This window comes from Flavitalea antarctica (assembly GCF_054461535.1).
Genome location: NZ_JBTLQG010000005.1, coordinates 57,672 through 241,612 on the forward strand (window position 1 = coordinate 57,672; position 183,941 = coordinate 241,612).

General features: G+C 44.0%; 154 protein-coding genes (1 of these 154 only partly in view). 60 read left to right on the top strand and 94 right to left on the bottom strand.

The window, feature by feature from the left end; all coding sequences use genetic code 11:
* Positions 1–329, top strand: the end of a protein-coding gene (locus ACX0G7_RS07225; RefSeq protein ID WP_458922766.1) for an AraC family transcriptional regulator. It extends 541 nt beyond the left edge of the window; 329 of the gene's 870 nt are visible here — the last part of the coding sequence; its start codon lies off the left edge, out of view; it ends in the stop codon at positions 327–329.
* Between the two features lie 88 nt (positions 330–417).
* On the opposite strand, the gene ACX0G7_RS07230 is transcribed toward ACX0G7_RS07225, so the two are convergent.
* The 8 genes from ACX0G7_RS07230 to ACX0G7_RS07265 form a co-directional block, all read right to left on the bottom strand.
* The gene (locus ACX0G7_RS07230; RefSeq protein ID WP_458922767.1) at positions 418–1,227 is read right to left on the bottom strand and encodes an MBL fold metallo-hydrolase; all 810 of its coding nucleotides are present in this window, start codon (positions 1,225–1,227) and stop codon (positions 418–420) included.
* Positions 1,228–1,268: 41 nt separating this feature from the next.
* Positions 1,269–2,342: an NADH:flavin oxidoreductase/NADH oxidase gene (locus ACX0G7_RS07235; protein WP_458922768.1), complete on the bottom strand. Its 1,074-nt coding sequence runs from the start codon at positions 2,340–2,342 to the stop codon at positions 1,269–1,271.
* A gap of 127 nt (positions 2,343–2,469) precedes the next feature.
* Positions 2,470–2,748, bottom strand: coding sequence for a hypothetical protein (locus ACX0G7_RS07240; protein ID WP_458922769.1), 279 nt, complete (start codon positions 2,746–2,748; stop codon positions 2,470–2,472).
* A gap of 128 nt (positions 2,749–2,876) precedes the next feature.
* Positions 2,877–3,674: a helix-turn-helix domain-containing protein gene (locus tag ACX0G7_RS07245; protein WP_458922770.1), complete on the bottom strand. Its 798-nt coding sequence runs from the start codon at positions 3,672–3,674 to the stop codon at positions 2,877–2,879.
* Between the two features lie 203 nt (positions 3,675–3,877).
* The gene (locus tag ACX0G7_RS07250) at positions 3,878–5,239 is read right to left on the bottom strand and encodes a glycosyltransferase (protein WP_458922771.1); all 1,362 of its coding nucleotides are present in this window, start codon (positions 5,237–5,239) and stop codon (positions 3,878–3,880) included.
* 150 nt (positions 5,240–5,389) lie between these two features.
* The gene (locus ACX0G7_RS07255; RefSeq protein ID WP_458922772.1) at positions 5,390–6,316 is read right to left on the bottom strand and encodes an NYN domain-containing protein; all 927 of its coding nucleotides are present in this window, start codon (positions 6,314–6,316) and stop codon (positions 5,390–5,392) included.
* A 404-nt stretch (positions 6,317–6,720) separates the two neighbouring features.
* Positions 6,721–7,767, bottom strand: a complete 1,047-nt coding sequence (locus ACX0G7_RS07260; RefSeq protein WP_458922773.1) for a methyltransferase — start codon at positions 7,765–7,767, stop codon at positions 6,721–6,723.
* A 138-nt stretch (positions 7,768–7,905) separates the two neighbouring features.
* A complete protein-coding gene (locus ACX0G7_RS07265) occupies positions 7,906–9,657 on the bottom strand; it encodes an SMP-30/gluconolactonase/LRE family protein (protein ID WP_458922774.1) in 1,752 nt (583 codons plus the stop codon).
* 145 nt (positions 9,658–9,802) lie between these two features.
* Here ACX0G7_RS07265 and ACX0G7_RS07270 point away from each other — a divergent pair, with 145 nt between their 5' ends.
* Positions 9,803–10,762, top strand: coding sequence for a cytochrome c (locus tag ACX0G7_RS07270; protein ID WP_458922775.1), 960 nt, complete (start codon positions 9,803–9,805; stop codon positions 10,760–10,762).
* A 67-nt stretch (positions 10,763–10,829) separates the two neighbouring features.
* On the opposite strand, the gene ACX0G7_RS07275 is transcribed toward ACX0G7_RS07270, so the two are convergent.
* A complete protein-coding gene (locus ACX0G7_RS07275) occupies positions 10,830–13,166 on the bottom strand; it encodes a glycoside hydrolase family 3 protein (protein ID WP_458922776.1) in 2,337 nt (778 codons plus the stop codon).
* A gap of 552 nt (positions 13,167–13,718) precedes the next feature.
* Here ACX0G7_RS07275 and ACX0G7_RS07280 point away from each other — a divergent pair.
* On the top strand, positions 13,719–14,777 hold the full coding sequence (locus ACX0G7_RS07280) for an ice-binding family protein (protein WP_458922777.1): 1,059 nt from the start codon (positions 13,719–13,721) through the stop codon (positions 14,775–14,777).
* Between the two features lie 114 nt (positions 14,778–14,891).
* On the opposite strand, the gene ACX0G7_RS07285 is transcribed toward ACX0G7_RS07280, so the two are convergent.
* Positions 14,892–15,485: a hypothetical protein gene (locus ACX0G7_RS07285; protein WP_458922778.1), complete on the bottom strand. Its 594-nt coding sequence runs from the start codon at positions 15,483–15,485 to the stop codon at positions 14,892–14,894.
* A 320-nt stretch (positions 15,486–15,805) separates the two neighbouring features.
* On the opposite strand from ACX0G7_RS07285, the gene ACX0G7_RS07290 reads away from it, so the two are divergent.
* Both ACX0G7_RS07290 and ACX0G7_RS07295 read left to right on the top strand, forming a co-directional pair.
* Complete coding sequence (locus ACX0G7_RS07290; protein WP_458922779.1) at positions 15,806–16,417, top strand: peptidylprolyl isomerase; 612 nt, start codon at positions 15,806–15,808, stop codon at positions 16,415–16,417.
* A 9-nt stretch (positions 16,418–16,426) separates the two neighbouring features.
* Positions 16,427–17,263: a GNAT family N-acetyltransferase gene (locus tag ACX0G7_RS07295; RefSeq protein WP_458922780.1), complete on the top strand. Its 837-nt coding sequence runs from the start codon at positions 16,427–16,429 to the stop codon at positions 17,261–17,263.
* Positions 17,264–17,287: 24 nt separating this feature from the next.
* On the opposite strand, the gene ACX0G7_RS07300 is transcribed toward ACX0G7_RS07295, so the two are convergent.
* Complete coding sequence (locus ACX0G7_RS07300) at positions 17,288–19,723, bottom strand: CehA/McbA family metallohydrolase (RefSeq protein WP_458922781.1); 2,436 nt, start codon at positions 19,721–19,723, stop codon at positions 17,288–17,290.
* Positions 19,724–19,965: 242 nt separating this feature from the next.
* Between ACX0G7_RS07300 and ACX0G7_RS07305 the strand changes: the two genes are divergently transcribed.
* The 4 genes from ACX0G7_RS07305 (at position 19,966) to ACX0G7_RS07320 (ending at position 25,438) form a co-directional block, all read left to right on the top strand.
* Entirely contained in the window at positions 19,966–21,012 is a 1,047-nt protein-coding gene (locus tag ACX0G7_RS07305; protein WP_458922782.1) for an aldo/keto reductase, read from the top strand.
* A gap of 138 nt (positions 21,013–21,150) precedes the next feature.
* Complete coding sequence (locus tag ACX0G7_RS07310) at positions 21,151–21,699, top strand: hypothetical protein (protein WP_458922783.1); 549 nt, start codon at positions 21,151–21,153, stop codon at positions 21,697–21,699.
* Between the two features lie 127 nt (positions 21,700–21,826).
* On the top strand, positions 21,827–24,334 hold the full coding sequence (gene uvrA / locus ACX0G7_RS07315) for an excinuclease ABC subunit UvrA (RefSeq protein WP_458922784.1): 2,508 nt from the start codon (positions 21,827–21,829) through the stop codon (positions 24,332–24,334).
* A gap of 318 nt (positions 24,335–24,652) precedes the next feature.
* Positions 24,653–25,438, top strand: a complete 786-nt coding sequence (locus tag ACX0G7_RS07320) for a cupin domain-containing protein (protein ID WP_458922785.1) — start codon at positions 24,653–24,655, stop codon at positions 25,436–25,438.
* A gap of 94 nt (positions 25,439–25,532) precedes the next feature.
* On the opposite strand, the gene ACX0G7_RS07325 is transcribed toward ACX0G7_RS07320, so the two are convergent.
* The 4 genes from ACX0G7_RS07325 to ACX0G7_RS07340 all read right to left on the bottom strand — a co-directional run bounded on the left by ACX0G7_RS07325 (position 25,533) and on the right by ACX0G7_RS07340 (position 29,816).
* Positions 25,533–26,081 (bottom strand): dioxygenase family protein, encoded by a 549-nt coding sequence (locus ACX0G7_RS07325; RefSeq protein ID WP_458922786.1) that lies wholly within the window; start codon positions 26,079–26,081, stop codon positions 25,533–25,535.
* Positions 26,082–26,248: 167 nt separating this feature from the next.
* Entirely contained in the window at positions 26,249–27,136 is an 888-nt protein-coding gene (locus tag ACX0G7_RS07330) for a dienelactone hydrolase family protein (RefSeq protein WP_458922787.1), read from the bottom strand.
* Between the two features lie 106 nt (positions 27,137–27,242).
* Positions 27,243–27,860 (bottom strand): hypothetical protein, encoded by a 618-nt coding sequence (locus ACX0G7_RS07335; protein ID WP_458922788.1) that lies wholly within the window; start codon positions 27,858–27,860, stop codon positions 27,243–27,245.
* A gap of 9 nt (positions 27,861–27,869) precedes the next feature.
* Positions 27,870–29,816, bottom strand: a complete 1,947-nt coding sequence (locus tag ACX0G7_RS07340; RefSeq protein ID WP_458922789.1) for an adenylate/guanylate cyclase domain-containing protein — start codon at positions 29,814–29,816, stop codon at positions 27,870–27,872.
* A gap of 265 nt (positions 29,817–30,081) precedes the next feature.
* Between ACX0G7_RS07340 and ACX0G7_RS07345 the strand changes: the two genes are divergently transcribed.
* Positions 30,082–30,405, top strand: a complete 324-nt coding sequence (locus ACX0G7_RS07345; RefSeq protein WP_458922790.1) for a GYD domain-containing protein — start codon at positions 30,082–30,084, stop codon at positions 30,403–30,405.
* A 202-nt stretch (positions 30,406–30,607) separates the two neighbouring features.
* On the opposite strand, the gene ACX0G7_RS07350 is transcribed toward ACX0G7_RS07345, so the two are convergent.
* Positions 30,608–32,749, bottom strand: a complete 2,142-nt coding sequence (locus ACX0G7_RS07350) for a glycoside hydrolase family 31 protein (RefSeq protein WP_458922791.1) — start codon at positions 32,747–32,749, stop codon at positions 30,608–30,610.
* A gap of 156 nt (positions 32,750–32,905) precedes the next feature.
* Positions 32,906–33,622, bottom strand: a complete 717-nt coding sequence (locus ACX0G7_RS07355) for a hypothetical protein (protein ID WP_458922792.1) — start codon at positions 33,620–33,622, stop codon at positions 32,906–32,908.
* Between the two features lie 976 nt (positions 33,623–34,598).
* On the opposite strand from ACX0G7_RS07355, the gene ACX0G7_RS07360 reads away from it, so the two are divergent.
* A complete protein-coding gene (locus ACX0G7_RS07360; RefSeq protein WP_458922793.1) occupies positions 34,599–40,874 on the top strand; it encodes an MBG domain-containing protein in 6,276 nt (2,091 codons plus the stop codon).
* A gap of 75 nt (positions 40,875–40,949) precedes the next feature.
* Complete coding sequence (locus ACX0G7_RS07365; protein WP_458922794.1) at positions 40,950–42,890, top strand: adenylate/guanylate cyclase domain-containing protein; 1,941 nt, start codon at positions 40,950–40,952, stop codon at positions 42,888–42,890.
* Positions 42,891–42,911: 21 nt separating this feature from the next.
* Here the strand turns inward: ACX0G7_RS07365 and ACX0G7_RS07370 are convergent, their stop codons facing one another.
* The 4 genes from ACX0G7_RS07370 to ACX0G7_RS07385 form a co-directional block, all read right to left on the bottom strand.
* A complete protein-coding gene (locus ACX0G7_RS07370) occupies positions 42,912–44,474 on the bottom strand; it encodes a peptide ligase PGM1-related protein (protein WP_458922795.1) in 1,563 nt (520 codons plus the stop codon).
* Positions 44,475–44,497: 23 nt separating this feature from the next.
* Complete coding sequence (locus ACX0G7_RS07375) at positions 44,498–45,736, bottom strand: sialidase family protein (RefSeq protein ID WP_458922796.1); 1,239 nt, start codon at positions 45,734–45,736, stop codon at positions 44,498–44,500.
* On the bottom strand, positions 45,733–48,279 hold the full coding sequence (locus tag ACX0G7_RS07380) for a TonB-dependent receptor (protein WP_458922797.1): 2,547 nt from the start codon (positions 48,277–48,279) through the stop codon (positions 45,733–45,735). The genes ACX0G7_RS07375 and ACX0G7_RS07380 overlap by 4 nt, the downstream gene beginning before the upstream one ends.
* A gap of 176 nt (positions 48,280–48,455) precedes the next feature.
* Positions 48,456–49,466 carry a methyltransferase gene (locus ACX0G7_RS07385; protein WP_458922798.1) on the bottom strand — a complete coding sequence of 337 codons (1,011 nt, stop codon included), beginning with the start codon at positions 49,464–49,466 and terminating at the stop codon, positions 48,456–48,458.
* A gap of 190 nt (positions 49,467–49,656) precedes the next feature.
* On the opposite strand from ACX0G7_RS07385, the gene ACX0G7_RS07390 reads away from it, so the two are divergent.
* The 5 genes from ACX0G7_RS07390 to ACX0G7_RS07410 all read left to right on the top strand — a co-directional run bounded on the left by ACX0G7_RS07390 (position 49,657) and on the right by ACX0G7_RS07410 (position 52,237).
* Positions 49,657–49,980 (top strand): ArsR/SmtB family transcription factor, encoded by a 324-nt coding sequence (locus tag ACX0G7_RS07390; protein ID WP_458922799.1) that lies wholly within the window; start codon positions 49,657–49,659, stop codon positions 49,978–49,980.
* Positions 49,981–49,986: 6 nt separating this feature from the next.
* On the top strand, positions 49,987–50,463 hold the full coding sequence (locus ACX0G7_RS07395) for an SRPBCC domain-containing protein (protein ID WP_458922800.1): 477 nt from the start codon (positions 49,987–49,989) through the stop codon (positions 50,461–50,463).
* A 16-nt stretch (positions 50,464–50,479) separates the two neighbouring features.
* Positions 50,480–50,872 carry a DoxX family protein gene (locus ACX0G7_RS07400; RefSeq protein ID WP_458922801.1) on the top strand — a complete coding sequence of 131 codons (393 nt, stop codon included), beginning with the start codon at positions 50,480–50,482 and terminating at the stop codon, positions 50,870–50,872.
* 104 nt (positions 50,873–50,976) lie between these two features.
* Positions 50,977–51,555: a YdeI/OmpD-associated family protein gene (locus ACX0G7_RS07405; RefSeq protein WP_458922802.1), complete on the top strand. Its 579-nt coding sequence runs from the start codon at positions 50,977–50,979 to the stop codon at positions 51,553–51,555.
* A 106-nt stretch (positions 51,556–51,661) separates the two neighbouring features.
* Positions 51,662–52,237 (top strand): DUF4256 domain-containing protein, encoded by a 576-nt coding sequence (locus ACX0G7_RS07410; protein WP_458922803.1) that lies wholly within the window; start codon positions 51,662–51,664, stop codon positions 52,235–52,237.
* A gap of 50 nt (positions 52,238–52,287) precedes the next feature.
* On the opposite strand, the gene ACX0G7_RS07415 is transcribed toward ACX0G7_RS07410, so the two are convergent.
* Both ACX0G7_RS07415 and ACX0G7_RS07420 read right to left on the bottom strand, forming a co-directional pair.
* Positions 52,288–53,583, bottom strand: a complete 1,296-nt coding sequence (locus tag ACX0G7_RS07415; RefSeq protein ID WP_458922804.1) for a serine hydrolase domain-containing protein — start codon at positions 53,581–53,583, stop codon at positions 52,288–52,290.
* An 81-nt stretch (positions 53,584–53,664) separates the two neighbouring features.
* Positions 53,665–54,114, bottom strand: coding sequence for an SRPBCC family protein (locus ACX0G7_RS07420; protein ID WP_458922805.1), 450 nt, complete (start codon positions 54,112–54,114; stop codon positions 53,665–53,667).
* Between the two features lie 304 nt (positions 54,115–54,418).
* On the opposite strand from ACX0G7_RS07420, the gene ACX0G7_RS07425 reads away from it, so the two are divergent.
* The 5 genes from ACX0G7_RS07425 (at position 54,419) to ACX0G7_RS07445 (ending at position 60,849) form a co-directional block, all read left to right on the top strand.
* Positions 54,419–55,864, top strand: a complete 1,446-nt coding sequence (locus ACX0G7_RS07425; protein ID WP_458922806.1) for a GntP family permease — start codon at positions 54,419–54,421, stop codon at positions 55,862–55,864.
* Between the two features lie 36 nt (positions 55,865–55,900).
* A complete protein-coding gene (gene garD, locus ACX0G7_RS07430) occupies positions 55,901–57,427 on the top strand; it encodes a galactarate dehydratase (protein WP_458922807.1) in 1,527 nt (508 codons plus the stop codon).
* Between the two features lie 173 nt (positions 57,428–57,600).
* A complete protein-coding gene (locus ACX0G7_RS07435; RefSeq protein WP_458922808.1) occupies positions 57,601–58,902 on the top strand; it encodes an enolase C-terminal domain-like protein in 1,302 nt (433 codons plus the stop codon).
* 232 nt (positions 58,903–59,134) lie between these two features.
* A complete protein-coding gene (kdgD, locus tag ACX0G7_RS07440) occupies positions 59,135–60,037 on the top strand; it encodes a 5-dehydro-4-deoxyglucarate dehydratase (RefSeq protein ID WP_458922809.1) in 903 nt (300 codons plus the stop codon).
* 428 nt (positions 60,038–60,465) lie between these two features.
* Positions 60,466–60,849 carry a group I truncated hemoglobin gene (locus ACX0G7_RS07445; protein ID WP_458922810.1) on the top strand — a complete coding sequence of 128 codons (384 nt, stop codon included), beginning with the start codon at positions 60,466–60,468 and terminating at the stop codon, positions 60,847–60,849.
* A 48-nt stretch (positions 60,850–60,897) separates the two neighbouring features.
* On the opposite strand, the gene ACX0G7_RS07450 is transcribed toward ACX0G7_RS07445, so the two are convergent.
* Together ACX0G7_RS07450 and ACX0G7_RS07455 are read right to left on the bottom strand one after the other, a co-directional pair.
* Positions 60,898–62,838, bottom strand: coding sequence for an adenylate/guanylate cyclase domain-containing protein (locus ACX0G7_RS07450; RefSeq protein ID WP_458922811.1), 1,941 nt, complete (start codon positions 62,836–62,838; stop codon positions 60,898–60,900).
* 154 nt (positions 62,839–62,992) lie between these two features.
* Positions 62,993–64,750, bottom strand: coding sequence for a DUF4091 domain-containing protein (locus tag ACX0G7_RS07455; RefSeq protein ID WP_458922812.1), 1,758 nt, complete (start codon positions 64,748–64,750; stop codon positions 62,993–62,995).
* A 294-nt stretch (positions 64,751–65,044) separates the two neighbouring features.
* Between ACX0G7_RS07455 and ACX0G7_RS07460 the strand changes: the two genes are divergently transcribed.
* Complete coding sequence (locus ACX0G7_RS07460; RefSeq protein ID WP_458922813.1) at positions 65,045–65,983, top strand: DUF808 domain-containing protein; 939 nt, start codon at positions 65,045–65,047, stop codon at positions 65,981–65,983.
* 78 nt (positions 65,984–66,061) lie between these two features.
* On the opposite strand, the gene ACX0G7_RS07465 is transcribed toward ACX0G7_RS07460, so the two are convergent.
* Positions 66,062–66,715, bottom strand: coding sequence for an alpha/beta hydrolase family protein (locus tag ACX0G7_RS07465; protein WP_458922814.1), 654 nt, complete (start codon positions 66,713–66,715; stop codon positions 66,062–66,064).
* Between the two features lie 91 nt (positions 66,716–66,806).
* Between ACX0G7_RS07465 and ACX0G7_RS07470 the strand changes: the two genes are divergently transcribed.
* On the top strand, positions 66,807–67,505 hold the full coding sequence (locus ACX0G7_RS07470) for a hypothetical protein (protein WP_458922815.1): 699 nt from the start codon (positions 66,807–66,809) through the stop codon (positions 67,503–67,505).
* A gap of 216 nt (positions 67,506–67,721) precedes the next feature.
* Here the strand turns inward: ACX0G7_RS07470 and ACX0G7_RS07475 are convergent, their stop codons facing one another.
* Both ACX0G7_RS07475 and ACX0G7_RS07480 read right to left on the bottom strand, forming a co-directional pair.
* The gene (locus tag ACX0G7_RS07475) at positions 67,722–68,474 is read right to left on the bottom strand and encodes a LytR/AlgR family response regulator transcription factor (RefSeq protein ID WP_458922816.1); all 753 of its coding nucleotides are present in this window, start codon (positions 68,472–68,474) and stop codon (positions 67,722–67,724) included.
* 30 nt (positions 68,475–68,504) lie between these two features.
* Positions 68,505–70,679, bottom strand: a complete 2,175-nt coding sequence (locus tag ACX0G7_RS07480; RefSeq protein WP_458922817.1) for a tetratricopeptide repeat-containing sensor histidine kinase — start codon at positions 70,677–70,679, stop codon at positions 68,505–68,507.
* A 533-nt stretch (positions 70,680–71,212) separates the two neighbouring features.
* Here ACX0G7_RS07480 and ACX0G7_RS07485 point away from each other — a divergent pair.
* The gene (locus ACX0G7_RS07485; protein ID WP_458922818.1) at positions 71,213–72,511 is read left to right on the top strand and encodes a vanadium-dependent haloperoxidase; all 1,299 of its coding nucleotides are present in this window, start codon (positions 71,213–71,215) and stop codon (positions 72,509–72,511) included.
* Positions 72,512–72,914: 403 nt separating this feature from the next.
* Here the strand turns inward: ACX0G7_RS07485 and ACX0G7_RS07490 are convergent, their stop codons facing one another.
* The 10 genes from ACX0G7_RS07490 to ACX0G7_RS07535 form a co-directional block, all read right to left on the bottom strand.
* Positions 72,915–73,880 carry an alpha/beta hydrolase gene (locus ACX0G7_RS07490; RefSeq protein WP_458922819.1) on the bottom strand — a complete coding sequence of 322 codons (966 nt, stop codon included), beginning with the start codon at positions 73,878–73,880 and terminating at the stop codon, positions 72,915–72,917.
* Between the two features lie 75 nt (positions 73,881–73,955).
* Positions 73,956–74,255, bottom strand: coding sequence for an AtuA-related protein (locus ACX0G7_RS07495; protein ID WP_458922820.1), 300 nt, complete (start codon positions 74,253–74,255; stop codon positions 73,956–73,958).
* 3 nt (positions 74,256–74,258) lie between these two features.
* The gene (locus ACX0G7_RS07500; RefSeq protein WP_458922821.1) at positions 74,259–75,605 is read right to left on the bottom strand and encodes an acyclic terpene utilization AtuA family protein; all 1,347 of its coding nucleotides are present in this window, start codon (positions 75,603–75,605) and stop codon (positions 74,259–74,261) included.
* A gap of 3 nt (positions 75,606–75,608) precedes the next feature.
* Positions 75,609–76,904 (bottom strand): CitMHS family transporter, encoded by a 1,296-nt coding sequence (locus ACX0G7_RS07505; RefSeq protein ID WP_458922822.1) that lies wholly within the window; start codon positions 76,902–76,904, stop codon positions 75,609–75,611.
* A gap of 13 nt (positions 76,905–76,917) precedes the next feature.
* Positions 76,918–77,946: an alpha/beta hydrolase gene (locus ACX0G7_RS07510; RefSeq protein ID WP_458922823.1), complete on the bottom strand. Its 1,029-nt coding sequence runs from the start codon at positions 77,944–77,946 to the stop codon at positions 76,918–76,920.
* Positions 77,947–78,113: 167 nt separating this feature from the next.
* On the bottom strand, positions 78,114–79,145 hold the full coding sequence (locus tag ACX0G7_RS07515; RefSeq protein WP_458922824.1) for an L-dopachrome tautomerase-related protein: 1,032 nt from the start codon (positions 79,143–79,145) through the stop codon (positions 78,114–78,116).
* A 426-nt stretch (positions 79,146–79,571) separates the two neighbouring features.
* Positions 79,572–80,252, bottom strand: a complete 681-nt coding sequence (locus tag ACX0G7_RS07520) for a hypothetical protein (RefSeq protein WP_458922825.1) — start codon at positions 80,250–80,252, stop codon at positions 79,572–79,574.
* Positions 80,253–80,625: 373 nt separating this feature from the next.
* Positions 80,626–82,008: a tRNA uridine-5-carboxymethylaminomethyl(34) synthesis GTPase MnmE gene (gene mnmE / locus ACX0G7_RS07525; RefSeq protein ID WP_458922826.1), complete on the bottom strand. Its 1,383-nt coding sequence runs from the start codon at positions 82,006–82,008 to the stop codon at positions 80,626–80,628.
* Positions 82,009–82,280: 272 nt separating this feature from the next.
* Positions 82,281–83,102, bottom strand: a complete 822-nt coding sequence (locus ACX0G7_RS07530) for an energy transducer TonB (RefSeq protein ID WP_458922827.1) — start codon at positions 83,100–83,102, stop codon at positions 82,281–82,283.
* Positions 83,103–83,301: 199 nt separating this feature from the next.
* The gene (locus ACX0G7_RS07535) at positions 83,302–84,375 is read right to left on the bottom strand and encodes a mechanosensitive ion channel family protein (RefSeq protein ID WP_458922828.1); all 1,074 of its coding nucleotides are present in this window, start codon (positions 84,373–84,375) and stop codon (positions 83,302–83,304) included.
* Between the two features lie 184 nt (positions 84,376–84,559).
* Between ACX0G7_RS07535 and ACX0G7_RS07540 the strand changes: the two genes are divergently transcribed.
* From ACX0G7_RS07540 to ACX0G7_RS07560, 5 genes are all read left to right on the top strand, one after another.
* A complete protein-coding gene (locus tag ACX0G7_RS07540) occupies positions 84,560–85,255 on the top strand; it encodes a response regulator transcription factor (protein WP_458922829.1) in 696 nt (231 codons plus the stop codon).
* Complete coding sequence (locus ACX0G7_RS07545) at positions 85,255–86,652, top strand: ATP-binding protein (RefSeq protein WP_458922830.1); 1,398 nt, start codon at positions 85,255–85,257, stop codon at positions 86,650–86,652. Before ACX0G7_RS07540 ends, ACX0G7_RS07545 begins: the two co-directional genes overlap by 1 nt.
* 177 nt (positions 86,653–86,829) lie before the next feature.
* Positions 86,830–87,570 carry an HAD-IIB family hydrolase gene (locus ACX0G7_RS07550; RefSeq protein WP_458922831.1) on the top strand — a complete coding sequence of 247 codons (741 nt, stop codon included), beginning with the start codon at positions 86,830–86,832 and terminating at the stop codon, positions 87,568–87,570.
* Between the two features lie 137 nt (positions 87,571–87,707).
* Positions 87,708–88,559, top strand: a complete 852-nt coding sequence (locus tag ACX0G7_RS07555) for a universal stress protein (protein WP_458922832.1) — start codon at positions 87,708–87,710, stop codon at positions 88,557–88,559.
* Positions 88,560–88,589: 30 nt separating this feature from the next.
* A complete protein-coding gene (locus tag ACX0G7_RS07560; protein WP_458922833.1) occupies positions 88,590–90,221 on the top strand; it encodes a tetratricopeptide repeat protein in 1,632 nt (543 codons plus the stop codon).
* 112 nt (positions 90,222–90,333) lie between these two features.
* Here ACX0G7_RS07560 and ACX0G7_RS07565 read toward each other — a convergent pair whose 3' ends face one another.
* Entirely contained in the window at positions 90,334–92,478 is a 2,145-nt protein-coding gene (locus tag ACX0G7_RS07565) for a cation:proton antiporter domain-containing protein (protein ID WP_458922834.1), read from the bottom strand.
* A 23-nt stretch (positions 92,479–92,501) separates the two neighbouring features.
* A complete protein-coding gene (locus ACX0G7_RS07570) occupies positions 92,502–93,080 on the bottom strand; it encodes a hypothetical protein (protein ID WP_458922835.1) in 579 nt (192 codons plus the stop codon).
* 205 nt (positions 93,081–93,285) lie between these two features.
* On the opposite strand from ACX0G7_RS07570, the gene ACX0G7_RS07575 reads away from it, so the two are divergent.
* Entirely contained in the window at positions 93,286–94,176 is an 891-nt protein-coding gene (locus ACX0G7_RS07575) for a universal stress protein (RefSeq protein WP_458922836.1), read from the top strand.
* Here the strand turns inward: ACX0G7_RS07575 and ACX0G7_RS07580 are convergent.
* The 10 genes from ACX0G7_RS07580 to ACX0G7_RS07625 form a co-directional block, all read right to left on the bottom strand.
* The gene (locus ACX0G7_RS07580; RefSeq protein WP_458922837.1) at positions 94,173–94,913 is read right to left on the bottom strand and encodes a glycosyltransferase family 2 protein; all 741 of its coding nucleotides are present in this window, start codon (positions 94,911–94,913) and stop codon (positions 94,173–94,175) included. The two genes, ACX0G7_RS07575 and ACX0G7_RS07580, sit on opposite strands and share 4 nt — an antisense overlap.
* A gap of 177 nt (positions 94,914–95,090) precedes the next feature.
* Positions 95,091–96,338: a glycosyltransferase gene (locus ACX0G7_RS07585; protein WP_458922838.1), complete on the bottom strand. Its 1,248-nt coding sequence runs from the start codon at positions 96,336–96,338 to the stop codon at positions 95,091–95,093.
* A complete protein-coding gene (locus ACX0G7_RS07590) occupies positions 96,331–97,452 on the bottom strand; it encodes a DegT/DnrJ/EryC1/StrS family aminotransferase (RefSeq protein ID WP_458922839.1) in 1,122 nt (373 codons plus the stop codon). The genes ACX0G7_RS07585 and ACX0G7_RS07590 overlap by 8 nt, the downstream gene beginning before the upstream one ends.
* Positions 97,445–98,215, bottom strand: a complete 771-nt coding sequence (locus tag ACX0G7_RS07595; protein WP_458922840.1) for a class I SAM-dependent DNA methyltransferase — start codon at positions 98,213–98,215, stop codon at positions 97,445–97,447. Before ACX0G7_RS07595 ends, ACX0G7_RS07590 begins: the two co-directional genes overlap by 8 nt.
* A gap of 78 nt (positions 98,216–98,293) precedes the next feature.
* Positions 98,294–98,689: a cupin domain-containing protein gene (locus ACX0G7_RS07600; RefSeq protein ID WP_458922841.1), complete on the bottom strand. Its 396-nt coding sequence runs from the start codon at positions 98,687–98,689 to the stop codon at positions 98,294–98,296.
* A 127-nt stretch (positions 98,690–98,816) separates the two neighbouring features.
* Complete coding sequence (locus ACX0G7_RS07605; RefSeq protein ID WP_458922842.1) at positions 98,817–99,668, bottom strand: methyltransferase, TIGR04325 family; 852 nt, start codon at positions 99,666–99,668, stop codon at positions 98,817–98,819.
* 257 nt (positions 99,669–99,925) lie between these two features.
* Positions 99,926–100,756, bottom strand: a complete 831-nt coding sequence (locus tag ACX0G7_RS07610) for an energy transducer TonB (protein WP_458922843.1) — start codon at positions 100,754–100,756, stop codon at positions 99,926–99,928.
* A gap of 61 nt (positions 100,757–100,817) precedes the next feature.
* Positions 100,818–101,378: an ExbD/TolR family protein gene (locus ACX0G7_RS07615; RefSeq protein ID WP_458922844.1), complete on the bottom strand. Its 561-nt coding sequence runs from the start codon at positions 101,376–101,378 to the stop codon at positions 100,818–100,820.
* Positions 101,379–101,416: 38 nt separating this feature from the next.
* Entirely contained in the window at positions 101,417–102,091 is a 675-nt protein-coding gene (locus ACX0G7_RS07620; protein ID WP_458922845.1) for an ExbD/TolR family protein, read from the bottom strand.
* 97 nt (positions 102,092–102,188) lie between these two features.
* Complete coding sequence (locus ACX0G7_RS07625) at positions 102,189–103,052, bottom strand: MotA/TolQ/ExbB proton channel family protein (RefSeq protein WP_458922846.1); 864 nt, start codon at positions 103,050–103,052, stop codon at positions 102,189–102,191.
* A 309-nt stretch (positions 103,053–103,361) separates the two neighbouring features.
* Here ACX0G7_RS07625 and ACX0G7_RS07630 point away from each other — a divergent pair, with 309 nt between their 5' ends.
* Complete coding sequence (locus ACX0G7_RS07630) at positions 103,362–105,914, top strand: zinc-dependent metalloprotease (protein ID WP_458922847.1); 2,553 nt, start codon at positions 103,362–103,364, stop codon at positions 105,912–105,914.
* Between the two features lie 99 nt (positions 105,915–106,013).
* On the opposite strand, the gene ACX0G7_RS07635 is transcribed toward ACX0G7_RS07630, so the two are convergent.
* Positions 106,014–107,291 (bottom strand): ABC transporter permease, encoded by a 1,278-nt coding sequence (locus ACX0G7_RS07635; protein ID WP_458922848.1) that lies wholly within the window; start codon positions 107,289–107,291, stop codon positions 106,014–106,016.
* 139 nt (positions 107,292–107,430) lie between these two features.
* On the opposite strand from ACX0G7_RS07635, the gene ACX0G7_RS07640 reads away from it, so the two are divergent.
* Entirely contained in the window at positions 107,431–107,940 is a 510-nt protein-coding gene (locus ACX0G7_RS07640) for a hypothetical protein (RefSeq protein WP_458922849.1), read from the top strand.
* Here ACX0G7_RS07640 and ACX0G7_RS07645 read toward each other — a convergent pair.
* The 18 genes from ACX0G7_RS07645 to ACX0G7_RS07730 all read right to left on the bottom strand — a co-directional run bounded on the left by ACX0G7_RS07645 (position 107,933) and on the right by ACX0G7_RS07730 (position 125,299).
* The gene (locus tag ACX0G7_RS07645; RefSeq protein WP_458922850.1) at positions 107,933–109,312 is read right to left on the bottom strand and encodes an NADH-quinone oxidoreductase subunit N; all 1,380 of its coding nucleotides are present in this window, start codon (positions 109,310–109,312) and stop codon (positions 107,933–107,935) included. The two genes, ACX0G7_RS07640 and ACX0G7_RS07645, sit on opposite strands and share 8 nt — an antisense overlap.
* A 133-nt stretch (positions 109,313–109,445) precedes the next feature.
* Positions 109,446–110,912, bottom strand: coding sequence for a complex I subunit 4 family protein (locus tag ACX0G7_RS07650; RefSeq protein ID WP_458922851.1), 1,467 nt, complete (start codon positions 110,910–110,912; stop codon positions 109,446–109,448).
* Positions 110,913–110,990: 78 nt separating this feature from the next.
* Positions 110,991–112,898, bottom strand: coding sequence for an NADH-quinone oxidoreductase subunit L (gene nuoL / locus ACX0G7_RS07655; RefSeq protein WP_458922852.1), 1,908 nt, complete (start codon positions 112,896–112,898; stop codon positions 110,991–110,993).
* Between the two features lie 106 nt (positions 112,899–113,004).
* A complete protein-coding gene (nuoK, locus tag ACX0G7_RS07660) occupies positions 113,005–113,334 on the bottom strand; it encodes an NADH-quinone oxidoreductase subunit NuoK (RefSeq protein WP_458922853.1) in 330 nt (109 codons plus the stop codon).
* A gap of 51 nt (positions 113,335–113,385) precedes the next feature.
* On the bottom strand, positions 113,386–113,886 hold the full coding sequence (locus tag ACX0G7_RS07665) for an NADH-quinone oxidoreductase subunit J family protein (RefSeq protein WP_458922854.1): 501 nt from the start codon (positions 113,884–113,886) through the stop codon (positions 113,386–113,388).
* Positions 113,887–113,948: 62 nt separating this feature from the next.
* Positions 113,949–114,515, bottom strand: coding sequence for an NADH-quinone oxidoreductase subunit NuoI (gene nuoI, locus ACX0G7_RS07670; RefSeq protein WP_458922855.1), 567 nt, complete (start codon positions 114,513–114,515; stop codon positions 113,949–113,951).
* Positions 114,516–114,609: 94 nt separating this feature from the next.
* A complete protein-coding gene (gene nuoH, locus ACX0G7_RS07675) occupies positions 114,610–115,689 on the bottom strand; it encodes an NADH-quinone oxidoreductase subunit NuoH (RefSeq protein ID WP_458922856.1) in 1,080 nt (359 codons plus the stop codon).
* Positions 115,690–115,740: 51 nt separating this feature from the next.
* Complete coding sequence (locus ACX0G7_RS07680) at positions 115,741–116,856, bottom strand: NADH-quinone oxidoreductase subunit G (RefSeq protein ID WP_458922857.1); 1,116 nt, start codon at positions 116,854–116,856, stop codon at positions 115,741–115,743.
* A 56-nt stretch (positions 116,857–116,912) separates the two neighbouring features.
* Positions 116,913–118,268, bottom strand: a complete 1,356-nt coding sequence (gene nuoF, locus ACX0G7_RS07685) for an NADH-quinone oxidoreductase subunit NuoF (protein WP_458922858.1) — start codon at positions 118,266–118,268, stop codon at positions 116,913–116,915.
* A 10-nt stretch (positions 118,269–118,278) separates the two neighbouring features.
* Positions 118,279–118,725: a copper resistance protein NlpE gene (locus ACX0G7_RS07690; RefSeq protein ID WP_458922859.1), complete on the bottom strand. Its 447-nt coding sequence runs from the start codon at positions 118,723–118,725 to the stop codon at positions 118,279–118,281.
* Between the two features lie 29 nt (positions 118,726–118,754).
* A complete protein-coding gene (locus ACX0G7_RS07695; protein ID WP_458922860.1) occupies positions 118,755–119,246 on the bottom strand; it encodes an NADH-quinone oxidoreductase subunit NuoE family protein in 492 nt (163 codons plus the stop codon).
* 68 nt (positions 119,247–119,314) lie between these two features.
* Complete coding sequence (locus ACX0G7_RS07700) at positions 119,315–120,538, bottom strand: NADH-quinone oxidoreductase subunit D (protein WP_458922861.1); 1,224 nt, start codon at positions 120,536–120,538, stop codon at positions 119,315–119,317.
* A 12-nt stretch (positions 120,539–120,550) separates the two neighbouring features.
* Positions 120,551–121,054: an NADH-quinone oxidoreductase subunit C gene (locus ACX0G7_RS07705; RefSeq protein ID WP_458922862.1), complete on the bottom strand. Its 504-nt coding sequence runs from the start codon at positions 121,052–121,054 to the stop codon at positions 120,551–120,553.
* A 38-nt stretch (positions 121,055–121,092) separates the two neighbouring features.
* Positions 121,093–121,668 (bottom strand): NADH-quinone oxidoreductase subunit B, encoded by a 576-nt coding sequence (locus tag ACX0G7_RS07710; RefSeq protein ID WP_458922863.1) that lies wholly within the window; start codon positions 121,666–121,668, stop codon positions 121,093–121,095.
* A 119-nt stretch (positions 121,669–121,787) separates the two neighbouring features.
* Entirely contained in the window at positions 121,788–122,192 is a 405-nt protein-coding gene (locus ACX0G7_RS07715) for an NADH-quinone oxidoreductase subunit A (protein WP_458922864.1), read from the bottom strand.
* A 140-nt stretch (positions 122,193–122,332) separates the two neighbouring features.
* The gene (locus tag ACX0G7_RS07720) at positions 122,333–124,042 is read right to left on the bottom strand and encodes a tetratricopeptide repeat protein (protein ID WP_458922865.1); all 1,710 of its coding nucleotides are present in this window, start codon (positions 124,040–124,042) and stop codon (positions 122,333–122,335) included.
* A 58-nt stretch (positions 124,043–124,100) separates the two neighbouring features.
* Positions 124,101–125,042 carry a PstS family phosphate ABC transporter substrate-binding protein gene (locus tag ACX0G7_RS07725; protein ID WP_458922866.1) on the bottom strand — a complete coding sequence of 314 codons (942 nt, stop codon included), beginning with the start codon at positions 125,040–125,042 and terminating at the stop codon, positions 124,101–124,103.
* Complete coding sequence (locus ACX0G7_RS07730) at positions 125,042–125,299, bottom strand: hypothetical protein (protein ID WP_458922867.1); 258 nt, start codon at positions 125,297–125,299, stop codon at positions 125,042–125,044. The genes ACX0G7_RS07725 and ACX0G7_RS07730 overlap by 1 nt, the downstream gene beginning before the upstream one ends.
* Before the next feature lie 314 nt (positions 125,300–125,613).
* On the opposite strand from ACX0G7_RS07730, the gene ACX0G7_RS07735 reads away from it, so the two are divergent.
* The 5 genes from ACX0G7_RS07735 to ACX0G7_RS07755 all read left to right on the top strand — a co-directional run bounded on the left by ACX0G7_RS07735 (position 125,614) and on the right by ACX0G7_RS07755 (position 131,218).
* Entirely contained in the window at positions 125,614–126,069 is a 456-nt protein-coding gene (locus ACX0G7_RS07735) for a low molecular weight protein-tyrosine-phosphatase (RefSeq protein WP_458922868.1), read from the top strand.
* Between the two features lie 40 nt (positions 126,070–126,109).
* On the top strand, positions 126,110–127,513 hold the full coding sequence (gene hisS / locus ACX0G7_RS07740; RefSeq protein ID WP_458922869.1) for a histidine--tRNA ligase: 1,404 nt from the start codon (positions 126,110–126,112) through the stop codon (positions 127,511–127,513).
* A gap of 76 nt (positions 127,514–127,589) precedes the next feature.
* Positions 127,590–129,206, top strand: a complete 1,617-nt coding sequence (locus ACX0G7_RS07745) for a DUF4836 family protein (protein WP_458922870.1) — start codon at positions 127,590–127,592, stop codon at positions 129,204–129,206.
* Positions 129,207–129,310: 104 nt separating this feature from the next.
* Positions 129,311–129,952, top strand: a complete 642-nt coding sequence (locus ACX0G7_RS07750) for an ATP-binding cassette domain-containing protein (protein WP_458922871.1) — start codon at positions 129,311–129,313, stop codon at positions 129,950–129,952.
* Positions 129,953–130,015: 63 nt separating this feature from the next.
* Positions 130,016–131,218: an FtsX-like permease family protein gene (locus ACX0G7_RS07755; protein ID WP_458922872.1), complete on the top strand. Its 1,203-nt coding sequence runs from the start codon at positions 130,016–130,018 to the stop codon at positions 131,216–131,218.
* Positions 131,219–131,222: 4 nt separating this feature from the next.
* On the opposite strand, the gene ACX0G7_RS07760 is transcribed toward ACX0G7_RS07755, so the two are convergent.
* Positions 131,223–132,635 carry a DUF418 domain-containing protein gene (locus tag ACX0G7_RS07760; protein ID WP_458922873.1) on the bottom strand — a complete coding sequence of 471 codons (1,413 nt, stop codon included), beginning with the start codon at positions 132,633–132,635 and terminating at the stop codon, positions 131,223–131,225.
* Positions 132,636–132,767: 132 nt separating this feature from the next.
* Positions 132,768–133,964, bottom strand: coding sequence for a thiolase family protein (locus ACX0G7_RS07765; RefSeq protein WP_458922874.1), 1,197 nt, complete (start codon positions 133,962–133,964; stop codon positions 132,768–132,770).
* A 136-nt stretch (positions 133,965–134,100) separates the two neighbouring features.
* Here ACX0G7_RS07765 and rlmN point away from each other — a divergent pair, with 136 nt between their 5' ends.
* Complete coding sequence (rlmN, locus tag ACX0G7_RS07770; RefSeq protein ID WP_458922875.1) at positions 134,101–135,153, top strand: 23S rRNA (adenine(2503)-C(2))-methyltransferase RlmN; 1,053 nt, start codon at positions 134,101–134,103, stop codon at positions 135,151–135,153.
* A 189-nt stretch (positions 135,154–135,342) separates the two neighbouring features.
* On the opposite strand, the gene ACX0G7_RS07775 is transcribed toward rlmN, so the two are convergent.
* Positions 135,343–135,726, bottom strand: a complete 384-nt coding sequence (locus ACX0G7_RS07775) for a DUF1801 domain-containing protein (protein WP_458922876.1) — start codon at positions 135,724–135,726, stop codon at positions 135,343–135,345.
* A gap of 262 nt (positions 135,727–135,988) precedes the next feature.
* On the opposite strand from ACX0G7_RS07775, the gene ACX0G7_RS07780 reads away from it, so the two are divergent.
* Positions 135,989–137,698: a pseudouridine synthase gene (locus ACX0G7_RS07780; RefSeq protein WP_458922877.1), complete on the top strand. Its 1,710-nt coding sequence runs from the start codon at positions 135,989–135,991 to the stop codon at positions 137,696–137,698.
* A 73-nt stretch (positions 137,699–137,771) separates the two neighbouring features.
* Positions 137,772–138,491 carry an RluA family pseudouridine synthase gene (locus ACX0G7_RS07785; RefSeq protein WP_458922878.1) on the top strand — a complete coding sequence of 240 codons (720 nt, stop codon included), beginning with the start codon at positions 137,772–137,774 and terminating at the stop codon, positions 138,489–138,491.
* Between the two features lie 98 nt (positions 138,492–138,589).
* On the opposite strand, the gene ACX0G7_RS07790 is transcribed toward ACX0G7_RS07785, so the two are convergent.
* The 3 genes from ACX0G7_RS07790 to dinB form a co-directional block, all read right to left on the bottom strand.
* Complete coding sequence (locus ACX0G7_RS07790) at positions 138,590–139,870, bottom strand: metal-dependent hydrolase family protein (protein ID WP_458922879.1); 1,281 nt, start codon at positions 139,868–139,870, stop codon at positions 138,590–138,592.
* Between the two features lie 227 nt (positions 139,871–140,097).
* A complete protein-coding gene (locus ACX0G7_RS07795; protein ID WP_458922880.1) occupies positions 140,098–140,736 on the bottom strand; it encodes a peroxiredoxin in 639 nt (212 codons plus the stop codon).
* A 135-nt stretch (positions 140,737–140,871) separates the two neighbouring features.
* Positions 140,872–142,023: a DNA polymerase IV gene (gene dinB / locus ACX0G7_RS07800; protein ID WP_458922881.1), complete on the bottom strand. Its 1,152-nt coding sequence runs from the start codon at positions 142,021–142,023 to the stop codon at positions 140,872–140,874.
* Here dinB and ACX0G7_RS07805 point away from each other — a divergent pair.
* Positions 142,022–142,696, top strand: a complete 675-nt coding sequence (locus tag ACX0G7_RS07805; RefSeq protein WP_458922882.1) for a Crp/Fnr family transcriptional regulator — start codon at positions 142,022–142,024, stop codon at positions 142,694–142,696. The genes dinB and ACX0G7_RS07805 overlap by 2 nt on opposite strands.
* Before the next feature lie 39 nt (positions 142,697–142,735).
* Here ACX0G7_RS07805 and ACX0G7_RS07810 read toward each other — a convergent pair whose 3' ends face one another.
* The 6 genes from ACX0G7_RS07810 to ACX0G7_RS07835 form a co-directional block, all read right to left on the bottom strand.
* A complete protein-coding gene (locus tag ACX0G7_RS07810) occupies positions 142,736–143,320 on the bottom strand; it encodes a DinB family protein (protein ID WP_458922883.1) in 585 nt (194 codons plus the stop codon).
* Between the two features lie 128 nt (positions 143,321–143,448).
* On the bottom strand, positions 143,449–143,967 hold the full coding sequence (gene rimM, locus ACX0G7_RS07815; RefSeq protein ID WP_458922884.1) for a ribosome maturation factor RimM: 519 nt from the start codon (positions 143,965–143,967) through the stop codon (positions 143,449–143,451).
* Between the two features lie 169 nt (positions 143,968–144,136).
* Complete coding sequence (gene rpsP / locus ACX0G7_RS07820) at positions 144,137–144,565, bottom strand: 30S ribosomal protein S16 (protein WP_458922885.1); 429 nt, start codon at positions 144,563–144,565, stop codon at positions 144,137–144,139.
* A gap of 218 nt (positions 144,566–144,783) precedes the next feature.
* On the bottom strand, positions 144,784–146,106 hold the full coding sequence (ffh, locus tag ACX0G7_RS07825; RefSeq protein ID WP_458922886.1) for a signal recognition particle protein: 1,323 nt from the start codon (positions 146,104–146,106) through the stop codon (positions 144,784–144,786).
* Between the two features lie 692 nt (positions 146,107–146,798).
* Positions 146,799–147,029: a hypothetical protein gene (locus tag ACX0G7_RS07830; protein ID WP_458922887.1), complete on the bottom strand. Its 231-nt coding sequence runs from the start codon at positions 147,027–147,029 to the stop codon at positions 146,799–146,801.
* 326 nt (positions 147,030–147,355) lie between these two features.
* A complete protein-coding gene (locus tag ACX0G7_RS07835; RefSeq protein ID WP_458922888.1) occupies positions 147,356–148,228 on the bottom strand; it encodes a sigma-70 family RNA polymerase sigma factor in 873 nt (290 codons plus the stop codon).
* A gap of 322 nt (positions 148,229–148,550) precedes the next feature.
* Between ACX0G7_RS07835 and ACX0G7_RS07840 the strand changes: the two genes are divergently transcribed.
* A complete protein-coding gene (locus tag ACX0G7_RS07840; protein ID WP_458922889.1) occupies positions 148,551–148,931 on the top strand; it encodes an START-like domain-containing protein in 381 nt (126 codons plus the stop codon).
* Here the strand turns inward: ACX0G7_RS07840 and ACX0G7_RS07845 are convergent.
* Positions 148,867–149,538: a hypothetical protein gene (locus ACX0G7_RS07845; RefSeq protein ID WP_458922890.1), complete on the bottom strand. Its 672-nt coding sequence runs from the start codon at positions 149,536–149,538 to the stop codon at positions 148,867–148,869. The two genes, ACX0G7_RS07840 and ACX0G7_RS07845, sit on opposite strands and share 65 nt — an antisense overlap.
* A gap of 63 nt (positions 149,539–149,601) precedes the next feature.
* Between ACX0G7_RS07845 and ACX0G7_RS07850 the strand changes: the two genes are divergently transcribed.
* The 5 genes from ACX0G7_RS07850 to ACX0G7_RS07870 all read left to right on the top strand — a co-directional run bounded on the left by ACX0G7_RS07850 (position 149,602) and on the right by ACX0G7_RS07870 (position 155,385).
* Positions 149,602–151,077 (top strand): LptF/LptG family permease, encoded by a 1,476-nt coding sequence (locus tag ACX0G7_RS07850; RefSeq protein ID WP_458922891.1) that lies wholly within the window; start codon positions 149,602–149,604, stop codon positions 151,075–151,077.
* Positions 151,078–151,087: 10 nt separating this feature from the next.
* Complete coding sequence (locus ACX0G7_RS07855) at positions 151,088–151,843, top strand: superoxide dismutase (RefSeq protein WP_458922892.1); 756 nt, start codon at positions 151,088–151,090, stop codon at positions 151,841–151,843.
* Between the two features lie 78 nt (positions 151,844–151,921).
* The gene (locus ACX0G7_RS07860) at positions 151,922–152,944 is read left to right on the top strand and encodes a cation diffusion facilitator family transporter (RefSeq protein ID WP_458922893.1); all 1,023 of its coding nucleotides are present in this window, start codon (positions 151,922–151,924) and stop codon (positions 152,942–152,944) included.
* A gap of 550 nt (positions 152,945–153,494) precedes the next feature.
* Positions 153,495–154,859, top strand: a complete 1,365-nt coding sequence (locus tag ACX0G7_RS07865; protein ID WP_458922894.1) for a dipeptidase — start codon at positions 153,495–153,497, stop codon at positions 154,857–154,859.
* Positions 154,860–154,995: 136 nt separating this feature from the next.
* On the top strand, positions 154,996–155,385 hold the full coding sequence (locus tag ACX0G7_RS07870; protein WP_458922895.1) for an RNA-binding S4 domain-containing protein: 390 nt from the start codon (positions 154,996–154,998) through the stop codon (positions 155,383–155,385).
* A 6-nt stretch (positions 155,386–155,391) separates the two neighbouring features.
* Here ACX0G7_RS07870 and ACX0G7_RS07875 read toward each other — a convergent pair whose 3' ends face one another.
* Positions 155,392–157,833 (bottom strand): DUF5686 and carboxypeptidase regulatory-like domain-containing protein, encoded by a 2,442-nt coding sequence (locus ACX0G7_RS07875; RefSeq protein ID WP_458922896.1) that lies wholly within the window; start codon positions 157,831–157,833, stop codon positions 155,392–155,394.
* A gap of 275 nt (positions 157,834–158,108) precedes the next feature.
* On the opposite strand from ACX0G7_RS07875, the gene trmD reads away from it, so the two are divergent.
* Together trmD and ACX0G7_RS07885 are read left to right on the top strand one after the other, a co-directional pair.
* The gene (trmD, locus tag ACX0G7_RS07880; RefSeq protein ID WP_458922897.1) at positions 158,109–158,786 is read left to right on the top strand and encodes a tRNA (guanosine(37)-N1)-methyltransferase TrmD; all 678 of its coding nucleotides are present in this window, start codon (positions 158,109–158,111) and stop codon (positions 158,784–158,786) included.
* Positions 158,787–158,991: 205 nt separating this feature from the next.
* Positions 158,992–160,626 carry a L,D-transpeptidase family protein gene (locus tag ACX0G7_RS07885; RefSeq protein ID WP_458922898.1) on the top strand — a complete coding sequence of 545 codons (1,635 nt, stop codon included), beginning with the start codon at positions 158,992–158,994 and terminating at the stop codon, positions 160,624–160,626.
* 5 nt (positions 160,627–160,631) lie between these two features.
* On the opposite strand, the gene ACX0G7_RS07890 is transcribed toward ACX0G7_RS07885, so the two are convergent.
* Positions 160,632–161,294, bottom strand: coding sequence for a class I SAM-dependent methyltransferase (locus ACX0G7_RS07890; protein WP_458922899.1), 663 nt, complete (start codon positions 161,292–161,294; stop codon positions 160,632–160,634).
* A gap of 89 nt (positions 161,295–161,383) precedes the next feature.
* Here ACX0G7_RS07890 and ade point away from each other — a divergent pair, with 89 nt between their 5' ends.
* From ade to ACX0G7_RS07915, 5 genes are all read left to right on the top strand, one after another.
* Positions 161,384–163,048 carry an adenine deaminase gene (ade, locus tag ACX0G7_RS07895; RefSeq protein WP_458922900.1) on the top strand — a complete coding sequence of 555 codons (1,665 nt, stop codon included), beginning with the start codon at positions 161,384–161,386 and terminating at the stop codon, positions 163,046–163,048.
* A 174-nt stretch (positions 163,049–163,222) separates the two neighbouring features.
* On the top strand, positions 163,223–164,368 hold the full coding sequence (locus tag ACX0G7_RS07900) for a LiaF transmembrane domain-containing protein (protein ID WP_458922901.1): 1,146 nt from the start codon (positions 163,223–163,225) through the stop codon (positions 164,366–164,368).
* Between the two features lie 101 nt (positions 164,369–164,469).
* A complete protein-coding gene (locus ACX0G7_RS07905; protein ID WP_458922902.1) occupies positions 164,470–164,829 on the top strand; it encodes a DUF4288 domain-containing protein in 360 nt (119 codons plus the stop codon).
* 9 nt (positions 164,830–164,838) lie between these two features.
* Positions 164,839–165,879 (top strand): sensor histidine kinase, encoded by a 1,041-nt coding sequence (locus ACX0G7_RS07910; RefSeq protein ID WP_458922903.1) that lies wholly within the window; start codon positions 164,839–164,841, stop codon positions 165,877–165,879.
* On the top strand, positions 165,857–166,597 hold the full coding sequence (locus tag ACX0G7_RS07915; RefSeq protein WP_458922904.1) for a LytR/AlgR family response regulator transcription factor: 741 nt from the start codon (positions 165,857–165,859) through the stop codon (positions 166,595–166,597). The genes ACX0G7_RS07910 and ACX0G7_RS07915 overlap by 23 nt, the downstream gene beginning before the upstream one ends.
* 74 nt (positions 166,598–166,671) lie before the next feature.
* Here the strand turns inward: ACX0G7_RS07915 and ACX0G7_RS07920 are convergent, their stop codons facing one another.
* Together ACX0G7_RS07920 and ACX0G7_RS07925 are read right to left on the bottom strand one after the other, a co-directional pair.
* Positions 166,672–169,917 (bottom strand): amidohydrolase family protein, encoded by a 3,246-nt coding sequence (locus ACX0G7_RS07920; protein ID WP_458922905.1) that lies wholly within the window; start codon positions 169,915–169,917, stop codon positions 166,672–166,674.
* Positions 169,918–169,969: 52 nt separating this feature from the next.
* Positions 169,970–171,067: an anhydro-N-acetylmuramic acid kinase gene (locus ACX0G7_RS07925; protein ID WP_458922906.1), complete on the bottom strand. Its 1,098-nt coding sequence runs from the start codon at positions 171,065–171,067 to the stop codon at positions 169,970–169,972.
* Positions 171,068–171,154: 87 nt separating this feature from the next.
* Here ACX0G7_RS07925 and upp point away from each other — a divergent pair, with 87 nt between their 5' ends.
* Positions 171,155–171,805: a uracil phosphoribosyltransferase gene (gene upp / locus ACX0G7_RS07930; protein WP_458922907.1), complete on the top strand. Its 651-nt coding sequence runs from the start codon at positions 171,155–171,157 to the stop codon at positions 171,803–171,805.
* 106 nt (positions 171,806–171,911) lie between these two features.
* On the top strand, positions 171,912–172,934 hold the full coding sequence (locus ACX0G7_RS07935) for a PorP/SprF family type IX secretion system membrane protein (protein ID WP_458922908.1): 1,023 nt from the start codon (positions 171,912–171,914) through the stop codon (positions 172,932–172,934).
* A 141-nt stretch (positions 172,935–173,075) separates the two neighbouring features.
* Here the strand turns inward: ACX0G7_RS07935 and ACX0G7_RS07940 are convergent, their stop codons facing one another.
* A complete protein-coding gene (locus tag ACX0G7_RS07940) occupies positions 173,076–173,684 on the bottom strand; it encodes a DNA-3-methyladenine glycosylase (RefSeq protein WP_458922909.1) in 609 nt (202 codons plus the stop codon).
* Between the two features lie 40 nt (positions 173,685–173,724).
* Between ACX0G7_RS07940 and ACX0G7_RS07945 the strand changes: the two genes are divergently transcribed.
* A complete protein-coding gene (locus tag ACX0G7_RS07945; RefSeq protein WP_458922910.1) occupies positions 173,725–174,507 on the top strand; it encodes an EI24 domain-containing protein in 783 nt (260 codons plus the stop codon).
* 53 nt (positions 174,508–174,560) lie between these two features.
* Positions 174,561–175,280: an SAM-dependent methyltransferase gene (locus tag ACX0G7_RS07950; protein WP_458922911.1), complete on the top strand. Its 720-nt coding sequence runs from the start codon at positions 174,561–174,563 to the stop codon at positions 175,278–175,280.
* Here the strand turns inward: ACX0G7_RS07950 and ACX0G7_RS07955 are convergent.
* Positions 175,270–175,647 carry a hypothetical protein gene (locus ACX0G7_RS07955; protein ID WP_458922912.1) on the bottom strand — a complete coding sequence of 126 codons (378 nt, stop codon included), beginning with the start codon at positions 175,645–175,647 and terminating at the stop codon, positions 175,270–175,272. The genes ACX0G7_RS07950 and ACX0G7_RS07955 overlap by 11 nt on opposite strands.
* 184 nt (positions 175,648–175,831) lie before the next feature.
* On the opposite strand from ACX0G7_RS07955, the gene bshA reads away from it, so the two are divergent.
* Positions 175,832–176,965: an N-acetyl-alpha-D-glucosaminyl L-malate synthase BshA gene (bshA, locus tag ACX0G7_RS07960; protein WP_458922913.1), complete on the top strand. Its 1,134-nt coding sequence runs from the start codon at positions 175,832–175,834 to the stop codon at positions 176,963–176,965.
* A 79-nt stretch (positions 176,966–177,044) separates the two neighbouring features.
* Here the strand turns inward: bshA and ACX0G7_RS07965 are convergent, their stop codons facing one another.
* The 6 genes from ACX0G7_RS07965 to porU all read right to left on the bottom strand — a co-directional run.
* Complete coding sequence (locus ACX0G7_RS07965; RefSeq protein WP_458922914.1) at positions 177,045–178,358, bottom strand: murein hydrolase activator EnvC family protein; 1,314 nt, start codon at positions 178,356–178,358, stop codon at positions 177,045–177,047.
* A 73-nt stretch (positions 178,359–178,431) separates the two neighbouring features.
* Complete coding sequence (locus tag ACX0G7_RS07970) at positions 178,432–179,259, bottom strand: DUF4292 domain-containing protein (protein ID WP_458922915.1); 828 nt, start codon at positions 179,257–179,259, stop codon at positions 178,432–178,434.
* A gap of 10 nt (positions 179,260–179,269) precedes the next feature.
* Positions 179,270–179,710 (bottom strand): dUTP diphosphatase, encoded by a 441-nt coding sequence (dut, locus tag ACX0G7_RS07975; protein WP_458922916.1) that lies wholly within the window; start codon positions 179,708–179,710, stop codon positions 179,270–179,272.
* A gap of 31 nt (positions 179,711–179,741) precedes the next feature.
* On the bottom strand, positions 179,742–180,221 hold the full coding sequence (ispF, locus tag ACX0G7_RS07980; protein ID WP_458922917.1) for a 2-C-methyl-D-erythritol 2,4-cyclodiphosphate synthase: 480 nt from the start codon (positions 180,219–180,221) through the stop codon (positions 179,742–179,744).
* Positions 180,222–180,287: 66 nt separating this feature from the next.
* Positions 180,288–181,463 (bottom strand): type IX secretion system outer membrane channel protein PorV, encoded by a 1,176-nt coding sequence (gene porV, locus ACX0G7_RS07985; RefSeq protein ID WP_458922918.1) that lies wholly within the window; start codon positions 181,461–181,463, stop codon positions 180,288–180,290.
* 276 nt (positions 181,464–181,739) lie between these two features.
* On the bottom strand, positions 181,740–183,941 hold a 2,202-nt coding region (gene porU / locus ACX0G7_RS07990; RefSeq protein ID WP_458922919.1), incomplete at its 5' end, for a type IX secretion system sortase PorU.

Sequence of the window (183,941 nt, forward strand, 5' to 3'; positions counted from 1 at the left end):
ATGAAACCCATCGTATCAATACTGTTTACGAGTATGTTCTGAAAAACTTCAGGCAAAAGATTGCGCTCACAGAACTGGCGGACCTTCTGCACATGACACCCACTTCATTCAGCAGATACTTCACCATGAAGAACAATAAGCCATTTTCAAAATTTGTAACAGAGATCAGGATAAAGCATGCCTGTAAGCTGTTGATTGAAACAGATGATTCTATTTCGCGTATTTGTTATGAATGCGGATTCAATACCCTCTCTAATTTTAATAAGCAGTTTAAAGAGATCATGCTGAAAAAACCTTACCAGTACAAGAAAGAGTTTATGAGCCTGTGAAGAAAGTGATGAGTTGAGAGTTATGGGTTATGAATGAGTTATGAGTGAGTTATGAGTGAGGTGGTTTATTCTTGCAGTTGAGCCTGTGTCAGATATAGCGTGCCTGGGAGAAGCTTAGAATTTCCTTGACGTTTTCTTTAATGCCAAGGTTGGGAAAGGCACTATACAATCTGTCGAACTCAAGCGTTGCTAATCGGTTCATGATCCTGTGAACTTCTTTGATGGGCAACGGGATTCTGTTCGGATAACTGTACATGGCCGATATATGTTTGTTGTCAGTAGAAGCCAACACCGTATCACCGCTAAGAACAGTTCCACCAGGTGAAGATCGCCTGGCATGAAGTATACTGCTACCCGGAAAATGCCCGCCCAGGTTGAGAAGGCTCATCTCATCCCACAGAAATTTTTGTTCACCTTCCCAAAGATCCACGTTTTCACCCTTGTTAAAGATCCAATTACTGTCTTTCGCATGTATGAAAATGGGGCAATCAAAACGGGAAGCCCATTGGTTCATGTTACTGTAAAAATGAGGATGTGAAATAGCGATTGCTTTTAGTCCGCCAAAAGAATTGATGAACTCAGTAACCTGCCCATCAAGTAATGGAATGCAATCCCAAAGAATGTTGCCGCCCTGAGATAATAATAGCAATGCCCGCTGACCAATACCAAACGCAGGTGATACCGTGAGCTGGTAGAGATTTTTCTCCAGTTGCAGAATGGCTACCTGGTGATCCTGCAACAGGCGACGGTGACTGGTCCAGGCCTGACCCGTCGGAGGAATGTACTGCCTTTCGTCGGAACAAATAAAGCAGATATGGTGATCTGTTCCGGCGTATTGTGTACCGCAGGTTGAACAGATAAGATTATCGTCTGGTTCTATGGTGGGATATGCATTCATCTGGCCACGTGCAAACTTAACAGCAAAAATAAATGTTCTGCCTAAACTCTTGGTTTTGCCCTTTCATATTGAACCGGCCAGTTGACATCTGTCCCCAGGTGGTGTGCAGCGCTTAGTGGAAAGTTTGGATTTCGCAGGCTTTCCCTTGCCAGCAAAACCAGGTCAGCCTGGTTTTTATTAAGTATTTCCTCTGCCTGCTGTGCTGAAGTTATCAGACCGACTGCACCAGTCATGATGCCGGCTTCGTTCCTGATCCGGGATGCGAATTCCACCTGGTAACCAGGTGTGTGTGGAATTTTTGCTACCGGCACATTTCCACCACTTGAAGTATCGATTAAGTGAACCCCTTCAGACTTCAACAACTTAGCCAGGTTCACTGAATCATCTATGGTCCATCCACCTTCCGTCCAATCGGTTGCTGAGATACGCACAAAAAGTGGTTTCTCTGCACCCCATTCTTCTCTTACCGCGCGCGTTATTTCCAATAGAAGGCGGACACGATTTTCAAAGCTTCCACCATATTCATCTGAACGGTTATTGCTGAGCGGAGAATAGAACTGGTGTATGAGATAACCATGGGCCGCATGTATTTCGATAACATCATACCCGATGTCTTTAACTCTTTTGACAGCATTTACATAGTCCCCGATCAGAGCTTGTATCATGTTTTTATCAAGCCTCGTGGGCGCGGCTTCTGTGGGTTTAAAAGGAATGTCCGACACGCTTACCGTCTGCCACCCGTTTGGTTTGTCCGGCGCGATCTGTTGCCCGCCTTTCCACGGAAGTTCGCAACTCGCCTTTCTCCCCGCATGGGCAAGTTGTATCCCTGCCTTTGCACCCTGCTGGTGAATGAAATTCACAATTTGTGTAAACTTCACAGATTGTTCATCATTCCAGATCCCCAGATCGCCATATGTTATCCTACCCGATGCCGTCACCGCTGTAGCTTCCTGCATGATCAATCCGGCGCCACCCACTGCCCTGCTCCCAAGGTGCACCAGGTGCCAGTCATTCGCCAACCCGTCTGTAGCTGAATACTGGCACATCGGTGAAATTGCGATCCGGTTTGTAAGTTCTGTGTTTGCGATTGTTAACGGACTAAAAAGTACACTCATTTGTTTGAACGATTTCAACTGTGATAAATGGATGCGCAAGAATAATGAAAGATAGGGTTCTGATAAAAAAAAGGAAGTCCGGTTTTTGCAAACAGGACTTCCCGGATGAATGTTTTAAAGGGATAATTTAGCTCTTTTCATCATGCCCCGCCACCTTAACTATCTTATTGTAAATGCCCAGTAACAGGAAAGGCGCGGCCCATTGACCAACGAATAATGCGGTGTGCTTACGTCCCATTATCTTAAGGGTAAGTGAAGTGAGCATCGACGCTCCTGCGGCCCATAAAAACAGATCTGACGGAAGCTTTGCGGTCTGCTCCTCAATTGTCCTTGCTACCGGCCCTTCTCTTTTTTCCGGGTTTCCTATAGCGGATGAAATCTTTTGTGTGGCTGTGTTAGTATCCATAAAATATGTTTTCCTAAGAATACACAAAATTGTGCCCGCCCCGGCCTCAACGATTCAATCCCCAATATGATGAATTTAGGCCGAACTGGTCATTTTTCGGTACACTATGGATCACTTAAGCTGGCTGATCAATTCCAGAGCGCCGTAGCGTTCCTCAACGAAGCCGGCGATCTGCCAAACCGTTCACGGAAGGCACGACTAAAATGTGCAGGGCTTTCAAAACCCGTTTCAAAGGCAGTGTCACTGATGCTTTTATCGCGATTGGTAATGAGATGGAAAGCATGATTTAACCTCTTTTCAAGCAACCACTTCCCCGGGGAGGTTTTATAAATTTTAATGAAGTCACGTTTAAAGGCAGATAAACTCCTGGAACTCAACCTCGCGAATTCTTCCAGTTTCAGATTGAAGCAAAAATTATCTTCCATTACCTGCTGCAGGGATACCGACCTGGGAGTATTTAACAGGGAACAGAAATAAGATAATATTTCTTCATTGGCAGGATTATCTGCCACGGTCAGTATCAACTCCCTGAACTTAAGATTGATCAGCGATTTGTCAGGTGTAGGGTTCAATTCAAAAATAGGCATCATAGAATCGAAAAAAGTCTTCAGTACCGCGTTTGTTTCTATGGTTATCACTGACTCGTATTTTCTCGGCGGCGCTTTTACAGGAGAAGATTTGGTTTGCAAAACATCGCAGATAAACTCGTCAGTCACAAAAAATATTACCAGGCAAAAAGTGTCATCAAAAAACTGTTCAACAACGCAAGCTCCTTTTCTTACTAAAACACAACTACCCTCCCGGAGATCATAGGACCCATGAGCAGTATGCCAGACTTTGCGTCCCCTCATGACATACACGAAGTAGCTGTGCTGGCTCCAAAGATCCTGGCTTTTGTTGTCGAGCGGACAATTATAAATCGACACAAGGCAATCGTTAAAGCGAAGTTGCTTGTAATGATTCTTATTTGAAACTAAGTTTCCGTATAGATCTATCACTTTCAGACAGATTTAATGAAGGTCTAAAATGCAGTTCAAACAGTCTTCAAGGTACTTAATTTCGAAATTAAATCTATACCACGAACCGGGCAATCAACAGGGTGCCCCTATGGTTGACGGGATTGCGTCCATCAATAGATGAGTGCATCTGCGCGTCGGGCGTGTCTTTCGCTTTCAGTAACACCAGACAACGTTAATTCAGCTACGTATTTCGCACACAGTTCATTAGGATTATAGTTGGAAAACTCTTCTCTCAGGTTGATCACGTTAAGTTTATAAACCGGGTTTCCAAACACCTCTTTTACAGCATCAGCTATCTGTTCCGGTTTAGGAGTTTCAGTCTTCAGATTTTTACCTAAGTTGAAGTATCCGACCCTCGCACATATTTCATTTTTTCCTTCATGCACGCCGGCAACAATCATTGGAAGTTCGTTTTGGATGCCAAGCATTACTCCACCGTATCCACCATTGGTTATATACAGGTCAGCATAAGGCATTATATCATCAAACGAGATAAAGTCTTCGATAATGATATTCGACTGATTATATTTTGATTTCAATTCGGCCGTTTGTGAACCTCCCGTCGTACATACGATTAACGCGTCTGAATCTTTTAATGCTTCGAGTGTTGGAATGATGAGTTTGTTTACATCTTTTTCCACGGTACCCTGGGTAACCAGTATTATCTTCTCATATTGTGTAAGTCTTCTGTCATACCAGGGCTCCCGGTTTTTCTTTGAGGAATAGGGTAATAACGGACCGGCAAACCGGATGTTTTTGCTCAGATCGCTGCGTTTATATTCGAAGCCCGGGGTGCAGCTTTGTAGAACTACATCGGAAGAGTAATAGAGGATATCGAAAATATTTTTGCCAGGATAAGCAACACCGAAATTTTTCAGCACCTCATTATATATGTCATTCGGTCTTTTGAAGATTATTTTATTGGTAAACCATCCCAGCGCTTTGTGAGCGAGCCTGCCCACGGGGTTTGAACTGGGTGTTAAGGCTAAACCTGCGGGCGGCAGCTCCTTCGAGGTTTCCATTATCGGAACAATTCCCGCAGCAACAACCGGAACACCGATTCTTACCTTGATCATTGGGATCACAAATGAAAATATATCTGCGATTACGAGGTCAAACGGAAACTCTCTATGAATTTCCTCAAGATCCAGAATGATCTTTGTTGCAGGCATGATAAAAGCATGTTCCAGGTCAAATTTAAATTTAGCTACCTGGCTCTTTTTGAAGTCACGCTCTTTGAAAAATGTTTCAAAGTTATCCTGGTTGAGTTGCGGAGCGAGTATATAGGGATAGTGTGGTATTTCCAGCTTTGCAAGTCTTTCCTTATATGAATCCTGTGTATACCAGCGCACATCATAACCAATGTTTTGCAGATGTTTTGCGAGCCCGGTTAGTGGATTAAAATGTCCGTCTGCGGGAGCTGTGACAAATAATATTTTTTTCTGACTGATTGTTGTGACCTTCTTTTGCATCGACAAGGTTTTTTTAGATTGTTAAGAACACAATGCTAAAAAGAATTTCAGGTCAATGCTAGTTGAAACTGCGTGAATCGTTGAAAACAGTGGATCAATTATGAAATTTGGTTAAAATGATATGTAGTGGAATCACTCATTTCTCATAATTCATAACTCAACATTCTCTTTAATTCTTACATAAAAATGAGAAACATTATTCTTCGAGCTTTCCCGTTTATCAATTTCGATCTGTGGAATACTCTTAACGAGTTCAACCAACTTCTTGAAGCCGTAATTTCTTGGATCGAAGGCGGGTTGTTTTTTCATGATGAGGGCCCCGAGGACTGCGAGACCTACCCAACCATCTTCTTCCGCCAGGTCATTAATGCTATCGGTAATAAGCCGGATAACTGCGTCATTGAGTGGTGATACGAATGCGGGCCTGGAGGTAGTGGGCTTCTCATCAATAGATTTTTCAGTTGGATTTTTTTCCACGGGAACGGCCCTTGAAACTGCAGTGTCTGCAACTGCTCTCTGTAGGTGCGCGTTTTGTTCTACCGGCTTCTCGGGCAATACTTTATCCGGCACATTTTTACTCCGGTTGTTTCTTCCTCTGATTTCCTTTGCAAGGGAAACGGGGGTGGGTGATGGCTTGGATTCGACCTTCAGGATTTCTATATAGATAAACTTGTTACAAGAGGCGATAAATGAAACAGGCGTTTTCTTCTCTCCCATTCCAAACACTTTTTTCCCGGCTTCTCTCAGCCGGGTTGCCAGCCTGGTGAAATCACTGTCACTTGAAATGATACAAAAACCATCTACCTGGGCAGTATACAAAATATCCATCGCGTCGATGATTAACGCCGAATCAGTAGAATTTTTTCCTTTGGTATAGCTGTATTGCTGGATGGGGGTAATCGCGTTTTCCAGCAGAACGCCCTTCCAGCCAGACAACGAAGGCCGGGTCCAGTCGCCATAGATCCGTTTGAAAGTAGGTATACCGTACTTGGCAATTTCCTCTAACATACCCTTGATATTTGCATAAGGTATATTATCTGCATCTATCAGTACGGCCAGTTTCAATTCTTGGTTCATCTCCATAAGCTGCAAAACTACGCCTCTTTCCTGCATCAGAAACCATAAAAAAAGGAATAACAGAACTGGTCCGTTATTCCCTTCTCCCCCATGATCCCCGGGGAACGTTGAAAATCATACTGGCGGTTTTGATGACGTGTGAGCACTGAAACTCAAACGTAAACAAGAGACTCACTTCGAAGCAATAAGATTGACTGGGAAAAAGCAAAACTTACTTGTAATAAGACTGACTGATAATCAATAAGACTTACTTGTAAACGATAAGACTGACTTGAAGCAATAAGACAGACTTGAAGTAATAAGACAGACTGGTAAACAATAAGACTGACTTGTAATCGATAAGACTGACTTGTAATCGATAAGACTGACTTGAAGCAATAAGCCTAACTGTTAATCAATAAGACTTACTTGTAAACGATAAGCGCCGAAGTTGGTCCTGTAAGCGGCATCACCTGCATAGTTTTGAAACCAGCCTCCTTCGCCCAGCCATAAAAATCAGCCCCGGTATAGTCGAAGCCACCATCTGTTTCGATAAGCATGTTGAGTGACATCAACAAACCGAATGCGTTTCTTTCGCGCTTATCGTCGATAACATTTTCAATTACCGCAAAGGCGCCTCCTTCAGGTAATGCATCATAAGCTTTTTTTATCAGCATTTTTTTTGTCGCCAGGTCCCAGTCGTGCAGGATGTTTCCCATTGTGATAACATCAGCTTTCGGAAACTCATCCTTGAAGAAATCGCCGGAAACTACCTCTACACTGTTTTCAATGTTCTGAGCACGCAGGTTACGTTTTGCAATGTTTGCAACCGCTGGCAGGTCAAAACTTATAGATTGAATTGAAGGATTAAATGCTACCACCTGGGCTGAGAAATGTCCGCCTGCGCCGCCAATATCACAATGTGTTTTGTATGGTGAAAAATCAAACTGCCGGGCAAATGAGATAAAGTTGGCAATCTGGAAGCTACCCATAGCGGCAACAAATCCTTCCAGTCTCTGTTCGTCTGCATAGAGAGCTTCAAAGAGCGAACCACCGCCAGTTTTTGATTCGTTTTGCGGTTTGCCTGTTGCCAGGGCTTCTTCGAGATTATTCCAGAATGGATACAATCGGTCATTGGCCATAACCAGCATACCACCAACATAGGTAGGTTCTCCCCTATGCAGGAAAAGAGATGTTTCCGGGGTATTGCGATAGAGCGCCTCAGCGCCCTCTCCTTCTCGTTTGAGAAATTGCAAGGCTACCAGCGAATCAAGGAAGTCATAAATACTTCTCTGATGCAAACTAAAATCGGTCCTGATTTCTTCTGCTGTTTTCGCGTCATCTGACAGGTAGGTGAACAGGTCAAGTTTTACTGCTGTGAGTAATACTTTTGAAGACCAGAACGACAATCCTGTTTCGAGGATCCGGCCGGGGTTTAACACTGGTTGATTGGTAACTGCTGTTGTAGGCATCGCTATTATGTTTTAAAGGTTAAATTGCATTACAAACATAACATCAATGTTCAGCCTTGAATATGGTAAATGGGATAGGTTGAGTGGTTGAGGGATAGAGTTGCTAAAAGCATGAATGAAACGGATACAGGCTGATCTTTACAATCTCGGTGCTCCTGGTTTCACCGGCCTCTCAAACGAATTGGCACCTCTTGTTTTCATTTTCCGCCGGTAAACTTTATCCCCACAAGTAACATATAACACATTGAATCCAGGCCCTCCGAAGGCACAGTTCGAAGCCTGTCCCGAAGGTAAGGGCAGGATCGCATTCACCCGGCCCAACTGATCAAGCACCTGCACGCCTAACCAGCCGGTGACATATACCCGGCCAGCAGTATCACACTTTAATCCATCGGCCCAGGCGTTTTCTTTGTTGTCAGGTTCATGCAGCCAGCCGTAGCGTTGCCTGTTCGTTAGTGTTCCATCAGGCATTATGGAATAAATCCAGACCCAATGGGAGGTAGATTCCGTAACATAAAGCTGTGTCTGATCCGGGGTAACCGCAATACCATTGGGAAACCTCAGACCTGCATCAACAATAATCTGTTCTCCATTTGGCCTGATGAGTATGATGTTGCCGGGTTTATCAGAACCGTTTGGAGAGGTGATATAAATATTCCCGTTGTGGGTCACTACGATATCATTGGGGGCTACACTGTCAGCGTGTACTTTTTCTTTGCCTTCAATATCATAACTCACCACCTGTCTTGTTCCTGTTGCAGCAACGTAACGACGGCCATCCGGGCCATAAGCTGTTCCTGCTGCCTTTTTTGAATCCAGTGTTAGTGGTACGGGCTTACCGTTGTTGTCTATTGAATAAGTTTTTGAATTTGGTATATCCTGGTAGATCATTCCGCCCTTTGAATCAGCAGCGGTGCCTTCAGTAAATTTGTAACCTTCACCAACGAGTTCCCAGGTCTCGCCGGGAACAAGTATATCTGCCAACACCTGGTTTTTTGAATTGCCTGTTTTCACTTGTTGAGGCCAGCCCTTCCACAACCAACGCATAGCTTCAGGGAAAACTGAACTGCCATGCTGGCCATTATGTGCTCCTTCGCCCCAGGCATGTTTAACCTCGTACCCTGAAAAGGTAAGTGCACGCTCCATAGACTCATTCGCTTTCCACCAGTCTCCCGCATAGATATTCAGGTCGTTAGAACCATCCTGTAAAAAAACGCGGATCGGCTTTGGTTCATATTTGCGGACGAGAGTGGGATAATGATCGGCGCCTCTCAAACCTACATAGGTTCCAATGGCACTGAACACCCTTGAAAACTGATCCGGCCTTTCCCAGGCTGCGGTAAAAGCACAGACGGCACCACTGCTTGAACCACCGATAGCGCGATCGTTCCCGCTTTTTGAAAGCCTGATTGCCCGGCCACCGGTGGTCCGCTGTTTTTCAACTTCCGGGAGTAGTTCCTCTAAAATAAAACGTACATAGTTATCTCCCAGTCCATCATACTCATAACTACGGTTGAAGCGATCAAGGGCACCCTCCTTATTGGCTGCAACAACTCTGCCCGGGCTTACAAAGATTCCGATCGTAACCGGCATTTCTTTCTGATGGATCAGGTTATCAAATACAACCGGGGCCTTCCATTGAATGCCGTCCTGATTCACATAAACACAGGCAGGTTTATCAGGAGTGTATTGCGCAGGTATATAGATCCAGTAATCACGAAAAGTTCCGGGGAATATTTTGGATTGATTAAAAGACAATTTGAGTATCTCTCCCCTGGGAATGCCGGCTTTTTCAATGGATGCAGGGTCAACCGGGTAACGCTCTGTTGTTGACTGTGAGAAGATTTGAAATTGAGCAAAAAAGCAGGCGAAAAGCAAAATCGTCTTCATTAATTCAGGTTTATTAAGCAATGATAACTTAAATCCCCATACATCGATCTGCCTGATTCATGCTTTGATTTACTCAACATAAGCAAATTGTCATTTACATGGCTATGCGCCGATTTTATCTTCGCCCCACCTTAAAACACCTCCAATGATCAAAAAAATCTTCAAGTGGACCGGCGCCCTTGTCTTACTGATTATAATCTGCGTCAGTGCAGTTGTACCTTTCCGTCAGAATCTTACCTATGAGGCTCCCTATCCTGAATTGACTGCTTCAAAAGATACTGCAGTGATATCCAGGGGAAGAGAACTTGTACTGGGTGCGGCTCACTGTGTAGACTGCCATAGCACTAAGAGAGCGGATCCACTGACAGGCATTGATGCGGAACCGGTGTTATCAGGAGGAGTAAAGTTTGCTTTACCGGTTGGGGAGGTCTACTCGAAAAACATTACCCCGGATTCAGCTACAGGCATTGGAAAAAGGACTGACAAAGAAATCGCACGTGTGCTTCGTTATGGGGTTCATGCCAATGGCACTGCGGTTTATGATTTTATGCCCTTTCACAATATGACGGATGAGGACCTGGTCAGTGTGATTTCTTACCTGCGGAGTTTGAAACCTGTACGTAATGAGGTGCCCGAAAATCATCTGAATGTTGTTGGCAACATGGTCAAAGCATTTATGGTGAAACCGGTTGGGCCTGATGGTGAAATACCGAAATCCATTAAAAGAGATACTTCAGCGGCCTATGGCAAATACCTGGCGGTGAGTATTGCAAACTGCAGCGGATGCCACACTAAAAGGGATATTTCCGGCGCCTACACCGGTGAGCCATTTGCGGGTGGCGGAGCATTTGACGAAAAAGAAGGTACTTTTCTTCCACCAAATCTGACTCCTCATTTCACGGGTCGTATATGGCAATGGAGCCAGGAGGCATTTATAAAAAGGTTCAGGGCAGGGAAACTTCTCGAAGGCACACCAATGCCATGGAATTCATTTAAACGCATGTCTGATGATGAACTCAAGGCCATTTATAATTACCTGCAAACCATAAAGCCAGTAAACAACCCATCTACCGCTACGTTTATTCCAAAGAAGGAAACGGAATAATGGTTAATAGCCTGGAACCCTTAACCATTGGTGAGCGGCATAAAAGCCGCTCACTAGCGTAAATACATCAGCGCTTTTGTTTATATTTCGCGGTCCTGGTGTCATTGATCACTCCTTTGAAATTGAGACCGAATCCAAAATCATATTTATTCCCTTCGGAATCAACATAACAATCCATATCATGCGGCACATCTTCTTTTTGCTCTTCTACCGTTTTCATATTCGCCGGCAATTGAATGGGCAGAAGGCCCGATGGATTGGCCGCGCCTGAAATGATGTCGAGCAATGCCTGGTCCTGCACTCCAAAACTTACAATAATACCAGGCACTTCTTTTTCAAATTCCGCGGGTACAAATGGATTTGATAAAGCAAGGGCAACGATTACCGGTTTAGTGCCCATCGCCGTTTTTGTGTCAAGTATTGTTTTCAGATCAGCATTGTTTGCGGCAGTCAGGGTCTTACCCTTATAGGAACGATTTGTCACCGCCGGATCGATCACGGGATCGCCTGCTGCTATACTTTGAGCGCGCGCATGGTCTGCCACATAAGGTCCATATTGCAGGCTGATAGGCACATAACCAGTTCCACCACTGGCCTTATCTTCTTTATTATAGCCAACTCCCCCATCCGGTCCTTTTACAAATACCAGCGCCACATCCGCTTTTGCCGGATCATCGGTTATCCTAAAATATTTTTTTACCAGCTCCATATTCACAGGATAATCAAGTTTCTCAGGTGTAGTGTTACCGAACCAATCCCTGCCTGCAGGGGTCAGTCTTTTTGGAATATAAATTGTTTTTGTTTTTGCAACCGGTAGCACTGCCCCTTTGTTTTTCAGCAACACCACTGACTTCAACTGTGCTTCATAGCCAGCCTTCATAAACTCAGGTTTTCCAACTATAGTTGTCGAAGATGACGGATCGATATAAGAATTTTCAAAGAGTCCGACCTGGAAGATATTCCTTAGCAACCTGACTGCAGATTTTTCGAAGCGCTGACGCATAAACGCTTCGCCATGTTCCTTTACACCCATTTGATAAGCTTCCAGTATCGGTGCTGCCGCATTGTTACCACCAAACTGATCAACTCCGGCCATCAGGACCTTGTAGTGCCTTTGTGCGACACTAAGCGTTTCTACTCCCCACGACTTTCCTGCAAATATATCGGGTGTTTTCCCTTCATTTCCTGTTACTCCCCAGTCAGTACAAACCACACCATCGTAATTGTATTTTGTTCTTAACAGATCCGTGATAAGATACTTGTTGTATGCGTTTCCCACGTTTTCTGAATATTTTTTATCCTGGTTAAATGAAATAGTATAGTAAGGCATGAGCGCTGAAGCGATTTTTGTTTTACCTGATAATTTAAATGCTCCATCTACAAAAGGAACCAGTTGAGTTTCGAAATTATTACCCGGATAAACCGCAAACTTGCCATAAGCAAAATGCCCATCCCTGCCAGCTTCTTCCGGACCACCCCCGGGCCAGTGCTTCACCATGGCATTCACACTTTGATAGCCCCAGCCATCTTTTATTTCATCTTTACCTGTTGAAGTTTGAAATCCATCAATATAAGCTTTCGCCATGTCGGCAGCAAGTCTTGGATCCTCACCAAAGGTTCCATTGAGACGGCTCCATCTTGGTTCAGTACCCAGATCAACCTGGGGTGAAAGCGCAGTGGCTATTCCAAGCGCCCTGTATTCCATTGCAGCGATCTTTCCAAATCGTTGTACAGTGGCCGGATCAAAGGTAGCTGCCATGCCTAATGCTTCGGGCCACATCGAAATGGCACCGCCCGCACCAGCATTGTATTCAGTACTTGCTACTGCATTATGACGCGGATCGGAACTGTTGTTTGCAGGGATGCCCTTGCCAAGACCTTCAACAAAAGCCTGAACATTATTATTCCAGCCTGCAGCAACTGCCGGGCTTTGGAATCTTGTTACAAGTACATGGCGCAGGTTATCTTCAGCCAGGAATTTTTTCTGCTGGTCGGTAAGATCTGATGGCTTTGCGCCGCTTTCCGGGAACGGTTTACCATTATAGGTAGCTGCACCAAATCCTCTCGGATTGGCAGGTATAGCCTGGTGACCGCTATACAACATAAGTCCGGCGATTTCTTCGATGGTTAACTTTGAAGCCAGGTCGGCCGCCCTTTCTGATGCAGATAAACGCCAGTCTTCGTATTTATCAAGTTTGCCATTTTTATTAAGATCCTTAAACTGCAGCCCATTTACAACCAGCAGCTTTATGCCTGAAGCCAGAGAGTACCCAAGCGTAGGACCATTTTTGTTTGCGACCGTTTTAAAATTGATTATCTGTGATGAATCCTTTTGCTGGGCACTGACATCACCATAACATGCAACCAGGGAAATGAAAGTGAGTGCAATTTTTGAACGAAGCATGAACATAGCAGCAATTGTATTTTTTGAATAAATAAGACTATTGCAGACGAAATTAACCCGAATCTCCCCATGATAACAGAAAATAGACATAACCGGAAAATCCTGCGACGTAACCCCTGAACTATGGGTAAATCCCAAAACGTTTTTTAGCTACGCTCAATTTACACTTAGACGCAAGCAAATGCCCTTCAGATGGTTTTTCTTATAGTGAGCCAATCATCTATCGTATTAAAATGTTTATTTCCTTTTGGCACCAGGTTTCTGCAATACTCCTGAACTTATTCCGTTTGACTGGTGATTCCAACATGGTGGCGTCCCTTATGAACGATAATTGAATACACGATGGCTTCTTTTAGAAAATTTAATTTTCTGTGATCATCAAAACAGCCATTATTCCTGCAGTTCAAAATAGCCAATTGCTGCAACAAAGGCTAATCTTATTCAGCAAAGAGTAACAAAAAATCAACAGATTCTTATTTAATGTTTTAAGTAGAAAAATCTTAAGACGTCTCACCATGTTCAATTTTGTATCACTATAAAATCAGCAACTCTATGAATGTATTAAAAATCTCTGCCCTGTTAACAATGATTTCGATTTTTGGATGTGATAAGAACGACGAGGAATTTGAGAAAAGCCCGGTTGTTGCTTTCTCTGATCAATCGGATAACATCACCGGAGTATCCCGTAACAAGGAGATCAGTTTCACATTTAGTGAAGAGATGGATGCTGCTACCATCAATAGTTCGACATTTACGCTTATGAAAGGTTCAACCAGGATAGATGGCACGATCAGTTACTCAGACAAAACGGCGACGTTTGTGCCATTAGTTCTTTTAGAAGCTGCTACCACATACACAGCTACCATAACTACCGGAGCGAAAAGTGTTTCGGGAAAAGCACTTGCAAACAATGCGGCCTGGAGTTTCACAACAGGCGGCAGTATCAACACACTGGCCGCAGTTGACCTGGGAGCTGCTGGAAATTATGTTATAATCGCAAAAACAGCGATCAATAATAGTGCAACTTCGGCAATCACCGGTGACCTGGGTTTAAGTCCTGCGGCCACTTCCTATATTACCGGTTTTTCGTTAACTGACGCCACAGGTTATGCAACATCAGCGCAGATAACCGGAAAAGTTTATGCCGCAGACATGGCGGTACCAACTCCCGGCAATATGACAACTGCTGTCGGAAACATGCTTACTGCTTACAATGATGCAGCAGGCAGACCATTACCCGACTTTACAGAACTGGGCAGCGGAAATATCGGGGGAAAAACTTTATTACCGGGATTGTATAAATGGACAGGTAGTGTAACAGTACCTTCGGACTTAACAATTTCAGGCGGTGCAAACGATATCTGGATATTTCAGATTGCAGGAAACCTTTCTGTCAGTGCCGCTAAAAATATAATATTAAGTGGTGGAGCCCAGGCAAAAAATATCTTCTGGCAGATAGCCGGTCAGGCGACTTTTGGAGCTACCTCACATATTGAGGGCAATTTATTATCTATGACAGGTATAACATTTCAAACTGGTGCCTCTTTAAAAGGACGTGCGCTTGCACAGACAGCAGTTATCCTTGACGCAAATGCAATAGTAACACCGTAATTATTTTCATAAGCTTCAAAACGGCCACCTTATTAAGGTGGCTTTTTTTATTCTGGTCAAAAAAAAATTATGTTGATCAGAATAAAAAATAGAAGGCTTTTTATCGCTGATACATTATTTTGACTTTGGCGGACTGATCATAATATGTGCGCCATGAGTTGCCGGATGCATCAACCAGGGCATACCGGGAGCGGCTGGTTTTAAAGGAAGACCAGTGGTTTCAGGGGTGGCGTATGGAATGTAAACTACAGACCGGATATAACCATCAGTCACTTCTCCTGTGGTCTTGTTATAATTTTCATTTGAAGCTGTATATACGAATAAAGTAGTTGGCTGTGTCGGCATCTTCAGTTTTCCTGACTTCACTTCTGCCTCTCTTGCATCAAATATCGCTTGCATGTCCTTACCTTCTTTTTTCAATGCCCTTCCTCTTTCCATGAAAGGCTCAAGATCTTTGTGATAACAGGCAACAGAAAAACCAGCCTGCGCCGGATCATCAGCCAGGCAAATAAATTCATTTGTGCCTTTTTTAAGAACTACCAGGTCACCCTTTTCAGAATAACCATAAACCATGGCCCCGTCTTTTTTCTCCGCCGGCGCAGCCAGCAAAGCCCCCTTTATCTGCAATTCGGCACTCGGAACAGAAGTTTGTGCGCTACAGGCAAGGGCAAGGTGGAAAGCAGCAAAAGTTAAATATGCTAGTTTCATAATAGTGATGGTTTTGAGTTTTCAGTCATCCTAAAGTTAATGGAAGATTTCCGACCCCCATTAAAATTGATGTAGAAAGACCATTTAATACATTCAGCAGAATGCCAAAAAACCCGCTATTACAATTTTTACTCGGAAAGCGGCGCTTATACATGGCAATATGATTATTTTAGAATAAATTAACTATTGAAACACCGATCGACGCCGGCCCGGGCAATCTGAAATGTAGCTAATTCGGTATCTTTATTCTTACAACAAGATTGATTTCATTCACTCAGGTGGCATCATAAACAATCCGCCACAACTCAAAAAGTAGACATATGAAAAATAGCCTTGTGGGCTTATTCCTCCTGATTTCAGTAACGCTTTTTGCTCAGCCAACTGTAACCGAGCAATTTCAGAAGATCAATACCATGCAGGACGCTCAAAAATTCATTGATGCAAATCCTGCCCTTAAACCAACGATTTATAAATTGTCATGGGGCAAAGATTCTTCGATGCTTGAGAAACGTCTTTTGCGACAAAAAAAGGGCGACATCGTAAACGTTGGATATGTTACCTATAAAATACTCGAGGGCACAGAGACAGTAGCATATCGGGCAAATTATATTTTCCTGGATGGTGGAACTTTATCGAATTCAGAAGTAGATAGTCTGAAAAAAATCATTGTGGCTAAAGCAAATGCGGGTGCTTCTTTTGAAGAGCTTTCAGATCAATATACTATGGATGGAAATACTACCAAGGGTGATACCGGTTGGTTTTTTGGTCCTGAAATGATGCCAAAGGAATTTGAAGATGCGGTTAAAAACCATAAAAAGGGAGACCTCTTTTTTGTTGATGTTTCAGCCCAGAACTGGCATTATATCGTAAAGAAAACCTACGACGACCAGGTTAAGAAAGATATTACTGTTCTTCGCGCTAACGGCCGGTAACAAATACAAATGGCCCTGGAGATACATCCTCTTGTAAAAGAGGATTTGCATTTATTAGCAGCTTTACAGCCCGAGGGATGGGGAAGTATATTGCCCGCGCATGAAATCTATCTTCAATCTTCGTGCAGTTTCCCGCTTAAGTTTACGGAGGATGATAACCTTGTTGGCTTAGGCACGACTATTATTCACCATGACTCAGCATGGCTGGCGCATATTATTGTTCATCCCGGAATGCGAAAAAAGGGGATAGGAAAGCTGATCACAAAAACATTGATGGATGTTGCATTTTCAAGTCACTGTGATTTATTATCGTTGATTGCTACAGATCTTGGAGAACCTGTTTATTCGAAGCTTGGGTTTGAGACTGATACAGAATATGTTTTTTATAAAGCAGGGGAAACTAAAGGAGTCGGACAACAACCATTGCCTAAACAGACTGACAGTCTCAGTCTTCATGATCATATTGAACCCTATCAGCCGGGCTTCAAAGCTGAATTACTTGCATTAGACAAACAGGTTTCTGGGGAAGACAGGGCTTTGTATTTACAGGATCATCTGGATCATGGGATTTTATATTTCGATAACCGTGTCCTTGAGGGATTTTATTTACCTTCTGCCGGTGAGGGGATGATATCAGCCACTACATCTACCGCAGGCATAACATTGATGGAACTCCGGAAAACAAAAGATGTATTTATATTCCCGGTTGATAATATTATTGCCAGGCAATACTGTGAGCGAAAGCATTTATATCCGTTCCGGACTGCAAAACGTATGGTTCTCGGAAAGAGAAGACAATGGCACCCCGAATGGATTTACAACAGAATTGGCGGGAATCTTGGCTGACATTGGTTTTAAGATTTGAACATTTTATTGGTTTGCACTATTTATGATGCGGTCATAAATAATGCGTGCGGCTTTATAAGCTTGTTCCGCTGCTTGTTTTTCACTTTTCCTGATATTTGGTTCTTTTGTTTTCCAGCATTGATCAACAGCCTGCCTGCACCATTCCGCGCTTTTTTTTAACCCGATTGGTTTGTTATCTACAATTACAAATACCGGATTTGTATGTGCAGCCGGATAGATCCGGATCGCTACCCAGGCAGATTGTTGAAGTTTATAGTCGAAACTGATATCGCTCCATTTACCATCTGCAGCGATTTCCGACCTGCCTTTGGACTCCCCGTTTACAATAAGTTCAACCGGAACTTTGCGTGAACTGTTAATTCTCGCCCTTTCAGTATTCCAGTATGGCGGTTCTGTTAATGGTTTTGCCGCAATTTCTGAAGCAGCCTCATCCTGCTGTCCGGAAAGATAGGCGGTTGCCTTAGCCTTTACTTTTACGGTCTCCCCGGCTGTAATTTTCAGTTCGCTGTTACCTACACCCATTTCCGTTTCGTTCACGGTAAAATCAATGATATGTGATCTTCCATCAGAAACATAACTCCGGCCGGATTTAATAGCCTTTATGTACCCCTCATAACTTAACCCATTACCTGTCTTGAAATAACTCCTGGCCAGCCCGACCCTTTCATCGAAAATGCATGGGAAATCCGTTTCGCCGCTGAGCCTGGTTCTGAAACCGGAATTAAGTGTATGGTACCACATGTTTAACTCCCAGGGAGCGGGCGTATCTCCTGCACTGAAAAAATCAACTTTGCCCTGTGTCACAGTAACCACATATTCATTGGCACCAATGCCATCCATTTTTGGCAGTATATAATTTGGTAATTCTGTTGTTGATGTAATTGGTTCGAGACCCCAGCCTGAATGAGCATAACCCGTAAGTCCACCCTGACCCTGCGCCCAGTCAAGCACAGGCAAGGTCCAGCTGGGCCAGTCTTCTATGGTTTTAGTGCCAGGATAGTCATCTTCATCAAGGTCAAGCAAAACAATATGCCCCGCATGGGAAGACGGAAACCCTGAAACTTCAACATCATAACGCATAAGAGTACCCGTAGTGGACAATGAACTCAATTTTCCTGTGAAATATTTCTTCTGATTATACCAACCCGGACCCCATGATAAAACTGTTGACATATCCAGGCCCTCGCCTAATGATTGCCGGAACATAGCAGGTGGTGCAACTCCCTCTTCCGGGCTTTCATAATGGCTGCAGCCGGCTGCATGAATATGATGGTCTGCACTGTACCATCCCAGGGAAGCCAGGTTAATCCACCGCTTCAAACTAAATGACTGTTGTATTTTAGCCACTCCTTTAGGTACTTCCAGTCCTATAGTTTGTGAAAGATACTCGGGGCCCCGCGTGAAGTTTACCTTGTAGGTACCGGGAGGTAACGACACATGTTCACCGTCAAAGCGGTAAACCTGGGGCTGAAAATAAAAATCCGGGTACTCATCTGTCTCAGCCATTCTTCGTGATGGTAAAGGATAAATTCCGACCAGTCTTTTAGAAAGCACCCCAAACTCATTTTGGGCAAAGGTTAACCTATAATTTTTTGTCTGCAGTCGTTGAATACTATCAGTAATGGTAAATGATCCCATTGCTGGTCTGCCCTCTTCATCCTTTAGTATAAGTTCTACTGTTACCGATGGCTTTATTGTAAACAAAACACTCATAGCATTTCTGAATGCAAGGTCTTTGGTGCCCTGACCTATGCTGAAACCAAGGTTAACTTCACGCTGGCCACTATCACGGCTGTATAATTGCACTATGCCGTATTCAAGTTTCAGTCCTGAAAGTTTTGGCTCGAGAGGGCGGTTCCGGTACATCCCGATTTCAAGAAAACGATTGGCAACATCGCCACTATCAAGGTGATGGGAAGGCTTTGCACGTGCATCATTTTGCGATCCATGAAACATAGGAGCAGCATTGGCACTTTCAACTTCAAGCTGCGAAGTTGCCCCCGATTCGTTTTGAATTTTTATAAGGAAACTTGTCCAGCCACCCTGGATCAGAACAGGTTCGGCGGCACCCCTTTTAATCATCACCCTGGCTTCCGGGTTGATATTTACTCCTGCAATGCAATATGGATCAAGTATCTGCTGGACCTCTTTCACCAATTCAGGTCCGGGCTTTTTCTTTTTTAATTCCATCAACCGCTCCCGGTCTTCCTTGTTTAAAGAACTACCAAGAAATTGCAGAGCCTGATCAATTCGCAATGCCTGGGAGATCAATGGCTGCGGTTCAACATTCTCAACTATTTCCCAGGGAGTATTGCTATTCTTTGCTTTTTCATGATCATGCTGTCCACATGCAAGCACAGGTAGAAAAATAACAAGCAGGTAATAGTATGGCAGATTCAGAAATTGATTGATTGTGCAATATTGTTTTCGTGGTTGCATAACTGCTGGTTTATATTTCAAAAACTGTATACAGAGATGATTATTTTTTCGAAAACTGCTTATTAAATGTAAGAATTTAGAATAGACTTGTGGACACACTCTATCGTCGTTTGCGCGGGGAGTGGTAACTGGCCTGGAGTAGGTATTTTGAACACAGGGAATCGATATCTTTGAAATTGTTGCATAAACGTTTCGAAAAGCAAATTGAACCAGGTTTAATTGAATTCACTTATACTACAAAAATGGAATACAGACAATTGGGAAACTCAGGTCTTAGAGTGCCGGTATTAAGTTTTGGCACCGGAACCTTTGGAGGAGGAAATGATTTTTTCAAAGCATGGGGATCTACAACAGTTGATGAAGCAAAGACCCTTGTGAATCTTTGTCTTGATTCGGGCGTCAATCTTTTCGATACGGCCAACGTTTATTCGCGCGGTGCTTCAGAAGAGATTTTGGGCCAGGCCATAAAAGGATTAAGAAATAAACTGTTGATCTCAACAAAAGTAACCTTTCCCATGACGGACGAGGTCAACGATTTTGGTTCGTCGCGCTTCAATATCATCAAATCCTGTGAGGAGAGTCTAAGACGATTGGGTACCGATCATATCGACATTTATCACATGCACGGATTCGATGCCAACACCCCAATGGAAGAAACGCTGAAAACTTTAGACAATTTAATACAAAGCGGGAAAGTCCGCTATATAGCCTGCTCTAATTTTTCGGGTTGGCATTTAATGAAATCACTCTCAGTTTCAGAACGCCATGGCTGGTCAAAATACATCGCCCAGCAGACCTATTATTCCTTACTTAACCGTGACTATGAATGGGAATTGATGCCCCTGGGTATAGACCAGAAAATTGGTGCCATAGTCTGGAGTCCTTTAGCCAGCGGAAAGCTAACCGGTAAATATCGCAGGAACCAGCCATTTCCTGAAGACGCGAGAGTCGCCCAGGGCGGTAGCCCCGTATTGAACACAACAGCTGATGATCTTCGCCTGTTTGATATCGTGGACGTACTGGATGAGCTGGCGCAGGAAACAGGTAAAACCCCATCCCAGATTGCGCTGAATTGGTTGCTGCAAAGGCCAACCGTCGCAAACATTATCATCGGGGCCAGGGATGCTGAGCAACTAAAGCAAAACCTCGCTGCAGTAGGGTGGAATCTTACTTTAGAGCAGGTGAAAAGGCTTGACAAAGCCAGTGAGATCCAGCCCCCTTATCCGTACTGGCACCAAAATCAGTTTCCCATGTTAAATGCAGCTGCAAAACTTTACGTGAGTAAATGAACTGCAGGATATGGACGTTTTTGACAGACAGTACAAATAAAAGGTCCGCACTGATTAAAAGAGTCGCACTTGTTAAAATGAGAATTTTAAGCTAATTATGTCTGAATAACTGTTATTTTAGAGGATAATCTTCAGGGAATGCGAGTACTGTTGTTAATTTTTGGATGCCTGTTTTTTCTTGCAGGAAGCGCTCAACAGGGTGTGCCTCTGGGTATTATGAATAATACACAGATGGGCGGTTTTCCTCATTTTAGTCAACAAACGGACAGCAACACTTTAAACAGGAAATGGTCACTGAATAAATATGCGGGCATTTCAAGTAGTTTTGGATTTTATAATGGTGGTAGCACCTCGATGATATCGGCCCCTGTGGGACTACAGCTAAACCGCATGTTATCTAAGAATTTATATGCATTTGCCGGAGTATCGGTAGCTCCTTCTTATTTTACCTATAATCGTTCATTCAACGACTTCAACATCTATAAAACCAATCCTGGCAATTCGCGGATCAATTCAAATGGTTTTGGCATCTATTCAAGAGTTGAAGCCGGCTTGATGTATATAAATGATGAGAAAACCTTCTCTATCTCTGGCAGCATTGGTATGGACAGAAGTACCTACCCCATTTATCCTGCAAACAGCCGGGTTAACAGAACCACTCAGCAGCCTTTTGTTGGTTCGAGATAAATACTGCTTAGAATTTACCATTTCTATATTGGGGTGAATCAGCGAGCAAAAATGATGCAACATCATGCTCCGGAGATTTCGTTACCGCAGTCAATACCTAAGGCACAATCTTTGAATTTGACTAAAGATGAGTGTTTCCACTAAACCGGGTTTTGTTCATATCAAAGGAGCCCGCGAACACAATCTGAAAAATGTGAGCCTGGACATTCCACGTGATGCTATGGTTGTTTTCACCGGCATCTCAGGATCAGGAAAATCATCATTAGCATTCGGAACTTTATATGCTGAAGCACAGCGCCGATACCTGGAATCGGTATCCCCTTATGCACGCAGGTTGTTCCACCAGATGTCAATTCCCGATGTAGACGAAATCGATGGGCTGCCCCCCGCCGTAGCTTTACAACAGCAAAGAGGAGCAGCTACAACAAGATCGTCAGTAGGCAGCGTAACGACCTTATCAAACCTGCTTCGGATGTTGTATTCAAGGGCTGGGCAATATCCGAAAAAACAAACTATACTATATGCAGAATCATTCTCACCCAATACTCCCCAGGGTGCTTGCCCCCGCTGTCATGGTCTTGGGAAAATCTATGATGTCACGGAAGAGTCAATGGTGCCTGATGATAACCTCACCATTCGTGAACGGGCTATTGCGGCATGGCCTACAGCATGGCAGGGTCAAAACCTGAGGGATATCCTTGTTTCATTAGGTTATGATGTAGACAAACCCTGGAAAACACTTCCGAAGAAAGATCGCGATTGGATTCTTTTTAGTGAAGACCAGCCAGTAGTACCGGTTTATGCAGGCATAACACCTGCTGAAGTGAAGCGGGCACTAAAGCTTAAACTGGAACCAAGTTATAAAGGAACCTTCACAAGCGCGAGGCGCCATGTAATGCAAACCTTTGCAAATACCACCAGCGCCATGCTTAAGAAGCGCGCAGAACGGTATATGGTCGCCAGCCTCTGCCCTTTGTGTAAAGGCAAAAGATTAAGAAAAGAGTCACTATCCGTAAAGTTCGCGGGTTATGATATATACGAGATCGGGGGATTGACAATGGAGCGTTTATATGAATTATTAATGCCTTACATTAAGCCGGATAACCAGCAGCTGCCTGAGGAAAAAAGATTAGTCATACAACGAATTACCGAAGATGTTACAACGCGGCTAAGCGTGCTTTTGCGACTTGGCCTGGGATACCTTTCATTAGACAGAAGCACACCCACATTATCGCCAGGTGAATTACAACGGCTTCGTTTGGCAACCCAGGTGCGGGCTAATTTATTTGGAGTAGTGTATGTATTGGATGAGCCATCAGCCGGTCTTCATCCTGCAGACACCGAAGCATTGCTTGAAGCTCTTGACGCTTTGAAAGCCGCAGGCAATTCTCTTTTCGTGGTTGAGCATGATCTTAATGTAATCCGTCATGCAGACTGGATCGTAGATGTAGGACCAGGTGCCGGTCAGAATGGTGGTGAGATTATTTACAGTGGCGAGTTGAGCGGACTGGTGCATATTAAAAAATCGATTACACGTAAATATCTTTTCCAGGAAGAACAACATCAGTCATCATCGCAACGTAATCCGACAGGATGGTTGCAGTTAAAAGACGTAACAAGGAACAACCTTCATGGTCTGAATGCCAAATTCCCGCTTGGGGTGTTTACAACTGTGACAGGAGTATCGGGATCAGGTAAGTCAAGCCTGGTGAGCCAGGCATTGATTGAATTAGTTTCGACTCATCTTGGTCATGAGAAGGAAGTTGAAGAAAAAGACATTTTCAGTGAAGATGCCCCTGCAACTCTAAGTGGTGACGTTATCGGCGGACTGGAAACAATTACCCGGCTTGTGCAGGTTGATCAAAAATCCATAGGACGTACTCCCCGTTCAAATCTGGCGACTTATACCGGCATGTTTGATCATGTAAGAAAGATTTTCGCAGGCACGGATATGGCGCGTCAACGAAAATATGATGCCGGGAGATTTTCTTTTAATGTGGCAAAAGGAAGATGCCCCAATTGCGAAGGTGAAGGTTTTGTTATGATAGAATTATTGTTTCTACCGAGTGTTTATTCCCCTTGCCCGGTTTGCCACGGAACACGTTATAACAACCAGACCCTTGAAATAACATACAACAAAAAAAATATCGCAGACGTTCTGACTATGACCGTCGATCAGGCCCATGAATTCTTTGCAGACGAAACGGGTATCTGCAAATCACTGACAGTATTAAAAGAGGTAGGGCTGGGCTACCTGAGACTTGGCCAGCCGGCCACTGAACTTTCCGGTGGGGAAGCACAGCGCATTAAACTTGCTACGGAATTACAACGTGTCGGACGCGGAAATACTTTGTACATCCTTGACGAGCCAACTACCGGTTTGCATCCCCATGATATAGTTAAATTGATGACACAGCTACATGGACTTGTTGACTCAGGGAACACAGTGATTGTGGTAGAACATAACATGCGGGTGGCAGCTGGCAGTGACTGGGTTATTGATATGGGTCCTGGTGCGGGTGAAAAAGGGGGAAAAATACTTGTCCAGGGCAGACCGGTCGATGTAGCCGCCCATCAGGCAAGTGTAACGGCAAACTACCTGCGCCGGTACCTCCGTGAAGCGTTGACAGAATAAATTCAATCCAGTTTCAATCACCCTGCCCAGATAACCCACAACGTCCCAATCAGGTTCCTGCCAGGTAAGAGCCCACACAAATTTTGTCTCACAAACATGCAGAGTTTATGGTTTCGTTCATTTTATAATTAGCTTGCTTGTTCAGGGACTTTATTTATAAAATAATACATAGTAAAAAACGGATATCAATCACCCATTTCAAAAATTAAGTTGTCGTTATATTAGTCACGAGGTAATCGCCGGTCGGAGTAAAACTCCTCCCTTTTATTTTATCATCAGATTGCCAGCTGAAGTAATTTGTTCTTTCAAACACTAAATATGCAAAAAACGATTCTTGCTCTTTCTATCGCAATAATTTTGAACACCTCCGCTATCATGTCCCAGGTATTGGATTCATTGCCGTCGAAGGTTTACCATCTGAAATCCTTAAATGCAACAAAAACAGCACCGAAGACAACCGTGCCGGTAATGGAAGGCAGCACCACTTCGCTATCGCGGTTCAAAGTACACAGCACTACTATCAAACCGGGACTGGTTTCTCATACCCGTCATGCCCCTGCCGATATGGAAGAACTAATCATTGTAAAAGATGGAAAAGTAAAAGTCACCATAAGGGATACTACCAAAATACTTGGACGGGGCAGTATTGCTTTTTTTATGCCTGGCGAAGAACATAGTATTGAAAACGCCGACACCTCACCAGCCACATTCTATGTGCTGGAATACAAATCTAAACTGCCAGCTAATTTAGACAGGGCAAAACAAAATGGTGGTTCTTTTATGCTTGACTGGAATGAAGTCGCTTTCTATAAAAACGAAAAGGGCGGCCGGAAAAATTTTTTCAACAGGCCAACATCACAATTGGAAAAATTTGAAATGCACACCACGGCGCTTAATGCAGGACTCGAAAGCCACCCACCTCATACACACAAGCAGGAAGAAATTATTTTGATGTTAAGAGGGACTGTAAAAATTCATATTGCCGGGCAACTTTATCCCGCAGAAGCCGGCGATGTAATTTTTTATTCTTCTGGTGTGCCACATGCTTTGGTGAACACCGGAACGGAACAAGCCGAATATTTTGCATTTCAATGGAGTGATTGAGTCTACAATGAGATCAGGATTTTTACTAAATGCTGAACCCTGGCTGATCGCAAAGATTGAGAAATGTCTACCGCAATCAAATTTGAAGTTTTATCTAGATATAAATATTGAACTGCCCGTTTAGCACATCATTAGTTTTGAGTACTTCAATAATTCGGTCGGGTTCGGCGTTTCGCGCGAAATCATTGCTTATTTTAGGATCACCTTTAAAATAAATCTGGGAAGTAAGTTCCGGATAACCTTCAGCTCTTACTTTAAAATGGATGTGACGGGGCCTTGAACCGTAAGGAGGTGGGAAAATAGTAGCAAATGTATAGCTACCACTACTATCTGTTTTAACCATTCCGCGACATTTGAAGCCCTCGTTGTCATAATTTCCATGCGAATCACAATGCCAGATATCCAGCGTGGCGTTGCTAACCGGTGTTGCACAATCCGCGGCTTTGAGAATTTTTCCCTTAATAGTTAGCGGTGTTCCGCCTTGCTCTATAACATCACGCATAGGTGAACCTTTCTTATAGAAAGGTCCTTCCTGGTCCTTTTGCGTTTTACAGGATTGAGAGAAGAAACGGAAATTCATATTGGCCACTGCCCTATACAAGGGCAAAAGCGTCAGCGCAGTTAAGAATGTTTTACGTTTCATGTTCAGATCTTTTAAGTTATGAACGAATACATTGGCGGCCCTTCCGTTTCTTCTCTGATGTGCTTGTGATATACGCTAACAATAACTCAATGGCGGGTTTTGTGGTTTGCACCTTATTTAAAACTCTACCCATGTATACACAAATTAATGTTAGCGTCCCTATAACCTTATTTCAGTTTCTCTTTGAAAAAATCAACTGTTCTTGTCCAGGCAAGTTCCGCAGCTGCTTTATCAAATCGTGGAGTTGTATCATTATGAAAGCCATGGTTTGCATTCGGATAAATATAGGCCTGGTATTCTTTTTTATTTTCTTTCAGGGCCGCTTCATAAGCGGGCCAGCCTTCGTTCACCCGGGTATCCAGCTCGCCGTAATGAATCAGTAATGGCGCTTTAATCTTTGGAACATCTTCCTTTGCTGGCTGTCCGCCATAAAACGGCACAGCAGCTGCCAGTTCGGGAACCCGGACGGCCATCATGTTTGCAATCCAGCCGCCGAAACAAAAACCCACAACTCCCACTTTGCCGTTACAATCTTTGTGATTTTTCAGATACTCGTATCCTGAAATGAAATCTTCAAGCATCTCATTCCTGTCCCTTTTACTTTGCAATTCTCTTCCCTTATCGTCATTACCAGGATAACCACCGAGCGGGGTCAGGGCATCGGGGCCGATGGCAAGAAACCCGGCGAGGGCAGCTCTTCTTGTTACATCTTCGATATAGGGATTAAGACCCCTGTTTTCATGAACAACTACAATACCACCAAGTTTTCCTTTGGAATCTGCAGGCCTGGCCAGCAGCGCCTTAATTGAACCACCTCCTTTTGGCGACTGGTAGTTAATATATTCCGTGGTTAACCGCGCATCGTCTGGCTGAATCTGGATGCCGCCCTGGTAATCCGGCATCAGAAAACTCATCAGGGAGGTTACGGTAAGACCGCCAACAGCGTAGGTCGACAACTTCTGAATGAAGTCCCGGCGATCTACCCGGTTATGCGCATAGTCGTCATAAAGATCAAACACTTCCTGTTTGATGTCTTCTTTTTTAATTTCGCTCATACTGGTTGTGATGTGTTGTTTATAAATGTGGAATAATCGTCAGCCCGGAGATCAGGTATGCCCCCGAAGAAATTTATGATTGGACGACAATAGTCGAAGAAACCTGCTATTCGCTGTTTTTTACAATACCATCTGCAAGTCCCTGCCATTGCATCTTTGAAAAAATACCACGTGCACCGGTACCGACTGCTGAGTCCCGGATCTGGTCGGTGACTGACCCGGTTTGTTGATTCGGCTTGATGTTACGGTCCACGATCCAGGCATAAACCTGGTTTCCCTCGCGCGTAACTATGAAACTGCTGGTTGACTCGTTGGAATAGAAATGTGCAGTCTCATCGGGATTGCCTAGTGGATTCTCGCAAGGTCTTACCCGGAAACCGATGCTCTGCCTGTCCTCCTCTTCTTTTTCTAAAAGTTCTTCAACAAAAACCCAATCGTAACCGTCACCGGCTTTACTTCCCGGTCCCGGAACGTCGATCCGGAGATAACAGCCTTTTTGTACCCGCTCCGGACCCTCTTTTCCTTCGGGGTTTACAATGCGGAAGCTGGCACTCAGTACTCCGGCGATCCGGCCCCAGTTATTGACATCAAGCAACCGGCTTTTGGCCCTTTCATAAAAAAGTATCCCTTCAGCGGCACCGGGAAAACCGGTCTGGGCCTCAGCTTCTATCTCATTGCCGGTCTCCTGCGAGGGTATTATTTGTAAAAAATCGTTATGTTTCATAATCTGAATTTAACTGAATTCATCGACGCCCAGCTGTTGCTTGATAACACGATATCTCGGATCAGCGTCGATTCCGCTGAACATAGGGTGATCAATAAGGATGGCTACGGCACCCATACGTTTTTCAATACATTGGAACAGATGATGAAAGGTTTTGTCTTTGTCACCCAAGGCCCACCATATCATCGCGAGGTCCACATCCAGGACAACTCCGGGTTCCCGGATCTGCCGCCTGGTAATGATGTCTAATAATTCCAATGCCCTTTCACTATTTCCGAGCCTTGCATTGGCAACAGCTAATGGAGTTACTCCCTTTGATGGGTTCTTTGCCAACCGGTAAACTTCTTCAAAAATCTCGGCGGCTTTCTTCCAGTCTCCACTTGCTCCCGTGCACCATCCCTTCAACTCCAGTGCCACCCGCATTTGCGGATATATATCCAGCAACGCTTCAACTTTTTTTAATGCCAGGTCAGGTCGCCCGGAAAATAAATAGCTTTCTGCGAGATATTGGTTGATGATGGTAGACAGAGGATCTGAGAGTGCTGCTTTCTCCATGATGTCCACGGCATCTTGTTTCCGCCCGCTTATCATGAAGTAAAAACAAAGTAACTGATGAGCCCCCGTTTCCGCAGGATTAAGCTTAAGTGCTTTTTGCAAATGCTCATAAGCCTTTTTCCAGTTCCAGTCGTAGAACAAATAAGCAGAAGCTTTGGCGGAGTAACTCACTGATAGCAGGCTGTCCAGTTTGAGCGCCTTATCACTATAGTCGTGAACAATTTGAAAAGCTGCTTTGGGCTGAAGCTGGCCGGTGCCTCCCAGGAAGGCATAACAACTGGCAGCCATGCCATAGGCATGGGCATAACCCGGTTCTAGCCTTATTGCTTCTTCAAAACATTCGATAGCTTTTTTAACATCATTGGGAGTTATCTTGTTGTAGAAATGCAATCCTTTCAGAAACTGCGTGTATGCATTAATGTTATGTGTATGCACTTTAACAAGTCTTTCTTCCTGCTCACGCGCCGTAAGGTTTTCCCGGAGTTTGTTCACTATGATGCTGCTGATCTCATCCTGCAGGTCAAAGATATCTGTAAGATCGCGGTCGTAGTTTTCACTCCAGATATGATAGCCGTCAGCTGTATTGATTAACTGCGCCGTTATCCGGACGCGGTTTCCGGATCGCCGTACACTTCCTTCCAGTATCCTGTCCACATTTAATTGAATGCCTATATCCCTGATGTCTGTATTTTTCCCTTTGAAAGCGAAGGCTGACGTTCTCGAAGTAACCTGTAGTCCATCAACTTTAGTAATTGCATTCAGTAATTCTTCGGTGATGCCATCACTGAAATATTCATTTTCAGGATCAGCACTCATGTTTACAAATGGCAAAACCGCAAGGCGATTTGTAGGCTCCCTGGTTTTGCCTTTCAATGCATTTCGCGGTGGAACAACCAGGTGATTGTTATCAATCGCAAATATGCGCACCGGCCTGGTTACATTCTTCAATTCAAAGTATCCCATCTCCCGCGCTTCCAGGTTTTCCTGGTTCCGGATTTCCTCGAACACTTTTTCAGAGATAAATATGGAACCGGGAACAGCCAGCGATTCGATTCTTGATGCCAGGTTAACACCATCGCCGTAAATCGTTTCCTCCTCTATAGAAATATCACCGGTGTGGATGCCTATGCGGAGTTCGATCCTGGGTTCCTGCTGTACCGTTTTTTGGATCTCCACACCACAATAAACCGCATCAACCGCGCTGTTAAATATGCTCAGCGCACCATCGCCATAGTACTGAAGTATCTTCCCATGATGTGCAGAAACTGCAAGGGTCAGCACTTCTTTCAAGCGGCGGCGTTTTTGTGTGGCCAATTGTTCATTCTCCTGCATGAGTGCAGTATAACCGACCATATCTGAAAACATTATTGCAGCGAGCTGACGCATACGTAAATGTAGCATAGATTTAAATTGGGCCTGCAAACAAGATATCAATCCGAATTTTTTGTAAATTCAATACACTAACCTTCTCTTCGATCCAAATTTCCCTTTTCTGCCTCAAGCTGCCGTTCCTTAAGAAGCTATCCCTTTGACCGGCCATTGCCAGCCAAAAATGCGCTACCTGCCAATCGCAATCAGTAAACGCTCAAATGGAGACCAGTGACCATTATAAAAACGGGGCAAATCCGAAAAGCCATAAGAGTAGGAATCCTTAAAACGTTAAACAATGAAAAAGTATTTAATCAAAGGAGTGTATAACTCCGATGGAATGAAAGGACTTATGCAGGAAGGTGGAACCGGGCGCAGGAATGCTATTGAGAAAATGCTGATGCCAATCAATGGCAAAATTGAGGCATTTTACTATGCATTCGGCGACGCGGATGTTTATCTCATTATCGAATTGCCGGATGATATTTCCGCCGCGGCGGTAGGCTTAAAAGTAAACGCCGCGGGCCTTGTCAGGATTTCAATCACACCCCTGATAAGTCCGGAAGATATCGACGCAGCATCCGGCAGATCCTTTACTTACAGGGCTCCGGGTTCAAAATAATAAACAATGATCACATGAAGGATAGTCGACAATGAATAGATGAAGCAAGGCACATAAACCAGTTGCCTTATCAGGAAGTCAATAGTCTAAAGGATCATAATTAACCTTATTGAACAACAGTTGCCGGGAATCCTGGCAACTGTTATTCAATATAATGTGTGGGTTAATATAATTTGCGAAGAAAGATGTGTCCGGGAACCGGCTATTTCGTCATAAAAACAAAATCAACCTTGCCCACGGTATTTGGTTTTCCGGGCTTTGGTGCTTCTATACTACCAGACAGTTTTCCTGCGGCATCGCGGCTGACTTTTATTTGTCTCCAGCTGTATTCACCCTTTTCATAATTGAATGTTTCACCGTCATCGTCATATAAGTTATAGGTTGATGGAGCCGTACCGTAGTGACGGATTTCCAGGTCGACCTTAGCACCGGCTTTTGGCGCATGCAGGGCCGGTTTCATCATAGGGATGATACTGCCGTCTTTAACATATACGGGAATCTTATTGAGGCCGGGCCTTACCGTAATGACGGTTCCATCGCCAACAAAATCGCCGGTAAAGAAATCATACCACTTTCCTTTGGGCAATACTACGGTACGTGAGGTGTCTCCTGCAAATAATGGCGCGATAAGCAGGGATTCACCCGCCATATACTGATCCCGGATCTCTTTTGTTGTTGCTTCCAGGTAAGGATTTTCTTCAAGATCAGTACTTCCGGTTTCCTTTTTCATCTGTTGTTTGAAACCCGGTTCCAGCGCCATTCCGCGGAACGGGGGTGTCCCTTCAAAATGATATTTTGCAAACTCACTATACCAGTAAGGCATCATCTGCATACGCAAGAGTGCCAGCTCTTTTACCTGGGTGGCTACCTCGGGATATGACCAGGGTTTTGTGCCGCTTGACCAGGCATTGATCATGGCCATCGGGGAAAAGATGACGGTTTGAAAACGTCTTAACCATTCTTCTGCCGTTTTTGAAGCACGGACCTCCGGGGTCCATAACACTCCGGCAGTGCCGCTGTTTATAAGGGCGGTTATAAAATCACGGTGATTATAGTAATCGTTGTAGATAACATAAGGCATCGATACTCCACCACCATTACTTGCGCGCACCAACCCATAGGTCCGTTTGTTTTGTTTATAGAACATTTCAGCACTATACCTCATCGTTAACAGGCCATAGGTCTGGCGTAACTGTTCAGCTGCGAGCCCTGAGGGAAAGGTGGCTACATCCGGCCATAACCATTCGTCATAACCATCAACTTCATCAATCTTATACCCACTAACGCCGATGCTCACCTGATCTTTCGAAAGCTGATCAAAAAATATCTTCCTGGCCTGTGGCATGGTAAAGTCCGGCACCTCGCCCACCCAAACCGTATGCGAGCCTGTGTAAGGGGTTATGGACTTATAAATTGAAGCCTGTTTGGACACATAGGGATTGATCCACAGGTTGAGGCGTATGCCCTTATCAAGCATTTCTTTTACAAATTTCTGTGGATCAGGGTAGCGCTTTTTATCCCATTCAAAAGTGCCGGGGTAAGACCTGCTTTGCCATCCGGGCTCAAGTCCCACAAAATCCAGGGGATATCCTTTTTCTTCAAACATCGCCACCTCAGCAGCTACTTCGTCAGACGTATACAATGACTTCACCCGCTGGGTAAAACCCAGGCCCCAACGAGGCGGCAATGGCCCTCCGCCATTGAACAAATTGAATCGTCTTACGGCATCAAGCGGAGTAGGACCTGAAAAAATATAAACCTCCGCCCCCGGAGCGCCAACAGACATCTCGACTGCATCTGAATACGGCCGGGCGGACCAGTCCTTTTCAGAGTTCCTATCCTTTTCTACCGGGGGATTTTTACTGTCCTTACGGGATCCACTACCCGCATATACGGTTATGTATCGCGCAGCATTTATGAATACACCGTAACCCATCGACGAAACGTAAAAAGGAGTAGGAGCATGTGTCCGTCCATTATCTTCCTTACCGTAATGGTCCACGTGGAGCTGCAGAATTTTGCCTCTCTGGTGAATTGTCTGGAAGTTCAGGCCGAAACCATAGATCTCTTCTTCTTTGACCAGGGGAAAGCGCAGCTGCGTTTTTCCATCTGTAACCATTGTCCATATCTCCGAACTATCCAGCGGGAATGTGCCGGCACCCAACTTGTTTAAACCGTCGATATAAGGCTTGGCACCAGATGCTGTAAGCAAATTATAGGCTTCCGGTTTACCGACATCGGCCTTCCAGACGCCCGGGGCAACGAGCTTCCAGTTTAACTGGGATAAGGCGGTGGAGGTTAAACATAAGATTAATGCGGAGAGAATCAATGGAGGTAGTTTCATAAGCTCTTTAGCTATCGTTTGACGCAATCTACTGCGCTAAATTGACTGTGAAAAGAACTTTTCAGGTATTCCACATCAGGGCGTCATTTGTTGGAAAGCAACCCCCGAACAACCATCATGTAAACGGCCCTTAACTGGTAAGGGCCGTAACAGGGATCATTTGGAACTCAGGTCTTTTCGATGTGTTGTCATCTCACTCCAGGAGTGTTCTATACCGTTTTTTAAGAATGTGATATAATTGCTCCAGGTACCGGCTCCGTTTGCCGCTTCGTATCTTTCTCTAAGCGGTTTCAAATAACCGGGTGTTCTTTCTTTTAGTCCTTCCTTGTAACGGGTAACTACAATAAATTGGGGAGGGCCGGAGGCGCTCGCTTCATAAACGGCCACGGTCTGGCTTCCTTCCCAGGCTTTTTTAAAGGTCTTTAACATCGCCTCTGCTTCATCAAAATAACCTGGCTTGTAAAAAACATGATTAATTACAGTTTTTTCCGAAAACGCCGCAAGTTGTACAGTACTCAGATCGGCACGATATACCAGGTAACCGCTTTCGTATTTTTCTGTCGTAAGCGGCATCACATTTTGCGTCCAGTCTTTCGTATGTTCAGCGCCGAGATCTCCCCTTTTGTCCATTGCCTCCCAGGTGGTGGGCCCTTCTACAATCAGGTAACCACCTGCATTGGGGCCGGAATCAATGAAGCTCACCCGCCAGCTTACATCCCCTTTGTGATACTTTTGTGCGTGTGCGGCCAATGCTTTTTCAAACGCCTCTACCTTGTCGGATTTTACAAAAACACGGTTGAAGCTAATGAGGGTTTTGTCCTGCCCTGCTGCCATCAATGGCAGGAGGAACAGCACGAGAAGTAGTTTACTCATGTGTAAATGTTTAAAGGTTAAATAAAAAGCATCCGTAGAGTCAGAAGCAAAAAGGGGGATTAAGCGTTTGCGCGGTAAGCCTGGATAAGGAGTATAATAAAGCTACAAATCTTAATTGAACTCAGCCTAAAGTTGTTTTCCGGTATCATCATACCAGCATCATCAATTTATGCATCTCCAATTTCTTGATCCAGGTCAAATGTCCAAAATGCAAATTTTTGACAGAATAAATACAAACCACTCAGTAAGCCGGGCAATTTCTATCAGACAATAAGATGATTGGAAACGCTTACCAATAGTAACCATTTTTGTTCCGGGATCAAGCTGAAATAAGCCATGGATCAGACGCAAGCAATCAAACAATGAATTTCAATGGCTTATTGGTCAGTGAAAGATAATGTAGCATCAGGATTAGTGGCCTGTACAAACGCGACAAAATAAATAATAAAAGAACCATTCAGGGTTGCTTTTCGCTCCCGAATTGCAATTGCCCAATACATTTTGAAGCACAGTAATTATGTTTTATCAATCGCGAAACATTATTCCGGCTTAGTAAGAAAAGCGTTTTCAAAATTTTTTCAGGAGGAAATACTGTTTAGTTCCGGCTTAGTCCGTCGGGTTGCCTGGAACAATGGTAGCCTCCCTGACCTTGAATTATTTTTATTTATTGCTGATTTATTGCAATAAATTGCAATTAAGAAGCTATTAAGATATCCCTTTGCCCAATCTCCCAATGTAAAATTTAATGATGCAGTGTGCCCCGGGGGGCGATTTAATTTAGCAGTTTGCAGCTTTATTAATTAAGGTTACCCTGATAGTAGTTTACGTACACTCTGATACATCTCAAGAAAGAATCTGTTACTCCGTTTGGCCTATGTTAATGGTTGTTTGCTGTATTACCTCAGCGGTATGGTTCCGCCGTAGTACAGTAAACCTGTCACTGAGATTAATTCATGTATTATTAAACTGCTTATTGATGAAAGGGTTCCTTCTTGCATTTCCGAAATGTCTTTTTCTTTTCCTGATCGCGTTTGCTGCCCAAACGGTTCAAAGTCAGGCCCCTGTTGAATTAAAGGTCAAGGATTTTGCTATCTGGGGTGGAAGTGCCGCTCCGGGTTCATATAATTCTGCCCAGGGTGTTTTTCTGAAGAACGCATCAATGATTGAGGGTAATATAGGCTCCAACCATATGGTTGACATCGAAAACAACCTGAACCTCAAAGGAAATATATATAGTGGGAACAGGGTTGAAATCAGTAATACTACAAGGATAACCGGCGATATATTCGCAAACCGGGCGGGAACGAATTTAAACCCGGCAATAAGCCTTGGTAACGATCTGATCATTACCGGCAATCTTACCGCTAATGGAAGGATAGCTGTCGGAGCCGGAACGGTAACCGGTACGGTTGGCGTGCCTGCCCCGACGAATACAAACTACACCGGTCCGGCGCCTTCGGGAGGTTTTGCTCCCACCGTTGTTCTTCCGGTTATGCCTACACTCCCTGCTAACACGCCATTTGATGGCCAGGTTGCCCCCAGCAACAACAACACGAATATTTCCAAATCACAGCGTATTTCCGAGGGTGTGTACCGCAAACTTTCTTTATCGGGAAATCAGACACTTACTTTTAACGGGCCGGGAAACTATATTTTTTACGAGGTAGACAATGCTTCCAAAACGAATAACCTTGTCTTTGATTTTTTAGGCACAACTGAGGGTTCCATCAACATTTTTATCATAAAGGATGCGCGTTGGGGAAACATTTCAGTCAATACTATCAACGGTAACTTTCCATCCAGAATTTTTACCGAAGTTCATGGCACCGGATCTTCTTATGGGAATGCGTTTTCCATTGAAGGGGCCGGAGCCATGGTTGCCGGAAGGAATGCCTGGATGGGTAATGTGTGGGCACCGAATGGCGCGATACTCATAGATAAGACCTCATTACAGCCTAATGGCACACCGCATATTATCGGTGGGTTATGGAGTGGCAAACGTGTCGAGATAAAAAACGATATCAGGATCGTTTACCAGGCTGCTGCAGTAGGTACCGGTCTGACTTATATAGAACCATATGTTCCGGCACCCGTGAACGGAAAAGTATTACCGGCGAATAATAAGGTTGGAGCAGAGCTAACCTCGTTGATTCAAAATACGGTAGCTATATCGGCCATACAGGATAATGAGATGTTCATCCTTGATGGCCAGGGAAATGTGATGATTGAAGTAATCAGCAATCAGTCCAATGATTATACTTTGAATACTTTAAGGCCACAGCTGGTTACTTTAGGTATGACCAATATCGTGAACAGTAACGCCCACAAAAGGACGATAACAGGTAATTTCCCGATTAACAGGTTATCCCAGCTTGCCGGTATTGCTGCGATTCAATTTATCCGGCCTTTATTTCCACCCATCAGTAACACAGGATTAATCACCAGCCAGGGTGACGTTACCATGCGATCCAATACGGTAAGGGATCGGTTTGGACTAACCGGAACCAACGTAAAAATCGGTGTGATCTCCGATAGCTATGATGCAAAGGCAGGAGCCCAGACTGATGTAAACGAAGGGGATTTGCCAGGGGTGAAATCCAATGGACAACAGTCAGAGAATCCTGATGCGGTCCAGGTGGTTGAGGACCTGATCGGAAGTGGTAATGATGAAGGCAGGGCAATGTTGCAGATTGTACATGATATTGCTCCCAAGGCGAAACTTGCATTTAGTACCGGCTTTCTCAGCGCCGGACATTTTGCTGATGCTATCAGAAGACTGGCATCCCCCACCCTTGAAGGTGGACGCTGCGATATCATTGTTGATGACCTCACCTATATCACAGAACCTTTTCAAAGAGATGGGGTGATTGCCGAAGCGGTGAATGAGGTTGTGGCACAGGGAGTGACCTATTTTACTTCCGCAGGTAATTTTGGCAACAAGTCATACGAATCCGAATTCCGCGGAGTGACCAACAGCTCGGTTATTGCTACCGGTCAGGTCCACAGGTTCGGTGCTACTGCTGCAGATCTCTATCAGACCATAAATCTTAAACCAGGCTCGTATACAATCGTTTTACAGTGGAGTGATGAGTTCCGCTCTCTGGGCACAAGTGGTGTTCAGACTGATATGGATCTGTATCTTGTCAACGCCAACGGTTACAGGTTGTTCGGTTTCAATCGTAGCAACATTTCCGGAGATCCGTTTGAGATTTGTGCCTTTACTGTAAGAGATACGACTAATGCAAAGTTGATGGTTGTAAGAGCGGCGGGTACTTCCAATGTCCGATTCAAATACATAATATTCCGTGGCGATCCTACCATCCTCAACTATCAAACCGGTACCTCAACGGTTGTTGGTCATGCCAACGCCGACAGCGCCATAGCTGTGGGCGCTATGCTTTATGCAAATGTTCCACCTTTCACCCCAGTGTGGCCCGGCGTCGCTTCTTTCTCTTCAAGGGGAGGAACGGTGACACTTACCGGAAGTACATTTGGCGTGCGCAATAAACCTGACCTGGTTGCACCTAATGGAGTGAATACTTCCGTGAATCTGGGTGGAGCACAGTTTAATGACGGTGATACCTACCCGAACTTTTTCGGTACATCCGCAGCCGCGCCCCACGCCGCCGGCGTAGCGGCCTTGTTAGTCGAGGGTAGAAAAAAATTCAATCTCCAGGCTCTCGTTGCTCCCCACGAATTAAGACAGCAACTGAAGTCTTCCGCAGGCAGATTTCCAAACATATCAGGTGAGTTCTCTTTTGATGGGGGTTACGGATATATACAAGCTGATTCAGCTATGGCGCAGATCGCCAACGCAAAGCCAATCATTTCTACGCTCGAACCCGTTGTTCCTGGCGCACAGGGCGGAACTGATCCGTTCCAGGTAAGGATTGCCGGTAGATATTTTGCTCCCAATAGTCAGATCTACGTTGATAACGTACCTGTCCCAACAACTATCTCCACCGATCCTGCAACGGGTATCAGTACCGCAACGGCAACAGTAAACGCTATCCCTTCAGGACAGGATCCGGCATTCCAGATCTTCAATCCTGCGAAAAGCGTGAGTGGGTTAGACGGCGGCTTGTCTGAAAGCCTCCGGTTCTTTAGCTCTGGTGTATTGATTATCGTAAAGGCTGAAAATAAAAGCCGCAGATATGGCCAGGAGAATCCTGTGCTTACCGCACAGATTTCGGTTAAGATCGGTGATCAGATAACGGATATCAAGCAAACCAGCCTCTCACTGTTTGATCTGAAACTGGACAACCTGGTTCTTGGCACCTTTGCCACTTCAACGAGCACTCCGCGTAGTTATGGTATATCGATCGCAAGGGCGAATGAATTGCCAGCGGACGACCCGCTTCTTTCACAATACAGTTTCAGATTTGAAACCGGGACGCTTACGGTTGAAAAAATGACTTTGAAAATTACGCCGGAATCAAAGACAATCAAATATGGTGATGATCTTAATGGCATTACCTATACCTATCAATTTGACACAGCAGGTGTGGTTGCTCCGCATCTCCTTGAGGAAGTAAAGGCGCTGCATACAAAATACCTTGCGGCAAACGGACTGATAGTTCTCAACGGCTTCAGCAGTATCAATTCACAAATTGCTCCTTTTGATCTGACGAATATCGGTGCAATGGCGAGCTTCCAGTCTGTGCTCAATGCAAGAAAGTTTACTACTGAAAACGGCCAGCTGAAAGCACCTCCGACCGCTATAGATATAGCACAGATAGGGGAACAGCGATTTATAGTTGATGTTTCAGCCCAATCATTACTGAATTACAGATCGGATCCGGCTAAATCCATGATGGTACAGGCATCGCCAAACCTTAATGCAAGAGCGTTTCTGAATCTCAAGGTATTGACAAATGGTTCCGCTGAATCTGCAGTCCCCGGGGAGGATTTTGTACCAATGGTTAACGGGCAGTTGCTTGCAATGGTGAATGGCCAGTTAAGAGCACTGGTTAACGGACAATTAAGAGCACTGGTGAACAATGTGTGGGTAGATGCAAGCGATATCACTTTCGTGAATGGCCATCTAAGAGCACTCGTTAACGGTATATGGACGGTTATACCTAATGGCCAGCTAAGAGCGCTGGTAAACGGGCAGGAAATAACGGTAGAGCTATCGTTGCTAAACGGACAACTGAGAGCGCTTGTGAACGGGCAGGAAATGACATTGGAGAACGGTGAGTTGACGGTCAATGTAAGCGGGCAACAGTTCACTCTCGCAAATGGTCAGCTCAGGGCCCTGGTTAATGCACCGTTGACTCCTTTAGTAAACGGGCGGTTGCTTGCGATCGTAAATGGTGAACTCCAGCCAGCTCTGGACGGACAGCTTGTTGCTATCATCAATGGTCTGCTCCTGGTACTTGTAGATGATACGCTGCAGGTTGCTGAAGATCTTTCAATAGTAAATGGCCAGCTAAGGGCACTGGTTAATGGTCAGCTAAGAGCCCTGGTGAACGGCCAGTTAAGAGCCCTGGTGAACGGGGTGCTGGTTGATGTACCGACAACAAGCTTCAGTCTTGTTAACGGACAGCTGAGAGCTCTGGTAAACGGCCAGGAGGTAGCTTATGTAAATGGACAACTTCGCGCTCTTGTAAACGGACAATTGCGCGCATTGGTGAATGGTGACGGAGTAGCAATCGACAGTGTAACACAATTTGCAAACGGGCAGCTGAGAGCATTAGTCAATGGTTATTATGTTCCGATTGCCAACGGGCAATTGAGGGCGTTGGTCAATGGCCAGCTTTTGTCAATGGTCAACGGTCAGCTAATGGCAGTTGTAAATGGCCAGGTAGTTTTTATAGTGCTCCAGAACGGTCAATTAAGGGCCCTGGTGAATCAGGAACTGGTGGACTACCCGAACGGGGACCCGCTTAAGGCTATCGTAAACGGGCAATTACAGGAAGTGAATAGTTATGTTATTGAAAACGGCCAACTGAGGGCCATTGTAAATGGGGAACAGTGGGTTTATCCTAACGGTCAGCTAAAAGCGATTGTAAATGGCCAACTGAGAGCACTTGTGAATAATTTCGACGTGAGTGGTCCGAACAATAATGCAAAGACACTAGTACTGGTTGACGAAGACGATATCAACCTGCAGGCGGGTGATCTGGGCGGAATGATTTCGATGAATATGATCACAGGACTTGAGGCAGGCTCCCAGGTTCTGATGCCCGGCGCTTTTGTGAATTCAAATTTCGAGGTAACCTATGGAGTGGCTAGCGTACTGATCACGAAAAAACCATTGGTCGTAACAGCTGAAAACAAAACACGACGTGTTGGAGAGCCAAATCCGCCATTCACTACAACCTACAGCGGATTTGCGTTCGATGATACCGAAGCTTCGGTGTGTCAGCCTATCCAGATCCCGCCAACAACCAAGGTGGTCGATCTGCTGGAAAAACGCACAACATATACAGATGTCAGGATCAACGGCACATCGAATGTTTACTATGCCACACCAGGCGAGAACCTGACACTGACAGGAAGCTGGAACCAGGTGTACTTCTCGGATCTGATCCCCGGCTACGTCCCCTATTGTCCGGGTTGCATAACACAGATGTATATCGGTATGAGCAATGACGATCAAAACGGAAACAACTTCGATGTCTGTTATGATATAAGTGGCACCTTCCCGCATGCCGGGGTGCTGAATAATGCGTTCGTTGCGCCAACGCGGCCGGGAGTGTATTATATCACCCAGAAAACAGATTGGTGGTTCTACTGTTACCAGTTCGGGCATATTTATCACGAACAGGATGCAAACAATGCAATAGCAGTAGTTGTCGTAGAGCCCGCGAACGGCGTTTCGAATAACACAACCGCAACCCTTTCATCGCCGGCCGGCAATTATCCCATTGTTGTTGGTGGTTGTTATTTCAATTCAAACTACAGGATAATATTCCAGGACGGTAACCTGGAAGTCACTGAATCGACCAGTCTAAAAAGCGCTCCGAAAAAAATAGTGTCCGAAAAACCTACGGAACCGCAATTGCGTAAAGACATGTTGTACCCTAATCCAGCGACGCTGAGTGTGAGGATGCAGTTGAATAAAGATGTGCGCAACACGGCAGACATCCGGATCTATGACGGAGTAGGTAAATTAAAATCGGCTCCATTAAGAAGAATAAGTGAAGGCAATTATGAGATAAATATTTCGGCGCTTTCCAGGGGAATTTACATTATAGAAGCAAAGACTGCTTCAGGCACAAAAACATTTAAATTCATAAAAATCTGATGAAGCAAAGAAGGGACCGCAACTCCCTTCCTGCTTTTTCCATCGTAACCCAATTGTTAAGTAAACAGGACTACCATGAATCGAAGAATCTTTTTTTTACTGGTGGTTGTAAACCTCTCGGTTGCATCATATGCGCAAACACAGGCTGTAAATGACTCTGCTGCAGTAGACACGTTGATCGCAGAATTAAAACGCGTCCAGGGGGTCGACTCTGCCAAAGCTGTCAGTCTTGGATTCAAAGCAAAAGAGATGGCGGAGAAATTGAATTATGCAAGGGGCACCGCAAATGCGCTGAAGCAGATCGGGATGGTGTATTACAACCGGCAATGGTTTGCGGAAACCCTTCCTTACTGGGTTCAATCTCTGGAAGTCTTTGAAAAAATTGGTGACGATATTGGCATCTCGAATATGATGAATAATATCGGGGCGATCTATCTCAACCAGGGTGCGGATGAGAAGGCACTCGAATACATGTTGAAATCTTTGCAACTCGCAGAAAAAATCGGGGATACCCTCAGGATAGCAACTGCGCTGTCAAATGTTGGCGGTATCTATCATAACAAAAGAGATCCTGTTGCCATTAATTACTTACTTAAAGCCATACCATACCTTGAAGGTAGCAGCTACCAGCCGGAATATATCGGCCTGACAGCAAATATCGGCGAGGTCTATTTCGATAACAACAACACCGAAAAAGCATTCGAATACTTCAGGAAATCACTGAAGGCCGCCGGCAACACCTATGACGCCACTTTCGGATACAGTGGCCTGGGCAAAACCTATATGAAAGACGGCAACTATGAACTGGCACTTCAGAACCTGGAGAAAGCGTTATCGATCGCCCAAAAAGAGGATGACAAGCTACAAATAATCAGGGTTCTCAGGGCACAGGGCGAGGTTTACCAGGAACAGGGTATGACTTCAATGGCCATCGATTATTTTCACCGGGCCCAGGAAATCGCAGAAAACATCGATGATGTATTGCCCGAGCTCAGCGACCTCTACAAGGCGATGGCGATTTCATATGAAAAACAAGAGGATTATTCCAACGCATACAAGTTCAAGACCCTTTATGTCAACATCAAGGATTCCCTGTACAGGATCGACACGAAAAAGAAACTGAACCAGCTGCAATTCGACTTTGAACTCTCGAAAAAAGAAGGCGAGATTGTTTTGCAGGACGCAAAAATCAAAACCGAAAAAGCCGCCCGCATGGCGGTCCAGATAGGATTGGGTCTGATCGTTATCATTGCGTTTATCATTTACCGGAACTACCTGCAAAAGGTTAAAGTCAATAAGATACTGGATAAACAAAAGGATCAGATCGAGCACCTGTTACTGAACATACTACCGAAAGAAGTGGCTTCAGAGCTGCAGACAAGCGGTAGATCAGTGCCGCGCCATTTTGAAGAAGTTTCTGTTTTATTCACTGATTTCAAAGGTTTCACTTCTATTGCAGACAAATTATCTCCGGAAGATGTAGTAGAAGAGCTCAATGAATGTTTCATGGCTTTTGACAACATCATGGAAAAATATAATCTTGAGAAAATAAAAACTATAGGAGATTCTTATATGTGCGCGGGTAATATGCCTTCACCAGATCCTGACCACGTGTATAAGATGATCAAGGCTGCTATCGAGATACAGCAGTTCATCGAAAAGAATAATCGAAGCCGGGAAGAAAAAGGCCTTGAATCCTGGGAAGTAAGGATCGGTGTGCATACCGGCCCCGTCGTTGCAGGCGTGGTAGGAAAAAAGAAATATGCTTATGATATCTGGGGTAGCACGGTCAACATCGCGAGCCGGATGGAAAGCAATGGCGTTCCTGGCAGAGTCAACATTTCAGCATATACATACGAAATAATCAAACACCGTTTCGATTGCAGCCACCGCGGGAAGATCTATGCAAAAAACCTGGGTGAACTCGACATGTATTTCATCGAAAGTGAAAAAATTACAGGTGATTCGAAAACTGCCCTTATTGATGACAAGGAGATGTATTTACATATGCAATAGAAGCCTTAAAGTAAACTGGCCTTATTTGCATTCGTTGTCCAACACTTCAATGATTTTTGTATAAAATTCTCTTGCCCTTTCAGGAGTGCTTCCAACACAAACCACTCCGAGTTTTCCATACTGCGATAAGGCACCTATCAGGTGGAACATTACGCCTTCCTGTACTGTGCCGTCAAAATGTAAATCGTTCATCATCGCAATGTCAATGAGATCATGAGGCGTCAGTCCGATGTATTTATCACTTTTCAGGTTATCTGAAGTAAAATAATACCTGACAAGATTTCCTTTGGAGATATAGTATTTCCCATCATCCGGATTGTATGTACCGTTCGTTAAAAACTGTAACATCAGGAATGGGTGTGTGGTACCTCCCTTCCGGAGATTTATTTCAATGGCATAATGTTTCCAGCCAGCGTCTTCCTGCACAGAAATAAAATCAACAGCAAATCTTCCAAGCACGCCTTTTTCTCTGAGCGCATCTGAAACATATTTTCCCATTCGGCCAATCTCTACCGCATAACTTTCTGAGGCAGGAAACTGTGCGCCGACATAAACCTGCCCGCTCTCGCCTCCTAATTCCTGGTCATGGGTTGAAAGTACTTCGCTTATGCCCGTTGGTGTGATCCGGCATTGTACAGAAGGCGACTCTTTTCTTTCACCATCAATAAAAGCTTCAACGATGCCACCCATCTGTCTGAACTTAGCAATAAACACCTCATAGGTTAAATCGGCCGCTACGATTTTCAGTCTTTGCCGGATATTCGTATTTATCCATTCAATTACATCATTAGCCGTTTCTATACCTGCGTAAGAAAAAATAGCGTTACCCTCACCTGAAAATCCATCGTTGACTTTTACGACTGCTTTTCGTACCAGGGGATGTTGTAGTTTCAATTGAATTAATGAATCGATGATATCTTTTTCGGACCTGAGATCTTCAAAGCCCGGCGGTATCAACAGTCCACATTCCCGGAAGATTTTCCTGCTATTACTTTTGTTTCCCAGGTCCGCCAGGTCAGGATCACAGCCGAAGATCGGGATTTGTAACCGGGTCGCTAATGTCCTCTCATACGCAGTAACGTTGAAGCAGGCCATATGCGTATCCTCATCGCCGGATATAAGATCGTGGATCCGTTTTAACAACCTTGGCCGGTCAAGTATTTTTCTTGTTAATGATTTTGATGATGAATCGTGGCAACTTAAAAGGGTGAGACGGCGTAATGCATGATACCCGGTCATTCCGGGAAGCATATGCAGGTAGTAATCGATGATAACAGGATCGATGGTCTGGCTTGTTACATAGATCACCTTTGTCCGCGGCATCCGTAATAGCATCAGGAGGCAAAGCATTCTTTCTTCGTAATGATTAATGCCACTGACCTTAGACAGGATTTCTTCATCCATCGTGAGCGAAGGAATCACTACTACCGTTTTGGGTGCGAGCTTGTCCGGGAACACATGTTCAAATTGCCGGCCCAGTTTTGCCTGCAATTTCTGGAACATCATTATTTCAGTAGCAGATCCGGGTTCCGGGTAGCCTGCGGCATCGTTTTCATCAACGGATTGATTCCTGGTTTGCAACATGGGATTGTCAATTGGAACATAATTTACAAATTTTTTACGGGAACAAGTTGAAAGTAAACATAGTTCTGACCATCTTTCATTTTGGAATAGGCAACCATTGCATTTGCTCCATCTACGGCTGAGATTACCGGGTAGCTTGCCGACGCCTCATCCGTTGTAATAAACTTCTTGTTGCTTTGGCCCCCGACGGTCCTTGTGTGGATGCCAATTTTTTTAACTGACTTGTTACCGCGATCTACTACCTCATCCCAGGCTATAACAGTAAGACCGTCTTCGAAACTGGTTATCTGTGGATGTGATCCGCGTTCGCTGATCTGACTTCGCGGCGAGTAGTGTTGTCCGTTAGCATCTGAGCTTGCAAAATAAGCACCTTTATTTTTTCCACCTGTAAACCAGGCAAACTGCAGCCCATGTTTATTTTCTGTCATCGAGGGGCCGGTATGCGGGCATCCGTTTATTACCCAGTTATCATCACTGATACGTTTAGGTATTGAGAAGGTCTTTCCCCCATCAACAGACACAGCATGAACCATATCCCTTATACTATCATTGAGAATCCCCCGGTACAACGCATGAATGTTTCCCTTGCTGTCTACAAACAGATCAGTACGGCAGCACTGGCAGCAGGATTCGGCAATTCTCCTTTCACCGGAAAATCCGTTTTTACCATCTGTGCTTGCAAAAAATAACGCGGATCCTCCCCTGCCATTTGTTTTCCTGTTATCCAGCCAGATGATTCCCACCTCGCCATTTTTCAGCAGTGCGACATCATAATATCGTTGATCATCTGCCGATGAATCAGGAACCAGTCGTTTTGCTTCTCTGCACCAGGTATTGCCACCATCAAATGATTGAGTATACGACACCATACCGGCGTGCTTATTTTTTGTACTCGTACTTTTTGTACCCCAGAGTGCTATTACTTCACCCGATCTCTTGAAAATGATCTTTGGTAAATTTTCACCATGCGGCTGAATGTTTTCACTGCCTGGAATAATGATCGGTTGCCCGAAGTTTTTTCCATCGGTAGCAACAGCATAACAAAAGACAGCTGAAGAATCATTGAGCATCCTTACCCACGAAAGGACCGGGTTTCCATTATTATCTTTTGTGAGGTAGGGACACTGCCCCGGAAAACTATCTGCCATCGCTTCCTGTATCGATGCCTGCTCCAATGACTTTACATCGTTCTTGCAGGAAGCAACAACACGAATTATAAACACCGATGCCAATAAAGATATTATAACTGGTACACGATTCATTTGTCAAGGGTTTTAAAAAGGCTGCCGAATTCATAAGACAAGCCAATGTTGAAGTTGCGTGGATCGGCAAGTTGATAACTATAGCCGAAGGAACTTTTCGTGGTTATATTGGAGTAATAGTTATTAGTAGCATTAAGTACATTTATCCAGACTTCCAATCCTTTAAACTGGTAACATGTACGGAGATGTAAAACATTATATCCTTTGTATTTCGCAGTATTCATGGGATCGACATAATAACTGCCGACATGTTGCAGCTCTGCACCAATTCTCAGCCCTTTCAGAAAACCGGGCTTATACCACATCTCTGAATTGTATATCCAGTTTGGCGCATTATTCATCTGGTTGCCATTGTATTTTGCTCCCTTTTCAACGAACTCTACAAAGCGGTGTTCACTGTATGCTCCGCTGACGCGGAATGATATTTCTTTTGTCGGAGTTGCCATCAACCCAAACTCTACTCCCTTATGCGAAGTTTCTCCTGCATTTTGATTGGCAAATGAACCATCAGCGAGCCTGACTGAAACAATTTCGTTTGTTCCTTTCAGCTGATAAATACTCAGGTCTGCACTCAAAAAATTTTTTACCAGTTCAGCCCATCCTCCTGCCTCATAATTATAGAAGACCGAAGGCTTTATGTCCGGAACCTTTACTCCCGTATACAATTCTGAAACCTGGGGCGGAACAAATCCTTCACTGTAGTTTACATAGATACCACTACGTTCCGAAAAATTATAGGTAAACCCTATTTTAGGACTGAGGCGACGGAAATCATTCACCATGTCGGGCGATCCGCTAAAGGCAGAAGGAGGAAGATGATTGTCAAAATCGTAATGAAACATATCATATCTCAAAGACGCCACAATCCTCAGTTTTTCAACCGGGCTGAATTCAAAATTCGCAAAAGCCGCATAGTTGTTTAGCCTGGTAGAATAATTGGTCAGTGTGCTATCCGTGTTTTCATAGCCTATATACTTTTTTGTTGTGGTATCTTTTTTTATCCTGATGTAGTGTGCATTAAAAGTTGAGGGGCTGAGATCAATGTTCACTCCACCACTGAAGGCCGCATTCTTCCATCTGAGCTGCTGTTTATGCTGCGCAATAAATGCATAGCTCCTGAAGCTGCTTTCATTGATCTCGCCGTGAGCAAGGTTCTTTTTACCAACAAAAATATTTCCTTGTTTTCTGTAGTCATCTTTCACCCGGTATGCAGGATTCTGTCCAATCGAATTATCCCGGTATAAAGCTGTTAAAGTTGTCCGGCTCCGGTCATTCCATTTGTGCGTCAGTGTTGAGTGATATCTTAGGGCATCTACCTTCCTGTAAGTAAAAGTCTGGAGATTTTTGAAGCTTTTGCCTGCAAACATGGCACTATCAATTCCACCCGACATATCGCTGTAATACCTGACCCAGGTGATACTATTGGAGAGGGTAGTCTTACCGGAAAAACGATAATCGACTCTTGCGGTAATTGTGCTTTTGTGAAAGTCACTATATTCAAGATAGCCATTACGTTTATCAGCATGGTAACCACTAACAACAAAACCCCATTTCCCTTTGCTCAGGCTCGTTAACATATCAGCGCGTTTGTATCCTATATCGTTACCCTGTAGTGACATCTTAAACACGGGAACCGCGGTTGGTGCAGCTGTAATTAAGTTCACTACCCCGCCGATAGCTTCACTTCCATATAATGACGACGATGGACCTTTGATCACCTCTATATTTTTCACAGCACTCATGTTCATTTCAAGTAAAGCATTGTGATTGTATAAACCGGTTGTCCGTATGGGTATTCCGTCTTCAAGATATAAAAACAGGCTTTTAGTGGTCATGGGTTGACGAATACTCATCTGGTGCTGCTCATTACCCAGGTTGACCATATTTACCCCGCTTACTTTATTGAGTACCTGGTCGAGTGTAGTTGGCTTATTATCCTGTATCGTTCTGCTACTCAATGTAGCGATCGCGACAGGAGCAGCGGAGCGCCTGACACCTTCTCCGCGGTTTGCCGAAACAACCACTTGCTTAAGCATAGACTGTGAAGCCACCAATGAAACGATATTATTATCCCCTGAAAAAACTACGGTGCGTTCTGTATAACCTATGGATGTGATTAACGCGGCTCCCGGGTGCTCACATCTTAATGCAAACTTTCCGTTATAATCAGACATCGACATATCTCCGCAACCGTCGTGCAGGCAGCGGATTGAGGCCCCCGGTATGGCCTCTTTTGTAGCCGCATCAAGGACTTTCCCGCGAAATATTCCAGGGTTGCCGTTAGATCCGGGATTTGCGAGATTTGGCTGAACAATAGCCCTATGCGCAGCAACTTCCGCATTTGCCGGATTTGACTTAATAACTTCCGAAAGTGCAGGATTTTCCTTAACAGCATCCGTCTTTTCCTGGCGAGGGCGGCTGACGCCCCCTGCGGTTTGACCTTGCAGTGTATGGCCCGGATTTGCAGGTGTTGTCTGCGAGAAGACAGATTGGGTAACAAGTAAAAGGATTGCCATGCCGGCAATGCCATGGAACTTCGACATAAACTTTAAGTTGGCGTGAAACAAAATTCAGGAGCCAAATTAAAACAGCGCATAACCTTACCATACGGGCAAAGTGACGAATTGGTTTATTTGAAGCATGGATTGATCACGCCAACGGAGGACGTCCTACTACTTTATGGGTTCACCGGGATTTAGGGAAATGGATGTTCGTGTAATCAGACGGCTACCGCTTCTACTACTGAAAGGTCATGTTGAAATGGTACGATCCGGTTTAATTTCAGGCCGGCCCTGGAAAAAATCTCCTCAAACTGCCTTTGCGTACGCTCCTTTCCACCTATGAGTAACATGGTGAGGTCAAGTAATTTGAAAGGGCTTGGTTCATTACCATCCCGGATAACCGCTTCAACCACCAGTATCTTACCACCAGCATTCATAGCTTTCCTGCAATTGGTTAAAATAGCCACTGAATCGTCATCACTCCAGTCATGCAATATGTGTCTCATGATATATGCATCACCTCCTGATACCACGGAATCGAAAAAATTACCCGGAACAAGTTGGCAACGATCACTTAAACCGTTCTCAGATATATTGTTTTTGGCACGATCAATTACTTCCGGCATATCAAACAAAATGCCCTTCACAGCAGCATTTTTTCTGAGGATTGCTGAAATCACTTCACCATTTCCACCACCGATGTCGACCACTGTACCAAAGCCCGAGAAATCATAAGCCTCTACCATGGGTTGGGTTTCGCCCCCATGGATATCTGTCATCATCCGATCAAAAAGCTTTCCTGTTTCGGGATTGTTGGTGAGATACTGAAACACCGGCACACCAAGCGCTTTGGCAAATCCACCTTCGCCTGTTTTTACAGAAAAGAATAATTCATCGTATGCTTTGTATAACATGTCACCAAATACCACCGCCATAGCTTTGATAGATTCAGGGCCGCCTTCTTTCAGTGGTTCAGCAAGCGGGGTAAGTGAATACTTTCCGGCGTCATCTATACTGAAGACCCCGACACTTGCCAAAGCACGTAACAAGCGTGAGACGGATTGTTCATGTGCGCCGGATTGAGTGGCTAGTTCGGCCGCGGTCATCGGGCCATTTGCAGCTATCATGTCAGCAAGATTTAGTTTTGCAGCGACATGAATTGCTTTGGTCATTACGAAGCCCAGGAGCATTTGATTGAGTACCATCCGGGGAGGAAAATTATTTTCCATGATAAAAAGGGTTGTTTGAGAAATGAAGAAGGGGTTAAAAATATCCTACTAAATATAACTATTTGGATGCTATTGTCCGCCGCGAATTTTAGGGAAATCGATTATAGTATACCAGGATGATCAGCAACCGTCAAAATAAATTTGCGTAGTCGAATGGCTACACATATATTTGTAGTCAAATAGCTACAAGATGAATTTGAGACGCGATGTATTCCAGGCAATAGCTGACCCTACCCGGAGATCAATTTTGTTATTGGTCGCCACACAAGCCATGACGGCAGGTGCGATAGCCTCAAACTTTGATACGGCAAGACCGACCGTTTCGAAACACCTGCAGATCCTTACAGAGTGCGAATTGCTGAAACAGGAACAGAACGGAAGGGAGATTTACTATCATATCAATGCGAAGCAAATGAAAGAAGTAGCTGACTTTATTGAACCATTCCGCAAAATGTGGGACGACAGGTTTAACAAGCTGGAAGCGGTAATGAAACAATACAAAGCAAAGAAATAGAGAGTTATGGAACGGAAAACAAAGATAGATGCCGTGGACGGCAAACAGGAACTGTTTATAACAAGGGAGTTCGATCTCCCCCTGGAATTATTATTCAGGGCATACGAAGAAGCGGAACTGGTAGAGCAGTGGATGGGAACAAAAGTATTGAAACTCGAAAATAGAAAACACGGGAGCTGGCAATATGAAACTTCGGATGCTAAGGGAAACGTTGTGCTCAGGACCAATGGGGTGATCCATGAGTTTATACCGGAACAGAAAATCATCCGCACCTTTGAAATGGAGAATACTCAATTCGACGTTCAGCTGGAGTTTCTGCAGTTTGAAAAACTCACCGAAGAAACCAGCAAACTAACCATACACATAATTTATAAATCAGTTGCGCTCAGGGACCAGATGCTTAAGTTACCATTTTCATATGGCATCAATATGGCGCATAACCGGTTACAGGTAGTGGCTGAAAAGCTTAAACAAAAGTTATGAATCAACATATACGGCCATGAAAAAAAGAAATAAGATCATCTATTGGATTGCCACCCTCTGGCTTGCATTGGGAATGGCTTCCACCGGTATAGTTCAATTATTAAAACTGAAAGAAGAAACAGGTTTTATTATCAAAATGGGCTATCCGGACTATCTGCTTCCTTTCCTGGGTGCGGCCAAGATCTTTGGTGTTGTGGCAGTCCTTATTCCCCGCTTCCCTTTGCTTAAGGAATGGGCTTATGCCGGATTCTTTTTTATGATGTTGGGTGCGCTTTATTCGCATATTGTACTGGGAGATGCGATCAACGAAATATTTCCGCCATTGCTCTTGTTGGTGCTGACGATACTGTCCTGGACGTTCAGACCGGCGGAGCGAAAAATCAGCATACCTGTTCTTTCGGTGAGTTGATGGTATGTTGGGCAATTATTTGATAGTTTTAGTTAACTGAAACGTAAACAAAAAAATGGTAACCAATTCGGGGAAAAGGCGATTGCTAACCTAACCAAAAACATATGAATCCTTCAGTCGATTTCTATTTTAACAAATCAACAGGGTGGCAGGACGAGATTGCCAAATTAAGAGACATTGTTCTTGAATGCGGGCTCAACGAAGAACTGAAATGGGGAACGCCATGTTATACCCTTGGGAAAAGCAATATTGTGTTAATTCATGTATTTAAGGAATATTGTGCACTCCTGTTTTTTAAAGGAGCCTTGCTGAGTGATCCGGATGGAATACTGATTCAACAAACAAAAAATGTCCAGGCAGCGCGGCAGATACGATTCACCAATGCACGCGGGATAGGTCGGATGAAGTCTGCAATCAAATCTTATATCTATGAAGCCATCGGGATAGAAAAGGCTGGTTTGAAGGTTGAATTAAAAAAGACGGAAGAATTCACCATGCCTGAAGAATTCAAAAAGAAGCTGAAAGAGATGCCTGCCCTCAAAGCGGCTTTCGAAGCGCTTACTCCCGGCAGGCAGCGCGCGTATAAGCTTCATTTTTCTTCTCCGAAACAAGCCAAAACAAGGGAATCAAGGATAGAAAAATATACGCCTGTAATTCTAAGCGGGAAAGGACTCAATGATTGAAAAGTTGAAAAAGGAAGCAGAATAGAAACATAAACTAAAATGATATGCCGGAAATGGCTGAATGATTGAAGAGTTGAACCTTCGAACACATATAAAATGTCACTTCATGAAAAACATTAAGAGCAACAAACAGCAGTTATCACCCTCACAAAGTGAAGAACTGATAAAGATATTAAAATCCCGTTTTGAAAAAAACACGAACCGTCACAAGGGTATTGAATGGGCTGATGTGGAAGCTAAACTCATAGCAAACCCTGGGAAACTCTGGTCCCTCGAAGAAATGGAAATAACAGGTGGCGAACCTGATGTAGTGGGTTATGACAAAAACTCCGGTGAATTTATATTTTATGATTGCGCAGCTGAAAGCCCAAAAGGCCGCAGAAGTATTTGTTATGATGGCGAAGCACTGGAAGCCAGGAAAGAAAACAAACCGAAGGACAGCGCTATGAATATGGCCGCTGAGATGGGTATTGAAATGTTGAGTGAGCAGGAGTACCGCAACCTGCAGCAGTTGGGAAATTTTGACTTAAAAACTTCAAGCTGGGTACAAACTCCTGCTGAAATAAGGAAGCTCGGGGGTGCGTTGTTTTGTGACCGCCGCTACAATCACGTTTTTTTATATCATAACGGAGCAGAATCATATTATGCCGCAAGGGCATTCCGGGGCTCATTAAGAGTGTGAGCTTCATGCTTACGCACTGGCTCGCCGGAATTCATAGAGAGTTTAATTTTTTACGCTTTTGCTCTCACTTTCCGTGTCTTTGCCATTAGTCCCACCGCAGCGATAACACTCACAGTTGTCAGGGTAAGCTTCAATAGATTGCTCTCAATGCAATCGTTGATCACTCCGAATACCTTAGCCATGAAGCCGGTGTCCGGTTTGCAGAAAGGGCTATTCGCGAGAATGGCCAGTTCCATGCCTTTAGGAAGCAAAAACACATTGCTCTGCTCAACAGCACTTCCATTTCCCCAGAAGCCCCCTTTTGCATAAATGCGACCAAGAGGAGTATCCTTCAATAAATCGATACCAAACTTCCTGTCGAGCATACGTTGTGCCCTGGCAGGTGGGATGATACTTCCGGCTCGCCGGAAGGCGGCTATCGTGTAAAGCAGATCATCGGCAGAAAGATGCCACCCCACAGCGCCGCACTTTGATGTCAAATCACCCGAATCCCAGCCCGGCAAGCTGGCGGGAATAGGATAAGCAAGGGCGTTCGGAGTCGGGTGATCGAGTGTTGAAACCACACCTGCTGGTGCAAAGATGTTCTCCGTAACATATTTTGTATAGTATGTAGTCGTGGTAAGGTCCCAGTAATTATCGTTGGTTGTTGGAAGAAGATCGAACAGGTATGAGGCATCGATGGTACTGATCAAAATCCGGCAAAGCGAATAATTTATATTAAGATAGCCCGGCATCCCGGAAATACCATGTGCAATCCGTTCTTTCATAAAGAGGTAATCGCACTCCCCCGGTGCTTTGGGAACAACAAGCCCTGAATTATGGGTTAGCAGGTTCCGGAAAGTAAGCTGGTCAACCCCAGGTCCCTTATTCCAATGCTTTGGCAAATAGGGCCAGATCCTGGCATCAGGAGATATGTTATGGTATTCGAGCACCCTGGTCATCGCTATAGCGGTGATCAACTTACTTATACTTGCGACATGCATTGGTGTACCAGGGCTCCACCAAACCCCTGTTAATCCACTATCACCGGGCAACTTTGATTTACCCCATTGCTCTTTGAATACTACTTTTCCATACCGGCGCAATTGCATGGAATAACCCACCGTACAAGGGCTTAGAAGGTCATGTAAACCACGTTGTAACTTTTCAACGTTAAGGCGATAAAACAACCCGGAAGGTGGTGGCGGAAGATCCGGTTCATGTTCCCCTTCGCCGGCTTCGTGCAGCTCAAACTGAACAACATCCCTTTCAATAGCAGGCCGGATAACATGTTGCCGGAGAGACTGCTCTGTCAGTCCAAGCTTATGAAGAATTTCGATAAGCCCTGGTTCAAGATGATCTTCCATAAATCGCCTCCTTTTATTTGCCCGGTGCCGATGATGGCATCCTAACGAATTTACAAAACATTAAGGGGACTACCGGGTAGATCAGGCATCCGGAATTTCAGGCTCCACCAGCTTTATAAGTTTGTCGAGGGACTCCTGCCACCCGAGGTAGCACATTTCTGCAGGTATCATCTCCGGGATTCCGTCCTGCGTGATTCTGATTTCGGTACCCGCTAAATTCTTGCGAAGCGATACCGTGGTGATCATCTCACCCGGTAAATTTGGATCATCAAACCTGTCGGTATATTTTAAATATTCATTGGGTCTTATTTCTACATACTCACCTCCGAATGAGTGGCTTTTACCAGTCGTAAAGTTCTGAAACGACATCTTATACGTACCGCCCTTTTTTACGTTCATTTCATGAACCGTGCAAAGAAAGCCATAGGGAGGAATCCATGAAGCTATGGCCAGTGCTTCAGTAAAGGCACGATACACCTTCTCCGGTGATGCTTTTGTTTGCCTGTGTAATGCAACATTGTTGGTAGTCATAAACTCGATTTTTATTCCTACTCGTATGGCTTTTCGGTTTCGCCCGTTTTATAGTGGTGACTGCTCCACGAACCTCACCTGATTTCAATGATCATATCAGGATCAACAAGTCAAAGATGGCGACAATCTTTTGTTTGAACCGTGGTCATATACGACAACTAAAAGGTTATTTGCGACTCTTCGCATAGCGCTTATGTTGCTGGGAGCTTAGTATTTTTTTCAAGATAAAAGTAAACAGGATTAAAAATCATTAAGTTTGATAGATCCACCGGCAATTACAAAGTAATTATTAGCTGAACTGCTTATGGAAAATCCCATTTTTATTCTTCTTGTTGGTATCCTGATAATAGTAGGTGGTATTATTGGCCTGAAGCTCCATCCGGTTTTAGCATTGCTGCTTGCGGCAGTGGTGGTGGCGGTACTCACACCCCAATCATCTGTTGAACAATTTTTTCTGTCCAAAGGCATGTCAGCTGCAGAGGCACTACAACAGTCCCGTAAAAGTATCGGGGAACGTATAGCAACTGAATTTGGTAATACCTGCGCCAAAGTCGGTATCCTCATAGCCATGGCTGCAATCATTGGCAAGGCGATGCTCGACAGCGGAGCTGCAGAAAAAATCATCCGCGCGATCCTGAAAATTACAGGAGAAAAAAAAGCGCCGGTTGGTTTTGTACTGAGCAGCTTTTTTCTCACCATTCCTGTTTTTGTAGATGCCGTTATTTTTTTGATGATGCCCCTGGCAAAAGCAATGGGATTACGGCTTGGAAAAAATTATTTGTTACTCGCCTTGTCGGTAATTGCTGGTGCAGTTATGGCAAACTCTTATGTACCGCCCTCTCCGGGGCCTTTGTTTTTGGTAGGTGCTATGAATGTACCGATTGGCCTGATGATGATTTGCGGAACGATGCTGGGATTTTGCACGATCACAGTAGGTTATTTTATTGCGGTATGGTTAAACAAGAAAATGCCCATCCCACTCCGCGACTCTCCTGATGCACGATTAGAGGACATTGCTGCTATTGCTAATAAAACAGACAAAGAGTTGCCCTCGCTTGGTTGGGCCCTGCTGCCAGCAGCATTTCCACTGGTAACGATATGTATTCATTCTGTAGTTGAATCATTTGTAAAAACTACTACGGCATTAACTGATTCAGCTGTTCTCAATAAAATATTAGCTGTCATTTTTTTCTTTGGTGACAAAAACATTGCGATGCTTATGGGTGCGATTTTTGCCCTCGTAGTGTTGACCAGGCAGAAAAAAACGACCCGGGAGAAAATGTCTGCTTTTGTTCAAACGGCTTTAATGACCGGTGGCGGGATAATCTTAATTACTGCTGCGGGTGGCGCGTTTGGTGGCATGTTGCAACACTCAGGCATTAGCCAAAGTATAGCAAGTGCCACCAAAGATTATCAAATGGCATTGATACCACTGGCTTTTCTGGTAACAGCAATTGTACGCACAGCACAAGGTTCAGCGACGGTCGCACTAATTACAGCATCGGGGATCTTAGCGGGGATGGCACAAAACGAAAATTTAGGATTTCACCCGGTTTATCTGTGTCTTGCCATCGGCAGCGGCGCAAAACTGATACCATGGATGAACGATGCAGGTTTTTGGATAATGTGCAAAACAAGCAACCTGACCGAAAAAGAAGCTCTGAAAACCATCGCCCCGATGCAGTCTTTGATGGGCATAACAGGCTTAATTCTGACGATGATAGCAGCAAAAATTTTCCCAATGATATGAGCGGATTTCAGGCAATAAATATTTATCAATTACTGTATGGATAATATCGTCATACAAACCACTTCGCAGGACAATGTAGGAATAGTAGCCAACGCTTCCGGACTGAAAAAGGACACCCTTGTTTCCGGTGATATCGTTTTGCAGGAAGATATACCCATGGGACATAAAGTGGCTTTACAATCCTTTGAGAAAGATGATCCGGTTATCCGCTACGGGCAGATCATTGGCTATGCGAACAATTTTATTGCAAAGGGAAGCTGGATCAATGAAACTAATATCAATTTGCCATTACCACCGGATCTGAGCGAGATTCCTTACGCTGCGAAACCCATACCAGCCATCGAGCCATTAAATGGCTTTACTTTCCAGGGTTATAAAAATGCTGATGGCACTGCAGGAACAAAAAATGTTTTGGGCATTACAACAAGTGTGCAATGCGTGGCAGGTATCACTGATTTTGTTTGTCAGAAAATAAAAACAGAATTGCTGCCGCTATATCCGAATGTTGATGATGTAGTCGCTTTTAATCACAGTTATGGATGTGGCATTGCAATAGACGCACCAGGTGCAATTGTTCCGATTCGTACGATTCAGCATATCGCCCAGAATCCAAATTTTGGCGGGGAGATTATGATCATTGGCCTTGGCTGTGAGAAATTGCGCCCTGAACGATTATTACCTATCGGGAAAAGCGCCGATGACCATTCCATCCTCTATTTGCAGGACGAATCATTTGAGGGTTTTGGAGATATGGTAGATGGAATAATGAAGATGGCTGAAATGCATTTACAAAAACTCAATCAGCGAAAACGTACCACCTGTCCGGCATCAGACCTCAGTGTTGGTATGCAATGTGGTGGAAGCGATGCTTTTTCGGGCTTAACCGGTAATCCTGCAGCTGGTTTTGCAGCTGACCTGATTGTGAGAGCCGGGGGTACTGTATTTTTTTCAGAGGGTACCGAGGTCCGTGATGCCATTCACCTATTGGTACCAAGAGCCATTAACGAAAAGGTTGCGGATGCATTAAAAAAAGAAATGGCCTGGTATGATAATTATTTACAAAGAGGAAGTGCAGACCGCAGTGCGAATACAACTCCCGGTAACAAAGGTGGAGGCTTAAGTAATATTGTTGAGAAATCTTTAGGGTCTGTTGTTAAATCCGGAACAAGTCCCATTGTAGATGTGATTTCACCAGGCGAAAAAATCCAGAAAAAGGGTTTGAACTTTGTCGCTACCCCGGCCAGTGATTTTGTATGTGGCACATTACAATTAGCCGCCGGGATGAATGTCCATGTTTTTATTACAGGCAGAGGAACGCCCTACGGGTTAAACATGGTACCGGTAATAAAGGTAAGTTCAAATTCAAAGCTCAGCAACCGCTGGCACGATCTCATCGATTTTGATGCAGGGCCTATTGCTTTCGGACAAAAAACGATTGAAGAAATGGGCTGGGAATTATTTCATCTTATCCTTGAAGTAGCCAGTGGTACTAAAAAAGTAGCGACGGACAAATTAGGGATCTATAATGACCTGGTATTATTTAACCCGGGGCCACTGACCTGAGGTATTTATGTATTTTAATTGCCGTATGATGAATATTTAAGCAGAATCTTCAATGATAACAAATGTAAGAGCAATGAAAGAACCGGATAAGTAATGACAGAAAGGATCAGCAATGAAAGAACCGGATATCCTATCATAGTAATGTATCAGCAATTACAAAAACCGAATAAGCAATGAACAGACCAGGACCAAAAATTAAAGAGTTTCATATAACGCCGATTGCCGTCATTGACCCACCTTTGCTCAATGCTGCGGGACTTCACGCACCTTATGCACTGCGCACAGTAGTAGAATTGGTAACAGAAGATAACATAAGCGGTATCAGTGAGATCCCCGGAAATATCGCAATTGACAAGGCACTGGAAAAAAGCAGGGCCTTCATTATTGGCAAGGATCCATTTCAGTTGAACCAGATCCGCGACACACTGGTTGCTCATTTTGGGATAGATAAGACTTCTGAAAGAGGCGATGCTCCCTGGGACCAGCGGACATTGGTGCATATCTTCAGTGCCATTGAAGTAGCCTGCCTTGACATCATCGGTAAAATTGTCAACAGGCCGGTGGTTGACTTGTTAGGTGGGATGCGACGTGAAAGTGTTCCATTCTCAGCCTACCTGTTCTATAAATATGAAGGAGCAGGCGGTGAATTAGGTTTTGGTACTGATCCTGGTGCAACCGGCTGGGACAGCGCCCGACAGGCAAATGCATTAAATCCCGGAGAAATAGTCGCACAGGCTAAGGCAATGTGTAAAGAATTTGGATTTAAGTCTATCAAGTTAAAAGGCGGGGTATTCGAGCCGCGTCAGGAAGTTGATGCAGTGCTTGCCCTTCGTGATGAATTTGGAAGCAGTGTACCTATCCGTATCGATCCTAATGCACTCTGGAAAGTGGAAACGGCTATAGAATACGGTAAAGAAATGGAAGGCGTGATTGAGTACTTAGAGGATCCTGTCCGTGGGCAGGAAAACATGGCAATAGTCAGGAAATCCTTAAAGACACCACTGGCAACAAATATGTGTACTACGTCATTTGAAGACATTCCACGAAGTATTCAACTGGGTTCAGAAGATATAATCTTAAGTGATCATCATTTTTGGGGAGGGCTGCACGCATCTATGACCCTGGCTGGTATATGTCAGACTTTCGGCCGGGACTTATCCATGCACTCAAATTCGCATTTGGGCATTTCCCTCGCAGCTATGGTACACCTGGGAGCAGCAATACCGAATTTTAAATATGCATTGGATACTCATTACCCCTGGCAGTCAGATGAAATCATTATTGGTGGGCGACTCAGATTTGAAGATGGTCAGGTGGCGGTACCGGCCGGTGCCGGCTTGGGTGTTGAGTTGGATAGGCAAGCATTGGCAAAGCTCCATCAAAACTATCTGGATTGTGGCTTAACCAAACGCAATGATGAGATAGAAATGCAAAAAGTACAACCTGGCTGGACATTCAAAGCAACAAGGTGGTAGTTGAATTCAGCATAAAGAATACTTCTTAACAACCAAAATATTTACAACAATAAAGAAGGTTTGAAACACCTAAGTTTTGTCAACTGTTAAGAATATCTGAAACAATTAAGAAAATCTGAAATAGTTAAGAATATTTTCTTACCCAAGAATATTTTGCAACAGCAACGAACATTTCAATGAGTTAAAATATATCTCAACAGCTAACAATCACTTCCCTTCCAAAATTTAGATTATGGAATTATCAAAAATAAAATCATCGCTTGAAGACGGCCTTCTTTCTTTTCCAATTACGGACTTTGATGAAAAAGGAGCATTCAATCCGGATTCTTATACCGAAAGGATTGAATGGTTTGTAAGTCATAATGTTTCTTCTGTTTTTGTAGCGGGAGGAACCGGAGAATTTTTTTCGCTATCCGCGAATGAATACGAACAAATAATAACCATTGCCGTGAAAACAGTAGCCGGGCGGGTGCCGGTTATTTCCAGCCTTGGAAGAAGTATTCCCGAAGCAATAGATTTTGCAAAAATGGCTGAAAGGGCTGGAATAGATGGGTTATTGCTTTTTCCGCCATACCTCACCGAATGTCCGCAGGATGGAGTGTATGAGTATGCTAAAACCATAATTCAGAATACCTCACTTCCTGTAATTTATTATAATCGCGGTAACGGCGTTTTATCAGCAGACTATATTAAGAAACTAGCCGATGCCTGCCCTAATTTGATTGGACTAAAGGACGGCACAGGCAATATGCAGGACCTTAACGATACTATCAAAACAGTTGGCAAACGGCTCTCTTATATTGGTGGTGTACCCACTGCAGAAATAATCGCAGAGGCATATTTAGCTATCGGTGTAAATACCTATTCTTCAGCTGCATTTAATTTTGTTCCGGAATTAGCCAATCATTTTTATAAAAGTCTTAGGGCAGGAGATGCTGCAACAGTAGCAAGGATAACACAACAGTTTTATATCCCGCTGGTAAGATTGCGGAACAAAAAAAATGGGTACGCAGTTAGTTTAATTAAAGCGGGCGCAAAAATTATCGGTCGTAGTGGTGGCGATGTTCGTCCACCCTTATCTATGCCAACGGAAGCAGAACTAAAAGAATTGGAAAAGATTATTTCGGCAGAATAAATAGCCCCTGAACTAACAAATAATGTCCGAATCGCCTCCTGTCGTTTTCCTGCTGGGTTGCGTCTCGTCTGTCAATGTATACTTACTACCGATATACAATGTCCAAAGTGATTGTCAGTACACTTCATTAAAGAACCTTCAGTTTATTGAAATAAAATAAGTTTGCAAATTCTACTGTACTACACGCAACTATTTCTGGGCGTTGTTCTATTCCAATGCGTCTCTGTTCAGTAAAAGAATCCACATGAAATGAAAATTACTGTAACAGGATTATACAATTTGCGAGGTTCACCCGAATCGTATCTCCATTCGTGCGGATGGCTGCCTCATAATTCAAGACAATTTATTTGAGTTGAAGGAAAAAATTTTCTATCTAAGCTTGTAACTTTGTAGTGATTTGAAAAGGTAATCACCTAAACTTATTGGTAATGGAGAACAAGACAACAACCATCGAAAAAAAATCTCTTTATGAAAGATTAGGCGGAGAATCTGGGGTGAAGAATATTGTCAATGATGTGCTGGACAAAAATCGAAGTAATCCCCTCATAGGTCACCATTTTCAGGAGACTGATATGGCCAGGCTTAAGCAATTGGTATTTGAATTCTTTTCCATGGGAACGGGAGGGCCACATCAGTACACTGGCCGGGATATGCGCACGTCACATGCCGGGCTTAACATAACAGAAGAAGATTTCCTAAGTGCCAATGAAGATACTTTACAGGCTTTGGAAGAAAACGGAATTGGAGAGGCGGAAAAAAATGAAGTTATCGCTATTCTTAATTCCATGAAGGGAGACGTTGTCAGGAAGTAATCTTGTCTAAATACAGTTTTGAATCTACTCCCATTCGCAGACACCCTACTAAGGAAAACCAATCCTGGATAGTAATTTTTCAAAGCGTGGATCATTTCGCAGTAAAGCAGGGACATAAGGCGCACGTTTAATAGTGAGTATATGTGCATCAAGATCTTCAAAAGCTTGTTCGAGGGATTTGAATGCCAAATCCAGATCACCGAGGTAAGCGGCAGATAATCCAAAATAAGTCCGCCCTATATATTCTGTAGCCGACCTTAATTCTAATTCATTTTTCAGCTTCCTGGCTTCTTCAAAATTTTTATCACTGGAATATGCCCAAATTAATCCATTGACAGCATGTTGGTGTCGGTTTGAGATGATCACTAAGTATTCAAACACATCTATAGCCTCTTTATAGCGTTGTAAAACAATATTACAAAGGCCGGCAACTCGGTGCGACAAAAACGAATTATTATCTAAGTCAATGCCTAGTTTAGCTATACTGAGTGCCTTTTCATATTTACCAGCCATCAAAAGCGTCCAGGCCAGGTCAGCATGGTCAATCGCGCTTAACGGCTCCAGCTTGATTGCTATTCGTCCCTGCTCTTCTGCTTCTTCGAATTTTCCTTGCACCCAACCGAGGTAGATCATACCGTATAGGGAACGTGCCTGTACATATCTTGGATTCAGTTCTATGGCCCTTTCAAAATTTGTTCGCGACTCCTCCCAATTACGTTCGAAACATATATAATAATAGCCTAACGAAAAATAAGCCTCGCCAAGAGAATTATCAAGCCTTATGGCCGTCTGTGCTACTTCTTTCGTTTCCTTCCTTACTTCCTTTCCTGAAAAGAAACCGTAAGCTGCTCCTAACGTATTTGCATCCGCATAACCCGCATAGGCCAGGGCATAGCCAGGGTCTTCTGCAATCGCCTGCTTCAGAAATTCCAAACCTTTCAGAATAGATCTCCCCCTTCTGTTTAGATGAAATCTTCCTTTCAAATACAGCTCATATGCCTCTGCATTTTGTGTAGCGGCTTTCGTAATTCTTTCACGATCTTTTTCCAATAAAGTGATTTTCATTTGCTCGGTAATTGCCAACGCAATTTCGTCCTGTATGGCAAAAATATCATCCATCTCACGATCATACCTTGCACCCCAAATATGAAATCCGTCTTTAACATTGATCAATTGTGCAGTTACCCGCAGGCGATTGCCATGTTTACGAACGCTTCCTTCCAATACTGTATTGACTCCTAATTTTTCACCGACTTCGCGCAGATCCATTTTGGCCCCCTTGAACTGAAACGATGAAGTGCGGCCAGCTACTTTTAAATCTTCTAAGTGAGTGATCGAATTTAGAATCTCTTCTGCCAGCCCATCGCCTAAATATTCCTGGTCATGTGTGGCACTCATGTCTACAAACGGCAAGACGGCAATGCTTTTTTGAGATGTTATTTTGCCTGGTGATTTTTCGCTGGGGGTTAAATCAGAGTATGCTGCTATTGTGTTTTGAATATTTACTTCGTAAATACGCATCGGCTCTTTTACATTCTTCAATAATTCCTCGCTTACAAATTTTGCCTCAATATTTTTTTTGTTGACTATTGTATTGTAAACGGCTTCTGAAATCCATATACCACCAGCGGGAGCAAGAGCCTGTAGTCTTGATGCTATGTTGACACCATCACCGAACACATCATTATTTTCAAACACGACTTCGCCCAGGTGAATGCCTATTCGCAGTTTTAAATCAGCTGTGCTATTACAGGCTTGCTGGATAGCACATGCGCAAAATACAGCATCGGTAACTGTTGAAAAACTCGCCAAAATCCCATCACCTAACTCTTTAATCCATGTTCCGTTGAATTGCTTTATAGCGGGCCGCTGCACCTGACGGTTCCTCCGCAAAAGTTCAAATGCTTTTTGTTCGTCCTGTCCCATCAAAGCGGTATATCCAACTATGTCGGTGAACATTATGGCCGCAAGTTGGCGGGTTGGCCCCATGAATGATAGATTTATTTGAAAGGTAAGAAAAATGAGAAGAGTTTATAACGATCACAATTGATCGGGCAACTCGACCACAAAAAATGGACAAAAGTGAATTTTTTGGAGAATTGAAAAATCTCATCACCGGAGCAACTTATATCTTGCGTGTTTTTTAGTAAATAAGTTTATTTACATCTGCCACCATTTTTTCCGCACTGGAAGACGATAGTTTTTTGATCTCAAAGTTCTTTAATGCAGCTTCAAGCTCATTTAATTTATTTGTCTGGTTATTCCGCTTATAATCGCTTTTCAGAATTTGTATTTTCTCGAAATCCTGGATTCCTTCTATTAACTTCTCAAAACGAATAGAACTCAGCGGACCCGGATAGATCTGGTAGGTATCACCAGCAGGCCAGGCCGTAAACCGGCTATCAGCAAGCGGGGCCTTTGTCCAGCTATTGAAGGCCCATCTTAAATATCCATCCATATCTTTAGCCGCAGTATACCAACCCAGCCACACATGTTCATCGGGAGGAGAAAAAGTAAATCCGTTTGGATAAGCTTCCACACAACATGTATACCAGGTACTTATTTTACCCTGGCCTTTTCGTTTCGCTAAAACATCCGCCGGAAACTGCAACTGAGAAGCGATACAATAATCGTCAATATCATTCTCAATCTCGGCGTGATAGTTACCCGCTAAAGCAATTTTCCAATCCTTATCAATTGACTTCAACAATGCAATTACGGATTGCATAGCTTCGAGTGGCCTTTCATCCATCGCGATTGCAGTAATGCCAAACCAGTTCTTTTCTTTTAAATGATTCGTAAAATCCTTTAGCATTACTGACCAGAACTCATTGTAAGCAGGCGTTCCTATAGCCTGCCTGAACACTGTGTCCTTCCCGGATGCTTCATCGTAGTAACGAAAGGCAATCTTCCATGGCACCATGCTGTAGCAATTAATACGACTTTTGATACCACAGCTCATCACAAAGGACACATACCTGTCAAACAAACTATAATCATATTTCCATTGGCCGTTTTTCTTTTTTGTCCATTTGATAAGGCTCGGGTAGTCATCATAGGTTTGATGTCCCCAGGGTTCATCAACAATACTTGCGGTAATATTTTTCTGCCCTGCACCGGCAAGCATGGTGTAATATCTTTTCATCCATTCAAAATGTTTGTCACTCCAGAGTTCAACCTTGTGCACACGGGCTATGGCAGCAGGATGTTGCCAAAGATCCAGTTTATATGTCCATTTATCAGCAGGTGGCAATGTTCTATCGATTACCCTGAGTGATATATTCAAAACATATTTTTTGTCGGCTTCAATGGTAATTGTTCCTGTATAGACCCCGGCCGAAGTATTGGCAGGCACCTTAAGACTGATCCAGACGGGTTGTACGGTCTTAGCAGTTAATGTTACAGTTGAAAGTTCTGTGTTAATAATTTCCGCCACCATGGAAGAGTCAAAGTCTGAGGATTTGCGGTGTCCGCATCCTCCTTTAAACTCATCAGTCATAACGTATTGAACAAATCCTGTAGTAATAGCCTCCTTACTGATAACATGTCCATGGTTATCTTTCAAATCGTTGGTACCAATTTTTATACTTTTCCTGGCCTCATTTCCCCATACGAGTAGTTGCGTATGGATCTTCTCTCCCTTCCATGCAACAGGCATCCATTTGGTACTTTGATTTATCTGCGGAGGCAGATCCTTTTCGTATCGTACACTGCCTGACGCAAAGCTTACGTTTAGATTAGCTGGTAAAGCACTCCACATTTTTTCTCTGCCGGCGGCAGAGGTAGTCCGTTTCCCGGAAACCAGGTTTGAATCCTGTGCCATGGAAAAAAAATTTATCGCCATCAATGCGAAAGAGATTGTGCACTGCGTGATAAGCTTTGGGGTGATTAATTTCTTCATGAAAAAATGATATTGTTTTACTTAACTTTCTTATCCCTTGCTGAAAACGGTTCCTTGAGGTTCAAAGATATTGTTCCGCTAACAAACTTACGCTTTCATAGCTTTGTCTAATCCGGCGGTGCAGGCGAAACTTCATTTCTCACAATCTGATCTTTTGGTGTGATTTTTTTGTCAGAAAATAACAGAAGATCGCAGCTAATATCTGTTATTATTAATTGTTCGCTAACTTGCTGCCACTCCTACCTGGAAACACATAGCAGATTAAACTTCATTTCAAATAATTATTATATAAGTATGGCTTCAGGACTTTTCGCCTTATTGGACGACATATCAGCTTTGGTAAAGGCAAGTGCGGCAAGCCTGGATGATGTACCCGCCCAGGTCGCTAAAACAACCGGCAAGGTCTCAGGTATTGTAATCGACGATACGGCCGTTACTCCCAAGTATGTTGTTGGCCTGGATCCGTCCAGGGAACTTTCTATTATATTCAACATTGCCAAGAAATCACTGATCAATAAGCTGTTCATTTTAAGCCCGGCAGCTTTACTGCTGGGCTATTTTGCACCATGGGCAATCACACCGATTTTGATGGCAGGGGGTGCATACTTATGTTTCGAAGGGTATGAAAAGCTCCATTCCATGTTTAGCAAACCACACCATGTTGAAATTAAGGACAAAGAGCTTAAGGTGATTACCCCGGAAGAACTGGAAAAGGAACGGGTAACAGGCGCTGTGCGTACAGATATTATTTTGTCAGCCGAAATTATGGCCATTGCCTACAGCCAGGTAGTCGGTCAGCCAATCCTTAATCAGATCGCTGTGATGCTGGCAGTAGCGGTTTTTATTACTGTGGCCGTGTACGGGTTTGTGGCGCTTATAGTAAAGGCCGATGATATTGGCAAACACATGGCGCAGGAAAAATTTCATCCTTTTGCCCAAAAATTTGGTCGCGGTCTCGTAAAGTTCATGCCACGATTCCTGAGTATACTTAGTGTAATAGGGACTTTCGCTATGCTATGGGTAGGTGCCGAGATCATAGCCCATGGTATCCCTTTTACAAATCATTTGTTACACGACCTGGATGATGCTTTGAAAGGAATTCCGGCTTTGGCCTGGTTTGCGAAGGTGCTGGCCTCTGCTATCGGGGGTATCGTGATTGGATTTATCATTGAAAAGATTGTTCATTTGGTGAAGAAGCTGTTTTCAAAAAAGTCTGAACCTGCTCATTCTTAACCGGGGAGTTCATGGCCAATATAAGCCAGAGGGTCTTCTCGTACCGGTCATTCTTTTTTATCTAATACAGAGTGATCATCATTTCAACGTGGTAATCCACTCCCTGGTGTGGTTAGCCAGCAGTTGAATAACATCCTGCTTACCTGCTTTAAATGCATGATTGGCCCCTTCAATTTTCACAAGTTTGGCTTGGCGCAGAGAAGAACATACTTCTTCGATCAAATTCCATGTAGCCAATTCATCTTTTGTGCCCTGCAAAAACAGCATGGGCTTTTTGACAGCTTTCAGATGCTCTGCCCTTTCTATAGAAGGCTTGCCGGGAGGATGCAAAGGGAAACCGTAAAAGACTAAACCTTGTATGTTCACATCAGGATTGGCTGCAACATACTGTGAACTCATACGACCACCGAACGATTTTCCTGCAGCAAAAACCGGTAGCCCGGGAAACAATTTATGCGCTTTAGCAATAGCTGCTTCAATGGTTTGATGAGCAACCGCAGGTGTATCTGGTCTGCCTTTTTTGTTTTCTGTAAAAGGAAAATTAAAACGCATGGTCGTAATACCTGCTTCTGCAAGTAACCGTGACAAAGTTACCATGAAGGCATGATCCATGCCTGCTCCGGCACCATGGGCAAGAGTCATAGCAAAGGAGCTTTTCGGTGGAATCATACATTCGGCCGAAACGGTGCCAACAGCAGGAGAAATTTTAAGTGTTAAAGACTTCGTTTTCATTTGCCTTTCGTTTAACTTTTAGGTAAAATTAAGAAGTAGTCGGTACAGAAGTCGAATCGGTATCAAACGTTTAAAACATCAAAAGATCATTATGTCTTCGTCAACCTTTTCCCTGCTGCGCGTCGCAATCATGAGTGCTTCATTGTTTTTATGTTCAGGTCCGCTTCGGGCTCAGGGGACGCGGTTTGAAAATTATGATCTTGAACCGGTGCTGGTCACTATGTCGGTTGTGGATATGGACGGAAAGAAAGTGGTAAGGGTGTCAAAAGATACTGCGGCGAAAGGTGCTGATCTTCCGACATTCGTTCGCCTGACTAACACCGACAATTTCAGCAACGGGAGTATTGAAGTAATGCTGCTGAGCCGGCTGCTGCCCACAGCAGACGAATTCGCGCGCGGCTTCATCGGGCTGGCTTTCCGGATTAACAAGGACAACAGCAAGTTTGAATCTATCTACATCAGGCCCACGAACGGAAGGGCGGATGATCAGCTCCGAAGAAACCATTCGACACAATATTTTTCTTATCCTGATTATAAATTCGACAGGCTGAGAAAGGAATCAGAGGGAAAATATGAATCCTATGCGGATATGGGGCTGAATGAATGGATTAAAATGAAGATCGTCGTAAAAAATGCCCAGGCGAAACTCTATCTCAACGACAGCCCACAGCCGGTCCTCATCGTGAACGACCTGAAGCTGGGTCCTGCCCATAGTGGCGCTATTGGTCTTTTTGTAGATGGAGGCACCGATGGTTTTTTTCGCGATATAAAAGTTACTAAGGAAAATTGATGCCGGTTTCCATTGCCACAGTGTTTTTTGTTAGTCCGCTGTATCTCTTCTTCGGCAGTATTTGTAATCGAAGAAACCGCAGTGGCAGGTATCTTGCTTTCAGGACAATCCATATCCTAAAATATCAGTCTATTGTAGTCCAGGACTACAGAAAAGATAAAAATTAAACCCTGCTACCGGTCCGTATTGATAACCAAACAATGATTAGAAAAAATGTCAGTGCTTTTCGGGTCGCAATTTTTTTAATAGCATTTCTTTCCTGCTTCGGCTAACATCAACGGATGAGTCATCACTCATAATAAGATAGCCCCCTTCACCCCTGATGTATTTGTTTACTTCATTCAGATTAACGATATGGGAATTGTGCACACGGAGAAAGGCGTATTCTTCGAGCATTTCTTCTATCTCCTTTAGCGTGCGCGATGCAATTATTTTCTGCTTGTTCTTTAAAAGAAAGATAGTGTAGTTACTATCTGATACGCAACTGATAATTGAATTTACATCAACCATCTGCAATCCTTCCATCGTCGGTAGCGCAATTTTCTGAATAAAAGAAGCAGGCTGATGAATTTTTTGCAAAAGAATTTCAAGTTGCTGGGGAAGCGGGTAATGCAAGCGCTGTGTAATTTTCTGTACAGCTCTTTGTAATTCCTCGCGGTCAACAGGTTTTAAAAGATAATCCAATGCACTGAAGCGTATGGCTTTGATGGCGTATTGATCGTAGCTGGTCGTAAATATGATTTCAAAATGTATTTCAGGTAATTTTTCCAGCATCTCAAAGCCATTCATTCTCGGCATTTCAATATCGAGAAAAAGAATTTGTGGCTGCTGTTCTTTTATAGCTGATAAAGCGGCTTCCCCCGAATAACAAATATCAGCCACCTTCACGGCAGGACAATAACGTTCCAACAGGGTGACCAGCGATTCGCAACAATAAGGCTCATCATCAACAATAATGGCTTTTATCATAGTGTTCAAAAACTGATGGAGGTAGTATTGTTATAATTTTGTTTCATGAAATTCCGTGATGGCCTCTCTATACCTGATTTCTATAGTAACTCTCGTTCCTGCCGCTTGTCCTTCTGCGTCTACAAGATCCTGGACCGTAACAGTCGTTTTTTCTACATCCTTATTAAGCAAGGCAAGGCGTTCAGCCGTGATCTGCATGCCCATAGACTTTTGTTTTTCTGCTGATTTGCTGTTTAATGCTTCGGCTTTTTTCCGTCCAACCCCGTTATCAGTAATATAACAACATAGCATATTAGTCTTAAGTTCGAAACCAACTTCCAGGGCACCCTGCCCTTGTTTGTTCATAAGACCGTGCCAGATAGCATTTTCAGCAAACGGTTGTAGCAGTAACGGTGGAAGGAAGATAGAAGCTGCGTCAAAATTGTTATAAAAACTTATCGTATAATCAAAAGAGTTTTTAAAGCGTAGTCTTTCCAGGTCAAGATAGAGACGGAGCATTTCCAGTTCATCTTCCATGATGATCATCGATTTATTAGAATTATTCAGCACCATACGTATCAGCCTGGAAAATTTAGTCAGATAATCAGAGGCCGCTTCCGATTCATTCTTTAATATGAACCGATTGATAGAACTAAGACAATTAAAAATGAAATGTGGGTTCATTTGTGCACGCAACGCCTGAATTTCCAGTTCCGTCGCCTTTTGTTGCAGTTCGGCTTTTGCTTTGTCGCTTTCAAGCTTCTGAATCTGTAATTCGTTTTCCGCCAGTTCGTGGCGATGTCTTTCATTTTTACTTTTGAGTGTTGTGTTTCTGAAAATAATAGTGCCAATCATTACGAAAACAACAAGGGACGCAATAAGTATTTTTTTCATCACTGATTCGTCTTTCAGTTGCTGGTTCTTTATCTGGTTGTCTTTATTTAAGAGGTTTATACGAGCCTGTTGTTGTTCCTCTTTTGATTCTACTTTATATAATGCCAGTTTTTGAATAGTCTGACGTCTAAACTTAGCATCCTCCAAACTGTCTTTCAATGTGACAAATTTTTTAAAATAAAAATAAGCACTGTCTGATTGCTGTAGTGTTTCATATACCTTCCAATGTATTTCATAAGCAAGCCATTTTACATCCTTGGTATCCAGGCGATCTGAAATTGTTAATGATCGCCTTGCACACATCAATGCCTTTGCGAGTTGCTTTAGCCCGATATAGCTTTTCCCCATATCTACCAGCGTCCACATTACTCCGTTATCATTATCACGTTTCTTAAAACTGGTTAAGGCTTTCTGTAAATAATGTAAGGCTGTGTCATATTCTTTCCGCAACATATACAATTTTCCAAGCCCCGCCAGTGAGGGTCCATCATTAGGAAGCATATTCTTTAAGGCTTGCTGGAAATAGTATATAGATGAGTCATAATTTTTCAGATCCAGGAATACATTACCCATTGATCTATAGATGTTCCATCTTATCCCCTGGCTGCGAGCTTGCATGTAGCTCTGACGAAAATAATCCAGAGCTGTTTCGTGATCACCGACTGTCCGGTAAATGTGAGCCAGCCGATACAATGACCATATGATCCCCCTGCTATCTCCAATCCTTTTTTTTTCCTTGATTCCCTGTTTTATACTCTCAAAGTATTTCTCAAAGTCCCCTTTTTCATGGTATACATAGCCAAACTGATCATTTATTTCAGCCAGCATAACCCGGTTGCCTGCTTTCCTGAAATGTACAGCGGATCTTTCAAAAGCTTTCTTCGCATTATCCGGTGTGCTCCGCTTCAGTAATGCGGTGCCCAGACCCATGAATGCATGTCCTAATCGTTCATCATCCGGTATTTTTTCATACCACGAAATTGCTTCCCTGAAATATTTTTCCATTTCACCGGAATCAAAAAAACGCCACTGGGCGAAGAGTCCAAAACGTAAACTCGCATCACCCATGCCTTTTATGTAGTTGAGGGCAGAAGCTTCCTCATCAGCCTGTCTGGCTAGCGACCATGCCGAATCAGATAGCATTGCGGTTCTTGTTTCTGCATATGAACGGGCTAATTCATTCAAACAATCCACGCGGGCACTATCGCGTAAAAAGGGTAGTGCTTTTCGTAAACTGTCAATGGGAAGTGGCGGTTTGTCAATCTGAAAAGCCTGCCCACTAACAAGAACCGGAAATAAAAATGCGCCTATTATGATAGACCTTATTTTCATTAAAAGCCTTTAAAATCAACAGTACAAACAAGAACCGAAATATCATTGTGAAGTCGTCAGGTGTACATAACCCTGTCTTTGGAGAAAAACTCAATATTTAAATTAACTAAAATCTATCTCGTTCAGGGAATACATTATCCTGGCAAAATTACATTCTTTTTGACGCCGACTAAGGTAGAATGAGCCATTGGAGGATCTGATGAACAATTTGCCGCGTTGATTGATTTAGTTCGCAGATTATATATTCTCCAGTTACATTTTGCCAGCCCCGAACTCAATTCCACAAATCTTCATCGATTTCTGCAAACTGCTAATTCCAACTGCCCTTTGGTTTATGATGATTGTAGTTTCAATATTTCGATTGCGCAATTATTGAAATAATGCCCCTTCTTGAAAGTAGCTCAGTGTCTGATTCATTCACCCTTAAAATCAATAAGTGATGTACGTTCTCTTAACCGTTTCTTTCACCATTAAAATTATTAATTATGCAACCCACATTAACTAAGATTATTAATAGCTCAAAACTGATTATTATGATCACGGTTTTAGGTTTGCTGTCTGGCTGTGTTAAAGATTTTGACCATCCACCGAAGGCTACCGAGGAAAGTGCAGATGTGGTGTATGACTGGTATAAATTGATAGCACAAATTCAGTTGATCTCAAACCCTTCACCTGTACTACAAAACTATAGAAACTTTGGTTTTGTAGGAGTAGGTTTGTACGAAGCAGTCCAACCGGGCATCAATGGAGCTGTAAGTTTATCGACCAAACTTTATCAAATGCCAGCTATGCCAACAGTGGAGCCTAACAAAGATTATTTGTGGGGCGCCAGCGCCAATGCGTACTTTCCAAGTATGTTTAAGCAGATTTTATCTGGCTTGACTAATGCTGATAAAGTCAGGATGGATTCACTTGAGAATGCCTATAACAACCGATTCAGATTAAGTACATCAGATGCGGTTGTTAACCGCTCGCAGGCCTTCGGACGTTCCATTGCCACTGCAATTTACAAATGGTCAACCACCGATAATTTCAACCTTTCAGGTGTTGGGTATACAATACCTGTTTTTCCGGGTTCCTGGGTGCCCACACCTCCTGCATTTGTTGCTCCGGTGGGGCCTTTCTTAGCGAACTCAAGACCTTTCCTGGCGTATAGCCTTACAGCCACAGCACCCCCGCTACCTTTTCCTTATTCGGAAGACCCGTCATCTCAATTCTACAAAGCGGCAAAAGAAGTTTATGATGTAGGGAAAGCATTGACGGCAGAGCAAAAAAGAATTGCCAACTGGTGGGGCGGTGGTCCTGGGGCCACAGTGCATTTTGCAGCAGGCGCACATGCTATTTCTATCGCAACACAGATATTGGAGAGCAAGAAAGCGAAGCTGGGTCAGGCCGCTCAAACTTATGCCAAAACTTCAATTGCTTTTAAAGACGGTCCTATTATCGTATGGAGAGCAAAGTTCAAGTTTAACCTGGTGCGGCCGATTACTTATATCAACCGGCTTATCGATCCAGGCTGGCAGGCTTATTTAGTCACCCCTCCCTACCCTGATTATACTTCCGGACTTGCCGGGATAATCACTCCTTTTATGCAGGTATTGAAAAGAGAGTTCGGCGACCTGCCCCTGACGGATAACACCTATGTTTGGAGGGGCGACGGTTCGCGGCAGTATGCTTCTATTAGCGCATTGGTGAGAGAAGCTGCTAATTCCAGGTTTTATGCAGGCATACACTACCAGTTTACACAGGACATTAGTGTGGAATTGGGCCAGAAATTAGGCAATAATATCGCTGACATCAACTTAGTCGCATACAGGGAAAAAGAGAAATGAGATCGCTGAAAGCAAGAAAATTCATGAATTTTGGGCAGTGAATGTAACATGCAATATACACCTGAAGCTAACCGGTATTGTTTGAATATTGGAAGCTGCTCATATTTGGCAGCTTCTTTTGCTTGAGTGCTATTTGTAAAAAAAAGATCGCTTAACCCTAAGCCTTCGGTCAACATTGCTGGTAACATAAACTCTGAAGTCATTAAGAAAAACATGTTTTTCACAACTTTATTCTCCAAATAATTTGAGGATGAACAACATTATCTTCTTTTCTATGAAGCATAAACCTATCGCCCAATTGTCGGTTTAGAATATTTATTAACATCTTTCTCCTGCGAATCTGGCAGTGGAAATTATGCTCTGTCCCACATGAAAGTCTGCTGCTGGCCCGGTGACCGGGTAATCAAGTTTCGGATTTGGCCTTGAGAAAGCGGTTAACCTCCAGCCAGTGCATGAAAGCATCAAACCAGCGATTGCTAGTTCTGTTGGGATTTCCAAGGCCGAAACCGTGTCCACCATTCTGGTAGAGGTGAAACTCAACAGGTATGCCCGCTTTGTACCAGGATTCAATTACACCGAACTGACCGCGGAAAAGAAAATCGTCAGAGGCGATAGCACTGAACATTGGAGGAGCGTTCTTCGGCACTTCCACAGGGCCCATTCCGCCATAAATCGGACCGATGAAAGCCAGTTTCATGGTCTTTGAGTGAAGTGTTGAATGCATCGTTAAACCGGCGCCGGCCGAGAAGCCTATCATGCCTATTCTGCCCGTATCAACACCCCACTCTTTGGCGCGCTTGAGAATCATGGCGTAGGCCGCCTCGGCATCTGCTAACTGGTTAGATAGATCCATTGCTGGCGGCGTCGGTGGTGTTGCGCTTTTCGAACTGTCGGAAGACGCAACCGGTGTCGGGCGGGGGCGATTCATCCAGGCCTTGAAGTCGTCGAGCGATGCGGGAGTAGGGTGCAGCCGGTACTTAAGCACAAAGGCGGCAATTCCCTGCTCGGCAAGCGCCGTTGCAACCTCCCAGCCTTCATTGCCCATCGAAAGCCACCTGAATCCGCCTCCCGGCGCCACGATCACAGCCGTGCCATTTGCCTTTCCCGGTTTAGGCAGAAAGGGAGTGAGGGTTGCAGTCGTGATATTCCGCGCCATGGGGTCACCCCATTGGCGGAACCAGGTCTCAGAAGCTGGCTGATTATCGACACCGCCCGTGCCGAGCAGAATGGCATTCGGCTCGGCAGGGGCTTTGAGTGGATAGATTGTACCATCCTGCGCCTTTGCTAGTGCGCAGAGGATAAGTAAGACGGCTAAAAGGGAAGATTTAGCCTGGCTCTTAAGTTTATGCTTCATGACGATGTGGATCATAATTAAAAGGATGATTGAGAAAGGTACAGATATTAATAGTTCCCAAATACAAATGAAATGAGATCAGGCATTTCATTATATATCCATCTCCAGCAATGCATAGCTCAATGTTTTACCGTGTGTGTCAATAGCCAGCGAAGTAGTTACGCCACCCAATAGCGCATTTTGACAGACAAACAGGAGCGAGGAAATATTAGGTAACTCATAACGGATAATCTCTCCGGACACAACCTGCCGGAGATGGTTTCTAACCCTCTCAGCGGTTACTTTTTCACAAATCATTTCATAATCAGACTCGAGGAAAGGGATAAGCGATAACGTAAGTGTATTGCCTTTATCACCTGCACGGCTATGCGCAATGTCGTAGAGTTTCATTTTTCAGGATTCAATGATTGTTACTTGCATGTCAATTTCAGTTCTCGGCATTAACGTGGAGACGATACCTACCACTTCGTTCACGAGTTTTCGCACACCACCGCCAGCCGCGGGACCATTGGTATAGAGCGCTTCCACTTCTTCTCCGATCAAAGCTGCATCTTCTGGTGTTTGTGCCTTTCCAACCAGTCTTAACCTGATCTCGTAAGGCGAAACCGGGGCTGTGCTAAAATCCGTTCGGTGAACAGAACTCACCCCAATGTAATCAACCCTGATGTCTGTAATCGGGTGATCAGAAATCACCAAACCTTCCGAAAATCTTTTTGCTACAATTTCTCCGGCAAGCTTTGCGCGTTCAAACGCAGCCTGCCCCGCATACGAGATTTCTCCTTCCCCGACATAAAAAGCCTTGTATCCTACACTGATCTTATAAGTCTCCGGTTTTGCTTTTCCATGTCCACCGGTAACCTGCACCTGGTCGTGACTGATCTCATGTAATTTTACAGATGTGAAATCAGCTATCACGTCTGGCGTAAAATATTCAGAAGGATTGATCACCTCATACAACAGTTGTTCTTTGACGGTCATAAGATTTACCACGCCTCCTGTGCCCTTTACTTTGCTGATAACTGCTGATCCGTCTTTGTTAACATCAGCAAACGGGTGCCCTAGTTTATGCAAACCTTCAACTGGCTTTTTAACTGGATCAGCAAAGTACCCACCGGTGATATGACCTGCGCATTCGAGCAGGTGCCCAATCACCGTACCCTTGCCCAACAGATCATAATCGCTGGTAGACCAACCGAATTCAAAGATCATCGGTGCCAGGAACAATGAAGGGTCGGCTATCCGGCCGGTAATAATAACACTTGCGTTAGCATGCAGTGCTTCTAAAAGTCCCTCTGCGCCCAAATACGCATTTGCAGAAATCAGTTCACCGGAATTGCCAACCGGTTCATTGGTCTCAAGGGCGATTGAAGAGGTATCAAGCTTTTCAAAAACGTCGTCACCCGTTACCGCTGCTATCCTGATTTTCAATCCCAGCTTCCGCGCTATATCGGCAACTTTCTTTGCAGCTTCCATGGGATTGGCAGCCCCCATATTGGTAATGAGCGTTACGTTATTTTTCGACAGCGCGGGTAACAACGATTCAATCCTTCTCTCCAGTAAAGGATCATAACCCTTTGTCTGATCTTTGATTTTACGTTTCTGCGCCAGAGCGATTGTTCTTTCTGCAAGGCATTCCAATACCAGGTAGTCGAGGTTGCCTTGCTCAGCAAGGATAATAGCGGGGTCTAACCGGTCGCCCGAAAAACCCGCGCCACAACCAATCCGTATCTTGTCTTTCATAAATCAAATATGTATTGAACCCGTAATAATTGCCACGATGGTCATAACGATGGTGGTTCCAAATGCCCACTTAAAAATAAATCTCTGGTGATCGCCCAGCTCCACTTCGCATAGGCCGATAAGCAAAAAGGTGGACGCGGTCAGTGGACTTAAAGGAAAGCCAACAGTCATCTGTCCCAACAACGCAGCACGGCCAATCTCCAGCGGATCAATGTTATAATTCTGCGCAGCCTGGCTCAAAACCGGCACAACACCAAAATAATACGCATCTGGTGTAAAGAGCATACTGGATGGCATACTGGTCACCGCTGTCAGTATTGGTAACAAATTGGCCTGCCCTTCCGGAATCAGCGATACCAATGTCGATGCCATCGCTTCGATCATCTTCGACCCTGTAAGAATTCCGGAAAAAATCCCTGCGGCAAAGATCATACTCGACACCAAAAAAATGTTCGCCCCATGACTCTTCATTATTTTTTGCTGATCTTTTAGTACAGGATAATTGATCAGCAGGGCAAATACACTTGCGATGACAAACAGAACTGGTGCAGGCATCCAACCTTTCATCAAAATCACAATCAATAAAACCGTCAGGACGGCATTTAGCCAGATTAACTTAGGCCTGCGAAACGATTTTTGTTCTTCGCTTAAGGATGCATGATGTTGGTAGGCAAAATCAACTACACCTAATCGTTTTCGTTCTTTTCTTCCCAGGATGTATGCAACAATCAATACCCAGGTTATGCCAGCAACGATAGCTGGCAGGTTAGGATTAAAGAGTTTATCAGCTGAGGTGTTTAATGTTGAAATCGCTCGGGCCGAGGTACCTGACCAGGGCACCAGATGCAGAGGACCAACGCTGAGAGCTACAATCCCGGCGAGCACCAGGCGACTCATCTTCAACTTATTATAAATCGGCAGAAAAGCGGAGAGGACGATCATGAACGTAGCCGTACCGTCTCCATCCAAATGCACAATCATAGTAAGAATGGCAGTACCCATCACTACCTTCAACGGATCACCTTTAACTGTTCTGACGATGAATGCTACAACAGGGTCAAACAGCCCCGCATCAAGCATAACGGCAAAATACAGTACAGCAAATACAAGCATGATCCCGGTAGGAGCTACCTGTTTGATTCCTGCCAGCATCATTTCACCGAGTTCTTTTGGATCAAGGCCCGAAAGTAATCCGAATAACACCGGTACCAATACCAACGCGGTGATCACCGAAAGCCTTTTCGTTAAAATCAGGATCAGGAATACAACAATGGTAGAGAACCCCAGGAGCGCAAGCATGTGCAGTTATTAATTAATCGAATTTTAAATACTCATTGAAGAAAGGAAGCAAGTCATTCAAAACCCGTCCGTCTGTCGTCCAGATTTTATTTCCATGATTTCCGATGTATTCTTCAGCAAAGTGATTAATTCCTAAATTCTCCAACCGCTGACTGAACATACCACACTGAACCGGAAAACGACTCGCGTCATTTCTTCCCCAGTCAAGCTTCAATGCCTTTAGTTTGCGAAGGTTCGATGCATATTTATCCACCATATACACGGGCATGTTTTGACTCCATTTCTCCATGACTTCGTCGTTTACAATTAAACTGTCTCCCTGGTATGTAAACGGCACATCACAGTAGAAAGGAGGCTTTGCAGGGTTAGGTGACCAGGCCCTGGCCACTGCTATGAGTACTTTCGGATAATATGTCTTCTTTAATTCTTCCTGCGTTTTAATCTGGCCCAGTTCTTTGAACGAATCACTGTTGGGACCAAACTCCTTTACGAATGCCAATAGACCCGGGCTCAATGCATACACGCTGCTAAACACATCCGGAAACAGCATACCGATTTTTATTGCTCCATATCCTCCCATGGAATGACCGGCTATTCCACGTCCGTCCCGGGTAGCCAGCGTTTTGAAATTCCTATCGATATATTCTACTAATTCTTTTGCCTGGAAATCAATCCAATTACCGGTAAGGGACGAGTTGCTGTAGAAACTTCCTTCGTATAATGTATAATGGCTGGCAATAACTAAAATGAATGGACGGATCTTTTGTTGGGCAATTCCCCTGTCGAGGATCATCTTCATTGATGAAGATATACTGTCGGTTCCCATAAATCCATGCAAATAATAAATTACCGGAAAACGCCTGGTCCCCTGTTCGTAACCGGGAGGAAGATAAACGGTTACATTGCGATTTTTATTTTCACCGCCAGCATTTTGCAATGTCTTCGCGTTGATCGTGAAGTTTGCCAATTTTCCCGAAGTGGCCTGGCTGAAGGATTGCTGCGTAAACAGCAAAACGTATAGAACCAAATAGTATTTATTCATGTGTGATGAAGCAGGGAATTTGATCAGAGCCGCCATGCTGATGATGAATATATGGAATAATCAAGAGATTCGATAGGCCGAATGATCGAATCGGTGTTTTTTGATCCCATGATATTCAACATGCTTCCACACCGTTACGAAGTAAAAGACTTCATGAATGCGGCTGTTTAGGTAGCAGGCAACTTTAAGCGGTAAATCGTGTAAGGGGATGTTCTTTTATTTTCGCCTTCATTATAATCGGGTTGCTTATTGATCTGGGAGCAGCTGATGTATAAATAATTATCCTGTGAGATGGCATAACTATCCGGCCAGATCAGCCTTTCGTCTGACAATAAATCTTCCATGTTTTGTGAAGGCGTCACTGTTAACATTTTGTAGTTCGGGTAATCTCCCAGATACAGGTTGCCTCTTGCATCAAAGATCATCCCGTCGGTAACAGCAAATCTTCCCAGATCTTCCACGGCAGCCTCCCGTTCATCCTCTCCCACTTCTTCATTACGCAAAAATTCCGTTCTGATCCGGTACAGTTTATCATCTGTGAGCGGTTTGTAATACAGCCATTCGCCATCCGCAGTTAATGCAATTCCATCGGATTGAAGCTGAACCGGTTTGCCATTCTTTTTAAATTCTTTTCCATCCACCAACAGTTTGAAGGAGGGGTCATGTTTCACTGAATAATGATTGCGTAATAACTCCCTGATTGTTCCCGTTTCATAATTAACCACCACTATTCCCCCTTCATTAGAGTTCGTTAAATAAGCTATTTTCCTTTTGGTATCAACCCGCACGTCGTTGATGTAACTTTTGTTGCTTAGGACGTCATCAAACGTGTACACTTCTTCTATGGTATCGGTGGCCAAATTAAATTTAACCAGCTTAAAACTGTTATCATATACCTCTTCCATGAAAGGGCAGGCCGGGTCCACTACCCATAGGTAATCCTCATCATCAACATACACCGCCTGCACACAAACCCATTTATCCTTTCCATTGTCACCTTCCTTCCAGCTATTCCATCGTTCATCCGGATAAGGCCTGCATGCCTCAGGCCCAACAATTTCAACTAACCCCCATTTATGCGGACCCGGCCATAGCGGATAACACGTAAACAAACGGCCGGCTTTAGAAATAGCTACACCTGTTAACTGGTAGGTGTCATCTGAAAAAACCAGTTCAGGTTGATTAGTGCTTGTACTCATGATGGGGATTTTAAATTAAGATGATACAAAAAACAGGCCCTCCGATTGTCGACACTTCATTGGATCATACCTCCCTTTACCCTTTTTTCGCTGACCCGTGGTAAGGCCAAATAGACGTATAAAAACAAAACAGGCATAATACTGAAAGGAACGCTCCACAAGCGAAGATGAGGCCGCCAGGTACAGCCCATGGGCAATTGCATAATCCCTTCTAAGGGCGCGAATAAGCTTTTCGTCTACATTATCTTCTAAAAGCTCATCCTTTTTAATTGCATACCACCAGACACAATTATAGAATAATGTCATCAACACCAACGTGGCATGAAAGATCAAGGCCGCGATACATTCGTCTGATTTGCCTACATGACATAAGGCTACTTCCCGATACGAAAGTAATTAGGGAATCCTGGGAGACGTTTTAAGAATCTACTTTCCATCCACAGGTTTCTTTTTCGTTTTAGAAAAGATATTAAACTGCAGTCCGTAAGAGGGAACAATGCTTATTCCTTTCAGCAATACCTCCGAGCGACCCAGCATTTTGTATCTTCCATAATTCTGATAGTACGCTGCCAATGAGAAATTAAAAAACACATATTTTTTTCCGACTTTTACATTGATAAAAGCTCCATACGCATCAAAACCTGATTTATGGGAAATGGGCAATAACAGCTCCGCCGGAACCTGATCCATTATCTTTTCCGCATAAATATTTTTCGGAGAGATTTTGTATTTGATAAAACTGTGGGAGTAAACTACTCCGAATGAAAAACCACCGTAACGTTCTTCTGGCCCGAATGACTTGCTGAAAACCAAAGGAATGGTAATGTCTTTTCTGTTCATATCCCATCCGAAAAGCTTTTGAACTATATTGAATTTGGAGAAATTTACGAAGCCGTAATTCTGCCAGGAATACTGAGTTCCGATACTGCCGTAAAATCCGCCTTGATCTGATTCATTACTATTTTTATTGGAACCCATAAATTGATACATCACATCAAAAGCATTGGCGCCGCCTGTGTTCCTGTAACCTATATCAAAACGATGTCCCAAACCATATCTGAAATAGAATTCGGTATTGTAACTGATAGGATCTAAGCAATACGCCATAAAAACTGAATTTAGATTGGCAATTTGCTGAGAATAAATAACGGTATCTTTTTTCGAAACAGATTCTGCAAGATTCCTGTAACCTTTGATGGATTGCTCAATGGAAGCGGATGAAACGTTAACAGTGTTATTTATCCCGAATCTGACTTGTCCTTTCGGCAGCACTTTACCCGATGTTAATATCGACCGCGGAGCACTACAAGAACTGATAGCACAGTATATTAGAATAAGGAGGGGAGAAAAAAAATTAGATTTCCTCTGCATATTATCAAAGGTAAGTTATACTTGAAACAAAAATGATACCATGGGCTCCCCCACTGGCGGATTGCGGCTTGTAAGGTAAATGAAGGAGAAGTAAAATTAGGTATGAAATTTATTTCCCGATACAAAACTTGCTGAATATATAGTCCAGCTGATCTTCATGCGTGATCTCTCCTGTTATCTCTCCGAGGAAGTGCAGGCATCTGCGGATATCCAGGGCGATGAGATCCGATGGAATATTATTTTCGAGTCCCTGCCGGACCTCATGTACCGAAACCGCTATTTTTTGAAGAGAATCAAAATGTCTCGCATTGGTAACGATCGCACCTTCAGTTTGTACACTACCTTCCAGCACCATGGCTGTGAGCCGGTCTTTTAATACGTCGATATGTTCTTTTGTTTTTGCCGAAACAGGAATCAGGTTTTCAAATTTTTTAAAGGTCTCATGAAGTTCGGGACCAGCGAGATCAGATTTATTTCCGATCAGGATATAATCTATTGACCGTTGTTGAAGATCATCAGCAACGCTTTGGATCTGTTCAGGCGTCTCTTCATTGATATCAAAAATATAGATGACAATATCTGCCTGAGCCATCTTTTCCAGGCTTTTCTCAATACCTATGCTTTCGATCACATCAGTAGTGTGTTCTCTTATGCCAGCAGTATCTATCAAACGAAAAAGTATCCCATCAATGTTTAATACCTCTTCAATGGTATCTCGGGTGGTCCCTGCTATATCGCTGACAATAGCCCGGTTCTCATTCAACAGGGTATTCAGTAAAGTTGATTTACCCGCATTCGGTTTACCGATAATGGCCACCTGTACACCGTTTTTAATCACGTTTCCAAGCCTGAAAGACTGAATAAGGCGACCGGTTGTTTCCGCTGTTTCGTCCAGCAAACTATAAAGCTGGGTCCGGTCGGCAAACTCAACATCTTCCTGCGAGAAATCCAGTTCAAGCTCTATGAGTGCGGAGAATTTTATCAGTCTGTCCCGCAATTCGCTGAGTACATGAGAAAATCCACCCCTGATCGTATTGAGGGCAGCCTTTCGGGAAGCCTCGGTATTGCTTGCAATCAGGTCAGCCACTGCCTCGGCCTGTGTAAGGTCCAGTTTTCCATTTAAAAAAGCCCGCTGGGTAAATTCACCGGGCTTTGCGTGACGGGCACCATGAGCCGCAAATGCCTGTATAAGCTGTTGCTGAATAAACGGAGATCCATGGCAGGAAACCTCAATGATATCTTCACCGGTATAAGACTTAGGGCCTTTATAGAGGCCCAAAACCACTTCATCCAGTGTAACGCCGTCATCAACAACATACCCTACATGCAGTGTATGGGAAGGCTGCTCAAAGAGGTTTTTTGATGGGAACAATTCGTTTACTATACGAAACGTATCTTTACCACTTAGTCTTATCACAGCAATCGCCCCGATTCCAGGGGCTGTCGAAAGAGCCACTATTGTATCATCCCACCCTGAAAGCTTTGAAGACATACCGGAAAAATTTGTGCAAAAATAATGATCTTCTGGTAGCTGCAACTGGGGCTCTGCGCGGTGGCATTATCTGGTTTGCAACAAAAAAGGAAGTCTGGATACTAAGATCTGGTGAATAGTTCGACAATAAAGTCGCCCAAAGGTCATGTATAATGGCTGATCGCTTAAGTCTGCGGCAACTTAAAGAACCAAAAAAAGACCAAGACAGTTGGACGGGAGGTCACTGCTTTGTCTTCTATCAGCCCGAAAAATAATTAGCAAAAACGTCTATATTATTGGTCCGCAATTGTGAAGATTATAGGCTGTCTTTTGTAGGAATTCACAATTTTTCCATTCTGTTGAGCTGGCTGCCACTTACCGCTCTTCTTAATGGTTTTAATGGCGGGTTCATGAAGTTCTTTTGGTCCTTCAACTGCCTGGACATTACTAAGATTTCCATCTCTATCCACTATGAACATGACTACAACCTTGCCCTGTATTCCTGCTTCAGCCGCATCCTGTGGATAATTGTTCGACAGGTTTTTGATCAGGAACCTTTTCCAGGCTTCAACTCCTCCGGGATAACTCGACTCAATTTCCACGCTAAGAAATACGGAGTCCGGGTTCTCTTTCTTTGGTTCAACTATGATCCCCTTTTCAAGAGATTCTCCGATGGAAGGGGCCAGGTTTTCAAATGGCACTCCATCTTTATTGACCAGACTAATTTTGGCTTTGTCAAGATCTTCGTTTAAGGGAATTACTTCATCCGGTGGAACCAGCTGATCATGTACAACAACAATGGTTACATTACGCCGTTCCTTAACTTCCGGTTGCTTTACCGGTGGAGGTGGAATAACCGGAGGTTCAGCTTTGTCTGGCAAAACCTTAGCTAATTCGGTTTCGGGTATGTCTATCATCCTTCCTGTTATCATCTCCTTTTCGTCAGCAAATAAAAAGCCTGCAACACACAACAACACAATGCTACCAGTAACGGTTATGGCCAACCTAAGTCGAGCGGCATACGATTTACGCAACTCATAGGCACCATATTCCTTGTTTTTTCCGTCGAATACAATATCGAGGATGTCCGCAGTTAAGATTTTTGATGTTTCCATGTTCTTATAGTTTTGCATTTAAGATGCTATAAGAACCGCGTTTCCACAGGCGTAAAAATTAATAAAGTTTTATGGAATTCCTTTGTCAGTGCATCGGTAATCACCAGACTTGTCGGGATCACTGTGCTATTACTTGCAGTGAACGGTTTAAGTTCCGGAAAGGAAGCAGTGAGAGTACTAAGCGCGCCTAAAATAGAATCTAAACTGCTTCCAAATCACTGGTTTCTGATTTATTGATGAACAAGGTCTGGGTTGGGTAAGCAAAAGAAATTCCCCTGTCGTTAAACAGTCGGAATACTTCAAAATAAATTTGTTGCTGAATATTCATGAAGACAGAATAATCTGCGTTCAAAACGTAGTAGATAAATTCAAAATTCAAACTCGAATTTCCAAATCCGGAGAAATGTCCCCTGTCAAATTGTACTTCCTGTTTAGCATCTATGACCGTCCTGACCAGGGATGGTATCTCTTCCAGGACATCCGGTTCGATCTGGTACGTAATGCCGAGTTGGAACACAACTCTGCGCTTCTCCATCCGTTTATAATTGTGAATGCGGGAATCAGTAAGATCCTTATTTGAACAGATTAGCTGTTCCCCTCCAAGTGTTCTTAGCCGGGTAGTCTTTATACCAATGTATTCAACTACTCCCATCTTATCCTCGACAACGATGAAGTCGCCGATTTCAAACGGACGATCAAACAGGATAACAAAATAACTGAACAAATCCCCCAAAATAGTCTGCGCCGCCAGCGCTACCGCTATACCACCAATACCGAGACCAGCTATAATTGTCGTTATGTTATAACCAAGATTGTCAAGCACGAAAATGATCCCAAACAGCCAAACCACAACCTTAAGGATGATCAGTATGCCACGGGCCTGTTTCTCTTTGGATTCTCCGTTTGCCTGCCTTTTGAGGATGCTGATGATAAAATATTCAAGAAATGCTGAAATGGATTTTAGTATATAGAATGTCGACACCAATAACATCGCCACGCCAATAATATCATCGACATGCACGGGTAGTACCAGCCATAGACTGGTAACATACAGACAGGCAAAATATAAAAAGGGAATAAGAGAACTCTCTATGAACCGAACTATAAAATCATCTATTGTAGTTCTGCTATTCGTTGACCACCTTTTGAGCCAACGCAAAAGCTGATGCTTCGCCAGTCGCAGAATCAATAGCCCCGCCAGCACGATTGCTATGGATATCGCCCAATCCGCGATAGTGTTACCAAAATAAATACTGCTCCAGAACTTCTCCATCTTTACTATTTAATATCCATTGTAGATTAACCCGAAAAATAGCTGTTAGTGCCTCTTGTGTTAGCTAATAGCGCAAAGTAGCCGTATCCTATTAGCCCAGGGTTAAGGTTGGATTAGAAAATGATTAGAAATGCCGTAATACTTTACTATTAGGTATTTTTGAATGTCTACAATCATATTCACAATGGAAGAACGAAAAGTTTTGATAATTGAAGACGAACGCAAGATAGCTGATACACTAAAGTTCGGTCTTTCTGAACATGGCTATCATGTGGAAGTTGCATATGATGGGAACATCGGGCTAAGCATATTTATGAACCATAGCTTTGATCTTGTGATCCTCGACATAAATCTACCCGGTATCAATGGATTCGAATTGTGTAAGTTGATTCGTAATCAAAACGAAAAGATACCTGTTATCATGCTCACCTCTATGAGCAGGCTGGACGATAAGATTGAGGGGTATGATGCAGGGGCCGATGATTATGTGGTAAAACCATTTGAATTTAAAGAGCTATTGATGAAGATCAGGGCTCAACTGAAACATGTTATGAATCAGCATCTTCCGGTTGGGAATTTCCTGAAAGCCAGTGGCCTCGAAATGAATCTTGATACAATGGAAGTTTTCCGGGACGGAAATAAAATCAATCTGACTGCAAAGGAATTTCAACTTCTTGAATACCTCCTCAGGAACAAAAACCGTGTGGTTAGCCGGGCTGATATAGCAGTAAACGTCTGGGACACGGACTTTGACAGCAATACAAACGTGATTGATGTTTATATCAATTATCTAAGAAATAAGATAGATAAACCGTTTGCTGAAAAACTGGTTCAGACTATTGTTGGAACAGGGTACATATTAAAAGAGAGCCTTAAATAATGCCTGTTAAGATTAAAATTACATTGTTCTTTACATTGATCGTATTTACGATATTGACAGTAGTCTGCCTGTCCATTTATTATTTTGCTTACGAAAACCGGGAAGGGAATTTTCGGACAAGGCTGGTCAACCGTGCCATGACCACGGCAAGACTGCTGGGACAGAGAGACGTGTTCAACAGATCACTGATCCAAAAAATTGACGCCAGTACCAGTGTAGCGATGGTTGACAAAAGCATACAGGCCTATGACAGCGCGGGCAATCTTGAATACGTATATACTGATAAGGTGGATGACACTATTGCTGTCAGCAACGAAATTCTGAAGAGGGCAAAAAGAGATAAAAACGTATATTTTCTTGCTGGCGAAAAAGATGTGGTTGCATATCATTATCAAAAAGGTAACCAGGCGGTTACTGTGATCGCGGCGGCGTATGATCCTGAAGGCAAAAAGAATCTTGATCAGCTTCGGTTCGTATTGTGGTTATGTTTTTTTGGCGGCATTTTACTTACTGTTGGCGCAGGCTATTTGTTTTCAAAAAGCCTGCTACAGCCAATCAGGAAGATAGCCGACGATGTAAATGAAATAACAGCGCAAAATCTTGCTAAAAGAATAAAAGCCAGTGCTCAGAATGATGAATGGTCCTACCTTACGGGCACTTTGAACGTGCTACTCAACCGCCTGGAAGAAAGTTTTCAAACCCAGGGACGATTCATTGCAAATGCCTCACATGAGCTTTCGACACCGCTTACATCGATCTTCAGTCAACTCGAAGTTTCGCTGCAGAAAGATCGCCAGGCAAAAGAATACAGGCTGATCATTCAATCTGTACTCGAAGATGTGCATCACCTCAACAGGCTAACGCACACGTTGCTGCAGTTTGCTTCAGCTTCGGGCACATCGACCGGATTAGAAATTAACCTTGTAAGGATAGATGAGGTTTTGTTGCGGATGCCGAGGGAAATGAAAAATATAAACCCCGGCTACCAGGTAAAACTCGATTTTAACGAACTTCCGCTGAATGAAGAAAACCTCCTGGTATTTGGAAATGACCAACTGATATTCAGCGCCATTAAGAATATCATTGTGAACGCCTGTAAATACTCAGATAATCACATTGCTTTTGTGAAACTCACGATATCAGGCAACAAAGCTACTATCCTCGTCAAAGATACCGGCAAGGGCATTTCCACTGAATCCCTGCCTTTTATTTTCCAACCTTTTTACAGGGAAAACGATGTGGGGCCGGTCACAGGTTTTGGTCTGGGTCTATCATTGTCATCGCAGATCCTGAAATTACATAAGGGTGAAATATCAGTGGACTCTACTCCCGGCGAGGGTAGCACCTTTGCTATAGTCCTGCCGTTAGCAATAAGGAACCTCAATGGCTTATCTTAAATGCTTGCTTTCAGATGCATAAACTTCTACCCCGCAGCTACATTTTTAACCGTAAAAGAGTAAGCTAATATCCTGTTAGTGACAAAATCATTAGTCTCTAATTAAATTATAATGTCATCTTAATTAACTGCTAATGCTGACAGGTTAGGTTGCAAGGTAAGTTCGAAAATATAAACGATGATATTAGCAACTGACCTTGACGGCACTTTTTTAGCAGGCAAAAGATTTCACAAGCAACAACTCTATCAGATGATCCGTAGTGATCCGGACATCGTATTAATTTTCGTAACGGGCCGCGGACTTGACACAGTCATTCCTTTATTAGATGATCCCTTTATTCCTAAGCCTGACTTTATCATTTGTGATGTGGGCGCAACCATTGTAAATGGTTACACATTGGACCCGATAGAACCAATACAGCAAGAAATAGAAAAGAAATGGCCCGGCCATATCGAAATCAGGCAGGCTGTCAGAGACTTTGCGGGCCTTAAATACCAGGAAGTTCCGCAACAACGGAGATGTTCATTTTATGCCAGTGATGAATATGTGATCAAGGGCGTCCGTGAAGCTGCGGAAAATTTAAACTGTGATGTGATCTACTCTGCCGGCAAATTCCTGGATATCTTACCGAAAGGCGTAAACAAAGGAAGTACATTAAGATTGTTGATCAATTTTTTGCAGGCAGATCCGGATACAACACTGGTAGCTGGCGACACGCTGAATGATTTGGAAATGTTTAAATGTGGATTCAACGGTGTTGTAGTTGGCAATGCAGAGGGAGAATTGATTGAGGCGGTTTCTATGTTGCCCCGCAGCCATATCTCCAAGGAAATAGGGGCGGGTGGAATTCTGGAAGCAATAAAACACTTTTATCGATCAGAATCCTTTCAAACTTTGCTTGTTTGTTCAGAAGAATAAATTATCGTACTGAATTCTTCAACTTAACCTGATCTAATTGAATTCTAATTTGCCTGTAATCCCCACCTAATAGAGGCGATGTAACTTACTCCTTTCAGTATTTGCAATCTGCTTACGATTGCTTTAAACCGGGATATATGGTTTTTAAAGAAATTTTAGTGCCTGTTGACTTTACTGTGAATACAGATATTGCTTTAAAGAAAGCAATAGACATGCTGGATCCCGAAAATGCGGTGATTAACTTGTTACATGTGATCGGCCCGGTCTCTCATTACAGAAGGTTACTGGTGTCATCATGGAATACAAGGGCGTCGAACAATATAGATTTCACATTGGTCGAAACGAACAAGCTAAGACAACTACGGTATAGAATCATGGAGCAAATGCCGGCTAACGGTAACGTCTACACGTCCATTATGAAAGGCAATGTTGAACAGTGTATAGCTCAGCGAGCCAGGGAATTAAAGTGTGACCTCGTTATATTGGCTAAGCACAACCGCCAGAGCGTATTGCCTACGTTTAACCGGGTTTCGCCAAATGTAATCGCGCGGTCAGGCAATTGTGCTGTTCTCATGGCAAAACCAGGTTCTGTTGATCAAAAAATACGGTCTATCGTTGTACCAGTCGGAAACTTAATACCGCTGAGTAAGATTGATCTGCTTTTGGGTTTGTTAAATAAATTCCACGCGAAAGTTCATCTTGTAACGCTTAGAGGAAAAAGTGCGATGATGTCCAACAATTGCTCGCAGGCTGTTCTGCACACTTACAGAACGCTGAAAGCAACCAGATTTTCATTGCCTATCGTGCATAAAGAGTTAGAAGGAAAAAACCTGGCAAATGCTTCGTTGAAATATGCCCAGCTGATCCTTGCTGACATGATCCTGGTTAATCCTGACTCGGAAACACGTATATCTACATTTACCGGAAAACACATTACGGATCTCTTGTTAATGAACTCAAGATTGCAGGTACTTGAAGTAGAGCCATAACATTTTATTAAATTATTAAAACGATCTCATATGAAATTTATTCTTTTAATGGGTATGCTGGTGTTGAATCAACTCTGCTTATTCAGCCAGTCGGTCCAGGACGTAGCGAATGATATTTATCACGAGAAATACAAGAGCGCTGAAGATAAGGCTCAGGCAATTCTGACCGGTAACCCCAATGACGGTGATGCCTGGTACTCGCTAACCCAGATCTATCTCGCGAAAGATAGTGTAGCCAAAGCAAAGCAAAAGCTTTTGTCTGCCCCTGCCGAAGTCCTTTCCACCCCGCTGTTGAAAGCCGCCCTGGGTCACATCCATTTAAGAGAGGGTAACAAAGCTGAAGCAAAGGCCAATTTTGACTATGCGCTGAAGAAAACAAGAGAAAAAAAACCAGCTGTCCTGCATGCCGTAGCCAAAGCTCAAATGGATGCTAAGGCCGGAGATCCGGCATATGGCCTGGCATTGATAAACAAAGCGTTGAAAAGAGATAAGAAAAACCCTGCCTTATATGTTACGATGGGGGACCTGTATCGTAAACTTGGAAATGGTTCGGAGTCTTACCGGGCATACCAGAACGCTTTAGAAAAAGACAAAAATTATGTAGCAGCCATATATAAAATCGGAAAAATATTCACTTCGCAGGACAACAAAGACATGTACCTCAAATATTTTAAACAAGCTGTCTCCATCGACTCCCTTTATGCCCCTGCGCTGTATGACCTGTATTATTACTATTATTTCAGGGATGTAAATGTTGCACAGGATTACCTGAGAAAATACATCGCTTCAACTGATAAAAGCATTGAACACGATTACATGATCACAGATTTGATGTTCGCATCGCAACAATATGATTCAGCCCTGCAAAACGCAAACAAGCTTATGAATATGGCTGGAACAAACGTGGAGCCGAGGCTTTTGAAGTTAATTGCCTATAGTTATAAAGAGCTGAAGAAACCGGATAGCGCGCTTGCCTATATGCACCGGTATTTCGATGTACAAACAGATACTGGCTTTATTGTTAAAGATTACGAAGGAATGGCGGAAATCTATGACTCGTTGCCGGGAATGGATGATTCCGCGAGCACGTACTATCAACGGGCACTGGCAATGGAGAGCGATTCTGTGAAGGCACTGGACTACTATAAAAAAATTGCAGACTTATATCATGAAAGCGGAGATTTTCAAAAGGAGGCCTTATGGCTTGGGAAATACCATCGCAATAATCCCTCCCCACGGAACATCGATTTGTTTAACTGGGGAATCGCGAGCTACAAGGCATCTGACTATATAGCGGCTGACAGCATATTTAAAATGTACCAGCAAGGCTACCCGGATCAGACCTTCGGATATTACTGGGCGGCCAGAACCAATACGGCGATAGATAGTACAATGGAAAAAGGCCTGGCAATCCCACACTACCAGAAGTTAATTGAGATAGCTGAAAAAGATACAGCCGACGACACTAACAAAAAACATCTGATTGAGGCCTACGGCTACCTGGCAGCATATGAAGCTAATATTGATAAAGATTTTGATGATTCGATACTTTATTTTGAAAAGCTGCTTGAACTTGACCCGGGTAACGAGGACGCAAAGAAATATCTTGACATTTTAAGGAAAAGCTTAGCCAACCAGGAAGCGTCTGATAAAGGGAAATGAAATTACCTTAAACCGTGATTTGGATTCTAAAAAATCTCCTGGGAGCACCGGGAGATTTTTTCATACCAGGTATATTAGTCACCTTAAATAATAGTTCTATAAAGGCGAAATATTAATGATCCTTCCGGAAGATATTCTTTACATATTCACTTGCCTTCTCCAGCGCCTCTGAATTATCAGTAAGCGGTTTTAGATCGGCATTAGAGATATCTTCAACCTGACCGGGATATATAAGGATATAACTCGTGTCAGAAAAATACTTTACCAGATATTTCGGCAGTTTTTCTATTTCGGGAATGTATGACAGATACCCCTTACGTGATGAAATGATTACAAACAAATCATCATTTTTTACCTCGCGGGTGAAAATCAGGAACTCCTCCCAACTTTCAAATGCTACCTGATTGACTACTGCCTGGGTTTTATTAGCCTGGTTGATAGAGCCGACAAGCCTGTAAGTTTTTTCACCAGAGTATATGGTCAGCGGAAGTCCTGTTTCTATCGACATATTCAGAAGCCTCGTCACCCATTGTGCAAATCCCTTCTCATACTCAGCGTTTGGTGGCACAGCTATTACTATCCTTTTTAGTGTATTCAGAGGTTGATTTGGTTTATAAATCCAAACACTTTCGCTTGTACCATCCACAATTTTTTCAGTTACCGGGCCGAAAAATGCATGCCCGTCCTTAGCCTTCCTATGCAAGCCGATAATTACATCCGTTATATTATATTCCCTGATAGTATTGACGATGCCGTTGCTTATATTGAGATCATACCTCGAGATAGGCGTTATGTTGTTATCCGTAGCCGCGGCCCGTTCGATGGCTTGTTCCATCATCTTTTTGCCCGTTGTTTGTTTGTTTATTCCCCCCTCTTTGGTTCCGACAACATGCAATGCGTAAACCGGGGCTTTCCGCTTATTTGGTTGTAACAGTAATGCCAGGTCCACAAGATCTGCTACGGTATCAGGATAAGCAAGTGAGATGAGGATCTTGTCCGGCACATCAATTTCTGAAATGGTTACTTTTTCTGCCTCCTGCAGGGCTATTTTTCTCGCACCTTTTTCTACTACAAATGAGCTTATAATGCATGTCACCAGAATCATAATGATCGTTCCATTTAACACGTCCTCATTCAACAAACGAATAGGTAAACCAGAAGCCGTTTCGCCGAGGATAACATTATAGCCTACCAGTACGACCGCCAGGGTAGCCCCTACCCTGGCATTACTCAAACCAAAGATCACTTGTCTCTCGGTACCGGACAACCGAAACGTTTTTTGCGTAAACCATGCAGCAATATACTTTGTGGTCACTGCCATAACTGTCATCACTCCCGCTACTTTCAGCGCACCCGGTCCACTGAACAATACTTTAAAGTCTACCAGCATCCCCACGCTGATGAGAAAAAAGGGAATAAAAAGTGCATTCCCAACGAAATCGATCCTGTTCATGAGTGGCGACGAATGGGGTATAAACCGATTAAGGGCGAGTCCGGAAAGAAATGCGCCGATAATTGCTTCAAGACCTGCAGCCTCAGCTAAAAACGAACCAAGGAAAACCATGGCAAGCACAAATATGTATTGAGAAACATTGTCTTCAAAATTTTTGAAAAACCACCTGGCAATAATTGGAAAAATCAAAAAAACAATAGCAGCAAAAACAGCGGATGACCCGGCAAGTTTTAACCAGAAAGCGGAACCTATCTCCCCTCCATACATTCCGACTACCGCCGCCAACACTAACAGCGCCAATATATCGGTAATGATCGTACCTCCGATTGTGAGGGTAACGGCGCGTGAACGCGCAATCCCATACCTGCTTGCTATAGGATAAGCAAGTAAGGTATGTGAAGCAAACATACTTGCGAGGAGAATGGCTGTCGGCAACTGAAAGTCCAGTAAATAATATGCTGCCACAGTACCAAGTACCATGGGAATTAAAAAGGTGTATAAACCAAAAATGAAACTTTTTATCCTGTTCTTTTTGAACTCCTCAAGGTCTATCTCGAGCCCCGCTGTAAACATGATATATAACAAGCCAACAGTACCAAATAATACAATGCTACTATCACGGAGCAACAATTGAAACCCATAAGGCCCGATGATGATCCCAGCGAGAATAAGCCCGATGATAGGGGGAAACTTCAGTTTGTTGAGCAGTATTGGTGCAAATAGAATAATGAATAATACGATCGAAAATATTATCACAGGATTCTTGAAAGGCAAAGTAAAATCCAGACCCGTTAGTAACACCATGGTGCGTGATTATATTAACTCGATTATTGTTTTTGCAGTTTGAGATCGTAGACAATGCGACAATTATCCTGCCGCATAATTTCACGGGACCCTCTCATTTGATTGTCACTCGTTTGCTCCAATTTAACTGTAATGGTACCGGCCGCTAAAGCGCTGACCGAATCTGCCTGCACAACAAGTTCGATCATATTGCCAACATACCGTCCCTTATATACCCTGACAATTTGCTGATTACTTATGGCGTTTACGTTTATCATATTATCAGCGAGACTAAACTGCCATTGTTCAGACTTAGTATCTCCGATTGCCGACCCCGCGCAAGTGGTTTCTATACAACGCATGGCAACGTTGTACAATCCAGCCAGGCCGGGATGCAAAACACTGAGGCTATCAGCAGTAGCCCGCGTGTTAAGACTGTCTATCAGTCTTTCCTGCCTTAGCAATTCTTCCTCTCTTAGTGCCAGCGACTGCTGCCTCAGCTCAAGTTCCCGCTCTTTCGCATCCAGCTGAGCGGCTTTCTCTGCAAGCATTTTTTCCCGGTTATCCGTTTTGCATGAAAAGCAAAACGACAAGATCACCAATACAACAAACAAGTATTTCATTTTGGAACTGAGATTAAGCGTTGAATCTTTCTGTAATGAAAAGTTACAACATCATGAGACAGGTTTAGAACATTGGGCGCATTAATGTACAACCTAATTCAAATTCTAACCGGATTCTAATATCAATATAACCCGGGCTTAATATCTGCGATCTACATTCGCTATGCCTGCATTGTTGGTGATATTCACTCACGAAATTAATCTTATGGAACTTCGAAAAATCCTGGTGCCGATAGACTTTACTGTAAATACGCATATCGCGGTTAAGAAAGCTGTAGAATTGTCCTGCCACGATGAACTCTCTGTTTATCTTTTGCACATTATGAATGCCGTTTCTGGATCCCGGGCAACAGCAGGGATGCAAGATCCATCAATTGACCAGGCAGAAAGATATCAGCGGGAAATATCCAGGCTGCAAAAATTGAGATCAGATATTTATAAAAACACACTGACAAATGCCAGTATAGAGACCATGCTTGTGGAAGGAGACATTGAGGACACTATTGTGAAAAAAGCAAAAGCCCTTGAAATCGACCTTATCATTCTCGGGCAAGCCAATGAGCAAAAAGTGTTTTCATTACTAAATATGACATCTCCGGGGCGAATTGCAACCTTAACCAGCTGCCCCGTGCTAAAGGTAAACCCTGGAGTAAAAGATCGCAGTATCAGATTAATCATTGTTCCGGTGGAGGAGCTGGTGCCTGTCAGAAAACTTGAAGTTGCAGCAACACTCGCGAGAACCCAGTCTGCGAGGATTCATTTGGTGACATCAAGCGTTAGTAATAATCAATTCATCGATCCATCCCATGCCGTTTTAAAAGCATTTGAAACCCTTCAAACATTCGGGTGTACAGCAGCAATTGAGCATAAAAGCCTCGAAGGAGATAATCTGCCAATTGCCTCTTTGAAGTATGCTGAAGCTATGGACGCCGATCTGATCCTGGTAAACCCCGACTCTCAAAAGAGCATAGCAAGCATTACCGGCCAGGAAATTACTGATCGGATAATGAAGTCTTCCTCAGTGCAGGTATTGCAAGTACCTCCATATGTTATGGGTGACTTTGAGCTCAATGAGTTTTCGAAACGCGCGATTTAGAGCAATATAAATTTTAAGATTCGCTTTTTGAGATGATGAATCCTGCTGCTAACCCGGTTCCTGAAATGTTGAAAATAGTCTGCTTTGATAAGACGTATTTTCTCTTCGAAAGGAATGTCCCTTTTACCAGAACTAAATCCCTGGTTGCTATAACGGACTATCAGTAAGTCTGAAAATTGTCTTTCTTTCCCCGCCAGGAATACCTTGAGATTAAAGTCCCAGTCCGCATGTACCTGGAATCGAAGATCAAAGGGTCCAAGTTCTTCGAATAATGTCTTTTTAATAAATATGGCCTGGTGACAGATATTTGACTTCAGTAAATGGCGCAAACCAAATTTTCCATCATATATCGCTTTGGTTTCTTCAATCAATGCATTACCATAAAAAAAATCGGTTGAGTCTGATTTTGACAACCCTTGTTTCACCTGGGCAAATATGTCGTTACTATGCAGGCAGTCGTCCGAGCCAAGAAAATAAAGCCATTTGCCACTGGCAAGCGCTGCACCCTTATTCATTGCATGGAAAATCCCATTGTCCTTTTCACTGATAAATTTGTAATCAAGACCAGGATTCTGCTCAAGAAACGATTTTACGAGACAGAGTGTATTATCAGTAGACAGACCGTCGATGATCAAAATTTCAAAGTCTTGAAAAGTTTGATTTACAAGACTACGAAGGCAATTCCCGACAGTTTTTTCGCAGTTATAAGTGGGAATTATGACACTTAAAAAGGGCATTGACTGCAAGATTGTTTGGATAGCAAATTTATTATGAAAGTCCTTGAAAATAGTAAATTAATCGTCATCGCAGCCCATATTTTACAAATATACTCTAAAATCATGCCGGTCAAAGGCCTTACGCAAACAACCTTTGGAAGTGCTTCGTTAGCCAGGAGATTTGTAATCCACTCATTGCTAATATTGTTTGAAGTTCCAGCCAAATAACTTGCGGGCATTTCTGATGCGAAGAAAACCACTTTCGATACTTTTCATACAATTTTCCTTGGTAAAACGTTCATTTCTAATGCCTGTTCTGGGCGACTTCAGATTATGCATAGTTTCCATAGCCTGAGATAAGCTTTCAGTATCACCAGTCGGAACGAAAATATTTGACCCCGACGGCAGCAGTTCACGGTGGCCCTTGAAGTCGTTACAAATTACCGGACATCCAATTGCCTGTGCCTCAAGCAACGGCAGATTTGTTGGTCCGAGATAACTTGCCATTACCAGGGAAATTGCTGTTTTATAAAAGGCATATAATGTTTCGGTCGATACAAAGCCGGTCAACACTACTTCATTCTCCAATTCAAGTTCTTTGATAACTGTCTTTATATACCCGAGGTTCCCTTTGTCGGAACCTGTAAATACCATCCTTATCCCTGGATATTTTTTGGTGAATTTCTTAAATGCAACCAATAGTCCGTAATGGTTCTTATGGGACCAAAACTGCGCGGGATAAAAAAAGTATCTATCTGACTCCAGGTCGTATTTGAGCAAAATCGAGTCGATAACTTCCTTTGCCAAATTCAGCCCGGTAATTTTTCCTGCAAACATCGGAACAACAAAAATTCTTTCAGGGTTTATGGGCTTGTAGCTAAGCAATTCTTCTTTTCCTGCATCTGATTCGCAAAAAATGGCAAATGCCTTTGAGACCCATTGCGAGTAGTATTTATCTCTTTTTTCAAATACGCCATTCATCGTTACCTCGGGAAAAGCAAACATGCTAAAATGGCCAATGTCCCAATGCGTTTCAACAAAAGGATAATCCAAAAATTGCGCAAAGGGAACTATGTTATAAATGATGTCAATTTTCTTTGCTATCAATGCATCCCGGAGATACTTGTTCTCGCGGTTAGTGAGTTTTGTCTTCAGTGCTTTTATGATATTCAGCTTATAAAAAGATGAATTCTTTTTGAGTCTTTTAGTTAACCGGAAGATCATTTTTTCATTCCACGAAAAATAGTCCTGGACGTTTATATAATCGATCCTCTTTTTAAATTTCGCATGTGCAACTGGAGTGAAGCTTATAAAGCTGAAGTCAAGATCTTCATGAAACTCATAATTGTCAATAGCTTCCACAACAGAATCAAAATAGGAAAACCCGCCCCCCAGCTCCGGGGTATATCCCTCCTTAAGTATAATTCCAATACTTAACTTATTCATAAAATGATTTGATTGCGCTGACTACTGTTTCCTGGTCTGCCTGTGTCAGCCCAAGTCCACTGGGGAGATAAAACCCGTTCCTGGCAATTTTCTCTGACTCCGGGTAAGACTCATTCTTAAATAGCCCCATTTGTAAAAAAACAGGTTGTTCATGCATACACCAGAAGAAGGGCCGTGTACCAATTTTTTTCTTCGAAAGAAATAAGGTCAGGTCTTCATTTTCTTTTTGCGAAGGAGCAAGCAAAGCAAAAACCCAATAGATATTTTTTGCATAGTCAGTCGTCTCAACCGGAAGCATAAATCCTTTGCTTTCAAGGAACTTTAAATTCTCCTGGTAGAACTTTCCGATGTCCCTTTTCTTAGCGACAAAGGTATCTATTTGCTCTAGTTGGGCCAGACCCAATGCTGCCTGCATGTTCGTCATGCGGTAATTCCAACCAAGCTCATAATGAATAAATCTTCTGCCCTCCGGCTCGAATGCCAGGTTCCGCAATTTCCGGCATTTTGATGCGAGAACAGGATCGTTACACATCAGCATTCCTCCCTCACCGGTTGTTATATGTTTGTTAGGATAGAAACTAAAAATAGAAATGTCGCCAAAACTACCACACATTTTTCCTCTGTACGTCTGGCCATGCATCTCCGCCGCATCTTCAATAACTTTCAGATTATGTTTTCGCGCAATGGCAATCACAGCATCCATATCAACGGGGAGACCATAAATATGAACAACGAGAATAGCTTTTGTCCTGGAATTTATTTTTGATTCAATCCTGGATACATCAATGTTCCAGCTATCTTTATCACAATCCACCAACACGGGTATACCACCGGCACGAATAACAGACTGTGCCGGAGAGATGATGGTGAATGCAGGCATGATGACCTCATCACCTTCACCGATACCAATAGCCTGAACAGCAATATCAAGTGCCGCTGAACCGCTCGAAACTGCAACACCATGTTCAGTTCCGATATAGTCACTGAACTTTTTTTCAAATTCAGTGATAAAAGGCCCTTCGGACGATATCCAGCCTGTCTCGATACATTGAGACAAATATTTCAATTCATTCCCGGTGAGGCTTGGAGTATTTACTGGAACAGGGTTAGACATGATTTTGTTTTTGTAAAATGAAGCATACTCCCCATGTATTTTCACCCGGAGTTTCGCCTGTCATAAATTCCTCTGCTGAAATTACCTGTAAACCCACTGCTGATGCAAGCAATGCAATTTCAGGTTCACTGAAATGACGCATGGGATGTTTCTCATTGAATATCCTGATATTACTATCCGCTTTATTTTCGATTATTATTTCATAATTAACGTCTATGATATTGACACGATGATGAATCACCGGCTCAGCAATGCGTACAATATTTACTGTATCATCAGAAAGTCTTTTAACCCTTGTCTCAGGCTTCTGATGGTACACCGCTGGTGAATACCAGACATCAAAAATAAAGACTCCGCCCGGTTTCAGGTGTCGTTCAACGTTAGCAAAAGCAGCTAAGAGGTCTGCATTATCGGTGAGATAACTTATAACGTGAAATAATGAAATGGCGACGTCAAACTGATCTGCCAACGAAAAAGAGCTGATATCATTTATTTCATAACTGATGTTTTCCGACGGGAGTTTTTGAGCTATTTCAACCATCTCACTACTTCTCTCGATACCGTGAATCTTAAATCCCTGTTCCGCCAGCAACCTGGCATGTTTGCCTGTACCTGAACCCAGTTCAAGAATATGTTTTGCTTCCGGATCGTATTTCTTTATCAGGTCAAATACATACTCTGCTTCCGCATTATAATTTTTGTCCTTATATAACAGGTCATAATACTTGCCGTATGCCTGAAAGTTAGTACTGGTCCTTTCCATCGACTTAGGTTAAGATACGGTTGTGCATTTCGGTGAAGAGTGGTTTTGTAAGCCATGTCATGGCTTAGAGATCCTTAATTAAAATTTAGTTTTATCCGCGTCTCCTGAATAAGGGCCTTGTTTCACTTCTATCATTTCGCAATTTTCCATCATCTCAAATCCATGACCGCCGGATGCAAGAAGAATAACGTCTCCTGTTTGTAATTCCCTGCTAAATAGATATGTCTTTTCGTTATTGTAGAAATCAACCTTTACCTTTCCTGATTTGATAAACAAAACTTCTTGTGTTAAGGTAACCTTACGTTCAATATGATTATGTATGTGGGGATCAATCCTATAGCCGGCTGGTCGGTTCATATATCCGAGTTGTTGTGAAAAGTCGCCTGGCGTAAAAAATTCAATACCGGTTTTGGAGAACTTGCTCGATATGATGATTGCTAACAATTCATCACCGTCTTTAATGTGTTCAATCATACAGGTTGTCGTAGTTGGTGTCGGTTCGCCAAGATAGATTAAAAAACTGACCGGTGAATTTTCCCAGGCAATTTCCAGGAAAATTCATCGCGGGAACCGAATTTCGCAATGCAGTTAATCGGAAATATCAGGGCTTCAATTTAAAATAGAAGCCTTTCCAATAAACTTTTTTACCATCCTGAAGGTATATCCCAACATCTGCATAACTGTCAAAATCTGCGATCAGTTCATATTTTTCGGAGATTCTCCGCAAGAATTGTTCTTCATTGAAGAACGTACATGGGTATGACCCGGAATACATGGCACTCGGCACAAGTTGTAAGGTGATTCTATCAGCTTTATCCCTGATGAAACACGTCCTGTCAAAAACCAGGTTTTGTATTCCTAAAGACAATGCAAAGTCCAGCACATCGTATGGTTTAGGCAGATACTGGCAGACGCCCGAAAAAAGTAAAATATTGGTAGGTTGGATTTCCAGTGCTTCCTCTATAGTGTGAAAAAACCGGAGGTTTTTATCTTCGAAATATTGCCGCCCATTTTCCACGAATGACTTCTGTTCGACCACTTTCCACTGTAGGCTATTCAAGTGCTTTAAGAAGTGAATATTCTGAAAATAGGTGCTACCCAAAGAACCGCCGAAGTCTACCACTGATAGCCTCAGATCGTTTTGTACCGCAACATGCTGAAAGATTGCCAGGAGCGGCCAGTCATAATAAATCTTGTCGAATAGGATTGAATCCCGTTCATATTTACCCGTCTCGTTTTTCACCTGTAACAGGGCATCCCTGACCTTATTAACGATGGCTTCGTCCCCGTAACCTTTGGCGTGTCTGGCAGCTTCTTCAAATGTTGAATAATTTCCGACAAACTTTCCCTTATTGGGAATGATCCCGTTGCTCCCGAACGACCGGCTTGCCTTTCTCAAGAGAGAAAAAACCAAGGGAGGAGTTAAGCCTTTGATGATATTTTTCAACTTCACGATGACTGCGTTTGATGAAATTACTGGTGAGCAGATGGCTTCACATGATAAAAATAGCCATTGACCAGTGGCTGCTTTTGAAAAAATAGCCAGTGACCAGTGGCTGCTTTTGAAAAAGATGCGTGCGACTAATTAAATACGTAAGTGTCGACACAATAGCATTCTGGTTTCCCAAATTAACAATTAAAAGCTTATGGATCTGGCACAAAAAAAGTCTCCCGAAAATTCGGGAGACTAAAAATATAAACCGTTATTTGTTATCCTTCTGTTTCGAGACGGAAAACGATAGGCTGTTTTTTGTATGATTTTACCTGGCGACCATTTTGTACTGCAGGTTGCCATTTACCACTTTTCTTGATAACGCGGGCGGCTTCATCATGCAGTTCTTTAGGACCACTGATTGCCTGAACCTCACTCACATTACCTTCCTTATCAACGATGAACTGAACTACAACTGTTCCCTGGATTTCATTATCGATGGCTTCCTGCGGGTAACGTAAACTTTTGTTCAGGTAACGTGACCATGCACCGGGACCACCTGGATATGAAGATTCAATTTCTACCTTGGTAAAGGTTTTATCGTAATCTTCTTCGACTTTCTTAGGCGCTTCAACAACACCTTTTCCGTCATCAATCGGTGGAGCAACGATACCCTCGTCCTTAACACCTTCCTGGTTTACAATGGAGATCTTTGTGTCTTCCAGTTTCTCAACTTCCGGTGGTTTCTCATCTTCCTTCACCTCTTCATCTTTTACGATTTTAGGTGGAGTGAATTTGGTCATTTCCACTTTTGGAGGATCTGGTGGCTTTGGAGGAGGTGGTGGAGGTGGTTCCTCAGGTTTTTCCTCCTTGATGTTCTCAAGTTCCACGTCTGCAACAATCATCTCCTTTTTATCACCCTCGTCGCTTAAATTATTTGCCAGCAGGTAGCCAATAAACAAAAGTGCAAGCAGGGCAGCCATGGAGATGATCGCGATGGTAAGGCGTTTATTATAGCCTTTCCTCAACTCATAAGCACCATATTCCTTGTTTCTTCCTTCGAAGATGATATCAAGGATATCGGCACTCATAATTTTATTAATGTCCATGTGTTGAAGTATTTGTTATTAAGATTCAGTTACAACCGGATTCCATATTAAAATACAGGAATTATTTTGCAGGCGCCGGTGCTGCCGGACTTCCACCGCCCTGGCTAGCTTTAACCAGTTGAAGTTCAGCTTCTGCGATATCTACCAATGCATACCTTTTTATTTCGCTGATGGTCATCTCATCCAATATATCAACAGTGTTGACATATTTTGATTCGGGACCAGGTTTGATAACAACCACAAAATCTTCTGGCCTGGTACTTCTTTTCTTGGTTATGAGGACATCACGGACTTCTTTGAAGTTGGTACTTTTGAAATTTGCACCGTCCGGGGAAAGGATCCCCTCATAATAGAATATCTGGTTGTCTTTACCAAGCAACAGGGTCAGTGCTCCTGACTCCTTGGCTTTATTTTGCTCCTCCGGCTTTTCGGTATCCTTTGGAAGGTATAACCTCATAGCCGTCGGCTCACTCATGGTAGTGGTGAAGATAAAGAAGGTGATCAGCAGGAACCCAAGGTCAACCATGGGAGTAAGATCAACCCTTGTGGATTGCTTCTTCGCTTTTTTTACGCCTGGCCCTTTTTTATGCCCACCCCCACCGGAGGTATCCATTTCTGCCATAAAAAAATGTTTTTGTTGTTTCTAATGTTGTTTCAGGCTTACTCAGCGGGTTCCTGTGTGGCACCCCTGCTTGCATTCCTCTTATACAATTCGCTACCCAATGGCACATTTTCCTGGTCCGTGATCATCTGGAATTTCATCAGGTCATTCTTTTTGAAGGCATCAATTACGCCTTTGAAAGAAGGATATGTTGCATTCGCATCACCTTTTACCAGTAATTGCATGGTTTTACTTTGAAACGCAGAAGCTGCAGCCTGCATCCAGAGAGACATTTCATTGTTAAGGGTGTCAGTGACCGGAATTCCTGGTTGCTTTACGGTTGCCTGTTGTTCAGGAGTAAAACCAAGATATTGTTTCAACTGGCTGAACGGAACCCCAACGAAAGAACCGGTCTTCAGGAAAGCGTTTTTTTCCTGGGCAGTTAACCCCAATTGCTTTTGCTGGTCGATAATGTCAATGGTTTTTTGCTTTTCTTCCCGATTGTCATCGCCGATAGAAAAATAAACTTTGCCGTCTTTATCCATAGTCACCAGTACCACATTTTTCATCTCCGCAGGTTTAGTCTGCACAGATTTAGGTGTCGTAACCTTCAGTGCCTCATCAGGCTTGAAACTGGTGGTAAGAATGAAAAACGAAAGCAACAAAAAAGCCACATCGCACATCGCAGTCATGTCCACACTCGTGCTTTTTCTGGGAACTTTTACTTTTGGCATGTCTTTATAATTTCTGTTTCGTTAAGAGATTCATTTTCCCGCCTTTTCCATAAATACTCCGAAAAGAAATTTACAGCGGGCGGGACGCCCTTTACAATTATTTGTACAGGGTTGCGAAACTCTGGGTCAGGGTGAAACCTGATTCATCAATACCGTATGTGATACCGTCAATTTTTGTTGTAAACACGTTGTACATGATGATCGCAACTGCGGATGTACCGATACCGAGTGCTGTATTGTACAGCGCCTCAGAGATACCTCTTGAAAGCTCAGCCGCAGCAGAACCACCACCTTCAGCACCAAGGGCAGAGAATGAAGTGATCATACCGATAACTGTTCCAAGAAGACCAATAAGTGTTGCGACTGAAGCCAGTGTAGAAAGGAAAACCAGGTTTTTTTCAAGCATAGGTAATTCAAGAGCGGTTGCTTCTTCAACTTCTTTCTGAATGTTCATTACTTTTTGCTCAGTTGATAACTCAGTATCAGTGATCATTTCTTTGTACTTGCGAAGCCCGGCTTTCATAACATTACCAACACTACCTTTTTGTTTGTCACACTCAGCAATTGCTGCGTCAACATTTTTGTTAGCCAGGTGATACTGTACTTTACGGATGAATTCAGCGATATTACCGCTACCGGTTGCCCGGGTGATGGTCATGAATCTTTCGATACAAAACACCAATACGATTAAGAAGCAAGCAATCAGAACAGGTACAATAATTCCACCCTCATACATTTTTACCAGACCTCCGATCGGGCCTTCGTGTTTGGGCCAGAAGCCACCAGCTGGATCAGGCTTAGAAAAATTACTTGCATTACCTAATACAAATCGCCAGATTCCATATCCACCAAGGATACACAACACAGGGGCAACCCAAGAAATGGAATTGCTGCTTTTTTTCGGTTGAACAGAAGTACTACTCTTTGCAGCAGCGGTTGCAGTTGGTCTAGTCTCAGCCATGATTGTTTGTTTTTTTAGTTGTTTAAAAATTGACCTTATGGATAGATTAAAAAATTACGCGCATTACCGGGTAAAAGCTGATTATTCTAACAGATACTTAAACTTCAATTATAGGACGGGGTTCACAAGATAAGGAATTTCTCAAATGCCGGTCGTAAATGTAGGCATTTGTTGGATAAATTATATGGCAATATAAAGACTTAATTTAAAAACAAATTAACAACGCTGATTTTTTTTCTCAATGCGCTGAACACCTGTCCCATAAAGGTCTTTTTAGTATCTTCACTTACTAAATTTTATTACTACTATATGTACCAAAACTACTGTTTAAAAAAATCCGTACTGCTTGTTGCATTCACGGGAAGCCTGCTGTTGACGATGGCACAGGACCGGAGGCAGACACCCCCAAGACCTGCAACAACTCCTGCAGATACATCAAGACCCAGACCACCCGCGGTAACCCCAAGGCCCGGGCCGAAACCATACAAAGAAGTCATCACTTCAAAGGCCGTATCACGTAAAGGACTATTCACAGTACATAAACTGGAAGACAAATATTTCTTCGAATTGGGTGACTCTGTTATGGGAAGAGATATCCTCGTGGTGAACCGTATCTCAAAAGCCCCTATCAACACCCGCTCCGGGTTCCTGGGTTTTGCCGGTGATGAGATCAATGAAAATGTGATCCGCTTTGAAAGAGGACCGAATAACAGGGTCTTCCTTCGAAATATATCATTCTCGGTATATGCAAAAGATTCCACTAAGCCGATGTTTAAAACGGTTCAGAATTCCAACATTCAACCCATCGCTGCCGCCTTTGATGTGAAGGCATTTTCACAGGATAGCGCAGGGGTAGTACTTGACCTGACCGACTTTATCAGTTCAGACAATGATATTTTCTTCTTTGCCCCTTCTGTGAAGACCGCACTGAGGATCGGTGGGGTACAGGCAGATAAGTCATATATCGTTGATGTGAGGACCTACCCTATCAATACTGAGATCCGTACAGTGAAGACCTATTCGAAATCCCCGGCACCGTCATTGTTCCCCGGGGTACCATCGCAGGGTCCTGCAGGCAATGCTACTTTCGAACTGAACACATCAATTGTAATGCTGCCTAAGGTTCCCATGAGATCCAGGTTTTATGATGACCGTGTTGCTTACTTCTCCACAGGATTTACTGATTTCGATGCTGATCCACAGGGTGTGAAAGACATCAGCCTCATTACCCGCTGGAAGCTGGAAGTGAAACCGGGCGATGTAGATAAGTTTAAGAAAGGTGAACTCGTTGAACCGGTTAAACCCATCATCTATTATATCGACCCTGCCACCCCTGAAAAATGGGTTCCTTACCTGATCCAGGGAGTGAATGACTGGCAGAAGGCTTTCGAAAAAGCCGGGTTTAAAAATGCCATCATGGCTAAGCGTGCGCCAACCAAACAGGAAGACAGTACATGGAGCCTTGATGACGCTAGATTCTCAGCGATTGTTTATAAACCATCAGATATCCCTAACGCGATGGGCCCGCATATCCATGACCCACGCAGCGGAGAGATCATGGAATCACATATCAACTGGTATCATAATGTAATGAACCTGCTGAGGAACTGGTACATGATCCAGGCATCACCAAGTGATCCCAAAGCCCGCACAGGTAAATTTAGTGATGAACTTATGGGACAGCTGATCCGTTTCGTTTCATCTCACGAGGTGGGTCATACCCTCGGTCTTCCTCATAACATGGGCTCTTCATCTGCCACGCCGGTTGAGAAACTGCGCGACAAGGCATATGTGGAAGCTAATGGTCACACTGCATCCATTATGGACTATGCCCGGTTTAATTACGTGGCACAACCGGAAGATAAGATAGGTCCTGCCGGCTTATATCCAAGGATCGGCGATTACGATCTCTGGGCTATCGAATGGGGATATAAACCTGTGCTTGACAAAACTGAAGAGGAAGAGAAAGCTATACTGAACGACTGGGTAAAACAACGTTATGACAACCCAAGATTACGTTTCTATTTTCAGAATGGAGCAGATCCCCGTGCCCAAACGGAAGACCTCGGTGATAATGCCATGAAGGCAAGCGAGTACGGAATAAAAAATCTTAAGTACCTGTTACCAAAGTTGCCTGAATGGTTGAACGAAAAAGGGGAAGACTTCAAAGAGCTAACTGCTGTCTACAACGAAGTTATCGGTCAGTACAACCGTTACCTTAATCATGTTGCAACAAACATTGGTGGCATCATGACGAACTATAAAACAACAGATCAGTCCGGAGCAGTGTTTACAGTAAATCCCAGAGCAAGGCAAAAGGAAGCGCTGGCGTTTATCCAGAAACACTTGTTCGAAACGCCAACATGGTTGCTTGAGAAATCGATACTGGAAAAAACCGTCACACCAGTGACTGACCGTATCAGCACTTTGCAGGATTCCTACCTGGGTAACCTGTTGTCCACTGCACGCCTCCAGCGGCTGGTATCTTCTGTAAACAGGGATCCATCCGGGTACAGGATTGATGAATATATGGATGATCTGAAAAAAGGAATTTTTACAGAACTCAGTGGTAAAAAACCTATCGATAATTACCGTCGTAATCTGCAAAAATCCTTTGTCGAGAGAATGGGAGCAATCGTCAACCCGGCCGCCACAACAGGCGGACCAGGAGGCGGCATAATCTTCTCTTTCGGACCTGTTATCGATGTGAGGAAATCAGATATCATGTCTGTAGCCAAAGGCACACTGAGAACGCTGAAATCAGAAATTTCGGCTAGCCTCGCAGGTTATAGCGACCGTATGAGCAGATATCATCTGCAGGATCTGAATGACAGAATTGACAGAATCTTAAATCCAAGATAAGTCATCAGCAATAATGAGTCTGCAGAAAGAATTGATGAAATGTAAACAAGAAAGCTGCCCATCAGGCAGCTTTCTTGTTTACATATTTTAGTAAGTCAATTACTCATAACGTAACGCTTCGATGGGGTTCATTCTTGATGCTTTATAAGCCGGATAAAGTCCGGCAAGCAGGCCCACAATAAAACAAATTATGATCCCGATAAACATCCATTGATAAGGAACTACAAATCCTGTGTTCAGTACAAGGGCGAAACTATTGCCAACAATTACCCCGAGGATCACTCCAAAAAAAGCACCCATCAGGCTGATCACTATAGCTTCTGATAAAAACTGAATCCGGATATTCTTCTCTTTTCCACCGATTGCTTTAATCAAACCAATCTCTTTGGTTCGCTCCGTAACGGCAACAAGCATGATGTTCATAAGACCAATGGCTGCCCCGATCAATGTAATGAATCCGATAACTACAGCAGCCCCCGTCAGTCCACTCAGAAAAGAAAGCAATAAGGCTACGAAGCTGTCACTTTTATCCATTACAAAATTGTCCTCCTCGGTAGTAGACAGCTGCCTGATAGGTCTGAATACGCCGGTGGCCTGGCCTATGGCCCCATCCATCAGATTGATATTATCTACCTTCACCTGTATAGAGAAAGAGGCATTGGGATTGGAATTAAAAAAACGCCGCACGTTATTATAGGAAGTCAGGACCACATTATCCAGGCTTCGTCCCAGGGTGGACCCCTTAGGCTTTAGTGTACCGACAACCCGGAAAGGAATGTTGTTTATCTTGATGACTTTCTCTAGACCGGCTGCAAGATTTTGTCCAAAAAACCTGGTGGCAATATCAGCCCCGATTACTGCCACATTACGGCCGGTTTCTATATCCAGGGTAGTAAGGTTCCTGCCGTAAGCAATTTCATACCCATTGTGAAAGATATAGTTTTCATCGATGCCATTGATATAGACCGTTGGGTTCGACTTTTTACTACCGAGTGATACCACCGCATCCCTTGAGCCAAAAAGCGTAAGCGCAACGGTAGCGGGATAATCGAACCGCTTTTTGAATTGCTCTGCATGTTCGCGGGAAATGGGTTTACCGAGGCTGGATTTTTTGGCTTTTTTCTGGCCTTTGGTTTCTCTCTTCAATTCAGAACCCCCGCCAAAAAAGTTGCGCGGTTCCCTGAACCTGATGGTGAAACCAGTGGCCCCCATGGATGAAAAACTCTCGATAAACTTTTGCTGCATTGCTTCAATGGCGGTTTTGATACCCACCAGGGCCATAATGCCAAACGCAATGATTGCGACAGTTAAACCGGTTCGGAGCTTATTGCCGCGAACCGTACGGAATGCGAGGAGAAATGTATCGAGAAATTTCATGGTATGTTTGAATTAGGCCGGAGGCATATAAACCGGGTCACCCTGGTTGTTGGTCGTTGCTCCTGACCCGTAATTACAAGGTACAGGTACTAAATTAAGTATTGGGACCCACTATTCGAAAATTATCCCGGTCGGTTATTTGAACGGTATCCACAATATTCCCCTGGATTACCGGATGTGGCTCCTGATACCTGGTCAGTTATCTGTTGATATTGTGCGTGCGGGAGCGTTCACTTGGTATCTCACGACGCCGGATGGGCCTGAGGTGGGTCTGATTGCCACTGTGATTCCTCCCGCGGACCAGGGTTTTATTGCCGTTCCGTGCGTGCGGGAGGAATCGAAGGTGGCAGATCAGACCCACCTCAGGCCCTCCGCGCTCGTTCCAACTGTCGTTCTCTGGGAAGGATATGCGATGAGCAAAATTATATTCACCATTCACTTGAAGCCGGGAGTTGGCACTTATTGCTTTAAAACGGAAAGTTCAGGCACCGGAAGTCGTACCACCGGATCGCAAAAGTCACTCGTTTGGAGATGGATTAAATCAGTGATTGGTGCTGGCACGGTGCACAGGGCTGGTTATAGATTACAAAATGCGAGGGCAATGGAAGAAGACTGGTCAGGGCACAAAAAGCCGAACCAAATCACATGAAATACCAAAGTTTATTGATCAGCCACTCGGGAAAGACACCAAGAAAGATAAGGAAGGCTGCCAATGCGATCAGCTTCCAGCGAAAAAGCAGGCTTGTCTGAACATCCTGTTTTTCTCCATCCTTGAAGTACATCGCCTGGATAACGCGGAAATAATAATATACGCTGATCGCCGCGCAAACAACGCCCAGTATAACCAGCCAGAAAACACGGCCGTTTTGAACTGCGGCAGACAGCATATAAAATTTGGCCATAAACCCGGCAGTTGCAGGTATGCCGGAAAGTGAAAGGAGAAATATCGTATTGGTTGCAGCAAGCACCGGGTGATTTTTGCCGAGACCATTATATCCTTCGTATGTATAATCCTTCAATTTGAGCAGTATGGCAAATACACCGATCGTAGCCAGGCTATAAGCTGCGGCGTAATACAAAATTCCCTCTACTGCCAGGCTGTTCAGTGCAACGAGTGCAAACATCATGAAACCAGCCTGGGCGATACTCGAATACGCCAACATACGTTTGACACTTTGCTGAAAGATCGCAGTAATGTTCCCGATCACCAGGGTAGCGGCAGTAATGATTGAAATGATCAATTGCCACTCTGTGTGCATTGACTCAAAACTTCCCTTAAACAGACGGATAAAGGCGATAAATGCGGCTGCCTTCACAATGGTTGCCATAAATGAAGTAAACACTGTTGGCGCACCGTCATAAACATCCGGTGTCCAGAAGTGAAAAGGTGCGGCCGAAACCTTAAAAGCCATCGAAAACATCAACAACAGCATTCCCGCACCGACCATCGGGGTCAGGGGACCACTGCCAAGAGAAATCACCTCCATATTAAAACTTCCCTTCGCTCCATAAATCAGGGTAATTCCCATGAGCATCAGGCCGGTTGAAAAAGCACCCATTAAAAAGTACTTCAGGGAGGCTTCATTGCTCTTCAGATTGCGCTTGTCGCTGCCCGTTAGAATGTATAAAGGAATCGAGATGATCTCGATACCAAGGAACAACATCAACAACGTATTAAAAGAGGACGCAATCGCAACACCGCTAAGCACAAAAAATATTAATGCAAGATAATCCGCAAGGTTGTTGCCGACTTTCTCCATATCGGGCCCCGAAAGCAGAAAGTAAACCAGGGTACAACCCACGGCAATGGCGTTGAACAGCATACCGAAGTTATCAAACACCAGCATGTTATGGGTATTGATGTCGAACAGCGGGTTGCCGCTCATGTCCATCACGATCCCCGCCAGTAAAATAAATAGTCCGGCGGTCGCGATGTTCCTGATCATGATGTTACTCTTGCTCACGATACCGCTGAACATCATAACCACTCCCCAGATTGCCGAAATTATAATTGCATTCATCCGTTCATTTTTATTTTGTTGGTCCTTGCCTTCTCTGATGGCAGCACGGGGTTAAACGCCCCACCAACCTTGCCAATCTATTTTTTACTTTTTTCGCAGGTTTAAAAAACTCCCTCTCTCATCCTCACATTACTCACGGTTGTTTTATCGACATCTTCATCAGTATTGTATCCGCCACAGACTGTGTAAGTTCAAGCATAGGTTTCGGATAAACCCCGAATGAAAGTATCAGGCCCACAATGATCACAAGTGCCAGTGATTCGTTGAAGCTGATATCTTTTGCTGTAGCCGTCACCGCATTAGTATTACCGTAGAAAACCTTTTGAATCATATTCAGTGTGTAAATGGCAGATAGTATAATACTGATACCTGCAACAGCCGTAAATATCATATTGTATTTCGAAGCTGTTGAAGCAAAAATGCCGCTGAACATCAGGAACTCCCCGATGAATGCATTCGTTAATGGCAACGCAACATTAGCCAGCGCAACAATCACAAGCAGAAGCGTAAGCATAGGCGCCTTTTCCGCAATACCACCCAACTCAGAGAGTTTCCTTGTTTTGAATTGCCTTTCGATCAGTTCCACCACTATCCAGAGGCCAATAATGTTAATACCATGAGCGAACATCTGGATCATTACACCCTGGATGCCGGCTGCAGAGGGAACAAATATCGCGAGGCACATCAGACCGATATGCGCAATGGAAGAATAGGCAACCAGCCTTTTAATATCATCCTGCCGGATAGCAATCAGGGAAGCGTAAATCATACCAATCACCGCGAGCATAGCAACGGTGTCTCCCCATGCCCAGGTTGCCAGCGGGAGGATGGGAACCAGCCAGCGAAGTACGCCATATACACCCATCTTCACCATGATCCCACTTAGCACCATTGTGGTAGCGGTAGGTGATTGCTCATAGGCATCCGGCTGCCAGGTATGAAAAGGAAATATGGGCATTTTCACTGCAAATGCAATGAGAAACAGCCAAAAAACCCAGCTCTGTTGTCCGTAAGGAAGATTAAGATTATAAAATGATTGGATAGAGAATGAACGATCGGGTGTTTGAAAATACAGGTATAGTATTCCCACGAGCATCATAAGACTTCCAACAAACGTGTAAATGAAGAATTTGAAGGTGACTGGTATTCGTCTTTCACCACCCCATTTAGAACAAAGAAAATAAGTTGGTATAAGTGCAAGCTCCCAGAAAAAATAAAATAGCAACGCGTCCTGTGCTACGAATACACCCATCAGGCCAGCCTGTGTCAGTAACATCAGCGCATAGAAATTATTTGCCTTATCGTACCTGGTGAACCAGGTAGCAACGAAGATCAAGGGATAAGAGACAGCGGTCAGTAAGCAAAGCAGTTGACTCATCCCATCCAGTTTCACCGTAAACCTGCTGCCGAGTAAGGGCTGCCATTCTGCATCAGTCAGTAACCAGGAAGAACCTTTCAACACCGTAAGCCCAAGAATTGAGACAACTAACGTTACGATAGCCGAAAACAACGCCCATGACCTGGCCCCGCTTTCACTTTTGAAGAAAAATGAAGCGAAACCGCCAAGTAATGGAATAAGTATCAGTAGAACTGGTATCATATCAGATTATGAAAACTATTTAATATTCAAGGCAATCAGCAAAACCGGATAATCTCATCGATTATCATATTCCGTGCTTTATTTTTTTATGAAAAACTGGAGTACAAAAAATACCAGTATACCCAGCACCATCAGTAACACATAACTTCCCACCTGACCACTCTGAACCAACCTGATCTGCCTGCTGCCATATTGCAGAAAGCGACCCACCCCGTTCACCAGGCCATCTATCACTGATCGCTCCATTACATTGTTTAAGAATTTTGCAAATGAATTCATCGGCTTCACAATCGCAGCTTCATAGAGCTCATCTACATACCATTTGTTTGCAAGAAGCTTTGAAGCCCCATCAGCTTCGTTGAGCTCTGGTCTCTTACTGAACCGGTTGATGGCAAAAAAGATAGCAATGAGCGCGAGTCCAACTGAAATGCCCATCAGCATATATTCTGTACTATGTTCAATAGTATGCGCCTGTTGAAGTTTCTTTGATTGGGCAAACACCGGTGAGAGAAACTGGTCGAGTTTATGACCACCTTCCATAAAGATTTCAGGAATGCCTACGAAACCACCTACAACCGAAAGTATAGCCAGCACTACCAGGGGAATTGTCATTGCTGCGGGGCTCTCATGCAAATGATGCTCTTGCTCTTCCGTACCACGAAACTTTCCAAGAAATGTTGTTGCGTAAAGCCGGAACATATAATAAGCAGTCATCATTGCGCCGAGCACGCCAAGGATCCAGTAGATAGGGTTCGATGCCCAGGCTGCGGCGAGTATCTCATCTTTCGAGAAAAATCCGCTGAAAGGAGGAATACCCGCAATAGCGATACAACCGAGCAGGAAAGTGATGTGAGTGATCGGTAATTTCTTTTTTAATCCTCCCATGAACCGGATATCCTGCTCATGATGCATGGCATGAATTACTGAACCTGCACCAAGGAAAAGCAGGGCTTTAAAAAAGGCATGGGTCATCACATGGAAAACGGCCCCGGTATATGATCCGACACCGAGGGCAATAAACATATAGCCAAGCTGGCTCACGGTGGAATAAGCCAGGACCTTTTTTATATCATTTTGTTTGATCGCAATGGTAGCTGCCAAAAGAGCAGTGGCAAGACCGACAATTACAATTACAGTCTGCGTAACAGGTGCAAGGGTATATAAGATATTGCTTCGGGCAATCATATAAATTCCTGCAGTTACCATGGTTGCCGCATGAATCAGAGCAGACACCGGTGTGGGACCGGCCATGGCATCGGGAAGCCAGGTATATAATGGGATCTGGGCACTTTTCCCGGTTGCACCTACAAACAACAACAAGGTAATGCCGGTAAGATCGGTTGTTGACAAATCACTGAACCGATCAAATACACCTGCATTATCCGGTGTATGAAAAGTTACAGTGCCGAGTTTTGCAATGAGCCAGAAGATGCCCAGCAAAAAACCAAGATCCCCTATCCTGTTCATGATAAAGGCCTTTTTTGCGGCATTACCATATTCAATGTTCCGGAACCAGTAACCGATGAGCAGGTATGAACATAGTCCGACACCTTCCCAACCGATAAACATGATCACGAAGTTGCCACCCATAACCAACAACAGCATTGAGAACACAAACAGGTTGAGATAGGCAAAATACCGGGCAAACTGAACGTTGTTTTCCTCATGCATGTACGCAGTGGAATACAGGTGAATAAGGAAACCAACACCTGTAATGATGAGGAGGAATATAGAGGAAAGCTGATCAACCTGGAATGAAAAGGGTATGGAAAGTTTGCCAACTTCAATAAAATCAAACAAAGTGATCACCTGGTTATGTCCATTCTTCACTTCTATGAACACAAGCACACTTAATATAAAGGAGATCAAGATCACACCGCTCCCGATGATACCGGAGAGAGATTTTGACAAACCTTTCCTGAAAAGTCCGTTGATAAGGAACCCGGCAAGCGGCATTAAGGGAATTAAAGTAACCAGTTTGTTCATAATCCTGTTTATACTGAACGCTTAAAATTGAAATTCCTGGCAATGCGACAGACACTGCTTACTACAAATGAACCTGGGGACTCGTGAAAAGCTGATCCCACGGAGCTCAATGTTTAAGTCTGTTCAGGAAATTGATATCTACCGAATGTGTATTTCTGAACATCATTACGATAATTGCCAGTCCTACACAAACCTCTGCTGCAGCAACAACCATAATGAAAAACACGAAAAGCTGACCTTCTATGCCGGCATTGCTGTTCGCGGTGGCGGCCGCCACGTTATGCATTTTCGAGAAAGCAACCAGCAACAGATTCACAGAATTGAACATCAACTCAATGCACATGAAAACAATGATCATGTTTCTTCTCGTAAGCACGCCTGCGATACCAATGCAAAACAGGGCGATAGACAGAAAAATATAATACTCGATCTTCATAATTAATAATTGGTTCCTCTGATCCTTACTGACCTTTACTGATATACCGGCCTATTCTTTTTTACCAATTACCACCGCACCGACCATCGCACTTAAAAATAGCACACTGCTTATCTCGAAAGGAATCACATAATCTGTAAATAAAACCTTACCCAGGTTTTCAATCAAACCGATATCACTGCCACCATAAAGAACCATCTGCCCTTTCTTATCGGCATCTTTAAGCGCCGCCACGAGCACAAGTAAAAGGCAGCCACCAGCCACCACACCAGCCAGTCTGAGCCATTTATTTTTCTTGGGTTCTGTTTCAGCATTCAGATTCATCAGCATTATTACGAAAAGGAAAAGAACCATGATCGCCCCCGCATATACGATGAGATTTACAATGCCAAGGAACTGTGCATTCATGAGGATATAATGCCCGGTGATGGCTACAAATGTGACGATGAGCCAAAGTACACTGTGAACGGGATTCTTACTGACTACCAGCATAATGGCGCTACCAAGCGCCAGTACACTTAAAAAATAGAATAATATTTCAGAAACGTTCATGCAGTATTTCGTATTAAATTCTCCTTATTTATCAGGTCCGGCATCTGATGCCGGGCGTTTTATTAATTCTGTTGAGTTGGAGCCGCTGGTCTTTTGGGCCTGGTTCCTACTGCTTTCGCGTATTCTTCGGGGTTTTCCTTGGGATGCGGTATCAGCAGGTCATTTTTGTCATAGATCAAACCCTTGCGCTGGTAGTTAGCCGGGGCAAAAGTTTCACTCAGGTATATGGCATCTTTGGGACAGGCCTCTTCACACAAACCACAAAATATGCATCGCAGCATGTTGATCTCATATTTGGCAGCATACTTTTCTTCACGATACAGATGCTCTTCACCCTTTTTCCTTTCTGCACCTTCCATAGTAATGGCCTCAGCCGGGCAGGCAACTGCGCAAAGCCCGCAGGCAGTACAGCGTTCGCGGCCCTCCTCATCACGGTTCAAAATCTGCAATCCCCTGAAAACCGGGCTGAACTCCCTTTTTTGCTCAGGATATTGAACAGTTGGCTTTCTCTTGAAGATATGACTGAATGTAATCATCATACCCTTGGCTATATTCCAAAGGTAAAGCCGTTCCAAAAACGTCATTGGCTTACGCTCCACCCGCTTCGCTCTACTCGTTAATGCTTCCATAAAGCTGTTTCTCCGGCTTCCAGATCAACTGGTCGCTTTTTAGATTTCGCAAAAATATTTTTATACGGTCAACTGACCAATTAAGTTTTCAGGATCAGAACCCGTTTGCCCTGTACAATACCACTGCCGCAGTAACAAGCATATTGAACAGCGCCAGTGGTATCAGTGTCTTCCAGCCAAGATTCATGAGCTGATCATACCTGAACCTTGGTATTGTCCAACGCACCCACATGAAAAAGAAGATGAAACAGACTGTCTTAAATAACAGACTGGCTACCTGCAACAATGAGGTAAGGTTCTGGCCCCAGCTTTGAACAAGGCTTGCATCATTCACAAATGGAATATCATATCCCCCGAAAAATAATGTTGCCATCAGCGCGCTGCTGATAAACATGTTGATGTATTCAGCAAACAGGTAAAATCCCAGTTTCATGGAAGAATATTCCTGGTGATAACCCATATTCAGCTCATTCTCCGCCTCAGGCAAATCGAAAGGCGTACGGTTACATTCTGCAAAAGCACAAACCAGGAATATCAAAAAGCCGAGGGGTTGCATGAATATATTATACCAACCATCCATTTGCTGACCGACGATAACGCTTAATTTAAGCGAACCGGTCAGCATTAATAATGCGATCAGGGAAAGACCCATAGGAAGTTCATAAGAAATAGCCTGGGACGCTCCCCTGAGAGATGCCATCAGGGAAAACTTATTGTTTGAGGCCCAGCCACCGATCATGATGCCATAAACACCCATACTCACCACGGCAAAAATGTACAGAATGCCTATGTTTATATCGGCTACCTGGAGGTTTATCATCCTGTCCTGTCCAAACAAGGTAAAATGTATAGGACCGCCCCAGGGTACGATTGCAGAGGTCATGATCGCGGTGAGCATGGCCAGAGAAGGACCTAAGATAAATAGCGCTTTGTTGGAACTGTTGGGGATGATCTCCTCCTTCATGAAGAGCTTAAGACCATCAGCGAGAGGCTGTAATATACCAAAGGGTCCCGCCCTGTTTGGGCCGATACGATCCTGGATAACCGCAGCAACTTTTCTTTCGGCATAAGTCTCATACATGGCTATCACGAGGGAGATCGAAACTATAGATATGATGAGTATCAGCTTTTCTATGATAAATCCCCAGTCGATAGCAAGCAGTGTTAATTGCATGATTGTTTTTTATTCCTCTTGTTCTGTGTCAAATATGTTAGTTTCCCGCCGTTATGCCTGGTTCTGCAAATTTTTAGGTTCAAGCGGGGTATTGAAATCTTCTGAGTGTGCCGGGCCGTTGATTTCTGAAAGATGAATCTCTGGTTTATTAACGCCACTTACGGAGTGAATATCCATCAGTAGTCTCGGTGCACGGCCATGCATCACCTTTTCAATTGTTTCGGCGGGCAACGTAGTGCCCACATAATGACCGGCGGAAATTACCGACTGCCGGCTGATTCGGGTTGGTCCTTCAATGATCCATTCGCTTGTTCTTTTACGTTCGAACCGGCACTCATTACAGATCCAGTCCTCTACTTCGCCCCACTGATCCTTTCGTGCAGTTACACGGAAAACTTCATCTCCGCGGTACCATAACGTAGCTTTACCCTTACATTTTGAACAGTTGCAATGAGCATCTACAGGCTTAAGGAACCAGACCCTGTTCTTAAAACGGAAGGTTCTGTCTGTAAGTGCTCCCACGGGGCAAACGTCAATTACATTCCCTATAAAATCATTGTCAAGGGCCTTTTCTATAAATGTCGCGATCTGTGAATGATCGCCCCTGTCCAGCACACCATGCTCTCTTTTCTCAGTAAGCTGGTCAGCCACATATACACAACGGTAGCACAATATGCAACGTGTCATGTGTAGCTGGATATACGGACCGATATCATGTTTTTCAAAGGTGCGGCGTTCGAATTCATAACGAGTGCCTTCTTTTCCATGATCGTAGCTCAGATCCTGGAGATGGCATTCGCCGGCCTGGTCGCAGATGGGACAATCAAGCGGGTGATTGATGAGTAGTAATTCAACAACCCCTTTCCTCGCGTCGGTAACCTTTTCACTGGTGATATTTTTCACAACCATTCCGTCCATCACATTCGTCCTGCAGCTTGCCACGAGTTTGGGCATGGGACGCGGATCGGCGGTAGAACCTGCGGCAACTTCCACGAGGCAGGTCCTGCATTTACCACCACTTCCTTTCAGCTTGCTGTAATAGCACATCGCAGGTGGTGCAACATCGCCCCCGATGCTCCGGGCTGCATTCAGGATGCTGGTGCCGGGTTCCACATCAATGGTGATACCGTCAATTGTAACCTTTATAAGCTTTTTCTCTTCAGCCATATTATTGTTTATGCATCAGTCTCCCGACGATAATGCAGCATTTTTTGAATTAAAGACTAAGCCGGTACCAGTTCTGGTCTGGGATCCGCGTAATGTGCGAGACCAAAGTTCCTGACCTGGCTTTCTTCCGGATTTAACACATGCCATTCAAATTCATCCCTGAAATGACGGATCGCAGCAGCCACGGGCCATGCAGCAGCATCGCCCAGCGGGCAGATCGTATTTCCTTCAATCCGGCGCTGAATGTCCCACAAAAGATCGATATCACTCATTTTTCCTTTTCCGTATTCAATCTTCTTCAGGATCTTTTCCATCCAACCCGTTCCTTCGCGGCAGGGAGAGCATTGCCCGCAACTTTCATGACGATAAAACGTGGCCAGCGTCAGGGTATGACGAACCACGCACTGATCTTCGTCGAGCACAATGAATCCACCGGATCCCATCATGGTACCGGTCGCGAAACCACCGTCGGCAAGGCTTTCATAGTTCATCATCCTTGTTTCGCCTTTTGCTGTTTTAAACAACAGGTTGGCAGGAACGATCGGAACTGATGATCCACCCGGTATACATGCCTTGAGACGTTTGCCGTTTGGTATTCCACCACAATATTCATCGGAATAAATAAATTCTTCAACGGAGATGGTCATATCAATCTCGTAAACACCGGGCTTGTTGATATTGCCACAGGCAGACAGCAGCTTGGTACCTGTTGATTTTCCCACCCCGATCTTAGCATATTCTTCGCCACCCATATTCAGGATGGGCACTACGGCTGCAAGGGTTTCAACGTTGTTTACAACAGTTGGGCAATCATACAATCCTTTGACCGCAGGGAACGGTGGTTTGATCCTTGGATTACCGCGTTTACCTTCCAGCGATTCAATAAGTGCTGTTTCTTCACCGCAGATATAAGCCCCCGCACCGCGCTGTACGTAGATCTGGCAGTTAAAACCGGTGCCCTGGATATTTGTTCCAAGCCAGCCGTTTACATTGGCTTCCCGGATTGCTTCTTCCAGTATATCGACTATCCATGCGTATTCGCCGCGTATATAGATATATGTTCTTTCGGATCCAAGTGCCCAGGATGAAATGATGAGCCCCTCAATGAGCAGGTGTGGCAGAAACTCCATCAGGTACCTGTCCTTAAATGTTCCGGGTTCTGATTCATCAGCGTTACAAACGAGATAACGGGGAACTCCTTCGGGTTTTGCCAGGAAGCTCCATTTCATGCCTGTAGGGAAACCGGCACCACCACGGCCACGGAGACCGCTTTTCTTTACTTCTTCCACAACATCGGCCGGAGCCATTTTCAAAGCTTTTTCCGCAGCTGTATAACCACCGTTCTGCCGGTAAACATCATAGGTTTTGATGCCCTCAATATTAACCTTGTCAATCAGTACTTTTCTACCCATGGATTAGCTATTACTTCACTTTTTTCAATACATACTTTTCAGCTGACTTACCAGTCATGATCTTCCCGGTTTTATCGAGCTGCAAAAGTGCTGTATCTGTTTTGAGATATCGGGATTGTACACCTTCAAGATGTACAGTGTCACTGTGCATCATGAACTTGCCATTTATTGTTGCGTTTAATCCGGCTGTATCTTTTGGATTCTTACCGATGTAAGCGCTGCGTAGTTCAAAAGTTGTATCGGCAAACAGGGTGACGTTTGTTTCCACCCCGTCGCAATCTGCACATGGTATCACACCTGCATAAGCGGCAGTTATCACTCTTTGATAGGTTACCGGTGCCTGGGCTGCCGGCGTATCCGGTACAGGCACAACGGTGGCGTTGTTTTCCTGTTCAGCGGAATCGCCACAGGCACCCATGACCAGGGCCATGCTTAAAACTGCTACAATATTTTTCATTAGCTGCATATTTCAATCGAATAATGTTCCTAATTCGCCTGGCTACGACACTCTTCAATGATCTGGTCCACTTTCTCCGGGGTAAGATGCTCGCGGTAAAATTTTCCTAGCTGCATCATCGGCGCATAACCACAGGCGCCAAGGCACTCAACCGTTTTCAAGGTGAACATTCCATCAGCCGTCGTTTCTCCTACTCCTATTCCCAGCTTCTGTTTTATATAAGCTATGATGTCATCACTACCACGCAGCATACAGGGACCGGTCTGGCAAACTTCAAAAAGAAATTTTCCAACCGGCTTCAAATTATACATGGAGTAGAAAGTCGCCACTTCATACACTTCTATTGGTGCAATGCTTAACAGCGAAGCCACATAATCCATTGATTCCGCACTGAGCCATCCGCCAAATTCTTCCTGTGCCATGTGCAGCAGCGGTATCACCGCACTTTTCTGCTTGCCGGCAGGATAGCGGTTTATTATTTCCTGAACCTTACTGAGCTGCTGCTCTGAAAATTTCACCATATTATTAATATTGTCTGTTTGCTTCTGCAAATCAGCAAATGATTCCTTAACTACCTGTACTTATGATATCAGCCATCCATTTCACCCGCGATCAGGTTCAGACTACTCATCAGGATGATCGCATCACTTAACATTGAACCACGGCTCATCTCTTCATAAGCCTGGTAATAAATAAAACACGGCCTGCGGAAGTGTAGCCGGTAAGGGGCCCTGCCACCATCACTGATCAGGTAAAACCCTAATTCTCCATTTGCACCTTCCACAGAATTGAAGACTTCACCTTTCGGCATATCTATTTCTCCCATCACAATCTTGAAGTGCCAGATCAGCGCTTCCATCTTCGTATATACATCCTTTTTCTCAGGCAGATAATATTCCGGTACATCCGCATGGAACACGTCAGCTTCCTTGCCCTTAAATTCCTGCACCTTCTGATAAGCCTGTCGGATGATACTGATAGACTGGTACATTTCCTGGTTCCTGACCAGGAAGCGATCATAACAATCACCGGTTGATCCGATAGGTATTTCAAAATTCATATCCTCGTAACTGCTGTATGGAGTATGAACACGTACATCATAATCTACTCCTGCCGCACGAAGATTAGGACCCGTAAATCCAAAGTTTATTGCGCGTTCTGCACTTATAGGTCCTACACCTATGGTTCTATCCATGAAGATGCGGTTCCTCGTAAACAGGTTCTCAAATTCCTTTAAGACCTTTGGATATTCATCCAGGAATTTTTCAAGTTTCTGGAAAGCTGTGTTCGTAAAATTTCTTTCAAAACCACCGATTCTTCCGATGTTCGTTGTAAGACGTGAACCACAGATCTCTTCGTAGATCTCATAGATCAGCTCGCGGTACTGCATCACATAAACGAACCCGGTAAATGCACCCGTGTCCACACCAACAATCGAATTGCAGATGAGGTGGTCTGATATACGGGCGAGTTCCATGATGATTATCCGGAGATAATCAACCCTTTTCGGGGTCTTTACATTCAGTAACTTTTCGCAGGTAATATGCCAGCCCATGTTGTTGATAGGGGCAGAACAATAGTTCAGCCTGTCAGTCAGTGGCGTGATCTGGTATAATGGTCTTCTTTCAGCAATTTTTTCAAATGCACGATGAATGTATCCCACAGTCTGCTCGGCACTGACGATACGCTCACCATCCAGTTCAAGTATATTTTGGAACACCCCGTGAGTCGCGGGATGCGTCGGCCCCAGGTTGAGGGTCGTTGTTTGTTTTCCTATTGAACCTTCCGGTAATTTTATATGGTGCTCAGACATCGTAATAGTATTTTATCTTCCAAACATATCATCATCCTTGTCGATCCTTGTCTGATCTTCAAGGGGGAACTCTTTCCTCATCGGGAAATAGTCCATCTCGTCAACATTCAATATTCGCTTCAGGTTAGGATGACCAATGAAATTGACTCCATAAAAATCATAAGTTTCCCTTTCCATCCAGTTTGCGGCTGAAAAAAGGTTGGCCGCCGTAAAAACATCGGGGGAATTGATATCGGTAAAGATTTTGAACCTGATCCTCACGTTGTCGACCAGGTTGTGAAGATGATACACAACCGCCAGCTCGCGTCCCTGGTTATCGGGATAATGCACAGCCGTAAGATCAGTCAGGAATTTAAAGTTCAGATCGGGCTCATCAAACAGAAATTGCATCACCTTGAGGTTCATTTCCTTTGGAGCTTCGAAAGAGAGCATTCCGTATGATTCTTCAAAATTGGTGGCCTGGTCGCCGAATTTTTCAGTTAGTTTGGATTTTATATGATCGTAAGTTAGACTCATTTGAATTTTCTGCAGTTTAGCCGGTCTGGTTTCTTGGTTTATTGGATTCCGTAGCTTTCCATAAGTTCCTTGTATCTCTCGCCGTTTCTTCGTCTCAGGCTTTCTTTTCCCACCAGGTCCTGGACCCTCATAAAGCCGTCAATTACCGCTTCGGGCCTTGGCGGGCAACCCGGCACATACACATCTACAGGAATTATCTGGTCGATTCCCTGCAAAACACTATAGGTGTCGAAGATGCCTCCGCTTGATGCGCAGGCTCCCATGGCAAGTACCCACCGGGGTTCAGCCATCTGCAGGTAAACCTGTTTTACAATCGGTCCCATCTTTTTCGCTATGGTTCCCATTACCATCATCAGGTCGCACTGGCGGGGAGAAAATGCCATACGTTCTGAGCCAAACCTCGACATATCGTAGTTGGCCGCCATCGTAGCCATGAATTCGATACCGCAGCAGGAAGTTGCAAAAGGCAGTGGCCAGATAGAATTTTTCCTGGCAAGTCCTACAACTTTATCCAGTGTGGTTGCAAAAAAACCTTCGCCGGAATAGCCTTCAGGCCCTTCTTTCAGAAGTTTGATATTGTTTTCGCCGTTAATATTATATTGAACAGGTCGCATCGTTTAGAATTTAGTTTTTCAATCTTAAAAGGTAAATGTCGTTCCGATCCATCCGGTAATCATCGCTGATTTACATTGCTTCAATAACATTTATCTGCCTTGAAAGTTGTTATTTCCCGTTAATCTTCCCATCTCAGGGCACCTTTTTTAATGATATAGGTAAAGCCAGCAATGAAGAACCCTACAAACATTAAAACTGCGTAAAAACCGTTCCACCCCAGGTGTTTAAAATTTATAGCGTAGGGATAGAAGAATATTACTTCAACATCAAATAATACGAACAGTATCGCAACAAGGAAGTATTTTATTGCCATAGGCTGACGGGCATTCCCGATACTTTCAATTCCACTTTCAAATGTTGCCAGCTTGTCGGACGTACTTCTTTTCGGACCCAACAAATGTGTCAGGAACATGATACCACCCACCAGGACAAGGGCAAACAGGAGCTGTAATGCTATAGGGAAATACCAATAGGAGCTATTTGGGTCTTGAGCGGCGGCTGAGGCTTGTAAAAGGTACTTCATATTTAACCCGCATATTGGTTTAGGCGCAAAAATAAGACAGAGTGGTGACATTCCAAATGTCATTGTGTGAATTGCAAAATAAAATCCCGTCCCGGAAAACCGGGACGGGACTGATATAAAGAATTCAATATAAGACGGTTCTACTTCCCCGTCGAAGTCTTCTTTTTTGCAGGTGTTGCAGGCTTGGTACCTGACGGTTTCTGTGCTGGCTGCTTTGGCTTAGGTGGATTCTTCAGTTGGTTTATCGTGGCTGTCAGATCCGTTCTTGATGGATCAATGACGAGAATTCTTTCGAGATAAGCAACTGCTGAATCGGTATTTTTTGCCACGTTTGCATAATACTGGGCAAGATAGGTATTTGACTCAACCATGATGGCTTTCAGTTTCACCCGGGCTGAATCCGGAACGGTATCAGTGAAAGATAAAAGCTTTTTATACGGATCCACATACAGACCCTGCTCAAGCGTGGTGTCCTTGGCTACAGCCGTACGGGCGCACCACAAATATCCATAGATCTGATCAGGGTATTTTGTCTGGTAGACATTACAGAAGATGCTATCGGCTGTAGCGTAGTTCTTTGCAGTATAATTGGCAAATCCCCAGTCGTACAGGGCCTTCTGCGATGGATCCGGATCAATTTTGTAAGCCATTCCAAGCCAGTTTGCTACCTGTACTGAATCGCGCAGACTCTTGGCGAGATCAGCAGCTTTCTGGATGTATTTTACCTTGTTAGCTGCTACTGTGTCCATCTCGATCGCCTTCTGATAATTTGCGAATGCTTCAGCTTCGGCACCCGGAGTCTTTGAAGCAATTCTTCCTAATTCTTCATAATCCATTGGAAGAATCTCTTCGGGAGCTGCTTTAGTCAAGTAAGTTGTCATGGCTTGTTTTGCAGCGGCGAGATCGCCCAATGTATCATTTACGTAAGCAAGCATACGATACATTCTTGGACTAACTTTGTCTCCAAGTTGAGTAATTAACTCCGTTGCTTTGGCTTTCGCTTCTGCGAATTTGCTTGAAGCGTACAGGAAGTCAGCTTTCAGATATTCCTGTTCAGGGCCCTGATCGCTGTTTGCGACATACTGATCAAGATAGGGCGCCGCTTTATTAACATCCCTGAAGTACCAGTAGTAAAACAACTCATAATATGTTGGGGCATATGCAGGATCCAGCTTGATGGCATCTTCAAACGCAGGCAGAAAATACTCAGGATTATTTTGAGTAAGATATACTTTTCCAATACTACTTTTTGCGGCTGCATGTTTTGGATCGAATTCCAGCGCCTTGGTGTAAGAGGTTACTGCGTTACCACCATCAATCATCTTGCGGTAAGCATCCCCCATTAACATATAAGTTTCCGGAGAAGCGAATTTTTTGATCGTTGGCGCGATCTTGAGCTTTTCAATCGCATATGCTGCATCACCGGCAGAGACGTCAATATTCGCATTTGCAACCGCGTTGATCACATCAACTTCTTTGTTCTTGGTAAGGTTCAACGCAGTTTCAAAGCGTTGTCTCGCTTCATTGGTTTTACCTTCCATCAGCTCAATCTGACCCATTCCGGCAAGAAGCAAAGGAGCGTTGCCATTTTGCGTAAGGTATTTCTGATACAATGCTTTCGCGGCCACCGTATCTCTTAACGCATTCTTTTTATCGAGCAAAGTCTGACCCAGCCAATATACAGCCTCCAGGTTGTTAGGATTTGATGCCAGGACCTTGTCGAATGTTTCCTTTGCGCTTTTGAACCTTTCATAGTACAAAAACTTTTTGCCTTGCTCAACATTTTGAGCAAACAGCGCATTACCGGTTAAGGCCAATGCTACTACCAGACTTAACGATCGTTTCATCATTGTCGATTCCTGATTTTTAGATTTTGTAATTTATCGTGTTTATATTCGGTTTTCAGGGCTATTCTGTAATACTCATGTTTCTCACGTCAAACTGCATCCTCGTCGGCAACAAATACGCTCTCTTAAAAATCAATTGTCCTTTCTCGTAGATGAGAAAATTCGCAAATCCGCTGCCAAGACCCTTATAATTTTCTTTCAGAACATAATACAAAGGGCGTACCATCGGATATTTGCCAAGTGCGATGTTTCCAAGATAAGGATGAACATAGGTCCCGGTACAGTCTCTGCACTCGATCTGGGCCAGTTTGATTTTCTCCAGGAAGCTCAGCTGAGTGGTATCATCACTGTTACCTATCCAACTTACACCTATCATGCCAATTGCGTCATTATGGTTGGATACATATTCTATTACTGCCTCGCTGTTAGCGGCCCCCACGATATTTTTGCTCAATGCCTCACCTTTCAGCAGCGTATCCCTCACATATCTAACGGTGCTGGTTTGCCTTGCGCCGTCAAGCAATACCTTATACGGGTATTTGCTGGTCCCCTTTAGCATTCCCTGCAGCTCCGGAATAGTAAAAAGCGTGTCTTTCGATTGTTTATTTACTATAACGGCCACGGCGTCAACAGCTAATGATCCAAATGCCGGTTTAAATTTGTATTTATCAGTCATCAGCTTCTCCTCTTCCCGCGTTGGACTACGCGTAACAATCACCAGGCGGACACTGTCGTTCATAAGATCCCTCAAACATTCTGCTTCCGGCTTATAATCAACAATGATCTTCGCTTCCGGATGCTGGGCCTGGAATACCTTCACCTGCGAGTCCATAACCGGCTTGAAAGATTCGTCCACACTTATCGTGATTGTCCCGCTTGTGAGGGTCTCCTGGGAACCAGCGCCGGCTGAATCGTCGCAAGATGACAGGAAAACGCCGAAAACGAAAAAAGGAAGCAACAACAATAAACTCGTCCCCCTTAGGGACGTCCTTGAATTCCGCATTAATTAATATAATTTTTCCTGTAACCCCTGTAAATTCTGAATAACCCGTAAAGAATACATAATCCTCCAAAGATGTAGGAAAATGGTGGCACGGGAAAAGCGAGCTCAAAACCAAGTTGTCGCGAAAACAGGAAAAATCCACCTATTGCAAAATAAATCAGCCCCATACCGAAATCCATTATCGATCTCCGGGTGCTATATGCCCTAAGCTTCCTCTTTTCATAGTCATCATGCGACTTCTGTTCGAATTCGTTCATATTAGATTTTTTCAGGGGTTCGGGCAAGTTATGAAATTACCTTCAAAAAAAACTTCACAGGGATTGAAGAATGGCTTCCTTTTAAATAATCAGTAATAACAAAAGTTGAGTTTCCGAAGCTATGATTAAATGAACGCTATCTCATATTTAAAAAAATCATACCATATCCCAAATTCCCACGTCAAGAAAAAGCTCCAAAACCGTTTAAAAAACTTCAGATACTTATATATAGATGCAGCTCAACGAGTCATTCCATAACATGAAAAGTTAAATACCCCTCCGAAAACCCCGGCCTTAAAACTATCTTTGCGAACATGAAAATTTTGATGGTCTGCCTGGGTAACATATGCCGCAGTCCGCTGGCAGAAGGAATCCTGAAACACAAGGCAAAAGCAGCAAACAGGGATTGGATTATAGATAGTGCCGGCACCAACGGCTATCATATAGGTGAAGCGCCTCACCGTCTGTCTCAAAAAGTTGCCAGGCTCAATGGAATTGATATATGCAGTCAGAAAGCGACCCAGTTCAAACCGGCCGACTTCAAAAATTATGATATCATCTATGCAATGGCCGATGAAGTAATCACCGAAATGAAATGGATAGCAGGAAAAAACTATGATGGTTCAAAAGTGAAGTTATTGATGGATGAACTCTACCCCGGCAAACGAATGGACGTGCCCGATCCCTGGTATGGAACCGAGCCGGGTTATCATGAAGTATATAAGATGATCAATGAGGCCTGCGATGCTATCTTAAGGAAATATGATTGATTCCGTAATATTTTTATCAACTACCCTACCAATATAAAAAATGAGTATAAAAGTTTCATTGCCACAAGGTACCCGTGATTTTGGTCCCGATGTGGTCAGGAAGAGAAATTATATCCTGGATACGATCCGGAAGGTTTTCGAGGTCTATGGATTTCAGCCGCTGGAAACCCCGGCCATGGAAAATCTTGAAACACTGATGGGCAAATATGGTGAAGAAGGAGACAAGCTCATTTTCAAGATCCTTAATAATGGATTGAATGATCCAAAAAATACCGAAAAGGCGAACCTCGGCTTTCAAAACGTGTTGCAGGGAAAAAACGACCAAAGACTAACTGAACGGGCGTTGAAATATGATCTTACTATACCTTTCGCCCGTTATGTAGCAATGAATCATGGTCAGCTTGCCATGCCATTCAAAAGATACCAGGTGCAGCCTGTATGGAGAGCGGACCGGCCACAACGGGGACGATACCGCGAATTTGTTCAATGTGATGCTGATGTAGTCGGAAGCAAAAGCCTGGTTAATGAAGTTGAGCTGGCTGGTATATATGCAACGGTCTTTGAAAAATTGGGGATAGATGTTGAATTGAAAATAAACAGCAGGAAGATACTGGCAGCCCTTGCAGAACATTGCGGAGGGGCAGGAAAGCTGACTGATATCACGGTCGCCATTGATAAGCTTGATAAAATTGGCCTGGAGAAAGTCGCTGGCGAACTTGCGGAGCGGGGTTTAACAGGTGAACAGATAAATGTTATTAAAACATACCTGTCAATATCCGGCAGCAACAGCGAGAAGCTTCTGAAATTAAAAGATCTTATACCAGGCGAGGGAGCAAGTGAAGGCATAGCTGAACTTGAGTACCTGCTGGATTATCCGGCAACAAACTACCAGGATAACCTGGTTGTGGACCTGACACTGGCGCGGGGACTTAACTATTATACGGGTTTAATATTCGAGGTGAAAGCAAAAAATGTGCAGATGGGAAGTATCGGAGGCGGTGGAAGGTATGATGATCTTACTGGCCTGTTCGGAGTCCCGGGCATACCCGGTGTTGGAATTTCTTTTGGGGTGGACAGGATCTATGATGTGATGGACGAATTGAACCTTTTCCCCGCGGCGGTTCAAACCGGCACACAGGTGCTTTTTTTTAACCTGGGTGAGGCTGAAAGCAGAGCAGGATTCCGAATGGTTCAAGAGCTGCGTGAACACGGAATTGCTTCCGAGCTTTATCCCGAGCCCGCCAGGATTGACAAACAATATAAATACGCAGAAAAAAAACAGATACTCTTTACCGTTAGTATTGGTAAAAAAGAACTCGAAGATCAAAATTGTGTGGTTAAAAATCTCAGGTCTAAGGAACAGCTGACCATGCCATTATCGGAACTAGTGTCGTTTTTTGACCCGCAAAACATCACACCTGATAACAAACAAATAAGCTCCTGACCTCCGGATAATCTATAACAAAGTCAAACGAATGAGCACCTACATTCAGATAATATAACAAAATCAAACCTTAAATATGAAACGTAATGTTTTTTCCGTTGCTGTGTTTGCTGTGATTACAGTAGTAGCAATATCCTGCGGCCGTGGTGATAAATCCGGCCTTGCCATCCCTAAAGATGCATCCATTGTTGTTCACATCAATTCCGGTGGACTAACAAAGAAATTATCCTGGAATGAAATCAAAAGCACAAACTGGTTCAGGGAGATCTACGCTGAAGCAGATGACTCGCTTGCTAAAAAAATGATGGATGATCCCGCAGCTTCCGGAGTTGACACTGAAAAGGACCTTGCATTTTTTGTGAAAAGACAGGGCCGCGGTGGCTACATGGTCTTTGAAGGTTTTGTAAAGGACGCGGCAGCATTTGAGGCCTTTAATAAGAAAATAAACGATGGAGCGGCATCAACAAAATCCGGTGATCTGCATCTCATGAAAATTAAAGAGAACGGTGTACTCAGCTGGAACGAGTCAAGATTCGTTTATGTATTGAACGCGCCGAATATGGGTGGCTTCTCCCCGATGAGCCAGGGTGTGCAGCAGGCTCCGTACTCATTCCCGGCTGATAGTCTCCAGATGTTTGGCACCATCTTATATGATCTTCCTTCAGATCAGAGCATGTATGAAGATGACCGTTTCGCAGCGACTATGAAAGAGGCTGGTGATATGCATGTGTGGATGAACAATGAAAAGAATTCGGGAGCCATGGCTGAAGGCATGTTATCTATGCTGAAGGTAAACGCCCTTTTTGATAAGAATGCAACAGGTATGTCTGTTAACTTTGAAGACGGAAAGATTGCAATCAGGTCAAAACAGTTTTTCAACAAGGACGTTTTGAAGCTGCTGGAAAAATACCCGGCTAAAAATATATCTGCCGATGTTATTAATCGCATCCCCTCACAAAATGTAGCTGCAGCAATTGTGATGAACTATCCGCCGGAGGGTTTAAAAGAGTTTATGAAGCTCTTTGGATTTGATGGTGCCGTTAATGGTTTTATGCAACAGGTCGGATACAGTGTTGACGAATTTGTAAAGGCAAATAAAGGGGAATTGATCGTAGCTGTCAGTGACCTTAAACCTTATTCAGGTCCTGACTCTGCTCCCACTAATCCTGACGGATCTATGGGTGCAACACCGAACATGACTCCTGAGTTAAATTATCTTTTTGCAACCTCGATCAATGATAAGCCGGCATTTGATAAAATGGTAGGCATAATCGCAGGGCAGGTCGGCGACATCACCCAGAGTGGTGGTTTTCCAAAGCTTAACTATAGTATGAATAATAACTGGTTCGCAGCCGGTAATTCCCAGGAGCAGGTAACGAAATTCCTTGCAGGCGGAAATAACAACCAGGCTTTTGCCTCAAAAATTACAGGCCATCCTTTCGGAGCTTATGTTGATTTGCAGAAGATCATGATTTCAGGATTTGCCGGTGCCAAAGATACCGCCAGCAAGGCCAGCCTGGATCTCTCCTTAAAGATGTGGCAGGATATCCTGGTTACAGGAGGTAACCTGAAAAACGACGCTTTGAATTATGACGTTGAAATAAACCTGGTTAATAAATCGACCAACAGCCTGAAACAGCTGAACCAATACGCTGATCAGATGTCACTCAACAAAAAGAAAAAAGCATTCTGATAATTTGGAAGGATGGTCAGCGGTGACCATCCTTTTTTTTGACCCGGTCTTAAAAGTAACGTTCCGGCCTTTAGCGCCGTGGTTCAGGTAAGTTGGAAGATCTTATGGATTTTGAAATTCAGCAATTACTGCCCGCCTGGTTTACCGGTACCCAGTCTGAAAACTCACAGGTCTGGTTACAGGATTTATCTTTTAGCCAGGGCGAACTGATCGAGATTGTGGCCCCTTCAGGCAGCGGTAAAACATCACTCATTCATTTCCTGTACGGATTACGCAGCGATTACAAAGGCGTGATACGATATAACAAGAAAGAATTAAGTTCGGCCGGGCATGAAGCCATGTCGCAGTACCGGAAAGACCATCTGAGTGTTGTATTCCAGGATATGCGTTTGTTTAATGGATTATCAGTATTTCAGAATATCGAGATCAAAAGACAACTTGCTCCCTTTCACGAACAGAGCCCGGTAAACGAAATGGCCTCACGGTTAGGAATAGCCGATAAGCTGGATGCTTTATGTGGAAACTGTTCATATGGCGAGCAGCAACGAATAGTAATTATAAGGGCCCTGATGCAACCTTTCGATATACTGCTTATGGATGAGCCATTCAGTCACCTGGATAAAAAAAATGCGGAGAAGGCGATGGAACTCATCCTGGAAGAAGTGCGTAAAAGAAATGCTACCGTTATCTTTGCCGACCTGGAACAAACTCCCTTTTATCCGAAAAGCAGGTTACTTAACTTATGAATCTCCGGTTGACAACTCATAACTTACTCATCACTCATCACCCATAACTCATCACAGATTTTTTTGCCCCTGTCATATAATAATATAAGGCCCCTGATTCAAAGCAGTACCAGCCGCTACTCGAGGATATCTTCTTACCTCGGTCTCGGCATTGGCGTACTGTTGCTGCTATCTTCCGTACAGATGTTCCTGAACATCCAGGAATTGCTTGGCAATAAAAGCCCCCGCAAAGACAACTTCGATTTTATCTCGATCAGCAAGACCATCACGAATGAAACGATGGGCCAGCTTGATAAAAATCTTTTCCAGGAAAATGAGATCAGGGAAGTCGCGGACCAGCCTTTTATTGATGGTGTAGGGCCACTGATTGCAAATAGATTCAGGACACAGTTGAGCATAGACAGGATCATTCCATTCAGTACAGACTTTTTTGTAGAAGCACTTGATAATTCTTTTATCGATACCGTGCCGCCAAATTTCACCTGGTCAGAGGGACAACAGATCATCCCCGTGATTCTTTCTTCTGATTTCATGGAGATATACAATGTATTCGCCCCGGGTTATGGCCTGCCACAGGTTTCGGAAGCAACTGCTTCACAGCTGATCGTTAACATCAATTGCTTTGGAATAAATGGTAAGCAGCAAACCTTTAAAGCAACCATAGTTGCCTACAGTGACCGGATCAATTCAGTGTTGGTACCGGCTTCTTTTCTGACCTGGGCAAACCGGGAATTCGGGAACGCAACAGACGTGAAAGCTACAAGATTATTCCTGCGGACAAAGGACGCCAATGATCCTGAATTGCTATCGTTTCTTGATTCAAAAAACTATAAAGTAAATAAGGACAGGACGAAATTCGGACGCGTAAAACAGGTTCTCCAGGCAATCTTTACGGGTCTTGGTTTTTTTGGACTGATGGTCGTTATGCTGGCGCTGATGTTATTTTCATTTTACCTGCAGCTTATGATTGCAAGGAGCCGGGACAGTCTTGATCTGTTGATAACGCTCGGGTATTCCCCTTCGTGGCTCAGCAAAAAAGTGTCCGGGCAATTCGTTCCGGCTTATATTATCATAGTTGTAACTGCCGTGGGTTTCACACAGCTGTTTCAATGGCTGTTTCATCATTATGTTCTGGCAGACAGGCCGGAGCTATCTCCGTTTGTTTCGTGGATAGTACTGCTTGTTGCCTTAAGTCTTATACTCCTTTCAATCATCACCAATCAAAGAATGATTAAAAAGTTATTGTTACGGATCTCGACGGTTTAGCTCATCATATTTCAAAGCTCACCTTTGCCGGCCCGGGTACCGTCGCTTCCGATCTGCTGAAAGGTTGTCGCTTCCAGTAAGTGAGGCTCCGCCACAACCATTCAAATGGTCCAAAGCGATAATATTTCAACCAGATGCTGCTAAAGATGATTTGAAAGATCCAGATCCCTGCAACCACTATATAGATCTGGTAGCGCTCCATGGCATCGAACCATCTGAGGCCGTATCCGTTAAAGATTAACGTGCAAATGATAGACTGCATCAGGTAATTACTAAAAGCCATCTGGCCAACGCATGCTAGCAATCCAAACAACCAGTTCATGATCCGCAGCTTATAAATGACCATGATCAATCCTATATGACCAAGGCAAAGGAATAATCTCTTCTCGTCATAAAAATCAAATAAAAGTTTGTCGGCCAGGTATGATCTGTCAAATTTCACATCAACTGAAGCCCGCAAAATAAGGTAACTCAGGGTCAACCCGACGGAGTAACCGATCAGCGACATCAACAGGTAAAACTTCGTTGATCGCTGGCCCGTAAGAACACCCCATTTGAACAGGGCCATACCGAAGAAGAAAAATGCGAGTACATCATAGAAAAGGTTATTATAAAACCCAATCGACTGGATTTCATTATTGATAGGTTGAAGATGTGCCATTAAAGCAAAATATCCTTTGCGAAATGCAGCAGTTTCTTTGGCTGCCTCCTTTTTCATGTTCTCCGGTTTCATTCGCTCAACCCTTGCCAGATATTTTTCTTTATCTGCTTTTTGTTCATCAGTAAGTTTTTGTTTCTTCTTCTCCAGTGCGACTGCATACTCACCTTTTTTACGGTCGCTTTTCCCTTCATAAAACGACAACGTATTCTTCAGATTCATCATCAACATCAATCCGATGCCAATTAACAACAGGTATTTGGGAGCCAGCTTTCTGAATGGAAAAAGAAAGAGTCCGCAGATAGCATAGCTGTAAAGAATGTCGCCTACCCATAAAAAGATAAAGGCATTGATCAGCCCGAATATGAGCAACCAGATAAGTCGCCGGTAATAGATATCAGCCGGGTAGGTGCCTGTATGTTTTTTTTCGAGCCGGTTAAGAAGTAGGATAGTTCCGGCGCCGAATAACATGGAAAACATTGCGCGCATCGTCCCTTCAAAAAAACCGGAGACTGTCCACCACGTATAATAGTTAATACCGCTATACTCATTTCTTACCCTGAGATCCATTGCAGACATGAACGGCATTGAGAAAAATGGCATATTCATCAGCAGGATGCCAAGTAATGCTATTCCCCTTAATGAGTCAATAATCTGAAGTCTTTCCGACTGAACCAGGGGACTGGCGGAGTCAGCAAACGGGGAGACAGGCGGAATTGCAGTCGTTGCAAACTGCTCCGGCGGAAGTGACTGTTCCATGAAGGTTGGTTTAGGCTTTTTAAATATACGAATTGCATTCGTAATACATATTACCTATTAGTACCATTTCAGTCCTGTTTGCGCGATTTCAGTTTTCCTGGTATTTCCTAAATCCATTGCCCAAATCCCAGCCTATGCACCCTGGAAAACAATTGCTGCGCCCTGCCCTACCCCTACGCACATCGTTGCAAGGCCGTATTTTGCAGAGCGTCTCCGCATTTCATGGATAAGGGTTGTAGTGATCCTTGCTCCACTGCAGCCCAGCGGGTGGCCGATTGAGATTGAACCACCGTTCACGTTAACACGGCTGACATCCAGTTGCAGGTCCCGGATGCAGGCCAGCGATTGAGAGGCAAAGGCTTCATTCAGTTCTGCAAGGTCAAGGTCAGCGGCTTTGATCCCTGCCCTGGCCAGTGCTTTGGTGCTTGCAGGTACGGGTCCCATACCCATGATCGAAGGGTCGACGCCTGCTACAGCCATTGATACTATAGAACAAACCGGTTTCAGGTTATATTTCTTAACGGCATCTTCGCTCGCGATGATAAGGGCCGCAGCGCCATCATTGATACCGGCGGAGTTACCCGCGGTCACAGTGCCATTTGCAGCGAAGGCCGGCCTCAGTGCAGCCAGCTTTTCGAGGCTTGTGATCCGTGGATGTTCATCCGTCGTCAGCATTATTTTTTCTTCTTTGCCGCCCAGTATCTCAACACCGGTTATTTCCTGTTCCCATTTGCCGAGTCGGAGTGCGGCAAAATATTTCTCCTGGGAGGCCAACGCAAATTCATCCTGGCTTTCCCTCGAAATGTTCCATTGTTTGGCAACATTCTCCGCGGTTTCCCCCATGGAATACGGGTAATATTTGTCGGTGAGTTTTTTATTTGGAAAACGCCAGCCTATAGTACTATCAACCATCTGGAGGTTGCGATTCCAGGAGCCTGCTGCTTTGGGAACTATATACGGTGCCCGGGTCATGCTTTCCACCCCTCCCGCAATGTATATTTCGCCCTCCCCGCACATAATCGCCCTTGCGGCGTCCATTATCGCCTGTAGACCCGAAGCACAAAGGCGGTTAACCGTATTGCCCGCAACAGTTACAGGCAAGCCCGCTAACAATGCGGCCATGCGCGCGACGTTCCGATTGTCTTCCCCGGCCTGGTTGGCATCACCGGCAATTATGTCTTCAATAGCTTCATAAGGAATAGCAGGGTTGCGCGCGAGCAGCCCTGTAATGGCAGTTGCCAGCAGGTCATCAGGACGGATACTGCTCAGGGCACCGCCATATTTTCCGATTGGCGTGCGAATGGCATCAATGATAAAGGCGCGGGACATTCCGGCAATTTAGGTTATGAATTGGCATCTTCAAGAAAAGCACCCCACTTTATTCAATCAGCGGAACCTTCCCCTTGTTCATCGGAAGGGATTTCAATTAACAATTACAATAGCCTATTTAAAATATCTTTGCAAAATGTCTGCTAGCAAAAAGAACATAAGACAGCTGGGATTGAGCGACCTGGAAGCTTTTTTTGAAACCCTCGGCGAGAAAAAGTTCAGGGCCAAACAGGTGTATGAGTGGATATGGACCCGGCAGGCTCATAGTTTCGATGCTATGACAAACCTCAGTAAGGATCTGAGGATCAAACTGAATGAAAACTTCTCCCTTCCCGCATTGACGGTGGATACCACCCAATACTCGTCGGACGGTACTGTGAAAAGCCGGTTTCGTACCTGGGACAAACATCTTGTGGAAGGTGTTCTTATCCCAACCGAAGAGCGGAAAACCGCTTGCGTTTCTTCCCAGATCGGCTGTTCGCTGAGTTGCAAATTCTGCGCTACGGGTTATATGGATCGCAAACGAAATCTTGATTTCGACGAGATTTTTGACGAAGTAGTGCTCATCAATCAACAAAGTGAAAAGGTTTATAACCAAAAGCTGACGAACATCGTTTTTATGGGCATGGGGGAACCTTTGCTCAACTATAAAAACGTTCTGAAGGCAATAGAGCGGATCAGTTCACCAGATGGATTGGGGATGAGCCCAAGGCGGATCACCGTCTCCACCGCCGGCGTAGCAAAAATGATCAGACAATTGGGTGATGATGGCGTAAAATTCAAACTTGCTGTGTCCCTGCATGCAGCCAATGATAAAAAGCGCAATGAGATCATGCCGATCAATGAAAGCAACAACCTGAAAGCCTTGGTTGAAGCGTTGAACTATTTTTATAAAAAGACAGGCAATGAGATCACTTTCGAATATATCCTCTTCAAGAATTTCAACGATAGCATCGAGGATGCTGATGAACTGATCAAGATCTTCAGGCAGGTTCCGGCTGACCTTGTGAACATCATCGAATATAATACCATCGAAGCTGCCACCTTCACCAAGCCGGATGAGGAAGTAGTAGACAGGTTTATGGCCTATCTTGAAAAACACCGGGTTAACGCACGTTTGAGAAGAAGCCGCGGAAAGGACATCGATGCAGCCTGCGGGCAACTTGCCAATAAGACTTCTCCTGTTTAAAGCAAGATAGCTTTTGAGCTATTATTTTCGGATAAGCCTGTATAGGCTGCGTTCCGATAAGCCTGTGTGCATCGTTCGGATAATCCTGTGTGCATCGTTCGGATAATCCTGGGGATCGTTCGCATAAACGTGCGTGCATCGTTCCGATAAACGTGCGTGCATCGTTCGGATAAACCTGTAGGCATCGCCTTATTTTCGCGTTTTAGCTGCCTTACTCTCCCTTGACCTTGAGTCTGCAATGGCTATTGCGGCATTCAACGTTTGCTTTAATTTTTCCAGCGGAAGATCCTGGTAAGGGTCTATATGCATAACGCTGATGACTGACCGATCGCCAGGATCAAGCCAAGGAAATGGAAGCAACTTCGCTTCTTTAAACCCGATATATGGGAAACCACTTTTTTTATCTTTCCAAAAATAACATAACATCTTTTTATGGATGGAAAAGAAGGGCATACCATATTTGATTGACTCGGTGATGCGCTGGTCATGTTTGAGTATAATAATCCTGAGCGCTTCCAGGCAGCTTTTTACCGGCTCCTCCTGCGTAAGATAAAATGAATCTATATCTCGCATATAACAGGTTTCTAAATCACGATGATCACATCAGACACACAAATTATAATTACTTTGCTCTGATTGAGATCAAAATATTGAAAGAGGATGTAAGTACGACAAAAAGAAAATTTCAACAAGTGTAACTCAATCGTTGATCGATTGCAGCATAGAGCAATACGGACTTTTTGAATCCTTAAAGACAGACTGAGACGCGATCCCGCGAATTTAGCGTATCTTTGTATATTACTCACTACTGTTGTAAAACAGCAAATCGCTTCAAATGGCAAAAAATAATTTCGACCGCTTCATCAATAAAGGTGCAACCGGCTCCAAAAAGAAGGAACAGATCCGCCAGGAAAAAAAACAGGCAAGGGAAGAAAAAAACGCCTACTTCGATCAGCTAAAACAAGAGAAAAAAGTTCAGCGCGAAGCCCAGAAGGCTTTACCATTGCGTGAGAACCAGGCGCGAACGGCTGAAGAACGTGCACAAAAACCAGGTTATTCAAAGTCAGCACGCGGTACAAGCCGCCCTGCATCCAGGTCCTATGGCAAATCTGCCGCGAGCGGCGAATCATATGGAACTAAAAAACCTGCTTTTGACAAGCCCGGGAGAGAAGCTACAGGCTACGAAAACAAAAAAGCCGGTTACAATAAAGCGGAAGATAGCCCTAAAAGCTACGGCAGCAAGAAAGCTGGTTACAACAAGTCTGAAGGAAGTAACAGAGGCTACGGGGCTAAGACAGCAGGTTACAATAAGTCTGAGGGAAGCACCGTAGGATACGAAGCTAAGAAAGCTGGTTACAACAAGTCTGAAGGAAGTAACCGAGGATACGGGGGTAAGAACGCAGGTTACAATAAGTCTGAAGAAGATGGTACCGGTTATGACGCAAAGAAAGGACGTTACAATAAATCTGAAGACGGCAACAAAAAATACGACTCAAAGACAGGCAACAGATCAGAAAACAGCGGCCGTGGATATGCCGGTAAAAAAACCGCATACAATAAACCGTATTCAGGGGCCGGCCAGGATCGCGGTGGAAAAACATCCTTTGAAAAAACTCCCGTGAAGAAAGAAGAAAGAAAAGGTGGGTATGCAGGAAAACCAAAAACACCAAAAGTTTCCATCGCATTAACCGGCGCAGCTGCAAAGCCGGCTCTGAAAAATCCGGATGGTTCAAAAATACCTGCTCCATCCAAAGCAGTAGCCGTTCCTGCAAAAGCAGAAGCTTACAAAGAAGGAGTAATGCCCTTAAACAAGTTTATCGCACATGCCGGCGTTTGTTCAAGAAGAGATGCTGCTGACCTGGTTAAATCAGGCAAAGTGATGGTCAATGGAAAAGAGGTGCTTGAACCCGGCTTTAAGGTTACTATAAAAGATGAAGTGAAGGTTCATGGCAAACAGGTTGTTGCGACAAGGAACTTCGTGTATATTTTACTGAATAAACCCAAGGACTTCCTGACAACAACGGAAGACCCCGAAGGAAGAAAGACGGTTATGGATATTATCAAGACCGCTACTACGGAAAGGGTTTATCCTATAGGCCGGCTTGATAGAAATACTACGGGTGTGCTGCTCCTCACCAACGATGGAGAGCTGGCCCAAAAGCTATCACATCCAAGCTATGAAGTAAAAAAGATCTATGAAGTAAGACTTGACAAGCCATTACTGAAAAAAGACTTTGACAAAATTGTAGCAGGTGTGCAGCTTGAAGATGGATTTGTAGCTCCGGATGTATTGGCTTATGCAGACAGTACAGACAAAAGTATTATCGGTATTGAGATCCATAGCGGTAAAAACCGCATCGTCAGGAGAATATTTGAGCATGTTGGTTACGATGTCAGAAACCTTGACCGGGTGATGTATGCAAATCTCACTAAGAAAAATGTAGAGCGCGGTAAATGGCGATTCCTGGCCGAGAAGGAAGTGCGCCTGCTTAAATTCCTGAACGCCTCTTATACTAAAAAACCGGACATGAAGCCCGTTCGCTGATCCATCATCTGTTTGCAGTTGGTTCATCCATTTTTATTGACTAACATTCTCTTACCATTTTCTTACTACGAGCTTGAAAACACTATTGAATATCATCAAAGAAACAGATCAGTTTATTGTCCTTAACAAGCCTGCCGGCCTGTTGAGTATTCCTGATCGCGAAGGAAAAGATATTTCGTTAAAATCATTGCTACAAGACGCATACGGTGAAATTTTTACAGTTCATCGCCTCGACCGTGATACCAGCGGTATCATCGTATTTGCCAAGACAGCAGAAGAGCACCAGTTCCTTTCAAAATCCTTTGAGGACAGAACTGTTGAGAAATACTATTCAGGCATTGTGAATGGAACCCTGGCCGAGAAGAAAGGCACTGTTGAAGTAACAATGATGCAACACCCAGGTAAAATGGGAATCATGATCGTAGACCGGAAAGGAAAAAATTCAATAACAGACTATGAGGTGATGGAGGAGTTCGGAAAGTACTCATTGATGCAGTTCAGGATCCATACCGGACGTACACACCAGATCAGGCTTCACATGCAATATCTTGGTCACTCAATTGTTTGCGATGAAACATACGGTGATGGACAACCGATACTCGTAAGTTCGATCCGTCGAAAATTCAAGCTGTCAAAGTCAGAATTTGAAGAACGGCCAATTCTCGCCCGTCTTGGACTTCATGCTCAAAAATTAATATTTAATGACCAGGCAGGCAACCACTATGAGCTTGAAGCCGAAATGCCAAAAGACTTAAGAGCGTTGTTACAGCAGTTGAGGAAAGGAAAGTCGTAGAGTTATAGTTATGAGTGATGAGTGATGAGTGCATCATGAAGCACTCATCACTGAAGCACTCATCATTCATAACTCATCACTCATAACTCTTAAAAGGTTTATTGCTCGTTTTTGAAAACTATGCCGTCTTTCATCACAAACTTCATGCGGCCCATTGCCTGTATATCTTTGATGGGATCGCCATCTACAGCTACGATGTCTGCAAGTTTACCTTTTTCTATCGACCCAAGTATATCTGTGACTCCAAGTAGTTCTGCAGCACTTACAGTTGCAGATTGTATTGTTTCGATTGCAGGCATTCCGCCTTCGGTCATATAGACAAACTCCAACCAGTTTTTGCCATGAGCGTAAACACCGGCATCAGTGCCGAAAGCGATTTTCACTCCCGTCTTATAAGCCTTTGCGAAAGTGCCTTGTATCTTAGGACCAATGGCCAGTGCCTTTGGCGTTACCAGGTCAGGATAGTAGCCCGGCTTTTTTGCAGAATCACCTACTGACCTGCCGGCCGTAATGGTTGGAACATACCAGGTACCTTTCTCTTTCATTAGCGTCATCACCTCATCTGTCATATAGGTTCCATGTTCAATCGAATTCACACCGGCCATTACAGCTCTTTTCATTGCCTCTGCTCCATGACAGTGTGCGGCTACCTTAAAACCATAGTCTTTGGCTGTACTTACGATCGCTGCAAGTTCCTCAACTGTGAATTGTGGATTCTCACCACTTTTGGCTACACTTAAGACACCGCCTGAAGCGGTGATCTTAATGAGATCAGATCCATCTTTATACCGCTGACGCACTGCTTTACGGGCATCATCTGTGCCATTAATTACACCAGCCGCAGGACCAGGATCACCCATAAGGTCTTTGCGATAACCGTTTGTCGGATCAGCGTGCCCGCCTGTAGTTGCTATGGTTTTTCCGGCAGTATAAATTCTCGGACCAACGATTAATCGTTTATTTATTGCATTTCTGAGTGAGACATTTACCCCGCTGCCACCAAGATCCCTTACCGTAGTGAATCCGATCATAAGCGTTCGGGATGCATAACCAACCGACTGGAAAGCATAGTCAGCGGGATTTTGCGTATAGGTTTGCAAGTATTGATTTGGATTGGTTTCTCCCTCCAGGTGTACATGCGAGTCGATGAGCCCGGGCATCACGGTTTTATTTTTAAGATCGATCACCTTGTCTCCTTTCGCAGCGGTAACATATCCCTTAACGACATCAGAGATGGTATTTGCTTCAATAACTATCGTCATCTCTTTCAATACCGTGCCCGCTTTTACATCAATCAACTGGCCACAGTGAAGAATAGTTTTTTGTGCAAAACAGGTACTCACACAAAAGCAGGTGAAGAATAGCCAAAAAAATCTCATAAAGATGTTGGTTTTAGTTTTGGTGATCGGTTAGTGACAGTGGTAAGTCGTCCCCTGATATTACTTTCAAAGTGTTGCAAGTGAAAATAGGAATAATACTATAAATCAAAAAACGAATTCACTCATGACCCATTACTAACTCTCCGCTGGTGATCCTGTACAAACCTATCGCTCACAAAAAAGCCCCGGTAACTTACCAGGGCCCACGAACTTATTTATATACCAAACTATTCAGCATCCGGTTGTGGAGTGTAACGCAGATAGGGTTTTACGACCTTAACGCCCTTTGGAAATTTCTTGATGGCATCATCAGTTGAAACTGCAGGAACCACAATTACATCTTCACCATGTTTCCAGTCTGCAGGAGTTGCTACGCTATGGTTTGCAGTAAGCTGCAATGAATCTATTACTCTCAGTACTTCCACGAAATTACGACCTGTTGAAGCCGGGTAAGTAATGGTGAGCTTTACTTTCTTATCGGGACCAATAACAAACAGTGAACGAACGGTAAATGTTTCTGAAGCATTAGGATGGATCATACCATAAAGATTGGCAACCTTCCTGTCTTCATCAGCAATGATCGGGAAACCAACGGAAACATTCTGAGTTTCATTGATGTCCTTGATCCAACCATGATGCTTATCCAGCGGATCAACACTAACAGCAAGCACCTTTACGTTTCTTTTGGCAAATTCTTCCTGCAGACTGGCGGTTCTACCAAGTTCCGTCGTACAAACAGGCGTGTAATCTGCCGGATGCGAAAAAAGAACGCCCCAACTGTTACCAAGAAATTCGTAAAAATCAAGATCTCCGGCTGTTGTTTTTGCCTGGAAATTGGGAGCAATGTCCCCTAATCTTAAACTCATATAAAGCTGTTTTTAATCGTGATGAAAAGCGGTTACTGACTTTATCGATTGCGTCTCGTCTGCAAAGGTCCAAAATCAGGAGATCAAATATAACACTTCCCTACCAACATGGTAGACTGTTTTTGTGTTAAAAAATTATTTTCCGCGGGCTTTTGTGATGGAATACTTACCAAAACGGTTCTTCAGATCATCTATCGCCTTATAAAGCTCATTCTTTTTTTCTGCGTTTTCAAACAAATTGGTCTGTACAGCCTCGCTGGTCAGCTCGCTTAGCCTCACGCCCAGCAGCCGGACAGGCTGCCCTTTCCGCCAGAGTTTTGCGAAAAGTTCCCTGGCCTGGGAGATCAGCTCGTCATCGTAAAAAGTGTATGGGATGGAGACCTGGCGGCTCGTGGTTTCGAAGTCGGGATACCTGATTTTGACTGCAATGCAACCGGCGGTTTTGTTGTCCTGCCTGAGCTCGTAAGCCACTTTTTCCGTCATTCGCACCAACTCATTTGTCAAAAGCTCGGGATCACTGATATTTTCTTCAAAAGTATTTTCCGTAGAAACTGATTTGGCCTCATGATAAGGGACCACTTCCCCGTGGTGGATTCCGCGGGATTTAAACCAGAGTTCGTGACCATATTTTCCCAGTCTTTTTTCAAGCGTCTCGATTGGCTGTTCACTCAGATCTTTAATAGTGTGCACTCCCATCTCCCTTAGCGCCTGGTGGGTCTGAGCACCAATCCCAGGAATTTTATTCACCGGAAGACCGGATAAAAATTCCTGCTCCCGGCCGAAGGCGACATGAATGTAACCGTTTGGCTTTGCTTCATCGGTTGCGATTTTCGCCACCATTTTATTTGATGCAAGCGCAAATGAAATCGGTAAACCCGTTTTGTCAATAATTTCCTGCCTCAGCGCAATCGTCCACTGGTAGGGATTGAAAAAACGGTCCATCCCGGTAAGGTCAAGATAAAATTCGTCAATAGACGCCTTTTCAAAAAGCGGCGCCTTATCTGCGATGATCTCGGTGACCCATCTTGAGTACCGGCTATAATCCTGGCGACTGCCGCCAACGACAATGGCATGAGGACAAAGCTTTTTTGCCGTGCGCATCGGCATTGCTGAATGTATTCCGAATACCCTGGCTTCGTAGCTGCATGCTGCAACCACACCGCGGTCGCTATGCCCGCCGACGAGCAGGGGTTTACCCCGAAGTGAGGGATCATTGATGCATTCGACCGACACAAAAAATGCGTCCAGGTCAAAATGCGCAATAATTCTTTGCCGGGGAACCTCCATGAACCAAAGTTACGACTCGAAAAAGTCATATCATTTTCTTCCCTCAAAATCTAAAATCAGCTATTTTAGCGAACACCATAAATCCTCAGTACTGTCTATAGATATTCTTAAGGAGATAGTCTTCAAGGTTCATCCACTTTCGGACAGTGAATGGGATGATCTCTCGCGTATATGGCACCCCGTTAGTTATAAAAGGAAAACTTTACTAACTGCGGCGGGCGAAATAGAAAGGAACCTTTACTTTGTTACAGAGGGTGTTCAGCGTGCTTTTTATCTCGAAGCAAATCACCCGGAAGCAACGATTGTATTTACCTACCCATATTCATTTTCAGGTGTGGCAGATTCATTTCTTACCCAGACCCCCTCGAAATATTTTTTTGAAACACTTACGGCATCGTCCATGTTACGGACCAGCTACCAGCAGGTTAATGAGCTGATGGACAAATATCACAATGTTGAACGATGGATAAGGAAGGCGGCCGCCTTCACCCTGATGGGCACGCTGGAACGACAGGTTGAGTTAATGAGTTTTACCGCTGAAGAAAAGTTCAGAACATTGTTGAAACGCAGTCCGCATGTCTTACAGATCATTCCACACAAATATCTCGCTTCTTATCTCGGACTCGACCCAAGTACCTTCAGTAAGTTATTGTCGACAGTCAGAATCGAATGATGCTTCCCCCAGGCAGGCATTAGCATTATCAGCCAATGTTCATGCAAAGTGAACAGGAGCAGATTTCACGGCGTTGATAGTGTTTGCACATTGTATGAAATGCCTTTGATTGTGGGCGATGACAAAGCGGAACGTATCGCCAAGCTGCATACTGATAAACCTGGTGAGGGATGTGGGGATACGAATCTTGCCGATATTCTTGCTGCCTGCAAGCTCGAGCAGGGATAAGATATCCTGTTGCTGTTGTAAAAATTCATCTATTACAGTCTTACTATCGAGCTCATTTGTGGGGCTGTACGCTTTCATAGCCTTAGTTTTGTTTTTCACCCTTTTATCTGCGGTAGGCTTCATGGAATTTGTAAAAAGATTTCCCAGCCAGCCGGAGTTGTAAACGGGATCGGGCTTAACGTCACTCTTGTCGAGTGCCTTCCTTATTTCGGGAATGTAGAACCGTCCATAAGCGTTGAGATGTTCAAGGATCTGAGCAATGCTCCATTTGCCTGGTGCTGGCTGGGTAGTCAGCAGTTCAGGATCATTCTGTTGAAGCATCTTCGTCTCCATAATGATCTGCCTTGTATCAGCTTTAAGCTGGTCCAGTAAATCGGTTGTTTTGATATTTTTCATTGTTGTGTATTTTGAAAAACAAAACTAGTATGGAGCGGATCAGGAAACCTTGGTCTACGCCAAGATTTTCTATTAAGGTGATTACCTGGATTTTCTGTTAACCGACTACCTGCATTTCTATTAACCGACTACTGGTTCCTGAAAATATCCAGGAGACCATCGGGCAGTTCAACAGCGATCTGTCTTTTCTTTTTGTCCAGTTTCTGCAGTGTTTCTTCGTGGATCGGGATCAGGGCATCTTTGCCATCCAATGATATACGGCACAGCACCTGGTGAGGTTGTTCAATGACTTCAAGGATTTCGCCAATATCAGTGCCGTTATCTATAATATGAAAGCCGAGTAATGATATGGGTGCAGACTTACCGGCATATTTTTGAAATTCCGATTCTTCGAGCCAAATCTCTTTTCTTACGAAAGGCCGGGCGGCCTCTTTTGTATCTACATCTTCGAGTTTGACATAAATCTCATCATCCGTTTTGACGCGTGTCGACTGAAGAAAATAGGGAAGCATTTCATCTTTGGCGGCCTCTATAAAAATGGTTTCGAGACCTTTCAACGAGGATTTCTTGCCCAGGTGATGCTGAAGGATGAGTTCTCCTCCGACTCCAAAAGTCGCTACGAATCTTCCTATACTACAATAATTCATGATAGATCTCCAATGAATCAATCAAATACTCACTGATGCGGTAACGGGACCCATAAAAAAAGTATTGAATAACTGACACCGGGCGACTTCAATTTATGACTCCACCCGGTACCAGATATTCAATACAATCTAAGATCTGTTAACGATTGACTATTACTAATAGAAAATATTAAGATTCTTCGCTTCTTGTTCTTCTTGCTGGTGCGCCATCTCTTCTACCGCGTCTGTCTTTCTGATGTGCATCCTGGCGGGTCTTAAGACTAGCTTCGTGTTCTGAATGCCACTTCTGGAATTTCTCCATTGCAGCAGCTTCATCAAACAAACCCAATCCCACACCGCGTAAAAGGTGCTTCAGGTATAACACGCCTTTGAAAGATAGAATCCTGCGAACTGTATCGGTGGGTTGAGCACCTTTATGCAGCCAGTCCAGGGCTCTCTGACGATCGAGCTGAACAGAAGCAGGAACTGTAAGTGGATTGTACGTACCGATTTTCTGGATGAATTTACCATCTCTTGGTGCACGGGCATCGGCGACTACTATGAAGTAGAATGGTCTTTTTTTAGACCCGTGGCGTTGCAGTCTGATTTTAACTGGCATTTTAAATAGAAATTTAAATGCGTGAATAATTAGGGTTTCATTTCAAGGATTGCAAAGGTAGCGATCCAACTGGTTTTACCAAATTTATCAAAACAAATCTAGAAAAGTTATTTTTTAAAGAGAATGCGAAAAATTTTGACATTATCTAACCTTTTGATCAATCTGTTAGTGAGTTACGAACATGGTTCCACACATTGATTAATCAATAATCAGGCCCTTTAACGTCTTCCCATTCCCAGTTTTCCTCCCATCGGCATCTTGTTCATCATCTTCATCATTTGCTTCATCTGTTCGAATTGTTTGAGGAACGCATTCAACTCATTCAGATCCTTCCCGCTTCCCTTTGCAATTCGTTTTTTCCTGCTCATATCGATCAGATCAGGGTTTGATCTCTCCTCAGGTGTCATCGAGTTGATCATGGCCTCGATACCCTTGAATGAATCATCGCTAATATCTATATCTTTTACCGCTTTGCCAACGCCGGGGATCATCCCTAACAGATCCTTAATATTCCCCATTTTTTTGATCTGCTCCAGCTGTTGCTTAAAATCGTGGAAATCAAATTGGTTTTTACGGATCTTTTTCTCCAGCTTTTTGGCCTGCTCCTCATCAAATTGTTCCTGCGCCTTTTCTACGAGGGTGGTGATATCACCCATACCCAGGATCCGCTGAGCCAGCCTTTCGGGATAAAAGACGTCCAGCGTGTCCATTTTTTCCCCGCTACTGACGAACTTGATCGGTTTCTCTACCGTGTACTTGATTGATAAAGCCGCTCCACCCCTGGTATCACCGTCGAGCTTGGTAAGCACGACTCCCGTAAAATTAAGGCGATCATTGAAGGTTTTGGCCGTATTCACTGCATCCTGGCCTGTCATTGAGTCAACGACGAACAGGATTTCGGTGGGATTCACCGCAGCTTTTATATCCGCCACCTCTTTCATCATCACCTCATCCACTGCAAGGCGGCCGGCAGTATCTATTATAACGATGTTCTTGTTCTTGCTTTTTGCTTCGCGGATAGCATTTAATGCGATTTCCACCGGGTTCTTGTTGTCCGGTTCGCTATACACATCAACTTTAACCTGTTCACCCAGCACTTTCAACTGCTCAATCGCTGCCGGCCGGTAGACGTCGCCAGCTACCAACAAGGGTGATAGCCCTTTCCTGGTTTTGAGATAGTTTACCAGTTTGGCACTGAATGTGGTTTTACCCGAACCCTGGAGACCTGCGATCAATATTACAGCCGGGTTGCCTTTGGTCACAAACTCCGCTTCGGATCCACCCATCAGGTTTACCAATTCGTCTTTGACGATCTTGACCATGAGCTGGCCGGGGCTAACGGCATTAATTACCTTTTCGCCCATAGCCTTTTCTTTCACGGTATCGGTGAAGTCCTTGGCTATCTTGTAATTGACATCCGCATCAACCAGCGCGCGACGGATTTCCTTAAGAGTTGCTGCTATATTAAGTTCCGTAATACGGCCCTCTCCCTTGATCTGCTTAAAGGCGGTGTCGAGCCGGTCGGTGAGATTTTCAAACATATTATTATCAATTTCGGACGGCAAATTTACATTAAATAATGGTCTGTTCAAGTTGTATCCAAAACACGGCATTGGTTGGCTTTTTCATTAGATGATGATTTTGTCCCGCACGTGCGGGAGCGTTCACTTGGTACCTCACGGCGCCGGATGGGCCTGAGGTGGGCGGATTGGCCACTGTGATTCCTCCCGCTGACCAGGTTGATATTGCCAGTCCCGACTGTTCGGGAGGAATCGGAGGTGTCCAATCCGCCCACCTCAGCCCATCCTCCTTCGTTCCAACTGTCGTTCTCTTTGGGGGGTCTATGCGATCAGCACTTTATTTGTCGCCTTGCATTCATTGCAGAGATTGGGCAATCATTGTTGTAAGCAATATATTATTTACCACGACTTTATAGTACAGCACTTGAGGAGTAATGCTTGCAGGTACTGCAATTTTCAGCATTATCCTTAACCAGGTAATCCGGTTTAAGATAATCGGTCGGGCGTTAAGAGCAACTACGTTATCAGCAGCTACATTGTGAGCGGCATGTTCACCGCTGAATAAATCAATAATGTCATTAGGGGTCAAATAGAGTCATTAGCGATATGCTTGTTGTTCATTACTCTTCTCAGGGATGATTTGCTATATGAATTCACTATTTCGTATAGAGCTCTTTTTGTGCGTCAGCATGATCTTGTATCATTCCGCATTATCAGGGTACTAATAATTTGTTATCACTAGTTGCATATCCCCCAAGTGGATGAACGAGTGGGGAGACAGGTTGTTGTTTTTTGGGGCTTGCCCCCAGCGAAGGTGGGGGCCTTCTTTCCCTGCTCGGAGTTACAAAAGCCGATCGTGGCCCGGGAATAGCTAGCACATCGAGCTGCTCAACAAAGCCGATCAGGACCCCAATGCCGATCGGAGACAAAAGCCGGTATGACATTAGCAAACTTATTAAGCCAGGGAAAACAGCCCCAAAAAACAACAACCTGCTCCCCACGGAGCAAAGAAGCGACCAAAAAACTGACGCATTATAATGCTGCTGAAATCCGGCAAGCTAATCGCAGCATATCATTGAAAGACGAGCGAGGGCCCAAGGTGCGGGCCAAGTAATTGAAAAATCGAATTGAAGAAAAAATGGACTGATTGGACAGGAGCACATCAAACCAAAAAAAGAGGTTGATCATTCTTATGAAAAATCAACCTCTGAATAAACTTCAAAAAAAAGTAAGTATATATTTATCGATAGATTAAGTTTTAATCAACAATTTATCCAAGATAGCCCTTCAACTCAACAGTGCGCGAATTGGTCCGCAGCTTTGTGATCGCCTTGTCTTTGATTTGCCTGACCCGCTCACGCGTAAGATTAAACTTGTCACCAATATCTTCCAGGCTCATGGGGTGATCCACTCCAAGACCAAAGAAATAACAGATCACTTCTTTCTGGCGTTCGGTAAGTACACGCATAGTTCTTTCGATCTCCTGTTTAAGAGATTCGTTATGTTCCATATTGGTTTCGGCACGATCTGCATTTTTGTTTTCCATCACATCCACCAGCGTGCTATCTTCTCCTTCCGACAGAGGTGTGTCCATACTGATATGTCTTGCACCGATGCCAAGTGTTGCGGATACTTCTTCTGTTTCGAGTCCAAGTAACTCTGCAAGTTCTTCGGGTGAGGGTTCACGTTCGAACTCCTGTTCAAGCTGAGAAAATGCCTTTTGGACTTTATTGGTGAGGCCAACTTTATTCAGCGGGAGCCTCACAATTCTTGATTGTTCAGCAAGCGCCTGCAAAATGCTTTGACGGATCCACCACACAGCATAAGAGATAAATTTGAAACCCCTTGTTTCATCAAAACGTTGGGCGGCTTTGATAAGACCGAGATTTCCCTCGTTGATAAGGTCCGGCAGGGATAATCCTTGATTCTGGTACTGCTTGGCTACGGAAACAACGAATCTTAAGTTCGCTTTTGTAAGTTTATCCAGGGCGGATTGATCACCTTGTTTGATTTTCGCTGCTAAACGAACTTCTTCTTCCGGGGTGATCAGTTCAACTTTTCCGATTTCCTGCAGGTACTTTTCAAGGCTCTGAGATTCACGATTAGTAATGGACTTCGTGATCTTGAGTTGACGCATACTCATGGGGCAGGGTAGTTTAAAAGGTTTAAGGACCGGGTTTTGTACAGATTGTTATAAAAACGTGAGAACGGTAATTTTCTTATCTGGCAGCGTTATTTATCTTTTTCGCATTGTTACACTTTTATTCCCCCCTGTTACACTTTTATTTCCCCGTTTTTTAAGGCTTAATCAAAGAATCAATACATAATGGAGTGATACACAACATATAAAGCTAATATGTCTGTCAAAAAACCGGGGAATAGCTAAAACAAAAAAATTTTGATCGTAGTATTATTTCTCTATTATTGCATGGTAGGACTTAATAAAATGTATCAATACGGATTAGATGAGCAAAAAACAATTATTCACTTTGGAGTTCCCGGTCAGATGTTCTCCTTCTATATTATATGAATTCCTGAGCACTCCCGCCGGCATGCAGGAGTGGTTTGCAGATAAAGTTGATGAACGCGATAATATTTTTAGTTTTTCATGGAACGGAACTGTTGACAAGGCTGAACAAATAGACAGGGAGCTTGACAAATTTGTCAGGTATCACTGGAGCCATGCTCCGAAAGAAGAATACTTTGAATTCCGCATTGAAAAATCAGAGGTTACCAATCTTACTATTCTTATTATAAAGGATTTTGCAGAGAAAGCAGAAATTAAAGATCAAACCCAGCTTTGGGATTACCAGGTAAAGGATCTCTTTCACCGTCTTGGGAACTGATTTTCACCAACTCCAGGATTAACAGATAATTCTTCATAAGCGCTTCGTTGGCATTATTCCATTGATCCAGTGGTATCTTTATCGCGAGCTTCGTGAAAGATTTGCTGTCCAACAACATTTCAAGCGCTTCCGTGGAAAGATCAGGTATCGGGTAATAATTGTCTGGATCGAAATCATGCTGCCATTCATCTTCGTTTATACATATATGAAAGCCGGCTTCGGATAGTCTTTGATGGTGTTGTATTATGCCCCGGCGGTAACGGGCAGCATAGGTTCCCTTCAGGTGCCAGGTAAAACTCAGGAAATTACCCCACCAGAACATTGTTCTGAAAGCAAAAATATTATCCTTGCCAAAATGCCTTGGGTAATCCAGCATAACATATGGCAAACCCTTGTAATTTTCGCCCCTTGCGATCTTAGGCGAGGGCGTCGATAAGTCTTCCTGCCACCCGTTACCCGCCGCCAGCATTGCCTGTAAACCTGAGGCAGCTTCGCCAAAGAGCAGGTAAGCCTTTTGCATGATGATATTCTTTGTTAAAAGCCAATGACTGTTCTGGACCATTGCAGATTCCTCTGCTGAAAGCTGTAAATTTGACAAATTCATCATTAAGGTAAAGTTACTGTATCCGTAAAACGGCCAGGCTTGCAAAACGATTTATAAATTTTCATTTTGATTAAAAAACTCGATATACTGGTAGTCAAATCTTTTATCGGGCCGTTTATTGCTACCTTTTTTATCACGCTGTTCGTACTGATCCTTCAGTTCTTCTGGTTATGGATCGATGATTTTGTAGGGAAAGATATCAGCGGATTTATGATACTCCGCCTTATCCTTTACCTGAGTGCCACCCTGGTACCTCTCGCCCTGCCACTGGCAGTATTGCTTTCCTCCATCATGACTTTCGGTAATCTTGGTGAAACCTTTGAACTGGTTGCCATCAAATCGGCCGGTATCGGGCTGGTGAGATTTATGAGGCCCCTGCTTGTGGTTGCGATCTTACTTTCCGGGCTTTCCTTCCTTTTTAATAACTATGTAATGCCTGTGGCGAACCTGAAAATGCGGACGCTACATACCGACCTTGTAAATTCCAAGCCCGCTTTTGATCTCAAAGAGGGCGTTTTCTACAAAACAATCCCCAACTATGCCATCAAGGTCGGAAAAAAAGAAAAAGACGACTCCACCTTACAAAATGTCATCATCTACGAGAACATTGGTGGCATGCAGGACAATTTTATCGTGGCCGAGAAAGGCATAATGAAAATTTCTGCAGACAAGCAATTCCTGGAATTTACGCTCAAAGACGGATGGTGGTACCAGGAGGATGGCCAGCGTGCGGATACAACCACAAAATACATCCGCCTTGGTTTTAAAGAATATAAGAAGGTGCTGGACATGAGTTCCTTTGCACTGAACCTGACACCAGACAGTACGTATAAGGGAAGGTATGAGATGCTTAGTGTTACCCAGTTAAACACCTTTATAGATTCCCTCGAAAAGGTGACTAAAGTTGGCTACGACTACACCAAAAGAACCGACCTGGCTGCCTATATGAACTTCATGAAATACCTGGATACCGGCTGGAAAGACGTAAAAGTTCCGCCCGTAAAGGCCAAAACTTTTTATGATATTCTGCCCGACTCTGCCAAAAGGGAGGTATTGGAAAGCAGTGCCGGACAAGTTAACCTGATCAAAAGCAACCTCGATCTTGCAGCAGCCGAGTACGCTGCCCGCCGTACGGAACTCCGCTTATACCTGATTGAGTGGCATTCCAAGTTTTCGATGGCGGCTGCCGTGCTGGTCCTTTTCTTGATTGGAGCACCATTAGGTTCAATTGTCCGGAAAGGCGGGATCGGGACCCCGGTAGTATTTGCGGTGATATTCTTCGTGATATTTTTCCTGCTGAATAATTTCGGGAGAAAATTTGTGAAACAGGATGTGTTACAGCCGGTGGTAGGAATCTGGATGGCGGCAGCTGTGTTACTGCCCGTCGGACTCTTCCTTATTTACAAGGCAAGAAATGATTCGCAGCTTTTGAACAAGGAGTTTTATTACAGGGTATTTAAAAAATTTATTCCGGCTATACAAAAACTAGTTGGAAAAAAAGCAGATAAAAAAGAACTGACACAAACCAGTATTCAAAATTAAATCATCTTATATGGCAGTTAACAATGATAACTCGCGCAGGAAATTTATCCGCAATTCAGCCCTCGCGATAGGCTCAGCAGCAATAATGCCGGAGGCCCTCTTTGCAGGTAACAGGGATACTGATACCCGGGTGTTGGATTCCCGGAACGCTTCGAAGACAGGCTTTGATCAAACTCCGCTTCCATACGCATACAATGCACTGGAAGCCGCGATCGACGCGATGACAATGGAGATCCATTATTCAAAACATGCTGCCACCTACTCAAAGACTCTGAAAGAAGCAGCACAAGCAGAAAAAATAGATACCAACAAACCTCTCGAGGATGTATTGAAAAATGTTTCCAAATATTCAGCGAAAGTCAGGAATAACGGCGGCGGGCATTACAATCACGAATTGTTCTGGAAGTCACTTTCACCTAAAGGCGAGGGCAAGCCATCAGGAAAACTGCTTGCTGCCATTGAAAAGGACTTCAGTTCTTTTGATGCTTTTAAAACACAGTTCAGCGAAGCCGGGAAGACCAGGTTTGGAAGCGGTTGGGCATGGCTGGTAGTAGGCGCCGGAAAGAAATTGGTTATTGGTTCAACTGCGAACCAGGACAATCCACTTATGGATGTGTCGGAATTGAAAGGAAAGCCATTGCTGGGACTTGATGTATGGGAACATGCTTACTATTTAAAATATCAGAACAGGCGACCTGAATATATTGAAAACTGGTGGAAAGTAGTTGACTGGTCTTCAGTGCAGAAAAGATTTGAAGAAGCTTAGGTTCTTAGATAATTAGTGCTGACGGTGAATCACTGCTGTGATTCACCGTTTTTGTTTTAGGTTTATCATTTAATCGACATGGCAGGACCGCAATCAGAAAATCTCCGGGTGCAAAAATGGGTGTTTGCTATCGCCATAGTTCTTTTTGCAGTCAAGCTCTACGCATATTTTCTGACCCGCTCCGTTGCGGTACTCACTGATGCGTTGGAAAGCACCGTTAATGTTATCGCCGGTGCAATAGGCTTATACAGTCTGTTTGTAGCGGCAAAACCCAGGGACACTAACCATCCATATGGCCATGGAAAGGCAGAGTTCCTTTCTGCCGCGATCGAAGGAACCCTGATCATTATTGCCGGTGGTATTATTATTTATGAATCTTCAATAAACCTTCTCAGACCAAAAGCTATTCACGCTCTCGACAAGGGTATCGGTCTGGTGGCAATAACCGCTGTGATCAACTATGTTGTCGGCCTCATTAGTGTCAGGAACGGCAGAAAAAATAATTCCCTCGCCTTGTTGGCCAGTGGTCAACACCTTAAAACGGATGCATATTCTACCCTGGCCCTGATCCTGGGGCTTGGACTTATCTTGTTCACCGGTTATGTCTGGCTGGATAGTGTTGTGGCAATGTTATTTGCCATTTTCATTATCTACACTGGTTACAAAATAATGCGCTCATCCATTGCCGGTATCATGGACGAAGCCGACAGGGAGTTGCTTTCAAAAATGGTACGGATATTGAACAATAATCGTAGACACAACTGGATCGATCTTCATAACCTGAGGGTAATCAAATACGGTGGTCAGCTGCACGTCGATTGCCACCTTACGGTTCCGTGGTACCTGAACGTCCTGGAAGCTCATAATGAAGTAGATATACTGCGTGAGCTGATCAGAACAGAATTCGGTGACACACTTGAACTGTTCGTACATACAGACCCATGCCTTGATTTTTCCTGTAGTATTTGTACTAAACCGGACTGCCCCGTCAGGAAAAGGCCGTTTAAGGAAAAGTTTGCATGGACATTGGAGAACATGATTTCCGACAAGAAACATCAGTTGTCGGATGCAAACAAGGTGAATTCGGAGGAGAACCGGTAATCCAAAAAAATTGGACCGGAATTTGAATAGAAACTACATTCCGAAATATACACCCCGGATCAAAAAATACATTAACCTAAATAAAAACCCTTAACAATAGAAAAACCATAACTGATAACTGTTTTAGCCCTGATCCGTTTTAATGTTTAAAATCATTTCAGGCCATAACCAGTTAATCTGTGCTTGCAGTCCGTATCTGATAAACCGCTGGATACTCAAAAAAACGTCCTCTAAATCATTCTGATACCTGGAACCTGCATTATGGCTTTACATTTGAAACATTCAGTTATGAAAAATTCAAGCTATAAGCTGCTCAACATGGAAAGAACAATCGTTCTCATCATCCTCCTGATTATCGCAATCATGAGCGGACTTTCATTCGCATTTTCTTCCTGATCCTTTACGGCAATTTCTGATCACCATTCATGCGCCTGGTCTTTATCTGAGATCACCCGCTGGCACAAGCGTGGCAATCTGAGGCTGCTATAGTCAGTTTCTGTATTTTTGCGCCATTATTATGCCTGACCGGCATTCAACTCAAATGGCAAAAATGCAAGATTGGAAAGAATACCAGGAAAAAAATAAGGATCGTTTTCTGCAGGAATTATTGGATCTGCTCAGGATTCCGAGTGTTAGCGCACGTAGCGAAAACAAGCCGGATATGGCCACGTGCGCCGAAGCAGTAAAAAAGCAAATACTTGCAGCCGGTGCCGACAAAGTAGAAATATATCAAACCGCCGGACATCCACTGGTGTATGGTGAGAAAATAATTGATCCCGCCAAACCTACTGTTCTGGTTTATGGTCATTATGATGTGCAGCCGGCTGATCCGTTGGAACTATGGCACAGCGGACCTTTTGAACCAGTAATCAAAGACGGTAAAATCTACGCGCGCGGAGCCTGTGATGATAAAGGCCAGTTCTACATGCATGTGAAGGCATTGGAAATAATGGTTCAGACCAACTCGCTCCCGACCAATGTCAAATTCCTGATCGAAGGTGAAGAAGAGATTGGTTCACCAAACCTGGCAAAATTCGTATCTGCGAATAGGGAATTGCTCAAAGCCGATGTGGTATTGATCAGCGATACTGCCATGATATCTCTTGACACGCCCTCGATCGATATCGGTGTCAGGGGACTGAGCTATATCGAGGTTGAAGTGACTGGTCCGAACCGCGATCTTCATAGTGGTGTGTACGGAGGTGCCGTAGCAAATCCTGTTACCATGCTCGCGAAAATGATTGCTTCGTGTCACGATGAAAATAATCATATCACTATTCCGGGTTTCTATGATGATGTGGTGATACCTGGCGAAGAAGAAAGAAAGCTGATGGCGCAGGCACCTTTCAGTGAGGCCGAATACAAAGCCGATCTTGGCATCGACAGTCTCTGGGGTGAAAAAGGGTTTACTACCAATGAAAGAACCGGTATCCGCCCGACGCTCGAAGTGAATGGTATCTGGGGCGGCTATACAGGCGAAGGAGCAAAAACCGTGTTGCCTTCCAGGGCCTATGCAAAGATTTCTGCAAGACTTGTTCCCAATCAGTCCTCAAAAGTTATCACGGAGAAATTGATAAAGTATTTTACCGAAATAGCTCCCAAAGGCGTTAAGGTGAAGGCTGAAGAACATCACGGTGGTGAACCATATATGACACCGGTTGATTCAAAGGCTTACCAGGCTGCGGCGAAAGCTATCGAAGCCACCTTCAACAAAAAACCAATCCCGGTCCGTGGCGGAGGCAGCATTCCCATCTGCTCATTATTTGAAAAAGAACTTGGCATAAAAATCGTGTTTATGGGTTTTGGATTGGATAGTGATAACCTTCATTCTCCGAATGAAAAGTTCAATCTTGAAAACTATTATAAAGGCATTGAGACTATACCGTACTTCCATAAATACTTTTCAGAGTTATGAGTGATGAGTGATGAGTGATGAGTTAGTTATGAGTGATAGAATTATGAGATAAATTACGTCATATCACTCATCACTGATTAACTCTTCACTAACTCATCACTCATCACTCATCACTCATAACTCATAACTCCATAACGTGGCGACTCCCGATAAATTAAGAATTGATAAGTATCTCTGGGCCATACGCCTTTTTAAAACGCGTTCACTGGCTTCCGAAGCTTGTGACCAGGGTAAAGTCAAACTGAATGGCGCATCTGTTAAGCCTGCCAAAACCGTGAACGTAGGCGATGAATATGAAGTAAAAACAGAAGCAAAAAAGTGGAAGATCAAAGTGACCGAACTGCTTCACAACCGTGTGCAATATACAGAGTCACTAAAATATTATCTCGATATCACCCCTGAAGAAGAGATCAAGCGTGTTCAATATCTCGCGTCCAGTTTTCATACCGGCAAACGACAGAGTAAGGTGGGAAGACCAACTAAAAAAGAACGACGTGAACTGGATGGATTTATGGATGATGATTAGAGCGCGCTAATACCAGCTATTTTTTCGCTTGTTGAAATGCTCGATCGCGATCTTGAACTGTATTGGGTTTTTGAACTGGTTGGCCAGGGAGCCCACTACATAGATCCCAACCTTGTATCTCTCTGTCCACAACTTCAACACTTTTTCCACCCCGACAAAACCTTCGATGTATTGAAGATTACGTTCCGGCAGGTATAAAATTCCCCCACCGGCGACTTCCATCAGGTTTAACTTTTTCAACAGGGGAATTTTGTTGAGGATGGCGCCATTGAAATGATGCAGGTAATGCCCCTCGTAAAATCTCTTAAAGGCGGGAAATGTTGAATCAAGAGCCTGGAAACTCGCAGTGGGATTTGTGAACAGGAATGGATCACCACGTCGCATATACTTATAATCCACTTCACGCAAATCCTTCATTGTATGAAAGGATCCGGTAAAAAAAGTATAATTGGAAATGCCTGCCAGTCCAAGTTTAAGCTGTTGACGGATACCAAACTCGGTATAATCAAAATCATTTACGCTTTCCATAACGCCGGGAATACCCTTTCGCCACGTGACATAAATGGTCGGCCACTTTGAACCAAGGATCACCTTTTCTTTTGGCTCCCTGATGTATCGTTGAGCGGGCGTATATTCCAGGGTAACATTATTAAAGAAAGAATTGTACGGCTCGAAAGCAGGAGCCTGGTTATCCGGCAGAACTTCTACCGTAAGTGAGTCCCATTTACTGTTCGTTTTGTAATGTGCTGCAGATCTGCGCATCGCATACTGCAACTCATTATGAAGAAACAAACCATTCACGAGCTCCAGGCCATGGGCCACACTGAAATGATCATGCTCATATACATTGCTCCTTTTTATCTGGTTGATCCATGCATCACCGGGGAACACGGACCCAAACTCCCGTCCCACACTTAGTTTGTAATAGCCCCTGTTGAAAGGATTGTACATACGCGTCAGGGTAACATTACCTTTTATGTCCTGGTTCCTGAATCCATAACTCATGTGGCCCCAGACGGATACATTCTTTCTCGATTTGAAAGTTCTTATATAGTTCCCATTAACGCCAATCCGGTGGCCGCCGAACCCGATCGGTTCATACATGGAAACCAACGGGCCGATGTAGATGGTCCGTTCTTTTTCCCGGCTATGGATCCCCTGTCCGAAGACCAGAATTTTTTTCCAGGTGACTTTATTAAATACGGCGTCGACGGAATCAAGATATGCCTTTGTGTGTTGAGCGTTGTAAACACTGTCTTTGTAACGGACAAATCGTATTTCCTTTTCCGTCAGGGGTTCTGTTCTTGACTGTGACCAGAAGCTGGTATCCCGTTCATACGCCTTCTGCAAAGTGGCACTTACTTCGTTTCCGAAATGTTTAGGTGGAAAGCCGGGATTCATCCGGAAGTTCCGGAACTGGACAAGAGTTCTGCCACTCATTTTCCTTTTGCCCGATTTTGCGGCATAAGAAAACTCCTGTCTTGTGACCATCCAGCTCCTGCCATCTATCAATTCATATTGCTGATCAACCGAGAAATAATCATATTCAGGCATATGGAACCTGGGGAACTCAAAATGAGTCTTTAGCAAAACCCACGAACTGTCGAGCACCTCTACTTCACCTTCAACGAGGGCATTTCCAAGTTTGATGGGACTGATGCGGATCGTGTACACTTTATTGTTGCCTTGTTTCCGAATTGATATTGTTTTGAACCGGTAACCTACCAGTCCGCTGTAACTTATCGGCGATAAAAAAGGCATCACAGAGAGGCCCCGAACTTTGATAAGATTCCTGTAGAAATTGAACTCTCCATCCGTTGCGGTGAGATAAAATAAGCTCTCTGAATTCCCGCGAACGTTAACCCCCGTCCTGGTTTCTTTGATCCTGTCCGGGTATTCATAGTCAAGTTTAAGCGTTACTTCGGCCATGCTCATACGCTGAAGTTCCAGGGTCGATGTATCAACCGGTGCTTTCTTTTTCTTTTTGCTGATCACATCATTTTCCTGCGTGGCACGGATATACAGATCTGTTGAATATGAGTTGGAAGTGGCCAGCAGCTTTTCTTTATTCCTGATAACATTCCTGATTATTTCTTCCGCCCGGTCGCGTTTTACAGCCTTAACTTCTACCTCTTTTAATTCATTGCCAGAGCTTTCCAGTATCACATTTTGTTTTACATCATTGTTCCGGACAACCAGTTCAATCACCTGTTGTTTGTAACCGATCATGGTAAATACAAGTTCATATCGGTCCTCTGGCAGTTGTAATTCATAGGAACCGTCGAGCCTGGTGGTTGTTCCGGTCTTTAAGCCCTTTATGGCAACACTTACATAACCCAGCGGCTCGAGAGAGGCATTGGTAACCTTACCAGACACCTTAAATGTCTGGCCCAGGCTGGACTGGCAGATGGAAAACAGGATGAAGAAGAGGAGTAAAGGTTTAATCAAGTCAGCCGGTTTGAACCCAAAATGAGGATAATTAGGTTACGATAACTATGGTAGTTACAGTATTAGATTAGATTTAACACGGTCCCGTACACCTCGGGGTATGTTGTAAGGGCGCCGGCTTCACAAACAGTCATTCTTACCCGCCAGGATTTTTTCATTCAAAGAACCCTGGAAGAGACCATATTGGCTCAATCGCATGAATTCCTATCGCCGCTTAACAGGGCAATTCGCATAATCTTATCTTCGCAACAGGAAAATCTCAAAGATTTGCTATTATGAGAATTGACATCATCACGGTATTGCCTGAATTGCTTGAAAGTCCCTTCGCCCATTCCATAATAAGCCGGGCACGTGAGAAAGGCCTGCTCGAGATAAATCTTCATCCGCTGAGAAAATGGGCGGTAAACAAATATGGCCAGGTTGATGATTACCAGTTTGGAGGTGGGGCTGGTATGGTTATGATGCCCGAGCCCCTCGCTAACGCCATTGAAAGCTTATCCAAAGAGGCGGTGTTTGACGAGATCATCTATATGACGCCTGATGGTGAACGATTCAACCAGGGAATCGCGAACCAGTTGTCGATGAAAAAAAACCTCCTTATCATCTGTGGTCACTATAAGGGTATCGATGAGCGGATCCGTCAACATTTTGTTACGAGGGAAATTTCGATAGGTGATTATGTGCTTAGTGGTGGAGAGCTCGCTGCCGCTGTGGTTGTAGACGCCGTTGGCAGGCTACTACCTGGCGTTTTAAATGATGAGACCTCTGCCCTGATGGATTCGTTCCAGGACAATTTACTGGCTCCCCCGGTCTATACAAGACCCGCTGTGTTCCGTGATTGGAAGGTTCCTGATATCCTGTTAAGTGGCGACCCAAAAAAGATCGATGAATGGAGGAATGAACAGTCAGTTATCAGGACGAATGAACGGAGGCCGGACCTGAATGTTGACTAGAACGATATGAATGCCACTAAAATAATCAGCAGACAACATGCGAAAATCAACAACAGGTTCAACGCGATTGTTTTTTTCATAAGGTTGGTTTTACCTTTATATGCATGAGCCGTGCCAAAGAGTAATTATCGTTATAGGATATATACGAAAGGGAGGCTGAAAATTCCCGCGTAAAAATTAATAACCGTCAATTTATCATACATCAATGAGAAGCATTATTTTCCTGGTTGCGATATCCTCCTTTCTATCAGTCTCTTGTCAAAACCAAACAAACACTCCAGTCGTTGAAAAACGGGATACCACCATTACAGCGGTTAACGCTTACAATGAACTTTTTCTGGATAGCACAAAGCTTGAGGCATTTATTGCAACAAATAAATATGATGACTCTCTTGCCAATCATTTCAGGAGTTTTTACAACTCGAGAAACTATCAATATGCCTGGTTCTCAGGTGACGGCGAAGCTGAGCATGCAAACCATTTTCTGAACCTCCAGAATGATTACATAGGTTATAGCCGTGACAGCAGTCTTTACAATGCCCATCTTCAACAAATCATCGATACGCTGAATAGCAGTGACAGTACCTACAGACTTACGCCTGCAGAAATGCTCAATACTGAACTTTTATTGACGTCACAGTTTTTTACTTATGCGCAAAGGGCATACCTGGGTGATAAAAAACTTAATACCGCAGATCTTAAGTGGTTCATTCCACGAAAAAAACTTGATATGGTAGGTTTGCTGGATTCAGTACTGAAACCTGCTGCAGCAGGTGTTGATGTATATGAACCCGTAAACCGCCAGTATAAAATGCTGAAAAAAGAATTGATCAGGTATTCATCAATTCAAAAAGAAGGTGGATGGGCCCCCGTTTCCGGATCGCAGAAAAAATTTGTAAAAGGTGATACCGCGGAAGCCATAAGAATGATAAAAAAGCGGTTATACAAGACCGGTGATTTTGTCTCTGCCGACACCAGCAATCTTTTTACTGACTCGTTAGAGTCTGCCGTTAAGAGGATGCAGAAACGATACGGCATGAAGGAAGATGGAGTCGTGGGCGGCGCAACCCTCCGTGAAATGAACCAATCCATCGACTTCCGGATCCGCCAGATGCTGATAAATCTTGAGCGGTTCCGGTGGGTACCAGCAGAAGTAAACTCTGATTACCTGCTCGTGAACATCCCACAATTTAAATTGCATGTGTATGAACAGGGAAAATTATCCTTTTCGATGAATGTCGTTGTCGGCTCACTTCAACATAATACGGTGATCTTTAACGGTGACCTGAAATATGTTGTATTTAGTCCCTACTGGAACGTACCCCCCAGCATTGTAAAAAACGAGATCTTACCAGGCATCCAAAGGAACAAAAATTATATAGCCGGACACAATATGGAGATCACCGGTTATTCAGGCAAACTGCCTAATGTAAGGCAGAAGCCCGGCCCCAACAACTCGCTGGGAAAAGTCAAGTTCCTTTTTCCCAACAGCTACAACATTTATCTTCATGATACTCCTGCAAAAAGTTTGTTTGGTGAAACCAACCGGGCTTTCAGCCATGGATGTATCAGGCTGGGTGAACCACGTAAACTGGCAGAATTTCTATTGAGGAATGACAAAAGCTGGACAACCGAAAAGATCCGCCAGGCAATGGATGCCGGCAAGGAAAGATACGTGACGCTGACCAAACCCGTCCCCGTGTTCATCGGGTATTTCACAGCGTGGGTGGATAGCGAAGGACTGCTAAACTTCCGTGACGATGTTTACGGGCACGACGCTAAACTGGCAGAAAAGATGTTCATGGATTCCAAATCTACAGTATCACTGGTAAGAAAATAAGTAACTCACTTTCTCTTAGCCCATACATATTCGGCAAAACCCAGGAGGTCCCAAAACACATTACCTGTTACGGCTTTTCCCCTGGCCCATCTGAGTGAAATGCGCAACGGCGTGATGGCTGCATAGAACCAACTGCGACGGGTACCTGCAGCGACAATGGTACAGTTTTCTTTTTCAAATAATTTTGTCAGTTCCGGAACGGAATATAAACGCACATGAGAAGAATCATCGTGGAAGTTTAATGTCCCCTTCATAGATGGCAATTTCTTACTTCTTTGTCCGGGGTATTCGACATAAATAGAGCCTCCAGGTTTAAGTTTTTTGATCAACCCACGCAGTACCTCATCACCGTTATAGAGATGCTCAATAACATGCACCACAAGGATCGCATCAAAAAAATTATCAGGTAGTTTAGAGAAGTCAAGCTTTGTAAGATCCATTTCATAAAAATCTTTCATTACCGCAAAGTCGGCAGGATCGTTATTGTATTCCCGGCTTATATCAAGACCATAATACTCACAGCCAGGAAAAAGCGTAACTGTTTTCGTCGCAGAATGATTTCCCGTTCCAATGTCGAGCAGGCGAAACTTCTTATTTCCAAACGAACGATATAAAAAATTAAATTTTGGATTCTGTCTCCGCAACCATTTTTTTACTGCTTCCACCATTAATAGCTTTTAAAATTCAATATTAATGGTTAAATATTAAATCCTCCATCTTAAATCCCGGGTCTCAAATCTTAAATATCTTTACCGGTATGCAAGATGAAATCCGCCTTTCAGGTAAACTGGTTGACATCCTCAACAGGACAATCAAAGCTTCAACCATAGTCGTCAGAGATACAAGGATTGTATCCATCACAGCGTTTGAAGGCATCGATTCAGATCTTCCTTTTATTATGCCCGGTTTCGTCGACAGCCATGTACACATAGAAAGCTCTATGCTGATACCATCTGAATTTGCAAGGCTGGCTGTGGTTCACGGCACGGTAGCAACGGTAAGTGACCCTCATGAAATTGCTAATGTCTGCGGTATCGAAGGCGTAGAGTACATGATCACCAATGGGAATTCGGTACCATTCAAATTTAACTTCGGAGCGCCCAGCTGTGTACCCGCAACAAGTTTTGAAACAGCCGGTGCCGCGGTTGATGTGGAAGATGTAACGAAACTATTGGCCAGGAAAGAAATAAAGTATCTCAGTGAAATGATGAATTTTCCCGGGGTATTAAATAGTGATCCTGTGGTTATGAATAAAATCGCGGCCGCAAAGGCAGCTGGTAAACCGGTAGATGGTCACGCTCCTGGTTTAACCGGTGATCTGGCCAAACAATATATAGCAGCAGGAATTACAACGGATCACGAGTGTTTTACCGCTACGGAAGCCCTTGACAAATTATCCCATGGCATGAAGATCCTTATACGCGAAGGCAGCGCAGCCAAAAATTTTGAGGCATTGGCTGGACTGCTTGCAGACCATGCTGACCTGATGATGTTTTGCAGTGACGACAAACATCCGGACAGCCTGGTTGATGGCCATATAAACAGCTTATGTGCCCGGGCTGTTGCAAAAGGGATAAATGTGTTCAATGTTTTGCAGGCGGCCTGTATTAATCCCGTGCTGCATTATAAGTTAGACGTGGGACTGCTTGCCATCAACGATCCCGCTGATTTCATCCTTATAGAAGACCTGGAAAACTTCAATGTTATTCAAACCTATATTGATGGCAAACTTGTTGCCGATAACGGAAAGTCACTTATTGCACGGAATGATAAAACCATCGGGACAAGGATCAACAACTTCTCGTGTACAAAAAAATTACCGGAAGATTTTCTGATTCCTGACACACCAATGAACTTCGATATTTATTCACGGCATATCATTCAAGCGCTTGATGGTCAGCTGATCACCAACCGGATAACGGGGAACCTTAGCCGAAGGGATGGATTTATAGATGTAAATATTGATGAGGACCTCCTGAAAATAGTTGTCGTAAACCGCTATCGTGATGCCCCGGTTTCGAAAGGGTTCATTAAAAATTTCGGATTAACAAAAGGAGCCCTTGCCTCATCCGTTGCACACGATTCACACAATATCGTGGCAGTCGCGACCAATGATAAAGACCTGGCAATGGCTGTTAACCTTATCATAGAAAAACAGGGTGGTATCAGCTGCGTTAGTGATGACCAGGAGTTAGTGATTGCTTTGCCTGTTGCAGGATTAATGACAGACGAAGACGGCTATGATGTCGCCGCTGCCTACACAGCAATTGATAAGATGGCCAGGTCGCTGGGTTCAACCCTCTCCTCTCCGTTCATGACTTTGTCGTTTATGGCCCTTCTTGTAATTCCTGAGCTGAAGTTGAGCGACCTCGGACTGTTCGATGGAAAGGAGTTCAGGTTGGTTGATAAGACCGGGGCCTGAGAATAACTTCTGAACTTATTGACCCGGTTGTTAGCCTACTGATCAGGCAGGATATTTTGTTCTTGTCTTTGTTTTACCGGGAAAAAAAAGGGTTTTACCGGCAATTTTCAGTGCATAACCTATATCCGCTTTTTCCCGCGCTTACCCGCTATTACATTTGTTTAAAATCAGGTTATGAATAAATCACAGAACAGACGACTGGTCACCGGCAGAAGAAAAACTTCGGGAAACCTTATTATCGGAATGGCCTTACTCGTAGTTGGTTCCCTGCTTTTTGCCAGGGAGTTTGGCGCCGATTTGCCGGATTGGTTTTTCAGATGGGAACTGATCCTTGTGGTCGTGGGAATCAGTATCGGGGTGAAAAGTGGCTTTCGGGATTTTGGCTGGATCATAGTTACCGGGCTCGGCTTGTTTTTTCTAAGTGATGATATCTTCCCTGGCTGGAATGCGACCCGCTTTATGGTACCGGCGGGACTGCTTGCTCTGGGTGCGTTTATTCTACTTACCAGGCTGTCTGCATCCTCAAGTCGCGACAATTTAACTTTTGGAAACGATCCGGACCCTTACATTGCGACGGAAGAACAAACAAAACGCGGTCAATTTTCCAACCGGGGCGAACAATTTACACACCGCACTGAACAGCCAGGCGACAGGACTTCGCAATTCACAAACCGTAATGAACAGTCAAGTGAGAGGACATCACAATTCCCAAACAGTAATGAACAGCCAGGGGACCCGACCTCCCAATTTACAAACCGCACTGAACAGGCAGCGGACAGGGATCCAAAACCCTCAAACCCTCTTGATCAGTTTGGAGACAGGAACGCACGGCCTTCTAACCCCATTGATCAGTTCATCAATAAAGGCGAGCAGTTTCCGGGGAGCAGGGAGGAATCGCAAAACAGGAGTGGTCAGCAGAGTACCCGCAGTGAACAGTACACTGACCGGGAAACAAAGTATGCAAACCAGATGCAGGAGGAGGAACGATTGGAAATCGTTTCGGTATTCAGCGCTGTGAACCGCAAGGTGTTCAGCAAAAACTTTGTCGGCGGCGAAATCGTGTGCGTGTTTGGCGGCTCAGAAGTGAACTTAATGAATGCCGACATATCCGCAGGTACCATTGAGTTGGAGGTGGTCTGCATATTTGGGGGCGCCACACTTTTTATTCCTCCAAACTGGAATGTCAGGTCTGAGATGGGTTCTGTTTTTGGTGGAGTCGATGACAAGCGAAAAAATTCGATCCCTGATCCAGACAAAACAATCATCATCAAAGGTGTTTGCATTTTCGGGGGTCTCGAAGTAAAAACCAGGTTCCAGTAAATGCGAAAACCAGGTTCCGCTAACTGCGGAAATCAAGTTCAACTACTCCTGAAATCAACTAATTCACACCGTTTACCAATCAAAATACAAACCTTATTTATATGAACTGGTATTTGTCCAAAATAGTTTACCGGATCGTTTGTGGGGATGGATCGCACAAGCCACAGTTTGATGAACAACTGAGACTAATTCAGGCTGAAGATGAATCACTGGCTTTTGCGAAAGCAAGATCTTTCGGGTACAGGGAGGCAGAAATATTTTTGAACGAGAAACAACATCTTGTGAGATGGGAATTTATTAATGTATCCGAATTATATAAGATCACGGCACTGATTGATGGTGCAGAATTATATTCGAAGATCCATGAAGCCGATAACGCGGATCTTTACATTACAACCGTGCATAAAAAAGCAACAGACATTCAATCAGGATCAACCCATAAATATTTACAACTTTTATAACCGCTTCCTGTGTCAAGATCTTTGCTTTCTTCCCGGCGTAATAAATGGATCTTCCTGGTCTGCTGGCTGGTGTGGGCCCTTGTACACTATAGCATTTTATATGGCTGGAACATCGATTGGCAGGCATCGGCTATCGACGCCCTGGTTTCTAATCTCTTTTTGGCGGGGGCATGCCTGTTGATCTTTAATAATCTTAGATTTTACCGTCCAAAACGTTACGCTGCACTGTTCCTGATTTCCTTATGCCTGGCTATTACAGGATTCTGGTTGCTGGTAACCGATTTCATACTAACATACCTGTCACCGGCACAGACTGATTTCATACAAGCTTCGAGACCCGTCAGATTTAACATTGGTTTCCTGCTGACTGGCTGCAGTGCGATGATAGGCCTGCTCTGGTATCATTCCGAAGAACTACACGAGAGTATACAGCAGAAAGCGGAAACAGAATCAATTGCTAAGGACGCCGAGCTGTATTCACTCCGACAGCAACTGCAGCCGCACTTTCTTTTTAATAGTTTAAACTCAATCAGTGCCCTCGTTGGATCAGATCCCGAGTTGTCAAGAAAAATGATACAGCAACTATCTGCTTTCCTTCGCGGTACCCTTAATAAGGACGACAAGGGAAATATAAGTCTTAGTGAAGAACTCGAGCATCTTGAACTGTATCTCGAAATAGAAAAGGTAAGATTTGGTCACCGGTTGCAAACGGTTATTGACGTTCAAAACCAGGAGCTGCTAATTCCGCCAATGGTCCTTCAACCCATTGTCGAAAATGCAATCAAATTTGGCTTGTATGATACCATAGGAACCGTGTCGATTGAAATCAGTTCAAAGCGGGTTGGTAATGACCTTGTGATCACCGTGCAGAACCCTTATGATCCGGAGACCGCAGATCCGAGAAAGGGCACCGGCTTCGGACTAAACTCAATACGCCGCAGGCTGTTTTTGTTATTCGCCAGGAACGACCTGCTCACCACATCCTTTAACCAGCTGACTTTTACAACCATTGTAAAAATACCCCAATATGATCAAGGCAATAATAATTGATGATGAACCCCTCGCCAGGGTGTTAGTGAAAGAATATCTTGCATCTCACCCGGACATTCATGTTGTAAATGAATGTAACGATGGATTTGAGGGTGTAAAGTCAATCATGCAGGAACAGCCCGACCTCATTTTTCTTGACATACAAATGCCGAAAATTAATGGCTTTGAAATGCTGGAGCTGATAGAGAACCGGCCACATGTAATTTTTACAACAGCCTTCGATGAACACGCGATCCGGGCATTTGATAATCATGCGGTCGATTACCTGCTTAAGCCTTTCAGCAAATCACGGTTTGACAAGGCCATTCAACAGTTCAATAATCTTCATAAACAGAATAAGATCATACAGACCAACGAGCTGCTCGAAACTGCCGCAACGTTACCTCAGCAAAACGCACGTGTTGTTGTTAAAACAGGTGGAAAGATCAAGATCATTCCTACCAGCGCAATACACTATCTCGAAGCCGCTGATGACTATGTAAAGATCATCACCAACGAAGGCAGCTTTTTGAAGAATAACACCATGTCGCACTTTGAGAAAGTCTTTAACCAGAACGAGTTTGTCCGTGTGCATCGCTCCTACATGATTGCGATCGAGCAAATCACAAGACTTGAACCTTATGAAAAAGAAGGTTTCCTTGCGATACTGCGAAGCGGTGCGAAAGTTCCTGTGAGCAAGGCTGGCTATGTCAAACTAAAAAAAATCCTGGCACTGTAAAAGTACCAGGATTGGACGCGGTTATGGATAGAGACCGACATGGCAGATGGTGAAATACCTCTTTCCCACGGCGTTTAATGCCGTCCGCAACTGCAGCCTTCAGATTCAGTATCTTCATGAAAGTCGAATACATTGGCAGTCCTGTTCAGCTCCCAGTAAAATTTGTCTCTCGCCTGTTTTGAGTTACCTACCTGGTTCATTGTTGCTGCGTCGTATAAGCGACCGTTAACCATGACGTATTGGATACTTTCAGTGTTCCTTATTGCCTCAAGAGGATTTTTTTCCATTACTACCAGGTCAGCCAGTTTACCAGGTTCAAGTGACCCTATAAGACTGTCAAGACCAAGACTCAGGGCGCTGTTATATGTAGCTGCACGCAGTGCTTCATGATTAGACATGCCACCCTGTTGTAACATCCACGTTTCCCAGTGTGCGCCTATGCCCTGGATCTGACCATGTGCACCCATGTTTATGATTACACCGGCATCCTGCAACTTTTTTATTGACTTTGAAACCAGGATATGTCCGTTTTGATACTCATCATCAGGGACCATGGTCCGCTGCCGGCTGCGGGCATCGATTACTTCGCGCGGAAAAAAATCGAGGAGCTTTTTATTTTCCCAGACATTAGTATGCTGGTACCAGTAATACTCACCGCTCATGGCGCCGAAGCAAACAATGAGCGTTGGGGTATATGCAGTCTTTGAATTTTTCCAGAGTTGTATAACATCATCGTGAAGCACAGCAACCGGTATATTATGTTCGATGGTTGTATGCCCATCGAGTATCATTCCAAGGTTATGAAAGTAAAACGAACCACCTTCCGGTACCACTTCCATGCCCAGCTCACGTGCCGCCTGCAGTATCATCTGGTTCTGCTCCCGCCTGGGCTGATTATAACTCTTTACCGAAAAGGCTCCGTATGCCTTGCTACGGCGCAAAGCACTTCTAGCATCATCAATTGAATTGATGACCGTTTTTGTGGGTCCATCGGCACCATACAAAATCGTACCCGTCGAAAACACCCGGGGACCAACCATATGCCCTGCCCGTATCATCTCACTCTGAGTGAATACCATTTCTGAATTGGCTGATGGATCATGCATGGTGGTGATACCGTAAGCGAGATTGGCAAAATACGGCCAGTGTTTGCCGGGAGTCAAACCATCCCGGAAATGATTGCCATGCGCATGCCCGTCTATCATTCCGGGCATAATTGTCTTTCCTTTGCAATCGATCACCAGGGCGCCTGCCGGAACTTTAATGCCGTCTGATGAACCTATGGCTTTGATAATATTATTTTCAATGATCACGACCCCGTTTTCAATCACCTCGTTGCCCTTCATAGTAATGATCCTGGCATTGGTGAACGCCGTTATACCGGAAGGTTTATCTGTCTTTAATTCAAGACCGACGCTGAGTCCTTTCTCAGGGATGTTGAATGTTGAATCAGCTTTGCCGGCAACAAATTCAAAGCGGTCCTCAACATTGATGGTGTAGTATTGATCGCCGAGTGTATAGTGAAGTTGTTTTCCGTTTCCGCTCCAGTGAAGATTGATACCGGCATCCCTGGCAACCTGTTTTACGGGAAAATCGGTGGTAGTAGCGCTAAGATCGATAGCCTTACCTGCATGCACAAACGAAGCTATATATACTTTGTGAAGGTCAACAAATGCCACCCATTTCTGGTCAGGGGATGGAACGAACTGTGAGCCGTAAGTACTTTTAAATATGGTCCTGTCGTCGGAGCCGTCGGCTTTGTATGAGCCATAACTCCGCTGGGCTTCATAAGCTATACGTTTGTCACCATCTACAAAAACAGGGTTCCTGCCTTTTGCACTGATGAACTCAGGCTTGCCGCCTTGTGCAGACATACTGTAAACCCCGGGTTGTACCGTAAAGCCATTTCCCAGCACGTTGTTTCCACCTTCTTTTACAAACACAATGCGTTTATCATCTGAAGAAAATGAAGGACTCCGGTAAATACCTTTTTCCGTTGTTAGCTTCACCGGTTTGGAGGGAGCAGGAAATGCCACTTTGAATATTGCCCCGGTTGCTGTGTCGTTCCAGGTGGTATAAAGAATTGTTTTTCCATCCTTTGAAAATGCAGGTTCGAATTCAAAGTCTTTACTGTTGGTTATTCTTTCCGGTTTGCCATCGGGTAAGGCTTTTTTCCACAGGTAACCAACGGCGTTAAACACCAGCCACTTTCCATCTGGAGATGTACGCGCATGGCGGATCACATTTACATTAAAATTATCCTGGTTAAAGTTTTGCCTGTACCTGAGTGCCTCAGTAACTCGTTGTTTCACCTGGCAGGTAAATGGTATTTCCGTTGATGTGTTTGTACCATCTGCATTGATCCGGTTGATCCTCCCGTTTGCCCAAACAATCAATTGCTTGTTATCAGGCAGCCATGCATAACCTGTGTAAACGCCAAAGATCGACCACGCTTCTTCCTGGTCCTTTGATAGCTTGTCATAAATGGGCCTCTCTTCTCCGGTAAGCAGGTCCCGCAAATAAAGAACGGTTTTAGCACGCACACGTTTAACAAAAGCCAGGGTTTTGCCATCAGGTGAAACCTGCGGCCTGAACGCTCCACCGGGCCCACCTGTAACATTCTCAATGATGCCTTTTTCACGATCGAATCTTTTTATAACAAATATTTCATTGTTGGGATCCTTATTGTATTGGAACATTCCCCCGGGATACATGTCCTCGCTGAAATAAACAAATCGTCCGTCCGGTGATACAGCCGGTTCATTCACATCCTGCTGATCGTTTTTTCGTGCCGTAAGTTGTATACCGTTGCCCCCGGTAATATGATACATCCATATCTCACCCGCGCCAAGAGAACGGGTTGCAGTAAAATGTTTCCTGGCAATTATGTACTCCCCATCCGGCGACCAGACGGCATTATTAAGAAGCCGGAAAGTTTCTTTTGTTACCTGTCTTGCTTTCGAACCATCCTTTTGCATTATCCAGATATTGTCACCACCACCTGCATCAGAAGTGAAAAGGATCTGCTTCCCGTCAGGACTGAACCTTGGCTGCACCTCCAGTGCAAGCCCCTGCCTTAATACTTTTGCTTCACCACCGGCAATGGGCAACAGGTAGATATCACCTAACAGGTCAAACACGATTTCCTTACCATCGGGCGAAACGTCAAGATTCATCCAGGTGCCTTCATTCACGGTAAATGATACTTCTTTAAAAGGTGCCGGGGTGTTATTGACATCCCATTTCTTATTCGCCTGCGAATAACAGGAACAGGTAACCGAAATTAAAATCGAAGAGAAAAGCAATTTTTTAAAAAACAAAATAAAGGAGTTATGAGTGAGGAATGATGAGTGAGTTATGAGTTTGAAATGTTCAGGCTTCCTGTCCGATCCAGACCGAGCCTGCGATGCTGTCGCGCTTCGCGCCGGTAATATAGGCGAAAACATTGTTTTCTTCGCGCCAGCGAAGAACACCAATTAATGCCATTGCGAGAGGTTCTTTGAAGTTTGCCACGAGCTTATCCGGCACTTTGACGTTGAAGCCGGAATCAGCGGCAAGCGCGGATATTCTTTCAATAAGAAAGGTATTATTTGCACCGCCACCAGTCACCAACAACTCGTTTTTTGTCTCGGGGTAGTCAGCTTCCAGGATTTGCAGTCCCCTCGTTACCTGTATGGCTATATGTTCCACGGCGGTACGCAGTGCGTCCTTAGTGTTGATCCTAAGCTCATCAAAAAGTGGATACACCACATCCGTGGCGAAATCTAACGACAGTGTTTTCGGGGCAGGTAACCGGTAATACTCCAGTTCATTCAGGATCTCCAGCAGTTTTTCGTCGACATGGCCTTCTGCTGCCATCATTCCTGCGGGATCAAACTCCTTTTTATCGCGGGCGGCCAGTTTATCGAGCAGCCTGTTGGCCGGGCAAACATCAACCGCATTGTAGCCACCCGCTGCATGCCTTGATAGACTGGCATTTGATCCCAGGTGCAGAAACAGCTGTTGATCAGTAAACAATAGCTTTTCTGCAACCGGGTAAATCGGGGCACCACGACCACCGAGTGCCAGGTCAGTATTTCTTACGTTACCCACCACGTTAATACCGGTCATTACTGCAACCTGTGCCAGGTCCCCTACCTGCAAACAAAGGCCGCGATCCGGTTTATAATGAGTCGTGTGTCCATCGCATGCAATAAGCTGAACCCTGTAATGAAGTTGGTTGCGTTCAATAAATGCACGGATCTCTTCACCAAGATATTTGCCATATGTCGTATGGAACTCCAGGTATTCCGCAATGCTTAGGCTATCAACTTTTTTCAGACGTTGCCTCAATTCAGGATCGTAACTGATACGTTCTCCGGCAAGGATCTCAGCGGTCCACTTGCCCGTGGTTTCATGAAGTTCCGCAAACATGATATCAAGGCCATTTAAAGAGCCTCCGCTCACCACCCCGATTGCCCTGTATACCATTAAACAAATTTTAGTTTGTAGATTGTAGAAATTAGATTTGCTCGTCAAAGGTGAAGATTCGGTTTTCAAAATCCAAAACTGTATTAAATGGTTATCAATCTGAGCGATCAATATTCACTTCTGAGCAATTGGGTAAGTGAGATCAGGAGCCTTCAGGTGCAAACGGACCGCATGCGTTTTCGCCGGAACCTGGAAAGAATCGGGGAGGTTGCAGCCTTTGAAATCAGTAAGGTCCTGGAATTTGAAGAGAAAGAGATCCAGACACCACTTGGCACTTCTGTATGCAAACTTTTGAAAGAACAGCCGGTGCTGGCCACCATTCTGAGAGCCGGCCTCCCTCTTCACCAGGGTCTGCTCAATTATTACGACAAGGCTGACAATGCCTTCATTTCTGCATACCGGAAACATAACCGGGACGGATCTTTCGAGATCAGCCTTGACTACGTTTCATGCCCAGAGCTTGAAAACCGCGTGGTAATCATCGCGGATCCCATGCTCGCCACAGGTTCGTCACTGGTAAAAACTATTCAGTTTCTTCGGGAAGAAGGACGACCGAAAGAAATTCACATTGTTGTCGCAATCGCCTGCACCGTTGGTATTGAATACGTTCAGCGGAGCGAACCAAATGTAAAAATCTGGTGCGGAGCCATAGACGAGGAACTCACCGCTAAGGGATATATTGTTCCGGGATTGGGTGACGCCGGGGACCTGGCTTTCGGCACGAAGGTCCAGTTTTAAGACCGGGTCCGGAACAACTGTAATTCTCCCTGCCGATCCTAAAATAATCACAAAAAATTTGAACGTTTTTTGTACTTTGGTTGTCAATACGGCGTTAATGTCTCCAATGAGGAAATATCTCCTGGTAATTTTTGTGCTGATGCAGACCCTAACGGCCATTGCACAGGACCCGAACTTTTCACAGTTCTTCGTCTCCCCGCTTACATTGAACCCGGCGCTTACCGGTAAATTTAATGGTGATTTCAGGGCTGCCGGTAATTACCGGGACCAATGGCCTGCCATAAGCAAGGCCTTTATCACATCAACATTGTCGCTTGACATGCCGATAATGCGTGGCAGATTATCTGAACTTGATACCTGGGGAGTTGGTTTGCTCGCCATGACCGATAAAACAGCCAATGGAATAATGTCTACAAACATGATTTCATTGTCTACCGCCTATCATAAAGGCATTGACGAGGACGGGTTAAACTCGATCGGCCTTGGATTCCAAGGAACTTATAATACCAAGAGACTGGATGGCACAAAGCTGAACTTCGAAGATGAGCTTGATCAGTTTGGTGGCTGGAGTATTCCGAGTGGTGAGACTATAGACAACCAGATGGTGAACCTGAGTTATTTTGATGTAAGTGTCGGAGCGCTTTTCAACGGTTCTACCGATGGATATAACAATTATTACCTGGGAACATCCGTATACCATATCAACAAACCTAAAGAATCATTCACCGGGGACATTTTTTATACGCTTAATCCAAGGGTAACCTTCAATGCCGGTGGAGCTATTCCGATCGGAGATCGTACCCGGACTATTTATCTCAGTTCCATTTACAGTCGCCAGGCAGGTGCAACAAACATTGTTGCCGGTGGTGCGGTTGGTTTCCTATTGAATGGAGATGAAGAAAAACCAAACAGTTTCTACGCAGGACTGTGGACCAGGTTCAATAATGTGAACGATGCGTTGATTCCTTATGTCGGACTTGAATTTGGTGATTTCCGTTTAGGTGCTTCCTACGATGTAAATATTTCCAGTCTTAAGACTGCCTCCCAAAGCCGTGGCGGCCTTGAAATATCGCTGATATATATTAAGCGCCCTCCCGGAGCCAAAGGTGTTCCTTGTCCACGCTTCTAAACCTTTTTTGAACTGGTAACATAAGGTTTGCCCTTAACCACAAATTCTAAAACTTTTTGTCCTGGTAGCATAAGGATTACACTTCACCACAATTCTAAAACTTTTTCTCTTAGTAACATTAGGATTACCCTCAACCACGCTTCAAACTTTTTTTGTCCTCGTAACATAAGGATTCCCCTTAACATGGAACCGGTAAAGTAAGAGGGCATCTTCCGCCGCATAATCAACACCGATTCTTGTTGAACTGACAATATCAGTAACCGGTAACTGGAAATCATCTGACATCACATATATTTCTTCGCTTAACAGATCTACACCGGTATGATGACGGTACAGGCCAAGTGCTTTTGAGACATTTCCCGGACCCCGGGTAAGCGTATGATCGGCTTTGGATTTTCCGGTTCTTAACAGCATATGATTAATCCCTTCCATCGGTTCCAGGGCGCGGATCAATACAGCATGTGGAACGTCTTTAACATTGGTAACAATATTAAAGAGGTGATGTATCCCATAGCATAGATATACATAAGCTTTCCCCGCATCACCGAACATCACTTCGGTACGATTTGTTCTTCTTCCATTATATGCATGAGAAGCTTTGTCGCTGACACCTGCGTAAGCTTCTGTTTCTACGATCCTGCCGCTGGTCCTGATACCATCAATTTCCGATACCAGGATCTTGCCCAATAATTCTTTCGCGATCGTGACTACATCATGCCTGTTATAAAAATCATATTCAAGCCTTTTCATCAATAAATCCTAAGTTTGAATGAGCCAAATATAGATAACATTGTTTAAGGAAATCATTATCGCGCTTCAGTCTTATTCGAAAGCACATGCATTCATAAAGACAAATAACCTGTGGCGCTGGATCATTATTCCCGGCATTATTTATACCATACTTTTTATTGTTGGCATGTACTTTTTCTGGACTTCCACAGACAGTGCTGTGTCATATCTTACCAAAAAAATCGGCCTGGATCAGTGGCTCAGTGCTCAAAAAAGCGGGTTGCTCAACTTCCTCTTCCTGATGGGTGGAATCATGTTGAAATTAATCCTGGGCTTCTTCTATTTTTCATTGTTTAAATATATTTTTCTTATCCTTGGTTCCCCGGTTTTTGCCTATTTAAGCGAGAAAACCGAGGCAATCATGGAAGGAAAAGATTTTCCTTTTAGTTTTTCCCAACTGCTTAAAGACATATTTCGCGGGATTAAACTTGCTATAAGAAATTCACTCTGGCAAACGGTGTACGCGATCTCGCTACTGATATTTTCGTTTTTGCCGGTTGTAGGATGGATCACCCCGGTGATTGCATTATCTATCGAATGTTACTACTATGGATTCTCAATGCTCGATTACAGCTGTGAGCGACATAAGCTTTCTCCATCAGAAAGCATTGCCTTTATCGGGCGTCATAAAGGGCTTGCTGTGGGAAACGGGATGGTATTTTACCTGATGCATTTTGTTCCCATCATTGGATGGGTTCTTGCACCGGCTTATGCTGTGATTGCTGCAACCATCAGCATCTATCATCAGAAGGATAATTTTAACGCCTTAGTGGACCAGAACTGATATCAGATTCTAATTCTGACCAGTGATCACTTTCTTTCATTAATTTGCCAGCCATGCCAGATCAAAGTACCGTTTATCTTATTCCTTGTTTTCTTGATGAAAATGCTGTCCATGTTATTCCGGCATATGTTACAGATGCAGTTAAACAATGCCAGGTATTTTTTGTGGAAAACGAAAGGAGTGCCAGGCGTTATCTTAAAATGTTATGGAAAGAAATGGTGATCGATGATTATGAGTGGGTGGTTATTCATAAAGCTGAAAAGGATGTCCGCATACGTTTGATGGTAGCGATGAAAGACAAAAAAAACATCGGGATAATATCGGAAGCAGGCTGTCCCGGCATAGCTGATCCGGGTCAGTTACTGGTTGAAACTGCACACAAGGGTGGTGCAATTGTAAAGCCGCTGGTGGGACCAAGCGCCATTCTCCTGGCTTTAATGGCCAGCGGTATGAATGGCCAGCAATTCCGGTTTGCAGGGTATATTCCAATAGATTCCGGCGAAAGAGTAAAGTTTGTCCGGGAACTGGAAAATGACTCACTCAAAAGAAATTCGACCCAGGTTTTTATTGAAACCCCTTACCGGAACAACCACGTGATAGAAATGCTTATCAAAACGTGCCGGCCGGACACACGTCTATGCATAGCCGCAGATCTGAGTGGTCCCAACGAGTTTATCCGGACATTTACTATTGCTGAATGGAAAACACAGGCTCCTGATCTGCATAAGCGGCCCGCGATATTTTGTCTGATGGCTGCAGAGGTTAGCGCCTGATCTCGCGCATTGACAATATACTGTCAACTACGTACACCGTGTTCCCACGCCACCATATCTTGCCAAAATATTCTTTATAATGGAGGTCCACTTCCTTGCCCGAATTATTCATCAGTTGCTCTGCAATGCGTTTATTCTCTACCGAAAACTCAAATTCATATGATTGAACAGAACCGGGGGTCCTGGACCGGATACCGGATTGTATGAGCTTTCCTTCGTAGGTCTTAAAAATATAACCCTTTTTCACCAGGTAGTTCAGCTCGCCGGATTTTACTCCTTCACCAAAGACATAATAGTACCTGACCGCAATGATCACGACAAAGACAAGAACAATGACGCTAACGGCTATTAATAAAAACTTCTTCATGAAAATAGTTTTAGGCTTGGTGTCAATTTCATTCAGTCGGCCGGAATATTTGAAACGCGTTCAACAATCCGGGTTGTTAAATGTTAATTCTTTCTAAAGTTAGGCCAAAGGGGCTTAGCTTAAGCACACCGCCCATTGTATCACCAAAAAACATTTACCTTCGGGCGATTTAATTTTAACGTTTATGCGGATTGGAATTGTTTGTTATCCTACTTTCGGAGGAAGCGGTGTTTTGGCTACGGAATTAGGAAAAGCCCTGGCGAATAAGGGACACCAGGTTCATTTCATTACTTACCAACAGCCGGTGCGGCTAAGCGAATTCAACGCAAACATATTCTATCATGAAGTAAGGGTTCCAACTTACCCGTTATTTGATTACCCGCCTTATGAAACGGCGCTATCAAGTACAATGGTGGATGTTATAGTAAACAACCAGATTGACCTGCTTCATGTGCATTACGCCATTCCCCATGCTTCCGCGGCTTATATGGCAAAAAAGATACTGGAGAAACAGGGTTTACGTATTCCCGTTATTACCACTTTGCACGGCACAGATATAACATTGGTAGGGCGCGACAAAACATTCGCCCCGGTAGTCACTTTCTCGATAAATGAAAGCGACGCCATAACTGCGGTTTCGCAGAATCTACGTGATGAAACTTACAAACACTTCAAGATCGAAAAAGATATTGAGGTCATATATAATTTTGTTGACAGCGAAAGGTTCGCAAAAAAACCCATTGATGCTTTCCGGCGTGTAATTGCTCCGCATGGCGAAAAGATCTTGCTACATGCTTCCAACTTCAGGAAACTGAAACGGGTTGGGGATGTGGTACATATTTTTGCTGAAGTCATAAAAAAGATTCCGGCCAAATTGCTGTTTGTAGGTGATGGTCCGGAGAGGCCGGCTGCAGAAAGGCTCAGCCGCGAACTCGGCATTTTTGATGAGATCAGGTTTGTTGGAAAACAGGAACAGATCGAAGAAATACTTGCCATTTCGGATGTATTCCTCCTGACATCGGACTACGAAAGTTTTGGTTTGGCTGCCCTCGAAGCGATGGCCGCCGGAGTACCGGTGATCTCTACAAATGCAGGAGGATTGCCGGAAATCAACATAAATGATGTCACTGGTTTTATGAGCGAAGTAGGTGATGTCGCAGACATGAGCAGGAACACCTTAATGCTGCTGTCCGACGAAACCAGGCTGAAGAAGTTCCGCGAAAACGCCGCTATACAGGCCAGGAAATTCGATATTCACAATATCATTCCACAGTACGAAGCGCTTTACAACCGATTTCTGAACAACAATCACAGTTAGATCCGGCAACTGCCACTAAAAAAAATCCCTTCCCGCTGGTGGCAGGGAAGGGAGGTCAGTATTTTATTCGTTGCGTTTTTTAGCGACGCTGGATCCAGGCTTCCGGATTGATATTATCTCTTTCAAGCATCAATAAGAATTCAATCTCTCCAACTCCATCATCGTTTGCATTTGCTTTACCAAGCGCCTGTGAACGTTTGATCTGTTCACCCTTACTGACATTCACTGAAGAAAGATTATAGTAAGCCGTAAAATATTTGCCGTGGCTAACAACCACACCAGATCCGCCTTCAATGTTGAAGACAGAAACCACTTCCCCGTCAAAAACAGCTTTCACGGTTGCTCCCACTTCTGTTTCAATAGTCAGACCCGGGTTGTTTCCATTAATTTTCGAACCTGGCACCTGGAAAATACCAAAATGAAGTTTTATTGATCCACGGTCCACCGGCCATGGCAATTTGCCTTTGTTGCCTTCAAACTTGTCTGAGATTATCTTGCCTTCAGGAGTTGACTCCAATACACTTTTGGGTCTTTCAGCTTTTTTAACCGGCTCCTTTGCAGCTGTTGCCGAGCTACCTGCAGGTGTATTATTTTTTGCAACATCATTTTTAGGGGCCGCTGCAGCTGCTGCCTTGATCCGCTTCTCTTCTTCAAGCGCTTTTTGCTGTGCCAGGCGAATCTCACGGTTAATTGCCGCCTTAACAGCAGACTTAATCTTGGCATCCGCTTTCTTTTTTGCAGAAAGCTCCTTGTTTAGCTCATTTTCGCGGGCCTTCAACTTAGAAACGATCTCGTCCTTTTCTTTTTTCTCAGACACCAGGACAAGCTTTTCCTTTTCCTGTTTTTGTAAAACCTCATCTTTTTGTTTGCGGGTGGTTTCAAGTCCGTTTATCTTTTGCAGCAACACCTTCTGGGTATTCAGGATGTTTTCCGCCTGCTCCTCACGATAGGTCCTGTATGATTTAAGGTATTGAACCCTTTTGAGTGCGTCATTGAAATTACTGGCCGAAAATATGAAGTTTAAAAAGTCATAATTGCTTCGGTTTTTATAGGCATAAACCACGCTTTTCTCATACTGGATCTTCAGCGTATCCAATTCCGCTTTCAGCCGGTTGATCTCATTACGCGATTTGCTGATATTGCCCTGGATCACATCTATTTGTTCACTGATATTGCCGATGGCCTGTTCACGCAATTTTATTTTTTTCTGAATCATCGACAGCTGACCAAGGCCGGCTTTCTTGTTCTTTTTGGTTGCATCGAGCGTTTTCCTCAGGTCATCAATCTCTCTTTGTATCTCAGCCTGTTTTTTCTTTAGTTCATCACTACCCTGGCCCAATACTGAGCCAGTAACAATGAGTGCAACGAATAAAACAAAAAAGGATCTTAACATGATTTACAATTTATCTCAAAAACAATAAAATTTCACTCATAACCAATAACTCTCAACTCATCTTTTCTAACGTCTATTCCTTCTTATAATTTCTTGGTATGTTAAAAGGAATATTTAAATCTACGTTAAAGTCAATTTGTTTAAACTGAAGTTCGATATCAAGCTTTGATGCTTCAACCACTGTGATCTTCCTGAACGCAGAAAAGTTCTTATTATTTTTCATCTGGTAATCTCCATAACCTATATAACAGGTTCGCGTTTTTACCGGGTTGATGTCATCAAGTTTCGACTGTGCCGGCAAAAAGCCGTTTGTACTCACCGTTAAAAAATGTTTGAACACCTCGCCTACACTTACTAGGGTGATGCCGGTTGGCTCACGGCGGTAAGAAACTATGTTACTGTCAAGATAGATCGGATTGCCTATCAGAAGTTCCTGCAAATCATGAAAAGTAAAAGGAATTTTGGCCACTTCTTTCAGGTAGCTTACTGACCGCAGCTGTATAACCTTATCTACTTTGTTCATTACTTTAACGCTGTCGGGCGTAATAAGTACGCGAAAAGCTTCGATACCCAGCAATGCATTTATGGAGATCCACATTACGCTGTCTTTATACAGCCTGATATTTGCATTGAAGTCACTCTTCTTGCCATCTTTACCTTCGAAATCCACTTTTACTTTAGCAGAGAATGTTTTGAAATCAACGCGGTTGGAATCAATCGTCCTGAAAATTTGCCTGATGAATCGAACCGAATCGGCTTTCCGGTCTGCTGAAGATTCAACAACGGGAACCTGCAATGAATCACGTTTACTGATAGCTGTCTGCAATTTCTTAGTTGAACGGCAACTCGTGATAGCAACTATGAACATCAAAGCGCCAAGAACACAAAAAAGACATTTCATCCGTTCGTATTTATTTTCCCGTATGACCGAAGCCACCTTCGTTTCTTGTAGTAGATTCAATTTCAGTAACGAGTTTTAATTTGACTCTCTCAACAGCACTTACCACCATCTGGGCTATCCTGTCCCCGGAATGTATGACCTGGTCATCCTGCGAAAGATTAATCAATATAACCTTTAATTCACCACGGTAATCAGCATCTATGGTTCCAGGCGAATTCAAACAGGTGAGCCCCTGTTTAATGGCAAGCCCGGACCTTGGCCGGATCTGGGCTTCATACCCTTCTGGCAACTGGATGAACAAACCGGTGGGTATCAAAAATCTTTCGAGAGGCCTGAGTGTAACAGGTGCTTCAAGACAGGCGCGGATATCCATGCCTGCTGAGCCCGCCGTGGCATACTCTGGTAACGGATTCTGAGAACGATTTATAATTTTTACTTTGACTTTTGACATGCGCCAAAGGTAGGCGGTAGCACTTTATTTATCAAATGCTTTCAAGCAGTACAGTCGCGTATGCAACAAGACCTTCTTCCCTTCCCGCAAAGCCCATCTCTTCGGTTGTTGTTGCTTTTATCGAAACATTTTCAATGTCTGTCTCCAGTATTTGTGCTATCGATATGCGCATCTCGTGACTGTGTTTTTTGATCTTGGGGTTTTCGAGGCAAACGGTTGAATCAAGATTTACCAGCCTGTACTTTTTTTGTTTGATAAGATCATAGGTACGTGCGAGTAATATTTTACTATCTATGTTTTTATAAGCCGGATCGTTATTTGGAAAATGCATACCGATATCTCCAAGAGAAATGGCCCCGAGCAAAGCATCACATATCGCATGCAACAATACATCTGCATCACTATGGCCGACTGATCCTTTGTGATGAGGAATCTTTACACCACCTATCCATAAGTCGCGGCCCTCCCCAAGCCGATGAAAATCAATTCCGGATCCGATTCTAAAGCCCATAGCTCATGTATTAAATAAAAAATTCACCCCGCACCTGCGGGATGAATTTATGAATTGAATAATATATTATTCCTGTTCGTCTCCCCCGGCAATATCGAGGACCAGTCCGAATCGAAGTGTATTTGATAATGGGTTACGGTTCACTCCCTGGCCAGATGGAACAAGGTAAGAGAAGTTTAATCCGAACACATTGTATTTAAGGCCAAGTCCGGCTGTAACATATTTCCTGGCACCTTTGGTTTCATGCTCATAAAAATATCCAAGACGAACAAAAAACTGCTCGTTGTAAGAGTATTCAGTACCCAGGGCAAACTGGAACTCTTTGAATTCCTCAGAGGCACCACCAGGCGCATCACTAAAAGAACTGAACCAGCTGTTCACTACCGATTTGTTGCGGTACGCTGCAATATTTGTTGAATCAGTAACCGGATCATTTGTAAAAGTGGGAGGAGTCGGAACCATTAACTTCGAAGTCTCAAGACCAAAACTCATCTTATTATTCTCATCAAACACCTTGGTATAGTTGGCACCGAATGAAAGATTCGCAGGAATATAGTCTTTCTGTGTTGCATCATTTGTATAACCGATCTTGGTACCAAGGTTGGTAACAGCAACTCCAAAGTTCCAGCCCTGGCCGGATTCATCAGCACCTGTATAGAAGAAAGAAACATCACCCGCTACTGCTGAGCCGGGTTTGTAAGTAGTTAAGCCATTGGAATATCCGCCACCGGTAAGATTCGAACTGATATAACGCAACGCAATACCAAGGCTCATCCTGTCAGATAACTTCCTTGAGTAACCGACATCGACGCCGAATTCGCGTGGACGAAAAGTACCATTATCGATAGCATTATAATCTGTAAATGTGATATTTCCCAGGCTGAAATAACGGACCGAACCTGATAACGCAGAGAGATCGTCAAGTTTATAATAACCGGCCAGTGCCATCAGGTACACATCATTCAAACCCAGGTCCTTCAACCAGGGCGTATAAGTGAGACCTACCCCGTAAGGAGTTTTAGCGAAGGGTGTTTTCGCAAGATTATAAAAAGAAGAGTTCGCATCAGCAGAAGTAGCCACACCAAGTTCACCCATTCCACCTGCTCTTGCATCCGGTGAAATCCGTAAAAAGGGCACCGCGGTGGTCACTACATTTATGGGGTCAGTGTTTTGGGCCTGCAGGTTATTGAAGCCTGTAAGAAACATTAATAAGCCAGCTAGTTTGAAGGTCTTTCGTATCATCGTCCATTTAGATTTTTGAATAGTCGCATTTTAAGTGACTATTGTTCAGTTGTTTTTGACAGCCCGGGAACAAACGTTTATTTTAAACAGAAAGTATACAGATCATTAAAACAATGTGCGACTTAAAGTGCCGGCTGCCGATAAAAAAATTGAGTAAAAATCTATTCGATAGAAGATAAGCTGATTAGCTGGTTAAAAATGGTGGGCGAAAATAAGCAATTTTATCATGTATTCTCCTGGTAATTCTATTGAGCAGGATCGTCAGAGAAGGAAACATCATAACAGGTACAGTTTTTCCATCTTGTGGGCCTGCTGACCGTCGCTGGTCCGCACGCTTAACCGGTAAATATAGACGCCTCGCCCTATTTTGCTTCCATATTCATCCCGGCCGTTCCATTCAACCTCATTCGAACGGGTTCCTGAGGATATTATTGTATTTCTCAGGGTTTTTACCAGCTTTCCCGTTACTGTATAGATACTGATCTGGACCTGCAATTCCTCCCCCGGACGATTATGATCAAACCAGAATGTGGTCCTGGTAGTGAACGGGTTAGGATAATTCAGGACATGTTCCAATACCAGGTTCTCCTGCTTCTGAACCCGGAAAGCTAAGGTCGCTTCATTGCTGTTATTGACTACATCCCAGGCCTTGATAGAGAGTGTATGTGGTCCTTCCGGCAGTTCCGGGAGTTGAAATCTTACTTCGCCCCGGCGGTAATTGTCCTTATCACTGGTATAAAACTCATTTAATACATGCTTTTTCTGCTGGTCGTTGTCAATTATTACCACCATATCATGACCCGTGCCCGTACCCATCACATTTATTCCGGAAGAATCGGCGAGTTTCAACAATAATACAGGTTCCGCATTGCTTATACCACCGTCAGTAAATTTTTCATCGTTGAGGTAAGGCTTTATGACCGGACCTACTTTATCATCAGACCCGGTGCCTGTGCCCCCGACGATAATATTTTCCAGGGCCCCGCTCCCGTCATTTGCCCCGTTTTCCGCGTAATAACTGATTCGTCCGTTCCCGAACTGGTAGTCAATATCTTTTGGCACAACGAAGCTGAATGAGAACTTACCCGCATTTACGGTGGCTTTTCCCTTGAAAATGATGTTTTTTTGTTGCGCAAACCCGGTTTTAATGCTGCCAGGATCATTTGCCACCGTAGAAAGTCGCTGAACTTTATCGTAAACCGAGGGGTACACGGTTCCATTAAAATCTGTGAGCAGCCCCCCCTGGAGATTCGTGACTTCCCCCGTGACATTGTACTGCGACAGCGCCCTCAACGTATCCGGCACGCTGCCTACATTGATGCCATTGATAGTAGTAGTTGTGACCTTGTGTACCGGGTACCCAATGGTGAGAGCGGGGTCGCCGATCAGGGTAAATTTCCGGTTATTAACCACATCAGTAAAAAACGTGTATGTGTAATTTTTGGCCGTTCGCACAGCTTCACCCAGGCTTGGATACCGGCCATCAGGCTTGCGTTGAAGAGCAGCGCGGAGATAGTTTTCATTCATGATCCTGTTGCTGAATGCAAAGACCAGCCTGGTGGTAGTCATCAGGGCAATGGCCCCGGTTTTTTCCCTGAGGAGCAGATTTTCACCAATAGAAGCCACCAGGGGGTTATCGTGCGGGGCGAAATCACAGGTAGCAGTGATAAACAGCGGCAGTTTCTCTGGATTGTTGAATGAGTTGATCATCTCCTGGTCCAGGATTACCTCGTCGGCAAGCCGCTGTGAACCGCCGTGCCCGGTATAGTTCCAGACAAGTGTGCCATTATAAATCTTATTGATGATCGCAAGATTTACCTGCGGATACCTGCTCCCCCCGGATCCGCTTTCCTGTATGAAAGCATCCAGGTAGATTTTATCGGTATTGAAGTCTTTCGTGATACCAGTTGCCGCCGCGGCTATCGACTCTGCGTCTTCCAGGTGCAGATTGTTGTCTTCATCATCTGCAACATAAGTTTGATCCGTGCGCCAGGGTCCGTACGATTTAGGGCCCGTATAGCCAAGGATCTTATCAACAATTGCCCTTGCCTGGGCTTCGGATCCAGCTGGTATCCGGCCGATTCCGATATCCAGCAGGTAGGTGCCCGGGTTGATGATGTTATCGGTATTATCAAGAAATCCGAAAAAGTCGTCTGAGGTGTAGGTTTCGAGTGGCGCCAGTGATTCGGCGGACTCGTAAACCGGAACAAGGTTGGTATTGCCATTGATCCGCTTTTTGTAATCAAACGAGCCGTCACCAAAAAGCAGCAGATACCTGGGCCTTTTGGTTGAATCCCCCCCTGCCCGGTCATAAAACATCTTGACAAAATCCCGGATGGCCACCGGGTCAGGTGTTCCCGAGGAAAATTCATTAAATACCTGGGTACTGGTCACCACAATACTCCTGAGCTGATCTCTTTGCTGATGATAAAGGGCAAGTCGGTTCGCCTGCGCAAGCAAGGCCGGGCTGGTAATAAC

Coding starts and splice junctions, on each gene's coding strand:
- ACX0G7_RS07235 (WP_458922768.1), bottom strand. CDS start 2,342: ATGAGTGTACTTTTTAGTCCGTTAACAATCGCAAACACAGAACTTACA.
- ACX0G7_RS07270 (WP_458922775.1), top strand. CDS start 9,803: ATGATCAAAAAAATCTTCAAGTGGACCGGCGCCCTTGTCTTACTGATT.
- ACX0G7_RS07575 (WP_458922836.1), top strand. CDS start 93,286: ATGGAACTTCGAAAAATCCTGGTGCCGATAGACTTTACTGTAAATACG.
- ACX0G7_RS07335 (WP_458922788.1), bottom strand. CDS start 27,860: ATGAAACATAACGATTTTTTACAAATAATACCCTCGCAGGAGACCGGC.
- ACX0G7_RS07845 (WP_458922890.1), bottom strand. CDS start 149,538: ATGATGAATTTGTCAAATTTACAGCTTTCAGCAGAGGAATCTGCAATG.
- upp (WP_458922907.1), top strand. CDS start 171,155: ATGGTTATCAATCTGAGCGATCAATATTCACTTCTGAGCAATTGGGTA.
- ACX0G7_RS07360 (WP_458922793.1), top strand. CDS start 34,599: ATGAAAGGGTTCCTTCTTGCATTTCCGAAATGTCTTTTTCTTTTCCTG.
- ACX0G7_RS07260 (WP_458922773.1), bottom strand. CDS start 7,767: ATGCCTACAACAGCAGTTACCAATCAACCAGTGTTAAACCCCGGCCGG.
- nuoK (WP_458922853.1), bottom strand. CDS start 113,334: ATGAAGATCGAGTATTATATTTTTCTGTCTATCGCCCTGTTTTGCATT.
- nuoI (WP_458922855.1), bottom strand. CDS start 114,515: ATGGAAGCATTAACGAGTAGAGCGAAGCGGGTGGAGCGTAAGCCAATG.
- ACX0G7_RS07445 (WP_458922810.1), top strand. CDS start 60,466: ATGGAGAACAAGACAACAACCATCGAAAAAAAATCTCTTTATGAAAGA.
- ACX0G7_RS07470 (WP_458922815.1), top strand. CDS start 66,807: ATGTCTTCGTCAACCTTTTCCCTGCTGCGCGTCGCAATCATGAGTGCT.
- ACX0G7_RS07885 (WP_458922898.1), top strand. CDS start 158,992: ATGAGAAGCATTATTTTCCTGGTTGCGATATCCTCCTTTCTATCAGTC.
- ACX0G7_RS07780 (WP_458922877.1), top strand. CDS start 135,989: ATGGCAAAAAATAATTTCGACCGCTTCATCAATAAAGGTGCAACCGGC.
- ACX0G7_RS07230 (WP_458922767.1), bottom strand. CDS start 1,227: ATGAATGCATATCCCACCATAGAACCAGACGATAATCTTATCTGTTCA.
- ACX0G7_RS07400 (WP_458922801.1), top strand. CDS start 50,480: ATGAAAAAAAGAAATAAGATCATCTATTGGATTGCCACCCTCTGGCTT.
- ACX0G7_RS07585 (WP_458922838.1), bottom strand. CDS start 96,338: ATGAATAAGTTAAGTATTGGAATTATACTTAAGGAGGGATATACCCCG.
- ACX0G7_RS07720 (WP_458922865.1), bottom strand. CDS start 124,042: ATGATGAAACGATCGTTAAGTCTGGTAGTAGCATTGGCCTTAACCGGT.
- ACX0G7_RS07490 (WP_458922819.1), bottom strand. CDS start 73,880: ATGATCCACATCGTCATGAAGCATAAACTTAAGAGCCAGGCTAAATCT.
- ACX0G7_RS07395 (WP_458922800.1), top strand. CDS start 49,987: ATGGAACGGAAAACAAAGATAGATGCCGTGGACGGCAAACAGGAACTG.
- ACX0G7_RS07725 (WP_458922866.1), bottom strand. CDS start 125,042: ATGCGGAATTCAAGGACGTCCCTAAGGGGGACGAGTTTATTGTTGTTG.
- ACX0G7_RS07710 (WP_458922863.1), bottom strand. CDS start 121,668: ATGCGACCTGTTCAATATAATATTAACGGCGAAAACAATATCAAACTT.
- ACX0G7_RS07320 (WP_458922785.1), top strand. CDS start 24,653: ATGCAAAAAACGATTCTTGCTCTTTCTATCGCAATAATTTTGAACACC.
- ACX0G7_RS07750 (WP_458922871.1), top strand. CDS start 129,311: ATGGATTTTGAAATTCAGCAATTACTGCCCGCCTGGTTTACCGGTACC.
- ACX0G7_RS07555 (WP_458922832.1), top strand. CDS start 87,708: ATGGTTTTTAAAGAAATTTTAGTGCCTGTTGACTTTACTGTGAATACA.
- ACX0G7_RS07890 (WP_458922899.1), bottom strand. CDS start 161,294: ATGGTGGAAGCAGTAAAAAAATGGTTGCGGAGACAGAATCCAAAATTT.
- ACX0G7_RS07510 (WP_458922823.1), bottom strand. CDS start 77,946: ATGAATAAATACTATTTGGTTCTATACGTTTTGCTGTTTACGCAGCAA.
- bshA (WP_458922913.1), top strand. CDS start 175,832: ATGCGGATTGGAATTGTTTGTTATCCTACTTTCGGAGGAAGCGGTGTT.
- ACX0G7_RS07505 (WP_458922822.1), bottom strand. CDS start 76,904: ATGCTTGCGCTCCTGGGGTTCTCTACCATTGTTGTATTCCTGATCCTG.
- ACX0G7_RS07375 (WP_458922796.1), bottom strand. CDS start 45,736: ATGAATCGTGTACCAGTTATAATATCTTTATTGGCATCGGTGTTTATA.
- ACX0G7_RS07590 (WP_458922839.1), bottom strand. CDS start 97,452: ATGTCTAACCCTGTTCCAGTAAATACTCCAAGCCTCACCGGGAATGAA.
- ACX0G7_RS07835 (WP_458922888.1), bottom strand. CDS start 148,228: ATGAGTATGCGTCAACTCAAGATCACGAAGTCCATTACTAATCGTGAA.
- ACX0G7_RS07520 (WP_458922825.1), bottom strand. CDS start 80,252: ATGGCGTATTGCTTAGATCCTATCAGTTACAATACCGAATTCTATTTC.
- ACX0G7_RS07715 (WP_458922864.1), bottom strand. CDS start 122,192: ATGAAGTACCTTTTACAAGCCTCAGCCGCCGCTCAAGACCCAAATAGC.
- ACX0G7_RS07620 (WP_458922845.1), bottom strand. CDS start 102,091: ATGCCAAAAGTAAAAGTTCCCAGAAAAAGCACGAGTGTGGACATGACT.
- ACX0G7_RS07630 (WP_458922847.1), top strand. CDS start 103,362: ATGTACCAAAACTACTGTTTAAAAAAATCCGTACTGCTTGTTGCATTC.
- ACX0G7_RS07560 (WP_458922833.1), top strand. CDS start 88,590: ATGAAATTTATTCTTTTAATGGGTATGCTGGTGTTGAATCAACTCTGC.
- ACX0G7_RS07450 (WP_458922811.1), bottom strand. CDS start 62,838: ATGGGGCCAACCCGCCAACTTGCGGCCATAATGTTCACCGACATAGTT.
- porV (WP_458922918.1), bottom strand. CDS start 181,463: ATGATACGAAAGACCTTCAAACTAGCTGGCTTATTAATGTTTCTTACA.
- ffh (WP_458922886.1), bottom strand. CDS start 146,106: ATGTTTGAAAATCTCACCGACCGGCTCGACACCGCCTTTAAGCAGATC.
- ACX0G7_RS07595 (WP_458922840.1), bottom strand. CDS start 98,215: ATGGAAAGGACCAGTACTAACTTTCAGGCATACGGCAAGTATTATGAC.
- ACX0G7_RS07935 (WP_458922908.1), top strand. CDS start 171,912: ATGAGGAAATATCTCCTGGTAATTTTTGTGCTGATGCAGACCCTAACG.
- ACX0G7_RS07680 (WP_458922857.1), bottom strand. CDS start 116,856: ATGGCTGAAGAGAAAAAGCTTATAAAGGTTACAATTGACGGTATCACC.
- ACX0G7_RS07305 (WP_458922782.1), top strand. CDS start 19,966: ATGGAATACAGACAATTGGGAAACTCAGGTCTTAGAGTGCCGGTATTA.
- ACX0G7_RS07925 (WP_458922906.1), bottom strand. CDS start 171,067: ATGGTATACAGGGCAATCGGGGTGGTGAGCGGAGGCTCTTTAAATGGC.
- ACX0G7_RS07255 (WP_458922772.1), bottom strand. CDS start 6,316: ATGAACCAAGAATTGAAACTGGCCGTACTGATAGATGCAGATAATATA.
- ACX0G7_RS07535 (WP_458922828.1), bottom strand. CDS start 84,375: ATGGAGAAGTTCTGGAGCAGTATTTATTTTGGTAACACTATCGCGGAT.
- ACX0G7_RS07420 (WP_458922805.1), bottom strand. CDS start 54,114: ATGACTACCAACAATGTTGCATTACACAGGCAAACAAAAGCATCACCG.
- ACX0G7_RS07695 (WP_458922860.1), bottom strand. CDS start 119,246: ATGGTGAAATTTTCAGAGCAGCAGCTCAGTAAGGTTCAGGAAATAATA.
- kdgD (WP_458922809.1), top strand. CDS start 59,135: ATGGAATTATCAAAAATAAAATCATCGCTTGAAGACGGCCTTCTTTCT.
- ACX0G7_RS07860 (WP_458922893.1), top strand. CDS start 151,922: ATGGCAGGACCGCAATCAGAAAATCTCCGGGTGCAAAAATGGGTGTTT.
- ACX0G7_RS07705 (WP_458922862.1), bottom strand. CDS start 121,054: ATGAGTCTAACTTACGATCATATAAAATCCAAACTAACTGAAAAATTC.
- ACX0G7_RS07970 (WP_458922915.1), bottom strand. CDS start 179,259: ATGAAATGTCTTTTTTGTGTTCTTGGCGCTTTGATGTTCATAGTTGCT.
- ACX0G7_RS07500 (WP_458922821.1), bottom strand. CDS start 75,605: ATGAAAGACAAGATACGGATTGGTTGTGGCGCGGGTTTTTCGGGCGAC.
- ACX0G7_RS07280 (WP_458922777.1), top strand. CDS start 13,719: ATGAATGTATTAAAAATCTCTGCCCTGTTAACAATGATTTCGATTTTT.
- ACX0G7_RS07690 (WP_458922859.1), bottom strand. CDS start 118,725: ATGAAAAATATTGTAGCAGTTTTAAGCATGGCCCTGGTCATGGGTGCC.
- ACX0G7_RS07915 (WP_458922904.1), top strand. CDS start 165,857: ATGATCAAGGCAATAATAATTGATGATGAACCCCTCGCCAGGGTGTTA.
- rpsP (WP_458922885.1), bottom strand. CDS start 144,565: ATGCCAGTTAAAATCAGACTGCAACGCCACGGGTCTAAAAAAAGACCA.
- dinB (WP_458922881.1), bottom strand. CDS start 142,023: ATGGAGGTTCCCCGGCAAAGAATTATTGCGCATTTTGACCTGGACGCA.
- ACX0G7_RS07965 (WP_458922914.1), bottom strand. CDS start 178,358: ATGTTAAGATCCTTTTTTGTTTTATTCGTTGCACTCATTGTTACTGGC.
- nuoH (WP_458922856.1), bottom strand. CDS start 115,689: ATGCAATTAACACTGCTTGCTATCGACTGGGGATTTATCATAGAAAAG.
- ACX0G7_RS07645 (WP_458922850.1), bottom strand. CDS start 109,312: ATGAATGCAATTATAATTTCGGCAATCTGGGGAGTGGTTATGATGTTC.
- ACX0G7_RS07350 (WP_458922791.1), bottom strand. CDS start 32,749: ATGAAACTACCTCCATTGATTCTCTCCGCATTAATCTTATGTTTAACC.
- ACX0G7_RS07345 (WP_458922790.1), top strand. CDS start 30,082: ATGAAAAAGTATTTAATCAAAGGAGTGTATAACTCCGATGGAATGAAA.
- ACX0G7_RS07790 (WP_458922879.1), bottom strand. CDS start 139,870: ATGAGATTTTTTTGGCTATTCTTCACCTGCTTTTGTGTGAGTACCTGT.
- ACX0G7_RS07390 (WP_458922799.1), top strand. CDS start 49,657: ATGAATTTGAGACGCGATGTATTCCAGGCAATAGCTGACCCTACCCGG.
- nuoF (WP_458922858.1), bottom strand. CDS start 118,268: ATGGGTAGAAAAGTACTGATTGACAAGGTTAATATTGAGGGCATCAAA.
- ACX0G7_RS07700 (WP_458922861.1), bottom strand. CDS start 120,538: ATGTCTGAGCACCATATAAAATTACCGGAAGGTTCAATAGGAAAACAA.
- ACX0G7_RS07480 (WP_458922817.1), bottom strand. CDS start 70,679: ATGAAAATAAGGTCTATCATAATAGGCGCATTTTTATTTCCGGTTCTT.
- ACX0G7_RS07545 (WP_458922830.1), top strand. CDS start 85,255: ATGCCTGTTAAGATTAAAATTACATTGTTCTTTACATTGATCGTATTT.
- ACX0G7_RS07475 (WP_458922816.1), bottom strand. CDS start 68,474: ATGATAAAAGCCATTATTGTTGATGATGAGCCTTATTGTTGCGAATCG.
- ACX0G7_RS07955 (WP_458922912.1), bottom strand. CDS start 175,647: ATGAAGAAGTTTTTATTAATAGCCGTTAGCGTCATTGTTCTTGTCTTT.
- ACX0G7_RS07380 (WP_458922797.1), bottom strand. CDS start 48,279: ATGTCGAAGTTCCATGGCATTGCCGGCATGGCAATCCTTTTACTTGTT.
- ACX0G7_RS07735 (WP_458922868.1), top strand. CDS start 125,614: ATGAAAATTTTGATGGTCTGCCTGGGTAACATATGCCGCAGTCCGCTG.
- ACX0G7_RS07325 (WP_458922786.1), bottom strand. CDS start 26,081: ATGAAACGTAAAACATTCTTAACTGCGCTGACGCTTTTGCCCTTGTAT.
- uvrA (WP_458922784.1), top strand. CDS start 21,827: ATGAGTGTTTCCACTAAACCGGGTTTTGTTCATATCAAAGGAGCCCGC.
- ACX0G7_RS07370 (WP_458922795.1), bottom strand. CDS start 44,474: ATGTTGCAAACCAGGAATCAATCCGTTGATGAAAACGATGCCGCAGGC.
- ACX0G7_RS07265 (WP_458922774.1), bottom strand. CDS start 9,657: ATGAAGACGATTTTGCTTTTCGCCTGCTTTTTTGCTCAATTTCAAATC.
- ACX0G7_RS07425 (WP_458922806.1), top strand. CDS start 54,419: ATGGAAAATCCCATTTTTATTCTTCTTGTTGGTATCCTGATAATAGTA.
- ACX0G7_RS07250 (WP_458922771.1), bottom strand. CDS start 5,239: ATGCAAAAGAAGGTCACAACAATCAGTCAGAAAAAAATATTATTTGTC.
- ACX0G7_RS07495 (WP_458922820.1), bottom strand. CDS start 74,255: ATGAAACTCTACGACATTGCGCATAGCCGTGCAGGTGATAAAGGCAAT.
- ACX0G7_RS07405 (WP_458922802.1), top strand. CDS start 50,977: ATGAATCCTTCAGTCGATTTCTATTTTAACAAATCAACAGGGTGGCAG.
- ACX0G7_RS07275 (WP_458922776.1), bottom strand. CDS start 13,166: ATGCTTCGTTCAAAAATTGCACTCACTTTCATTTCCCTGGTTGCATGT.
- ACX0G7_RS07415 (WP_458922804.1), bottom strand. CDS start 53,583: ATGGAAGATCATCTTGAACCAGGGCTTATCGAAATTCTTCATAAGCTT.
- rlmN (WP_458922875.1), top strand. CDS start 134,101: ATGTCTGCTAGCAAAAAGAACATAAGACAGCTGGGATTGAGCGACCTG.
- ACX0G7_RS07240 (WP_458922769.1), bottom strand. CDS start 2,748: ATGGATACTAACACAGCCACACAAAAGATTTCATCCGCTATAGGAAAC.
- ACX0G7_RS07365 (WP_458922794.1), top strand. CDS start 40,950: ATGAATCGAAGAATCTTTTTTTTACTGGTGGTTGTAAACCTCTCGGTT.
- mnmE (WP_458922826.1), bottom strand. CDS start 82,008: ATGTCTTCAAAGCTTTCAGGGTGGGATGATACAATAGTGGCTCTTTCG.
- ACX0G7_RS07455 (WP_458922812.1), bottom strand. CDS start 64,750: ATGAAGAAATTAATCACCCCAAAGCTTATCACGCAGTGCACAATCTCT.
- ACX0G7_RS07730 (WP_458922867.1), bottom strand. CDS start 125,299: ATGAACGAATTCGAACAGAAGTCGCATGATGACTATGAAAAGAGGAAG.
- dut (WP_458922916.1), bottom strand. CDS start 179,710: ATGTCAAAAGTCAAAGTAAAAATTATAAATCGTTCTCAGAATCCGTTA.
- ACX0G7_RS07805 (WP_458922882.1), top strand. CDS start 142,022: ATGAACCAAAGTTACGACTCGAAAAAGTCATATCATTTTCTTCCCTCA.
- ACX0G7_RS07865 (WP_458922894.1), top strand. CDS start 153,495: ATGCAAGATTGGAAAGAATACCAGGAAAAAAATAAGGATCGTTTTCTG.
- ACX0G7_RS07300 (WP_458922781.1), bottom strand. CDS start 19,723: ATGCAACCACGAAAACAATATTGCACAATCAATCAATTTCTGAATCTG.
- ACX0G7_RS07635 (WP_458922848.1), bottom strand. CDS start 107,291: ATGAAATTTCTCGATACATTTCTCCTCGCATTCCGTACGGTTCGCGGC.
- ACX0G7_RS07855 (WP_458922892.1), top strand. CDS start 151,088: ATGGCAGTTAACAATGATAACTCGCGCAGGAAATTTATCCGCAATTCA.
- ACX0G7_RS07625 (WP_458922846.1), bottom strand. CDS start 103,052: ATGGCTGAGACTAGACCAACTGCAACCGCTGCTGCAAAGAGTAGTACT.
- ACX0G7_RS07485 (WP_458922818.1), top strand. CDS start 71,213: ATGATCACGGTTTTAGGTTTGCTGTCTGGCTGTGTTAAAGATTTTGAC.
- ACX0G7_RS07410 (WP_458922803.1), top strand. CDS start 51,662: ATGAAAAACATTAAGAGCAACAAACAGCAGTTATCACCCTCACAAAGT.
- ACX0G7_RS07515 (WP_458922824.1), bottom strand. CDS start 79,145: ATGAGTACAAGCACTAATCAACCTGAACTGGTTTTTTCAGATGACACC.
- ACX0G7_RS07760 (WP_458922873.1), bottom strand. CDS start 132,635: ATGGAACAGTCACTTCCGCCGGAGCAGTTTGCAACGACTGCAATTCCG.
- ACX0G7_RS07665 (WP_458922854.1), bottom strand. CDS start 113,886: ATGAACGTTTCTGAAATATTATTCTATTTTTTAAGTGTACTGGCGCTT.
- ACX0G7_RS07775 (WP_458922876.1), bottom strand. CDS start 135,726: ATGCGAGATATAGATTCATTTTATCTTACGCAGGAGGAGCCGGTAAAA.
- trmD (WP_458922897.1), top strand. CDS start 158,109: ATGAGAATTGACATCATCACGGTATTGCCTGAATTGCTTGAAAGTCCC.
- garD (WP_458922807.1), top strand. CDS start 55,901: ATGGATAATATCGTCATACAAACCACTTCGCAGGACAATGTAGGAATA.
- ispF (WP_458922917.1), bottom strand. CDS start 180,221: ATGGGCTTTAGAATCGGATCCGGAATTGATTTTCATCGGCTTGGGGAG.
- ACX0G7_RS07465 (WP_458922814.1), bottom strand. CDS start 66,715: ATGAAAACGAAGTCTTTAACACTTAAAATTTCTCCTGCTGTTGGCACC.
- ACX0G7_RS07610 (WP_458922843.1), bottom strand. CDS start 100,756: ATGGACATTAATAAAATTATGAGTGCCGATATCCTTGATATCATCTTC.
- ACX0G7_RS07600 (WP_458922841.1), bottom strand. CDS start 98,689: ATGATTGAACACATTAAAGACGGTGATGAATTGTTAGCAATCATCATA.
- ACX0G7_RS07950 (WP_458922911.1), top strand. CDS start 174,561: ATGCCAGATCAAAGTACCGTTTATCTTATTCCTTGTTTTCTTGATGAA.
- ACX0G7_RS07565 (WP_458922834.1), bottom strand. CDS start 92,478: ATGGTGTTACTAACGGGTCTGGATTTTACTTTGCCTTTCAAGAATCCT.
- ACX0G7_RS07580 (WP_458922837.1), bottom strand. CDS start 94,913: ATGCCCTTTTTAAGTGTCATAATTCCCACTTATAACTGCGAAAAAACT.
- ACX0G7_RS07795 (WP_458922880.1), bottom strand. CDS start 140,736: ATGAGTTTAAGATTAGGGGACATTGCTCCCAATTTCCAGGCAAAAACA.
- ACX0G7_RS07460 (WP_458922813.1), top strand. CDS start 65,045: ATGGCTTCAGGACTTTTCGCCTTATTGGACGACATATCAGCTTTGGTA.
- ACX0G7_RS07435 (WP_458922808.1), top strand. CDS start 57,601: ATGAACAGACCAGGACCAAAAATTAAAGAGTTTCATATAACGCCGATT.
- ACX0G7_RS07615 (WP_458922844.1), bottom strand. CDS start 101,378: ATGGCAGAAATGGATACCTCCGGTGGGGGTGGGCATAAAAAAGGGCCA.
- ACX0G7_RS07330 (WP_458922787.1), bottom strand. CDS start 27,136: ATGAGCGAAATTAAAAAAGAAGACATCAAACAGGAAGTGTTTGATCTT.
- ACX0G7_RS07285 (WP_458922778.1), bottom strand. CDS start 15,485: ATGAAACTAGCATATTTAACTTTTGCTGCTTTCCACCTTGCCCTTGCC.
- nuoL (WP_458922852.1), bottom strand. CDS start 112,898: ATGAACAAACTGGTTACTTTAATTCCCTTAATGCCGCTTGCCGGGTTC.
- rimM (WP_458922884.1), bottom strand. CDS start 143,967: ATGAATTATTGTAGTATAGGAAGATTCGTAGCGACTTTTGGAGTCGGA.
- ACX0G7_RS07290 (WP_458922779.1), top strand. CDS start 15,806: ATGAAAAATAGCCTTGTGGGCTTATTCCTCCTGATTTCAGTAACGCTT.
- ACX0G7_RS07355 (WP_458922792.1), bottom strand. CDS start 33,622: ATGAGTAAACTACTTCTCGTGCTGTTCCTCCTGCCATTGATGGCAGCA.
- ACX0G7_RS07550 (WP_458922831.1), top strand. CDS start 86,830: ATGATATTAGCAACTGACCTTGACGGCACTTTTTTAGCAGGCAAAAGA.
- ade (WP_458922900.1), top strand. CDS start 161,384: ATGCAAGATGAAATCCGCCTTTCAGGTAAACTGGTTGACATCCTCAAC.
- ACX0G7_RS07940 (WP_458922909.1), bottom strand. CDS start 173,684: ATGAAAAGGCTTGAATATGATTTTTATAACAGGCATGATGTAGTCACG.
- ACX0G7_RS07540 (WP_458922829.1), top strand. CDS start 84,560: ATGGAAGAACGAAAAGTTTTGATAATTGAAGACGAACGCAAGATAGCT.
- ACX0G7_RS07830 (WP_458922887.1), bottom strand. CDS start 147,029: ATGTCATACCGGCTTTTGTCTCCGATCGGCATTGGGGTCCTGATCGGC.
- ACX0G7_RS07900 (WP_458922901.1), top strand. CDS start 163,223: ATGAATAAATCACAGAACAGACGACTGGTCACCGGCAGAAGAAAAACT.
- ACX0G7_RS07745 (WP_458922870.1), top strand. CDS start 127,590: ATGAAACGTAATGTTTTTTCCGTTGCTGTGTTTGCTGTGATTACAGTA.
- ACX0G7_RS07840 (WP_458922889.1), top strand. CDS start 148,551: ATGAGCAAAAAACAATTATTCACTTTGGAGTTCCCGGTCAGATGTTCT.
- ACX0G7_RS07310 (WP_458922783.1), top strand. CDS start 21,151: ATGCGAGTACTGTTGTTAATTTTTGGATGCCTGTTTTTTCTTGCAGGA.
- ACX0G7_RS07650 (WP_458922851.1), bottom strand. CDS start 110,912: ATGATACCAGTTCTACTGATACTTATTCCATTACTTGGCGGTTTCGCT.
- ACX0G7_RS07905 (WP_458922902.1), top strand. CDS start 164,470: ATGAACTGGTATTTGTCCAAAATAGTTTACCGGATCGTTTGTGGGGAT.
- ACX0G7_RS07765 (WP_458922874.1), bottom strand. CDS start 133,964: ATGTCCCGCGCCTTTATCATTGATGCCATTCGCACGCCAATCGGAAAA.
- ACX0G7_RS07385 (WP_458922798.1), bottom strand. CDS start 49,466: ATGGAAAATAATTTTCCTCCCCGGATGGTACTCAATCAAATGCTCCTG.
- ACX0G7_RS07530 (WP_458922827.1), bottom strand. CDS start 83,102: ATGGAAACATCAAAAATCTTAACTGCGGACATCCTCGATATTGTATTC.
- ACX0G7_RS07295 (WP_458922780.1), top strand. CDS start 16,427: ATGGCCCTGGAGATACATCCTCTTGTAAAAGAGGATTTGCATTTATTA.
- ACX0G7_RS07340 (WP_458922789.1), bottom strand. CDS start 29,816: ATGCTACATTTACGTATGCGTCAGCTCGCTGCAATAATGTTTTCAGAT.
- ACX0G7_RS07570 (WP_458922835.1), bottom strand. CDS start 93,080: ATGAAATACTTGTTTGTTGTATTGGTGATCTTGTCGTTTTGCTTTTCA.
- ACX0G7_RS07810 (WP_458922883.1), bottom strand. CDS start 143,320: ATGAAAAATATCAAAACAACCGATTTACTGGACCAGCTTAAAGCTGAT.
- hisS (WP_458922869.1), top strand. CDS start 126,110: ATGAGTATAAAAGTTTCATTGCCACAAGGTACCCGTGATTTTGGTCCC.